Source organism: Streptomyces sp. NPDC024017 (genome assembly GCF_040638895.1).
Lineage (GTDB): Bacteria > Actinomycetota > Actinomycetes > Streptomycetales > Streptomycetaceae > Streptomyces.
Window position 1 is genome coordinate 1 of the sequence record NZ_JBEZYZ010000005.1, and the last position, 230686, is coordinate 230686.

General features: G+C 70.9%; 202 protein-coding genes and 4 pseudogenes (1 of these 206 cut by a window edge). 127 read left to right on the forward strand and 79 right to left on the reverse strand.

Annotated features, from left to right (window positions below):
- Positions 1–95: 95 nt before the first annotated feature.
- From AB0G20_RS14235 to AB0G20_RS14260, 6 genes are all read right to left on the reverse strand, one after another.
- Positions 96–881, reverse strand: coding sequence for an alpha/beta fold hydrolase (locus AB0G20_RS14235; RefSeq protein ID WP_361300988.1), 786 nt, complete (start codon positions 879–881; stop codon positions 96–98).
- A gap of 117 nt (positions 882–998) precedes the next feature.
- Positions 999–1835: an alpha/beta hydrolase gene (locus tag AB0G20_RS14240; RefSeq protein WP_361300991.1), complete on the reverse strand. Its 837-nt coding sequence runs from the start codon at positions 1833–1835 to the stop codon at positions 999–1001.
- A complete protein-coding gene (locus AB0G20_RS14245) occupies positions 1835–2425 on the reverse strand; it encodes a TetR/AcrR family transcriptional regulator (RefSeq protein ID WP_361300994.1) in 591 nt (196 codons plus the stop codon). Before AB0G20_RS14245 ends, AB0G20_RS14240 begins: the two co-directional genes overlap by 1 nt.
- A 181-nt stretch (positions 2426–2606) precedes the next feature.
- Complete coding sequence (locus AB0G20_RS14250) at positions 2607–4259, reverse strand: phospho-sugar mutase (RefSeq protein WP_361300997.1); 1653 nt, start codon at positions 4257–4259, stop codon at positions 2607–2609.
- A 322-nt stretch (positions 4260–4581) separates the two neighbouring features.
- The gene (locus tag AB0G20_RS14255) at positions 4582–5406 is read right to left on the reverse strand and encodes a purine-nucleoside phosphorylase (protein ID WP_104777701.1); all 825 of its coding nucleotides are present in this window, start codon (positions 5404–5406) and stop codon (positions 4582–4584) included.
- A gap of 107 nt (positions 5407–5513) precedes the next feature.
- Complete coding sequence (locus AB0G20_RS14260; RefSeq protein WP_361301001.1) at positions 5514–5951, reverse strand: gamma-glutamylcyclotransferase; 438 nt, start codon at positions 5949–5951, stop codon at positions 5514–5516.
- Positions 5952–6047: 96 nt separating this feature from the next.
- On the opposite strand from AB0G20_RS14260, the gene AB0G20_RS14265 reads away from it, so the two are divergent.
- Both AB0G20_RS14265 and AB0G20_RS14270 read left to right on the forward strand, forming a co-directional pair.
- Positions 6048–7496, forward strand: a complete 1449-nt coding sequence (locus AB0G20_RS14265) for an NAD(P)H-quinone dehydrogenase (protein ID WP_361301004.1) — start codon at positions 6048–6050, stop codon at positions 7494–7496.
- A 167-nt stretch (positions 7497–7663) separates the two neighbouring features.
- Entirely contained in the window at positions 7664–8644 is a 981-nt protein-coding gene (locus tag AB0G20_RS14270) for a DeoR/GlpR family DNA-binding transcription regulator (protein ID WP_361301007.1), read from the forward strand.
- A 150-nt stretch (positions 8645–8794) separates the two neighbouring features.
- Here AB0G20_RS14270 and AB0G20_RS14275 read toward each other — a convergent pair whose 3' ends face one another.
- Positions 8795–10567, reverse strand: a complete 1773-nt coding sequence (locus AB0G20_RS14275; protein ID WP_361301010.1) for a biotin carboxylase N-terminal domain-containing protein — start codon at positions 10565–10567, stop codon at positions 8795–8797.
- A 337-nt stretch (positions 10568–10904) separates the two neighbouring features.
- Here AB0G20_RS14275 and AB0G20_RS14280 point away from each other — a divergent pair, with 337 nt between their 5' ends.
- On the forward strand, positions 10905–11381 hold the full coding sequence (locus tag AB0G20_RS14280; protein WP_361301013.1) for a hypothetical protein: 477 nt from the start codon (positions 10905–10907) through the stop codon (positions 11379–11381).
- Here the strand turns inward: AB0G20_RS14280 and AB0G20_RS14285 are convergent.
- The 4 genes from AB0G20_RS14285 to AB0G20_RS14300 all read right to left on the reverse strand — a co-directional run bounded on the left by AB0G20_RS14285 (position 11350) and on the right by AB0G20_RS14300 (position 14048).
- Complete coding sequence (locus tag AB0G20_RS14285) at positions 11350–11970, reverse strand: nucleoside triphosphate pyrophosphatase (protein ID WP_361301016.1); 621 nt, start codon at positions 11968–11970, stop codon at positions 11350–11352. The two genes, AB0G20_RS14280 and AB0G20_RS14285, sit on opposite strands and share 32 nt — an antisense overlap.
- Positions 11971–12002: 32 nt before the next feature.
- On the reverse strand, positions 12003–12131 hold the full coding sequence (locus tag AB0G20_RS14290) for a hypothetical protein (protein ID WP_079160209.1): 129 nt from the start codon (positions 12129–12131) through the stop codon (positions 12003–12005).
- A 77-nt stretch (positions 12132–12208) separates the two neighbouring features.
- On the reverse strand, positions 12209–12418 hold the full coding sequence (locus tag AB0G20_RS14295; RefSeq protein WP_031109407.1) for an acyl-CoA carboxylase epsilon subunit: 210 nt from the start codon (positions 12416–12418) through the stop codon (positions 12209–12211).
- A gap of 25 nt (positions 12419–12443) precedes the next feature.
- A complete protein-coding gene (locus AB0G20_RS14300) occupies positions 12444–14048 on the reverse strand; it encodes an acyl-CoA carboxylase subunit beta (RefSeq protein WP_361301020.1) in 1605 nt (534 codons plus the stop codon).
- A 110-nt stretch (positions 14049–14158) separates the two neighbouring features.
- Between AB0G20_RS14300 and AB0G20_RS14305 the strand changes: the two genes are divergently transcribed.
- Positions 14159–15025, forward strand: coding sequence for a biotin--[acetyl-CoA-carboxylase] ligase (locus AB0G20_RS14305; RefSeq protein ID WP_361301023.1), 867 nt, complete (start codon positions 14159–14161; stop codon positions 15023–15025).
- 265 nt (positions 15026–15290) lie between these two features.
- A complete protein-coding gene (locus AB0G20_RS14310; protein WP_361301026.1) occupies positions 15291–16397 on the forward strand; it encodes an adenylate/guanylate cyclase domain-containing protein in 1107 nt (368 codons plus the stop codon).
- A 47-nt stretch (positions 16398–16444) separates the two neighbouring features.
- Here the strand turns inward: AB0G20_RS14310 and AB0G20_RS14315 are convergent, their stop codons facing one another.
- Positions 16445–17101 (reverse strand): hypothetical protein, encoded by a 657-nt coding sequence (locus AB0G20_RS14315; RefSeq protein WP_361301029.1) that lies wholly within the window; start codon positions 17099–17101, stop codon positions 16445–16447.
- 217 nt (positions 17102–17318) lie between these two features.
- Between AB0G20_RS14315 and AB0G20_RS14320 the strand changes: the two genes are divergently transcribed.
- The 3 genes from AB0G20_RS14320 to hutH all read left to right on the forward strand — a co-directional run bounded on the left by AB0G20_RS14320 (position 17319) and on the right by hutH (position 20990).
- A complete protein-coding gene (locus AB0G20_RS14320) occupies positions 17319–18119 on the forward strand; it encodes an enoyl-CoA hydratase-related protein (protein WP_361301032.1) in 801 nt (266 codons plus the stop codon).
- 88 nt (positions 18120–18207) lie between these two features.
- Positions 18208–19356, forward strand: a complete 1149-nt coding sequence (locus AB0G20_RS14325) for a GGDEF domain-containing protein (protein ID WP_361301035.1) — start codon at positions 18208–18210, stop codon at positions 19354–19356.
- A gap of 95 nt (positions 19357–19451) precedes the next feature.
- On the forward strand, positions 19452–20990 hold the full coding sequence (hutH, locus tag AB0G20_RS14330; protein WP_361302390.1) for a histidine ammonia-lyase: 1539 nt from the start codon (positions 19452–19454) through the stop codon (positions 20988–20990).
- Positions 20991–21057: 67 nt separating this feature from the next.
- On the opposite strand, the gene AB0G20_RS14335 is transcribed toward hutH, so the two are convergent.
- Complete coding sequence (locus AB0G20_RS14335; protein ID WP_361302393.1) at positions 21058–21351, reverse strand: hypothetical protein; 294 nt, start codon at positions 21349–21351, stop codon at positions 21058–21060.
- A gap of 130 nt (positions 21352–21481) precedes the next feature.
- Here AB0G20_RS14335 and AB0G20_RS14340 point away from each other — a divergent pair, with 130 nt between their 5' ends.
- The 6 genes and pseudogenes from AB0G20_RS14340 to AB0G20_RS14365 all read left to right on the forward strand — a co-directional run bounded on the left by AB0G20_RS14340 (position 21482) and on the right by AB0G20_RS14365 (position 27834).
- Positions 21482–21811, forward strand: coding sequence for a hypothetical protein (locus AB0G20_RS14340; protein WP_361301038.1), 330 nt, complete (start codon positions 21482–21484; stop codon positions 21809–21811).
- A 264-nt stretch (positions 21812–22075) separates the two neighbouring features.
- A complete protein-coding gene (locus tag AB0G20_RS14345) occupies positions 22076–23326 on the forward strand; it encodes an Ig-like domain-containing protein (RefSeq protein ID WP_361301041.1) in 1251 nt (416 codons plus the stop codon).
- Positions 23327–23462: 136 nt separating this feature from the next.
- Positions 23463–23639: pseudogene (locus tag AB0G20_RS14350) on the forward strand (ABC transporter permease); the annotation flags it as partial.
- A pseudogene (locus tag AB0G20_RS14355) lies at positions 23636–24082 on the forward strand (ATP-binding cassette domain-containing protein); the annotation flags it as partial. The pseudogenes AB0G20_RS14350 and AB0G20_RS14355, both read left to right, overlap by 4 nt.
- A gap of 207 nt (positions 24083–24289) precedes the next feature.
- Complete coding sequence (locus tag AB0G20_RS14360; protein ID WP_361302396.1) at positions 24290–27604, forward strand: S8 family serine peptidase; 3315 nt, start codon at positions 24290–24292, stop codon at positions 27602–27604.
- An 89-nt stretch (positions 27605–27693) separates the two neighbouring features.
- Entirely contained in the window at positions 27694–27834 is a 141-nt protein-coding gene (locus AB0G20_RS14365) for a hypothetical protein (protein ID WP_361301044.1), read from the forward strand.
- Positions 27835–27845: 11 nt separating this feature from the next.
- On the opposite strand, the gene AB0G20_RS14370 is transcribed toward AB0G20_RS14365, so the two are convergent.
- Positions 27846–28763: a helix-turn-helix transcriptional regulator gene (locus AB0G20_RS14370; protein WP_361301047.1), complete on the reverse strand. Its 918-nt coding sequence runs from the start codon at positions 28761–28763 to the stop codon at positions 27846–27848.
- A gap of 179 nt (positions 28764–28942) precedes the next feature.
- On the opposite strand from AB0G20_RS14370, the gene AB0G20_RS14375 reads away from it, so the two are divergent.
- The 3 genes from AB0G20_RS14375 (at position 28943) to AB0G20_RS14385 (ending at position 31361) form a co-directional block, all read left to right on the forward strand.
- Positions 28943–29983 (forward strand): NAD(P)-dependent alcohol dehydrogenase, encoded by a 1041-nt coding sequence (locus AB0G20_RS14375; protein ID WP_361301050.1) that lies wholly within the window; start codon positions 28943–28945, stop codon positions 29981–29983.
- 142 nt (positions 29984–30125) lie between these two features.
- A complete protein-coding gene (locus AB0G20_RS14380; protein WP_361301053.1) occupies positions 30126–30509 on the forward strand; it encodes a VOC family protein in 384 nt (127 codons plus the stop codon).
- A 90-nt stretch (positions 30510–30599) separates the two neighbouring features.
- Complete coding sequence (locus AB0G20_RS14385; RefSeq protein WP_361301056.1) at positions 30600–31361, forward strand: NAD(P)H-binding protein; 762 nt, start codon at positions 30600–30602, stop codon at positions 31359–31361.
- Here AB0G20_RS14385 and AB0G20_RS14390 read toward each other — a convergent pair.
- The 6 genes from AB0G20_RS14390 to AB0G20_RS14415 all read right to left on the reverse strand — a co-directional run bounded on the left by AB0G20_RS14390 (position 31358) and on the right by AB0G20_RS14415 (position 36638).
- The gene (locus tag AB0G20_RS14390) at positions 31358–32308 is read right to left on the reverse strand and encodes a DUF5829 family protein (protein WP_361302399.1); all 951 of its coding nucleotides are present in this window, start codon (positions 32306–32308) and stop codon (positions 31358–31360) included. The two genes, AB0G20_RS14385 and AB0G20_RS14390, sit on opposite strands and share 4 nt — an antisense overlap.
- Positions 32309–32390: 82 nt before the next feature.
- On the reverse strand, positions 32391–33086 hold the full coding sequence (locus AB0G20_RS14395) for a DUF4389 domain-containing protein (RefSeq protein ID WP_361301059.1): 696 nt from the start codon (positions 33084–33086) through the stop codon (positions 32391–32393).
- A 109-nt stretch (positions 33087–33195) separates the two neighbouring features.
- Positions 33196–34326, reverse strand: coding sequence for an AI-2E family transporter (locus tag AB0G20_RS14400; RefSeq protein ID WP_361301062.1), 1131 nt, complete (start codon positions 34324–34326; stop codon positions 33196–33198).
- A 78-nt stretch (positions 34327–34404) separates the two neighbouring features.
- The gene (locus AB0G20_RS14405; RefSeq protein WP_361301065.1) at positions 34405–34743 is read right to left on the reverse strand and encodes a hypothetical protein; all 339 of its coding nucleotides are present in this window, start codon (positions 34741–34743) and stop codon (positions 34405–34407) included.
- Positions 34736–35404 (reverse strand): peptide-methionine (S)-S-oxide reductase MsrA, encoded by a 669-nt coding sequence (gene msrA, locus AB0G20_RS14410; protein WP_361301068.1) that lies wholly within the window; start codon positions 35402–35404, stop codon positions 34736–34738. Before msrA ends, AB0G20_RS14405 begins: the two co-directional genes overlap by 8 nt.
- Positions 35405–35516: 112 nt before the next feature.
- Positions 35517–36638 carry a hypothetical protein gene (locus AB0G20_RS14415; RefSeq protein ID WP_361301071.1) on the reverse strand — a complete coding sequence of 374 codons (1122 nt, stop codon included), beginning with the start codon at positions 36636–36638 and terminating at the stop codon, positions 35517–35519.
- A gap of 118 nt (positions 36639–36756) precedes the next feature.
- Between AB0G20_RS14415 and AB0G20_RS14420 the strand changes: the two genes are divergently transcribed.
- Positions 36757–37911: a cystathionine gamma-synthase gene (locus AB0G20_RS14420; protein ID WP_361301074.1), complete on the forward strand. Its 1155-nt coding sequence runs from the start codon at positions 36757–36759 to the stop codon at positions 37909–37911.
- A 16-nt stretch (positions 37912–37927) separates the two neighbouring features.
- On the opposite strand, the gene AB0G20_RS14425 is transcribed toward AB0G20_RS14420, so the two are convergent.
- The 3 genes from AB0G20_RS14425 to AB0G20_RS14435 all read right to left on the reverse strand — a co-directional run bounded on the left by AB0G20_RS14425 (position 37928) and on the right by AB0G20_RS14435 (position 39395).
- A complete protein-coding gene (locus AB0G20_RS14425) occupies positions 37928–38176 on the reverse strand; it encodes a hypothetical protein (protein WP_361301077.1) in 249 nt (82 codons plus the stop codon).
- Positions 38173–38703 (reverse strand): sigma factor-like helix-turn-helix DNA-binding protein, encoded by a 531-nt coding sequence (locus AB0G20_RS14430; RefSeq protein ID WP_361301080.1) that lies wholly within the window; start codon positions 38701–38703, stop codon positions 38173–38175. Before AB0G20_RS14430 ends, AB0G20_RS14425 begins: the two co-directional genes overlap by 4 nt.
- Before the next feature lie 185 nt (positions 38704–38888).
- On the reverse strand, positions 38889–39395 hold the full coding sequence (locus AB0G20_RS14435; RefSeq protein WP_361302402.1) for a MarR family transcriptional regulator: 507 nt from the start codon (positions 39393–39395) through the stop codon (positions 38889–38891).
- A 163-nt stretch (positions 39396–39558) separates the two neighbouring features.
- Between AB0G20_RS14435 and ilvA the strand changes: the two genes are divergently transcribed.
- The 3 genes from ilvA to AB0G20_RS14450 all read left to right on the forward strand — a co-directional run bounded on the left by ilvA (position 39559) and on the right by AB0G20_RS14450 (position 42771).
- The gene (gene ilvA, locus AB0G20_RS14440) at positions 39559–40788 is read left to right on the forward strand and encodes a threonine ammonia-lyase (RefSeq protein ID WP_361301083.1); all 1230 of its coding nucleotides are present in this window, start codon (positions 39559–39561) and stop codon (positions 40786–40788) included.
- A gap of 151 nt (positions 40789–40939) precedes the next feature.
- The gene (locus AB0G20_RS14445) at positions 40940–41917 is read left to right on the forward strand and encodes an ATP-binding cassette domain-containing protein (RefSeq protein WP_361301086.1); all 978 of its coding nucleotides are present in this window, start codon (positions 40940–40942) and stop codon (positions 41915–41917) included.
- Positions 41914–42771: an ABC transporter permease gene (locus AB0G20_RS14450; protein ID WP_361301089.1), complete on the forward strand. Its 858-nt coding sequence runs from the start codon at positions 41914–41916 to the stop codon at positions 42769–42771. The genes AB0G20_RS14445 and AB0G20_RS14450 overlap by 4 nt, the downstream gene beginning before the upstream one ends.
- Before the next feature lie 55 nt (positions 42772–42826).
- Here AB0G20_RS14450 and greA read toward each other — a convergent pair whose 3' ends face one another.
- Positions 42827–43324 carry a transcription elongation factor GreA gene (gene greA, locus AB0G20_RS14455; RefSeq protein ID WP_248506029.1) on the reverse strand — a complete coding sequence of 166 codons (498 nt, stop codon included), beginning with the start codon at positions 43322–43324 and terminating at the stop codon, positions 42827–42829.
- A 178-nt stretch (positions 43325–43502) separates the two neighbouring features.
- Positions 43503–43901: a DUF4307 domain-containing protein gene (locus AB0G20_RS14460; RefSeq protein WP_361301093.1), complete on the reverse strand. Its 399-nt coding sequence runs from the start codon at positions 43899–43901 to the stop codon at positions 43503–43505.
- 147 nt (positions 43902–44048) lie between these two features.
- Between AB0G20_RS14460 and mca the strand changes: the two genes are divergently transcribed.
- Together mca and AB0G20_RS14470 are read left to right on the forward strand one after the other, a co-directional pair.
- Entirely contained in the window at positions 44049–44930 is an 882-nt protein-coding gene (mca, locus tag AB0G20_RS14465) for a mycothiol conjugate amidase Mca (RefSeq protein WP_033311300.1), read from the forward strand.
- Positions 44923–45216 (forward strand): hypothetical protein, encoded by a 294-nt coding sequence (locus tag AB0G20_RS14470; RefSeq protein ID WP_361301096.1) that lies wholly within the window; start codon positions 44923–44925, stop codon positions 45214–45216. The genes mca and AB0G20_RS14470 overlap by 8 nt, the downstream gene beginning before the upstream one ends.
- A 79-nt stretch (positions 45217–45295) precedes the next feature.
- Here the strand turns inward: AB0G20_RS14470 and AB0G20_RS14475 are convergent, their stop codons facing one another.
- Positions 45296–48493 (reverse strand): tetratricopeptide repeat protein, encoded by a 3198-nt coding sequence (locus tag AB0G20_RS14475; protein ID WP_361301099.1) that lies wholly within the window; start codon positions 48491–48493, stop codon positions 45296–45298.
- 237 nt (positions 48494–48730) lie between these two features.
- Between AB0G20_RS14475 and AB0G20_RS14480 the strand changes: the two genes are divergently transcribed.
- The 5 genes from AB0G20_RS14480 to AB0G20_RS14500 all read left to right on the forward strand — a co-directional run bounded on the left by AB0G20_RS14480 (position 48731) and on the right by AB0G20_RS14500 (position 57449).
- Positions 48731–50764 carry a thioredoxin domain-containing protein gene (locus AB0G20_RS14480; protein WP_361301102.1) on the forward strand — a complete coding sequence of 678 codons (2034 nt, stop codon included), beginning with the start codon at positions 48731–48733 and terminating at the stop codon, positions 50762–50764.
- Positions 50765–50910: 146 nt separating this feature from the next.
- Entirely contained in the window at positions 50911–52200 is a 1290-nt protein-coding gene (locus AB0G20_RS14485) for a glycosyltransferase (protein WP_361301105.1), read from the forward strand.
- Positions 52197–53849: a phospholipid carrier-dependent glycosyltransferase gene (locus AB0G20_RS14490; protein ID WP_361301108.1), complete on the forward strand. Its 1653-nt coding sequence runs from the start codon at positions 52197–52199 to the stop codon at positions 53847–53849. The genes AB0G20_RS14485 and AB0G20_RS14490 overlap by 4 nt, the downstream gene beginning before the upstream one ends.
- The gene (locus AB0G20_RS14495; RefSeq protein ID WP_361301111.1) at positions 53846–55054 is read left to right on the forward strand and encodes a glycosyltransferase family 2 protein; all 1209 of its coding nucleotides are present in this window, start codon (positions 53846–53848) and stop codon (positions 55052–55054) included. The genes AB0G20_RS14490 and AB0G20_RS14495 overlap by 4 nt, the downstream gene beginning before the upstream one ends.
- Entirely contained in the window at positions 55038–57449 is a 2412-nt protein-coding gene (locus tag AB0G20_RS14500; protein ID WP_361301114.1) for a galactose oxidase-like domain-containing protein, read from the forward strand. The genes AB0G20_RS14495 and AB0G20_RS14500 overlap by 17 nt, the downstream gene beginning before the upstream one ends.
- Here AB0G20_RS14500 and AB0G20_RS14505 read toward each other — a convergent pair.
- From AB0G20_RS14505 to AB0G20_RS14520, 4 genes are all read right to left on the reverse strand, one after another.
- Complete coding sequence (locus AB0G20_RS14505; protein ID WP_361301117.1) at positions 57440–58171, reverse strand: Mut7-C RNAse domain-containing protein; 732 nt, start codon at positions 58169–58171, stop codon at positions 57440–57442. The genes AB0G20_RS14500 and AB0G20_RS14505 overlap by 10 nt on opposite strands.
- Positions 58172–58204: 33 nt before the next feature.
- On the reverse strand, positions 58205–58831 hold the full coding sequence (locus tag AB0G20_RS14510) for a TetR family transcriptional regulator (protein ID WP_361301120.1): 627 nt from the start codon (positions 58829–58831) through the stop codon (positions 58205–58207).
- Positions 58832–58836: 5 nt separating this feature from the next.
- Positions 58837–60384, reverse strand: coding sequence for a DHA2 family efflux MFS transporter permease subunit (locus AB0G20_RS14515; protein WP_361301123.1), 1548 nt, complete (start codon positions 60382–60384; stop codon positions 58837–58839).
- A 108-nt stretch (positions 60385–60492) separates the two neighbouring features.
- On the reverse strand, positions 60493–61206 hold the full coding sequence (locus tag AB0G20_RS14520) for a hemolysin III family protein (RefSeq protein WP_361301126.1): 714 nt from the start codon (positions 61204–61206) through the stop codon (positions 60493–60495).
- Positions 61207–61534: 328 nt separating this feature from the next.
- Here AB0G20_RS14520 and AB0G20_RS14525 point away from each other — a divergent pair, with 328 nt between their 5' ends.
- Positions 61535–63364, forward strand: coding sequence for a phosphoenolpyruvate carboxykinase (GTP) (locus tag AB0G20_RS14525; protein ID WP_361301129.1), 1830 nt, complete (start codon positions 61535–61537; stop codon positions 63362–63364).
- A gap of 204 nt (positions 63365–63568) precedes the next feature.
- Here the strand turns inward: AB0G20_RS14525 and AB0G20_RS14530 are convergent, their stop codons facing one another.
- Positions 63569–64006: an ATP-binding protein gene (locus tag AB0G20_RS14530; RefSeq protein ID WP_361301132.1), complete on the reverse strand. Its 438-nt coding sequence runs from the start codon at positions 64004–64006 to the stop codon at positions 63569–63571.
- Between the two features lie 226 nt (positions 64007–64232).
- Here AB0G20_RS14530 and AB0G20_RS14535 point away from each other — a divergent pair, with 226 nt between their 5' ends.
- Both AB0G20_RS14535 and AB0G20_RS14540 read left to right on the forward strand, forming a co-directional pair.
- A complete protein-coding gene (locus AB0G20_RS14535) occupies positions 64233–65087 on the forward strand; it encodes a helix-turn-helix transcriptional regulator (protein ID WP_361301135.1) in 855 nt (284 codons plus the stop codon).
- A 1-nt stretch (position 65088) separates the two neighbouring features.
- Positions 65089–65280, forward strand: a complete 192-nt coding sequence (locus tag AB0G20_RS14540; protein WP_361301138.1) for a DUF397 domain-containing protein — start codon at positions 65089–65091, stop codon at positions 65278–65280.
- Positions 65281–66080: 800 nt separating this feature from the next.
- Here the strand turns inward: AB0G20_RS14540 and AB0G20_RS14545 are convergent.
- The 3 genes from AB0G20_RS14545 to AB0G20_RS14555 form a co-directional block, all read right to left on the reverse strand.
- Complete coding sequence (locus AB0G20_RS14545; RefSeq protein WP_361301141.1) at positions 66081–69452, reverse strand: RHS repeat-associated core domain-containing protein; 3372 nt, start codon at positions 69450–69452, stop codon at positions 66081–66083.
- Positions 69453–69864: 412 nt separating this feature from the next.
- Positions 69865–70284 (reverse strand): hypothetical protein, encoded by a 420-nt coding sequence (locus AB0G20_RS14550; RefSeq protein WP_361301144.1) that lies wholly within the window; start codon positions 70282–70284, stop codon positions 69865–69867.
- A gap of 131 nt (positions 70285–70415) precedes the next feature.
- Positions 70416–71627, reverse strand: coding sequence for a pyridoxal phosphate-dependent aminotransferase (locus tag AB0G20_RS14555; protein WP_361301147.1), 1212 nt, complete (start codon positions 71625–71627; stop codon positions 70416–70418).
- 126 nt (positions 71628–71753) lie between these two features.
- Here AB0G20_RS14555 and AB0G20_RS14560 point away from each other — a divergent pair, with 126 nt between their 5' ends.
- Positions 71754–72473, forward strand: a complete 720-nt coding sequence (locus AB0G20_RS14560) for a hypothetical protein (protein ID WP_361301150.1) — start codon at positions 71754–71756, stop codon at positions 72471–72473.
- Positions 72474–72635: 162 nt separating this feature from the next.
- Complete coding sequence (locus AB0G20_RS14565; RefSeq protein WP_031110034.1) at positions 72636–73562, forward strand: serine protease; 927 nt, start codon at positions 72636–72638, stop codon at positions 73560–73562.
- A gap of 21 nt (positions 73563–73583) precedes the next feature.
- On the opposite strand, the gene AB0G20_RS14570 is transcribed toward AB0G20_RS14565, so the two are convergent.
- Together AB0G20_RS14570 and AB0G20_RS14575 are read right to left on the reverse strand one after the other, a co-directional pair.
- Positions 73584–75197 carry a D-aminoacylase gene (locus tag AB0G20_RS14570; protein WP_361301155.1) on the reverse strand — a complete coding sequence of 538 codons (1614 nt, stop codon included), beginning with the start codon at positions 75195–75197 and terminating at the stop codon, positions 73584–73586.
- A 13-nt stretch (positions 75198–75210) separates the two neighbouring features.
- Complete coding sequence (locus AB0G20_RS14575) at positions 75211–76485, reverse strand: amino acid deaminase (protein WP_361301158.1); 1275 nt, start codon at positions 76483–76485, stop codon at positions 75211–75213.
- Between the two features lie 142 nt (positions 76486–76627).
- Between AB0G20_RS14575 and AB0G20_RS14580 the strand changes: the two genes are divergently transcribed.
- The 5 genes from AB0G20_RS14580 (at position 76628) to AB0G20_RS14600 (ending at position 80983) form a co-directional block, all read left to right on the forward strand.
- On the forward strand, positions 76628–77662 hold the full coding sequence (locus AB0G20_RS14580) for a sugar kinase (RefSeq protein WP_361301161.1): 1035 nt from the start codon (positions 76628–76630) through the stop codon (positions 77660–77662).
- Entirely contained in the window at positions 77659–78420 is a 762-nt protein-coding gene (locus tag AB0G20_RS14585; RefSeq protein ID WP_361301164.1) for an IclR family transcriptional regulator, read from the forward strand. Before AB0G20_RS14580 ends, AB0G20_RS14585 begins: the two co-directional genes overlap by 4 nt.
- The gene (locus tag AB0G20_RS14590; protein WP_361301167.1) at positions 78417–78827 is read left to right on the forward strand and encodes a RidA family protein; all 411 of its coding nucleotides are present in this window, start codon (positions 78417–78419) and stop codon (positions 78825–78827) included. The genes AB0G20_RS14585 and AB0G20_RS14590 overlap by 4 nt, the downstream gene beginning before the upstream one ends.
- Positions 78828–78929: 102 nt before the next feature.
- Positions 78930–80408, forward strand: coding sequence for a gluconate:H+ symporter (locus AB0G20_RS14595; protein WP_361301170.1), 1479 nt, complete (start codon positions 78930–78932; stop codon positions 80406–80408).
- A gap of 65 nt (positions 80409–80473) precedes the next feature.
- The gene (locus tag AB0G20_RS14600) at positions 80474–80983 is read left to right on the forward strand and encodes a hypothetical protein (protein WP_361301173.1); all 510 of its coding nucleotides are present in this window, start codon (positions 80474–80476) and stop codon (positions 80981–80983) included.
- A gap of 36 nt (positions 80984–81019) precedes the next feature.
- Here AB0G20_RS14600 and AB0G20_RS14605 read toward each other — a convergent pair whose 3' ends face one another.
- A complete protein-coding gene (locus AB0G20_RS14605; protein WP_361301176.1) occupies positions 81020–82372 on the reverse strand; it encodes a M14 family metallopeptidase in 1353 nt (450 codons plus the stop codon).
- Positions 82373–82646: 274 nt separating this feature from the next.
- On the opposite strand from AB0G20_RS14605, the gene AB0G20_RS14610 reads away from it, so the two are divergent.
- The 4 genes from AB0G20_RS14610 to AB0G20_RS14625 all read left to right on the forward strand — a co-directional run bounded on the left by AB0G20_RS14610 (position 82647) and on the right by AB0G20_RS14625 (position 88118).
- A complete protein-coding gene (locus tag AB0G20_RS14610; protein ID WP_361302405.1) occupies positions 82647–85139 on the forward strand; it encodes a LuxR C-terminal-related transcriptional regulator in 2493 nt (830 codons plus the stop codon).
- Between the two features lie 40 nt (positions 85140–85179).
- The gene (locus tag AB0G20_RS14615) at positions 85180–86082 is read left to right on the forward strand and encodes an MEDS domain-containing protein (RefSeq protein ID WP_361301179.1); all 903 of its coding nucleotides are present in this window, start codon (positions 85180–85182) and stop codon (positions 86080–86082) included.
- Between the two features lie 80 nt (positions 86083–86162).
- On the forward strand, positions 86163–86645 hold the full coding sequence (locus AB0G20_RS14620) for an ATP-binding protein (RefSeq protein ID WP_361301182.1): 483 nt from the start codon (positions 86163–86165) through the stop codon (positions 86643–86645).
- A 156-nt stretch (positions 86646–86801) separates the two neighbouring features.
- Positions 86802–88118, forward strand: coding sequence for an Nramp family divalent metal transporter (locus tag AB0G20_RS14625; protein WP_361301185.1), 1317 nt, complete (start codon positions 86802–86804; stop codon positions 88116–88118).
- A 93-nt stretch (positions 88119–88211) separates the two neighbouring features.
- Here the strand turns inward: AB0G20_RS14625 and AB0G20_RS14630 are convergent, their stop codons facing one another.
- Positions 88212–89900, reverse strand: coding sequence for a glycoside hydrolase family 18 protein (locus AB0G20_RS14630; RefSeq protein WP_361301188.1), 1689 nt, complete (start codon positions 89898–89900; stop codon positions 88212–88214).
- 439 nt (positions 89901–90339) lie between these two features.
- On the opposite strand from AB0G20_RS14630, the gene AB0G20_RS14635 reads away from it, so the two are divergent.
- The 21 genes from AB0G20_RS14635 to AB0G20_RS14735 all read left to right on the forward strand — a co-directional run bounded on the left by AB0G20_RS14635 (position 90340) and on the right by AB0G20_RS14735 (position 112263).
- Positions 90340–91173 (forward strand): hypothetical protein, encoded by an 834-nt coding sequence (locus tag AB0G20_RS14635; protein WP_361302408.1) that lies wholly within the window; start codon positions 90340–90342, stop codon positions 91171–91173.
- A gap of 70 nt (positions 91174–91243) precedes the next feature.
- Positions 91244–91951 carry a Flp pilus assembly protein CpaB gene (gene cpaB, locus AB0G20_RS14640; protein ID WP_361301191.1) on the forward strand — a complete coding sequence of 236 codons (708 nt, stop codon included), beginning with the start codon at positions 91244–91246 and terminating at the stop codon, positions 91949–91951.
- Between the two features lie 9 nt (positions 91952–91960).
- On the forward strand, positions 91961–93193 hold the full coding sequence (locus tag AB0G20_RS14645) for an AAA family ATPase (RefSeq protein ID WP_361301194.1): 1233 nt from the start codon (positions 91961–91963) through the stop codon (positions 93191–93193).
- Entirely contained in the window at positions 93190–93576 is a 387-nt protein-coding gene (locus AB0G20_RS14650; RefSeq protein WP_361301197.1) for a pilus assembly protein, read from the forward strand. Before AB0G20_RS14645 ends, AB0G20_RS14650 begins: the two co-directional genes overlap by 4 nt.
- 1 nt (position 93577) lies before the next feature.
- A complete protein-coding gene (locus tag AB0G20_RS14655) occupies positions 93578–93934 on the forward strand; it encodes a TadE/TadG family type IV pilus assembly protein (RefSeq protein ID WP_361301200.1) in 357 nt (118 codons plus the stop codon).
- 16 nt (positions 93935–93950) lie between these two features.
- Positions 93951–95288 carry a CpaF family protein gene (locus AB0G20_RS14660; protein ID WP_361301203.1) on the forward strand — a complete coding sequence of 446 codons (1338 nt, stop codon included), beginning with the start codon at positions 93951–93953 and terminating at the stop codon, positions 95286–95288.
- 9 nt (positions 95289–95297) lie between these two features.
- Complete coding sequence (locus tag AB0G20_RS14665; RefSeq protein ID WP_361301206.1) at positions 95298–96242, forward strand: type II secretion system F family protein; 945 nt, start codon at positions 95298–95300, stop codon at positions 96240–96242.
- A 16-nt stretch (positions 96243–96258) separates the two neighbouring features.
- On the forward strand, positions 96259–97146 hold the full coding sequence (locus AB0G20_RS14670) for a DUF5936 domain-containing protein (protein ID WP_361301209.1): 888 nt from the start codon (positions 96259–96261) through the stop codon (positions 97144–97146).
- 377 nt (positions 97147–97523) lie between these two features.
- Positions 97524–99005, forward strand: a complete 1482-nt coding sequence (locus AB0G20_RS14675) for a histidine kinase (RefSeq protein WP_361302411.1) — start codon at positions 97524–97526, stop codon at positions 99003–99005.
- A gap of 26 nt (positions 99006–99031) precedes the next feature.
- Positions 99032–100000 (forward strand): response regulator transcription factor, encoded by a 969-nt coding sequence (locus AB0G20_RS14680; RefSeq protein ID WP_361301212.1) that lies wholly within the window; start codon positions 99032–99034, stop codon positions 99998–100000.
- Positions 100001–100145: 145 nt separating this feature from the next.
- Entirely contained in the window at positions 100146–100379 is a 234-nt protein-coding gene (locus AB0G20_RS14685) for a hypothetical protein (RefSeq protein ID WP_361301215.1), read from the forward strand.
- Positions 100376–100996 carry a pilus assembly protein TadG-related protein gene (locus AB0G20_RS14690; protein WP_361301218.1) on the forward strand — a complete coding sequence of 207 codons (621 nt, stop codon included), beginning with the start codon at positions 100376–100378 and terminating at the stop codon, positions 100994–100996. Before AB0G20_RS14685 ends, AB0G20_RS14690 begins: the two co-directional genes overlap by 4 nt.
- A 16-nt stretch (positions 100997–101012) precedes the next feature.
- The gene (locus AB0G20_RS14695) at positions 101013–101594 is read left to right on the forward strand and encodes a hypothetical protein (protein ID WP_361301221.1); all 582 of its coding nucleotides are present in this window, start codon (positions 101013–101015) and stop codon (positions 101592–101594) included.
- An 8-nt stretch (positions 101595–101602) separates the two neighbouring features.
- Entirely contained in the window at positions 101603–102253 is a 651-nt protein-coding gene (locus AB0G20_RS14700; protein WP_361301224.1) for an OmpA family protein, read from the forward strand.
- Between the two features lie 156 nt (positions 102254–102409).
- Positions 102410–104647: a hypothetical protein gene (locus AB0G20_RS14705; RefSeq protein ID WP_361301227.1), complete on the forward strand. Its 2238-nt coding sequence runs from the start codon at positions 102410–102412 to the stop codon at positions 104645–104647.
- Positions 104644–105474 carry a hypothetical protein gene (locus AB0G20_RS14710; protein WP_361301230.1) on the forward strand — a complete coding sequence of 277 codons (831 nt, stop codon included), beginning with the start codon at positions 104644–104646 and terminating at the stop codon, positions 105472–105474. The genes AB0G20_RS14705 and AB0G20_RS14710 overlap by 4 nt, the downstream gene beginning before the upstream one ends.
- A gap of 124 nt (positions 105475–105598) precedes the next feature.
- Complete coding sequence (locus AB0G20_RS14715) at positions 105599–106213, forward strand: hypothetical protein (RefSeq protein ID WP_361301233.1); 615 nt, start codon at positions 105599–105601, stop codon at positions 106211–106213.
- A gap of 388 nt (positions 106214–106601) precedes the next feature.
- On the forward strand, positions 106602–107921 hold the full coding sequence (locus tag AB0G20_RS14720; protein WP_361301236.1) for a hypothetical protein: 1320 nt from the start codon (positions 106602–106604) through the stop codon (positions 107919–107921).
- A 438-nt stretch (positions 107922–108359) separates the two neighbouring features.
- The gene (locus AB0G20_RS14725; protein ID WP_361301239.1) at positions 108360–110933 is read left to right on the forward strand and encodes a Tox-REase-5 domain-containing protein; all 2574 of its coding nucleotides are present in this window, start codon (positions 108360–108362) and stop codon (positions 110931–110933) included.
- Between the two features lie 18 nt (positions 110934–110951).
- Positions 110952–111680: an Imm52 family immunity protein gene (locus AB0G20_RS14730; RefSeq protein ID WP_361301242.1), complete on the forward strand. Its 729-nt coding sequence runs from the start codon at positions 110952–110954 to the stop codon at positions 111678–111680.
- A 148-nt stretch (positions 111681–111828) separates the two neighbouring features.
- On the forward strand, positions 111829–112263 hold the full coding sequence (locus AB0G20_RS14735; RefSeq protein WP_361301245.1) for a hypothetical protein: 435 nt from the start codon (positions 111829–111831) through the stop codon (positions 112261–112263).
- Positions 112264–112351: 88 nt separating this feature from the next.
- On the opposite strand, the gene AB0G20_RS14740 is transcribed toward AB0G20_RS14735, so the two are convergent.
- The gene (locus AB0G20_RS14740) at positions 112352–112735 is read right to left on the reverse strand and encodes a DUF192 domain-containing protein (RefSeq protein WP_361301248.1); all 384 of its coding nucleotides are present in this window, start codon (positions 112733–112735) and stop codon (positions 112352–112354) included.
- A gap of 366 nt (positions 112736–113101) precedes the next feature.
- Here AB0G20_RS14740 and AB0G20_RS14745 point away from each other — a divergent pair, with 366 nt between their 5' ends.
- On the forward strand, positions 113102–113761 hold the full coding sequence (locus AB0G20_RS14745) for a hypothetical protein (protein WP_361301251.1): 660 nt from the start codon (positions 113102–113104) through the stop codon (positions 113759–113761).
- On the forward strand, positions 113749–114798 hold the full coding sequence (locus AB0G20_RS14750) for a hypothetical protein (RefSeq protein WP_361301254.1): 1050 nt from the start codon (positions 113749–113751) through the stop codon (positions 114796–114798). Before AB0G20_RS14745 ends, AB0G20_RS14750 begins: the two co-directional genes overlap by 13 nt.
- On the opposite strand, the gene AB0G20_RS14755 is transcribed toward AB0G20_RS14750, so the two are convergent.
- On the reverse strand, positions 114788–115180 hold the full coding sequence (locus AB0G20_RS14755) for a VOC family protein (RefSeq protein WP_361301257.1): 393 nt from the start codon (positions 115178–115180) through the stop codon (positions 114788–114790). The genes AB0G20_RS14750 and AB0G20_RS14755 overlap by 11 nt on opposite strands.
- Between AB0G20_RS14755 and AB0G20_RS14760 the strand changes: the two genes are divergently transcribed.
- The 3 genes from AB0G20_RS14760 to AB0G20_RS14770 all read left to right on the forward strand — a co-directional run bounded on the left by AB0G20_RS14760 (position 115179) and on the right by AB0G20_RS14770 (position 117553).
- Positions 115179–116057 carry an LLM class flavin-dependent oxidoreductase gene (locus AB0G20_RS14760; protein ID WP_361301260.1) on the forward strand — a complete coding sequence of 293 codons (879 nt, stop codon included), beginning with the start codon at positions 115179–115181 and terminating at the stop codon, positions 116055–116057. The genes AB0G20_RS14755 and AB0G20_RS14760 overlap by 2 nt on opposite strands.
- 36 nt (positions 116058–116093) lie before the next feature.
- The gene (locus AB0G20_RS14765) at positions 116094–116555 is read left to right on the forward strand and encodes a GNAT family N-acetyltransferase (RefSeq protein ID WP_361301263.1); all 462 of its coding nucleotides are present in this window, start codon (positions 116094–116096) and stop codon (positions 116553–116555) included.
- A gap of 128 nt (positions 116556–116683) precedes the next feature.
- Positions 116684–117553 carry a methyltransferase domain-containing protein gene (locus AB0G20_RS14770; protein ID WP_361301266.1) on the forward strand — a complete coding sequence of 290 codons (870 nt, stop codon included), beginning with the start codon at positions 116684–116686 and terminating at the stop codon, positions 117551–117553.
- An 18-nt stretch (positions 117554–117571) separates the two neighbouring features.
- On the opposite strand, the gene AB0G20_RS14775 is transcribed toward AB0G20_RS14770, so the two are convergent.
- Complete coding sequence (locus tag AB0G20_RS14775; RefSeq protein WP_361301269.1) at positions 117572–118732, reverse strand: winged helix DNA-binding domain-containing protein; 1161 nt, start codon at positions 118730–118732, stop codon at positions 117572–117574.
- Positions 118733–119546: 814 nt separating this feature from the next.
- On the opposite strand from AB0G20_RS14775, the gene AB0G20_RS14780 reads away from it, so the two are divergent.
- From AB0G20_RS14780 to AB0G20_RS14795, 4 genes are all read left to right on the forward strand, one after another.
- Positions 119547–120320 carry an isoprenyl transferase gene (locus AB0G20_RS14780; RefSeq protein ID WP_361301272.1) on the forward strand — a complete coding sequence of 258 codons (774 nt, stop codon included), beginning with the start codon at positions 119547–119549 and terminating at the stop codon, positions 120318–120320.
- Between the two features lie 356 nt (positions 120321–120676).
- Complete coding sequence (locus tag AB0G20_RS14785; RefSeq protein ID WP_361301275.1) at positions 120677–122002, forward strand: PhoH family protein; 1326 nt, start codon at positions 120677–120679, stop codon at positions 122000–122002.
- A 421-nt stretch (positions 122003–122423) separates the two neighbouring features.
- Positions 122424–123125 (forward strand): transglycosylase SLT domain-containing protein, encoded by a 702-nt coding sequence (locus AB0G20_RS14790; protein WP_361301278.1) that lies wholly within the window; start codon positions 122424–122426, stop codon positions 123123–123125.
- A 136-nt stretch (positions 123126–123261) separates the two neighbouring features.
- Positions 123262–124569, forward strand: a complete 1308-nt coding sequence (locus AB0G20_RS14795) for an AI-2E family transporter (RefSeq protein WP_361301280.1) — start codon at positions 123262–123264, stop codon at positions 124567–124569.
- A gap of 82 nt (positions 124570–124651) precedes the next feature.
- Here the strand turns inward: AB0G20_RS14795 and AB0G20_RS14800 are convergent, their stop codons facing one another.
- A complete protein-coding gene (locus AB0G20_RS14800) occupies positions 124652–125185 on the reverse strand; it encodes an alkyl hydroperoxide reductase (protein ID WP_361301283.1) in 534 nt (177 codons plus the stop codon).
- A 6-nt stretch (positions 125186–125191) separates the two neighbouring features.
- Positions 125192–125746: a peroxiredoxin gene (locus tag AB0G20_RS14805; RefSeq protein WP_031132607.1), complete on the reverse strand. Its 555-nt coding sequence runs from the start codon at positions 125744–125746 to the stop codon at positions 125192–125194.
- A gap of 133 nt (positions 125747–125879) precedes the next feature.
- Here AB0G20_RS14805 and AB0G20_RS14810 point away from each other — a divergent pair, with 133 nt between their 5' ends.
- Positions 125880–126830, forward strand: coding sequence for a LysR substrate-binding domain-containing protein (locus AB0G20_RS14810; protein WP_361301286.1), 951 nt, complete (start codon positions 125880–125882; stop codon positions 126828–126830).
- A 25-nt stretch (positions 126831–126855) separates the two neighbouring features.
- On the opposite strand, the gene AB0G20_RS14815 is transcribed toward AB0G20_RS14810, so the two are convergent.
- From AB0G20_RS14815 to AB0G20_RS14835, 5 genes are all read right to left on the reverse strand, one after another.
- On the reverse strand, positions 126856–129195 hold the full coding sequence (locus AB0G20_RS14815) for an FtsX-like permease family protein (RefSeq protein WP_361301289.1): 2340 nt from the start codon (positions 129193–129195) through the stop codon (positions 126856–126858).
- On the reverse strand, positions 129192–129881 hold the full coding sequence (locus AB0G20_RS14820) for an ABC transporter ATP-binding protein (protein ID WP_361301292.1): 690 nt from the start codon (positions 129879–129881) through the stop codon (positions 129192–129194). Before AB0G20_RS14820 ends, AB0G20_RS14815 begins: the two co-directional genes overlap by 4 nt.
- Entirely contained in the window at positions 129878–130402 is a 525-nt protein-coding gene (locus AB0G20_RS14825; protein WP_142160021.1) for a PadR family transcriptional regulator, read from the reverse strand. The genes AB0G20_RS14820 and AB0G20_RS14825 overlap by 4 nt, the downstream gene beginning before the upstream one ends.
- A 128-nt stretch (positions 130403–130530) precedes the next feature.
- A complete protein-coding gene (locus AB0G20_RS14830; protein WP_361301296.1) occupies positions 130531–130800 on the reverse strand; it encodes a hypothetical protein in 270 nt (89 codons plus the stop codon).
- Complete coding sequence (locus AB0G20_RS14835) at positions 130797–131732, reverse strand: SPFH domain-containing protein (RefSeq protein WP_361301299.1); 936 nt, start codon at positions 131730–131732, stop codon at positions 130797–130799. The genes AB0G20_RS14830 and AB0G20_RS14835 overlap by 4 nt, the downstream gene beginning before the upstream one ends.
- 261 nt (positions 131733–131993) lie before the next feature.
- Here AB0G20_RS14835 and AB0G20_RS14840 point away from each other — a divergent pair, with 261 nt between their 5' ends.
- Positions 131994–134285: a transglycosylase domain-containing protein gene (locus AB0G20_RS14840; protein WP_361301302.1), complete on the forward strand. Its 2292-nt coding sequence runs from the start codon at positions 131994–131996 to the stop codon at positions 134283–134285.
- Positions 134286–134343: 58 nt separating this feature from the next.
- Here AB0G20_RS14840 and AB0G20_RS14845 read toward each other — a convergent pair whose 3' ends face one another.
- From AB0G20_RS14845 to AB0G20_RS14860, 4 genes are all read right to left on the reverse strand, one after another.
- On the reverse strand, positions 134344–136488 hold the full coding sequence (locus AB0G20_RS14845; protein ID WP_361301305.1) for a SpoIIE family protein phosphatase: 2145 nt from the start codon (positions 136486–136488) through the stop codon (positions 134344–134346).
- A 286-nt stretch (positions 136489–136774) separates the two neighbouring features.
- Positions 136775–137467 carry a DUF402 domain-containing protein gene (locus AB0G20_RS14850; protein ID WP_361301308.1) on the reverse strand — a complete coding sequence of 231 codons (693 nt, stop codon included), beginning with the start codon at positions 137465–137467 and terminating at the stop codon, positions 136775–136777.
- A gap of 83 nt (positions 137468–137550) precedes the next feature.
- A complete protein-coding gene (locus AB0G20_RS14855) occupies positions 137551–138954 on the reverse strand; it encodes a class II fumarate hydratase (protein WP_361301311.1) in 1404 nt (467 codons plus the stop codon).
- 77 nt (positions 138955–139031) lie between these two features.
- Positions 139032–140708, reverse strand: a complete 1677-nt coding sequence (locus AB0G20_RS14860) for a fumarate hydratase (protein WP_361301314.1) — start codon at positions 140706–140708, stop codon at positions 139032–139034.
- A gap of 156 nt (positions 140709–140864) precedes the next feature.
- On the opposite strand from AB0G20_RS14860, the gene AB0G20_RS14865 reads away from it, so the two are divergent.
- A complete protein-coding gene (locus tag AB0G20_RS14865) occupies positions 140865–141551 on the forward strand; it encodes a DUF1707 domain-containing protein (protein WP_361301317.1) in 687 nt (228 codons plus the stop codon).
- Between the two features lie 114 nt (positions 141552–141665).
- Positions 141666–142043: a WhiB family transcriptional regulator gene (locus tag AB0G20_RS14870; protein WP_248504352.1), complete on the forward strand. Its 378-nt coding sequence runs from the start codon at positions 141666–141668 to the stop codon at positions 142041–142043.
- Between the two features lie 75 nt (positions 142044–142118).
- Here AB0G20_RS14870 and glpX read toward each other — a convergent pair whose 3' ends face one another.
- On the reverse strand, positions 142119–143153 hold the full coding sequence (glpX, locus tag AB0G20_RS14875) for a class II fructose-bisphosphatase (RefSeq protein WP_361301321.1): 1035 nt from the start codon (positions 143151–143153) through the stop codon (positions 142119–142121).
- A 127-nt stretch (positions 143154–143280) separates the two neighbouring features.
- Between glpX and AB0G20_RS14880 the strand changes: the two genes are divergently transcribed.
- Complete coding sequence (locus tag AB0G20_RS14880) at positions 143281–143805, forward strand: DUF4245 domain-containing protein (RefSeq protein ID WP_361301324.1); 525 nt, start codon at positions 143281–143283, stop codon at positions 143803–143805.
- 67 nt (positions 143806–143872) lie between these two features.
- Here the strand turns inward: AB0G20_RS14880 and AB0G20_RS14885 are convergent, their stop codons facing one another.
- The 3 genes from AB0G20_RS14885 to xseA all read right to left on the reverse strand — a co-directional run bounded on the left by AB0G20_RS14885 (position 143873) and on the right by xseA (position 146048).
- Positions 143873–144463: a malonic semialdehyde reductase gene (locus AB0G20_RS14885; protein ID WP_361301327.1), complete on the reverse strand. Its 591-nt coding sequence runs from the start codon at positions 144461–144463 to the stop codon at positions 143873–143875.
- Positions 144464–144587: 124 nt separating this feature from the next.
- On the reverse strand, positions 144588–144830 hold the full coding sequence (locus tag AB0G20_RS14890) for an exodeoxyribonuclease VII small subunit (protein ID WP_361301330.1): 243 nt from the start codon (positions 144828–144830) through the stop codon (positions 144588–144590).
- Positions 144831–144839: 9 nt separating this feature from the next.
- Positions 144840–146048 (reverse strand): exodeoxyribonuclease VII large subunit, encoded by a 1209-nt coding sequence (xseA, locus tag AB0G20_RS14895; RefSeq protein WP_361301333.1) that lies wholly within the window; start codon positions 146046–146048, stop codon positions 144840–144842.
- A gap of 360 nt (positions 146049–146408) precedes the next feature.
- On the opposite strand from xseA, the gene AB0G20_RS14900 reads away from it, so the two are divergent.
- Positions 146409–147434 (forward strand): 4-hydroxy-3-methylbut-2-enyl diphosphate reductase, encoded by a 1026-nt coding sequence (locus AB0G20_RS14900; RefSeq protein WP_361301336.1) that lies wholly within the window; start codon positions 146409–146411, stop codon positions 147432–147434.
- 68 nt (positions 147435–147502) lie between these two features.
- The gene (gene ppgK, locus AB0G20_RS14905; protein ID WP_361301345.1) at positions 147503–148249 is read left to right on the forward strand and encodes a polyphosphate--glucose phosphotransferase; all 747 of its coding nucleotides are present in this window, start codon (positions 147503–147505) and stop codon (positions 148247–148249) included.
- Positions 148250–148271: 22 nt separating this feature from the next.
- Here ppgK and AB0G20_RS14910 read toward each other — a convergent pair whose 3' ends face one another.
- Positions 148272–148865 carry a DUF6542 domain-containing protein gene (locus tag AB0G20_RS14910; RefSeq protein WP_361301348.1) on the reverse strand — a complete coding sequence of 198 codons (594 nt, stop codon included), beginning with the start codon at positions 148863–148865 and terminating at the stop codon, positions 148272–148274.
- Positions 148866–149033: 168 nt separating this feature from the next.
- Between AB0G20_RS14910 and ychF the strand changes: the two genes are divergently transcribed.
- The 12 genes from ychF (at position 149034) to AB0G20_RS14970 (ending at position 170009) form a co-directional block, all read left to right on the forward strand.
- Positions 149034–150122, forward strand: a complete 1089-nt coding sequence (gene ychF / locus AB0G20_RS14915; RefSeq protein WP_361301351.1) for a redox-regulated ATPase YchF — start codon at positions 149034–149036, stop codon at positions 150120–150122.
- A gap of 689 nt (positions 150123–150811) precedes the next feature.
- The gene (locus tag AB0G20_RS14920) at positions 150812–151636 is read left to right on the forward strand and encodes an IclR family transcriptional regulator C-terminal domain-containing protein (protein WP_361301354.1); all 825 of its coding nucleotides are present in this window, start codon (positions 150812–150814) and stop codon (positions 151634–151636) included.
- 522 nt (positions 151637–152158) lie between these two features.
- Positions 152159–152605: a helix-turn-helix transcriptional regulator gene (locus AB0G20_RS14925; protein ID WP_361301357.1), complete on the forward strand. Its 447-nt coding sequence runs from the start codon at positions 152159–152161 to the stop codon at positions 152603–152605.
- A 230-nt stretch (positions 152606–152835) separates the two neighbouring features.
- Positions 152836–154380, forward strand: coding sequence for an acyl-CoA carboxylase subunit beta (locus AB0G20_RS14930; RefSeq protein WP_361302413.1), 1545 nt, complete (start codon positions 152836–152838; stop codon positions 154378–154380).
- Complete coding sequence (locus AB0G20_RS14935) at positions 154377–154658, forward strand: acyl-CoA carboxylase subunit epsilon (RefSeq protein ID WP_361301360.1); 282 nt, start codon at positions 154377–154379, stop codon at positions 154656–154658. Before AB0G20_RS14930 ends, AB0G20_RS14935 begins: the two co-directional genes overlap by 4 nt.
- 134 nt (positions 154659–154792) lie before the next feature.
- A complete protein-coding gene (locus AB0G20_RS14940) occupies positions 154793–156082 on the forward strand; it encodes a wax ester/triacylglycerol synthase domain-containing protein (RefSeq protein WP_361301363.1) in 1290 nt (429 codons plus the stop codon).
- A 76-nt stretch (positions 156083–156158) separates the two neighbouring features.
- Positions 156159–157649, forward strand: coding sequence for an MFS transporter (locus tag AB0G20_RS14945; RefSeq protein WP_361301366.1), 1491 nt, complete (start codon positions 156159–156161; stop codon positions 157647–157649).
- Between the two features lie 90 nt (positions 157650–157739).
- On the forward strand, positions 157740–159089 hold the full coding sequence (locus tag AB0G20_RS14950) for an NAD(P)/FAD-dependent oxidoreductase (protein ID WP_361301369.1): 1350 nt from the start codon (positions 157740–157742) through the stop codon (positions 159087–159089).
- Between the two features lie 64 nt (positions 159090–159153).
- A complete protein-coding gene (locus tag AB0G20_RS14955) occupies positions 159154–160656 on the forward strand; it encodes an acyltransferase domain-containing protein (RefSeq protein ID WP_361301372.1) in 1503 nt (500 codons plus the stop codon).
- A 115-nt stretch (positions 160657–160771) separates the two neighbouring features.
- Positions 160772–167053 (forward strand): SDR family oxidoreductase, encoded by a 6282-nt coding sequence (locus AB0G20_RS14960; RefSeq protein ID WP_361301375.1) that lies wholly within the window; start codon positions 160772–160774, stop codon positions 167051–167053.
- Between the two features lie 22 nt (positions 167054–167075).
- Positions 167076–169532 carry a KR domain-containing protein gene (locus AB0G20_RS14965; protein WP_361301378.1) on the forward strand — a complete coding sequence of 819 codons (2457 nt, stop codon included), beginning with the start codon at positions 167076–167078 and terminating at the stop codon, positions 169530–169532.
- Positions 169533–169589: 57 nt separating this feature from the next.
- Positions 169590–170009: an ester cyclase gene (locus AB0G20_RS14970; RefSeq protein WP_361301381.1), complete on the forward strand. Its 420-nt coding sequence runs from the start codon at positions 169590–169592 to the stop codon at positions 170007–170009.
- Positions 170010–170086: 77 nt separating this feature from the next.
- Here the strand turns inward: AB0G20_RS14970 and AB0G20_RS14975 are convergent, their stop codons facing one another.
- Positions 170087–170569, reverse strand: coding sequence for a nuclear transport factor 2 family protein (locus AB0G20_RS14975; protein ID WP_361301384.1), 483 nt, complete (start codon positions 170567–170569; stop codon positions 170087–170089).
- A 135-nt stretch (positions 170570–170704) separates the two neighbouring features.
- On the opposite strand from AB0G20_RS14975, the gene AB0G20_RS14980 reads away from it, so the two are divergent.
- Positions 170705–171724, forward strand: a complete 1020-nt coding sequence (locus AB0G20_RS14980) for an SDR family NAD(P)-dependent oxidoreductase (protein WP_361301387.1) — start codon at positions 170705–170707, stop codon at positions 171722–171724.
- Positions 171721–173253: a cytochrome P450 gene (locus tag AB0G20_RS14985; RefSeq protein WP_361301390.1), complete on the forward strand. Its 1533-nt coding sequence runs from the start codon at positions 171721–171723 to the stop codon at positions 173251–173253. Before AB0G20_RS14980 ends, AB0G20_RS14985 begins: the two co-directional genes overlap by 4 nt.
- A gap of 281 nt (positions 173254–173534) precedes the next feature.
- Here the strand turns inward: AB0G20_RS14985 and AB0G20_RS14990 are convergent, their stop codons facing one another.
- From AB0G20_RS14990 to AB0G20_RS15010, 5 genes are all read right to left on the reverse strand, one after another.
- The gene (locus AB0G20_RS14990; protein ID WP_361301393.1) at positions 173535–173951 is read right to left on the reverse strand and encodes a contact-dependent growth inhibition system immunity protein; all 417 of its coding nucleotides are present in this window, start codon (positions 173949–173951) and stop codon (positions 173535–173537) included.
- 296 nt (positions 173952–174247) lie between these two features.
- Complete coding sequence (locus tag AB0G20_RS14995) at positions 174248–174535, reverse strand: hypothetical protein (protein ID WP_361301396.1); 288 nt, start codon at positions 174533–174535, stop codon at positions 174248–174250.
- A complete protein-coding gene (locus tag AB0G20_RS15000) occupies positions 174523–175134 on the reverse strand; it encodes a class F sortase (RefSeq protein WP_361301399.1) in 612 nt (203 codons plus the stop codon). The genes AB0G20_RS14995 and AB0G20_RS15000 overlap by 13 nt, the downstream gene beginning before the upstream one ends.
- 28 nt (positions 175135–175162) lie before the next feature.
- The gene (locus tag AB0G20_RS15005) at positions 175163–175990 is read right to left on the reverse strand and encodes a DUF4397 domain-containing protein (RefSeq protein ID WP_361301402.1); all 828 of its coding nucleotides are present in this window, start codon (positions 175988–175990) and stop codon (positions 175163–175165) included.
- Between the two features lie 96 nt (positions 175991–176086).
- Positions 176087–176692: a sigma-70 family RNA polymerase sigma factor gene (locus tag AB0G20_RS15010; protein WP_361301405.1), complete on the reverse strand. Its 606-nt coding sequence runs from the start codon at positions 176690–176692 to the stop codon at positions 176087–176089.
- A 163-nt stretch (positions 176693–176855) separates the two neighbouring features.
- Between AB0G20_RS15010 and AB0G20_RS15015 the strand changes: the two genes are divergently transcribed.
- The 4 genes from AB0G20_RS15015 to AB0G20_RS15030 all read left to right on the forward strand — a co-directional run bounded on the left by AB0G20_RS15015 (position 176856) and on the right by AB0G20_RS15030 (position 181576).
- Entirely contained in the window at positions 176856–177911 is a 1056-nt protein-coding gene (locus AB0G20_RS15015) for a MerR family transcriptional regulator (protein WP_361301408.1), read from the forward strand.
- A gap of 107 nt (positions 177912–178018) precedes the next feature.
- Complete coding sequence (locus AB0G20_RS15020; RefSeq protein ID WP_361301411.1) at positions 178019–179236, forward strand: lycopene cyclase family protein; 1218 nt, start codon at positions 178019–178021, stop codon at positions 179234–179236.
- A complete protein-coding gene (locus AB0G20_RS15025) occupies positions 179233–179964 on the forward strand; it encodes a class I SAM-dependent methyltransferase (RefSeq protein ID WP_361301414.1) in 732 nt (243 codons plus the stop codon). The genes AB0G20_RS15020 and AB0G20_RS15025 overlap by 4 nt, the downstream gene beginning before the upstream one ends.
- A gap of 49 nt (positions 179965–180013) precedes the next feature.
- A complete protein-coding gene (locus AB0G20_RS15030; protein ID WP_361301417.1) occupies positions 180014–181576 on the forward strand; it encodes an FAD-dependent oxidoreductase in 1563 nt (520 codons plus the stop codon).
- Positions 181577–181630: 54 nt separating this feature from the next.
- Here the strand turns inward: AB0G20_RS15030 and AB0G20_RS15035 are convergent, their stop codons facing one another.
- From AB0G20_RS15035 to AB0G20_RS15065, 7 genes and pseudogenes are all read right to left on the reverse strand, one after another.
- On the reverse strand, positions 181631–182644 hold the full coding sequence (locus tag AB0G20_RS15035) for a DUF5914 domain-containing protein (protein ID WP_361301420.1): 1014 nt from the start codon (positions 182642–182644) through the stop codon (positions 181631–181633).
- Positions 182637–183620, reverse strand: coding sequence for a phytoene/squalene synthase family protein (locus AB0G20_RS15040; RefSeq protein WP_361301423.1), 984 nt, complete (start codon positions 183618–183620; stop codon positions 182637–182639). Before AB0G20_RS15040 ends, AB0G20_RS15035 begins: the two co-directional genes overlap by 8 nt.
- Positions 183607–185169: a phytoene desaturase family protein gene (gene crtI, locus AB0G20_RS15045; RefSeq protein WP_361301426.1), complete on the reverse strand. Its 1563-nt coding sequence runs from the start codon at positions 185167–185169 to the stop codon at positions 183607–183609. Before crtI ends, AB0G20_RS15040 begins: the two co-directional genes overlap by 14 nt.
- Positions 185166–186308: a polyprenyl synthetase family protein gene (locus AB0G20_RS15050; protein ID WP_361301429.1), complete on the reverse strand. Its 1143-nt coding sequence runs from the start codon at positions 186306–186308 to the stop codon at positions 185166–185168. Before AB0G20_RS15050 ends, crtI begins: the two co-directional genes overlap by 4 nt.
- 84 nt (positions 186309–186392) lie before the next feature.
- On the reverse strand, positions 186393–187766 hold the full coding sequence (locus tag AB0G20_RS15055) for a deoxyribodipyrimidine photo-lyase (RefSeq protein WP_361301432.1): 1374 nt from the start codon (positions 187764–187766) through the stop codon (positions 186393–186395).
- 4 nt (positions 187767–187770) lie between these two features.
- Entirely contained in the window at positions 187771–189399 is a 1629-nt protein-coding gene (locus AB0G20_RS15060) for an SDR family oxidoreductase (protein ID WP_361301435.1), read from the reverse strand.
- Positions 189400–189516: 117 nt separating this feature from the next.
- Positions 189517–190692 (reverse strand): annotated as a pseudogene (locus tag AB0G20_RS15065) (MMPL family transporter); the annotation flags it as partial.
- Here AB0G20_RS15065 and AB0G20_RS15070 point away from each other — a divergent pair.
- The 6 genes from AB0G20_RS15070 to tgmB all read left to right on the forward strand — a co-directional run bounded on the left by AB0G20_RS15070 (position 190679) and on the right by tgmB (position 195346).
- Positions 190679–192685 carry a glycosyltransferase gene (locus AB0G20_RS15070; protein ID WP_361301438.1) on the forward strand — a complete coding sequence of 669 codons (2007 nt, stop codon included), beginning with the start codon at positions 190679–190681 and terminating at the stop codon, positions 192683–192685. The pseudogene AB0G20_RS15065 and the gene AB0G20_RS15070 sit on opposite strands and share 14 nt — an antisense overlap.
- The gene (locus AB0G20_RS15075; protein WP_361301441.1) at positions 192576–193340 is read left to right on the forward strand and encodes an RNA polymerase sigma factor; all 765 of its coding nucleotides are present in this window, start codon (positions 192576–192578) and stop codon (positions 193338–193340) included. Before AB0G20_RS15070 ends, AB0G20_RS15075 begins: the two co-directional genes overlap by 110 nt.
- On the forward strand, positions 193325–193597 hold the full coding sequence (locus AB0G20_RS15080) for a hypothetical protein (protein WP_361301444.1): 273 nt from the start codon (positions 193325–193327) through the stop codon (positions 193595–193597). Before AB0G20_RS15075 ends, AB0G20_RS15080 begins: the two co-directional genes overlap by 16 nt.
- A gap of 15 nt (positions 193598–193612) precedes the next feature.
- Positions 193613–194095: a hypothetical protein gene (locus AB0G20_RS15085; RefSeq protein WP_361301447.1), complete on the forward strand. Its 483-nt coding sequence runs from the start codon at positions 193613–193615 to the stop codon at positions 194093–194095.
- Between the two features lie 112 nt (positions 194096–194207).
- A complete protein-coding gene (gene tgmA / locus AB0G20_RS15090; RefSeq protein WP_361301450.1) occupies positions 194208–194399 on the forward strand; it encodes a putative ATP-grasp-modified RiPP in 192 nt (63 codons plus the stop codon).
- A gap of 14 nt (positions 194400–194413) precedes the next feature.
- On the forward strand, positions 194414–195346 hold the full coding sequence (gene tgmB, locus AB0G20_RS15095; RefSeq protein ID WP_361301453.1) for an ATP-grasp ribosomal peptide maturase: 933 nt from the start codon (positions 194414–194416) through the stop codon (positions 195344–195346).
- Positions 195347–195404: 58 nt separating this feature from the next.
- On the opposite strand, the gene AB0G20_RS15100 is transcribed toward tgmB, so the two are convergent.
- Positions 195405–196235, reverse strand: a complete 831-nt coding sequence (locus AB0G20_RS15100) for an oxidoreductase (RefSeq protein WP_361301456.1) — start codon at positions 196233–196235, stop codon at positions 195405–195407.
- Between the two features lie 89 nt (positions 196236–196324).
- On the opposite strand from AB0G20_RS15100, the gene AB0G20_RS15105 reads away from it, so the two are divergent.
- Positions 196325–197230, forward strand: a complete 906-nt coding sequence (locus AB0G20_RS15105) for a LysR family transcriptional regulator (protein ID WP_361301459.1) — start codon at positions 196325–196327, stop codon at positions 197228–197230.
- Between the two features lie 40 nt (positions 197231–197270).
- Here the strand turns inward: AB0G20_RS15105 and AB0G20_RS15110 are convergent, their stop codons facing one another.
- Positions 197271–197492 (reverse strand): DUF2283 domain-containing protein, encoded by a 222-nt coding sequence (locus AB0G20_RS15110; protein WP_361301462.1) that lies wholly within the window; start codon positions 197490–197492, stop codon positions 197271–197273.
- A gap of 120 nt (positions 197493–197612) precedes the next feature.
- Between AB0G20_RS15110 and AB0G20_RS15115 the strand changes: the two genes are divergently transcribed.
- The 9 genes from AB0G20_RS15115 to AB0G20_RS15155 all read left to right on the forward strand — a co-directional run bounded on the left by AB0G20_RS15115 (position 197613) and on the right by AB0G20_RS15155 (position 206584).
- A complete protein-coding gene (locus AB0G20_RS15115; protein ID WP_361301464.1) occupies positions 197613–198731 on the forward strand; it encodes a DUF4190 domain-containing protein in 1119 nt (372 codons plus the stop codon).
- A gap of 147 nt (positions 198732–198878) precedes the next feature.
- Positions 198879–199631: a GntR family transcriptional regulator gene (locus AB0G20_RS15120; protein ID WP_361301467.1), complete on the forward strand. Its 753-nt coding sequence runs from the start codon at positions 198879–198881 to the stop codon at positions 199629–199631.
- A 341-nt stretch (positions 199632–199972) separates the two neighbouring features.
- Entirely contained in the window at positions 199973–200167 is a 195-nt protein-coding gene (locus tag AB0G20_RS15125; RefSeq protein WP_033311135.1) for an SPOR domain-containing protein, read from the forward strand.
- Between the two features lie 61 nt (positions 200168–200228).
- Positions 200229–200684, forward strand: coding sequence for a (deoxy)nucleoside triphosphate pyrophosphohydrolase (locus AB0G20_RS15130; RefSeq protein WP_361301471.1), 456 nt, complete (start codon positions 200229–200231; stop codon positions 200682–200684).
- Between the two features lie 124 nt (positions 200685–200808).
- Positions 200809–201252, forward strand: coding sequence for an ATP-binding protein (locus tag AB0G20_RS15135; RefSeq protein WP_361301474.1), 444 nt, complete (start codon positions 200809–200811; stop codon positions 201250–201252).
- A 252-nt stretch (positions 201253–201504) separates the two neighbouring features.
- Positions 201505–204141 carry a SpoIIE family protein phosphatase gene (locus AB0G20_RS15140; protein ID WP_361301477.1) on the forward strand — a complete coding sequence of 879 codons (2637 nt, stop codon included), beginning with the start codon at positions 201505–201507 and terminating at the stop codon, positions 204139–204141.
- A 183-nt stretch (positions 204142–204324) separates the two neighbouring features.
- Positions 204325–204630: a GNAT family protein gene (locus AB0G20_RS15145; RefSeq protein WP_361301480.1), complete on the forward strand. Its 306-nt coding sequence runs from the start codon at positions 204325–204327 to the stop codon at positions 204628–204630.
- Between the two features lie 68 nt (positions 204631–204698).
- Complete coding sequence (locus tag AB0G20_RS15150) at positions 204699–205730, forward strand: glycosyl hydrolase family 18 protein (RefSeq protein WP_361301483.1); 1032 nt, start codon at positions 204699–204701, stop codon at positions 205728–205730.
- On the forward strand, positions 205727–206584 hold the full coding sequence (locus AB0G20_RS15155; protein ID WP_361301486.1) for a phosphotransferase: 858 nt from the start codon (positions 205727–205729) through the stop codon (positions 206582–206584). Before AB0G20_RS15150 ends, AB0G20_RS15155 begins: the two co-directional genes overlap by 4 nt.
- Here the strand turns inward: AB0G20_RS15155 and AB0G20_RS15160 are convergent.
- The 4 genes from AB0G20_RS15160 to AB0G20_RS15175 are packed head-to-tail and all read right to left on the reverse strand — an operon-like array spanning position 206559 to position 210475.
- Positions 206559–207335, reverse strand: a complete 777-nt coding sequence (locus tag AB0G20_RS15160) for a succinate dehydrogenase/fumarate reductase iron-sulfur subunit (RefSeq protein WP_361301489.1) — start codon at positions 207333–207335, stop codon at positions 206559–206561. The two genes, AB0G20_RS15155 and AB0G20_RS15160, sit on opposite strands and share 26 nt — an antisense overlap.
- Complete coding sequence (locus tag AB0G20_RS15165) at positions 207332–209272, reverse strand: fumarate reductase/succinate dehydrogenase flavoprotein subunit (RefSeq protein WP_361301492.1); 1941 nt, start codon at positions 209270–209272, stop codon at positions 207332–207334. Before AB0G20_RS15165 ends, AB0G20_RS15160 begins: the two co-directional genes overlap by 4 nt.
- Before the next feature lie 18 nt (positions 209273–209290).
- Positions 209291–210127: a hypothetical protein gene (locus AB0G20_RS15170; RefSeq protein WP_361301495.1), complete on the reverse strand. Its 837-nt coding sequence runs from the start codon at positions 210125–210127 to the stop codon at positions 209291–209293.
- Positions 210128–210184: 57 nt separating this feature from the next.
- On the reverse strand, positions 210185–210475 hold the full coding sequence (locus AB0G20_RS15175) for a hypothetical protein (protein ID WP_031103292.1): 291 nt from the start codon (positions 210473–210475) through the stop codon (positions 210185–210187).
- A 288-nt stretch (positions 210476–210763) separates the two neighbouring features.
- On the opposite strand from AB0G20_RS15175, the gene AB0G20_RS15180 reads away from it, so the two are divergent.
- From AB0G20_RS15180 to AB0G20_RS15220, 9 genes are all read left to right on the forward strand, one after another.
- Positions 210764–212956: an ABC transporter family substrate-binding protein gene (locus AB0G20_RS15180; RefSeq protein WP_361301498.1), complete on the forward strand. Its 2193-nt coding sequence runs from the start codon at positions 210764–210766 to the stop codon at positions 212954–212956.
- 114 nt (positions 212957–213070) lie between these two features.
- Positions 213071–213721, forward strand: a complete 651-nt coding sequence (locus AB0G20_RS15185; RefSeq protein ID WP_361301501.1) for a hypothetical protein — start codon at positions 213071–213073, stop codon at positions 213719–213721.
- Positions 213722–213888: 167 nt separating this feature from the next.
- A complete protein-coding gene (typA, locus tag AB0G20_RS15190; RefSeq protein WP_361301504.1) occupies positions 213889–215796 on the forward strand; it encodes a translational GTPase TypA in 1908 nt (635 codons plus the stop codon).
- Positions 215797–216406: 610 nt separating this feature from the next.
- Complete coding sequence (locus AB0G20_RS15195; protein WP_361301507.1) at positions 216407–218020, forward strand: ABC transporter substrate-binding protein; 1614 nt, start codon at positions 216407–216409, stop codon at positions 218018–218020.
- 132 nt (positions 218021–218152) lie between these two features.
- The gene (locus tag AB0G20_RS15200) at positions 218153–219082 is read left to right on the forward strand and encodes an ABC transporter permease (protein WP_248504485.1); all 930 of its coding nucleotides are present in this window, start codon (positions 218153–218155) and stop codon (positions 219080–219082) included.
- A complete protein-coding gene (locus AB0G20_RS15205; RefSeq protein WP_361301511.1) occupies positions 219075–220034 on the forward strand; it encodes an ABC transporter permease in 960 nt (319 codons plus the stop codon). Before AB0G20_RS15200 ends, AB0G20_RS15205 begins: the two co-directional genes overlap by 8 nt.
- 17 nt (positions 220035–220051) lie before the next feature.
- Positions 220052–221104 carry an ABC transporter ATP-binding protein gene (locus AB0G20_RS15210; protein ID WP_361302416.1) on the forward strand — a complete coding sequence of 351 codons (1053 nt, stop codon included), beginning with the start codon at positions 220052–220054 and terminating at the stop codon, positions 221102–221104.
- Entirely contained in the window at positions 221097–222245 is a 1149-nt protein-coding gene (locus AB0G20_RS15215) for a dipeptide ABC transporter ATP-binding protein (RefSeq protein WP_361301514.1), read from the forward strand. Before AB0G20_RS15210 ends, AB0G20_RS15215 begins: the two co-directional genes overlap by 8 nt.
- A gap of 75 nt (positions 222246–222320) precedes the next feature.
- The gene (locus tag AB0G20_RS15220) at positions 222321–222737 is read left to right on the forward strand and encodes a VOC family protein (RefSeq protein WP_361301517.1); all 417 of its coding nucleotides are present in this window, start codon (positions 222321–222323) and stop codon (positions 222735–222737) included.
- A gap of 116 nt (positions 222738–222853) precedes the next feature.
- Here AB0G20_RS15220 and AB0G20_RS15225 read toward each other — a convergent pair whose 3' ends face one another.
- Entirely contained in the window at positions 222854–224980 is a 2127-nt protein-coding gene (locus tag AB0G20_RS15225) for a prolyl oligopeptidase family serine peptidase (protein ID WP_361301520.1), read from the reverse strand.
- A gap of 179 nt (positions 224981–225159) precedes the next feature.
- On the opposite strand from AB0G20_RS15225, the gene AB0G20_RS15230 reads away from it, so the two are divergent.
- The 5 genes and pseudogenes from AB0G20_RS15230 to AB0G20_RS15250 form a co-directional block, all read left to right on the forward strand.
- Positions 225160–225354, forward strand: a complete 195-nt coding sequence (locus tag AB0G20_RS15230) for a hypothetical protein (protein ID WP_030842840.1) — start codon at positions 225160–225162, stop codon at positions 225352–225354.
- Positions 225355–225382: 28 nt separating this feature from the next.
- Positions 225383–226243: an N-acetyl-1-D-myo-inositol-2-amino-2-deoxy-alpha-D-glucopyranoside deacetylase gene (mshB, locus tag AB0G20_RS15235; protein ID WP_361301525.1), complete on the forward strand. Its 861-nt coding sequence runs from the start codon at positions 225383–225385 to the stop codon at positions 226241–226243.
- Positions 226240–226650, forward strand: coding sequence for a DUF6113 family protein (locus AB0G20_RS15240; protein WP_361301528.1), 411 nt, complete (start codon positions 226240–226242; stop codon positions 226648–226650). Before mshB ends, AB0G20_RS15240 begins: the two co-directional genes overlap by 4 nt.
- Positions 226651–226806: 156 nt before the next feature.
- On the forward strand, positions 226807–229449 hold the full coding sequence (locus AB0G20_RS15245) for a hypothetical protein (RefSeq protein ID WP_361301531.1): 2643 nt from the start codon (positions 226807–226809) through the stop codon (positions 229447–229449).
- A gap of 142 nt (positions 229450–229591) precedes the next feature.
- Positions 229592–229699: pseudogene (locus AB0G20_RS15250) on the forward strand (ABC transporter ATP-binding protein); the annotation flags it as partial.
- Between the two features lie 40 nt (positions 229700–229739).
- Here AB0G20_RS15250 and AB0G20_RS15255 read toward each other — a convergent pair.
- Together AB0G20_RS15255 and AB0G20_RS15260 are read right to left on the reverse strand one after the other, a co-directional pair.
- Complete coding sequence (locus AB0G20_RS15255; protein WP_361301534.1) at positions 229740–230591, reverse strand: transglutaminase-like domain-containing protein; 852 nt, start codon at positions 230589–230591, stop codon at positions 229740–229742.
- 17 nt (positions 230592–230608) lie between these two features.
- Positions 230609–230686 carry the 3' portion of a GNAT family N-acetyltransferase gene (locus AB0G20_RS15260; RefSeq protein ID WP_361301537.1) on the reverse strand. It continues 954 nt past the right edge of the window, so 78 of the gene's 1032 nt are visible here — the last part of the coding sequence; its start codon lies off the right edge, out of view; it ends in the stop codon at positions 230609–230611.

The following is a 230686-nucleotide window of genomic DNA, read 5'->3' on the forward strand; positions in this document are numbered from 1 at the left end:
TACGGACGACGAGCACTCACGCCTCTTCCAACGACGGCCAACAGCACCAGTCACAAAACCATCCCAGAACACCAACTACCTAGATCAGATGCCCTTTAAGAGGCGAGGAACGGACCCAGTACTGCGCTGAGTTCGGCGGGCGCGTCCATTGCGATGAGGTGGCCGGCGGTGGCGAACTCGCTCAAGGTGGCGTCGGGGATCTCGGCGGCGTAGCGGCGCGCGATGTCCTGGAAGTCGGTGACGTCGAGCTTGCCGACGCCCACAAGCGTGGGGACGGATACGGCGGAGAGGTCTCCAGCCGCGGGACCCTGGGAGTGCTGCCCCACGAGGGTCTGGTTCACCAGCGATGTCCGCAAGGGGCCGCGGAGTCGGTCGGCCAGGCCGTCGGTCACGTCGTCCCAGCCGCGAGCAGGTCCACGCAGCCACATGTCCAAGTTGATACGTACGGCGGCGTCCAGATCGCCCGCTTCCAGGGCTGCCGTCTCGGCCTCGTCGTACGCGATCATGTCCGCGGACCAGTGGTATCGCGGCCAGGGCGCGGCGAGCATCGCCAGGGAGTGCACCCGGGAGAGGTGGGTGAGGGTGAAGTCCAGGGCCACGCGGCCACCCCAGGACGCGCCCACGATCCGGACACGCTCGTGGCCGAGGTGGTCCAGGAGACGGCGCAGGTCGTCGGTCTCGCGGAATGGGCCGGTCGGGGGTGCGGACTCGCCGAAGCCGCGCATGTCGTACCGGATGACGGTGTGCCGTTCTGCGAGGGCGGGCACGACCGCGTCCCACATCCGGTGATCAGCGACACCGGCGTGCACGAGTACGACGGGCGAGCCGTCACCCGCTATGTCGTAGGAAAGGTGGCCAAGGTCATCGCTGAGCATGAGCATGTGCGGATGATCGCAGGGCAGAGGCGTGCGGGCCAACGGACTGGGCGGAGGCCGTGGACCGTGCCGACGAGCGCGGTCGGCGCCGGGTGGTACGCGCGGCCGGGTCGGATTTCGGGTCTAGGCGCGGAAAGCCTTCCGGAGGAGTTCGCCGAACTCGGCGGGGTGTGTGGTCAGGCCGATGTGCCCGCCTGGAAAGTGCTGGAGTTCCGTGCCGAGACGCTCGGCCAGGAGAGCGGCCGGACGGTAGGGCAACTCGCCGCGTGAATCCTGGCCGCAGGCGAGTACGAGCCGGTCCGACAGCGCCTCCAGCTGGTGGATGTCCGGGGCGTAGGACATGAAGCTGGGCACAATGCGCCCGACGAAGTACGGCAGGTCGGCCATCGTCTGCTCGGCCCGCGCCGCTGCTTGCGGCGGAAGTTCGATCTCGGCCTTCGGCTCGGTGGTGTCGCCGTCCCCTTTCAGACCCGCGGCGAACACGGCCATCGCCGGCATCAGCCCCTGCGTGCGGAACGTTGCCTGCATGCGCGCGATGAGCGCGCGGTGTTCGGAGGCGTCCGGCAGGACCTCCACCACCGGCGGCTCGTGCGCCACGACGCGTTCGACGCGTTCGGGGTGGGCAGTGAGCAGGTGCAGGGCGGTGATCGCGCCCGAGCTGGAGCCGAACACCCGAGCGGGCTCGCCTGGCGACAGCAGTTCCAGTATCCGGAAGGCGTCGTCGGCGTGCTCGGCCACTTGCTGCTCGGCCTCGGGGTCCTCCAGCGTGCTTCGGGACATGCCGCGCGGGTCGTAGGTCGCGACCGTGTATGCGGCGGCCAGGTCGTCGGCGATGCCGTCGAAGGAGGCCGCGCCGCCCGTTCCTCCGGGGATCAGCAGCAGGAGCGGGCCGTGGCCGCGCACTTCGTAGTGCAGGGTCGCGCCGTTCACTTCCAGGCTGCCGATGGTCGGGTCGGTCATCAGGAGTCTCCTTCTCGGGACGCAGGCCAGTGCTCCAGGAGGGTGTGCAGAGCGTCGAGGGCGCGGACCCAGGACTGCTGCGGCGAGCGCTGGTGCGTGAACCCGCCCGCGGCCTCCAGGGCGACGAACCCGTGGAACGTGCTGCGCAGCAACCGGACGGCGTCGGTCAGGTCGGGCTCGGCCAGTCCGTAGCCGCGCAGCATGCCGTACGTCAGCTCGACCGCGCGTCGGGGTCCGGGCGCCTTTGCGGCCAGTTCGGGGTCGATCTGGATCGGGGTCTGCGTCGCCGTGTAGCGGCCCGGATGCCGGTGGGCGTACTCACGCCAGGCGTTGGCGAACGCGACCAGCGCGTCCTTGCCCGCCCGCCCGGTGGTCGCCTCCGCGATACGGATGGTCTTCTCGTCCGCCGCCAGCAGCGCGATCCGTCCGCGCAGGTCCTCCAGGCTGCGGACGTGCGTGTAGAGGCTCGCATCCTTCACGCCGAGCCGCCGCGCCAGCTGCGACATGGTCACCTGGTCGAGCCCGACCTCGTCCGCCAGCTCGGCGCCCGCGATCGTCAGCCGCTCCGCCGTCAGCCCGGCCCGCGCCATGCACCCTCCCCTGTCCTAGAGCTCCTAGGTTATGCCTAGGAGCTCTAGGAATGCCGAACCGGGGGTGCGCGTTCACGCAGGCACCGCTGTTACGGAGGACGGCAATCAGAACTCGGGACGCGGATCCGCTGCACGAGCGCGATCGAGTCGTCGCGCCGGTGGGCGGGGCGCGCCGGTGTCGTCAGATACCCGCCGCCGCCGACAGGTCGCGCTTGATCGCCTCCAGCACGTCCGTCGCCTTCGCGCGGGCAGCGGGGAGGTCCTGGTGGGTCCCGACCGGGATCACGACCTCCAGGTAGCACTTCAGCTTCGGCTCCGTGCCGCTCGGGCGGACGATCACCCGGGCGCCGTCGAGCGTGTAGCGCAGACCGTCCGTGGGCGGGAGTTCGGCCGTGCCCTTGGTGAGGTCGTCCGTACGGGTGATCGGCAGGCCGGCCAGCTCCGTCGGGGGCTGCTCGCGCAGGCGGCGCATCGCGGCGGCGATGAGGGAGAGGTCCTCGACGCGGACCGAGAGCTGGTCCGTCGCGTGCAGGCCGTGCTCCACCGCCAGGTCGTCCAGCAGGTCGAGGAGCGTGCGGCCCTCCTCCTTGAGCTGCGAGGCCAGTTCCGTGATCAGCAGCGCGGCCGTGATGCCGTCCTTGTCGCGTACGCCGTCGGGGTCCACGCAGTAGCCGAGGGCCTCCTCGTAGCCGTAGCGCAGGCCCTCGGCGCGGGCGATCCACTTGAAGCCGGTGAGGGTCTCGACGTGGGGGAGGCCCGCCTTCTCGGCGATCCGGCCGAGGAGGGACGACGAGACGATCGACTCCGCGAAGGTGCCGGTCGCCCCGCGGCGGACCAGGTGGGCGGCGAGCAGAGCGCCGACCTCGTCACCGCGGAGCATGCGCCAGTCGGTGCCGTCGGTTCCGTCCTGTACGGCGACGGCGCAGCGGTCCGCGTCCGGGTCGTTGGCGATGATCAGGTCCGGGGCGGCTTCGCCGGAGAGCGCGCGTGCGGTCGCGAAGGCCAGGTCCATCGCGCCGGGTTCCTCCGGGTTGGGGAACGCGACGGTCGGGAACTCCGGGTCGGGATCGGCCTGCTCCGCGACGAGGACCGGTTCCGGGAAGCCGGCGCGGGCGAAGGCGGCCAGGAGCACGTCCTTGCCGACGCCGTGCATCGCCGTGTACACCGTGCGGGCCGTGCGGGGCGAGCCCTCGGACAGGACGGCGTCCGTGCGGGCGAGGTAGGCGTCGAGGACGCCGTCGTCGAGGGTGTCCCAGCCTTCGGTGGGGCGCCGGACGGTGGTGAGGGACGGGACGGCGGCGATCTCCGCCGCGATGTCGATGTCCGCCGGGGGGACGATCTGGGAGCCGTCGCCGAGGTAGACCTTGTAGCCGTTGTCGCGGGGCGGGTTGTGGCTGGCGGTGACCTCCACGCCCGCGACCGCGCCGAGGTGCCTTATCGCGAAGGCGAGCACGGGGGTCGGGAGGGGGCGGGGGAGGACGGCCGCGCGCAGGCCGGCGCCGGTCATGACGGCTGCGGTGTCCTGGGCGAAGTCGTGGCTCTTGTGGCGGGCGTCGTAGCCGATGACGACCAGGCCGTCGTCGTGGCCCTGCTTCTTGAGGTACGCGGCGAGGCCCGCGGCGGCGCGGATGACGACCGAGCGGTTCATGCGCATGGGGCCGGCGCCGAGTTCGCCGCGGAGGCCGGCGGTGCCGAACTGGAGGGTGCCGCCGAAGCGCGCGGCGAGTTCCGTGTGGTCCCCGGCGTCGATGAGGCGGGCGAGCTCGGTGCGGGTCTCCGGGTCGGGGTCCTCGGTGAGCCACGCCTGGGCCTGTGCGATGAGTTCGTCGTGCACGGTCGGTGTCAGCCTCTCGCTTGTCGATCGGGTGCGGGTGCCTCCGGCGGTGGGTGCGGGCCTGCGCCTCTTCGCCGGGTGTGGGTCGGGGCCGCGCCGGGGGGTGTCCGTCCTCGGAACGGCGCGATGGGGTCGGATACCGACTGACTGTTCGTTGACGCGCCAACCGCTGCGGGCGGACACCCCCCGACACGGCCCCTTCTCGCCGTACGCGGGTGCGGGCGCGTCTCCGCTCAGCTGCCGGCGGTCGTGGCTGGGCGCAGCGGCACCTCGTCGCGCCGAGTTGCGCAGCGCCCCGGCCACGGCTCCGAAGCCGGGTCGCTTACAGGCGGCCCAGGACCTGCGTCAGCAGGGAACCCATGCGCGTCGCGGAGTCGCGGCCCGCCTGGAGTACCTCTTCGTGGTTCAGGGGCTCGCCCGTCATGCCCGCGGCGAGGTTGGTGACGAGGGAGATGCCCAGGACCTCGGCGCCCGCCTCGCGCGCGGCGATCGCCTCGAGGACCGTCGACATGCCCACCAGGTCCGCACCGATGACCCGGGCCATACGGATCTCGGCCGGAGTCTCGTAGTGCGGGCCGGGGAACTGGGCGTAGACGCCCTCCTCCAGCGTGGCGTCGACCTCCTTGCACAGGGCCCGCAGCCGCGGGGAGTACAGGTCGGTGAGGTCGACGAAGTTCGCGCCGATGATGGGGGAGGTGGCGGTGAGGTTGATGTGGTCGCTGATGAGGACCGGCTGGCCGGGGCGCATGCCCTCGCGCAGGCCGCCGCAGCCGTTGGTGAGGACGACCGTCTTGCAGCCGGCCGAGACCGCGGTGCGGACACCGTGGGCGACCGCCGCCACCCCGCGGCCCTCGTAGTAGTGCGTACGGCCCAGGAAGACCAGGGCGCGCTTGTTGCCGATCCGGTACGAGCGGATCTTGCCTCCGTGGCCCTCCACCGCCGGCGGGGGGAAACCGGGGAGCTCGGTGACCTGGAACTCGGCCTCGGGGGCGCCCAGGGCATCCACGGCCGGTGCCCAGCCGGAGCCCATCACGAGGGCGACGTCGTGGGTCTCGGCGCCCGTCAGTTCGCGCAGGCGGGCCGCGGCGGCGTCGGCGGCCGCGTGGGGGTCGCCCTGGATGTCGTCCGGAAGAAGAGATGCGTTCACGCCGACGAGGGTAGCCGGTGAATGCCTACGCGCGTAGATGGCGGAGCTCACGGGGTGGCGATCGTTGTCTTGTCGTTTCCGACGAAGGGGCTCGCCCGGCGCGCCGGTCAGCAGGGGCGCTTGCGGAGCTCCATCACGTAGTCGTGGGGAGCGCCGGCCGACTCGGCCGCGTCGGCGATCTCGCCCAGGTAGCGGGCGGAGGGCATGCCGCCCTCGTACGCGTTCAGCGCGAAGGCCCAGGCGGAGTCCTCGCCCTCCAGGGTGTGGACCCGTACGCGGGTACGACGGTAGATGTCGAGGCCCACGCCCTCCCACCGGTCGAGCGACTCCTCGTCCATCGGGGCGATGTCGTACAGGGAGACGAAGACCTGGGAGAGCGGGTCCTCCACGATCGTCGGCAGCGCGCCCTCCCAGCCCATGTGCTCGCCCCCGAAGGTCAGTCGCCATCCGTTCAGCCAGCCGGTGGCGCGCAGCGGCGAGTGCGGGGCGCGGCGGGACATCAGCCGCGCGTCGAGGTTGCCGGCGTACGCGGCGTAGAGCGACATGGGGGAAGGGTACGGCAGGCGGCCCCGGCGTCACTGTCGTAACGGAGCCGCATCGGCGGGGCCCCGGGGCGGTGGCCCGGGGGCGGGTGCGGGACAATGGGGTACGTGACTCGGATCGTGATCATCGGTGGCGGACCCGGCGGATACGAAGCGGCGCTGGTGGCCGCTCAACTCGGCGCGGAGGTGACCGTCGTCGACTGCGACGGTCTGGGCGGGGCGTCGGTGCTCACCGACTGCGTGCCGTCGAAGACCCTGATCGCCACGGCCGAGGTGATGACCACCTTCGACTCCTCGTACGAGGAGCTGGGGATCATCGTCGCCGACGACACCCCGCACATCGAGCAGGCCGCCCGGGTGGTGGGTGTCGACCTGGGCAAGGTCAACCGGCGTGTGAAGCGGCTCGCGCTCGCCCAGTCGCACGACATCACCGCCTCCGTGACGCGTGCCGGGGCGCGTGTCATGCGCGGGCGCGGGCGGCTGGAGGGCATGCAGGCGCTCGACGGGTCGCGCAAGGTCGTGGTGCGCACCGCCGACGGGAGTGAGGAGACGCTGACGGCTGACGCCGTGCTCATCGCGACCGGCGGGCACCCCCGTGAGCTGCCCGACGCCCAGCCGGACGGTGAGCGGATCCTGAACTGGACCCAGGTGTACGACCTCGACGAGCTCCCCGAGGAGCTCATCGTGGTCGGGTCGGGTGTCACCGGTGCCGAGTTCGCCGGCGCCTACCAGGCACTGGGGTCGAGGGTGACGCTCGTGTCGTCGCGGGACCGCGTGCTGCCCGGCGAGGACCCGGACGCGGCCGTCGTGCTGGAGGACGTCTTCCGGCGGCGCGGAATGAACGTCATGGGGCGTTCCCGGGCGCAGTCCGCCAAACGGGTCGGGGACCGGGTCGAGGTGACCCTCTCCGACGGGCGCGTCATCACCGGATCGCACTGTCTGATGGCCGTCGGTGCCGTGCCCAACAGCGCGGGCATGGGACTGGAGGACGCCGGGGTCAAGCTGCGCGAGTCCGGCCACATCTGGACCGACAAGGTGTCGCGCACGACCGCCCCGGGCGTGTACGCGGCCGGTGACGTGACCGGCGTGTTCGCCCTCGCGTCCGTGGCCGCCATGCAGGGCCGCATCGCCATGTATCACTTCCTGGGTGACGCGGTGGCCCCGTTGAACCTGAAGACCGTCTCGTCGAACGTCTTCACCGACCCGGAGATCGCCACCGTCGGCTACACCCAGGCCGACGTCGACGGCGGGAAGATCGACGCCCGGGTCGTGAAGCTGCCGCTGCTGCGCAACCCGCGGGCCAAGATGCAGGGCATCCGTGACGGCTTCGTCAAGATCTTCTGCCGGCCGGGCACGGGCATCGTGGTGGGCGGTGTGGTCGTGGCGCCGCGCGCCTCGGAACTGATCCACCCGATCTCGATCGCGGTCGACAACAATCTGACCGTCGAGCAGATCGCGAACGCCTTCACCGTCTACCCGTCGCTGTCGGGCTCGATCGCCGAGGTGGCACGGCAGTTGCACACCCGCAAGGAGAACGGCGAGGGCTGAGCGGCCGAATCCGACTCCTCCCTGGTCACGGGGAGTGCTCGACCATTCGTACGGCATAGGCGGCAGGACTAGGCCTTATACCACTTCCCGCTGCTCGGTGCGAACATCTTCTGCTATTCAGCGCAAACTGCTGAAAGCAGACGGTCGCTGGCGTTACTGTCAGTTTCGTGTTCGCTGCAGAACGTCGCCAATTGATCCTCGAAATGGTGCGAGCGAACGGGGCCGTGTCGCTCCGTGAGCTCGCCCGCGTCGTCCAGACCTCCGAAGTGACCGTACGGCGGGACGTGCGCGCGCTGGAGGCAGAAGGACTCCTCGACCGCCGGCACGGCGGTGCGGTACTGCCGGGCGGTTTCACGCGGGAGTCCGGCTTTCCGCAGAAGTCTCATCTCGCGACCGCCGAGAAGACCGCCATCGCCGACCTCGCCGCGAACCTCGTGGAAGAGGGAGAGGCGATCGTGGTCGGGGCGGGTACGACGACCCAGGAGCTGGCGCGTCGGCTCGCCCGGGTGCCCGGACTGACCGTCGTCACCAACTCCCTCCTCGTAGCCCAGGCGCTGGCCCATGCCAACCGGGTCGAGGTGGTGATGACCGGCGGTACGCTCCGCGGTTCGAACTACGCCCTGGTCGGCAGTGGTGCGGAGCAGTCCCTGCACGGGCTGCGGGTGTCTCGGGCGTTCCTGTCCGGGAGCGGGTTGACCGCCGAGCGCGGGCTGTCCACGTCCAACATGCTGTCGGCGTCCGTCGACCGGGCGCTGGTGCAGGCCGCGGCGGAGGTGGTCGTGCTCGCCGACCACACGAAGCTCGGCACCGACACCATGTTCCAGACCGTGCCCACGGATCTCATCACCCGACTCGTCACGGACGAGCCGCCCGCCCACGACGACCGTGCGGCCACGGAACTCCAGGCGCTTGCCGACCAGGGCGTGCAGATCGCCGTGGCCGGGGGACAAGGGGCTTCGGCGGGGCCGGGTGCGGGAGGCCCCGGGGGTGATTCCGTCCCGGGGCGTCAGCAGCGCCGGGACGTGCCGTTGCCCGGGCCTCGGCGCCAGGTGCCGGGGGCTGGGGGGCAGTTGCGGTCCGCCTCGATGCTGGGCGAGCAGAGCCCCGCGGCGGAGCGGGCGCGAGTGGCGGATCTGCGGCGGCGTTGATGCCGGTGGTGCCACCGACTGCGGGGTTCGGCGCTGCTGACTGTCAGGTACCCGGCGCTGTCGCCGGAGCCGGGCGGGTCCGCAGCAGCGGCTGAGCCTCCGGTGCGACCCCGACTCGGGGCCGCACCGGAGGCGTTCGTCCGTCGGACCTCAGTCCTTGATCTCGCAGATCGCCGCACCCGACGTCACCGACGCGCCGATCTCCGCGCTCAGGCCCTTGATCGTGCCCGACCGGTGCGCGTTCAGGGGCTGTTCCATCTTCATGGCCTCCAGGACGACGATCAGGTCGCCCTCCTTGACCTCCTGGCCCTCCTCGACGGCGACCTTGACGATGGTGCCCTGCATCGGGGAGGCGAGGGTGTCGCCGGAGGCCGCGGGGCCCGACTTCTTCGCGGCGCGGCGCTTCGGCTTGGCACCCGCCGCGAGACCCGTACGGGCCAGGGACATGCCCAGCGACGACGGCAGGGAGACCTCGAGGCGCTTGCCGCCGACCTCGACGACGACCGTCTCGCGGCCCGGCTCCTCGTCCGCATCCGCATCGGCCGGCGCGGCGAACGGCTTGATCTCGTTGACGAACTCCGTCTCGATCCAGCGCGTGTGCACCGTGAACGGGTCGGACGAGTCCGTCAGCTCGGGCGCGAACGCCGGGTCCTTCACCACCGCGCGGTGGAACGGGATCGCCGTCGCCATGCCCTCGACCTGGAACTCCTCCAGCGCCCGGGCGGCCCGCTGGAGGGCCTCCTTACGGGTGCGGCCGGTGACGATCAGCTTGGCCAGCAGGGAGTCCCACGCCGGGCCGATGACGGAGCCGGACTCCACGCCCGCGTCCAGGCGGACACCCGGGCCGGACGGCGGGGCGAACGTCGTGACCGTGCCGGGAGCCGGGAGGAAGTTGCGGCCCGGGTCCTCGCCGTTGATGCGGAACTCGAAGGAGTGGCCGCGCAGCTCCGGGTCGCCGTAGCCGAGCTCCTCGCCGTCGGCGATACGGAACATCTCGCGCACGAGGTCGATACCGGCGACCTCCTCGGTGACCGGGTGCTCCACCTGCAGACGGGTGTTGACCTCCAGGAAGGAGATCGTGCCGTCGAGGCCGACGAGGAACTCGACCGTGCCGGCGCCGACGTAGCCGGCCTCCTTCAGGATCGCCTTCGAGGCGGAGTACAGCTCCTCCACCTGCGCGTCGGACAGGAAGGGGGCCGGGGCCTCCTCCACCAGCTTCTGGTGGCGGCGCTGCAGCGAGCAGTCACGAGTGGAGACGACGACCACGTTGCCGTGCTGGTCGGCGAGGCACTGGGTCTCCACGTGCCGCGGCTTGTCCAGGTACCGCTCGACGAAGCACTCGCCCCGGCCGAAGGCGGCGACGGCCTCACGGACCGCCGAGTCGTACAGCTCCGGCACCTCTTCGAGGGTGCGGGCGACCTTCAGACCACGACCGCCGCCACCGAAGGCGGCCTTGATCGCGATCGGCAGGCCGTGTTCCTCGGCGAACGCGACGACCTCGTCCGCACCGGACACCGGGTCGGGCGTACCGGCCACCAGCGGGGCACCCGCGCGCTGCGCGATGTGCCGGGCGGCGACCTTGTCACCCAGGTCGCGGATCGCCTGCGGCGGCGGGCCGATCCAGATAAGGCCCGCGTCCAGGACCGCCTGAGCGAACTCGGCGTTCTCGGAGAGGAAGCCGTAGCCGGGGTGGATCGCGTCCGCGCCGGACTCGCGGGCGGCGTTGAGCACCTTCTCGATGTCGAGGTAGCTGGTGCCCGGCGTGTCACCGCCCAGGGCGAACGCCTCATCCGCGGCGCGGACATGCAGAGCGTCCCGGTCCGGGTCGGCGTAGACGGCCACGCTCGCGATACCGGCATCCCGGCAGGCCCGGGCCACGCGGACAGCGATTTCGCCACGGTTGGCGATGAGCACCTTGCGCACGATTGAGGCTCCCTCCTTGAAACAAGCCGAGTTTAGGGACTGCCGACACGACACTTCGACCCGTCCCCAGTGGTGAGCTTGCCCACACGGAGCGTGATGCGAGGCTCGCTCGACCCGCGAAATCCCTTGTCGCACCGCGGTACGCAGTACTCCTCCGGGAAACCCTAGCCCTCTCCTGTGGCCAAGGTCTCTGTCATCACGTGCTGCGGGCCACTCTGTTTCTTTGTCGAGTCCCTACGAATGGCCCAATGATTCTTTGCCCGCTGCCGGACCCTTGTCCCCCGGTTTACCCGTTAGTAGCGTTCGCGGTGTCTTCAGAGGGAAGAGGGTGGGCCCGGTGATACGCAGGCCGGTGGCGTGGGTCGTGGCGGTGGTGCTGTTCGCAGAGGCGTTCGGCGTCGCGGTGCTCAACTGGTTCCTGGGGGTCGTCGTCGACCGGCAGGACATGTCGCTGGCCGGGCTGGACCCGCACATGATGTCGGTGTCGTCGAAGATCGGCGGGATCGCCTTCGGCCTCTACTTCGCGCTGTGCGGCCTGGTCGCCCTGCTCGTGGCGCTGCGGGACCGGCCCCCGGCGGGCTTCGGACGCGTGCTGCTGATCAGCGCGGCGGTCGTGCACGCCCTGCTGGGCGCGTTCACCTGGGGCCTCGTCGGCTGGACCGCGTTCCTGTTCATGGTGCTGGTGCTCGCCCTGATCGTGCTGCTGCTGATGACGTACGACCGCCCGGCGGAGCCCGCCGACGCCGCGCCCGAGGGCGGGAAGGGCGGCGACGGGTCCCCGGTCACTTCTCCGCCGGCGCCCACAACTCCGTGATACCCACGCCCAGTTCGGCCAGCAGCCGCCGGAGCAGGGGCAGGCTGATGCCGATGACGTTGCCGTGGTCGCCGTCGATGCCGTCGATGAACGGGGCCGAGCGGCCGTCCAGGGTGAACGCCCCGGCGACGTAGAGGGGTTCACCCGAGGCGACGTAGGCGGCGATCTCCTCGTCGGTGGGCTCGCCGAAGTGGACGACCGTGGACGCGGTCGCGGAGACATAGCGGCCGGTGACCGTGTCGTAGACGCAGTGGCCGGTCTGGAGGGTGCCGGCCCGGCCGCGCATCGACTTCCAGCGGGCGGTGGCCTCTTCGGCGTCCGCGGGCTTGCCGAGGGCCCGGCCGTCCAGGTCGAGCACCGAGTCGCAGCCGATCACGAGCGCGCCCTTGGCCTCCGGGCGGGCCGCCACGACGGAGGCCTTCGCCTCGGCCAGGGCCAGGGCCAGGTCGGCGGGTGTGGGGGCGGTGACGGCGTCCTCGTCGACGCCGCTCACGATCACCTCGGGGGCGAGGCCGGCCTGGCGGAGAAGGCCGAGCCGGGCGGGGGACTGGGAGGCGAGGACGAGTCGCCTGCGGCGCTGAGCGGTCATGCCGTCAGGTTAGTCACCCGAGCGGGGCCGACTCACCTCACGCCGATCACGATCATCGCGAGCACCATGGCCAGGGCCAGGAGAACGCTCAGCCGCCGCAGCATGTCCTGCATGTCGCGCAGTTCCTTCGGCGGTTCGTTCTCGGGGTCCGACCAGAGCATGCCTTCCATGGTCGGACGGGGGTGGGGGCGGCGCCTGAGTACGAGTACTCAACTTGCCCGGTCCCCACCCCTACGGATCAGCCCGGCCAGTACGTACGGCCCCACGCCGCCGGCCCCGGCTGGGGCAGGCGGTGGGCCGCGATGCGGGACGGGTCGGACCAGGAATCGCGGGACGTCGGCGCGCCGGGCGGGGCGGCTGCCGCCGCCGCGGCGCGCGCCCTGACCACCGCCAGGGCGGCGGCCAGCTCCTCCGGGGTCGGGTTGCCCCGTACGACCTTGATCGTCATGTGGGCCTCCTGGGCTCGCTGCGGGCTAGAGGGGGATGTTGCCGTGCTTCTTCGGAGGCAGGGATTCCCGCTTCGTACGCAGTTGACGCAGGCCGCGTACGACGTGCCGGCGGGTCTCGGACGGCAGGATCACGGCGTCGATGTAGCCGCGCTCGGCCGCGACGTAGGGGTTGAGGAGGGCGTCCTCGTACTCCTGGATGAGCCGCGCCCGGACCGCTTCCAGGTCCTCCCCGGCCGCCTCGGCCTCGGCGATGGTGCGGCGGTGCAGGATGTTGACCGCGCCCTGGGCGCCCATGACGGCGATCTGGGCGGTCGGCCAGGCGAGGTTGAGGTCGGCGCCCAGGTGCTTGGAGCCCATGACGTCGTAGGCGCCGCCGAAGGCCTTGCGGGTGATGATCGTGATGAGCGGGACGGTCGCCTCGGCGTAGGCGTAGATCAGCTTGGCGCCGCGGCGGATGATGCCGTCGTGCTCCTGGCCGACGCCGGGCAGGAAGCCGGGGACGTCGACGAACGTGATGACCGGGACGTTGAAGGCGTCGCAGGTCCGCACGAAGCGGGCGGCCTTCTCGCTGGCCTTGATGTCCAGGCACCCGGCGAGCTGCGTCGGCTGGTTGGCGATGATGCCGACCGGGTGGCCCTCGACCCGGCCGAAGCCGGTGACGATGTTCGGCGCGTACAGCGACTGCGTCTCGAAGAACTCGGCGTCGTCCAGGACGTGCTCGATCACCGCGTGCATGTCGTACGGCTGGTTCGCGCTGTCCGGGACGATCACGTCCAGCTCGCGGTCCTCGTCGTTGACCTCGAGGTCGGCCTCCTCGGGGAAGACCGGGGCCTCGGAGAGGTTGTTGGACGGCAGGTACGACAGCAGCTGCTTGATGTACTCGATGGCGTCCTTCTCGTCGCCCGCCATGTGGTGGGCGACTCCGGAGGTCGCGTTGTGGGTCCTGGCGCCGCCCAGCTCCTCGAAGCCGACGTCCTCGCCGGTGACGGTCTTGATGACGTCGGGGCCGGTGATGAACATGTGCGACGTCTGGTCGACCATGACCGTGAAGTCGGTGATGGCCGGGGAGTAGACCGCGCCACCCGCGCACGGCCCGACGACCAGGCTGATCTGCGGGATCACACCGGAGGCGTGGGTGTTGCGGCGGAAGATCTCGCCGTACGCGCCCAGCGAGGCCACACCCTCCTGGATGCGGGCGCCACCGGAGTCGTTGATCCCGATGACCGGGCAGCCGGTCTTCAGGGCGAAGTCCATGACCTTGACGATCTTCTGGCCGTAGACCTCGCCGAGGGCACCACCGAAGACGGTGAAGTCCTGCGAGAACACGGCGACCGGGCGGCCGTCGACGGTGCCGTACCCGGTGACGACCCCGTCGCCGTACGGGCGGTTCTTGTCGAGGCCGAAGTTGGTGGAGCGGTGCCGGGCGAACTCGTCGAGTTCGACGAAGGAGCCCTCGTCGAGCAGGAGCTCGATCCGCTCACGGGCCGTCAGCTTGCCCTTGGCGTGCTGCTTCTCGACGGCACGTGCGGAGCCGGCGTGTGTCGCTTCCTCGATGCGTCGCTTCAGATCCGCGAGCTTGCCCGCGGTCGTGTGAATGTCGGGCTGCTGCTGCTCTTCCGGCTCGGACATCGGGATGCGGCTCCCTGCCTGCTCAAAAGGGGGGACGGTTACTCATCCGTAGAGTAGTGGGGTGCCTCCGCATCGGCAGTGCGGCGTTTACCACACCTAGGGTGGCTTGCATGACGCCGCGAGATGCATCAGAGCCGAACGGAAGCCGGTGGTCGGACCTGGACCGTCCGCCCCTCAACATCACCGCCCTGCGCAAGGGTCTGGTGCGGCAGGGAGGGCTGTGGTCGGAGGTGGACGTGGTGCAGCGCACCGGCTCCACCAACTCCGACCTCGTGGCCCGGGCTGCGAAGGGCGAGGCGGCCGAGGGCGCGGTGCTGGTCGCCGAGGAGCAGACGGCGGGCCGTGGCCGCCTCGACCGCCAGTGGACGGCGCCGCCCCGCTCCGGCCTCTTCTTCTCCGTACTGCTCACGCCGAGCGAGGTGCCGGTGGCGCGCTGGGGGTGGCTGCCGCTGCTCACGGGGGTCGCGGTGGCGACGGGACTGTCCCGGGCGGCGGGCGTCGACACGGCCCTGAAGTGGCCGAACGACGTACTGGTCACGGTGGGGGGAGCGGAACGCAAGGCCGGCGGGATCCTGGCCGAGCGGGCCGGCGACGACGGGATCGTCATCGGGGTCGGCATCAACGTCTCGCTGAAGGACGACGAGCTGCCCGTGCCCACGGCGGGGTCGCTGGCGCTGGCCGGGGCGGTGAGCACGGACCGGGACCCCCTGCTGCGCGGGATGCTGCGCTCCTTGGAGGAGTGGTACGGGAAGTGGCGCGCCGCCGAGGGCGACGCGGGCGTCTGCGGATTGCACGAGGCATATGCGGCGGGCTGCGCGACGCTCGGCCGGGTGGTCCGGGCGGAGCTGCCGGGGGATCGCTCGGTCGTGGGGGAAGCGGTGGCCGTGGACGGAGACGGGCGGCTGGTACTGGCGACGGAGGAGGGGATGCAGGAGCCGGTCGGGGCCGGGGACATCGTGCACCTGAGGCCGGCGTGATCGCAGGCCGGGTCGTTCTGCGACCTGGCCCTGGGTGCGGGTCAGGTGCTTCCGGCCCGTCCGGCGATTGAGGACGAGGCCGTTCAGGCCGATCGGGGGTCCAGGGGGCGGAGCCCGCTGGGGGCAGCGGCAGAGACGCCGAGTTCCTGTACGACGCCGGGCACCTCATCCGTCGGCCGAACCAAACGGAGTGAGCTGGCGCACACCTGCCGTAGAGTTGAGGCCGGTCGATACATGACCGTGACAGATCGGAAGGGCAACACGCGTGACCGTCGACGACTCGGGTTCCGGCGAGGACGCGCAGGGCGCCGACTCCGGCGAGGATCCGCTCGCCCTGCGCCTCGAAGGGCTCATCCTCGGCGCCGAGCGCCGCTACACCCCGTTTCAGGCGGCCCGCAGCGCCGGTGTCTCCATGGAACTGGCCTCCCGCTTCTGGCGGGCCATGGGCTTCGCCGACATCGGGCAGGCCAAGGCCCTCACGGAGGCCGACGTCCTCGCCCTGCGGCGCCTCGCCGGTCTCGTCGAGGCGGGCCTGCTGAGCGAGGCGATGGCCGTACAGGTGGCCCGGTCCACGGGGCAGACCACCGCGCGGCTCGCCGAGTGGCAGATCGACTCCTTCCTGGAAGGGCTGACCGAGCCGCCCGAGCCGGGCATGACGCGCACCGAGGTGACGTACCCGATCGTCGAGCTGCTCCTGCCCGAGCTGGAGGAGTTCCTGGTCTACGTCTGGCGCCGGCAGCTCGCCGCCTCGGCCGGACGGGTCGTGCAGGCGGCCGACGACGACGAGATGGTGGACCGGCGGCTGGCCGTCGGCTTCGCCGACCTGGTCGGGTTCACACGGCTGACCCGCCGCATGGAGGAGGAGGAGCTCGGCGAGCTGGTCGAGGCCTTCGAGACCACGGCCGCCGACCTGGTGGCCGCGAACGGCGGGCGGCTGATCAAGACCCTCGGCGACGAGGTGCTCTACGCCGCAGACGACGCGGGCACGGCCGCCGAGATCGCCCTGCGCCTGATCGAGACCATGGCGCACGACGAGACGATGCCCGAGCTGCGCGTCGGCATGGCGTTCGGCACCGTGACCACCCGAATGGGTGATGTGTTCGGTACGACCGTGAACCTGGCCTCCCGGCTCACCTCGATAGCTCCGAAGGACGCCGTCCTCGTCGACACCGCCTTCGCAGAGGAGCTGATCCGCACGCAGGACGCCCCGAGCTCGGAGGCGGAGGCGGCCGAGGAGGCCGCGGCGGCGGAGAAGGAGGGCGAGGAGCCCCCGGTGTACCGGTTCGGGCTCCAGCCGATGTGGCAGCGGCCGGTGCGTGGCCTGGGCGTCGTGGAGCCGTGGCTGCTCACGCGGCGGGACGCGGCGCCGTAGCGGGCCGTCTGCGGGGCGCCGTGGCCTAGCCGGGCGCGGGTGGGTGTTCAGTGGCGGCCCGTCGGCGAGTCCACGCACAGGCCGATGACCGGCACGCACAGGCCCGGGTTGTGCGGCTTCCTCGGCTCCTCGGGCTCGGATGCCGGGGCCGGTGCGGTCCGGCTCGGTGGTGCGGGCGAGGCCGGGGCCGGGCGCGGGGCGTCGCCGCCCGAGGCCGTCGGCGCCGGGGCCGCGGCGGGCGTGTTCGGCGTGTCGGGGATGGTCGTGGGCGCGGGATCGGCGGCCGTGGAGGTGACCGTGGTGCCGGTCGTGGTGGACGGGGACGGCCGCGCGCCCTTGGTGACCGGCGACGGGGGCAGACCGCCCAGAACCATGGGCGACGAGGGGCTCACGTCGGGGGCCGCCGGGAAGACCGCGGCGGTGTCGGTGGCGTCGTCCGTGGCGGTGGCGGCCGGGTCCGGGCGGGGCTCGGCCTCGACGGTGCCCGCGTGGGTGCCCGGGCCGGAGGTCAGGCGCAGGAGGCTCAGGGCGCCCGCGGCGAGGGCGAGGCCGCCGGCGGCGAGCAGGACCTTGCGGGGGCGGGGCTTGCGGTGACGGCCCCGGACGCGGGGGGCGAAGGGGCCGGTTTCGGCCGGGGCCGGCTCGTGGGGCGCCGTGGCGGTCCCGGCGTCCCGTTGCGGTCTCGTCGTCGTGCTCGTCGTCATCCCGGTCCCTCCCCGATGCACCTGCGCCCCCTGTGCGCCGTGGGGGACGCACGCTATGCGCTCCCATGGGCGGTTGGGTCGGAGTTGGGGTGATGTCACTCGAACGGGTGGGCGGGGGCGGTGGGGGGAACCGGACGCGTCCGCCCTTTCGCGGGTGGGGTGCGGCTGCGATGATCTGAGCGTCGACCTTGTTAACCCGCGTTAACCGGAGGGTGTCATGAGTGAGGAACGGTTCGGGGAGTTCGTGCTGGTGCGGCGGCATGAGCAGGGGCATGTCGCGGAGCTCGTCCTCGACCGGCCCAAGGCCATGAACGCGGTGTCGACCGAGATGGCGCGGTCCATCGCCGGGGCGTGCACGGCACTGGGGGAGGACCGGGACGTACGGGCGGTCGTGCTGACCTCGACGCATGAGCGGGCGTTCTGTGTCGGGGCGGATCTGAAGGAGCGGAACTCGTTCAGCGACGCGGATCTGCTGCGGCAGCGGCCGGTGACGCGGGGGGCGTACACCGGGGTGCTGGAGCTGCCGGTGCCGACGGTGGCCGCGGTGCACGGGTTCGCCCTCGGGGGCGGGTTCGAGCTGGCGCTGGCGTGTGACGTGATCGTGGCGGACAGCACGGCGGTGGTCGGGCTGCCGGAGGTGTCGGTCGGGGTGATCCCCGGGGGCGGGGGCACGCAGTTGCTGCCGCGGCGGGTCGGGGCGGCCCGGGCGGCCGAGCTGATCTTCTCCGCGCGGCGGGTGGAGGCCGCGGAGGCGGGCGAGTTGGGGCTGGTCGATCAGCTGGTGGAGGAGGGACGGGACCGGGAGGCGGCGCTGGCGCTGGCGGGGCGGATCGCCGGGAACTCGCCCGTGGGGCTGCGGGCGGCGAAGCGGGCGCTGCGGCTCGGGCAGGGGCTGGATCTGCGGGCCGGGCTGGAGGTCGAGGACGCGGCGTGGCGGGCCACGGCGTTCTCGGGGGACCGGGCGGAGGGTGTCGCGGCCTTCAACGAGCGGCGCAAGCCGGAGTGGCCGGGGGAGTAAGGGGCCGGGGCGCCGCCGGGTGATATCGGTCGTCCCCGTTCGCGTCGTAAACAGGTCAGTCTGGCTGGAAACTCCCTAGCCTGGAGTGATGGGTGAGGACAGACGGCTGGCGGCCGTCGTCGCGTTGGCTCAGGGGATGGCGGCCGCGCACGGGTCGCGTGAGGCGTGGCGTGCCGCGGCCACCGGGGCGTGCCGGGCGCTGGGCGGGAGCTTTGCCGCGCTGTCGGTGTGGGAGCGGGAGCTCGGGCGGCTGAGGGTCCTGGTGAACGTCGGCGAGCTGGCCGAGGGGGAGGAGGAGTTCCCGGAGGACGAGGCCTACCCGGTGCACCAGTTCGCGGAGATCACCGAGTTCCTGCACGAGCAGTGGGCCGGAGGCGGGGAGCCCGACGCCTGGGTGGAGACCGCCGAGGGGCCCGCCGCCGGGCAGCCCGGGTACTGCCACCAGCGGGTCGCCGCCCTGCGGCGCCGGGGCCGCGGCTGCTGCGTGGTCGCGCCCATCGTGCTGCACGGGCGGGCCTGGGGCGAGCTGTATGTCGCCCGCCCGGCCGGTGAGGCCGTCTTCGGGCGGGGCGACGCCGACTTCGCCACGGTCCTGGCCTCCGTCGTGGCCGCCGGCATCGCCCAGACCGAGCGGCTGGAGGAGGCCCGACGGCTCGCCTTCACCGACTCCCTCACCGGACTGGCCAACCGCCGTGCCGTGGACGTACGCCTGGAGCGGGCGATCGAGCGGCACCGCCGGGACGGCGCCGTGGTCAGTCTCGTCGTCTGCGATCTGAACGGGCTGAAGCGGGTCAACGACACCCATGGGCACGCCGCCGGTGACCGGCTCCTGGAGCGGTTCGGATCCGTGCTGTCGCTGTGCGGGGCCATGCTGCCGGGGGCGCTGGCCGCGCGGCTCGGCGGGGACGAGTTCTGTCTGCTCGCGGTCGGGCCGCCCGCGGACCAGGTCGTGAAGGCGGCCAATGAACTGTGCCGCAGGGCTGCCGAGTTGGAGCTCGGGGACGGGGTGGCCTGCGGGGTCGCGTCCACCGAGGACCCGATCGGGCCCGTGCGCTCGGCCCGGCGCCTGTTCCGGCTCGCCGACGCCGCCCAGTACCGGGCCAAGGCCGAGCGGGCGAGCAAGCCGGTCGTGGCCGGGCGGGCCGGGCCCGACGACCCCGTCGTGCGGCTCGCGGACGAGCCGTCCCAGGAGGCCGGTGGTGAGCGCCGGCGGTTCCGGGGCCGGCACGCGCCCTGACCCGGGCCCGGCGGTGTGACGCATTCGGTAAGGGGTGAACGGCGCCCCCAGTGGTGACATCATCGAATTCACTGCGTACGCTCCTGAATATGGATATGCACACTGTGGTGGTGGGGACGTCCGGGGTGACCGCGTCCGACGTGCTCGCCGTGGCGCGCGGCGGCGCCCGCGTCGAGCTCTCCGAGGAGGCCGTGGCCGCCCTCGCCGCGGCCCGCGAGATCGTGGACGCGCTGGCGGCCAAGCCGGACCCCGTGTACGGCGTGAGCACCGGCTTCGGCGCCCTGGCGACCCGGCACATCAGCCCGGAGCTGCGCGCACAGCTCCAGCGCAACATCGTCCGCTCGCACGCCGCCGGGATGGGTCCGGCCGTCGAGCGGGAAGTCGTCCGCGCCCTGATGTTCCTGCGCCTGAAGACCGTCTGCTCCGGGCACACCGGCGTACGGCCCGAGGTCGCGCAGACCATGGCCGACCTCCTCAACGCCGGGATCACCCCGGTCGTGCACGAGTACGGCTCCCTCGGCTGCTCCGGCGACCTCGCGCCGCTGTCCCACTGCGCCCTCGCGCTCATGGGGGAGGGCGACGCCGAAGGCCCCGACGGTGTCGTGCGCCCGGCCGCCGAACTCCTCGCCGCGCACGGCATCCAGCCGGTCGAACTGCGCGAGAAGGAGGGCCTCGCCCTCCTCAACGGCACCGACGGCATGCTCGGCATGCTGGTGATGGCCCTGGCCGACCTGGAGACGCTCTACCGGTCCGCCGACGTCACCGCCGCGCTGTCCCTGGAGGCCCTGCTCGGCACCGACAAGGTCCTCGCCCCCGAACTGCACGCCATCCGGCCGCATCCGGGGCAGGCCGCCAGCGCCGCCAACATGCTGGCCGTGCTGAAGGGGTCCGGGCTGACCGGGCACCACCAGGACGACGCCCCGCGCGTCCAGGACGCTTACTCGGTGCGCTGCGCCCCGCAGGTCGCCGGTGCCGGGCGGGACACCATGACCCACGCCCGGCTGGTCGCCGACCGCGAGCTGGCCTCGGCCGTGGACAACCCGGTCGTGCTGCCCGACGGGCGTGTGGAGTCCAACGGCAACTTCCACGGCGCGCCCGTCGCCTACGTCCTGGACTTCCTCGCCATCGCCGCCGCCGACCTCGGCTCCATCGCCGAGCGGCGCACCGACCGGCTGCTCGACAAGAACCGCAGCCACGGCCTGCCGCCCTTCCTCGCCGACGACGCCGGTGTGGACTCGGGCCTGATGATCGCTCAGTACACGCAGGCCGCGCTGGTGAGCGAGCTGAAGCGGCTCGCCGTACCGGCGTCGGCCGACTCGATCCCGTCCTCCGCGATGCAGGAGGACCACGTCTCGATGGGCTGGTCGGCGGCGCGCAAGCTGCGCACGGCCGTCGACAACCTCACCCGCGTGATCGCCATCGAGCTCTATGCCGCCACGCGCGCCGTCGAGTTGCGCGAAGGGCTGACCCCGGCGCCCGCGTCGCAGGCGGTCATCGACGCCGTACGGGAGTCGGGAGTCCAGGGGCCCGGGCCGGACCGGTTCCTCGCGCCCGATCTCGCCGCGGCGGACGCGTTCGTGCGCGACGGGCGGCTGCTGGCCGCGGTGGAGAAGGTGACCGGGCCGCTCCGGTAGGGCGGCCGGACGCACGGGAGGGGTTCCGCCGCAGGGCGGGACCCCTCCCGTCCTGCGTCAAGTGCGGTCAGAAACCGAGCCGTTCCCGGCGCACGGAATAGACGACGAACCCGGCGCCCAGCGTGAGGAAGAAGGTCCCGCCGATCACGTAGGGCGTGCTGTCGAAGCTGCCGGTGTCGGCGAGCCGGGTGCCGGTGACGGAGGTTTCCGCGGTCGTGGCCGCGATCCGCGCCTGCTCTGTGACCTGCGGCGACGGACTCACCGAGACCGCGTGTCTCATCGGGCTGTCCGACGTCGCGTTGGCGGACGGGACGAACCACAGGGCGCCCAGCAGGGAGGCCGCGGCGGTGGCGGTCAGCAACGGACGGCGAGCGGATGACACGGAATATCGATCCCCTTGTGACGTCGGCGAATTGGCCGTGTGGGGCGATGTTAGTGAAAGTCGCGGGTCACGGGAAAGTCACGGGAGGACCTGGACGTACGCTCCCGCCATGAGCACTCCAGAGACATCACGTTTTGTACGGCTTCGGGTGGAAGTCGTTCTCGAGGTCGACGACGCGGACGCGGTCACCAAGTCCGCATTGGGCCGGATCGCCGGCGAGGCAGAGATGCCGGCGGCGGAACGGGCCCACGCCGAGGGCGCTGTGACGGAAGACACCGCGGAGGCCCTCGCCTACCTCATTGATCCATTCGACCTGGTCAGCCAGGTCCCGGGGGTGGAACTCCAGCAGGCGTCCTGGAGCAGCGAACGGATCGACTACGACCCCGATTCGCCGGACTGGGACCTCGACGAGGATGATGGCGACGACAGCGACGGCTGAGCTGTTCGGGAATGCGTGACCCCGGGCGGCAACCGCCGCCCGGGGTCTTCGCGTCTCACGAGGCGCACCGACCGCACCCGTATCGACCGGCACCGTCCGTCACGGACGTGGTGATCCCCACACCTGCGCGACCTGGGGAACCGGGCGAACCGGCCGTAGCGTTGAAAGTTGGGGACGAGGACTTACGGGTCCCGACGGGGGCACTCAGCTTTGACGGGGACACTCGGGGTTTTGGGGAAATCGGCAACGATGGAGAAGCGTGTGATGACGGTCAGTAAGCGGCGCAAGGGCCTGACGGTCGCGTCCGCACTGCTCGGCGGAGTGCTGATGCTCTCGGCGTGTTCCGGAGGCGACGACAACGCCTCCGGGAGCGACGGAGGCGACAGCTCCCAGTCGAAGGTCGACGAGGCCGCAGCCAAGAAGACCTCCGAGGCCCAGATCAAGATCACGCCCAAGGATGGCTCGGACAACGCCTCGATCAACAATTCCGCAGCCGTCACCGTGAGCAAGGGCACCCTCACGGACGTGAAGATGACGACGGCCGACGGCAACGAGGTCAGCGGCCAGATATCCGCCGACAAGACCAGCTGGAAGCCCAGCACGCAGCTGGAGCGGTCCACCACCTACAAGCTGGCGGCCGAGGCGAAGGACTCCGACGGTCGCGTCGCCCACGAGAACGCCTCGTTCACCACGGTCTCCCCGGACAACAGCTTCATCGGCAACTTCACGCCGGACGACGGCACCACCGTGGGCGTCGGCATGCCGGTCTCGATCAACTTCGACAAGGCGATCACCAACAAGGCCGCCGTCCAGAAGGGCATCAAGGTCAGCACGACCGGCGGCCAGGAGGTCGCCTGTCACTGGTTCAACGCCAACCGCATGGACTGCCGGCCCGAGGACTACTGGAAGGAAGGCTCCACCGTCACGCTGAAGCTCGCGCTCGACGGTGTCGAGGGAGCCGAGGGCGTCTTCGGCGTCCAGCAGAAGACGGTCACCTTCAAGATCGGCCGCAACCAGGTCTCGTACGTCGACGCGAAGACCAAGAAGATGAAGATCACGCAGGACGGCAAGGTCGTCCGCACGATCCCGATCTCCGCCGGCTCGCCCGAGAACAAGACCTACGAGGGCATCATGGTGATGTCCGAGAAGTTCAAGGAGACGCGCATGAACGGCGCGACCGTGGGCTTCACGGACGACGACGGCAAGGGCGAGTACGACATCAAGGACGTGCCGCACGCCATCCGCCTCTCCAGCTCCGGCACGTTCATCCACGGCAACTACTGGGGCGCGAAGTCCATCTTCGGCAGCGTGAACACCAGCCACGGCTGCGTCGGCCTGCAGGACGCCAAGGGCGCCAACGACCCGAACACCCCGGGCGCGTGGTTCTTCAAGAACTCGATGCTCGGTGACGTGGTGGTCGTCGAGAACACCGGCGACAAGACGGTCGCGCCGGACAACGGCCTCAACGGCTGGAACATGAGCTGGGCCGACTGGAAGGCCGGCTCGGAGCTCTGACGGTTCGCCGACTGCACTGACGCGAAAGGCCGCCGCCCACCCCGGACAAGGGGTGGGCGGCGGCCTTTCGTCTCTTCTCATCCAGCTCTTATACGCGGCTCAAGTCCTCATCACAGACCGTCCCTAGCTTGCGGCCATGTTCTTCACCTACCTGAGGCGCGAGTTGCGCCGCCGCAGAAGGGCGGCCCTCGTCGTCGCCTCCGGACTCGCGCTGGGTATCGCGCTGGTCATCGTCGTCACGTCCGTGTCCGCCGGCATGGGCAGGGCGCAGGACAAGGTCCTCCAGTCGCTGTACGGACTGGGCACGGACATGAACTAAGAGCTGTCACCAAGAACTACGCCCGCGCCAAAGACACCGTCCAGGCCCTCGACGGCATCGACCTCACCATCCCCGACGGCGACCTCGGCGTGAAGCCGAAACAGCGCCGCGAACAGGCCGCCGAAGCCCTGAAGTCGGTCGGCCTCGGCGAGCGACTCGCGCATCTTCCGAGCGAGATGTCGGGCGGTCAGCAGCAACGCGTGGCCATCGCCCGGGCCCTGGTGAAACAGCCGAAGGTGCTCCTCGCGGACGAACCCACCGGAAATCTGGACGAATCGATGCGCGACGAGATCATGGACGTTCTCGAACGCATGGGGGAGGAACTCGGCCTCACCTTCGTGATGGTCACCCACGACTCGGCGATAGCGAAGAAGGCTCCGCGTGTGGCGACGATCCGCAAGGGCCGGATCTCTGTCAAGGAGAACGCGCGTGCGTAACCACGCCGCCCTGTAACGGAGTTCCGACGGCTGTGTAACAGTCGGCCGACGGAATTCATACCGCCCTCTCATCTATTGAGCACCTGATCACCCCTCGGCATACTGCGTATTCCGGGGGGTGTACGGCCATGCGTACGAGACCACCCCCGGCCGGGTGAACGGGGAATTCGCCCGGTTCTTCTGCAAGGGGGAAACTTGCGCAGACAAGTGAAAAGGGCGTACGCGGCCACAGTCGCCACAGCGGCGGCCGTGGCCCTGGCGGCGGGTATGACCAGCCCGGCGTCGGCCAACGGCGAGCAGGCGGCAGCGTCCGCCAAGCCGGCGTCCCTTACCGCCAAGCACCGCGTCACACTCATCACCGGCGACCGCGTCGTCCTGGACGCCAAGGGCCGTGTCATCGGCCTGGAGCACGCCAAGGGCCGCGAGAACGTACCCGTCCAGATCCGCAAGGTCGACGGCCACACCCTCGTCATCCCGGCCGACGCGGCCCGCCTGGTCGCCACCGGCAAGCTCGACCAGCGGCTCTTCGACGTCACCGAGCTCAACAAGTCGACGACCCGCAAGGCCCAGAAGAAGGGCCTGAAGGTCATCGTCGGCTACCAGGGCAGCGCCGCGGCCACCAAGGCCGACGTCCGCGACGCCGGTACCCTGCGCCACACGCTGAAGTCCGTGAACGCGGACGCGGTGCAGACGCCGCAGCAGGACACGCCCGAGCTCTGGGACGCGGTCACCAACGGCGAGAAGACCGCCTCCGGTATCGCGCACGTCTGGCTCGACGGCGTCCGCAAGGCCAGCCTCGACAAGTCCGTCCCGCAGATCGGCACGCCCAAGGCGTGGGCCGCCGGTTACGACGGCAAGGGCACCAAGATCGCCGTCCTGGACACCGGTGTCGACGCCACCCACGACGACCTCAAGGGTCAGGTGATCGGCGCCAAGAACTTCACCACCTCGCCGGACGCCGGCGACAAGGTCGGCCACGGTACGCACGTCGCCTCCATCGCGGCCGGCACCGGCAAGAAGTCCGGCGGCAAGTACAAGGGCGTCGCGCCCGGCGCGAAGATCCTCAACGGCAAGGTCCTCGACGACGGCGGCTTCGGCAGCGACTCCGAGATCCTCGCCGGCATGGAGTGGGCGGCCGCCGAGGGCGCCGACGTCATCAACATGAGCCTGGGCGGCGGCGACACGCCCGCGATCGACCCGCTGGAAGCGGCGGTGAACAAGCTGTCCGACGAGAAGGGCGTCCTGTTCGCCATCGCGGCCGGCAACGAGGGCGACTTCGGCGAGCAGACCATCGGCTCCCCGGGCAGCGCCGCCGCGGCGCTGACCGTCGGCGCGGTCGACGACAAGGACAAGCTCGCCGACTTCTCCAGCCGCGGCCCCGGCATGGACGGCGCCCTCAAGCCCGACGTGACCGCGCCCGGCGTGGACATCACCGCGGCCTCCGCCCCGGGCAACCAGATAGCCCAGGAGGTCGGCGAGAAGCCGGCCGGCTACATGTCGATCTCCGGTACGTCGATGGCGACCCCGCACGTGGCGGGCGCGGCGGCGATCCTCAAGCAGCAGCACCCGGAGTGGAAGTACGCCGAGCTCAAGGGCGCCCTCACCGGCTCCACCAAGGGTGGCAAGTACACCCCGTTCCAGCAGGGTTCGGGCCGGATCCAGGTCGACCAGGCCATCAAGCAGTCCGTGATCGCCGAGCCGGTCTCGGTGAGCTTCGGGGTGCAGCAGTGGCCGCACACCGACGACAAGCCGGTCACCAAGGAGCTGACGTACCGCAACCTCGGTACGAAGGACGTCACGCTGAAGCTGGCGTCGACGGCCACCAACCCGAAGGGCCAGGCCGCTCCGGCCGGCTTCTTCAAGCTCGGCGCCACCTCGGTGACGGTCCCGGCCGGCGGCAAGGCCTCCGTGCCGTTCACCGTCAACACCAAGCTGGGCGGCACGGTCGACGGCGCGTACTCGGCGTACGTGACGGCGACGGGCGGCGGCCAGACCGTCCGCACGGCGGCGGCGGTGCAGCGTGAGGTCGAGTCGTACGACGTCACCCTGAAGTTCCTGGACCGCGACGGCAAGGCGGCGAAGAACTACAGCGCCGACCTGACCGGGATCGCGGGCCTGGGCAAGGGCAAGGGGGCCATGCCGTACGACGAGGACGGCACCGTCACCGCCCGTGTCCCCAAGGGCACCTACATCCTCAACACGAGCATCTACGCGGGCGACGACCCGGAGAAGTTCGAGGGCGCCGACTGGCTCGCGCAGCCCAAGCTGAACGTCGGCAAGAACACGACGATCACGCTGGACGCCCGCAAGGCCAAGCCGGTGGACATCACCGTTCCGGCCACGGGCGTCAAGTCGGAGTTCGCCTCGGCCGACTTCACGGTGGAAACCGGTGACAGCAGCTACGGGTACGGCTGGTGGCTGGACTCGTACGACAACTTCCGCACCGCCCACGTCGGCCCGCAGATCACCGACGGTTCGGTGACCCAGCAGTGGGACGGCCACTGGTCCAAGGGCGACAAGGAGGAGTACAACGTCATCGCCGGCGGCCAGGTCAAGCAGCTCGCCACCGGGTTCACCAAGCACTACAAGGCGAGCGAGCTCGCCACGGTGAAGGCCGGCCTCGGTGCCGCGGCCGGCAGCAAGAAGGGCGCGATCAACGCCGTGGGCTGGATGCCGTGGAGCTCCAGCGCCTCCTCGATCGGCATCACGCAGGGCCTGCCCAGCACGCGGACGCTGCACCTGTCCGCCCAGGGCGGCGTGCAGTGGCAGCTCGAGTTCGCCCAGTACGGCGGTGTGGACGCGGACGGCTTCCCGGTCGACGAGGCCGCCTACTCGATGGGCACGCAGAAGTACGCGGCCGGCAAGAGCTACTCCAAGACCGTCAACACGGCCGTCTTCGGACCGCGCCTGACCAGCGACTTCGGCGTCTTCCGCGAGGGCGACCAGATCTACGGCTCGCTGCCGCTGTTCGCCGACGGCAAGGGCAACGTGGGCTACTCGAAGTTCTCCGCGGTCAACACGACGCTCTACCGCAACGGCACCAAGGTCGGCAGCAACGACGACCCGCTGTTCGGCGACAAGCAGTTCAAGGTCCCGGCCGGTGACGCCGAGTACAAGCTGACGACGTCGGTCAAGCGCAGCGTCAAGGTCGCTGCGGCCTCCACCCGCATCGACGCGAGCTGGACGTTCCGCTCGAAGAAGACCAGCGACATCACGAAGCTGCCCGTCTCCACGGCCCGCTTCCAGGCGGCCACGGGTCTGGACAGCAAGGTCCCGGCCGACAAGACCGTCAAGATCCCGGTCACCGTCGAGGGCGCGGCCAAGGGCAGCAACCTGAAGTCGCTGTCGGTGTACGCGTCGTACGACTACGGCAAGACCTGGAAGAAGCTCACCGTCAAGGACGGCAAGGTGAGCGTCAAGAACCCGGCGAAGGGGAAGGCCATCTCCTTCCACGCCAAGATCGCCGACAAGAAGGGCAACAAGTCGACGATCTCGATCTACAACGCGTACTACGGCAAGTAAGCGGTAGAGAAAGCGCGTTGACGACCCGCCGGGAGCTCTGCTCCCGGCGGGTCTGCCGTATGGTCCTCGCATGACCGCCGCACACGGCGATGAACAGGGCCTCACGCCAGTTCCACTCGCTCCTGAAGGACGCCCTGCACCGCCTTCGCGACGGGGTCTACGGTGATGCCGAGCCGCGGCTGTCCGCGATGCGCAGGCTGATGCGGGAGGACCTCGGCGTCGTCGACTGAGGCGCGGCCTCTCACTCCGACGGTGCCGACGAAGCCCTGGATCCGGAGCGGATCGCGTCCGCCCCCCAGCTCGCCAGCAGGCGCAGGGCCTCCGCCGACGGGGTGCCCGGTTCCGCGTGGAAGGTGATCAGGGACTGATCACCGTCGTCGATCATGCGGAACGTCTCGAAGGACAGGGTCAGGTCGCCGACCAGGGGGTGGCGCAGGCGTTTGACGCCGTAGCTCTTCTCCTTGACGTCGTGGGCGGCCCAGAGGCGGCGGAACTCCTCGCTCTTCACCGAGAGTTCGCCCACCAGGGCCGACAGCCTCGGGTCGTCCGGGTGGCAGCCCGCGTCCATGCGCAGATAGCCGACGATGTCGGACGCCTTCTGCTCCCACTCCACGAACAGCTCTCGGTACTCGGGCCTGAGGAACACCATCCGCGCCCAGTTCCGCTCCTGGGCCGGCACCTCGGCCCAGTCGCCGAAGAGAGCCGAGGCCATGCGGTTCCAGGCCAGGACGTCGGAGCGGCGCCCGACGATGTACGCGGGGACACCCTCGATCGAGTCCAGCAGATGCCGCAGCGCCGGCCGCACCTGCTGGCTGCGCGCCACCGGCTTCTTCTTGTGCTGCTTCGGCTTCGCCAGATGCATCAGGTGCGCGTGCTCGGCGTCGCTCAGCCGCAGGGCGCGCGCGATCGCGTCCAGCACCTCCGCCGAGACGTTGCGGCCGTTGCCCTGCTCCAGCCGCGTGTAGTACGCCACGGACACCCCGGCCAGCTGCGCCAGCTCCTCGCGGCGCAACCCGGGCACCCGCCGCCGCCCGAAGTCGGGCAGCCCCACGTCCTCGGGCTTCAGCCGGGCCCGCCGGGTGCGCAGGAACTCACTGAGCTCGGCACGCCGGTCCAGGCCGCCACCGGCCGTCTGTGCGGGTTCGGGCTGTTCGTCCATGCGGTCCAGTATTCACGGTCGTACGCACGCGAGCCTGACCCCGCCAGTGGTACGCACCGTGTGCGTACGCAAAACCGTGGTCTGGGTGAGCCCTCGCGGATCGGGCACGCTGGTGATCGTGCCCGGTCAGAAGATCCAGAAGGCAGCCGGGCACAGAACACGCTAGGAGAACCCCCGGCATGACCACTGTTGCTGCGTACGCCGCTCCCGCTCCCAAGGCTCCGCTGGAGCGCACCACCATCGAGCGCCGCGAGGTCGGCGAGTTCGACGTCCTGATCGACATCAAGTTCGCCGGCATCTGTCACTCGGACATCCACCAGGTCCAGGAGGGCTGGGGCGAGGCGATCTTCCCGATGGTCCCCGGTCACGAGATAGCCGGTGTCGTCTCCGCGGTCGGCTCGGGCGTCACGAAGTTCGCCGTCGGGGACCGCGTGGGCGTCGGATGCATGGTCGACTCCTGCCGCGAGTGCGAGAACTGCAAGGCCGGCCGGGAGCAGTACTGCGTCCAGGGCAACGTCCAGACCTACAACGGCATCGGCAAGGACGGCGAGCCCACCTACGGTGGCTACGCGCAGACCGTCGTCGTCGACGAGAACTTCGTCGTCCGCATCCCCGACGGCCTGTCGCTCGACGTCGCCGCGCCGCTGCTGTGCGCCGGCATCACCCTCTACTCCCCGCTGCGGCGCTTCGGCGCCGGCCCCGGCAAGAAGGTCGCGATCGTCGGCCTGGGCGGCCTCGGCCACATGGGCGTCAAGATCGCCAGCGCACTCGGTGCCGAGGTGACCGTGCTGTCGCAGTCCCTGCGCAAGCAGGAGGACGGCCTGCGGCTGGGCGCGGCCCACTACTACGCCACCAGCGACCCGAAGACCTTCGAGGAGCTGGCCGGCACGTTCGACCTGATCGTGTCCACGGTCTCCGCCCCGCTGGACTTCAACGCCTACCTGTCGCTGCTGAGGACCGAGGGCACGCTGGCCAACGTCGGCGCCCCCGAGGAGCCCGTCTCCCTCAACCTCTTCTCGGTGATCGGCGGCGGCAAGACCCTCGCCGGTTCCATGATCGGCGGCATCGCGGAGACCCAGGAGATGCTGGACTTCTGCGCCGAGCACGGCCTCGGCGCCGAGATCGAGCTGATCCGCGGTGACCAGATCAACGAGGCGTACGAGCGGGTCCAGGCCAGCGACGTGCGCTACCGGTTCGTGATCGACACGGCGACGATCTGACATCCGGCCTCCGTGCAGCAGCCCTGGGGCCCGGCCGTGCGCTGGGGCCCAGGGCATTTTCGTGATGCACGCCCGGGTGCACGCGGGGTACACGAGGGAGTGCAGCAGGGGGGTTCGCCAGGTACGCCAGGGGAGGCCCACCATGACCGTGCAGCTCAACCACACCATCGTCGTCGCCCATGACAAGCGCGCCTCGGCCCGGTTCCTCGCCGACCTCCTGGGGCTCGACGTGAGTCCGCCCTACGGCCCGTTCCTGCCGGTCGAGATCCCCAACGGCGTGACCCTCGACTTCATGGACATCCCCGGTGCCATCACGCCGCAGCACTACGCCTTCCTCGTCTCGGAGGACGAGTTCGACGAGATCTTCGGCCGCATCCAGGAGGCCGGCCTCACGTACTGGGCGGACCCGTTCCACAGCCGCCCCGGCGAGATCAACCACAACGACGGCGGCCGTGGAGCCTACTTCGACGACCCCGACGGCCACCGTCTGGAGATCATCACGAGGCCCTACGGCAGCGGCGGCTGAGCCGACCGCACCCTGCTCGTCACATCGTCGTGCCGCCGCCCGTCATACCGGCGAAGGCGACATCACACGACGAAGAACTGGGGAGCAGCCATGGCATCACCGATCCTGGTCACCGGCGGCACGGGCACCCTCGGCGCCCACGTGGTCCCGCTGCTGCGCGCCTCCGGCCACGACGTGCGGATCCTCACCCGGCGAGCCCGCCCCGCCGCGAACGGTATCGAGTACGTCACCGGCGACCTGCTCAAGGGCGAGGGTGTCGAGGCCGCCGTCGACGGCGCGCAGACCGTGCTGCACCTGGCGGGCGGCCCCAAGGGCGACGACGAGGCGACCCGGGCCCTGGTGCGCGCCGCGTCCCGGGCCGGCGTACGGCACCTGGTCCACATCTCGGTGATCGGAGCGGACCGGGTGCCACTGGCCTGGATGCGGACGAAACTCGAAGCGGAGCGGGCCGTCGCCGACTCGGGCATCCCGTGGACGACCCTGCGCGCGGCCCAGTTCCACGACCTCGCGCTGACCATGGTCGAGAAGATGGCGAAGCTGCCGGTCTTCCCGGTCCCGGGCGGCATGCGGCTCCAGCCGGTGGACTCGCGCGAGGTCGCCGCCCGCCTCGCGGAACTGACCCTCGGCGCCCCCTCCGGCCTGGTCCCGGACCTGGCGGGGCCGCACCTCTACGACCTCGCCGCCCTGGCCCGCCCCTACCTCCGCCTGCGCGGCAGGCGGCGGCCCATGCTGCCGGTGCGCATCCCCGGGAAGGCGGGGCGGGCGTACCGGGCGGGGGCGAACCTGGCGCTGGACGGGGCGGAGACGGGCAAGCGGACCTGGGAGGAGTTCCTGGGGGAGAGGCTGGGCTAGGAACCCTGCCCCGACGCACTCGGCGCGCTCGGCCGGTCCTGCTCCTCGAAGGTCCACACCGCGCGGGACCCCGGGCCGACCACGAGGGCCGAGTGGCCGATCCGCTCCACGTGCCGGTACGACACCGGCTGGTTCAGCGACATCTCGACCTGCTGGAGGCCCACCTGGTCCAGGGGCACGGCGTCGAACCGGATCGTGGTGCCGCCGCCCTCCGCGACGGCGCCCCCGCCCGGCAGGGACCGGACCGCGAAACCGCCGGCCTTCAGCAACGGCACCGTGCCGGCGAGGTCCCGTGCGGTCACCGCGAGCCGGATGCCGGTCACGTTCCGCATCAGATGGTCGCGGTAGGCGTCGGGCAGGTAGCGCTCCCGGCCCACGTCACCGGGGTGGGAGGCGGGCTCGATGTTGCCGCGCGGGTCGGCGAAGTACTCCGGCCGGTACTCCATGCCCCAGGCGCCGAAGAGGTCGTACTGGTCGGTGGTGAAGACGGCGTCGAACCAGGGCACGGGGACGCCGTCACCGAAGTCGCGCGTCTGCCGGAACTCGACCGGGTCGCTGATCCCGGCCTTCCGCAGCCGCTCGATCACCGTGGGGAGGTCACCGGCACGCTCGGTGGACACGCCCATGCCGGCGGAGCCGAGGGTGCCGTCCTTGCCGGGCACATCGCCCACCCCGAACAGCTCCAGGTAGGTCTCGCGGCCCATCAGATAGCGGCCGGTCCAGGTCTGCCCGCCGGAGCCGGTCGTGGTGCGGACCTGGAAGTCGGCGAAGTCCCGCAGATAGGAGGAGTGCTCGATGGCGTCGGCGGTCGCCCGGTCGAGCACGCCGTAAGCGTGGTTGTAGAACAGCAGTTGCCGCCCGGCCGATGTCCCGTTCTCCGCCGCCCGTGCCGTGCTCACTCCGCCCTGGACCGCCCCCGCGAGAGCCAGAGCGATGACCATGATCAGCTGTAACGTCCGTCTGAGAACCATGCGTGGGAGCGTAGGGCGGGAGGAAACGCTTCCGCTGCGGAATGCGCCCTTTGCGGGATCAGGTCTTGGTCAGCGGGGAGACCGGCGGCGATGCCGGCGGTGACGCCGGTGGGGGCTCCTGCCCGCCCATGTCGAGCCGGAACGGCGGGTACTGGTCCGTCAGCAGCGCGGCGTAGGCCGTCACCCGGGCCGTCCAGCGGGCGAGGCCGATCAGGAAGTCGAAGAGGTGGCGCGGGTAGCGGGCGGTGAAGAGCAGGATGACGACGGCGACGAAGGAGAGAAACGGCATCAGCCCGCCGCCGCGCCAGTCGCCCTCGTCGTCCCAGCCGCCCCCGGTGAAGATCGCGACGACGATGTACTGCGGGATCGCCAGCAGCCACCACTTCACCAGGACCAGTCCGCGGGACAGCCGCTCGGGGTAGACGACGTCGAAGTGCGCCGGGTAGTCGGGCACGTCGGCGAGGGTGAACGGCGGGTACCGGTCGGTGCCGAGCGCGGTGTGCGCGTAGTAGCTGACCCGCCAGTTCCAGCGCAGCACGCCGACGCTGAAGTCGAAGAGGGGGCGCGGGTAGCGGGTGGTGAACAGGATGGCGAAGAAGGCGATCACGGTCACGACGACGAACGCGATCCACAGGAACACCAGCACGATGTAGTGCGGGATGGCGAGCAGCCACTTCACCAGCCACATCCACCGGGACAGGCGGGAATCGACAGACGCCTCGAGACGCACGGGTGACGCGGCGACAGGAATCATGTGGCGGCTCTCCTTTCGCCTGCAGACTCGCAAGCGAGGACCGGCCCCGCGACCTGAGCGGGGCCGTTCGCGCGTCGGGTGCCGCTACGCAGCCGCCACGGCGACGCCGCTAAGACGTCACGGCGGCTTCAGGGTCCGGCCCGCCGGTCCCCGGTTCGTCGGCCCCTGGTTCGCCCGGCGGATCGACGAGCTGCTCACGTACGTAGTTCCAGACCACCGCGATCAGCGCGGCGAGGGGCACGGCGAGCAGACTGCCCACGATGCCGGCCAGGCTGCCGCCCAGCGTCACCGCCAGCAGCACCACGGCCGCGTGCAGGCCGAGCCCGCGGCTCTGGATCATGGGCTGGAAGACGTTGCCCTCCAGCTGCTGCACCACGACGATGATGGCCAGCACGATCAGCGCGTCCGTCAGGCCGTTGTAGACCAGGGCGATGAGGACCGCGACGAAACCGGCGAACAGGGCGCCGACGATCGGCACGAACGCCGAGACGAAGGTCAGCACCGCCAGCGGGAGCACCAGCGGTACGCCCAGGATCCACAGGCCCAGGCCGATCAGAACGGCGTCGAGCAGGCCGACGGCCGCCTGGGACCGCACGAAGGAGCCCAGGGTGGCCCAGCCCCGCGTGAACACGACCGGGACGTCGGTGGCGAGTCGGCCGGGCAGCTGACGGGACATCCACGGCAGGAACCGCGGGCCGTCCTTGAGGAAGAAGAACATCAGGAAGAGCGCGAGGACGGCGGTGACGACGCCGTTCACCACGGTGCTCACACCCGTGACGACAGCGCCCACCATGCTGCCGACGCCCTCCTGGGCGCGGGAGACCGCACTGTCGAAGGCCTTGTTGATCTGCGCGTCCCCGATGTTCAACGGCGGCCCGGCGGCCCACTCGCGCAGCCGCTGGATCCCCTCCACGACACCGTCGGTCAGCTCCCCGGACTGGGACGCCACCGGCACGGCGATCAGCGCGACCACCCCCGCGGCGACCACCAGGAACGACACAGTCACGACCGACGCGGCCAGCGCGGGCGGCCACCCGCGCCGGCGCAGGAACCGGGCGGCGGGCCAGGTCAGCGTGGTCAGCAGCAGCCCGACCACGAGCGGCCACACCACCGACCACATCCGGCCCAGCAACCACAACGCCACGGCCGACATGGCGAACACCAGCAGCAACTCGGCGGAAACCCGTGCGGATATCCGCAACGCGGCACGGGATCTCTCGGAATTCAGGGGCGCAGTCACGCAGGCACCCTATTGGCTGAGAGCGCACCGGCAGCAGCCCCGCCCCCTCAGAACCCGGCCGTCACCCCGGCTGCCGGGTCAGCGGACCCTGTACAGGGAGAAGATGTGCAGCGCCGCTTCGATCTGCGCCCGTGTGCGGTCATCGGGTTCCCCCGTGAGCCGCACGAAGACGACGGACGAGCCGGGGTCGTCCGCGACCAGCAGGGTCAGCGGTGTCCGGCCCGACAGCGGGTAGTCGTACCAGCCACCGGGCTTCTCCACGTCCGTGCCGACAAGGGCGTTCTTGATGGCCTGCCAGTCCGAGTCGTCGAAGCCGTAGCCCGAGAACTCCGCGACCGACTCGCAGAACGGCCGCAGATTCTCCTCGAACATCCAGCCCCCGCCGAAGGACGCGGCAGAGCCCGAAGGATCACCCACCGGCCCGGGCCACCCCGATCGGGCAGGACACTCCCGTGCCGCCGATGCCGCAGTAGCCCGCGGGGTTCTTGTCCAGGTACTGCTGGTGGTAGCCCTCCGCCGGGTAGAAGGGGCGGCCCTCCGCCGGGACGATCTCCGTGGTGATGTCGCCGTAGCCGGAGGACGTGAGGACCTTCTGGTACGACGCGCGGGAGGACTTGGCGGTGGCCTCCTGCTCGGGAGTGTGGGTGTAGATCGCCGAGCGGTACTGCGTGCCCACGTCGTTGCCCTGGCGGAAGCCCTGCGTGGGGTCGTGGGACTCCCAGAAGGTCTTCAGGAGGCGCTCGTACGAGATCTGCTCCGGGTCGAAGACCACGCGCACGACCTCGGTGTGGCCGGTCAGGCCCGAGCAGACCTCCTCGTACATGGGGTTCTCGGTGTGCCCGCCCTGGTAGCCGACGAGGGTGGTCCAGACACCGGCCGGGAGCTGCCAGAACGTGCGCTCGGCGCCCCAGAAGCAGCCCAGCCCGAAGTCGGCGGTCTCCAGACCCTCGGGGTAGGGGCCGAGGAGGGGGTTGCCGAGGACGGTGTGGCGGTCGGGGACCGTGAACGCCGGCTCCGGGCGGCCGGACAGCGCCTGCTCGGGGGTGGGCAGCTGGGGCCTGCGGCTGTGCAGGAACATGCGGTCTCCAATCGGGGCGGGCGACTCGCGGCGGGCGACTCAGGCGGGCGACGCCCTCCTCAACGTGCCGGGACGTCCCGGAATTCCAGTGGCCCCCGGACCCGGGCGGGGCTCAGTGCGGCAGGCTCGCCGGGCTGCCGCCGTTCGCCTCGTAGCCCGCCACGGCCAGCGCCCGGTACACCGCGAACTCCGCCGCCGGGTCGGCGGACAGGGTCCAGGGCAGGGCGCCCACGTGGCCGTCGATGTGTATCAGCTGGTTCATGGCCTCCGACCAGCGCTCGCCGCGGACCAGGAAGAACACCAGCATGTGCCGCACATGCGCCAGCATCGGGTCGTCGGGGCGGGCCGAGTGCACCGCGTGCAGCGCGCCGTGGACCGCCTTCGTGACGACCTCGCTCTGCCAGAAGTTCGCGACGAGGGTCACCTCGGGGAGGTGCTCGAACACCGCGAAGAGGGGCATCGCCGAGAGGAGGGAGCCTCGGGGCGCCCGGGCCGCCGCGGCCTCGGCGAACGCGTACGCCTCCGCACGCGAGCCGTGCCACTTCTCGCACCAATAGTGCAGCGCGGCCAGGTGCGCCCCCATGTGGGCCGGGGCGCGGTCCAGGATCTTCAGCCAGATCTGCTCGAAGTCCTTCTGGGAGTAGCCGAGACCGCGGGCCACCGACAGCTCGACGATGTACGGGACCGGGTCACCGGGGGCGAGCAGCGCCGCCTCGCCGCACGCCGTCCTCGCCTCCTCCATGATGATCCGGAACTCGTCCGTCCCGGGTGTCGCCGTCCGCCAGGCCTGCTGCACCAGGAACTCGGCGTGCACGGCCGCGCCGCCCGCGTCCTTGGGCGCCTCGGCCCGCCACACGCGCAGCCACTGCCCGCCCGGCGCCTCGCCCACCCCTCCGGGCCGCCGCGAGAGCTCCAGGGAGGCCGCGCCCGCGAAGGCCTGCACGCGCTGCCAGCGCCGCTCGCCCTCCGTCTCGGTGCCCGCGAGGAGCTGCTGCGCGGCGCGGTAGTCCTGCGTGCGCTGCACCACGTCCAGGACGTCCAGCAGGTCCTGGTCGGGGCCGGGCATGCGGATGTCGAGCTCCTCCTCGAGGACGAAGCCGTAGTTCGCCGGGTCCGCCGCGTCCGGGTGGTCGGGCGAGACCAGCCCTATCGCACCACCGCGCCTGCGCCGCAGGAAGGGAAGCAGCACGAAGCCCAGCATGACCAGCGCGATCAGGACCCAGAGAATCTCCATGGAACAAGCGAACCAGACCGCGCCGACAATTGGCCAACCTGCTCCCGGAACCTGTGGAAAACCCCGCGTTGCCCCGTCCCCCGGCACTCTTCGCGTCGGCGCACTACCCTCGGTGCCCATGAGCGACAGGCACATCAGTCAGCACTTCGAGACGCTCGCGATTCACGCGGGCAACACCGCCGACCCCTTGACGGGCGCGGTCGTCCCGCCGATCTACCAGGTCTCGACCTACAAGCAGGACGGCGTCGGCGGGCTGCGCGGCGGCTACGAGTACAGCCGCAGCGCCAATCCCACCAGGACCGCGCTGGAGGAGAACCTCGCCGCCCTGGAGGGCGGCCGCCGCGGTCTCGCGTTCGCGTCCGGGCTGGCGGCCGAGGACTGCCTGCTGCGCACGCTGCTCAGCCCCGGCGACCACGTGGTCATCCCGAACGACGCGTACGGCGGCACGTTCCGCCTGTTCGCCAAGGTCGTCGCACGCTGGGGCGTGGAGTGGTCGGTCGCCGACACGAGCGATCCAGCCGCCGTGCGGGCCGCCCTCACCCCGAAGACCAAGGTCGTCTGGGTGGAGACCCCCTCCAACCCGCTCCTCGGCATCACCGACATCGCCGCCGTCGCCCAGGTCGCCCGGGACGCGGGCGCCCGCCTCGTCGTCGACAACACCTTCGCCACGCCCTACCTCCAGCAGCCGCTGGCGCTGGGCGCGGACATCGTCGTGCACTCGCTGACCAAGTACATGGGCGGCCACTCCGACGTCGTCGGCGGCGCCCTGATCACCGGCGACGCAGACCTGGGCGAGGAGCTGGCCTTCCACCAGAACGCGATGGGCGCCGTCGCCGGGCCCTTCGACTCCTGGCTGGTGCTGCGCGGCACCAAGACCCTCTCCGTGCGCATGGACCGGCACAGCGAGAACGCCGTCAAGGTCGCCGACATGCTCACCCGGCACGCGCGCGTGACGAGCGTGCTGTACCCGGGCCTGCCCGAGCACCCCGGTCACGAGGTCGCCGCCAAGCAGATGAAGTCGTTCGGCGGCATGGTGTCCTTCCGCGTCGAGGGCGGCGAGGAGGCGGCCGTCGAGGTCTGCAACCGCGCCAGGATCTTCACGCTGGGCGAGTCCCTGGGCGGCGTCGAGTCGCTGATCGAGCACCCCGGCCGCATGACGCACGCCTCCGTGGCCGGCTCGGCCCTCGAGGTCCCCGCCGACCTGGTGCGGCTGTCGGTGGGCATCGAGAACGCCGACGACCTGCTGGAGGACCTCCAGCAGGCGCTCGGCTAGCAGCACCTGCGCGGGGTCACCAGCCGGTGAGGGGTGGAGTCGTGTCGGACGGCGGCTCCACCCACGGGCGGGCGGTCAGCGCCCACACCGTGAACGCCACGGCCGCCGCGAACAGCAGCAGCCACATCGCGCGGCGGGCGAGCGTCCTGCGCCGCAGCATGCGCCCGCCGCGGCGCACCGCCTCCGTGTGGATCTCGGGCGGCAGGGGGCGCGGCGCCTGCTCCAGGAGTCGCCGTACGGCCGCGTCGCGGTCGTTCCCGCTCATGTCGCCCTCCGGTCGCCGGCCGGGCTCATGACGGCACCGCCTTCGCGGCCGTCACCGAGGGCCGGGCCCGGCGGCCGGTGCAACAGGGCCGACGTCGCCCGGTGGCAGATCGCCCGCACACGTTCCGGGGACAGGCCGAGCAGGGCCGCCGTCTGCTCCTCGGCGACGCCCTCGTAGAGCCTGAGCACCAGGATCAGCCGTTCCTGCGGGGTCAACGGGGCCATGGGGCTCGCGGGGTGGGGCCGGGAGCGGCCGAGTGCGCCGTGGTGGTGCCAGGCGCCGCGCGCGAAGCGGGTGGCCAGGTACGAGCGGGTGCGGTCGTAGGGGTCCTCGGTATGCAGCCGGTCCCAGCTCGCGTACGTGTGCGCCAGGGACAGCGTCAGCAGGCGCCGCGCGCGGGGGTTGTCGTCGGGGGCCTCCGCGGTGAGCAGCGTGGCGGCATGCAGCAGCCGCCCGGCCGCGCCCGCGACGAACGCCTCGAACTCCCGGGCGCGACGGGTTGCCCGGGACGCATGCCGCTCCAGCACCGCGCCTCCCGCCTGCCGGCGACCCTGAGGATGCGGGCCCCGGCCGCGCGCGACGGGGGCCCGGTCTCATATCAGGCCCGCAACGGCCCCGAGGTCAAGAGCCGCGCACGGCTCGGGCGGCGCCACGCACGCGTGGGACCGCGGTCGTCGTGCCGTACGGCGGCGGGAGCCCGGCCGCCGGGCGTTCAGGACGCCGTCTGTGCCTCCGGCCCCGGCACCCCCTGCGCCGCCATCCGGGAGGACAGCGCGGTGTTGAAGCGCGTGAGGAGGTCGCAGAACGCCTCGCGCTCCTCGGGCTCCCAGTCGTGGGTCAGCTCGGCCATCAACTGGCGCCGGGAGGATCGCACTTCCTCCAGGCGGGCCTGCCCGCGCGGGGACAGCTGCAGCACCACCGCGCGCCCGTCCTCGGGGTGCGAGGTGCGCTTGACCAGGCCGGTGTCGACGAGCGGAGCCACCTGCCGGGTGACCGTCGACGAGTCGATCCCCATGCTCGCGGCGAGCGCCTTGACGCCCATCGGGCCCTCCTTGTCGAGGCGGTTGAGCAGCAGGTACGCGGCGCGGTCCATGGAGTTGCGCACCTGCCCGACTCCGCCGAGCCGGGTCTGTTCGGCACGGCGGGCGAACAGCGCCACCTCGTGCTGCAGCGTGTCGAGAAGACCGGTGTCACCGACGGTCGTCATGTCCATCGACATTTCAGGTGTTGTGGGCATCGCCGGGGGCTCACTTCGTGGAGGGCTGGCAGATTGGGGGACAGGGTACGCGGCCGGAAGGCAGGCCGTACCGGCGCTGTGCAAAGCGGGTCTCGGAGGTTGGTCACAACGGTCGTTCCCGCCTGTGAACTGCGATGCTGGAGTCATGAGCTACAGCACGGCTGACTCCTTTCGGCCCGTCACCCTCGACGACGTGCGCGGAGCGCAGAAGATGCTCGCGGGTGTGGCGCGGGTGACCGCGATGGAGGGCAGCAGGCACCTGTCCCAGATGGTCGGTGCGCCGGTGCATCTCAAGTGCGAGAACCTCCAGCGGACGGGCTCGTTCAAGCTGCGCGGCGCCTACGTCCGGATCGCGGGTCTGCTGCCGGAGGAGCGCGCCGCCGGTGTCGTCGCCGCGAGCGCCGGCAACCACGCGCAGGGCGTCGCCCTCGCGTCCTCCCTGCTCGGCGTGCGCTCCACGGTGTTCATGCCGAAGGGCGCCCCGCTGCCCAAGGTCAGCGCCACCCGGGACTACGGGGCCGAGGTGCGGCTGCACGGCCAGGTGGTCGACGAGACGCTGGCCGCCGCGCAGGAGTACGCGGCCGAGACGGGCGCGGTGTTCATCCACCCCTTCGACCACCCCGACATCATCGCGGGCCAGGGCACGGTGGGCCTGGAGATCCTGGAGCAGTGCCCCGAGGCGCGCACGATCCTCGTCGGCATCGGCGGGGGCGGGCTGGCCGCCGGGATCGCGGTGGCGGTGAAGTCCCTGCGGCCGGACGTGAGGGTCGTGGGCGTGCAGGCGGCGGGCGCGGCGGCCTACCCGCCCTCGCTGGCGGCGGGCCGGCCGGTGTCGGTCGAGAACCCGGCGACGATGGCCGACGGCATCAAGGTCGGGCGGCCGGGGGATGTGCCGTTCGGCATCATCGGCGAGCTGGTCGACGAGGTGCGCACGGTCAGCGAGGACGAGCTGTCCGCCGCGCTGCTGCTGTGCCTGGAGCGGGCCAAGCTGGTCGTGGAACCGGCCGGGGCGAGCCCGGTCGCGGCGCTGCTGAGCGAGCCCGGCGCCTTCGAGGGCCCGGTCGTCGCGGTGCTGTCCGGCGGCAACGTCGACCCGGTGCTGATGGAGCGGGTGCTGCGGCACGGCATGGCCGCGCAGGGCCGCTACCTGGCGGTCCGGCTGCGGCTGACGGACCGGCCCGGTGCTCTTGCCACTCTTCTGGGCGCGTTGTCAGTGGTCGACGCTAACGTCCTCGATGTGAGCCATGTACGGACCGACCCTCGGCTCGGGCTCACGGAGGCGGAGGTCGAGCTGCACCTGGAGACGAAGGGCCCGGCGCACTGCGCCGAGGTGGGGCAGGCGCTGCGCGAGGCGGGCTACACGGTCATCGGCTGACCTGGCTCCCACGCCGTTCGAAGATCCTTTCGTCTCACGGAGCGCTACGCGGAAAAACTCATTGTGAGACGCGATACATCGCGTTATGGTGTGTCGGTGAGAAGCCTCACCGGACGTCTGTCCGGTCATCCCCGAAGACGTGGAGACTCATATGCCAGGCGCCATCTACGCCGAAGGTCTGGTCAAGACCTTCGGTGACGTAAAGGCCTTGGACGGCGTCGACCTCGACGTGCCCGAGGGCACGGTCCTCGGCCTGCTCGGGCCGAACGGCGCGGGCAAGACCACCACCGTCCGCTGCCTGACGACCCTGCTGCGGCCCGACAGTGGCCGGGCGGTCGTCGCGGGAATCGACGTGCTCAAACAACCCGACGCCGTCCGCCGCTCCATCGGCCTGTCCGGCCAGTTCGCGGCGGTCGACGAATACCTGACCGGCCGGGAGAACCTCCAGATGGTCGGCCAGCTCTACCAGATGCGGGCGAAGGCGGCGAAGGAACGCGCGGCCGAGCTGCTGGAGCAGTTCCACCTCGCGGACGCCGCCGACCGCCCCACCAAGACCTACTCGGGCGGCATGCGCCGCCGCCTCGACCTCGCGGCGGCCCTGGTCGTCTCGCCGCCCGTGATGTTCATGGACGAGCCGACGACCGGCCTCGACCCCCGCAACCGCCAGCAGCTGTGGGAGGTCATCAAGCAACTGGTCTCCGGCGGCACGACGCTGCTGCTCACCACGCAGTACCTGGAGGAGGCCGACCACCTGGCCCACGACATCGCGGTGGTCGACCACGGCAAGGTCATCGCCCAGGGCACCTCCGACCAGCTCAAGGCCCGCACCGGCGGCGAGCGCGTCGAGGTCGTGGTGCACGAACGCGAGCACATCCAGGCCGCCACCGAGGTCCTCGCCGGCTTCGGCAAGGGCGAGACCACGGTCGAGGAGCACATGCGCAAGCTCACCGCCCCCGTGACCGGCGGCGCCAAGCTCCTCGCCGAGGTCATCCGCGAACTGGACACCCGGGGCATCGAGATCGACGACATCGGCCTGCGCCGGCCGACCCTCGACGACGTCTTCCTGTCGCTCACGGGACACGTGGCCGAGGCCAAAAACGTGGAGAACGACAAGGAGGCCGCCCAGTGAGCGCCGTCACCGACACCGTGCGGGTCGCACCCGCCGCGAACCCGGTCAGCCAGTCGATCCGCGACTCGATGGTCGTCGCCAAGCGGAACCTGATCCGCATGTCCCGGATCCCCGAGATGATCATCTACGGGCTGATCCAGCCGATCATGTTCGTGGTGCTGTTCACCTACGTCTTCGGCGGCTCCATGCAGATCGGCAACAGCACCAGCGCCGCCGACTACAAGAACTTCCTGATGGCGGGCATCTTCGCGCAGACCGTCACGTTCGCCACCGCCAGCTCCGGCGCCGGCATCGCCGACGACATGCACAAGGGCCTCATCGACCGCTTCCGCTCCCTGCCCATGGCACGCGGCGCGGTGCTCACCGGGCGCACCCTCGCCGACTCCGTGCAGACGGCCCTGACCTTGGTGGTCCTCGCCGTGGTCGCCCTCCTGGTCGGCTGGCGCGTCGGGTCGGACGGCAGCACCAACGCCGCCAAGGTCCTCGCGGCCTTCGGCCTGCTGCTCCTGCTCGGCTACGCGTTCACCTGGATCGGCGCCCTGATCGGCATGTCCGTCCGGACCCCGGAGGCGGCCACCTCCAGCGGCCTGATCTGGCTCTTCCCGGTCACGTTCATCTCGAACGCGTTCGTGGACACCAGCCACATGACCCCCTGGCTGCGCCACATCGCCGAATGGAACCCCTTCAGCGCCACGGTCCAGGCCTGCCGGGTGCTGTTCGCCAACCCGGGCCAGTCCCAGTCGGACGCCTGGCCCATGCAGCACCCCGTGTGGGCCTCGCTGATCTACTCGATCCTGATCCTGGTGGTCTTCCGGACGCTGGCGGTGCGCAAGTACCGCTCGGCGACGGCATGACAATGCCCCCGGTGCCGAAGCGGCGCCGGGGGCACGTCCGGGCTCGGGTGGCCGGTCAGCCCTCGTACGGCTCGGCCTTGAGGATCTTCACCGCGGCCTTCTTGCCGTTCGGCAGTTCGTACTCGGCGTCCTCGCCGACCTTGTGGCCCATCACGCCGGTGCCCAGCGGGGACTGTGGCGAGTACGTCTCGATGTCGGAGCTCGCGTACTCGCGGGAGGCGAGCAGGAACGTCAGCGTGTCGTCCTCGTCGCCGTCGAACGCGATCGTGACGACCATGCCGGGCGCCACCGCACCGTCCGCCGCGGGCGCCTCACCGACCTTGGCGCTTTCGAGGAGCTGGGTGAGCTGGCGCACACGGAGCTCCTGCTTGCCCTGCTCCTCCTTGGCCGCGTGGTACCCGCCGTTCTCACGCAGGTCGCCCTCCTCGCGCGCCGCGGCGATCTTCGCGGAGATCTCCGCACGCGCGGGACCAGTAAGGTACTCAAGCTCAGCCTTGAGCTTGTTGTACGCCTCCTGGGTCAGCCAGGTGACGTTCTCGCTGGTCTGGGTCACAGGTGCTCCTCGTAGGTACTGGGAATACAAAGCATCGCCCTACCCAGAAGAATGTTCCTTCACGGATGGGCGAAACCACGAGCCTAACAATTCAGGGGCCCAAGGGGGAGGACATAAGCCACCAGAATCACGTCAATGCAGGTCAGGCGCTACGTATTCCAGGTGACGCCAGTTGTGGTCAGCCGGCGTGGCAGCCCAGCAGCTCGGCCGTCGTCCCCGGGGAGGTCGTACGGAGCGTGACGACCTTGTCGATGCGGGTCCCGTCACCGTCGAAGCGGAAGTCGGCCCGGCCCACCTCGGCCCCGTTCTCGGCCTGCGAGCGCACGGTGCAGTAGCCGGCGGTGCCGGCGTCCTTGCGGACCTCCAGATGCACCTGCACGGACTCCTTGCCCGGCTCGAAGCTGATCACCTCTGCGCTGATCTCGTTCTGGGCGACGTAGTGGTAGCCGAACCAGCCGACGAGCCCCAGCAGCGCCACCGCCAGGACGGCACCCACGACCTTGAGCGTCCGGTCGGCGCGCGCGTCCGAGGAACGGCCGTAACGGCCCTCGGGCAGTCGCGTGCTCGCCGTACTCATGATCGTCCTCCTGGCAGGGCCGGGACGAAGGTCCCGGAAGGGGCTCCAGGACCGGGCCCCGGAATTATTCGCCCCCCGGTTCGGTCACTATAGAAGCCGCTGATTGCGCCGACGCACACAGGGCGCCGACTTACTGAGGATTGAGTCTTGACTGACCAGTTGCGACTGATGGCCGTTCACGCCCACCCCGACGACGAGTCGAGCAAGGGCGCTGCGACCATGGCGAAGTACGTGTCCGAGGGGGTGGACGTGCTGGTCGTGACCTGCACGGGCGGGGAACGCGGCTCCATCCTCAACCCCAAGCTCCAGGGCGACGCGTACATCGAGGAGCACATCCACGAGGTACGCAAGAAGGAGATGGACGAGGCCCGGGAGATCCTGGGCGTCAAGCAGGAGTGGCTCGGCTTCGTCGACTCCGGCCTGCCCGAGGGCGACCCGCTGCCGCCGCTGCCGGAGGGCTGCTTCGCCCTGGAGGACGTCGACCACGCGGCCGGTGAGCTGGTGCGCAAGATCCGCGCCTTCCGCCCGCAGGTGATCACCACCTACGACGAGAACGGCGGCTACCCGCACCCCGACCACATCATGACCCACAAGATCTCCATGGTGGCGTTCGAGTCGGCCGCGGACACCGAGAAGTACCCGGAGGCGGAGTACGGCCCCGCCTACCAGCCGCAGAAGCTCTACTACAACCAGGGCTTCAACCGCCCGCGCACCGAGGCCCTGCACCAGGCGATGCTCGACCGCGGCCTGGAGTCCCCCTACGGGGACTGGCTCAAGCGCTGGGAGGAGTTCGGCATGAAGCAGCGCACGCTCACCACGCACATCCCCTGCGCCGAGTTCTACGAGATCCGCGACAAGGCCCTGATCGCCCACGCCACGCAGATCGACCCGGACGGTGGCTGGTTCAAGGTGCCCATGGAGATCCAGAAGGAGGTCTGGCCGACGGAGGAGTACGAGCTGGCGAAGGCCCTCGTCGATACCTCCCTCCCCGAGGACGACCTCTTTGCGGGCATCCGCGACAATGCCTGACATGAGCGCAAGCGCAAGCCTGGCAATGACGCACCTCGTCTCCTTCGCCAAGGAGGTCGACGAGGACAAGGTCACCCCCGGCGTCCTCGGCTTCATCGTCTTCGCGGCGATGGCCCTGGCGGTGTGGGCCCTGATGAAGTCCATGAGCCGGCACATGAACCGGGTCGACTTCACCCAGGTCCCGGACCCGGAGGCCGAGCAGCCGGAGCAGTCCGCGGCGGAACCGTCCCGCACGGAATCCGCGGAAGCGGAGCCCTCCGGCCAGGCCGGCAAGAAGCAAGGCTGACGCCCCCGCCGAAGGGGACGCCACCCGTCGGTGGCCGGCGACAAGCGCCGCCGACGGGTGCCTCGCGCACCCCCGAGGCCTACGCCTTCGACTCCACGGCCACGCCCATCACCTCGCGCGCATGCCGGTTCGGCACCATCCCCAGCCGCCAGGCCTGCCAGCCCGCCTCCAGGGTCACGCCCCGCTCCAGCAGCAGCTGGTACGCGTCGAGGTAGTCGTCCAGCTTCCGGTCGCGCAGCCCATGGCTCGCTCGGGACAACTGCGCCAGCTCCTCCTGCGCCACCGCCGCACCCACCTCCATGCCGCCCGGGGCCGCATAGGGCAGGAGCGTGCAGCGCAGGAAGCGGGCCCAGTCCTCGCCCCGGCGGTCGCCGTAGGAGGCGAAGAGCTCCACCGCCTCGTCGCACAGGGCCATCGCCTGCTGGGTGCGGGCATTGCCCGCGTCCACGACCGCCAGTTCCAGGCACGTCCAGGCCTCGCCGTGGGCGACGCCGATGCGCTGGAAGTCGGCCCGGGCATCGACCAGCAATTGCCGCGCGAAGCCCGAGTTCCGCAAGGAACCCGTCTGGGCCGCCCGCAGGTCGCGGGTGACGCGGGCCGAGTGGTGGCGGGCGCAGGCCAGACCGTAGACGTCCCGCATGCGGGAGAACATCGTGCGGGCGCGTTCCAGCTCGCGCACCGCCTGGTCGAGGTTGCCCGTCTCCTCCAGGGCCTGGCCCAGGTAGTACAGGGTCCAGGCCTCGCCGCGCGCGTCCTCGTTGTCGCGGTGCCGCGCGGCCGCCCCGCGCAGCTCCTCCACGGCCGGCGACGCGTCGCCCGCCACCAGCAGGGCCCGGGCCAGCTGCGTCAGAGCCCAGGCCTCACCACGGGCGTCACGGGTCCGCCTGTACAGCTCCAGGGCCGCCCGCAGCTCGCCCTCGGCCCGCGGGACGTCGCCCATGCGCAGCCCCAGCTGACCGAGCTGGAAGTGCGCCCACGCCTGACCGTGCACGGACTCGCCCTGACGGTGCAGGACCAGCGACTCGGTCAGCAGATCCAGCGCCTCCGCCACCCGGGCCCGGTCCCGCTCCACCGCCGCAAGGGCGTGCATCGTCCACGCCCGGTCCGTCGCCAGCTCGGGGGAGGACTGCAGGGCCAGGGCCTCGCGGAGCTTCGCCGACGCCTCCGTCAGATTGCCCTGGTGGTGCAGGGTGATGCCGAGGGAGCACAGGGCGCGGGCCGCACCCGCGTCATGATGGGCCTCCCGGTAGAGGTCCACCACCGACGCGAGGGTCGTACGGGCCTTGTCCAGCTCTCCCAGCTGCCGTGCCGCGATACCCGTGCGCCACTGCACCGAGCGGACCAGCAGGCCCTCGTCCACCGCCTGCGCCAGCTCGCTGATCTCGCCCAGGCGGTACAGGTCACCCCGCAGCAGGCAGTAGTCGCACAAGGCACCCAGCAGGTTCAGCACCGCCGCCCGGTCCACGCCCTCGGCATGCCGCAGCGCCGCCGTGATGAAGCTCGACTCGTCGTCCAGCCAGCGCAGCGCCTCGTCGAGGGAGGGGAAGCCGTACGGGCTGAAGCGGTTGGTGCGGGTCGACATGTTGCCGTCGACCATCCGCAGCACCGAGTCGGCCAGCTCGGCGTAGTTCACGATCAGCCGCTCCTGCGCCGCCGTGCGCTCGGCGGGCTCCTCCTCGTCGAGAAGGCGGGCCTGGGCGAAAGAACGGACCAGGTCGTGCAGCCGGTAGCGGTCGCCCCGGACGTGGTCGATCAGGCCCGCGCGGGTCAGGACCTGCAGATGCCGCTTCGCCTCCGCCTCGTCCGTGGCCAGCAGCGCGGCGGCCGCGGCGGCACCCAGCGAGGCCCGGCCGGCCAGGGCCAGCCGGCGCAGCAACCGCCGTACGGTTTCCGGCTGGTCGGTGTAGCGCAGCCACAGGGCGCGTTCGACCGGCTCGACCGGGCCGTACGCGGCCAGGTCCGTGGCCAGCGCACGCGGGGAGCGCGGGCCGAGGCACGAGCCCGCGATGCGCAGCGCCAGCGGCAGCCCGCCGCACAGCTCCCGGACCAGGTCCGCGGACTCCGCGTCGTACGGCCCGGAACGGTCCTGCGCCGCCGCCCCCAGCAACTCCTCCGCACCGGCCGCGTCCAGCGGCGCCACCGCCAGCTGGTGAACCCGCGCGGGCAGGCCCTCCAGCTCCAGCGGGCCCCGCGCCGTCACCAGCACCAGGCTGTCGGACCGCTCCGGGACCAGGGCGCGGATCTGCTCCGAGTCCGAGGCGTCGTCGAGGACGACCGTGACCGGCAGGCCCGTCAGATGCTGGTGATACAGCTCGCTCAGCCGCTTGACCTGCTGGTCGGGGGAGGAACGCTCACGGAACAGCAACTGCTCGCGGGGCGCGCCGAGCCGGTTCAGCAGATGCAGCAGGGCGTCACGCGTGGACAGAGGGGACTCGCCCGGCCCGTCCGCGCGCAGGTCGACGACACAGGCACCGCGGAAGTAGTCCTTCAGATCATGCGTGGCCTGCACCGCGAGCGTCGTACGGCCGCTGCCGGGCGCGCCGTGCAGGACGACCACGGTCGGCTGCGTCTCCGTGCTCGCCCGGGCCGACTGCACCCACTGCCGGATCTGCGCCAGCTCGTGCCGCCGCCCCGCGAACGGCTCCGCCGGTTCCGGCAGCTGCCCGAACGACTGCTCCAGCACGTTGCGCCCGCGGGCCGCCGCGCTCTTGTCCGCACCCCGCAGCCGCGGCCCCGACTTCTTCGGCCCGGTCGAGGCCGCGAGCACCCGCTGCTGGTCCAGGAACGGCCGGATGCCCCGCACCTCCAGCGCCGTCAGCCACTCCAGCCGCAACTGCTCCGGCCCGCCCGGCTGACTCACGGCACCGGCACGGCGGTGCGCGGCCGGCAGATGAGACCCGACCACCTTCACCACCGTCGCCGCGGCACCCACGACACCCACCGTCACACCCGCCCCGAGAGCGGTCCCGGTCCCCGTGCCGAGCGCCATGTCGGCGACGACGGCCGCGACCGCCGCGACCCCGGCCACCAGCAGCGGCGTCCCGGCGCCCTCCCGGGCGTAACGCTGCCCGAAGGTCAGCTGCCCGGCCGCCGCCTCGTCCAGGGCGCGCGTGTAGGCCTCGTACTCCTCGCCCGCGCTCTGCGCCATCGCGTCGAGCCCGCCGCGCGCCCGCGCGAGCAGCACCTTCCCGTCGCTGCGCCCGCCGGAGCGGCGCACCTCCTCCTCAACGGCCCGCGCCAACAGCCGCTCGGCCTCCGCCCGATGACTGTCCCGCATGTCATGTCCCCCTCCGGCGGCAACGGCGTTCTCTCAGTCGTTGCGGTCGTTCCCTCGGTCGTTTCCTTGGTCAAGTGTGCTGTGGACGGCGCATCGGGGCGAGGGGGCGTGCCCGGCCCGATTGTGTGAAGAGACCGGCTCGTTGGCGTGTGGCGCGCCCGGCGGGCGCGCGTCGGGCGCGGCGCCCGTGCGGCGCCTGACGCGTGCCGGGCGGGGTACTGCGGCAGGATGGACACCATGCCGAACCGACTGGCGCACGAGACGTCCCCTTACCTCCTTCAGCACGCCGACAACCCCGTCGACTGGTGGCCCTGGTCGGCGGAGGCCTTCGAGGAGGCCCGCAAGCGGAACGTGCCCGTGCTGCTCAGCGTCGGATACAGCAGCTGTCACTGGTGCCACGTCATGGCTCACGAGTCCTTCGAGGACCAGGAGACCGCCGAGTACCTCAACGCGCACTACGTGAGCGTGAAGGTCGACCGCGAAGAGCGCCCCGACGTCGACGCCGTCTACATGGAGGCCGTGCAGGCGGCGACCGGGCAGGGCGGCTGGCCCATGACCGTGTTTCTCACGCCGGACGCCGAGCCGTTCTACTTCGGGACGTACTTCCCGCCCGCTCCCCGCCAGGGCATGCCGTCGTTCCGGCAGGTGCTCCAGGGGGTGCACCAGGCGTGGGACGAGCGGCGGGACGAGGTGACCGAGGTCGCCGGGAAGATCGTCCGGGATCTGGCCGGGCGGGAGATCTCCTACGGCGACGCGCAGACCCCCGGCGAGGAGGAGCTCGCGCAGGCGCTGCTCGGGCTCACCCGGGAGTACGACCCGCAGCGCGGCGGATTCGGCGGGGCGCCGAAGTTCCCGCCGTCCATGGTGCTGGAGTTCCTGCTGAGGCACCATGCGCGGACCGGCGCCGAGGGCGCGCTCCAGATGGCGAGCGACACCTGCGAGCGCATGGCCCGGGGCGGGATCTACGACCAGCTCGGGGGCGGCTTCGCCCGCTACTCCGTCGACCGCGACTGGGTCGTGCCGCACTTCGAGAAGATGCTGTACGACAACGCGCTGCTGTGCCGGGTGTACGCCCATCTCTGGCGCGCCACCGGCTCGGAGCTCGCGCGCCGGGTCGCTCTGGAGACCGCCGACTTCATGGTGCGCGAACTGCGCACGAACGAGGGCGGGTTCGCCTCCGCGCTCGACGCCGACAGCGACGACGGCACCGGAAAGCACGTCGAGGGCGCGTATTACGTGTGGACGCCGGAGCAGTTGCGGGAGGTCCTCGGCGAGCAGGAAGCCGATCTCGCCGTGCGGCACTTCGGTGTGACCGAGGAGGGCACGTTCGAGGAGGGCGCGTCCGTCCTCCAACTTCCCGTGCGGGACGGTCTGTCCGACGCGGGGAAGATCGCCTCGATCCGGGAGCGGCTGCTGGCGGCGCGGTCGGAGCGGCCCGCGCCCGGCCGGGACGACAAGGTCGTCGCCGCCTGGAACGGCCTGGCGATCGCCGCGCTCGCCGAGACCGGTGCCTACTTCGACCGGCCCGACTTGGTCGAGGCCGCCGTCGCCGCCGCCGACCTGCTCGTCCGGCTGCACCTGGACGAGCAGGCCCGGCTCACCCGCACCAGCAAGGACGGCCACGCCGGTGCCAACGCGGGTGTGCTGGAGGACTACGCGGATGTGGCGGAGGGTTTCCTCGCGCTCGCGTCCGTCACCGGGGAGGGTGTCTGGCTGGAGTTCGCCGGGTTCCTCGTCGACCACGTCCTGGCCCGCTTCGCCGACCCGGAGTCGGGCTCGCTGTACGACACCGCGGCCGACGCCGAGCGGCTGATCCGCCGTCCGCAGGACCCGACCGACAACGCAGCCCCGTCCGGCTGGACCGCGGCCGCGAACGCCCTGCTGAGTTATGCCGCGCACACCGGGTCCGAGCCTCACCGCACCGCCGCCGAGAAGGCGCTCGGCGTCGTCAAGGCGCTCGGGCCGCGGGTGCCGCGCTTCATCGGCTGGGGGCTGGCCGCGGCGGAGGCCGTGCTGGACGGGCCGCGCGAGGTCGCGATCGTGGGTCCGGCCCTTGAGGACGAGGGCACGAGGGCCTTGCACCGCACGGCACTTCTGGGTACCGCGCCGGGTGCGGTGGTCGCCGTAGGCGCTTCGGGGAGCGATGAGTTCCCGCTGCTCAGCGACCGTCCGCTGGTCGGCGGTGAACCGGCGGCCTATGTCTGCCGTAACTTCACGTGTGACGCGCCGACAACGGAAGTTGAACGGTTGCGTGCGGTGCTGAGCGACTGAAGTCGGGAATCAACGGAAACACGCTCTTTATCTGAACAGCCCCCAGGCTTCACAGTTCCCCCCTAATCTCTGCACAGTGACGTGACGGGAGGGGCCGCACCGGCACACCGTCACGACCGGGGGCTCTGGGATCTGGGGGGATCTGTTTGCTGACGTCTGTCTTCATCGCTGCCGTTTCACTGGCCTTGTTCTGGATGGCGGCGTTCACTCTGTGGTGGCAGATGCACGCCTGGCGCACGCCGGAAGTGCTCGCCTCCACACGGTTCAGCAGTCCGGACGGGGACGAGCACGTCTCCTTCTCGCTGCTGCTGCCCGCGCGGCACGAACAGGCGGTGCTGGACCACACGATCCAGCGGCTGCTGGAGTCGAGCCACACCGACTTCGAGATCATCGTGATCGTCGGGCACGACGACCCGGAGACCACCGCGGTGGCCGAGACGGCCGCCGCGCGTGATCCACGGGTCCGGGTCGTCGTCGACACGCACGAGAAGAAGAACAAGCCGAAGGCCATGAACACGGCGCTGCCGCACTGCCGCGGTGACGTCGTCGGCGTGTTCGACGCGGAGGACCAGGTCCACCCCGAGCTCCTCGCGCACGTCGACCACGCCTTCCGCACCACCGGCGCGGACGTCGTCCAGGGCGGGGTGCAGCTGATCAACTTCCACTCCAGCTGGTACAGCCTGCGCAACTGCCTGGAGTACTTCTTCTGGTTCCGCTCGCGGCTCCACCTGCACGCGCAGAAAGGTTTCATTCCGCTCGGCGGCAACACGGTCTTCGTCCGCACGGGCGTCCTCAGGGAAGCCGGCGGCTGGGACCCGAACTGCCTCGCCGAGGACTGCGACCTGGGCGTCAGGCTCTCCAGCGTCGGCAAGAAGGTCGTCGTCGCCTACGACTCCGACATGGTGACCCGGGAGGAGACCCCGGGCTCGCTGATGTCCCTGCTGAAGCAGCGCACCCGCTGGAACCAGGGGTTCCTCCAGGTGTACCGGAAGAAGGACTGGAAGCAACTGCCCACCCTCGGGCAGCGCCTCCTCGCCCGCTACACCCTGATGACGCCGTTCATGCAGGCCTTCACCGGCCTGATCATCCCGCTGAACGTGGCGATCGCGCTGTTCCTGGACGTGCCCGTCGGCATCGCCTTCATCACCTTCCTGCCGGCCGTCACCGCGCTGGTCACCTTCGTCTTCGAGGTCGTCGGACTGCACGACTTCGGCAAGCAGTACGGGCTGCGCGTCCGCTTCGGGCACTACCTGAAGCTGATCCTCGGCGGCCCCTTCTACCAGGTCCTGCTCGCCGGTGCGGCCGTGCGGGCCGTGTGGCGTGAGCAGCGCGGACGCAACGACTGGGAGCTGACGTCCCACGTCGGCGCGCACCTCGACGAGACGGCAGTGAACCGCCGGGACGTTCCCGTGACCCGAGAGGACGTTCCCGCGTGACCTCCACCCTTCCCGCGGTGACCGCAGCGAAGGTCCCCGCGCAGCGCCGGCCTGCGGCGCCCCGCACCGGTGCGCACCGACGAGTCGAGCCGCCGCGCCGGCTGCGCTCCTCCAGGCCCGACCTGATCCTGTGCGGTGTCCTCCTCGTGGCGATCCTCGTCGTGCAGGGCTGGAACATCGCCGACTACCCGGCCCTCAGCGACGACGAGGGCACCTATCTCGCCCAGGCCTGGTCGGTCCAGCAGGGCAACGGCCTCGCCCACTACACCTACTGGTACGACCACCCACCGCTCGGCTGGATCCAGATCGCCGTGCTGACCTGGATCCCCGCGCTGATCAGCCCCGAGTCGATGACGGTGGGCACCATGCGCGCCGCGATGCTGGTGATCAGCGGCATCAGCGCGGTCCTGATCTTCGTGCTGGGCCGGCGCCTGGCGCTGCCCCGCTGGGCGGCCGCGCTCGGCATGGTGTTCTTCGGGCTCTCGCCGCTGTCGGTCGTGCTCCAGCGGGAGATCTTCCTCGACAACCTCGCGGTGATGTGGACGCTGCTGGCCTTCACGCTGGCCGCCTCCCCGAGCCGTCACCTCTGGCACCACTTCGGTGCGGGCATCGCGGCCGCCACGGCCGTGCTCACCAAGGAGACGATGCTCGTCGTCCTGCCCGCGCTGTTCCTCACCATGTGGCGCCACAGCCACCGGGACACCCGCAAGTTCGCCCTCACCGGAGCCGTCACGGCCTGTGCCCTGATCGGCTTCGCGTACCCCTTGTTCGCCCTGCTCAAGGGCGAGTTGATGCCGGGCGCCGGGCACGTGTCCCTCTGGGACGGCGTCAAGTACCAGATGACCAGACCCGGTTCGGGCTTCATCCTCGATCAGGGCTCCGGCTCCTGGGGCGTGCTCCAGTCGTGGCTGTACTACGACAGGATCCTGCCCCTCGGCGGCCTCGCGGGCGCGCTGCTCCTGCTGGTCACCTGGCGCTGGTCGGTCACCGCCCGCGCCCTGGCCGGTCCGGCCCTGGCCGTGGCGATCTTCGCCGCGCTGGCCCTGCGCCCCAACGGCTACCTGCCCGCGATGTACGTCATCCAGGCCCTGCCGTTCCTCGCGCTGGTCCTCGCCGGAGGTACCGCCTCCGTCGCCCACGCGGTGCTGAGCCGCTGGCGCTCCGAGGCGGAGAAACGGTACGTCAGTGCGGGCCGGTACGCGCTCGCCGCCGTCCTCGCCCTGGCCGCCGGCGCCTACGTCGTCCCGCACTGGTACGACGGGGCCCGCACGGCCGTCACCACCGACGCCAACGCCCCCTACAAGGCCGCGTCCAAGTGGCTGGCCACGGAGGTCGAGGACCCGGAGCGCACCCGGGTGCTGGTCGACGACGCGCTCTGGCTCGACCTCGTGCACCAGGGCTACCGGCCGGGCCTCGGCGTCATCTGGTTCTACAAGGCCGACCTCGACCCGGCGGTGACGAAGACGATGCCGCGCGGCTGGAAGGACCTCGACTACGTCGTCGCCTCGCCGACCGTGCGGCGGGACGCGGCCGATCTCCCCAACGTCAAGGCCGCCATGGAGCACTCGGACCCGGTCGCCACCTTCGGCACGGGCGAGGACCGCATCGAGATCCGCCAGATCCAGACGACCGCCGGAGGCGCGCGATGAGCCAGGAGTCCACCGTCCCCGCCGAGGTCGTCGAGACCGCCGAGATCCCCGAGCCGGGCGCGGTCACCATCGTCGTGCCGACGTTCAACGAGTCGGCGAACGTACGGCAGTTGCTGCACCAGATCACCGAGGCCGTCCCGGCGCGGCTGCCCTGCGAGGTCGTCTTCGTGGACGACTCCACCGACGACACGCCCGAGGTCATCGAGAAGGCGGCGCAGGACTGCCCGTTCCCGGTGACCGTGCTGCACCGCCAGGAGCCGGTGGGCGGGCTCGGCGGTGCGGTCGTCGAGGGGCTGAAGGCGGCCACGTCCGACTGGATCGTCGTCATGGACGGCGACTGCCAGCACCCGCCGTCCCTCGTGCCCGACCTGGTCGCCACCGGCGAGCGGGCGAACGCCGGGCTGGTCGTCGCCTCCCGGTACATCAAGGGCGGCAGCCGGGCGGGGCTCGCGGGCAGCTACCGCGTGTTCGTCTCGCGTGGGGCGACCTGGCTGACCAAGGCGCTGTTCCCGCGCCGGCTGCACGGCATCAGCGACCCGATGAGCGGGTTCTTCGCGATCCGCCGCAGCGCGGTCACCGCCGAGGTCCTCCAGCCGCTCGGCTACAAGATCCTGCTCGAACTCGCCGTCCGCAGCCGCCCGCGCAAGGTCACCGAGGTGCCGTTCGTCTTCCAGGACCGGTTCGCGGGGGAGTCCAAGTCGACCGCGCAGGAAGGCTTCCGCTTCCTGCGCCATCTGGCCGGGCTGCGCACCGCCTCCCCGGTCGCGCGCATGGTCGGGTTCGGTCTGATCGGGCTGACCGGCTTCCTGCCGAACCTGGTCGGCCTGTGGGGGCTGACCGCCGCCGGCATGCACTACGTACCGGCGGAGATCCTCGCCAACCAGCTCGGCGTCGCCTGGAACTTCGTGCTCATCGAGCACCTGCTGTTCCGCGAGCGGCGCCGGCACCGGCGCTGGTGGGACCGGGCCGGGCGGTTCGCGCTGCTCGCCAACGCCGATCTGGTGCTGCGCATCCCGCTGATCGCCCTGTTCGTGCACCGGCTCGACCTGGGCGTGCTGTCGGCCACCGCGCTCGCGCTGGTGACGACGTTCGTCCTGCGCTTCGCCGGGACCGAAGCGCTGGTCTACCTGCCGCGCCGGGGACGTGAGAAGCCCGGTCGCGGGAGCACCGCACAGCAAGGAGAGCCGAGTGAACAGACGTCGTAGACGTACCGCATTCCTGGCCGTGGCGGGCCTCACCGCCGGCCTGCTCCTGACCGCACCCCAGCCCGCCTCCGCCGCCAACCTCATCAAGAACCCCGGCTTCGAGACCGCCGGCGCCGGCGACATGCCGTACTGCTGGGAGAAGTCCGGCTGGGGCGACAACGACTTCACCTTCACCACCACGGCCGACGCGCACACCGGCTCCCGGGCCATGAAGGTCGAGCTGACCCGCCGCGTCGAGGGCGACCGCAAGGCGCTGATCACCGAGTCCGCCGAGTGCGCGCCGGTGGTGACGCCGGGCAAGCAGTACGACCTCGGCCTCTGGTACAAGACGACGACCCCGGACGCGGCGATCACCCTGTTCCGGCACGACACCACGGCCGGCTGGCAGTACTGGACCGACCTCAAGACGCTGGACATGGCCGGCGACTGGACCGAGGCCACGGTCCGCACGCCCGAGGTCCCGGCCGGCACCGACCGCATCTCCTGGGGCGTCTCCGTCTACGGCACGGGCTCCGCCACCACCGACGACTACACGATGGACCAGGTCCCCGACCCGGTCCTGCCGCCGGAGTGCACGGGCACCGCCCAGCAGTGCGCCGACGGCAAGTGGGACGTGCTGCCCACGCAGAACCCGGTGCGCTCCATGCACTCCGTCGTGCTCCACAACGGCAAGGTCCTGCTGATCGCGGGCTCCGGCAACGACGAGTCGATGTTCGAGGCCGGCACCTTCACGTCGGCGGTGTACGACCCGGCGGACGGCTCCTACAAGGTCGTCCCCACGCCGAAGGACATGTTCTGCGCGGGGCACGTGCAGCTCCAGGACGGGCGCGTGCTCGTCATGAGCGGCAACAAGGGTTACCCGACCGCGGACGGCCGCGTCGGCTACCAGGGCTACAAGGACTCGTACGTCTTCGACCCGGAGACCGAGACCTACTCCAAGACCAACGACATGAACGACGGCCACTGGTACCCGTCGGCGACGATCCTCGGCAACGGCGACGTCATCTCCTTCGGAGGCCTGAAGGAGGACTCCACCGGCTCGGTCACCGCCGAGCTGTTCTCCGAGGCCGAGCAGCAGTGGCAGCCGTTGTGGAAGGTCAACCAGACCTGGTCGTACTGGGGCCTGTACCCGTCGATGATCCTGATGCAGGACGGCCGCCTCTTCTACTCGGGCAGCCACGTCTTCGGCAACAACATCCCGGGCACCGGCTCGGCGATCTACGACTACGGCGCCAACACCACCACCCAGGTGCCGGGCCTGCGCAACAAGGACGAGCGCGACCAGTCGGCCAGCGTGCTGCTGCCCCCGGCGCAGGACCAGAAGGTCCTCACCCTCGGCGGCGGCAACATCGACTCCAACCCGGAGGCGAACCGCCTGACCGACATCATCGACCTCAAGCAGCCCAACCCGTCCTACGTGGCCGGACCGCCGATCCCGCAGGGCACGGTCGACCTCGGCAACGGGCCGGTCCCGCAGACCGGGGACCAGGGCAAGATGTACGTCTCCGCCGTGCTCCTGCCCGACGGCAAGGTGCTGGAGACGGGCGGGGCGCTGCACAACCGCGCCAACCCGGTCTACGAGACGTCGATCTTCGACCCGAAGTCGGAGAGCTTCGACCCGGTGGCCGTCGACCCCGAGGCGCGCGGCTACCACTCGTCGGCGTTCCTGCTCCCCGACGGCCGTGTGATGACGACCGGCGACAACCCGGGCAACGGCTCGTGGAACCACGACGTGTCGGTGTACAGCCCGCCCTACCTGTTCAAGGGCCCGCGGCCGGCGATCACCTCGGTGATCGACACCGAGTGGAACTACGGCGACACCCAGCGGATCACCGTCGACCGGCCCATCGCCAAGGCCGAGCTCATCCGTCCGGCCGCCGTCACGCACTCCTCCGACCCGAACCAGCGGTTCGTGGACCTGCCGCTGTCCGTCGACGGCGACAACGTCGACCTGAACGTGACGAGCAACCCCAACCTGGCCCCGCCCGGCTGGTACATGCTCTTCGCGGTCGACGCGAACGGAGTGCCGTCGGTGGCGAAGTGGGTGCACCTCCAGGGCCCGCAGGCGCTCAAGGCGACGGACGCCTCGGCCCATGTCCACGACTTCGCGGACGCCCCGAAGGGCAAGGTCACGGGGCCCGGCAAGAAGCGCACCTCGCAGAAGGTCAGCCCCACGGTCTCCGGCTGCGACCGCCACTACGGCTCGGTCAACGTCTGCGTGCCGACGGACTTCCCGGCGGAGGTGACGAACACGACGGCGGCACGCTGCGCGTGGCTGAAGGCGAACGACTACGGCCGCCTGAAGGTCAACGGCAAGGACGACCCACTGGGCCTGGACCGGAACCGGGACGGAACCGCCTGTGGGAAGGGTGATGTGAAGAAGGGTCAGCGCTGACCGCGTGACTCCGTCAGGGCGCGCTCCACGATGGCCTCCAGCTGCTCGTGGTGCGCGCCCTTCCAGTACGCCCGGCCGCACGCCGTGCACTGCGCGAACACGTCGTACGTGGCATGCGTGCCGTGCTTCAGCTGGTCCGCGACCTCGTCCTTGGTCGCCTTGCGCAGCAGTCCGTTGCAGGCCGTGCAGCGCGTCCAGGGGAGCAGCTCGGGCCGGAAGCGGTCCAGGACGTCACGCAGCTGCTCCTCGGGCCGGGTGCTGTAGACGAACGCGCCCGCCCACAACTCGCGCCTGCGCAGCAACCCCCGGTCGCGGCTCAGCATCACCCGCTGCTCGGCCGCCGAACGCGCCGCGAGGGCCGGGTCGCCGATGTCGGTCGACTCGTAGGCGGTGTCCACGCCGAGGAGGCGCAGCCGGCGGGCCAGCGTGCCGAGGTGCACGTCGAGGAGGAAGCGAAGGGGCGCGCCCGGGACCTGCTGGGGGCGCTTGACGGTCTGTACGGTCACCGACTCGCCGGCCGCCGGGACGTGCGCGAAGGGCACCTCGCGGCCGTCCACGAGCAGCACGCCGACCTCGGTCAGCGGCACCCCCAGCGACTCGATGACATGGCCGAGGCTGGAGACGCCGTCCGTGGCGGCCCGCACGGTGCCCGCCTGCCGGGCACGGGGCACGAACACCTGCAGCTCGGCGGCGAACTCGACCTGGATCTCGGGACCGTTCACCCGGTCAGGATGCCATGGTGAAGGGCGCAGGCCTCAGGGTTTTCCGGTCGGCAGGCCGTGCTCCAGGACGTCCAGGGCGCGGTCGACGAGATCCCGGATGTCGTCGCGGTGGCCGGTCTCGGCCCAGTAGTGGGAGACCTCCATCAGCCCGCCCATCACGGACATCGCGAAGACCCGCAGTTCCAGGCCGTCGGGATCGAGTCCGGAGCGCTCCGCGAGGGCGTCGCGGAGCAGCCGGCCGGTGGCCGCGGTGCTCTCCAGCATGCGGGCCCGCACCGCGGGCACCTCGACCCCGAGCCGCGTCCGCAGCCGGGTCACCTCGGGCTCCTCGGCGAGGCTCAGGTCGAGGGCCGTGCGCATCACGTGCCGCAGGGTGTCGGCCCACGACTCGTCCTGCGGCCGGGCCCGCAGCTCCGCCATCATCACCGGGTCCCACTCGTCGGTGATGACGATGTCCTCCTTGGTCGGGAAGTACCGGAAGACGGTCGACGGCGACACCTCGGCGCGGTCGGCGATCTGCTCGATCGTCGTGGCGTCGTAGCCCTGCTCCTCGATCAGCGCGTAGGTCGCGGTGCGGATCGCCTGGCGGGTCTTGATCTTCTTCCGCTCCCGGAGCCCCAGTGGGGGCCGGTCGGCGGGGGTGGTGCGTGGGGCCGTCATGAAGGTCATTGTCGGGCATCGGCCTCGGGCTCGGCCATGGCCGGGGTGCTGCTCCCGGGTCCGGCGGACCGGGCACCGGGCAGGAACGCCCCGGCGAGCAGCGCGGCGGCCAGGGCCGCGAAGCCGCACACCACCAGGACGACGCCCATGCCGTGCACGTACGCACGGTCCGCGGCGGCGGCCAGGCCCCCCGAGCCGGTCCGCTCGGCGATCAGGTGCGCGGCGACCACCGACTCCCCGGCGGTGTCGGCGGCCCCGGCGGGCAGCCCGGTGACGTCGAGCCGGTCCCGGTACACACCGGCCAGCAGGCTGCCGAGCAGGGCGATGCCGATCGCGCTGCCCACCTGGCGCAGCGTCATGAGGAGCCCGGAAGCGCTGCCTGCCCGGTCGGCGGGCAGTGCGGCCAGCGCCCCGTCCATCGCCGGGACCACCGCGAAGCCGAAGCCGATGCCGGTCACGGTCAGCCACAGCGCGGTGAAGCCGTAGCCCGAGCCGGCCTCCGTACGGCTGCCGAGGAACGCGGCGAACGCCAGGACGACCAGGCCGCAGCCGACCACCGACCGCGGGCCGAACCGGGCGACGACCGGCTGGGCCGCGCGGGCGGCGACCAGCAGCCCGGCCATCATCGGAAGCAGTCGCAGCCCGGTGCCGAGGGCGTCGTGGCCGAGGACGGCCTGGAGGTAGGGCGGCAGCAGGAACAGCAGGCCCGCCAGGACGAAGGTGACCAAGGTCGCCGTGAGCGCGTTGACGAGGAACCCGCGGTGGCCGAGCAGCTCCATGTCGAGCATGGGCCGCACCGCCCGGCGCTCCCGCAGCACCAGTCCGGCCAGCAGGACCGCGGCGCCGGCGAGGAACCCGGCCACCAGCGGGTCGGCCCAGCCGCGCGTGGGTGCCTCGATGATGGCGTAGACGAGGGCGCCGAGGCCGGCCGCGGTGAGCGCCGTGGAGACGGCGTCGACCTTGGGGGAGGCCGGGTCGCGGGTCTCGGGGAGCAGGAAGAGGCAGGCCGTGATGCCGATGCCGACCATCGGGACGTTGATCAGGAAGACCGAGCCCCACCAGTAGTGGTTGAGCAGCCAGCCGCCGAGGATCGGGCCGAGCGGCATGCCGAGCGCGGAGGCCGCCGACATGACGCCGACGGCCTTGGAGCGCTCGTCCGGCCCGAACAGCGACGGCAGCACCGACAGTGCGAGCGGCATGACCAGGGCGCCGCCGACCCCCATCACGGCCCGGGCGGCGACGACCCAGGCCACGTCCGGGGCCAGGGCGCCCACGACCGAGCCGGCGAGGAAGATCCCCAGCCCGGTGACCAGCATCAGCCGCCGGCCGAACCGGTCGCCGAGCAGCCCCGCCGGGAGCATCAGCGCCGCGAAGACGACGACGTAGGCGTCCGCCATCCACTGCTGCTCACCGGTGGTCGCGCCGAGGTCCTCGGCCAGGGTCGGCAGTGCGACGTTGAGGATCGTCATGTCGAAACCGAGCGTGAGCATGCTCGCGACCAGGGCCCCGAGGGCCCACCAGCGCCGGGGGTCGGGCGTGATGACAGCAACCATGAAATGAGAGTAACTATCAAAAGATAGATGCTGTCAATCGTTCCGCCTGTCCGGGCGCGCAAAAAGGCCACGGCGGGGGAGCCGTGGCCTGAAGGAGGTGCGAGGGGGTTATCCGTGCTGGTACGCCACCAGCGAGATCCCCACGTAGTGCGCGATGAAGGCCGCCAGGGTGAAGGAGTGGAACACCTCGTGGAAGCCGAACCAGCGCGGTGACGGGTTCGGCCGCTTGATTCCGTAGACCACGCCGCCCGCGCTGTAGAGCAGGCCGCCGACGACGACCAGGACGAGGACGGCGACACCGCCGGTCCGCATGAAGTCCGGCAGGTAGAAGACGGCCGCCCAGCCCATCGCGATGTAGCAGGGCGTGTAGAGCCAGCGCGGGGCGCCGACCCAGAAGACGCGGAAGAGGATGCCGGCCAGGGCCGCCGCCCAGATGCCCCACAGCAGCCACTGACCCTTGGCGTCGGGCAGCAGCAGCATGGTCAGCGGTGTGTAGGTGCCCGCGATGATCAGGAAGATGTTGGCGTGGTCCAGCCGGCGCAGAACGCCGTCCATGCGCGGGCTCCAGTTGCCCCGGTGGTACAGCGCGCTCACACCGAACAGCAGGCATGCCGTCAGGGCGAAGACGCCGCAGGCGATGCGTCCTCTGGAGGAGTCGGCGAGGGCGGTCAGCGCCAGGCCCGCGACCAGGACGGCCGGGAACATGCCGAGGTGCAGCCAGCCGCGCAGCTTCGGCTTCACCGGGTGAGGCAGGGAGAGCGCCTGTGGACCGTGGCCGTCGGCCGCCGAGTCCGTGGGCGCGTCGGGGACGAACGCAGTCATGGGCGAATGGTAGCTACGGAGCCGTAAGTCACGTATCAGTGCCGCGGATTGCCCGGCGAAGAGTGGCCATCCTCTCATCGTGATCCGGCGATGGTCACGCAAACGGACGGTCAGGTGAACGCAACGTGCACGCAAAGCGGGCGCGAGAAACCGTGGCGAGCCTCACGTTGCTCACCTGTGCGCTCCTCTGGACAGATGGGCGCGTACGTCGGATGATCAAATGAGTGCGGTCGGCACCGGATGAGCGCCAAGATCCACCCTGAAGCATCCGGGTCGCAGCCCCCACGGGGCCTCCACATCACAAAAAAACCCTCATTTAGGAGCAATCGTGGCGCGCGACATCGCGGCTCCCACCGTCCCCACCACCCATCAGGGACTGATCTCGTGGGTCAACGAGATCGCTGAACTGACGCAGCCGGACAACGTGGTCTGGTGTGACGGATCCGAGGCCGAGTACGAGCGACTGTGCGAGGAGCTCGTCGAGAAGGGCACCTTCCGCAAACTCGACCCGATCAAGCGCCCCCACTCCTACTACGCCGCCTCCGACCCCACCGACGTCGCCCGCGTCGAGGACCGGACGTTCATCTGCTCCGAGAAGGAGGCGGACGCGGGCCCGACCAACCACTGGAAGGCCCCCGCCGAGATGCGGGAGATCTTCCAGGGCTCCGGCGGCCAGGGCGGTCTGTTCCGCGGCTCGATGCGCGGCCGGACCATGTACGTCGTGCCCTTCTGCATGGGCCCGCTCGGCTCGCCGCTGTCCGCGCTCGGCGTGGAGATCACCGACTCGGCCTACGTCGCCGTCTCGATGCGCACGATGACGCGCATGGGCCAGGCCGTCCTGGACGAGCTCGGCTCCGACGGCTTCTTCGTCAAGGCCGTCCACACCCTGGGCGCCCCGCTGGAGCCCGGCCAGGCGGACGTTCCCTGGCCCTGCAACCAGACCAAGTACATCTCGCACTTCCCCGAGGACCGCGAGATCTGGTCCTACGGCTCGGGCTACGGCGGCAACGCCCTGCTCGGCAAGAAGTGCTACGCCCTGCGCATCGCCTCCGTCATGGCCCGTGACGAGGGCTGGCTCGCCGAGCACATGCTCGTCCTGAAGCTGACCCCGCCGCGCGGCGAGGCCAAGTACGTCGCCGCGGCCTTCCCGAGCGCCTGCGGCAAGACCAACCTCGCCATGCTGGAGCCGACCGTCCCCGGCTGGACGGTCGAGACCATCGGCGACGACATCGCCTGGATGCGCTTCGGCGAGGACGGCCGGCTGTACGCCATCAACCCCGAGGCCGGCTTCTTCGGTGTCGCGCCCGGCACCGGCGAGCACACCAACGCCAACGCGATGAAGACGCTCTGGGGCAACTCCGTCTTCACCAACGTCGCCCTCACCGACGACAACGACGTGTGGTGGGAGGGCATGACCGAGGAGTCCCCGGCCCACCTGACGGACTGGAAGGGCAACGACTGGACGCCCGAGTCCGGCGTCCCGGCCGCGCACCCCAACGCCCGCTTCACCGTCCCGGCCTCGCAGTGCCCGATCATCGCGCCCGAGTGGGAGGACCCCAAGGGCGTGCCGATCTCGGCGATCCTCTTCGGCGGCCGCCGCGCCACCGCCGTACCGCTGGTGACGGAGTCCTTCGACTGGAACCACGGCGTCTTCCTCGGCGCCAACGTGGCCTCCGAGAAGACCGCCGCCGCCGAGGGCAAGGTCGGCGAGCTGCGCCGCGACCCGTTCGCGATGCTGCCGTTCTGCGGCTACAACATGGGCGACTACATGGCCCACTGGGTCGACGTGGCCAAGGACAAGGACCAGTCCAAGCTGCCGAAGATCTACTACGTCAACTGGTTCCGCAAGGACGACCAGGGCAAGTTCGTCTGGCCCGGCTTCGGCGAGAACTCCCGGGTCCTGAAGTGGATCGTGGAGCGCCTGGAGGGCACGGGCGAGGGCGTCGAGACGCCGATCGGCATCCTGCCGACCAAGGACGCCCTCGACACCGACGGCCTGGAACTGGCCGACTCCGACCTGGAGTTCCTGCTCACGGTCGACAAGGAGGTCTGGCGCGAGGAGGCCGCCCTGGTCCCCGAGCACCTCAACACCTTCGGCGACCACACGCCCAAGGAGCTGTGGGACCAGTACCGCGCGCTGGTGGAGCGCCTGGGCTGAGCCCACCCCCTTTACTCCGCGGCCGGCTGGAACCGACAGTGCCCTGACCAGCAACATCGTCACGGCCGGCCGCGGAACCGACTGGCGGGGCCCGCACAACGGCGTGCGGGGTTCCGGGCCCGTCGCCGCCCTCCGTCCGCCCCGACGGAACCCTGCGGCGACAGGCCCACTCCCGCCCGCTTCGGCGCGGCCCGCCCCGCGGGCTCACGAACGTGCCGATGAATGACTGAGCGCTCCGGCCGACGGCCTACGTCGACCGGGGCGCTCGGGCGTTTCCGGAACACAGACGAACAGCTCGCACCACACCGTCTTGCGGCCGGCCTCCTGCTCCACACCCCACCGCACGGCCAGCGCGTCGAGCAGCGCCAGCCCTCGGCCGGATTCCGCCTCGGCCCCGGCCGCTGCGACCAGGACGGGCAGGGCCCGGGGGTCGGGATCGGTGACCCCCAGCCGGACCCGCCCGCCTTCCTCCGGCCACACCCGCACCGTGACGGGAACACCTTCCCCGACATGCCGGATCACGTTCGTCACGAGCTCGCTCGCGCAGAGCTGCACGTCGATCCCGTGCGCGCGCAGGGCCCGCCGCACGCCGGACACCTCGGCAGGGGTCGCAAGCAACTCCAGGGTCATCACCGGCCGCATCACACGGTCCCCTCGGGGAGGGCGGAGGTCAGGTCCTGCGCGGTGAGGCGAGGGCAGGGGCTGTGCATGGGGGTTCACACCTTCCAGTGCGCTGAGTGACGAACTCCTCACACTGTGACGCCGGCCGCCGTAGCGTGACAGTACTTCGGTCTCCCGCTCCTGAACTGCGGCTGCGCGGTGAAGGGGCTGGTAGCGCGCGGTAACGGCACACCAAGGACGGTGAACGATGGGTCAGCGCAAGGACATCGACGGTTCGACGGGCGTCCCGACCTTCTACGGCAGCGAGTTGCGCTGGAAGCGGGAGGAGGCGGGCCTGACCCTCCAGCAACTCGTCGAGGGCAGCTTCTACGGCCCGAGCCACCTCAGCGAGATCGAGCGGGGCACGCGCCGGATGCCGGCGGAACTCGCCGAGCACGTGGACAGGGTGCTGGGCACGGACGGCTTCTTCAGGCGGCGCTGCGAGGACGTGCGACGGGCGAAGCGGCGGGGGCACGCGAGCTACTTCGAGCGGGTGCTGGAGGCGGAGCAGCACGCGGAGACCATCGAGGAGTGGTGCCCGACGCTGGTGCCGGGGTTGTTGCAGACGGAGGCGTATGCGCGGGCGGTCACCCGCTCTGCCCACCCTCTGGCTCCGGACGAGGAAGTGGAGGAGAAGGTGACCGCGAGGCTGGCGCGGGCCCGGCTGTTCGAGGACGACCACAAGACCCCGGAGTACTGGGTGATCCTGCCCGAGTCGCTGCTGCGGCAGCCGATCCTGCCGCCGGATCAGAGCGCTGAACAGTGGGAGCGGATCGCGGAACTCGCGCGACACCGCCGGATCGTTCCCCAGATCCTTCCGTGGAACTGCGGGGCGTATCCGCTGATGCTGGGCTCGGCCTTGGTCATGACCTTCCCGGATGCCCCGCCCCTGGTTTACACGGAGGCGCAGTACAGCGGGGACACCATCGACGATCCGGCCCTCGTGAGGCAGTACCGCAAGGCATACGATCGGCTCAGGGCCGCCGCACTGCCCCCGGAGGCGTCCCTCGCCCTGATCGAGCAAGCGGCTGAGGATGACCGAAATGGCGAACAACGCACCTGACTTGAGCGCAGGGATCTGGCGCAAGAGCACCTACAGCAACGGCGACGGCGGCAACTGCGTCGAAGTGTGCGACGCCCACACCGCCGTCGTCCCCGTCCGTGACTCCAAGGTCCCCCAGGGCCCGGTCCTCGCCATCACGGCCACGGCCTGGACGTCCTTCGTCACGTCCCTCAAGTCGGCACCTGACGCATGACCCCTTGTGCTCCATCAAACCGGAGAGGACCGCAACAAGGGGGAGATTCACCAGCTCTAATGATTTCGACGGCTCATGACTAGTACGGTGATAACGCCGAGAACTCCTCCGATAATCAAAGCGTTGGCAAGGGTCGTACCCATTTCGTCTCCCGTCCCGTGCGCTCCTCCTGGCCATGAGGTAACTCCCTCCGGTGTAGTCGACGGCCCCTGTTGTCAATCCGCCGTAACCACCTATGGCTGCACCGGCGAGGCATCCGCGCCCAGCTCACGTTCGATGCGCAGTAACCTGCCGACACCTCCACCACATATGGAGGCCTTCGTCATGATCAAGACCATCCAGGGCCCCGACCGGGGTCCGGAAGGGCGATTTCTCACCTGCCGCGTCGCCTCTTCACGAAAATGTACAGCGCGATGACTATGACAGCGAAGCTTATGATGAATATCAGCGCATCCTGCCCGTTTTCGACAGGTGAGTATTTACCGCTGGCTGCCAAACCGGGTGAGTATGTCACTTCCGACTCCTTGCGATCGCCACAAGAAAACAAACGAAGGCGCCGCAAATAAATGTAGCGCTCAGCACTTTCCCCAGCGCGAATGAACTGTCAGCCAGACCCCAGGACGGGAAGGACAGAAAACCCAGAGAGATCCCGCAGATCAGCTCCAGTACGCTGATGCCGGCAAGAATCACTGCTGTCCTTCGGTTTTCTCTCTCATTTCTTGCGAGGTTCACTGTGGCTTCCTCCTGCTGGATTAGCGCTGCCCGGATACGGTGAGCGCCGTATCCGGGCAGTTGTCCCTCTAAGTCGTACTGTTCTGGTAATTCGCCGCGACGTAGGCTCCCGCAGCTGCTCCTATGGAGGCGCAATAGGGCACCGCTGCCCCTGCTCCGGCCGGTCCTCCGACAGCGGCCGCTCCCGCTTCGCAAAGACCCGTGATCCCGATGTCTGCGATGACACCAGCCGTTGCCGCTTCCGCCGCGTCAGGGCCGCCAGTGAGCCCTTCATACACGATGCCGGCGACAGAAAGCCCGCTGCCAATATTCCCCAGAGTGTCCAGTGAGAGCAGCCCAGCAGGATCACTGTTGTTGACAGGGTCGCCACCGGCGTACAGGTAGGGGTTCTTCTCCTGGCCGGAGGGGTCCGGCTGGGTGAAGCGGCCGAGGGACGGGTCGTAGTAGCGATGGCCCATCTTGTACAGGCCTGTCGGATCGAGGTAGGCGCCGGTGTAGCGGTGGGGCTGGGGGACTGCCTCGGTGGTGGTGCCGCGGGGGAGGCCGGTGGGGCCGTAGGCGTAGGTGTGCGTGCGCTTGCCCGCGTCGTCGACCAGGCCGAGGACGTTGCCGGTGGCGTCGGTGAGGTAGTAGTAGGACTTCCCCCCAGTCGTCATGGAGTTCAAGGTGCCCGCGGGTTCGCGGATGAATCCGGTGTCGACGCCGTTGGTGGTGGTGGAGGCCAGACCGAGCGCGGTGTGGTGGAACCAGGTCGAACCCAGCTTGGTGCGCTCGGAGTTGTCCGTGCCGGCGTGGACCAGGTCGTAGCTCTTGCCGCCGGCGGTGATGGCAGAGAGCTGGCTGTAGTCCGTCCAGGACTCACCCGTGCGGGCGGTGGTGCTCGCGCCGGCGGTTTCGTTGCCGAGCTTGTCGTAGGACCAGCCGGTGGTGGAGCCGTTCTTGCCGGTCAGCTCGCTCGCGTCGTCGTAGGTGTAGGTGGTGCCGCCGGGGCAGGCGTTCTTCGTGCCGTCCTGGGAGGTGAGGTTGCCGGCCTTGTCCCAGCAGTACAGCCACGATGCCTTGCGCGCGCCCGCGGAGTCGGCTTCCAGCGCGTAGCGCAGGCGGTCCTGTGAGTCGTAGTCGTAGGTGGTCTTGTACTTGGTGAGGTTGTCGGTGCGGGTGCGGATCTTGGTGGTGTCCTTGCCCGCGGTGTTCTTGTAGCTGTAGGTCAGGTCGATCAGTGTGGTCGTGCCCGAGGTGGTCTTGATGGCCTCGGGGCGGCCGTTGTCGTCGATCGTGACCGACTGCGTCGTGCCGCCGGGGTAGACGGTTTTGGTGCGCTTGTCGTTGTCGTCGTGGTCGAAGTCGGTCTTCTTGCCGTCCGGGGCGGTCAAGTAGTCCAGGCGGCCGGCCTTGTCCCAGGTGTAGTCGGTCTTGCCGGTCGGGTCGATGCAGTAGTCGACCTCGCCGCCCGGGGTGTAGGCCAGCGCCGTCTGGGCGCCGTTCTGCAGGGTACGGACGCTTTCGCGGTTCAGCTTGTCGTAGGTCCAGCCCGTAGTACCGGAGGCGTCCGTGCGGGACTTGACGTTGCCGTCGCCGTCGTAGGAGTAGGTGACCGTGGCGTTGGTGGAGGACACCTTCGTCACGCGGTCGCGGTTGTCGTAGACGTAGACCGTCTTGATGCCGCGTCCGTCGGTGACGGTCTCCACCCGGCCGAGTGCGTCGTAGGTGTAATCCGTCTTGCCCAGCGGCGCGGGCGGGGTGACGGTCTTGAGGTTGCCCTTGGTGTCGTACGCGAAGGAGGTGACCTTGCCGTTGCCGTCTTTGGCGGTGCAGCGCTGGCCCTCGAAGCCGCCGCACTTCGGGGTGGCCTCGTTGTAGGTGTACTCGCGGGTGCCGCCTGCGGTGCCGGAGGTGGTCACGGACATGGTGTTGCCGTTGGTGTCGTACTTGAACGTGTCCTTGCGGCCGTCCGCGCTGGTGAAGTCGTTCGGCAGGTCGGTTCCGGCGACCGTCTGGTACGCCGTCACAGAAGCCGTTGCTCCGAGCGGGAGCTTTTGGGAGATGGCGTTGTTGCGGCCGTCCCAGCCGTAGGTGGTGGTGTTGCCGCCGGTGCCGTCCGTGCCCGTGCCCATCGCGTCGACCGCGGTCTGCAGGAGGTGGGCGGTGTATTTCGCGTGGCGGGAGTGGCCCAGGGCGTCGGTGACCTTGGTGACCTCGCCGTCCGCGTTGTGCACGTACTGCGTTGCGTCGCCGTCAGGGTCGGTCACCGTCGTCGTGCCCGCGTCCGACGGGGTGTCGGCCGTGTAGTCGTAGCGCCAGGTCGGACCGATGTGGCCGCTGCCCGTCACCTCGGTGGCACGCTGCATGGACCTGACGCGGTTGTGGGCGTCGTAGGTGAACAGCGTGACGGTGCCCTCGGGCGTGGTCACCTTGGTCAGGCGGCGTGAAGAGTCGTACTCATAGGCGGTGGCCTTGCCGTCGGTATCGGTGACCTTCGCCAGATTGCCGGCCGGGTCCAGATCGAACACGGCCGTGCGGCCCGTGTGGTCCTTGGCCTGCCACTGGCTGGCGTTCGTCTTCACCAGGTCGATCCAGCGGCCCGAGCGGGTCTCGGTCAGCTTGAAGCCCTTGTGCCCGCCGCCCTCGTCGCGCTGGTCGACGGTGATCGTGCCGTCGTTCTTGTCCGTGACCTTCGTCAGGGTGCCGTGCTCGTCGTAGGTGTCCTTCGTGCCGGACTTGCGGTCGGTGAGGGTGTAGGTGCCGTCCGCGTTCTTCTTCAGGTCCTTGGAGTAGCCCGTCGGCGTGGTGTAGCCGCCGGTGGACGTCTCCTTGAACCGCAGGGCGGCGCCGGTGGCGTCGTAGACGACCACCTCACCGCCGCCGGTCTGGAGGTAACGCTCGTAGGCCTGCCACCAGCGCTGCGACACCTTCCCCCACGGCGCCTCAAGGGAGTTGTAGGTGCGGGCGAGCTGGAGCTTCTGACCGACACCGGCGATGTCGAAATCGGTGCCCGCCAGCATGAGATTGCCGTTGGAGACGTTCACCCGCGCCACCAGCGCATCGTTCAGGCGCGTGTCGATGATGCGGTGCCAGGGCACCTCGCCCTGCCCCTCGGGAACGAACGGCGTGGCCTCGGCAGCGGCCCCCGCACGCTGGGCGCCGGACTTGCCGCCCGTACGGGCCTCCTGCGCCGCCCGCCAGGCGGCGACCTCCGCCGGCGGCTTGGCCTCCGCTTGCGACTCCGGTGCCTTCACCGACCCGGCCGGCGTCGCGGGAGCCTCCACCTTGGTCGGTCTCGTCCAGGGGCTCTCCGGCTCCGGTAACTCCGGCTTCGGCGCCGCCGCCAGTCCCGGTGCCGCCGAGAGCACCACAGCGGCGGTCGTGATCGCGGACAGGAGAGCGGTTCTGTGTGTTCTTCGGGCACGCCAAAGTGACGTGCTTCCCGCACGTGAATGCATCAGCTTCCCCCACGGAAGTCAGGCAGAACGCGTGACCCATACGGTCACTTCGGCCACACAAGCTGTCACAAGAAGCGCACAAATCGACGCGGTGTGCCCTCGAACGCCCTTTGCATGCGGGCTGGAATCAGCCCCGCCGCTTCCCGGCGCCAAACCGGGGCGATACGGCCTCAACTGCCGCGTGGCATGGCGGAATGCGCGGTTCTATCCCGACTTGTGAGGGGTACGTTGACCGAAACCCACCGCAGGTGGCCGACAGCCGGGGCGCGACCGGGTGCTCACGGTGCGCAACAGGCGTGCGGGCCACGGACGCGGGTACCCGATGGCCCTCGCATAGGGGTTGATGGCGCCCGGTCCGCGCGTCGCTGCGGGTGCGCGCGGACCGGGGCCGTCTGAGGAGCCCGGTGGGGGCTCAGTGGGACGCGAGGGCGCGCGGCTCCAGGGCCGCCGTGTGCGCGTCCATCCGCTCGGCGGCCAGGATCGCGGCCGCCGTGTCGGCGCGGGAGGCGGCGACGACCAGCGCGCGGCCCGCCAGGGCGTGCGCCCGCCGGTGCAGGGCGGTGGCGCTCGGCTCGCGCCGGCCGCTCATCGGCGCGCGCACCGGGGTGCGTCCGCCGCGCAGCCTGCTCACCTGCTCCGCGAGCCGCTCCGCCGCCGTGTCCAGGTCGGCCGAGCCCTGCGTCGCACGCAGCTCGTCCGTGACGGCGAGCAGGGCGCCGAGATGGCCCGCGAGCTGGATGTCCAGCTCTTCCTCACGGGAACGGTGGGGGAAGTCGGGGTTGGGGCCGTCCACCGTGCTGTGGACCGACTTGGCGCGGATCGGTTCGTACATGGGAAGGCCTCCTGAATTCTTACAGGAAACCATCCTAGCTTAGATTTCGTCTAAAGTTGAGCTGCTCACAAAACAGGACTGCCCGCACACGAAGCGTGAGCGGGCAGTCCGGGCGAGGTCCGGCCTCGGGGTCAGGGCTGGCCGTAACCGTCCAGGAAGCGGCCGATCCGGCCCATCGCGTCCCGCAGGTCGGTGACCGAGGGCAGGGTCACCACCCGGAAGTGGTCCGGCTCCGGCCAGTTGAAGCCCGTGCCCTGGACGACCATGATCTTCTCGCGCCGAAGCAGGTCCAGGACCATGCGGCGGTCGTCCTTGATCTTGAAGACCTTGGGGTCGAGGCGCGGGAAGAGATACAGCGCGCCCTTGGGCTTCACGCAGGTCACACCGGGGATCTGGGTCAGCAGCTCGTACGCCGTGTCCCGCTGCTCACGCAGCCGTCCGCCCGGCAGCACCAGGTCGTTGATCGTCTGCCGCCCGCTGAGCGCCGCGACGACTCCGTGCTGCCCGGGCATGTTCGCGCACAGGCGCATGTTCGCCAGGATCGTCAGGCCCTCGATGTAGGAGTCGGCGTGGGCGCGCGGCCCGGAGATCGACATCCAGCCGACCCGGTAGCCGGCCACGCGGTAGGCCTTCGACATGCCGTTGAAGGTCAGGGTGAGCAGGTCCGGGGCGATGGCGGCGGTGGGGGTGTGGGTGGCGCCGTCGTAGAGGATCTTGTCGTAGATCTCGTCGGAGCAGACGAGCAGGTTGTGCCGGCGGGCGATGTCGGTCAGGCCCTTGATCATCGCCTCGTCGTAGACGGCCCCCGTCGGGTTGTTGGGGTTGATGATCACGAGCGCCTTGGTGCGGTCGGTGACCTTGCGCTCGATGTCGGCGAGGTCCGGCATCCAGTCGGCCTGCTCGTCGCAGCGGTAGTGCACGGCGGTGCCGCCGGACAGGGAGACGGCGGCGGTCCACAGCGGGTAGTCGGGCGCGGGCACGAGGACCTCGTCGCCGTCGTCCAGCAGGCCCTGCATCGCCATCACGATCAGCTCGGAGACGCCGTTGCCGATGAAGACGTGCTCGACGTCCGTCTCGATGCCGAGGGTCTGGTTGTGCATGACGACGGCCCGGCGTGCGGCCAGCAGGCCCTTGGCGTCGCCGTAGCCGTGCGCCGACGACACGTTCCGGAGGACGTCCTCCAGGATCTCCGGCGGGCACTCGAAGCCGAACGCGGCCGGGTTGCCGGTGTTCAGCTTGAGGATCCGATGGCCGGCGGCTTCCAGCCGCATCGCCTCCTCGAGCACCGGACCCCGGATCTCGTAACAGACGTTGGCGAGCTTGGTCGACTGGATCACCTGCATGTCTGGGAGCTTACGGCCCGGTAATGGCTCCCGGGCCGTGTTTTCCGCCACGTGAGACGCGGGGATTTGGGGCGATATCGCCGCGCGCTGTCCCACCAGCACCTTCAGTCCCTAGAATGCGCCGCCATGTCCAAGTCATTCGAGTACGCCGACGGAGTGACGGGCGGTGGGCCGCAGGAGCCGCCGAACGTGTACCTGCCGCAGGCCCCCGCGCCTCCGGCGTACGACGCGTACGCGGATCCGGCGGCGGCGCACGGATGGCAGGACGCGTACGACGCCGCGGATCCGGAGGCCGCCTGGGACGCCGCGTACGAAGGCGGCACGGACGACGTGGGCGCCACCCGTGAGCTGCCGGTGGTGCCGGCGCGGGGCCGGTCTGGAGCCGGCCACCGCGCCCGGCGTAAGCCGGCTCCCCGGCGCCGTCGCCGTGCGGCGGTCGCCGCCGGTGCCGTGGGCGCCGCGTCGGTGGTCGCGCTGATCGCCGGGTTCTCCCTCTCGGGCGGGCACTCCGCCGGGACGGGGGACGGCGAAGGCGGTCGCACGGGCCGGACGGCGGGAGAGTCGCCCACGGCGGAACCGGCGGGCACCGGTCCGGCCGCGACCCCCGGCGCTCCGCTCGCCGACCGGCCGGGAGAGTCCGACGGTCCGTCCGGCGCCGCGTCCGCGAGCCCGTCCGCCGCGCCCAGCCGGACCCCGTCCGGGTCCGCCACGGACAGCGCGCCGCCCCAGGTCGCCCCCACGACCAGTGCTCCGGCGGACTCCGGCACCACCGCCACGCCATCGGCGCCCGGCAGGTCCGACGAGAAGCCCGGACGTGGCCCGGGAGGCACCAAGGGACCCAAGTGACCGGCCCGGAAGGGCGGTTGAGTAGGGTCTGAAGGGACTTCAGGGTTCCGGTTGTGGAACAGGTTCTTGTGCCGCACGCCTTGCGACGATCACAATGCACATGACAACAGTGCAGGCGGCCGGAAGATTTCCGGCCGCCTCCGTCGCAAGAGGGGACCCCCCATGAGAAAACCTCTCGCCGCCGCGTTCTGCGCCCTGGCGATAGCCGGGGCCGGCGCGGCCCCCGCGACCGCTGCCGATGCCGCCCCCACGGGCGTCGGCAAGGCCGCGGACACGGGCGAGGTCACGTCCGCCGTCTCGGGTGTGGCCACGTCCGTGGAGCAGACGCTGTCCGGGCTTCGCGGCCGGCAGGCCAAGGCCGTGAACTTCGCCGGCACCGTCGCGCTCAGCAACTGCTCCGGCTCCGTCGTCCGCATGCCGGACTCCGAGGCCGACGACCCGGCGCTCGTGATGACCAACGGCCACTGCCTTGAGTCCGGGTTCCCCGGCCCCGGCGAGGTCCTCGTCGACAAGGCCTCCAGTCGGACCTTCACTCTGCTCAACGCTTCCGGCTCGCGCGTCGCCACCCTGCGCGCCGCCAAGCTCGCCTACGGCACGATGACCGACACGGACGTCGCGCTGTACCAGCTCACCACCACGTACGCGCAGATCAAGAGCTCGTACAACATCAACCCGCTGACGCTGAACGACAGCCACCCGGTCGCCGGCACCGCCATCAGCATCCCCTCCGGCTACTGGAAGCGGATCTACAGCTGCACCATCGACGGGTTCGTGCCCACCCTGAAGGAGGGCGACTGGACCTGGAAGGACTCGGTCCGCTACACCTCCGCCTGCAACACCATCGGCGGCACGTCCGGCTCGCCCGTCGTCGACCAGGCCACCAACAAGGTCGTCGCCATCAACAACACCGGCAACGAGGACGGTGAGCGCTGCACGGTGAACAACCCCTGCGAGGTCGACGCGAACGGCAACGTGACCGTCCGCAAGGGCATCAACTACGCCCAGGAGACCTACGGGATCCCGGCCTGCTTCGGGATCGACAACAAGCTCGACCTGAGCGCGAGCGGCTGCACCCTGCCCAAGCCGTAAGGCAGGGTGCAGGCCGGGCGGTCACGCGGGAGGAGTCCTGCGGACCGCCCGGCCCGCCAGCACGTCCGTGCGGCGGCCGTCCTCGATCACGAACCGGCCGTCGACCAGGACGTGGGGGATGCCCGTGGGGAGCGTGCGCGGTTCCGCGAAGGTGGAGCCCGCCGCCACCGTTGCCGGGTCGAAGAGCACCAGGTCGGCCACATAGCCCTCGCGGACCAGGCCCCGGTCCGGAAGCCTCAGGCGGGCCGCCGGGCGCGAGGTGAGGTGCGCGACGCACTCCTCCAGGGACAGCACCCCCAACTCCCGTACGTAGTGCCCGAGGTAGTGCGGGAAGGTGCCGTAGGCGCGCGGGTGCGGCTTCGCGCCCTGGAGGATGCCGTCCGAGCCGCCGGTGTGCACCCGGTGGCGCATGATCGCCCGGACGTTCTCCTCGTGCCCGACGTGCTGGAGGATCGTCGGGGCCAGCCGGTCGGCCAGCAGCAGCCCGCGCGCGGTCACCCAGGGCGTCTCGCCCCGCCGGTCCGCCGACTCCTGGATCGTCCGGCCGACGAAATCGGCCAGGGCCGGATCGTTCACACCCGAGATCTCGATCGTGTCCCATTCGACGGGTACGCCGTGGCAGCCGTCCGAGCCGGTGACCTCCAGGTGGTGGCGGATGCGTTCCGCCGTCTCCTCGTCCGCCAGCCGCCGGAGAGTCCGCTCGGGGCCGCCCTCGCCCGCCCAGCTCGGCAGCACGGCCGCCAGCGTCGTACAGCCCGGGGTGTACGGGTAGGTGTCGAGGCTGATGTCGGACCCGGCCGCGAGTGCCTCGTCCAGCAGGGTCAGCAGCTCCGGCGCCCGGCCCTTGTTCACACCGAAGTTCATGGTGGCGTGGGCGAGATGGAGGGAGCAGCCCGCCTCCCGGGTCAGCGCGACCATCTCCTCGTACGCCGCCAAGGCCCCGGCGCCGTAGGAGCGGTGGTGCGGGCAGTAGTAGCCGCCGTACGACGCCACCACCCGGCACAGCTCGGTCAGTTCGGCATCCTGCGCGTACATGCCGGGCGTGTACGTCAGCCCCGACGACATGCCGACGGCGCCCTGCTCCATGCCCTCGGCGACCAGCTGCCGCATCCGGTCCAGCTCCTGCGGGGTCGCCTCGCGGTCCTCCCAGCCGACGGCGAGCGCCCGGACCGTGCCCTGCGGGATCAGATAGGCCGCGTTCACGGCGATCCCGCCGTCCAGCCGGTCCAGGTACTCGCCGACCGACCGCCAGTCGAAGTCGATGTCGTCACCCGGGCCGTTCCACCCGGCGATCGCCCGGCGCACCTCGTCCAGCGTGCGGTCGTCGACCGGCGCGTACGACAGGCCGTCCTGGCCGATGACCTCCAGGGTGACGCCCTGCGCGGCCTTGGCGCTGTGGTCCGGGTCGCGCAGCAGCGCCAGGTCGCTGTGGGCGTGCATGTCGACGAAGCCGGGGGAGAGGACCAGGCCCTCGGCGTCCAGCTCCCGGCGCGCCTTCGGCCGCTGGCAGCCGGCCGCGGCGGCCTCCTTGACGATCGAGACGATCCGGCCGCCGTCGACCACGACATCGGCCCGGTACGCGTCCGAGCCGGAGCCGTCGACGACGTCGGCGTCCCGGATGACGAGCTCTTCCATCGCGCCCGGCCTCCTAGAAGAACGTGCGGACGTAGTCGACGACCGTGCCGTCCGCCTCCGCGACGGGGATCAGCTGCCACTTGTCGAACGAGGTGCACGGGTGGGACAGCCCGAGCCCGACCCAGTCGCCGACCTCCAGATCGGCCTCCGGCGTGGTGGCGAGCCAGGCGTGCTGGTCGGACAGCGCGGTCACGGAGACACCGGTGGCGGGGCGCTCGGCGCCGTCCCGGCGGATCACCTGGGCGAAGGGCAGGCCGAGGTCGTAGGCCGCGTCCCGCTTGCCCGCGTTGACGAAGGCCTGCTCGGCGGAGGGCCGCGACACGACCTGTGTCCACAGCCGGAACGCCGGCTCCAGGGCGCCCTCTTCGGGGACCCGGTTGAACGGGGTCAGCTTGCGGTAGTGACCGTCGTCGTGCGAGACGTACGCGCCCGAGCGCAGCAACTTCAGCACGGGACGGGACAGTTCGGGGATCTCCGCGAAGACCTCGGCGACCGCGTCGAACCAGGCGCTGCCGCCCGCGCTGACCACGATCTCGTCCAGGCCGGAGAACCGCCCGGCCTTGTCGAAGTCGGCGGCGAGCGCGACCAGCCGCCGCAGCCACGCCGTCACCCGCTCGCTGTCGGCCTTCGGCACCTCGCCCTCGTAGCCCGCGACACCGACGAGCCGCAGCGTCCGCGTGCCCGCCACCGCGTCCGCGACCGCCGCGCACTCCGCCTCCGTCCGGACACCGGTCCGGGCGCCCTCGCCGGCCGCGAACTCGACGACGACGTCCACGGGCCGGGTGGCGTCCCGCAGGGCGGCGTCCATCAGCTCGACGCCGCGCACGGAGTCGACGTAACAGACCAGTTCGAAGTCCGGGTCGGCATCCAGCTCGGCCGCGATCCAGCGCAGGGCCGCCGCGTCCACCAGCTCGTTCGCGAGGAACACGCGCCGGGTGCCGAAGGCGCGCGCCACCCGCACCTGGTGCGGCACGGCGAGCGTGATGCCCCACGCCCCGTGCTCGATCTGCCGCTGGAACAGCTGCGGGGCCATGGAGGTCTTGCCGTGCGGCGCGAAGGCCAGGCCGTGCCGGGCCGCGTACGTCTCCATCAGCTTCAGGTTGTGCTCCAGGCGCTCGGCGGACAGTGCGAGCACCGGCGTGGCGAAGCCCCCGGTGAAGAGGTTGCGGCGCTGGCCGGCCAGCTCGGCGACGGTCAGTCCGTCGGCGTCCGGCGGGAGGCCTTTGAAGCGGTGGTCGACGCGCTCGGCGGCGAGCCGGGCGAGGGACTGGGCGGTGTCAGCCGTCATGGAGCCTCCCTGATCAGCGGTGTTGCATTCTCTGCAACCTTCATTGCGTATGTCGCTGAACGCTGTCTAACATCTCGGCCACCCCCGGTCAATGAAACCGCCACCGGCCGCCCCGGCACCCCGACGAGGAGCTACGAGCATCGTGACCCCCACCGGACCCTGCAACGCCCCCGACGTCGTGGACGTCGTCGCGCTCGGCGAGTCCATGGTCACGTTCCTGCCCTCCCGGCCGGGACGCCTCGCCGACGTGCCGTCCTTCGCGCGGGGCATCGGCGGGGCGGAGTCGAACGTGGCGTGCGTGCTGGCCGCGGCCGGGCACTCCGCGCGGTGGATCAGCAGGGTGGGAGCCGACCCGTTCGGTGATCACCTGGTCGAGGCGATCGGCGCCTACGGGGTCGACGTGGCGCACGTCCGGCGCGACCCCGACCGCCCCACCGGCATCTACTTCCGCACCGCCGGGGACCGGGCCGGCGACGCCCACGAGGTCGCCTACTACCGGACCGGCTCCGCGGCGTCCGCGATGAGCGTCACGGACCCCGACCCGGCGGCGGTGCGCGCCGGGCGCGTGCTGCACCTGTCCGGGATCACCGCCGCACTGTCCGGGACCTGCCTGGACCTGATGCGCGAGCTGACCGCCCGCCGCCCCGGCCGCCCCCTGGTCTCCTTCGACGTCAACCACCGGCCCGGCCTGTGGCGCGACACCGACGCCCCGACAGTGCTGCGCGACCTCGCCCGGGGCGCGGACCTCGTGTTCGTCGGGCAGGACGAGGCCTGGGGGCTGCACAGCGCCGAAGCCGTCCGCGCCGCCCTCCCCGAACCCGAGGTCCTGGTCGTCAAGCAGGGCGCCGCCGGAGCCACCGTCTTCGAGCACCAGGACGTCACCTTCGTCCCCGCACCCCGGGTCGACGTCGTCGCCGCCGTCGGTGCCGGAGACGCCTTCGCCGCCGGGTTCCTCTCCGCCACCCTGCGCGCACTGCCCGTGCGGGACCGGCTGCGGCACGGGCATCTGATGGCCGCCGCCGCGCTCACCGTGCCCGGCGACCTCGCCACACCGCCCACCCGGGAGCACGCCGACCGGCTCGCCGCCCTGGACGACACGGCATGGGGGAGACTGCGACTCGGCCCGGGCTGGACCGAGCGGACACAGCGGGCCGACGAGGAGGTACGTACACCATGAGCCAGACCGTCGACCGCGCGCTGAGCATCCTGCCGCTGCTCGCCGAGGGCCCCGCCGACCTGGGACAGGTCGCCGACCGCCTCGGCGTCCACAAGTCCACGGCACTGCGCCTGCTGCGCACCCTGCACGAGCACGGGCTCGTCTACCGCCAGTCCGACCAGCGCTACCGCCTCGGCGCCCGGCTCTTCGCCCTCGCCCAGGAGGCGATGGAGAACCTCGACGTCCGCGAGATCGCCCACCCCCACCTGGTCCGCCTCAACGAGAACTGCGGACACACCGTGCACCTCGCCGTGTACGAGGAGAACGAGGTCCTCTACATCGACAAGGTCGAGAGCCGCTACCCCGTGCGGATGTACTCCCGCATCGGCAAGCCCGTGGCCATCACCGTCGCAGCGGTCGCGAAGCTGCTGCTCGCCGACCTCCCCGACCACGAGCGGCGGTCCATCGCCGAGAAGCTCGACTACCCCACGTACACGTCCCGTTCGACACCCAACGCCGGCGCGTTCCTGCGCGAGCTGGACAAGGTGCGCGAACAGGGCTGGGCCACCGATCTCGGCGGCCACGAGGAGTCCATCAACTGCGTCGCGGCGCCCATCCGCGGCGCCGACGGCCGGGTCGTCGCCGCGATGTCGGTCTCCGCGCCGAACGTCGTCGTCACCGCCGACGAACTCCTCACCCTCCTGCCGCTGGTGCGTCGTACGGCGGACGCCATCAGCGGCGAGTACTCCGGCAGGACACCAGTGAAGGGCACCGTATGACGGACAAGATCGCACTCACCCCGAAGACCCACACCACCCCGCCGGCGAAGTTCTCGCACGGTGTGAAGAAGGGCAACATCCTCCAGGTCGCCGGCCAGGTCGGCTTCCTGCCCGCCGAGGAGGGCAAGGCGCCCACGCCCGCCGGGCCGACCCTGCGCGAGCAGACCCTCCAGACCCTGGCCAACGTCAAGGCGATCCTTCAGGAGGGCGGCGCCTCCTGGGACGACGTGATGATGATCCGCGTCTACCTGACGGACGTCGACCACTTCGCCGAGATGAACGCGATCTACAACGCGTACTTCGAGGAGCAGGGCCTGACCCAGCCGCCCGCCGCGCGCACCACCGTCTACGTCGGACTGCCCGCGGGCCTCCTCGTCGAGATCGACGCCCTGGCCGTTCTCGGCTGACCCACCCCCACCCCGCCTTTTCGAGGCGCGGCGCCCACCGGTGCGCCGCGCCGCGCTCCCCCCTACCCAGAAGCTGCATGCATTTACGCAGAGGACCCCCAAATGTCCCATCCGCTCGCCGCGTCCGCCCCCGCCGAGACCCCACCCCACACCGGAGGCCTGCTCCTCCTCGTCGACGGCACGGCCGGACTCCTGCTCACCGCCGCGCTCGGCATCGTGCTGCTGCTGTTCCTCATCATCAAGACGAGACTCCAGCCGTTCGTCGCCCTGCTCGCGGTCTCCATAGCCGTCGGCCTCGCCGCCGGTCTTTCGGTCACCGAACTCTTCGGCACGGTCCAGAAGTCGGACGCCGTATCCACCATCGAGTCCGGCATGGGCGGCATCCTCGGCCATGTCGCGATCATCATCGGCCTGGGCACCATGCTCGGCGCGATCCTCGAAGTCAGCGGCGGCGCCGAGGTGCTGGCGAAGCGTCTGCTCGGCCTGTTCGGCGAGCAGCGCGCCCCGCTCGCCATGGGCCTCACCGGCCTGATCTTCGGCATCCCGGTCTTCTTCGACGTCGGCATCTTCGTCCTGGCCCCGATCGTCTACGCCGCCGCCAAGCGCTCCGGCAAATCGATCCTGCTCTACTGCCTTCCGCTGCTCGCGGGCCTGTCGGTCACCCACGCGTTCCTGCCACCGCACCCCGGCCCGGTCGCCGCGGCCGGTCTGCTGAACGTAGACCTCGGCTGGGTCATCCTGATGGGCATCGTCTGCGGCCTGCCGGCCGTGGTGGCCGCGTGGGGCTACTCGGCGTGGGTCGGCCGCCGCATCTTCGTCCCGGTGCCGCAGGACATGGTCGAGGCGGCCCAGGAGGCCAAGCAGGCCGTCGTCGACGAGCAGCGGGCCGCCGGGGTCGCGCCCAGCGAGCAGCCGGTCTCCCTCGGCACGGTCCTCGGCATCATCGGCACCCCGCTGGTCCTGATCCTCGCCGCGACCTTCTCCTCGATCGCCCTGGACCCCTCCACCCCGCGCTCGGTGATCGAGTTCTTCGGCAACCCGTTCGTGGCGCTCACGCTGGCCCTGTTCCTCGCGTACTACCTGCTCGGCATCCGCCGCGGCTGGTCCCGCAAGTCCCTGGAGACGGTGTCGACCGCGTCCCTCAAGCCGGTCGGCAACATCCTGCTGGTGGTCGGCGCGGGCGGCATCTTCGGCGCCGTCCTCAAGGCCAGCGGCGTCGCCCAGGCACTCTCGGACACGTTCAACGACGTGGGCCTGCCCGTGCTCGTCCTGTCCTACCTGATCTCCGTGGTGCTGCGCGTGGCCCAGGGCTCGGCGACGGTCGCCATCGTCACGACGGCCGGCATCGTCGCCCCCCTCCTGTCCGAGGGCGACCACTCCCAGGCCTTCGTCGCCCTGGTCATCATGGCCATCTCGGCCGGCTCCATCTTCGCCTCGCACGTCAACGACGGCGGCTTCTGGATGGTCGCCAAGTACTTCGGCATCAGCGAGCGGGACACCCTCAAGACCTGGACCGTGCTGGAGAGTGTGCTGTCGGTCGCGGGGTTCGCGGTGGCGGCGGTATTGAGCCTGTTCGTGTAGGCGTCTGATAACGAAGTCGGGGTCGACTGTGTGCCGCACAGGTTTGTCGACCATACTGCTCCGCTGTGGAGCAGCGCATAGGTTCGAGCAGCCAGCCCCTGGAAGGCGCCGGATTCGACCCGGCCTTCATCCCCGGGCTCACGCCACCCGCGTCCGGAGGGACGAAGGACGGCGAGCCGGAGAAGGAGTCCGAGGTCGCCGAGGCCGAGGAGGCCGATGAGGCCGCCCCCGAGTCGGCGGAGACGGCCGAGGCGTCGCCCTCCGAGCCGGAGGAGGACGCCGAGGTCGACGGCCCGGTCTTCGAGGCGTCCGACCGCCGTGCGCGGATGGTCGCCGACCACAGAGGCGTACGACTGTCCCTGGACGACCAGGAGTGCGAGTTCCGCTGGGACGAGATCGGCGCGGTCGAGACGGAGACGGCACGCTTCGGCAAGCGCTACACCGTCACCGTCCACACCCCTGACCGGCGCTGGTACCCGATCGAGATCGAGGCGCCGGCCAGGAGTCGGTTCGCCGAGTGGGACACCCAGTTGGACGCGGTACTGGACGCCTACTTCGAGGAAGACGCCGACTAGGGCCTGTCGTTCGGATCATGTCGGCGTCGCGGGGCCCTAGCGGCAGTACTGGCTCTCCTTGCCGATCGACCGGTACATGCAGTCCGCGTTCTCCAGCAGTTGCAGCACCGCATCGCGGTTACGGGAGGTCTCCCGCTCGATCACCTCGTCGGGCGGGTAGAACCCACCCCCACCGGAGCGGGGGTACATCTCGAAGGTGTAGCCGAAGATCTTGTGCGCACCCCAGAGGTAGTCGTCGATCGACCCGTCCGTGATGTACAGGTCGCTGGACTGCTCCGCCGTGTACCCGTTGCTCGCGGCCATCTTCTGGCCGACGGTCTTGAACGCCGCGTGGTCGTCCGCGGTCATCCCGGTCGTCGTGTCGGAGTACGTGTAGCCGAACGGCCACAGCACCAGCTCGCTGTACGTGTGGAAGTCGACACCCGCCTTGATCTGCTGCGTGCCGCCGACGACCCGGCTGCGCACGAAGTCGGCGACGACCTTCACCTCGGGCGCCGACTCCGCCGCCGTGCCCCGGTAGGTGTCGGAGGACGCCGAGCCGGAGGAGCCGCCGCAGCAGCCCCAGCGGTAGTTCCAGTTGCGGTTCAGGTCCGTGCCGACGTACGACGAACCGGAGTTGGGCTGGCGGTTCTTGCGCCAGGAGCGGTAGGAGCCGGTGGCGATGTCGTACTCGCCGCCGTCCGGGTTGATGTCCGGGACGATCCAGATCTCGCGGTTGTTCACCATGCTCGTGACGCGTGAGTCGGAACCGTAGTCGGAGGTCAGCTCGCGCAGCAGGTAGAGCGCCATCTCGACGGTCAGGTGCTCGCGGGCGTGCTGGTGGTGCGTGAACAGCACCTCCGGCTCGGACTCGTCGGCGCTCACGTTGTCGCTGATCTTGACGGCGACGATGTTCCGGCCCTGGTACGACTTGCCGATCACGCGCTGGCTCGCGATGGACGGGTTGGCCGAGACGATCGAGTTGATCTCGCTCGTCATCTCCGCGTAGTTGTGGTACTTCGAGTCGGCCGACGGGAAGTCGAGGAGCCGGACGTCGTCCTCGCCGGCGGAGCGGTCGGGAACCGCGCCGAGCGGGGTGACCTCGTAGCCCTGCGCGCGCAGCTTCCTGACCTGGTCCGCGCGGCCGGAGACCACGACACCGTGGCCGTGGACCTCGTCGACCGTCACGCCCGCGCGCTGAAGTGCCGTGCGGTCCTTGGCCGTCGAGTGCAGATGAACCTCGTACTGCCGGACGTCGTCGGCCGAGGCGGCCGCTTTGCGGGCGCTGTCGGCGGTGGCGTCGCTCGTCGTCGCGGACAGGGGCGCCGCGAGGGCGAGGGCGAGGAGGCCGGCGAGGGCGGCGGTGCGTCTGCCGGTGCGGGCACCGGAGCCTCGTATGCGAAGCCGCATGAAATCTCCTTGTGGGAGGTGGGGTTGTTCCGTGCGACGTACGTGGTGCGGGTGGCGCATATCGTTCTGCCAATGGCATGAGCAGGTCAAGACTGAAAGTGGCCGCGTAGTGTACGCGCGCGGCGTCACGGTCGAGGTGTCCCGTCGGAAGTACACCCACAGGTGTGGCCCCGGCGTGCATATATGTACGCAACGGGAGAGAGTGAGGGTCCGCGCACGGGGAGCCGGAGTGTCCGGATCCCCGGACCCCCACCCCTCAGAGGACTGGCTGATCATGGGCGGATCAGCGCCACGACGGGACCACCACCTGCCGGCCGAGACGACCAGCTTCGTCGACCGGCGTGGCGAACTGACCCAGGGCCGCGAACTGCTGGCCCGCGCACGGCTGGTGACGCTGACCGGACCGGGCGGCGTCGGCAAGACCCGGCTCGCCGCACGCATCGCGGCCCGGGTGCAGCGGGCCTTCCCGGACGGCGTGCGCTTCGTGCACCTGTCCGGACTGCACGACCCGGCACTCGTCCCGCTCGCCGCCGCCGACGCACTGGGCCTGCACGACCGCTCCGCCCAGCCGCCCCTGGACGCCCTCGTCGACCAGGTACGGGACCGGCGGCTGCTCCTCGTCGTCGACAACTGCGAGCATCTGGCGGGTGCGTGCGCCCGGCTCGCCGCGGCCCTGCTGCACGGCACCGAGGGCGTCCGGATCCTCGCCACCAGCCGGCACCGGCTCGGCCTCACCGAGGAGCACCTGCTGGAGGTACGGCCGCTGCCGGTGCCCGACCCGGACGGGGACCTGTCCGCCGCCGAGGGCTGTCCGGCCCTCACGCTCTTCGCCGACCGGGCCGCCGCCGTCGTCCCCGGCTTCCGCCTCACCCCCGCCAACCGCGCCTCCGTCGCCCGGCTGTGCCGCCGCCTGGACGGTCTGCCCCTCGCCATCGAACTCGCCGCCGTCCGTATGCGCGTCCTCGACGCCGACCAGCTCCTGGACCGCCTCGACGACCGCTACCGCTTCCTCACCACCGGCAGTCCCGCCGCCCAGCCCCGCCACCAGACCCTGCGGGCGGCGGTCGCCTGGAGCCACGACCTGTGCACCCTCCCCGAGCAGACGGTGTGGGCCCGGCTGTCGGTCCTGGCGGGCAGCTTCGACCTGGAGACGGCGGAGGCGGTGTGCGCGGACGGCACCCCGGAGGACGACGCCCGCCGGCCGGGAGGCGAACGGCAGCTCGTCGCACTCCCGCACGCCGCCCTGCCCGCCCTGCCCGCCCAGCCCACGGACCTCTCCGGCACCCGCGCCAGGCCCGGGGCAGCGCTCACCGGGACCATCACCCTGCTCCCGCCCCCGGGCCTGCGCACGGACGACGTCCTGGAGGCCGTCGCCGGGCTCGTGGACAAGTCCGTGCTCTGCCGGGAACCCGGGCCCGGCGGCGTGCGGTACCGGCTGCTCGACACCCTGCGGCAGTACGGACTGGAGCAGTTGCGGCGGGGCGCCGGGCAGGAGGAGGCCGCCCGGCGGCGGCAGCGCGACTGGATGGCGCAGCGGGCCGAGGAGTGGGAGCGCGGCTGGTTCGGGCCCGGGCAGCCGGAGACCGTCGCCCGGCTGCGCGCCGACCGGGACAACCTCCGCGCCGCCCTCGACTTCAGCCTCTCCGACCCCGGCGAGGCCCTCGCCGGACTGCGCCTCGCCGGCACGCTCTGGTTCCACTGGCACGCCTGCGGCGCCTCCCGAGAGGGCCTGTACTGGCTCGACCGGGCCCTGACCGCCGCCCCCGAACCCACCCGGGAACGGGCCCGCGGCCTGTGGGTCGCCGGGCTGCTGGCCGCCGCCACCCGGGACTTCCCCCGAGGCCGCCGCCACGCCACCGACGCCCTCGCCCTCGCCCGCGCCCTCGGCGACACCGCCGAGGCCGCGCACGCCGAGTACGTCCTCGGCGTCATCCGGCTGTTCGGCGACGACCTGCCCGGAGCGCTGCGGCACTTCGAGACCACCGTCGCCCGCGGCCCCGTGCCCGGCCAGCACCTCAGCCTCTTCGGCCTCGACCAGGTCGAACTCGCCTGCGCCCTGGGCTTCCTGGGCGAGGCCGAGCGGGCCGTCGAGGTCTGCGAGCGGGCCCTGCGGCTGTGCGAGCGGCACGGCGAGCAGTGGGTGCGGTCGTACGTGCTGCGCATCCTCGCCCTCGCGCACACCGTGCGCGGCGACTGGCCCCGGGCCGAACGGGACGCCCGCGAAGCCCTGCGGCTCAAACTCGCCGTCCACGACGTCATCGGCATCGCCCTCACCCTCGACCTGCTCGCGTCGATCGCGGCCGAACGCGGCGCCCACGAGCACGCCGCCGTGCTGCTGGGCGGCGCCGACCGCGTCTGGGCCGACATCGACACCGGCCGCTGGGGCTCCCACACCCTCAACTCCGTACGCCGGGACAGCGAGGAGCGTGCGGGCCGGGTCCTCGGACGCGACGCGTTCGAGCGGGCCCACCAGCGGGGCGGGGCGCTCTCGCTCGCGGAGCTGGTCGGCCACGCGCTCCAGCAGCCGGGCCGTCAGCACCCCGGAGAAGCCACCGCCGAGCCGTCGCACGACGACAGCACGGTCCGTCTGACCCGCCGCGAGACCGAGGTCGCCCAGCTCGTCGCCGAAGGGCTCGCCAACCAGCAGATCGCCGACCGCCTGGTGATCGCCCGCCGCACCGCCGAGGGCCATGTGGAACGCATCCTCAGCAAGCTCGGCTTCAGCAACCGCAGCCAGATCGCGGCCTGGATGACGGCACAGCGCTGACCCGCCGCACCACGACCACCCACCCACCCGAGGGGATCACGTGACCACCGCAGAACTCAGCCCGTTCGACCACCGCATGGCCGTCTTCGACTCCGACGACGGCTTCCTGGCCGCCGCCCTGCCCTTCCTCGGCGAGGGCCTCGGCACCTCCGGCGAACCGCCGCCGGTGGCCATCGCCGCCCCGCACAACCTGGACCTCCTGCGCGACGCCCTCGGCCCCGACGCGAAGGACGTCGCCTGCATCCCGCACACCGACTGGTACACCGGCTCCGCCGCCAACGCCATCGCCCAGGCCGCCGCGTACCTCACCGCGCACGCCGGCCCGGGCGGCCGGATCCACCTCGTCATGGAGCCCGTCTGGAGCGGCCGCGCCGGCCGCTCGGCCCGCGAGACCACCGAGTGGATCCGCTACGAGGCCCTCGCCAACCTCCTCTTCGCGCCCGTGTCCACGACCGCCCTGTGCGCGTACGACACCCGCACCGCCGGGCCCGCCGTCGTCGCCGCGGCCCGCCGCACCCACCCCGAGACGGAGGTGTACGAGGACCCGCTGCGGCTCGTGGCCGAACTCGACGCCGTACCGCTGCCGTTGCCCCCGGCCGGTGCGCTGCCCCTCGCGGAGCCGCACGCCGCGGCCGTGCAGAGCTGGGCGGTGGCGCGGGGACTGCCCGCCGCCGACGCCGAACTGTTCGCCGCTGCCGTGGCGGAGTCCGCAGCGGCCCTCGCGCCCCTGGGCGGTGCCGCCCTGCTGTGGGGCGAGGCGCCCGCCTGCGTCTGCGAACTGCGTTCGGTCCGCCGTCTCGACGACCCGCTCGCCGGTTACGTCCCACCGGCCTCCGCCGGCCCGGAACCGGGCCCGGGGCTGTGGTACGCGCGTCAGGTCTGTGCGTACGTGGACATCCGCGACGACGCCCGGGGAGCGACGGTCCGTCTCCAGTACGCATAGCGCCCTACCTGCACAAGCAGGTAGGGGATCGGGTAGTCCTCCCCCTGCGCCGGACCACCCCTGCGGATCACCCTGGACCCATGCTGCAACTCTCCGGGCGGCACCTCCCCGACCCCGACGCCCGCTACGGCCCGTTCCCGCAACCACCCCTGGGAGCAGGCCATCTGAGTGCCGAGTACGCACCCCGGCCCTCCGCCGTTCGCGAGGCACGCGCGGAGGTCCGCAGGCAGTTGGAGGGATGGGGGCTCGGCGAGCGCGGTGAGGTCGCGGACGTGGCCGAACTGCTCGTCGGCGAACTGGCCACCAACGCCCTGATGCACGCCGGGAGCCGCTTCCGGCTCACGCTCTTCGCCGCGCACGGCGTACTGCGCTGCGAGGTCGCCGACGGCGAACGCCGGGTGCCGCGGGTGCTGGACGCGGGCACCGGGGAGAACGGCCGTGGAATGTTCCTGGTGGACGCGCTCGCCCAGCGCTGGGGCTGCCACCGGGACGGGTCGGGCAAGACCGTGTGGTTCGAGCTCGGCACGTGCGGATCGGACGGCTGCGGTCGGCGACAGCCGTGACGCTCCGCCGGACGGGCCTCGGCGGTGTACCCTGCCGCCCTGGCCCGGCTCCGGCCTGCGGGTTCGTCGTGGCCGTTCGCGCAGTTCCCCGCGCCCCCGGAGTGATTCGCTCAGGCCCTCTTGTCGGCCGGGGCTCCTTGCGGTTTCTTGATCTGCATGGCGGACACCACGGGAAACACCACGGATCACGAGGCCACACATCCCCCACAGCCACGGAAGGCGAGTTGGAAGTACATCGGCCCGGGCATCGTCGTCGCGGCGACCGGTGTCGGCGCCGGTGACCTGGTCGCCACGCTGATCGCGGGCAGCAACTTCGGCTACACCCTCCTGTGGGCCGCGATCATCGGCTGCCTGGTCAAGATCTCCCTGGCCGAGGCGGCGGGCCGCTGGCACCTGTCCACGGGCCGCACCCTGTTCGACGGCTGGGCCAGCCTCGGCCGCTGGACCACGTGGTTCTTCGCGTTCTACGTCGTGGTCTGGGGCTTCGTCTACGGCGCGGCGGCGATGTCGTCGAGCGCGCTGCCGCTGCAGGCGCTGTTCCCGGACGTGATGGACCTCAAGTGGTGGGGCATCGCCTGCGGTCTGGTCGGTCTGGTCTTCGTCTGGTTCAACAAGTACGCGGTGTTCGAGAAGGTCATGACGGTCCTGGTGGGCGTCATGTTCGTGGTGACGGTGTACCTGGCGATCCGGGTCACGCCGAACATCCCCGACGCCATCGCCGGACTCCTGCCGGTGCTGCCGGACGAGAAGGACTCGATCCTCAACACCCTGGGCCTGATCGGCGGCGTCGGCGGCACCATCACGCTCGCCGCGTACGGCTACTGGGTCAACGCCAAGGGCTGGACCGACACCGGCTGGATGAAGGTCATGCGGCTGGACAACCGCGTCGCCTACGCCACCACCGGCATCTTCGTCATCGCCATGCTGTTCGTCGGCGCGGAGCTGCTGCACTCGGCGAACGTCGCGATCGCGAGCGGCGACAAGGGCCTCGTCCAGCTGGGCGACATCCTGGAGGACGAGTACGGCCCGGCGACGGCGAAGTTCTTCCTGATCGGCTTCTTCGCCACGTCCTTCACCTCGCTGATCGGCGTCTGGCACGGCGTGAGCCTGATGTTCGCCGACTTCGTGTCCCGGCTGTCGGGCACGGGCCGGGCCAAGGGCGAGGAGGTCGCCTCGGGGACCCGCGAGCGCTCCTGGCCCTTCCGCGCCTACCTGCTCTGGCTGACCTTCCCGCCGATGATCCTGCTCTTCGAGGGCCAGCCCTTCCGCCTGATCATCATCTACGGCGTCCTCGGCGCGGCCTTCCTGCCGTTCCTGGCCGGCACCCTGATCTGGCTCCTCAACTCCTCCCGCACGCCCCGCGAGTGGCGCAACGGCCCCCTCAGCAACGCGATGCTCGCCATCGCCGGTCTGCTGTTCCTGATCCTGTGCGTGAAGCAGATCTGGGACCAGCCGTGGGGGGAGTTCTTCTAGGAGGGGGGAAGCGCAGCACCGACGGCAATGCGCTTCCCGCAGCCGGCCTGGGTGCTTGGCCGTTACCGTCCGACGGGGTGAGTCCGGCCGCCCCTACGGCAGCCCGTGCACATGCGGCCCCACCGCGTCGGACCACGCGTTGCCCGCCGTCGCGTCCCAGTTGGTCGACCAGGTCATCGCACCGCGCAGGTCGGGGTACGTCCGGGGCGGCTTGAAGGTGCCGCAGCCGGTGGCCTTGGCGAGGCAGTCCAGGGCGTTGTTCACCACGGCCGGTGAGACGTAGCCGCTGCCCGCCCCGCGCGTCGAGGCCGGCAGGCCCAGGCCCACCTGGGACGGAGCGAGGCCGTTCTCCAGCTGGATGCAGGCCAGGGCCGTCAGGAAGTCGACCGAGCCCTGGCTGTAGACCTTGCCGTCGCAGCCGAGCATGGAACCGCTGTTGTAGTACTGCATGTTGACGACCGTGAGGATGTCCTTCACGTTCAGCGCGGTCCGGAAGTACCCGTTGGACGTGGACTGCATGTCGATCGTCTGCGGAGCCATCGTCAGGACGAGCGAGGGGCCCGCCTTCGCCGACAGGGCGCGCAGCGCCTGCGTCATGTACGTCGCGTTCAGACCGTTCTCCAGGTCGATGTCGACGCCGTCGAAGCCGTAGGTCCGCATCACGGAGTACACGCTGTTCGCGAAGTTCGTGGCCGATGCGGCGTCGTTGACCGACACCGTGCCGCGCTCGCCGCCGACCGAGATGATGACCTTCTTGCCCGCGGCCTGCTTCGCCCTCACGTCCGCCTTGAACTGGTCGACCGTGTAGCCGTTCAGACCGGCCGAGTCCAGCGTGAACGACACCGCCCCGGGCGTGCCCGTCGCGTCCGCGAAGGCCACCGCGATGATGTCGTACGCGGCGGGGACGTCCGCGATGCGCTGAACCGTCGCGCCGTTGTCGAAGTTCTGCCAGTAGCCGGTCACCGCGTGCTTGGGCAGCGCCGGGCCCGGCCCGCTCGGCTTGTTCGTGGTGCCCGTCACCGCCGCCGACTTCGGCGACTCACCGGCCCCGTTCGTCGCGGTGACCTGGAAGGAGTACGACGTCGAGGCCGCGAGCCCGGTCACCGTCGCCGAGGTGCCGGAGACCGCCGTCACCTTCGTGCCGTCGCGGTAGACGGTGTACCCCGTCGCTCCCGACACCGTGTTCCAGGCGAGGGAGACCGAGTCGGACGTCGTGCCGGAGACGTTCAGGCCGCTCGGCGCGGACGGGATCGTCGGGCCCGGGTCCGTGCCCCCGCCGCCGTCGGGGCCGAAGACCGACACGTCGTCCGCGTAGTACGCCGCCTGCCCGTACCAGCCGTGCGTGTACACCGTCACCGAGGTCGTCGAGGAGCCCGTCCTGAAGGTGGTCGACAGCTGCTTCCAGGACGAGGAGTCGGGCGTCCAGGTGGACACGTCCGTCGTGCCCGTGCCCGTCACGCCCAGGTAGGCGTACCCGCCCCGGACCCAGGCGCCCAGCGTGTACGTCGAGTCGGGCTTCACCCGTACCGTCTGGGCGCACCGGGCGTTGTCCTGTCCCGACGGGGTCGCCCGCAGCGCGGCCGTGCCGGTGCGCACCGGGGAGGAGACCGTCGTACCGCTGCCCGCCGAGCAGGTCCAGTCGCTCAGGCCCGACTCGAAGCCGGCGTTCCTGGCGTTGTTGACGTCGGCGGCGTTCGCCTGGCCGACGGTCGTGACAGTGAGGGCCAGGGCAGCCGTGACGGCACCCGACCACAGCCGCAGGGATCGTCTGTGTCTGGACATGACAAGAAAATGGTCCAGACCAACCATGCTGTCAAGAGGTCCAGACCAACCTGTCGAGCAGCAGTCCCGCCGCGCATCCCGCCAGCGGTACGCCCGTCGACATCCAGAAGGTGAGCACGAGCAGCACGATGCCGGAGCGCCGTGGACCAACTGCCCTGTCACCGCTGGGCCCGCTGGGCCCCTCGCCGGGACCGCCCGAACCCGCTGCGGTGACCGACAAGATGCTCAACCTGCCCCGTTTTGACGCAACTTGTGCAACGACAGTTGCTGCTCAGGTACACAAACGCTGTTCTCCGGTCACAGAGCCGTGGATACAGTGCTGAGGTAGTCACGCAGTGAAGTCGACACGGTGCGCCGGAGTGACATCCGGCGTTCCGACGGGCATGGGGAAAACGGGGAGCTGCGCGTGCCAACTGCCATTGCCGTGACCAGCGCCGACATGGCGCTGCCGCCACAGGACGAACGCACCCTGCCCGCCGTCGTGCTGCGGGACGTCGATCGACGCCCCCTGGAGCAGGCGCTGGCCGAGATGCAGGCCCTGGTCGAGCACCACGGCCATGTGATCGTGGTCTGCTCACAGGCCGCGCCCACCGCGGTGCAGCGACGGCTGCACACCCTGCGCTCCCTCATGGAGAGCGACCGGATCGCCCTGTTCCGGCCGGACCTCCCGCCCCTCGGACTGGCCGTCCTGACCCGCCAGTTACGGCAGCTCGCCTCCTGCGACATCAGCCCCGGCGTGCTCGCCTCGGCCGGCCGGCTGCTCGTCCACTACATCCACGCCGGCGCGCTGCTGGGCTCCGTCGCCCGCCTCGACCGCGTCCCCGTCGGCCTCAAGTCGCACGCCAAGTCCTGGATGCCCGGCAGCCAGTTCGGCGTCCTCGCCCATCCCGAGCCGCACCTGGTCCGGATCACCCCCGAGGCCCAGCTCCCCGGCCCCGAGTTCGGCACCTGGATGCTGGTCGCCAAGGGGCAGCTCCAGTCCGACTGGGTCACGGGCACCCTCGCCCCCTCCTGGAAGGTGCAGGGGCTGCGCGAGACCCCGCTCCCGGCCGAGTCGCCCGGCTGGTGGGGCACCGGCAGGCTCATCGAGTTCTGCAGCTACCTGCCCGACCTGTCCGTCCTCTACCAGCTGGTCACCTCCGTCCGGCGCAGCCAGTGCCACTGGTGCGGCATCGACGTCATCGGCGACCGCTGCGTGTTCTGTTCGGCCATGCCGCCGGTCCACGACAGCCCGCCCCGCAAGCAGCTCGAGAACCGAACGGCCGTCGGGTGAGGCCTGACACCGCTCGTCAGCACTGTTCCGATCCCGCTCGACCGATATCCCCAACGAGGTTGTACGGTTCATGAACTCCCGTCAGCGCCGCGGCGTGATTCTCCTGCTCCTGTCGGTCGTCTGCGCCCTCGGCGCCTTCGCCGGCGTGCTCTCCGTCATCAGCGACGTGAAGTCGAAGGTCGGCCCCGAGGTCACCGCCTACCGGCTGAAATCCGACGTGCCGCCCTACACCACCCTCAGTACGGGCCAGTTCGAGAAGATCAAGATGCCCGAACGGTGGCTGTCCGACAACGCGGTCACCGATCTGCGGGAGATCCAGGGCAAGATCGCCGTGACCACGCTGGAAGCGGGGTCCCTGCTCCAGACCGACATGATCGTCCGCCAGCCGGCCCTCCAGCCCGGCCAGCAGGAGGTCGCCATCATGATCGACGCGGCCACCGGCGTGGCCGGCAAGATCACGCCCGGCGCCTCGGTCAACGTCTACGCCACCTTCGAGGGCGCGCGCGAGGGCGACCCCGACCAGTCGAAGATCATCATCACCAACGCCAAGGTTCTCGACGTCGGCGAACTGACCGCGCTGAAGCCCGACGAGGGCAACCGCACCCAGCAGCCCACCGACGCCGTCCCCATCACGTTCGCGCTGTCCGCCCTCGACGCCCAGCGCATCACCTACGCCGAGTCGTTCGCCAAGCGGGTCCGGCTCGCCCTCGTCGCGCCCGGCAGCGACACCACCGTCCCCGAGCGGGAGCGGACGTACGAACTCGCGAAGGACAAGTGAGAGGCTGCCATGCCCACGAGGATCCTCCCGGCAGTCGGTGACGCGGACGCGGTCCGGTCCGTCACGACACTGCTCAGCCAGCTCCCGGACGCCGAGCCCGTCGCCCCCGTGGTCGACTCCACCCAGCTCATCGACACCCTGGCCCGGCTGGCCGCCGAGTCGGTCGACGAGTTGCCGGAGGTCGTGATCGTCCACGAGCGGATCGGCCCGGTCCCCGCGCTGGAACTGATCCGCGAAGTGGCCCTGCGCTTCCCGGCGGTCGGCGTCATCCTCGTCACCTCCGACGCGAGCCCCGGCCTCTTCCAGGCCGCCATGGACTACGGTGCCCGCGGCCTGGTCGCCCTGCCCCTCAGCTACGAGGAACTCGCCAGCCGCGTCCAGGCGGTCGCCCAGTGGTCCGTCGGCGTACGGCGGCACCTGGGCGCCGGCGGCGACGTCTTCACCGGCGTCGGCGGCACCGTCATCACGGTCAGCGGCGCGAAGGGCGGCGCCGGAGCCACCCTGACGGCGATCCAGCTGGCCCTGGCCGCCCAGGCCTCCGGCCGCAGCACCGCCCTGGTCGACATGGACCTCCAGACCGGCGACATCGCCTCCTACCTGGACGTCCAGTTCCGCCGCTCCGTCGTCGACCTGGCCGCCATCACGGACATCTCCCCGCGCGTCCTCGCCGACGCGGTCTTCCGGCACGACACCGGCCTCGCCCTGCTGCTCGCCCCCGCCGAAGGGGAACGCGGCGAGGACGTCACCGACCGCGCCGCCCGGCAGATCGTCAGCGCCCTGCGCTCCCGCTACGAGGTCGTCGTCATCGACTGCGGCGCCCAGCTCGGCGGCGCGGGGGCGGCGGCCGTGGAGATGGCCGACCGGGCCCTGCTGGTCACCACCCCCGACGTGGTCGCCGTACGGGGCGCCAAACGGGCCGTGCGGATGTGGGACCGGTTGCAGATCCGCAAGGCCGAAGAGACGACCGTCGTCGTCAACCGGCACAGCCGCGCCACGGAGATCCAGCCGCCCCTCATCCAGAAGATCACCGGCACGGCCGTCGCGGCCACCGTGGTTCCCGCCAACTTCAAGGAACTGCAGAGCGTCGTGGACGCGGGCCGCATCCACGAACTGGAGAACAAGAGCTCGGTGAAGCAGGCCCTGTGGGGCCTGGCGGGCGAACTGGGCCTGGTCAAGGCACCCGACGGTGCCCAGAAGGGGGGCCGGGGGTCGGTGAGCTTTCGGCGGCGGAGGGAGGGATGAACATGCCCTTGGGAGAGCGGGACCGGGGCCAGGTCACCATCGAGTTCCTCGGCATGACACCGACCATCATCGTGACGCTGATCGCGCTGTGGCAGGTCGTCCTCGTCGGCTACACCTTCACGCTCGCGGGCAACGCCGCGGACGAGGCGGTACGGCAGGCGACGGCGGCGGAGCCGGGGGCGCGGCAGGCCGCGTGCGAGGCGGCCGGGCTCAAGCACCTGTCGGACGCGTGGCGCTCCGGCGCCAGTGTGACCTGCGGCGGCTCGGGCTCCGGCTACATCACGGCCGACGTGCGCATGGAGGTCCCGATCCTCTTCCCGGGCACGTTGTCCGTCCCGTTCCCGGTCCGGGGACATGCCGGCGCGGTCGAGGAGGCGGACTGAGATGCCCCGTATCCGCAAGGGCCGTGACCGTGGCCAGGTCGCCATCGAGTACATCGGCTTCCTGCCGATCCTGCTGATCGTCGCCCTGGGGGCCGTGCAGCTCGGCCTGATCGCCTACACGGCCCAGCAGGCCGGCACGGCGGCCAGGGCCGGGGCGCGCAGTGCGTCGCTGGAGGGGCCGCACGAGGCGGACTGCCGGGCAGCGGTGAGCAGTTGGCTCGCTGACCAGACGAGCTGCCCGGCCTCCTTCGGCGCGGACGAGGTGACCGTGACGGCCACCGTGCAGATCCCGTCCCTCGTGCCGGGATGGACGTTCGACCCAGCGGTCAAGACCGCCACGATGCCGCGCGACCACTGAACGGAGCACCGCACTCATGAGCCTGCGAGCACGCATCAACACCCCCGAGGAGAACGGCAACCGGGGCGAGGACGGCCACATGGTCGCCTCCTACCGGGCCAAGCTCCTGGAGGAGATCGACCTCGCGGAGATGAGTTCGCTGGCCGCCGCCGAGCGCAGGGCCCGGCTGGAGCGGGTGCTCGGGCACATCATCAGCCGCGAGGGCCCGGTCCTGTCGACGGTGGAGCGCTCGCAGCTGATCCGCAGGGTGGTCGACGAGGCGCTGGGCCTGGGCATCCTGGAGCCGCTCCTGGAGGACGCGTCCATCACCGAGATCATGGTCAACGGCCCCGACGCGATCTTCGTGGAGCGCGGCGGCCGCGTCGAGCAACTGCCGTTGCGCTTCGCCTCCAACGACCAGCTGATGCAGACCATCGAGCGGATCGTCTCCACGGTCAACCGCCGCGTGGACGAGTCCAACCCGATGGTCGACGCCCGCCTCCCCTCCGGTGAGCGCGTCAACGTCATCATCCCGCCGCTGTCCCTGACGGGCGCCACCCTCACCATCCGCCGCTTCCCGCGCTCCTTCACGCTCCAGGAGCTGATCGGCCTCGGCTCGCTCGACGAGCACATGCTCTACCTGCTGGCGGGCCTGGTGCAGGCGAAGTTCAACATCATCGTCTCGGGTGCGACGGGCACCGGAAAGACGACCCTGCTGAACGCCCTGTCGGGACTCATCCCCGAGGGCGAACGCATCATCACCATCGAGGACTCCGCCGAACTCCAGCTCCAGCAGCCGCACGTGATCCGCCTGGAGTCACGCCCGCCGAACGTCGAGGGCAAGGGCCAGGTGACCATCCGCGACCTCGTGCGCAACTCCCTGCGCATGCGCCCCGACCGGATCGTCGTCGGTGAGGTCCGCGGCGGCGAGTCCCTCGACATGCTCCAGGCGATGTCCACGGGCCACGACGGCTCACTGGCCACAGTCCACGCCAACAGCGCCGAGGACGCGCTGATGCGGCTGCAGACCCTGGCGTCCATGTCGGACGTGGAGATCCCCTTCGTGGCGCTGCACGACCAGATCAACAGCGCGGTCGACGTCATCGTGCAGCTGACCCGGTTCGCGGACGGCGCCCGCCGCATCACCGAGGTCGCGCTGATGGACAGCCACGGCAGCGACCCGTACCGGCTCGTCACCGTCGCCCGCTTCAACGCGCAGCCCATGACCTCCGACGGCCGTATCCACGGCGCCTTCGAGTACTTCCCGCTACCGCGCCGCACCGCCGACCGCCTCTACATGGCGAGCCAGCCCCTCCCGCAGGCGTTCGGCATCGCCCGGTCCGCGGACCAGCTAGCCACCCGAGAAGCCAGGTAGGACCGACCGATGGAACTGCAATCGCTCATCACGCTCACCACCGGCATCACTCTGCTGACCTGCGTCCTCGTGGTCGTCGGCCTGCACTCCTACGCCATGGGCAAGGCGCAGCGCCAGGCCCTGGTCGACCGCCTGTCCGCCACCGGCCAGATCCCGGTCGGCGGCCGGCGCCGCAACTTCCGGGGCATCGACCGCCGTCTGCGGCGCACCAGGCTCGGCAAGAAGCTGGAACTGCGTCTGGCGGCGACCGGCCTGGACATCACCCCGGGTGAGTTCTTCGTCTACATGCTCGCCACGGTCGCGGGCCTGTGGCTGATCGGCCAGGCGGCCCTGGCCCCGTTCTTCGGCCCGCTGGCGGGCCTGCTCGGCATCGGGGTGGCGGTCCAGTTCCTCAACTGGCAGCGCCAGAAACGCATCGAGAAGTTCATCAACCAGCTCCCCGAGATGGCCCGGATCCTCGCCAACGCCACCCAGGCCGGCCTCGCGCTGCGCACGGCGATCGGCATGGCGGCGGAGGAGATGGAGGCCCCGGCGGGTGAGGAACTGGGCAAGGTCTCCAACCAGTTGGCGGTCGGCGCCTCGATGGACGACGCGCTGGGCGAACTGGCGGACCGCCTCCCCTCCCGCGAACTGGTCGTCCTCGTCACCACGCTGGTCCTGTCGAACCGGGCCGGCGGCCAGGTGGTGAGCGCCCTGCGCAACCTGACGGAGACGCTGGAGGAACGCAAGGAGACCCGGCGCGAGGTCCGCACCCAGCTCTCCCAGGTCAACATGACGTCGTACGCGGTCCCGGTCCTCGGCGTGGGTTCGCTCTTCCTCATGAACGGGGTGAAGGACGGCGCCCTGGACCGCATGACCGGCTCCTCCTTCGGCCAGGCGGCGGTCATCATCGCGTTCTCGCTCTACGCCGTCGGCTTCGTCCTCATCCGCCGCCTGTCCCGCATCGACGTCTGAGAGCCCGGAGGCAACCATGGGACTGCTTCTCGCCCTGCTGATGGGCCTCAGCGTCTGGGGCGTCTTCGCCGGCATCCGCATGTACCGCGCGGAGGCCAAACTGCCCGGCGACCTCGCCCTGGCCCTGGAGGTCGGCTCCACCCGCACCGGCGCGGTCGACTCGCTGATCGACCGCATGGGCATGCGCTACGCGCCCGCCGTCCTGCGCCTGATGGGCCCCAAGCAGGTGGCGAAGTACCGCCGCAAGATCGACCTCGCGGGCAACCCCGGCGGTCTGACGATCGACAGGTACGCGGCACGGCGGGCGGTCTACGGCTTCCTGGGGGCCGTGGGCTTCCTGGTCTTCCTCATGCGGGGCCAACTGCTGGTCGCCCTGATCCTGCTGGCCTTCGGCGCGTTCTGGACGGAGGTCGGCATCTGGTCGGCGATCCGCATCCGCAAGGACGTCATCGAACGGACCCTGCCGGACTTCCTGGACGTCCTCGCGGTCGTGGTGAGCGCGGGCCTCGGCTTCCGCCAGGCGCTGGACCGGGTCGCGTCCCGCTACGAGGGCCCCTGGGCCGACGAACTGCGCATCACTCTGCGCCAGATGGACCTCGGCATGAGCCGCCGCCAGGCCTTCGCGGAACTACGCCGCCGCAACGACTCCGAGCAGGTGGCGATGTTCGTGACGGCGTTGCAGCAGGGCGAGGAACTGGGCGCGCCGATCGTCGACACGCTGGTGTCCCTCGCCAAGGACATGCGCCGTACGGACGCGCAGAACGCCCGCCGCAAGGCCGCCCGGGCCGTCCCCAAGGCCACGATGATGATCACGACCTTCATGGTCCCGGCCACGATGCTCCTGCTCGGCGCGGGCCTGATCCTCGGCTCGGGCACGGACTTCGGCTCGGTGACGGGGAAGTAGGGGAGGGGCGACGCATGTCGATGACAGGGGAGCGGACGGGGCTGCTGGGGCGTCGCCGCCGCCGGGCCGAACGGACGCCGGAGATCACGACGCCCCCGGCGGGGACGGTCCTGCCGGCGCATGTCCGCACGGGCGCGCCGGACGTACCGGTGACGTCGGTGACGCCTGCCTTGCCGCCGGGGTGGGAAGCGGCCGGGGGACGTGTCGGCGGGGAGCCGACCCTGCGGGTCAAGGGGGCTGGGCGCCGGGAGGCGGGGGCGCCCCTGGGGGCTGCGGCGGATGCCCTGGGACGGGGGCCGCTGCCGACGGCACGTGGTGGTCCGGAGGGGCCGGCGAACGGCCGGACCGCCGCCGACGGGGCTGCGCCCGAACAGGGGATGCCGGTGGGGGCGCCTGAACAGGGGAGACCCGTGGGGGCGCCCGGACAAGGGATGCCCGTGGGGGCGCCCGGACAAGGGAAGCCCGTGGGGGTGCCCGAACAGGGGAAGCCCGTAGGAGCTTCCGCACCAGGGTTGCCCGTAGGAGCTCCCGCACCGGGGCTGCCCGCACCCGACGACGACGGCCGTACGAGCGGCGCGAGCGGGAGCCCCGTCCCGGCCGAAGGCCGGGCGAACGGCACGCCCTCCAGCCCCGCGATCGACATCCAGGTCAACGCCCTGCAGGCCATGTGCCGCCAGGTCTTCGGATTCCGGCTGGCCATGATCGCCCTGGCCACGCCCACCGCCCTCGTCAACGCGAACGACGGCCTCCCCACCCGCCTCGTCGGCGCGGCCGTGGTCGTCACGTTCATGACCTCCTACGTCCTCTTCAGGGACTGGGAACGCTTCGGCCCCCTCCTCCTCCGCCACCCCACCCTCCTCGCCGCGGACACCGTCTTCGGAGCCCTGCTCCTCATCGCCGCCGGCCCCGACAGCACCCTCGCCTACGTCAGCGTCTGCACCCCCCTCCTGGCAGGCCTGGTCTACGGCTGGCGCGGCGCGGCGGTCTTCGCCTCCCTCCAGGCCCTCCTCCTGCTCCTCATCCACGCGGCGCAGGAGAACCCGGCCCCCGGCATCACCGAGTCCGCCCTGCTGCCCGGCCTCTGCGTCATCGCCGGAGCCGTGGGCTCCAGCCTGCGCAACCTCATGCTCCGCTTCGGCGCGGCCACCCAGGCCCTCACGACCGTCCAGGCCCGTCTCGCCGTGACGGAGGCGGTCAGTGCCGAACGTGCCCGCCTGGCACGCGAGATGCACGACTCCGTCGCCAAGACCCTGCACGGCGTGGCCCTGGCGGCCGACGGCCTGACCGGCTCGGCCGGCGCCGAGCGGATGGATCCGGCCCTGGTGAGACAGCAGGCCGCACTGGTCGCCCGTTCGGCCCGCCGGGCCGCCGCCGAGTCCCGCGAACTCCTGGCCGACCTGCGCCGCGAATCGGACCCCGACCAGGCCACGGACGTCCTTGTCGAACTGGCGGCCCGCACGCGCGACTTCAGCACCCGCACCGGCCTCCCGGCGGTCTACCGCCCCACCGGCGCCCACGCGGTCCCGCCCGTCCCACCGGCGGTCGCCCGCCAGCTCCTCACCATCGCCTCGGAAGCCATGGAGAACGCCCACCGCCACGCCCGTCCCACCCGCGTCGACGTCAGCGCCGGCGTCCACGGCGACCTGCTCCGCATCAGCGTCTACGACGACGGACGTGGCCTCCCACCCGGTACCAACCTCGAACAACTGCGCCGCGCGGGCCACTTCGGCCTGGTAGGCATGGTCGAACGCGCCGCCTCGGTCGGCGCCCGCATCCGCATAGGCCGCGGCGGCCACCCCCAGGGCACGGAGGTCCGCCTGGAACTCCCCCTGGCCGCCCTGACCACCCCCACCGCATGACCCCACGACCCGAGAGGAGGCCCCTGATGCCGGACCAGACACCCCACTCCACCGGCGCTCCGCAGCCGCCACCGCACCACCCGTTCGCCGACCTTCCGCTGCCGACGCCGGCACAACCGGCCCGTCGTCTGCGGGTCGTCGTGGCGGACGACAACCCCGTGGTCCGCGCCGGCCTCACCGCCCTGCTCTCCGGCCGCGCGGACATCGAGGTCGTGGCGGAGGCCGCCGGCGGCCGCCAGGCCTACGAGGCCGCCCACCAGCACCGCCCGGACGTGGTCCTCCTCGACGTCCGCATGCCCGGCGTGGACGGCATCTCGGCTCTCCCGTACCTGGTGCAGATCGCCCCGGTGGTGATGCTGACCTACAGCAGGGAGTCGGAGATCGTCCAGGAGGCCCTGCGCCGGGGAGCGGGCGGCTACCTGGTCCACGGCGAGTTCACGGCCGACCAGCTGGTCGATGCCGTACGCGACATCAGGCAGGGCCGGGCCCACTTCACCCCCACAGCGGCGGGTGCGCTGCTGGCCCAACTCCGCGAGGGCGGGGCCTCGGCGCCACCCCTGCCGGAGGGGCTGGGCCAGTCATCGAGTGCGACTGCATACGGAATTTCCGCCTCCGCACAGTCGCATACGCAGACTCAACAACCTTATTCACCAGGCCATTTCAACCCGCCGCCTGCCTCACCCCCACCTACTTCTCCAGAAAAGCTTTCGCAAGTGCAACCACATGTGGGACAGTCTTCGTCTGGGTGGACGAGTGGCCGGCCGGCCACTCCCGACAGGTCGCGGTTCCAACTGAGCACGAGGGAGGCGGAGATCATGGACCTCATCGCGTCCGGCATGAACAACCAGCAGATCGCCGCCACGTGCTTCATCAGCGAGAAGACCGTCAAGAACCACATCAACCGCATCTTCGCCAAGCTCCACAGCACCAGCCGCTCCGAGGCCGCCGCGAAGTGGATCGGCACGGCGCCGGACGCACACCGGGGACTGGGGTGATCTCTGGTGACACCATGGGGGAACAACCGGTTGGGTCCGAGCGATTGGGCCCGGAATTGGGCCCAGGGGCCCTCTGACGGACAGGTCGTCTCGCCGTACGTTCCTCGTGTCGAAAGCGACACAGCCGAACCCGGAGGGGAACACCATGAGCGACCTGATGCTGAAGACCGCCGTCGCGACCAAGGTCCGCGTGAACGGCTGGAAGAACACGACGGTCGAGGCGATGCAGCGCCGCGCCGGCGACAAGGGGCAGACGGCGGTCGAGTACCTGGGCATCATCGCGGTGGTGGTGGCGATCGTGCTGGCGATCACGGGTACGAACATCGGGCAGACGATTCTTGGAAAGATTCAGGCGCAGATCGCCAAGGTCGCTCCTTGACGCGACCTCGCCGGTACGGCGACGCAGGGCAGGCTTTCCCCATCTACATCACGGTGGTGGGGGGCCTGCTCTTTCTCGCGTTCGCGTACTTCGCGGTCGGCCAGGCCGCGGCGAACAGGAACGGCGCCCAGACAGCCGCCGACGCGGCGGCTCTCGCGGCAGCGCAGGACAGGCGCGACCAACTCGCCGACGCGTGGGTGAAGGACGTACTGGACCCGAACAAGTGGCGCGCGATCTTCGAGGGCACCGCCGAAGGCCTCAGCCCGTCGTGCTGGCGCGCGAATCAGCTCGCCGAGCAGAACGACGCCCGAGTGAACCATTGCGGTCCCGAGGGTCTATTGGGTTTCACGGTCGAGGTCGAGACCAACAAGTCCGTCGGTGAGTCCGTCGTTCCCGGAACGGCGGCCCGGAAGTCCGACGCGACCGCCACCGCCGTGATCGAGCCTCGTTGCGACTTCGACCCCCCTGCCGGGGACGCCGGTCCTGACGTCCTGCCGAAGCTCACATGCGAGGACGACGTGGTCTGGGAGCTGGACCCGGACGATCTCGATGTTCTGCCGGAACCCGAGGACCTCTTCGACGTTCACCTGGCCGACCCACTAGCGAACGACGAGTGATGAAGGAAGCAGAGAGATGAGCATTCGGTTCACTGCGAACGCCCGCAGGGGAATGGTCGCGCTGACCGTTGCGGCCGGACTGGCCCTCGGCGCGGCCGGCTGCGGCGGCGGTGGTGACAACGATGACAAGTCGACCCCGTCGGCGTCCGCCTCCAAGGACAGTGGATCCAAGCCGAGTGCTCAGGAGGGGCAGTCGGAGACACCGCTGGCGGAACTGAAGGGGACCGACGGGCTGCTCCTGCAGATCACATCCGCCGCGAGGGACTCGGGCGGCTTCCTCACCGTGAACGGCATCGTCAAGAACGACGGGGACAAGTCCGTGGTGGTTCCCCCCCAGACGAGCGGTGACGAGACGGAAGTCATCAAGCATGGTCCTTCACTGGGCGGTGCCACGATCGTGGATGCCAAGGGGAAGAAGCGCTACTACACGCTGCGCGACACGGAAGGACGGCCACTGACGACCACCGGGCTCGGGAACCTCGAGGCGGGGCAGACCCTGCCGGTCTTCATGCAGTTCCCCGCACCGCCGGCGAGCACGACCGAGGTCGATGTGCAGGTCCCGACCTTCTCCAGCGGCACCATCAAGATCTCCGGGTGAGGCCGGCCATGAAGACCCGCACGCGCACCCGAACGGCGACTCCACGCCTCGCCCTGGTCCTGACCGCCGCCGGCCTCATGGTCGCCACGAACATCTACGGCGCCGTCTCGGCCCACGCCGACGAAACCCCCGGCGTCCCCCCTGGCACCGAGGCCTCCGCCTCCGCCCCCGTCGAGGTCGACCCCGCCGACCCCGACCTCAAGCTCCCCGAAGGCGCCACCCTCGCCGAACCCAAGGTCCTCGACATCAAGCAGGTCGTCGAAGACCAAAGCGGCGACGAACGCCGCGAAGACACCAACGCCGACGTCAAGTTCGCCCTCCAGGCCGAAGTCCTCTTCGGCAAGGACAGCGCGAAACTCAGCGGCGAGGCGAAGGCCCGGATCTCCGCGATCGCCGAGGAGATCAAGACGCAGAACGCGACGAAGATCCGCGTCTTCGGCTTCACGGACAACCTCGGCTCCTCCGCCCACGGCGACGTCCTGTCCAGGAAGCGAGCCGACGCCGTACAGAACGTCCTCGACCAGGAACTGACCGACTCCAACGTCACCTACGAGGTCCGCGGCTACGGCGAGCAGTACCCCATCGCCGACAACTCCACGGAAACCGGCCGCAAGAAGAACCGCCGGGTCGAGGTCTCCTTCCCTCGCTCGGAGAGTTGAGCCACCGAAAGTGGGCCCAGCGTTGGGGCCACGGGCCCATGTGTGAGTGATCGACGTTCCTTAGCCTCGGCTCGATGTCCGTGTTGAACGGCCGTTGATCGAGCTGAGCTGAGGTCGCGCATGTCCCCTGCCGGTGACCCGATACCCCCGAGCGGGATGTGGGGTGCACAGAACAGCCCGTCCTGGAACCGGCATTCGCCGCTGCCGAGGGAGCTGGGCTGGGCGCAGGTACTGCTGTGGGTGCAGTTCGCGCTGACGGTGCTGTACCTGGTCACCGTGCTGTCGGTGGTGACGTACTACTCCGGGGAGATCTTCGGGATCCTGGTGTACGACTCGCTGCCCAGCGTGGCCGGGGTCTACCTGGCCCGGCGCCTGTGGCGGGGCGGGGTGTGGACGAGCCGCGCACTGATCGCCGTACAGGCGTGGATCGTGTGGCTGTCGCTCGGCACGCTGTTGCACGGTGATCTGCGGGGCTTCACGCAGGCGGCGATGCCGGTTGCGGTCATCGTGCTGTTGCGCCGGGCCCGGTCGCGAGAGTGGTTCGAGATCCCTCCCCAGGACAGGGAGGAGCGCCGGGCATTCAGCCTGGCCAGGATGATCCGCTGGCGGCAGGACGAGGGCCAGACCGCGGTGGAGTACGCGGGGCTCATCGCGGTGGTCGCGGCGATCATCGTCGCGCTGTCGGTGGGCGGCCTCGGCGGGCGTATAGCCGACGGCATCCAGTCGGCGGTCTGCTCGGTGACGGGCGCGGCCTGCCCCGCTCCGCAGGGCGATGGCACGGAGACGGGTGCGGCCGGGGACGACAACGACGGTGCGCAGCAAGACGGTTCGGACACAGGCGCCGGCACCGACGGCGGCAACGGCGCGGCCCCGGACGGCGGCCAGAAAGCGGACGGCGGCGCGGGGGCGGATGGCGCTGGGGGCGCGAACGGCGAGACAGGCGCGGAAGGCGACTCGGGCACCCAGGCCGGTTCCGGTGGCCAGGAAGGCACGACCGCCGACGGTGCTACGGGCGGCAACAACAGCGACGGTGGCCCGGCGTGGTCGACCCGGATCATCACCTATGAGGGCGCGGGGACGAACGACACAGTCCCACTCGCTCCGGGCCCGTTCGACGAGAGGTCGCTCTGGGACGACGTACATGACCAGGAACGCCACGACAGGACGTTCATGGACCATGTCCGGGGCTTCTTCGTGGCCCCGACCAAGAGCTTCCTGGCCAGCACCATGGACGTCGTCAGCGACCCCGTCGGCTCGATCAAGGACAGCTGGAACGGCCTGAAGGGCTACACCACGAACTGGTGGGGCGACAAGGCCGACGAGCTGGGCGAGGAGTGGGACAAGGGGAACTACGTCTCCTCCGTATGGGGCTGGGTCAACTCCCCCGAGGACTTCGTGTCCGACCTTGCGACCGACACGTTCGTCGACAAGGAGAACTGGGAGAAGGGCAACTACGGCGCCTCCATCGGCAACACCGTTGTCGGCGTCATCGGCATCTTCAGCCCGAAGACCATCACGAAGTTCACCAAGTTCGAGAAGCTGGCCGAGGTCGGTGAATCCCTCGACAAGGCGGCGGACGCGGCGGAGAAGGCCCGCAAGGCTGCCAAGGCGGGCGATGCCGAGGGCGCTCGGAAGGCGGCGAAGGACGCCGACGAGGCGGCGGACGCGGCCGAGAAGAAGGCCCGTGAGTCGGGCTGCACCATCGCGGCGCCAACCCGTCGGAACCCGTACGGCGGCAACCCACCCGGGACCACCCCTGGCCTCCTCACCGGCTCCTCCGGCACGGGCACCACGGTCATCGCCGCCGGTCCGCCCGACTCCTCGTACGTCATCCTCGCCGAGGGCGGCTGCGACGAGGAGGCCAAGGAACAGGCGAAGGAGGCCCGCGAGCAAGCGGACGAGGCGGACAAGGCCGCTGACGAGGCGGAGAACAAGGCCAGCAAAAAGCCGACCACCGAGTGGCAGGCCACAGACGATGTTCCCGGTCCGGCGGCTGGGAAGAAGCTGAGGTTCCCCAACAAGCGGCACACCGTGGGAGGAGCGGGCAGCGGTCAGGTCAAGGAACGCAACACGGTCATCCTCCGAGGTAACGAGGATCTGGTCCGCGCGGACATCGAGGCAATAGCGAAGGGGCGTGCCAAGCTGCTGCCGGACAAGAACACGTACGAGATCAACGGACGGGCGTATCGAGTCGAGGACACCGGGACCGTCTTTCCGGTCTCTGGCCCTGGCTTGGTCGACATGGACCGCATTGAATACGCTGCTCTGAAGGAGATCGTGCGGAATAAGGGTGATCTCAGTAAGTCGCAGCAACTGCAGCGTGATCCGAAGTTCGTCAACAATCCGGACAAGGTCGCGAAGGCCAAGCAGGTATATGACGGGACGTACAAGTGATCGCGAATCTTTTCACCGTCGCGGAGACAGAGCCGTCGCGGCTCCGCGGGGCGCTGGCTCAGTTGCTGGCCGTGACGCGCGAAGCGGTCGACGTCGCCGACACGGACGGGGACCAGGAAGCGCGTCGCTGGGACTCACCTGTTCTGTGCACGTACCGCGTGCTGCCGCCCGGTGACCTGGCGCTGGAGCTCGACATCTACGTCGAGGACGAGACGGCCGGAGCTCTCAGTGAGGCGGACTTGGCGCAAGGGCTCGCGGTCCGTACGACGACCTCGGTCCTCTACCCCTCGATGGACATCGACCTGGACTCCGCATACTGGGTCGCGGTGCCGGATGGACGCGTCGTGAGATGCCGGCTGGAGGCGATCGACTCCGATGAGGACACGAGTTACCGGGTCGACGCGGTGGAGGAGAAGGTGGCCGATCTCCCTCGCGCGAAGGTGGAGTGGCTCCCCGAAGCTCTCGAATACGAGCCCATCGGGACGCCTCTCTCCGATGCCTTCCTGGCCACGTATCCGACGGACACGACGGCGAGCGTCGAAGGGCGCGTCCACTACAGCCTGCGCGTGTGGGAAAGGCTGGTGCGCCGGTTGGAGTCCGACTGGAGCCCTTCTGGCCGGTACCGGGAAGACCTCTTCCGGCGTGATCTGGAGGCCCGGGACACTTTGGCGCGTCTCGTGCGCGAGGTCGACGACGTATACGCCGGCGGCCTGAGATCCTCTGTGACGCGATTGGACGGCATCTTCCGTGCATGCACCGAGCCCGGGAACGACGAGAAGGCCGAGCGCTGGTGGTGGTGTAGGCGTCCAAGGCATGTTCCATGGTGAGCTCGCGAGGACGAGAAGGAGCGCGGCACGCCCTTGGAGCGGAACTGCTCACTGTCCCCTCCCGACGGTTATGAACTGGTGACGCTCACACCTGCGCACCTGTACTGGCCTTAGCATCAACTCAGTGGGCGCAGACATAGATGGTGTGATCGAGACTCGCTCGGCCGACGGACACTGGGAGATGGCGGTCGACCTTCTGGACCTGCAACTGGGGCGGCGCCACGAGGCGTGGGGGTGTCTCTTCAACTTCGGCGGGACGGAGAGATTGGATCGTTCGCTCTTTGCCGACCGCGGGCTTCCGAGCGACCCCTCGGATCCGGTACGGGATACCGGAGGCGAGGACTATCAGCACAGCCACACGTATGCCACCTGGGCCGAAATCGCCGTGGTCGACTGGGACGCCCCGCTCGCCGACGAGCCTGCTTATTACTGGGCGGGCCTGTGGCGGCCTGGTGACGACGGCGAGCTCGTCCAACACGACATCGTGTGGGCCTCAGCCACGCCCGGCCTGGATGAGGCCGCGGCCGATGCTTTCGGCGAGGATGTGTACAGCCCATCGGAATGGCCGCAGGGCGGCGAGGTCCACCTGGACGGCGCCGTGTACCGCCCCGTGATTCTCACAGCGCGGATGCTCGCTCCTCCGGACCAGGCACCCTGGTCCCGAGTCTGGAATGCGATGCGGGACCTCGCCGACAAGCACGGGGACGACAACGTACGTCTGGTCGTCTGGCTCGGTTGACAACGGCTCCGGCGTGCCCCAGGGCCTGTGTGGTGTCGTGATCAATCGGCTGCTTCCAGGAGATCTCCGAGCCAGATCATCGAGGCGCGGAGTTCGAGGCCGGCGAGGTAGCTCTCGGGCGTCTTGTCGAAGCGTGTGGCGATGCCGCGCCAGTCCTTCAGCCGGTTGATCAGTCGCTCGCCGAGTTCGCGGCAACTGAGCCCGGCCGGGTGCGGGGCCGGCCCGACCGGCAGACGGACGGATGGATATCCGCGCCGCCGGAGCGGAACAGGTGAGCGTCAGGACGGGCCGGGCCCTCGACACCTGGCTGACGGGCCTGGGACGCTCCTACAGCTGACCCGCCCCCTTGGGCCCGGGAAGCCGGCGGGGCACGGACGGAGAGCGACTGGTGGACACCTACCTGCTGCCCGCTGCCATGCGCAAGCTGCCACAGCCTTGGCACGATCTGACATACCGCAGGTCTCAGGCTCTGGAGGCACTTGCCCCCACGGAGGAGAGACGTGAGCAGGCTCGGCACGTGCTGCGCGCGTGTCTGCCAGACCGACGGCAGAGTGTGCACGACTGGGACGAGGAACTACGGGACTTCTACGACGACCGCGATGATCACACCTTGGACGAGGCGGACGCCTGGTTGACCCGGACCATGCCGACCACTTCCCAGGTCACTCGGGAGCGGGTGGTGCAGGTGGTCGGAGCCTGGGCTGACATGGGGATCCCCACGGTGCCTGAGCCACCGACTGAACAGTGGGTCGACAGGGTGGCGGCGGAGTGGGCCGCCTCGGTGCGGCAGGCGCTGGCGTACGACGCCTTCGCTTTCATCGAGCGTGCAACCACCGCCGGATTGCTGAACGATGGAGAGACTGAAGACGCCGCGCTGCTAGCAGCCGCGTTCGTGCGGGTCGGCGTGGCGGTTGAGGCGGCGGTGCGCGTGCTTGTCTCGCTCGGTCGTCCGCGCGGCGAACAGGCCCTGATGGAGCTCGTACGCGACGATGAAGTCCGGGACTTCCGCCCGTATGTGCGTTCCCGGCTTCTAGGACTGGGCCGCTCGGTGTACGAGGTTCGTGCCCGGGAAGCCACCCGCGACGAGGAGCCGCTGCTGCCCGAAGGGCTGCAGGGCCTTCCGCATTCCTGGCAGAACGACTTCGGCTGGGGCGCGACCGCGCCGGACTCACACAGCCTCGCCCAGGCGCGTTCAGCACTGGAGGCATGTCTGACTGTCGAGCGGGTGCCGGATGACGCGGAGATGTGCAGTGACGCTCCGGCGGATCGAAGTGCCATCGCTGAGGTGGTGCGCGCCCTGATGCCGTACCCACGGCTGGTCACCCGCGAGCGGATGAACGACGCGTGGCGTGAGTGCCAGTCGTTGGGGTTCGAATTTCGAGGCATCGACGCCGGGGGCTTCGCCAAGGTCTGGTGCAAAAGGATCGCTGACCGGGTCACCGCAGCCGTCTTCCGCTGGCTCGCTGACCTCCCGCAAGGCGGAGGAGCGGCAGGCGACAAGGAACCGGCTGTGCTGTCGGCGACGGCCCTCTGGGCTGCGGATCTCGCCGAGCGGTCCGTCCGGTGCGGCAGCGCGGTACAGGAAGCCATCTGGTTCCTCCATCGCACGGATGACGTACCGGTCAGCCGGGAAGCCCTGGCGCGACTGGCCCTCGATCCGAGCCTGCCGATTACGACGAGGAACGCCGCGCAGGAGTGGTCGCCATGACGCCCGTTGCTTCAGAACGACCGAGTTGAGAGAGGGCAAGCAGGCGCGGCGGCACGTCGCTGCCGGGTCTTGAATCGTGGTGCCTGTCCCGCCGCAACGGGCCCGTGCCCCGCAGGAATTGGGCCTGGGGTTGGGTCCGTGGGCCCAGGTGGCCTGACATGACCCGACGTTACGCTCTGGGCCTGGATTGACGAGGGGGATCGAGGTCATCCGCAACAGCTGGACGCGGCAGCGGTTCCGCGTTCACGGGCCCACGGAACCGTGAAGCCGAGGCTGTATGACGTGCGCGTGCGGGCTCCAGGGCGGACACCGCCACGACTCGACAAACAAGCAGCCGTAGTTGTAGCCGTAGCCGCCTCCGCATCATGTCCTGGGGGCTCATTCCTACGGCCCTCCTTCCCTTGACTCATCCTCCTGCTCGGCGAGTTGAGGAGTGGCATGTCTGCGTTCGGGGGCGTTCCGGTGTCGGGGGACGGTGAATGGCCGTCGACGGGGAATGGACGGCGCCGGGAGCTGCCCGGGCCGCTGTCGGTCGCGTTGGTGCTCGTCCACACGCTGTTTGCGTTCTCGGTGCTGGGCGGGATCGGTCTGTTGTCGACGGCGGCGTCGCTGGACGCCGTGGACGGTCGGCTGCTGGGGCAGGTGGCGTTCGCGGCGGCGCCGGGCACGATCGGGTGGGTGCTCGCGCGCAGGTCGTGGTCAGGCGGCGTGTGGGTGTGGCGGGGCCTTCTCGCCCTGCAGGCATGGCTGATCGTCGCCGCTCTCGGCAACGTGGGAGATGGCTCGGGGCGGGGCTTCACGCAACTCTTCTTGCCCATCCTGATCGTCGTGTTCCTGACCCGTCGGGAGAGCCGGGAGTGGTTCCAACTGCCGGATCCGGAGCGAGCGGATCGTCGCCCGTTCTCGGTGGCGCGGATGATCCGCTGGCGCCGGGACGAGGGACAGACGGCGGTGGAGTACGCGGGGCTGGTGGCCGTGGTCGCGGCGATCATTGCCGCGCTGGTGGTCGGCGGGCTCGGGACGCAGATCTTCACCGGCATTCAGTCGGCGGTGTGCAAGGTCACCGGTACGGCGTGCCCGGCGGCGACGGGAAACGGCGGCGAGGAGGTTCAGGCCGGGGACGGCGCGGACGGGACCGACGGTCAGGGGCCCGACGGTTCCGGAGCAGCCGGACAGGACCAGGGGGGCCAGGACCAGGGGGGCCAAGGCCAGGAGGACCAGGGTCAGGGTGATCAGGGCGACCGTGATCAGGACCAGGGTGATCAGGACGACGGCGGTCAGGGCAACGGCGGTCAGGCCGACGGCGGTCAAGGCAACGGCGGTCAGGACGACGGCGGTCAAGGCAACGGCGGCCAGGGCGACGAGGACGGCGGATCCGGTGACGGCGGTACCGGGAGCGGTGGCGCAGGCAACGGCGGCACCGGAGGAACCGGGCCCGGCGGAGCCGACTCCGGAGGTCAGGGCAACGGCGGATCCGGCTCGGGTGGCCAGACCGGCGGGAACAGCGGAGGGAACGGCTCCGCCTCGCAGGGCGGCGACGGCGGATCCGGCGGCGATACCGGCGGCGATACCGGCGGCGTTTCCGGCGAGGACACCGGCGCTTCGTACACCGAGGAGACCGACGAAGAGAAGAACGACGCGGCAGAGGGCGAGCCGGGATGGGAGGAGGACGAGCAGGCCGCCGAGGACAGCGCCGACGAAGGCGGCGACGAGGGCTGCACCTCCGGCGTCGGGGCCTTCTTCAGCTGTGTGGGGGACCCGTTCAAGCAGGTGGGGCAGGGCCTCTTCGTCGACGGCATCTGGGGCGACGTCACAGGCATCTGGGACACGGTCACCAACCCGGGCGAGGCGTGGGAGGGCCTGAAGGACTACGGCAGCTCGCTGGGCGATCAGTGGTCCGATGACGCCAAGGACGCGGGCGAGAAGTGGGGGAACGGCGACTACTTCGACGCGCTCACCGACTGGGGCGGCGCGTCGTGGAACACGGGCGTCACGGTCCTGGACGACATGTTCGTGGGCGACGAGGTCCGCGACCAGTGGAACAACGGCCAGAAGACCCGTGCGGTCACCAACGTCGTCTGGAACGTCGGCTCGCTCTTCATCCCCGGCTACGGCGAAGCCAAGATCGTTCAGAAGCTCGGCAAGCTGGGCAAGCTCGGCAAGCTCACCGAGAACGCCGCGAAGGCGGCGGAGGACGCCAGGAAGGCGGCCAAGGCCGGTGACGTCGACGCCGCCGCGAAGGCGGCGAAGGAGGCCGACGAGGCGGCGGACGCGGCCGAGGAGAGGGCGAGGAAGTCCGGCTGCACCATCGCCTCCGCTCCCGGCCGCCGCACCCCGTACGGCGACACGCCGGGCTTGACCGGGTCGGCCGGCAGCGGCACCACGGTCCTCGCCGCCGGCGGGTCCCGCTCCCCGTACGTCGTGCTGGCCGAGGCCGGCTGCGACGAAGAGGCGAAGAAGCAGGCCGAGGAAGCCCGCAAGCAGGCGGAGGAGGCCGAGAAGGCCGAGAAGGAAGCGAAGAAGGAGGAAAGCCGCAAGCAGGTCGCCAAGTGGAAGAAGCCGTCCTGGTACAACGACCTGAGGAACCCGCGGAAGGGCTCCAAGGATGGCGGCGACGGTCACTGGAAGGCCAAGAAGGCGGTGGCGTACTGGCCGAAGTCAGAGGTGTGGATGCGCTACCAGGAGCAGGTCTCCAAGGTGAAGCGCGGCAAGGAATACGCTGTCAAGGACCCGAAGACCGGCAGGGCCGTCGACTTCGACGGTTGGGACTCGTCACGGCAGACTTACGTCGAGGCGAAGTTCGGCTACGGCAACAAGGTGCGGGCGGACGGCACGCTCGAACCCGCTCAAGCGACCAAGTTCGTCGAGCAGGCGCGGCGGCAGCTGAGCGCAGCGAACGGGAAGCCGGTCGAGTGGAACTTCTCCAACAAAGCGGTGGCCGAGGCGGCAGAGGAAGCTTTCGACGAAGCCGGTGTCGGGGTGGTCGTCAAGTACACGCCGTGGGAGAAGTGAAAGACGGGAGTGCGGATCATGAGTGCGGTGACGGTGGCTGTGCACTGGTGGGCCAGATCTGAGACGCCGCAGGAGCAGGCGGAACGCTGGTTGGTTCTCCTCGCCCGGCTGACGGCGCTGTCCGACGGCGAGCTGACGGAGTGGCGCTGGGACGTGGACGATGACGGCCCCGGCCCACTGGTGCCCCGGAGCGCGGGTGAGTTCGCGACAGCGCTCCAGGCAGCGAACACTCATGATGACGTCGACATCATCGGCTGGACAGCCCACGTGGTCGGTCGCCGGCAGGACGGTGGCTACGTCCAGGTGTGGATCTCGGCGGGCGGCACGGACGAGCACAGCCCGTTCTTCGTGATCGTGAAGCTCTTCCCCGGCCCCGGGGCGTCGGCCTCTCCGCTCGCGGACCGTCTAACCGAGACCCTCGCCGCGCTGGCGGAGGCCTGGGACCCGGACACCGGTCTTGCCTACGATCGAGCGCTGTTCAAGACCGTCAAGGCGACCTACGGTCTGCCGGCTCCCGCTCCCCGCTGCGGCTGGTCGGTCTACCTCTCCGAGAACCGCGCCACGCGCGTCCCCGACGACTTCACGGCCCGGCGGCTGCCCACCGGGCACGGCGGCCTCGTCCTGGACCTCGCGGCGAACTCTGGCGAGACCCCGGCCACCGAAACGGTCCTCGCCGCCCACAAGGCCCTCGCCGAGAGCGGCGCCCTGGAACCCATGCCCGTACCCGCGACGGGTGCGAAGCTGTGACGATGAGGGCCGGCGAGCGGTTCGAGACCCCGGACCGTGTGCGGCGACGAGGCGCCGCTGACGCCGCCGGCTGTCGGCCCGGACAGTGGCTGCCCCCTCGCCGAGCTGGAGAGCCGGCGGTGAACGACGAAGCAGTGAGGCCCCCTCGGTGATCGTGCAGCAGTACCTCGCCCAGATCGACGACCTCCTCGCGCGCGCCCTGACCGGGAGCGACGCCTACCACCTCGTGACCCTGCGCGAGAGCCGTGACTTCGCTCCGCCGAACGACGACTGGGACGAGCTCATGCGGACCAGTGAGGAGTTCGAGGAGGAGCTGAAGCACCTGGCAGCCGCGTTGGACGCCCGATGGGGTCCGCACGCCACCATGTCCATGGAGGGGTACGCCTACGCCTTCATGGATCCGGACGGCGACGACCTCCCGCCCTTCATCCGGGACCTGTGCGAGAGCGGATACTTCGGCGACCTCGTGTACTGGCGGGTCGGCGACCGTCTGCTCGCCGTGAGCGTCGGTCATGAGGACAAGGAGGAGCCGGTCGTGCTGTTCGCGGGAGTGACCGGTTTCGGGGAGGGGCTCCCCACGTAGGAGCGAGAGGCCCCTACTGCGCGCGGCGGCCGGCCACCGATCAGCCGACCGTCACCAAGGTCATGTGCGGGGACAACTGGCGCCGGCGTCATGCGCCTGACCGCGCCACGACAACTTCCACCCGAGCTCCTTTCCGCAGCCCCCATTCACCCATCACCCCGGCCTCCGCCTCCACCACATGCCGGGCACGCAGCCGAGGCATCCCCAGCCGCCCCGGCCGCATGGTGCACACGTCGATGACGCGCAGGTGGCGATCGAGATAGGCGACATCGATCGGCATGCGCATACGGAAGGTGTGCACGCTGCTCGCGGGGGAGAGGAGGATCGCTCCGCAGACGAAGTCCCGCCCCAACAGCCCCTTGGTGCGCGCCCGATAGGAAGTGGCGATCTCCAACGGGACCCGCACAGAAGACCCGTCACCACTCCCCACGACGACCAGTTCCCCACGCCCGTCCCGCCAGCGCCGCCCCATCCGGGCCCACCTCCGACCGTGTCACTGCCAACGGCTCTCCGAACCCGAACGTATCCGCAGCGGAGTAGGCCCCACATGGGTCCACGGGCCCATGTCACGACTACTGCGGACCCCGTAGCTTCCCCGAATGCGTGAACGCCTCCCCGGAACCCTTTGCTGGTTCCTGACTGAAACGCCCTGTGTGGCATCGCAGTTGACGGACAGATTGGCGCGTTATGCAACCGTTACGGCTCGAACGGGTCGACGAATCGCCGATTCCTCCCCATACACCCCGCCGGTCCACAACCTTCACCCTGGTGCGGCTCTACCCCACTGGATAGCTTTGGTTCGCTCAAGAGAAGCCTCGCCTCTGACCGGGAGCCGACCGTGAACCGCCGCCCCACCCTCCTCGCAGCGCTCACGCTGACCGCCGCTGCGGCCCTGACGCTGTCCGCGTGCGGGAGCGATGACAGCTCCAAGGGCAAGGACAACGACAAGATCGCGGGAGCGGACACGGGGGACAAGGCGTCCGCCTCCCCCTCGCCGAGCGCTGCGGACTCGGCTGCCCGGCCGAAGATCGAGCTGCCCTCAGACCTCTCCTACACCTTCGACTGGCCCGAGACCGGGGACAAGGAGAAGGACGCGATCCTGGCCGACGGCGAGCAGTCCATCAAGGCCGTCGACCTGGCGATCGTCAACCAGAACGCGCTCGACAAGGCGTACCTCTACTACTACGAGGGCGAGGCCGCCGCAGGGACGCAGACGTTCATCCAGGCGTATGTCAAGGCCAAAGCGCGTGTCACGGGCGTATACCGCTTCTACGACCCTGTCGTCAACGTCCGGGGTAAGGGCAGCGGGTCGCTCGTGTACTGCGAAGACCAGAGCAAGGCCTACGACATGTACCTGAAAAACAAGAAGATCAACAAAACCCCGGTATCCAAGAACAGCTACGTGCTCTACAACACCCTGCTGCAGAAGAACGACAAGGGTGTGTGGGTCATTGAGAAGATTCTTTCCCAGAGGGGGAGCGACAGGTGCCAGCCTTGAGTTCTGCTTCCCGGGCTCTGATCGTGCCTGTCGCGATCGGTTCGATGTTGCTGTGTGGGGCCCCCGCACAGGCGGACAACGTCATTGGCGGTGGATCCCAGATGCCTCCTCCAAGCAAGGACGTCCATGGTGACTCAGACGGTGACGGCACTCTGTCGTCCACCGCAGGAGTCGTCGTCTTCGATCGTTCCAACAACGGCTCAGGCCAGTCGGCAGGCCCGGTGACGTCTTCGACGACCTGGACCCCGCCAGCTTGTTACTACGCTCCGAAGTACACGCCCGAGCAGTTGCAGAAGTACCTGGAGCCCACCTGGGAAGCCGGCTCGACAGGCTACGAGTGGGATGCCAAGCAACGCGACCGCTATGTCAACGGTCACCCCTACAAGGACTTCAACAAGGACAAGGCTGACGAGGGCTACTGGTGGGACTTCTACGTCACACCCGGCCGGGAAGGAGACCCGGGGGCGCTCGACTGCGACGAGCCCATCTTCTGGGTGGACGAGAACGACGCCCCGCCGGCCGACATCCCGCAGGCAATCACCGCCGAGGTCCTCGCACAGCTCGCGTACGCCGAAGTGCGCGTCCCCTCCACGAAGCTGGATCTCGCCCCGCAGGCGAACACAAAGGTGAATCTGCCTACTTGGGCGTGGCTGGATGCGGCTGAGTTCAAGCCTGTGTCCGTGACGGCCTCCGTTCCACTCCTGGGTATCCAGGCGACCACAACGGCTGAACCGGTATCGCTGAGGATCGAGCCGGGCACTGCAGAAGCCGAGACCTACCCGGCCTCAGGTGTGTGCGAGATCCAGAACGGCCGAATTGGTGAGCCGTACACCAAGGGCAAGGCCAACGAGGCCCCGTCCTGTGGTGTGAAGTACCTACGGTCGTCGGGCGATGGTTCGTACCAGCTCAAGGCGACAGTCACCTGGAAGATCCACTGGACCGGTACAGGCGTGGCCGGCGAACAGCCTCTGCCGGACGGCTCGTTCGGCGGGGAGCAGAACGTCGTCGTACAGGAGATCCAGGCCGTCAACCGCTGACGCCAGCCGCGCCTTGACTACCCCGGCGGCCACTCACACGAGTGGCCGCCAGTGTGACGGGAACATGATGGGAGTCGTCGCCGCAGGCGCTTTGCTGCCCACCCCAGTGGCGTGACGAGGCAGAAGGGGAGCCGACGGGGTCGGCGCACACCCGGTATCCGACTGGCTTGTCTGGCCCGTCGAGCAAGGTTGCGCCCACTGCGAGGACTTGCGGCTCGGCCACGTCGAGACCCGCGACCATCACGTCGAGGTGCATCTGCTGAGGATGGTCAGGGCAGGACCAAGTGACAGCGTTTCCCGCAGAACTCGGCGAGCTCGGATGGATGGGGGCAGTCGAGAATGGAGTTGTGAAGCCGACCTGCGCTGGATAGGAAGACCCCATGACCCCACTAGGCGCAGTCTTCCGTCCCCAACTGGCCCCCGAGCGACTCCGGTCGGTCTGTGAAGTCGCGGAGGAGGCCGGACTCGAAGAGCTCTGGCTCTGGGAGGACTGTTTCAGAGAGGGCGGTATCTCCACCGCCGCCGCAGCCCTCGCGTGGACCGAGCGTGTGCGGGTCGGCGTCGGGCTGTTGCCCGTGCCCTTGCGGAACGTTGCCATCACCGCCATGGAGGCCGCCTCGCTGCACCGGATGTTCCCCGGGCGGGCGATCCTCGGCGTGGGGCACGGCGTGCAGGACTGGATGGGGCAGGTCGGCGCCCGGGTCGAGTCGCCCGTCACCCTGTTGCGGGAGCATCTCGTCGCGCTGCGGGCCCTGTTGGGCGGCGAGCGGGTCACGGTCGACGGGCGGTACGTCAAGCTCGACGACGTCGCTCTCGACTGGCCGCCGGACGGCTCGCAGAGCGGGGTGCTGGCCGGGGCCACCGGACCGCGGTCGCTGCGGCTCAGCGGGGAGGCCGCCGACGGCACCATTGTCACGGCCGCCACCAACGCCGAGGGCGTGCGCAAGGCGCGGCAGCTCGTGGAGGAGGGACGCGCGGCGGCCGGCCGAGCGGCCGGGCCCCACCCCCTGGTCGTCTATCTGCTCACCGCCACCGGGCACGACGCCGCCGCCCGGCTGCGCGCGGAGCTCGCGGCCGAGGGGCTCGAAGCCGTTCCGGACCTCGGGGTCGCCGGAGACGCCGGGGCCGTCGCCAAGGCCGTCGAGCGGCTGGTCGAGGCGGGGGCCGACAGCGTCGTACTGCAGCCGACCGCGGACGAGCCCGACCCGGAGGGGTTCGTGCGGTTCGCGGCGGAGGAAGTGCGCCCCCTGGTCCCCTGAGGGCCCGTTGTCGGTGCCGGCTGCCACACTCCGGGCATGAGCGAGGACGACGTGGACGTACGTCTGCGAGACGTGGTGGAAGCCGACCTGGAGTTCCTGCTGGCGTACGAGCGTGATCCGGAAGCCGTGCGGCGGTCGAGGTTCACGCCTCGGCCGCGCGACGCGTTCCTGCGGCACTGGAAGACCAAGGTCCTCGGGGACGACACCGTCTTCGTGCAGGCCGTGACCGTCGACGGGGAGGTCGCCGGCAGCGTCGTCGCCTGGTGGGACGGGGATCGCCGCTTCCTCGGGTACTGGCTCGGACGCCCGTACTGGGGCCGCGGCATCGGCACGCGGGCCCTGGCCCTCTTCCTGGAGCGGGAGCAGAACCGGCCCCTGTACGCCGACCCCGCCGGCGGGAACACCGGTTCCGTACGTCTCCTCGAGAAGCACGGCTTCCACCGGACCGGCACCGTACGGCACGGCGAGAACGAGCACGTCGTGTTCGTCCTCCCCTGAGGAGCACCCCGTGACGGCCCCGCCCGGGCAGCTGCCGGAACCGCCATCGCGCACGCCGGAGTCGACGCCCTCGCCCTGACACACAAATTACCGAGCGCCTCCGCCCACCCCCCTGCCACCATCCCTCCATGGCAGAGCATCAGGAACCGCACCCCCCACGCCCCACCACCTTCGAAGACCTCCTCGCCGAGGGCGCCTCCGTCCCCACGGAAGGCTGGGACTTCTCCTGGTTCGAGGGGCGGGCGACGGAAGCACGCCCCTCCTGGGGATACGCCGTGTCGATGGCCGAGCGACTGGGCCGGGCGAGTGCCGCGCTCGACGTGCAGACCGGGGGAGGAGAAGTGCTGGACTTCGCCCTCTCGAGGGCCGCGGCCACGACCCCGGCCGGCGCCCCGGCCAGGGCCACGGGCCAGCCCACCGCCGAGACCTCCGCACCCCACCCACCTCTCCTCACCATCGCCACCGAAGGCTGGCCGCCCAACGTCGCCAAGGCGACCGCCCTGCTCCGTCCGCGCGGCGTCGCGGTCGTCGCCGCTGCCGAGGACGACCCGCTGCCCTTCGCCGACGGTGCCTTCGACCTGGCCGTCAGCCGCCATCCCGTCCGCCCGCACTGGGACGAGATCGCCCGCGTCCTCCAGCCCGGCGGGACGTACTTCGCCCAGCACGTCGGCCCGGGCAGCGTCTTCGAACTCGTCGAGTACTTCCTCGGGCCCCAGCCGGACGACGTACGCGGCGCACGCCATCCCGACCGTGAGCGTGCCGACGCCGAGGCCGCCGGGCTCGACGTCGTCGACCTGCGGGCGGAGCGGCTGCGCATGGAGTTCCACGACATCGGCGCGGTCGTGCACTTCCTGCGCAAGGTGGTCTGGATGGTCCCCGGCTTCACCGTCAAGGCGTACGAGCCGCGGCTCCGGGAGCTGCACGAGCGCATCCGGGCCGAGGGCCCCTTCGTCGCCCACAGCACCCGTCACCTCGTCGACGCACGCAAGCCGGGCTGACGCACACCCGGCGCGTGATCACGCGTGCGGCCCCACCGTCACCTCTCCCACGACCAGTTCCGGCGTCGCCTCCAGCACCTCGCCCACCCGCTCCACCTGCTCGTCCAGCTCCCGTCGCTGCCGTGCCGTCAGCCGGGCGAGCGGCTCGACCGTGACGGTAGTGCGGCGGCCCCGGCGCCGCTGGTGCCACACCCCCGCCACCACACCGTCGACGAGCAGCACCGGGTAGTTGCCCGCCTGGCCGCCCCCGAGGGCGCGCTGGTACGCCTTCCCGGGGAACAGCCGCTCGCGGGGCTGCCCGGCGACGACGTACGCGTCGAAGTAGGGGAGCAGGCGCACACCCCGCGCCGGGCCGTCCGGGAAGCCGGTGTCCCCCGCCGCCACCCACGCCGGTGTCCCCTCGAAGCTGACCTCCTCGATGCGGCCCGCCGCGGCCAGTTCACCGAACAGGGCCGTGGCCCAGCCGGGCGGCGCCGCCAGCCAGCGCGCGAAGTGCTGCGGCGTCGCCGGGCCGTACGCGTGCAGATACCGGTCGACGAACGCGGACAGGGCGTCCCCCGCATCCGCCCCGCGCTCCCCCCGGGGCGGGCGCGTGTACGTCGCCTTGCGGCCGCGGTTCGGGCCGAAACACAGCGTGCCCGCCCAGCCGGCCCGGTGCATCACCTGGCGCCAGCGCGGCCACAGGTCCTGGAACGCCGGCATCACGCGATCACCGGCCCAGGGGCCCGTACGGGCGACGACCTCCTCGGACAGCTCGTCGACGGTCAGGTACCTGCCGTCGAGCGCGTCGCCGATCGCCGTCACGACCTGTCCGGTCTGCTCCTCGGTGAGCCGTGCGCCGGGCGGGAACGGGCTCGGCCCGGTCGGCACCGCGGTCAACGCCGCCGAGAAGAGAGGGAGTTCCCGGGCCGGGAGAAGATGGACCGTGCCGCGTGGGCCGTATGTCTTGATCAGGGACCGGTCGTCCCAGAGCGCGGCCCGTACGTCCGCCCGTGTCACCCCGTCCGCCCGCATCCCGACCGACAGCTCCGCCGCGGAGAGCACCTGCGCGTGGGCGCCCAGCATCGCGCCGACCACCTCGGCGACGGGCGTGCCGGTCCCGGCCGGCCCGGCCAGGAACTGCCGCTCCGCCCGGCGTGCGCTCGCCGCGTCCCACGTGATCTTCACGGTTGTCGTCATGGTGCGACGCTAGACGGGAAAGAGGACAGATCCCGGCCTAAATGTCGGGGCCGATCCGCGCCGGGCCGTGGGTCACTCCTTTCGCTCACTGCACTTGCGCATCTTCCGACGAGAGTTTTCACATCGTTATCGCCTGCGGCTCGCCTCCACGTCGCCGCTCACGTAAATTCGGATGAGGCAATTCGCGTGAGCAAAGCTGCGCGGGCGGTACCGCGCAGTGGAGGGGGCTGCGCGGTGCCAGGGCCTCCCCGTCGAGCCGGCGCAGCGGCGATGTCGAGTCGGCAAAGCGGTGAATCGCAGACGGCCCGGGAGGTGGCTCCGGGTCAAGCGGATGGGCGCGGCCGGGTCACCCGTCGGGGGGATGCCGGGGCAAGTCACCCGAGTGGGCCCCAAGGTGAGGCAAATCCTCCGGATCCTGCCCCCGGGACGCCCGATTCCCCAGCGTATGGGCCTTGTTTCGGCCAGAATCGCGCCCTGAGCGAGGGCTTCCGCGGGCATCGCCGCGTCGCCGGGCGGCTCCGGAGAGTAGTTGTGGCACGCCGATGCACGCAGCATCACTTACGAAGGGTTATGGTGGAAACCCCCCCTCGGGCCGGTCCGTCTCCCCCCCACGGACCGGCCCGTTTTTCTTGGTCCGCCGGGCGGCTCGAACCACCGGCCGGAACCGTTCGTTCCGCCCCTGTTGGCGGCCCACGGCCGCAGCGGGGGTAGGCTTCGCCTCCGGGGACTGCCATACGGGCAGGGACCGCCCGCGGCCACGACCGGGCCGCACGCCGCGGCCTGTCCGATCCGTACCGGAGGGGCTGACAATCACGTGAACCTGCGCGACAAGCTGCGTGGCCTGCTGGTCAGGCTGTACGCACGCCGGGTGGAAGGTCACCTGGACCACGCTCAGGTGCCCAAGCACATCGGCGTCATCATGGACGGCAACCGGCGCTGGGCGAAGGCCGCCGGTTCCAGCACCGTCGACGGCCACCGGGCCGGTGCCGGAAAGATCGAGGAGTTCCTCGGCTGGTGCTCCGAGACCGATGTCGAGGTCGTCACCCTCTGGCTGCTGTCCACGGACAACTTCGACCGGCCGCAGGAGGAACTCGTCCCCCTGCTCGGCATCATCGAGGACGTCGTCCGGACCCTGGCCGCCGACGGCCGCTGGCGCGTGCACCACGTCGGCACGCCGGACCTGCTGCCCTCCGGGATGCAGACGGTCCTCAAGGAGGCCGAGGAGACCACCGCCCACGTCGACGGGATAGTGGTCAACGTCGCCATCGGCTACGGCGGCCGACAGGAGATCGCCGACGCCGTGCGGTCGATGCTGCTCGACGCCCAGGAGAAGGGCACCTCGATGGAGGCGCTCGCCGAGGCCGTCGACACCGACATGATCGGGCGTCACCTCTACACGAGCGACCAGCCCGACCCCGACCTGGTGATCCGCACCAGCGGCGAGCAGCGGCTGTCCGGATTCATGCTCTGGCAGACCGCGCACTCCGAGTACTACTTCTGTGACGTGTTCTGGCCGGCGTTCCGCAAGGTCGACTTCCTGCGCGCGATGCGCGACTACGCGGCCCGCCACCGGCGCTTCGGCGGCTGAAACACCCTGTTGACGGACACCGCGGACGCACGACGTCCCACGTCGCAACACCTCCCGGTACCCCATTGAAGACGGGCGTAACACGGAGTTCACCGGCTCGCCGTCATATGCCGTGGCATGGCGACGCTCGTTCGAGGGCATAACCCAGTCAGGTCGACGCCCGAACCACGGGTGTCGGATCTCAGCGGACGGCACGGGGCCGTCCGCCCGGGAGGCCCTTTGCACCAGCCCGATCGTGCGGTCACAGCACGGACGAAGAGGCGGAGGGCCGGTTCTCGGCCCGCGCAGGGCGGCCGACGACCGGTCCAGCTCCACTCCGTCGCTCCCCGACCTCATCCGAGGGGGTACGTCCTTCCGTGGTGACCAGCACAAAGCGCCACAAGCCCGACCGGCGCACCTATGTTCTCGACACCAGCGTCCTGCTGGCCGACCCGAACGCCCTGAACCGCTTCGACGAGCACGAGGTCGTGCTCCCCATCGTCGTGGTGACGGAACTGGAGGCCAAGCGGCACCATCCCGAACTCGGCTACTTCGCCCGGCAGGCCCTGCGCCTGCTCGACGAGTTCCGGGTCCGGCACGGTCGCCTCGATGCCCCCATCCCGATCGGGGACCTCGGCGGGACCGTCCGTGTCGAGCTCAACCACTCGGACCCCAGCGTGCTGCCCAGCGGCTACCGCCTGGGGGACAACGACTCCCGCATCCTCGCGGTCGCCCGCAATCTGCAGGCCGAGGGGTTCGACGTCACCGTCGTGTCGAAGGACCTCCCGCTCAGGATCAAGGCGTCCTCCGTCGGACTCCTCGCCGAGGAGTACCGCGCGGAGCTCGCCATCACGGACTCCTCCGGCTGGACCGGAATGTCCGAACTGACCCTGCCCGGCGAGCAGGTGGACATCCTCTTCGAGGAGGGACACGTCTACGTCCCCGAAGTCGCCGACCTGCCGGTGCACACGGGCCTGATGATCCAGTCGGAGCGCGGCAAGGCGCTCGGGCGGGTCACGCCCGAGGGCAACATCCGTGTCGTACGCGGGGATCGTGAGGCGTTCGGCATCAAGGGCCGCAGTGCCGAGCAGCGGATCGCGCTCGACCTGCTGCTGGACCCGGACGTCGGGATCGTGTCGATGGGCGGCCGGGCCGGCACCGGCAAGTCGGCGCTGGCGCTGTGCGCGGGCCTGGAGGCGGTGCTGGAGCGCCGTCAGCACCAGAAGGTGATGGTCTTCCGTCCGCTGTACGCGGTGGGCGGGCAGGAACTCGGCTATCTGCCGGGTTCCGAGGCCGAGAAGATGAGCCCCTGGGCGCAGGCGGTCTTCGACACCCTCTCCGCGGTCACGTCCCGTGAGGTCATCGAGGAGGTCACCGCGCGCGGGATGCTGGAGGTCCTGCCGCTCACCCACATCCGCGGACGCTCGCTGCACGACGCGTTCGTGATCGTGGACGAGGCCCAGTCACTGGAAAGGAACGTACTTCTTACCGTTCTGTCCCGGATCGGGGCCAATTCGCGGGTGATTCTCACCCATGACGTGGCCCAGCGGGACAACCTCAGGGTCGGCCGGTACGACGGTGTCGTCGCCGTCGTCGAGAAGCTGAAGGGGCATCCGCTCTTCGCGCACGTGACCCTGACGCGGTCCGAGAGGTCCCAGATCGCCGCCCTTGTGACCGAAATGCTCGAAGACGGGCAGGTCTGACCGTCCTGTAGCAAGTAGTGGCGGTTATGCGATAGTTGGCGCCGTCCGGAAAAGGCCAAGAGCCTAGCCGGGCGGCGCCTTCGCGTGTGGCCGTTCCGTGGAATTTCCTGCGTCAAACGGGATGTGAGCTTTCACACGCAACTCGGAATTGCCTTGCCCCGTCGTGGTACGGCAGAGTCTCACTCCTGTCAGGCCCCGCATACGACACACCTGTACCCCCAGCGGTACGGCACCACAAAAGCAACAGCATCAACTGCATAGCGATGTCGTATGCCGCCCGCGCAACACGCGGCGCTCCCCTCGGGGGAGTTGCCCACCGGGCCCGCGCCTCCCGTGACCCCGCAGTTGGGGAGGCCAGTGCCAGGGGCACGATTGCGTCCGCGAGGGTCACCGAAGCGGGCGATGCTGGAAGGAAAACCGTGTGAGCCGGATCTCGGTCCGGGGATTCGCAGTGGCTTCGGCCACGGCGGTCACCGCTGTCGGAAGCGTCGTCGGCGTTGCCTCGGGCAGCACCGCGCAGAACAACGACGCCGAAGCGACGGCTAGCGGCGCGACTCTGCTCGCGGACATCCCCGCGGGCCAGCAGGCCCAGGTGCAGACCGCGTCCCTGACGCAGCAGGCCGACGCGCAGGCCATCCAGGCCGACGTGAGCGCGAAGAAGGACGCCGAGGAGGCCGCCCGCAAGGCCGCCGCCGAGACGGCCATCGCGAAGAAGGAAGCCGCCGAGAAGGCGGCTGCCAAGGCGGCCGCGGAAGCCAAGGAGCGCTCGGAGGCCAAGGCAGCGGCCAGCCGTTCCAAGGACATCTCCGACTTCCCCGTCGCCAGCTCGTACAGCATCGCCCAGCTCCAGGCCATGGCACGGCAGATGGTGCCGTCGGGTCAGTTCCAGTGCTTCAGCAACATCGTGGACCACGAGTCCGACTGGAACTACAAGGCGGTCAACCCCTCCTCCGGGGCCTACGGCATGTTCCAGGCGCTGCCCGGTTCCAAGATGTCGTCCGCCGGCGCCGACTGGCAGACCAACCCGGCCACCCAGATCAAGTGGGGCCTGAACTACATGAACGACCGCTACGGCAGCCCCTGTGAGGCCTGGTCGTTCTGGCAGGCCAACAACTGGTACTGAGCCGACCGGCCCACGGCCGACCCCGTCGTATCCGCGAGCCCCGCACCGTCGTCCGGTGCGGGGCTCGCGCCATGTACGGTCGGACGGACGGCTCCCCGGGGGAGTGGTGCGCCAAGACGGGGGAAAAGGACGGATCATGTCGCGAGTGCCAGGGTGGCTCGGCCGGCTCGGAGCCGGCCTGACCGAGATGAGCGAGCGGTACAACGAGCGCCGCGCCGAGGCCGAACGGGAGCGGGACGACCCCGAGTCCCGGACGCTCGCCGACGAACACGTGCCGCCGCCCCCGGACTACGCGCCCGACATCGCCGCCCGCCCCGATCCCGCGCTGGCCGTGCCGTGGGGGGTACGGGTCGCCGCCGAGGCCGGCTGGCGGCTCCTCGTCCTCGCGGGCACCCTGTGGGTGCTGATGCGGGTCATCAGCGCCGTCCAGCTCGTGGTGCTCTCGTTCGTCATCGCGCTGCTCATCACGGCGATTCTGCAGCCGACGGTGGCGCGGCTGCGGCGCCACGGTGTGCCGCGCGGGCCGGCGACCGCGCTGACGGCCGTCCTCGGCTTCGTCGTCATCGGCCTCATCGGCTGGTTCGTGACCTGGCAGGTCATGGAGAACATCGACGACCTCTCGGGCCAGATCCAGGACGGCATCGACGAGTTGCGGAACTGGCTGCTGAACAGCCCCTTCCACGTCACGGACAAGCAGATCAACGAGATCGCCAAGAGCCTGCGTGAGGCGGTCGGCGCGAACACCGACCAGATCACCTCGGCGGGTCTGGAGGGCGTGACGGTCGTCGTCGAGGCGCTCACCGGGATCCTGCTGGCGGTCTTCTCGACGCTGTTCCTGCTCTACGACGGCAAGCGGATCTGGGAGTGGACGCTGAAGCTGGTGCCGGCGGCGGCGCGGCCGGGAGTGGCCGGAGCCGGTCCGGCGGCGTGGCGGACGCTGACGGCGTACGTGCGGGGCACGGTGATCGTCGCGCTGATCGACGCGATCTTCATCGGGCTGGGGATCTACTTCCTCGATGTGCCGATGGCCGTGCCGCTGGCGGTGTTCATCTTCCTGTTCGCGTTCATCCCGCTCGTGGGCGCGGTGGTGTCCGGGGCGCTGGCGGTGGTCGTCGCGCTGGTCACCCAGGGGGTGTTCACGGCCGTCATGACACTGGCGGTGGTGCTCGCGGTGCAGCAGATCGAGGGGCACATCCTGCAGCCGTTCATCCTGGGGCGGGCCGTGCGGGTGCATCCGCTGGCGGTGGTGCTGGCGGTGGCCTGCGGGGGAATGGTGGCCGGGATCGGCGGTGCGGTGGTCGCCGTGCCGCTGGTGGCGGTGACGAACACGGTCGCCGGGTATCTGCGGGCGTACTCGCAGAAGACCGCGCTACGGCATGCGGTGCCGCCGCGCGGGGCCACGGCGGTGAGTGCGGAGCCGACCCCGCAGACGCCCTCGGAGTAGTCGGGGAGCTCGTAACGCCAGCAGGGCCCCGTCCACCATGTCGGTGGACGGGGCCCTGCCGTGCGAGGCGTGCGGCCGGGGGTTACTCGGCCAGGACCGCCTCGGCGTCCAGCGTGACGCCGACCGCCTGGATCACGGAGGCGATCTTGAACGCCTCCTGGATGACCTCGCGGTCGAGGCCGGCCTTGCGGAGGACCTGCTCGTGGGAGTCGAGGCACATGCCGCAGCCGTTGATGGCGGAGACCGCGAAGGACCACAGCTCGAAGTCGACCTTGTCGACGCCCGGGTTGCCGATGACGTTCATCCGCAGGCCCGCGCGCAGGGTGCCGTACTCGTGGTCCGACAGCAGGTGACGGGTGCGGTAGAAGACGTTGTTCATCGCCATCACCGCGGCGGCGGCCTTGGCGGCCGTGTACGCCTCCGGCGACAGGTTCGCCTTCGCCTCCGGCTCCAGCTCGCGCAGCACGATCGGGGAGCGCGAGGCGATGGCCGTCGACAGCACCGTGCCCCACAGCTGCTGGGCCGGCAGGTCGGAGTTGCCGATGACCGAGCCCAGGTTGAGCTTCAGGTCCTTGGCGTAGTCCGGTATGGCGGACTTCAGGGCATCCAGCGACATGTCAGATCACTCTCCGGAGAGCAGCGCGACGGGGTCGAGGGTCTCGTCGCCCTTGGACCAGTTGCAGGGGCACAGCTCGTCCGTCTGGAGCGCGTCCAGGACCCGGAGGACCTCCTTCGGGTTACGGCCGACCGAGCCCGCGGTCACCATCGAGAACTGGATCTCGTTGTTCTGGTCCACGATGAACACCGCGCGCTTGGCGAAGCCGTCCTCGCCCTCGATGCCGAGGTCGCGCATCAGCTCGTGCTTGGAGTCGGCCATCATCGGGAACGGCAGGTCGCGCAGGTCGTCGTGGTCCTTGCGCCAGGCGTGGTGGACGAACTCGGAGTCACCGGAGAAGCCGAGGACCTGCGCGTCGCGGTCCGCGAACTCCTCGTTCAGCTTGCCGAAGGCGGCGATCTCGGTCGGGCACACGAAGGTGAAGTCCTTGGGCCACGCGAAGATGACCTTCCACTGACCCTCGTAGGTCTTGTGGTTGATCTGCTGGAACTCCTTGCCCTTCTCCAGCGAGACGCAGGCGGTCAGGTCGAACTCGGGGAACTTGTCACCGACGGTGAGCACACACACTCCTTGCAGCGAAGAAACACCCGGATCGCGGGGGTTTCCCATGGGTTGGACTGTGTTGATGTTGGCACAGGCTCGATTGATTACGGAAATAGCTACACTCGGTCGAGTTGATCGGAGGTAGTTATTAGTGACTGTCGGTAATAAGCGCAGGCAGCCCAGCCTCGCCCAGCTCCGGGCCTTCGCGGCGGTGGCCGAGCACCTTCATTTCCGGGACGCGGCCGCGGCGATCGGCATGAGCCAGCCCGCCCTTTCGGGTGCCGTGTCGGCCCTGGAGGAGACACTCGGAGTGACGCTCCTCGAGCGTACGACGCGCAAAGTGCTGCTCTCACCCGAGGGTGAGCGGATCGCCGTACGGGCCAAGGCGGTTCTGGGGGAGGTGGGCGCGCTCATGGAGGAGGCCGACGCGGCCCGGGCGCCCTTCACCGGCGTGCTGCGGCTCGGGGTGATCCCGACGGTCGCGCCCTATCTGCTCCCGACGGTCCTGCGGCTCGTCCACGAGCGGTATCCGCACCTCGACCTCCAGGTGCACGAGGAGCAGACCGCCAGCCTGCTCGACGGCCTCACCAGCGGCCGGCTCGACCTCCTGCTGCTCGCCGTGCCCCTGGGTGTACCGGGCGTCGCCGAACTGCCGCTCTTCGACGAGGACTTCGTGCTCGTCACCCCCCTCGACCACTGGCTCGGCGGGCGGGAGGGCATTGCGCGCGAGGCGCTTCGCGAGCTGAATCTGCTGCTGCTGGACGAGGGGCACTGTCTGCGCGACCAGGCCCTCGACATCTGCCGGGAGGCCGGCCGCGACGACGTGCCCGTCACCACGACCGCCGCGGGGCTGTCCACGCTGGTGCAGCTCGTCGCGGGCGGGCTCGGCGTCACACTGCTGCCGCGCACCGCCCTCAAGGTCGAGACCTCCCGCAGCAACCAGCTCCTCACCGGGTACTTCGCCGACCCGGCCCCCACCCGCCGGGTCGCGCTGGCGATGCGGGCGGGGGCCGCGCGCGGCGCGGAGTACGAGCAACTGGCGGCCGCCCTGCGGCAGGCGCTGCGGCCGCTGCCCGTACGGGTGCTGGAGCAGGACGCCTGACGACCCGTACGGGCTGTGCCCGCCGTTACTCGGTGCGCAGCCCGTCGGGCCGCATCAGCCTCAGCAGCGGAGGCAGGCTCAGCAGCGTCACCACGAGGACGACACCGGCGCCGATGCCGGTCATCGACAGCACGCTCGGCCAGTCCACCCGGACCGACGTGTTGGTCATCCGCAGCAGGACCGCGCCCAGGGCGATGCCCACCGTCGCGGCGAGCAGCAGGCCGAGACCGATGGGGATCGCCGTCTGCCACAGCACCGACAGGCTGAGGGTGCGACGCCTGGTGCCGAAGGCGACCAGGGACGACAGCAGCTTGCGGCGTTCGCGCAGCTGCTCCAGCTGTGAGACGAGCAGGCTCGCCCCGATCAGCGCCAGCACGCAGGCGGAGCCGACGGACAGGCCCGTGCGGATGGTGGCGTAGCGGTCGTTGCTCTCGATGCTCTGCCAGGTCATCGGCTGGACCGCCGGGTCGAGCCGCGCGGCCGTGTTGCGCACGTGGTCGTACGCGTCCGGTATCGAGCTGTCCAGGCTCAGGAAGAGCTGCCGGGAGGTGAACGACGCGAGCTTCTCGGGCAGCGCGCCGGGAGTGACCAGGAGGCCGCCGCGCTGGTACCCGGTGGGGTCCTCCCGGGACTGGGCCTGCCGGAGTTTCCGCGGCACGGTGAAGGAGGCCGGGCGGTCGCCGGAACGGCCGGAGTCCTCCGAGTCGGCCCACAGGGTCGTGCCGGGCTTGGCCAGGTGGGCGCCCTCGCTGTCGTCCTCCGAGCCCTGGACGGCGAAGACCTCGCCGTCGCGACAGGAGGGGAGTGTGGCCACCTCGCGCAGCGACGCGCAGTCGGCCACGGTGATCTGGATGTAGGAGTCCGCCTCGCCGGGCCGGTCGCCGAGATAGGCGTCGGACAGCGCGGTGACCTTGCGCACGCCCTCGGTGTCGCGGTACTTCCCGATGATGGCCGAGGCGTCGGAGCCGTCCGGCACGTTCACGCTCATCTGGGCCCGGCTGACGTCGTACTGCGAGGCCCTGGTGTAGTTGCCCTCCACCCCGGCGAACAGCATCTGCAGTGCGATCGCCCCGGCCACCGCCACCGCGATGCCGTTGACCATCCGGGCCGCCGCACCACTGCTCAACTGGAGCCTGCGTACGGCAAGTTGCCAGGCGATCCCGCCCGAGCCGAGCCGGGCCACGACCGTCTCCACCACCCAGGGGAGCAGTGCCGTGACACCGACCAGCAGGAGTATCACACCGCCGACGACGAGGTACTGGTTGAAGTTCCCGCCGTCGTCGCCCTGCCCGATCATCGGGTAGAGCAGCGCGATCCCGCCCAGCGGCAGCAGCAGCCGCCACCACAGCCGGCGCCGTGAGGGCTTGGCCGTGCGCACCACCCCGAGGGGCTCGATGACCACCCCGCGCAGGGCGAGGATCGTCACCAGGACCGCGGCCGCCGGCACCGCCAGCGCGACCAGGACGGCCAGCACGGGAGAGGGGTTCAGATAGCTCGGGAACACGCTGACGTGGAACACCTCGGCGGAGGCCGCCAGTTCGCGTCCGAGCAGGAAGAAGCCGGTGCCGAGGACGAGCCCCAGCACCGAACCGGCGAGTGCCTCGCCGGCGGCGATCCGCCGGGTCATCCGGCCGTCCGAGCCGACCAGTCGCAGCGCCGCCAGCCTGCGGTCACGCCGCTCGCCGCCGAACCGCACGGCCGCGGCGATGAACACGGCGACCGGCATCAGCAGCACCACGAAGACGACCAGGACCAGCAGGAGCAGTACCGGGTCCCAGGGGTCGGGCGACCCCAGATCGTCGTTGCCGAAGCTGTCGATCCGGGCGCCGCTCGCGAGGCCCTCCAACTGCTTCGCCAGCCCCTTGCCGCCCGCGAAGTAGGCGAGTTCCTGCGAGCCGACGAGCCCCTGCTCGCCGATGGTGCCGACGATGCGGTGGTCCAGCCGCTCCCGCAGCAGCTTGCCGTCGTCGGAGGCGAGCAGCTCCTTCAGTGCGGGGGAGACGACCATCTCGCCCGCCGCCGGGAACTCGACGACCCCAGGGGGCAGCGGAGCCCGCGGGCCCTCCGCCTCCAGCAGCCTGCCGCGCACGTCCGAGTCCCGGAACGTGGTGTCCGCGTCCAGGATGATCAGCGTGTTGTCGGCCTTCGGTATCTTCTGCTGGCTGAACGTGTGGTCGCTGCGCGCCTCCTCGCGCCGGTCCCGTTCCGCCAGCGCGTTCGGGATGGCGGTGGTGAGCAGCAGCAGCGCCACTCCGAGCCCGACACCGACGGCCGTCAGCACGGCCCGGATCCACCCCTCGCGCCCGCCGGCGAAGGCGAACCGGGTGCCCATCGCCAGGTCCCGGCTCCACTGCCTGACGCTCATACGACGCGCTCCATGTCACGGGACTTGCCGTCCCGTACGACGATCTCGCGGTCGGAGTACGCGGCCACCCGCGCCTCGTGCGTCACGAGCACCACGGCCGCGTTGGCGGACCGGGCGGCGTCCGTGAGCAGCTCCATCACGCGCTCGCCGTTGAACGAGTCGAGCGCGCCGGTCGGTTCGTCGGCGAAGACCACCCGGGGGTTCGTCACCAGCGAGCGGGCGACGGCGACGCGCTGCCCCTGGCCGCCGGAGACCTCGCCGGGCCGCTTCTTGCGGAGGTCGTCGACCTCCAGCCGCTCCATCCACGCCAGCGCGGTCTTCTCGGCCGCCTTGCGGGACGACCCGTTCAGCCGCAGCGGCAGCGCGACGTTCTCCACGCAGGTGAGTTCCGGCACGAGCTGCCCGAACTGGAACACGAACCCGAACTCCGAGCGCCGCAGCGCACTGCGCTCGGCGTCGCTCATCGCGGTCACCTCGCGCCCGTTGTACGTGATCGAGCCCGAGTCGGGCATGACGATCCCGGCGAGACAGTGCAGCAGCGTCGACTTGCCCGACCCGGACGGGCCCATCACGGCGACGACCTCGCCCGGGTGGATGGAGAACTCGGCGCCGTCGAGCGCGGTCGTCGGCCCGTACGCCTTGCGCAGGTCCTGGGCGGTGAGGAGCGAACCAGCGGGAATCGTCACCGGGTCACCGCCTCACGGAGCTTGTCCAGGCGGGCCGCGGTCAGCTCCAGCCAGCGCAGGTCCGCCTCCAGGTGGAACAGCGCGTGGTCGCAGATGAGCTGGTCGGCCAGATCGCCCTTGCGCTTGCGGTCGGTGAGGATCCGCATGCTGCGCAGGTGCTCCGAGCGCTGGGTGTCGAGGATGTCACCGGCGTCGCGGTGGGTGAGCAGTGCCAGGACGACCTTGGTGTAGAGGGTCGACTGGAGGTACGGCTCCGGCTTCTCGGGCGTGGCGAGCCAGCGCGCGACGTCGGTGATGCCGGCCTCGGTGATCGCGTACCGCTTGCGTTCGGGACCGCCGCCCGCCTCGATGCCGTCGACCTCGACGAGCCCGTTCTTCAGCAGACGGGACATCGTCGAGTAGACCTGGCCGTAGTGGAGCGGCCGGTCGTGACCGAACTTCTCGTCGAAGGCCCGCTTCAGGTCGTAACCGTGGCGCGGGCCGGACTCCAGGAGTCCCAGGAGTGTGTGACCGATGGACATGGTCAGGACTGTACACGGGGTGTATACGCGGCATGTATACGCCGGGTGTGTAGATCGTGGCGGGCGGTACGGCCGTGCAGGTCGGGACGCGTTGTCACGGTTCCGCAACAGCCGTGAAGCCCGTTCGTTCAGGCGGGCGGCGGTCCAGGGGTGGAACCCCCGGAAGGCCCCGGTGGGCGCCCCCGCCGGGGCAGCGGCCCGGCCTCCCGCGGCAGCCGCCCCGCCTCCGCCAGCGCCTTGCGCAACAGGAACTCGATCTGCGCGTTGGCCGACCGCAGCTCGTCCCCGGCCCACCGCGCGAGCGCCTCGTACACCGCCGGGTCCAGCCGCAGCAGCACCTGCTTACGCTGCTGCTGCGGCCGGCGCTGCGGGCCCGGACCTTCGTCAGGGACCGTCACTGGTAGAGGGACCCGGTGTTGAGGACCGGCTGCGCGGCCCGGTCACCGCACAGCACCACCATCAGGTTGGAGACCATCGCCGCCTTCCGCTCGGAGTCCAGCTCCACGATGTCCCGCTCGGTGATGCGGGCGATCGCGGCCTCCACCATGCCCACCGCGCCGTCCACGATCTGGCGCCGCGCCGCGACCACCGCGCCGGCCTGCTGCCGCTGGAGCATCGCCGAGGCGATCTCGGGGGCGTACGCGAGGTGCGTGAAGCGGGACTCGATGATCTGCACGCCGGCCGCCTCCACGCGCGCGTGCAGTTCGACGGCGAGCTTCTCGGTGATCTCCTCGGCGTTGCCGCGCAGCGAGAGGCCGTCCTCCTCGTGGGCGTCATAGGGGTACTCGATGGCGATGTGCCGCACGGCCGCCTCGGTCTGGGTGGAGACGAACTCGATGTAGTCGTCGACCTCGAAGGTGGCCTGGGCGGTGTCCTCCACGCGCCACACCACGACCGCAGCGAGCTCGATCGGGTTGCCGTAGGCGTCGTTGACCTTCAGGACGGCGGTCTCGTGGTTGCGGACACGCGTCGAGATCTTCGTGCGCGAGGTGAAGGGGTTCACCCAGCGCAGGCCGTCCTGTCGGATCGTGCCGCGGTACCGGCCGAAGAGCTGGACGACCCGGGCCTCGCCCGGCGCCACCATGTTCAGCCCGCACATGGCGAGGAACGCCGCGAGCGCGACCAGGATGCCGCCGATGATCAGCCCGGCCTTCGCGCCGCCGCCGTCCACCGAGGTGGCGAGCGCGATCAGCCCCGCGCCGGCCAGCAGCCCGAGCAGGCCGAGCAGCAGGGCCAGCCCGCCGCCGATGCTGTGCGCCGTGAACTCCCGCACGCGTGGCGCCGGCATCTCGGGCACGTCGGCGATGACCTGCGTGTCGTGTGTGGACATGGGTGGTCCCCCGTTCCTCTTTCGAAGCCACTCCTGCATAGCTTCTGTCTAGCTAAGTGATATCACTTTATCGCGTCCTGGCAACCCTTCGCGTGTCTCGTACGTCGGTTCCGTTGGGATGGGTGCTGATTGTCACGTCCGCAAAGGGCCGGATCGGCAGCCCTATCTCTTATCTCCCGGTGTTAGCTTTCTGAGCTGACCTGAGCGGCGAACCTGTGTGACGCGTGAGCACACATGAACGAAGCGGAGCGGATCGGACCCATGGGACGAGCGGAAGAGAGACGCGCCAGACAGCGCGGTGGGCGCCGGGCGGCACCCAAGAGCCGCCGTTCGTCGGCCACGGCGGGGAAGAGCGGCATACGCAGGCTCTTCACCTGGAAGAAGATCCTCGGAACCTTCCTCGGCCTGTGCCTGCTGGGCATGGGCGCCTTCATCGTGCTGTACATGGTGATCGACATTCCCAAGGGGAACGCCGACGCCAAGCGGCAGAGCAACATCTACAAGTACAGCAACGGCGCGATCATGGCCCGCGACGGCAAGGTCAACCGTGAGGTCGTCGACCTGTCCCGGGTCCCCAAGGGCGTGCGGCTCACCTTCGTCGCCGCCGAGAACAAGACCTTCTACAAGGACGCCGGCGTCGACCTCAAGGGCACCGCCCGAGGACTGGTCAACACGCTGTCCGGCCGAGGCGCGCAGGGCGGTTCGACGATCACCCAGCAGTACGTCAAGAACTACTACCTGACGCAGGAACAGACCGTCTCGCGCAAGCTGAAGGAACTGGTCATCTCGCTGAAGCTGGACCGGGAGAAGTCCAAGGACTACATCCTCGCCGGCTACATCAACACCAGCTACTACGGCCGCAACGCCTACGGCATCCAGGCCGCCGCCCAGGCCTACTACCGCACCGACGCCGAGAAGCTCACCGTCGCGCAGGGCGCCTACCTCGCCGCGCTGCTCCAGGCCCCCAGCCAGTACGACTGGGCCGTCGCCTCCGAGGGCGGCAAGAAGCTGGTCAAGGCGCGCTGGAACTACGTCCTGGACAACATGGTCGACGAGGGCTGGCTGAGCCAGTCGGAGCGATCGGGCATGACGTTCCCGGTGCCGAAGGAGCCCAAGCCCGCCCCCGGCATGGAGGGCCAGAAGGGCTACCTGGTCAACGCGGCCAACGCGGCACTGGAGAAGCAGCTCGTCGCCGAGGGCACCGCCGACAGCGCCAAGGAAGCCGAGGCGATGGTCAACGCCGGCGGCTGGACCCTCACGCTCAACATCGACAAGAAGAAGCAGGCGGCGCTGGAGAAGTCCGTCCAGCAGCAGCTCAACAGCAAGCTCGACCCCGACAAGCGCAAGGTCGACGGAGACGTCCAGGCCGGTGCCGCGTCCGTGAACCCGAAGACCGGCGCGGTGGTCGCGATGTACGGCGGCGAGGACTACTTCAAGCACTACACGAACAACGCCACCCGCTCCGACTACCAGCCGGCCTCCACCTTCAAGCCGGTCATCCTGGCCGCGGCCCTGGAGGAGCAGGCGAAGACGCAGAGCGGCAAGCCGATCACCGCGAGCACGGTCTACGACGGCACGAGCAAGCGCCCGGTCGTGGAGAACGGCACCAAGGTCGGCTTCGCCCCCGAGAACGAGGACGACAAGAACTACGGCCCGATCTCCGTCCAGACGGCGATGAACAGGTCCGTCAACTCCGTCTTCGCGCAGATGGGCGTCGACGTCGGCATGTCCGAGGTGGTGAAGGTCGCCGGCAAGCTCGGCATGGACACCGAGAACATGGAGGCCGTGCCCGCGCAGACCCTGGGCAGCATGGGCGCGAGCCCTCTGCAGATGGCCGGTGTCTACGCGACCCTCGACAACCACGGCAAGAAGGTCACCCCGGCCCTCGTGAAGTCGGCGGAGCACCTGAACCAGACGGTCACCATGCCCGATCCGGTCGGCGACCAGGTCATCAGCCGGGAGGCCGCCGACTCGGTCACCTCGGTGCTGACCGGCGTGGTCGACGACGGCACCGCCCAGGAGTCCGTGCGCAACAACCCCCGGCGCGACGGCCAGCAGGTCGCGGGCAAGACGGGTACGTCCGACAACAACAAGTCGGCCTGGTTCACCGGCTACACGCCCGAACTGGTCACCTCGGTGGGCCTGTTCGGCGAGGACGCCAAGACCCACGCCCAGGTGCCGATGTACAAGGCGGCCGGCGAGCCCCGGGTCAACGGCGGCGGGTTCCCGGCGCAGATCTGGGCGGCGTACACCTTCGGTGTGATGGGTGACGTCAGCAAGTTCGACCTGGACACCCAGCAGGGCGCGGCCGTCCAGCCGACCTGGACGCCGACGCCCACGCAGACGCCGACCAAGGAGCCGACGCAGGAGCCGACGACCGAGGAGCCGTCGTCGTCCCCGCCGCCGACCACGGAGAAGCCGTCGTCCTCCCCGCCGCCGTCCCCGTCGACGACACCCCCCACCTTCACCCCGCCCACGGCTCCGGAGACGACACCGCCGGACGACGGCGGCGGTGACCCGTTCGACCCGGTCAAGCCGGGGGACGACCAGTAGGAGACGCCGAAGGGCGCCCGGTGAACACCGGGCGCCCTTCGCTTGTCCCCTCCGGGCCTCAGCCGCGGTTCAGCTCGAACCAGACCACCTTGCCCGTGCTGAGCCGGGTCGCGCCCCAGCGCCGGGCCAGCCGGTTCACCAGATACAGCCCGCGTCCGCCCTCGTCGGTGGCGCGTGCCTGGCGCAGCCGCGGCAGTTGCGGCACGTCGTCGCCGACCTCGCAGCGCAGCACGTCCGTGCGCAGCAGGCGCAGCGTCACCGGCCGCGAGGCGTACCGCACGGCGTTGGTGACCACCTCGCTGACCAGCAGCTCCACCGAGTCGCTGAGCTCCTCCAGGCCCCAGCGCTGCAGCGCGCGGCGGGCCAGGCGGCGGGCCCGGCCGGGGGCCGCGTCCTCCGGCTCCAGGAACCAGTACGCCACGTCGCTGGGCGCGATCCCGTCGAAGCGGGCGGCGAGCAGCGCGATGTCGTCGTCCCGGTCGCCCGGGCCGAGCATGTCGAGCACCTCGTCGCACAGCGCTTCCAGGGGCGGCGGATGGTCCGGCCCGGTGAGCTGCGCGACCGCGGCGAGCTTCTCCCGCAACTGCTCGATGCCGGTCCACACATCGCGCAGGCGCGACTCGACCAGGCCGTCGGTGTAGAGCAGCAGGGTCGCACCGGCGGGCGCGTCCAGCTCCACGGCCTCGAAGTCCACGCCGCCGACGCCGATCGGGGCGCCGGCCGGCACGCGCAGCACCTCGGCGCGGCCGCCCAGGTGGAGCAGCACGGGCGGCGGATGGCCGGCGTTGGCGATGGTGATGCGGTGCGATACCGGGTCGTACACGGCGTAGAGGCAGGTCGCCATGCGGTCCACGCCGAGGCGCTGGGCCTGTTCGTCGAGGTGGTGCAGGACCTCCTGCGGCGGCAGGTCGAGGCCGGCCAGGGTCTGGGCCGTGGTGCGCAGCTGCCCCATGATGGCGGCCGAGGTCATGGAGTGGCCCATGACGTCACCGACGACCAGGGCGACCCGGCTGCCGGGCAGCGGGATCGCGTCGTACCAGTCGCCGCCGACCCGGGCCGTCTCCGCGGCCGGCAGGTAACGGGAGGCCAGCCGCACACCCGTGGGGCGGGGCAGCGTCTCGGGCAGCATGGTGCGCTGCAGATCGTCCGCGATGTAGGCCTCACGGCCGTACAACACGGCCTTGTCGATGCCGAGGGCGCTGTGCGTGGCGAGCTGGGCGGCCACCAGGAGGTCGTCCGGCTCGAACGCGATGCGCTCGGGGCGGCGCAGGAACAGGGCGGCACCGATGACCCGGCGCCGGCCGCGCAGCGGGGCGAGGATCGCGCGCTGCCCGTCCGGCACGGCGAACTCGCCGCCGTCACCCAGCAGTTCCGGCAGTGCGGCGCGGGCCGCGGGTGCGTCGGTGAACACCGGGCGCACGCCCCGCAGGACCTCGGCGAGCGCGCTGCCGGGCCGTACCTCGCACAGCTCGGCGCCGACCGTGTCCAGCTCGTTCGGCTCGGGCTGCGCGGCCGGCAGGAAGCCGTTCTCGGTGTCGCGCTCCGCCGGTATCCGGTCGGTGCGGCGCAGCCGCAGCACCAGCGGGCCGGTGGGCCGCTCGTCGCCGACGGGCAGCGGGTCGCGCAGATAGACCAGGATCGCGTCGGAGAAGGTGGGCACGGTGGCCCGGCACAGCCCCATCACGATCTCGTCGAGATCGATGCCCCGGGCGATCCGCCGGGTGGCGGCCCCCACGAACCTGAGCCGGTCGCCGTCCCGCCGCATGGGCGTGGGGCGGCCGGGCGGCAGGCTCTGGCCGCTGCGGCGCTCCTGCCCGTCGGTGGTCACCGGCGGCCGGCCCTGTTCGTCGGCCGGCTGGACCGGAATGCCCTCGGGGGCGGGGCGCGGCCGAGGGGTCTCGCGCTCGGCGGTCTGCTCGGCACCCGGCTGGGAGTGCTCGAAGGCGGGGTCGCTCACGGTGTCCTTGCCCTTGCCGAACGGCGTGGAGGTGTCCGGCTCCGACGTGCCCGGCGTGCTGTGTGCCGTCGTGACCGGAACGGTGATGTCGCCGCCGGGGCGGCCCTGTACCGGTAAGGCGCCCGCGCCGGGCGCACGCGCCGGTGTCGGGGTATGCACGAACGCCCCGCGGGGATCCACGGGGTCGACGCCCGCCTGGGGGCGTTCGAACGAGGTCGGCTGCTCCGTCACGCGTGTCGAATCCATCCGTCCGGGGCTGCGCGCCGCGCGCGCAGTTGGTCCCGCCGAAACTCCGATACCCGGAATACGTGCCCCAGGAACGGAATTCCCGCGTGGTCAGAGGTTGTTCCTGTGCCACCGGCGGACCCTCTGCGGGCGCAGGCCCTGCCGGTGTTGCCCTCGTACCCCTCGCTCACGTCCTGCCGCCCCTCGGTGACGATCGGTCAAGTCCAGCGCGTGCTCCGGTAGTTGCCGCCGCGCGCCCTTGCGGAGGACGATCCTACGTTTCTTGCCCGGGGGCGCATCAAGGGTCTCATGAGGACACATGCGCGGGCGTACGATCCCAGTCCTCCGGCAGTGACGGTACCGCCCAGGACGGATCCGGGCGCCAGTGCTGCCAGCCTTCCGAGAACGGCGGCCCCCAGGCGCGGATCACCTCCACCGCGTTCTGCCCCGCCGCCCGTACCTTTTCCGCCTGTTGGTCGTCCATCAGCCCGTCCCGACGGGCCTGGGCGAACTCGTCCTCGTCCCGCCAGTGCCAACTGCGGTCGGGATGGACGGAAATGTCCAGGAAGTGGTCGACGGAGTCCACGCCGCCCGCCCAACGGGTCAGCGGCTCCTCCAGGTTCACGTACCAGTTCTTGAACTGCCAGCCCGGATCCCAGAACAGCCACACCGACCAGGGCTCGCCGGGCCGGGCCAGCTTCAGCACACCCGTGCCGAACCACCGGTCGCGCTGCACGGTCCGGGGCTTGGTGTAGCGCGACTCCAGAGGCTCCAGGTGCACGGGCGTGCCGTCGGCGAGCACGGGCTTCACGCACTCGGTGCCGGGCGCCAGCCACACGGCGAGCAGGTCCGCGTCGTCCCGGACGACGGTGACGGGACGCGCGATGTGCACATGCGTGCCGCCGTTCTCCCGGTACCGCCACAGGATCCGGCTCCCGGGCGCCCAGAAGCCTGCCGCACCACCCGTTTCCACGTGTCTCATCGCTCCACCGTCTGCCATGAACAGATATTAGGTGCCGTAGGCATACGACGCTGCGGCGCGTGTCACGGTTCACGCGCCGGGCACACGAACGCGTTCCCCCGTCACGGGTGAGTCATCCGCAGGACATCGAGTGCCTCGTCGAGCTGCTCCGCGGTCAGATCGCCGCGCTCCACGTACCCGCCGTCCAGCACGACCTGACGGATCGTCCTGCGTTCGGCCAGCGCCTTCTTGGCGACCTTGGCGGCCTCCTCGTAGCCGATGTACTTGTTGAGCGGTGTGACGACCGAGGGGGAGGACTCGGCGTACTCCCGCGCGCGCTCGCGGTCGGCGGTGATGCCGTCGACGGTCCGGTCGGCGAGCAGCCGCGTCGCGTTGGCGAGCAGCCGGATCGACTCCAGCACGTTCTTCGCGATGACGGGCAGCATCACGTTGAGCTCGAAGTTCCCGGCGGCGCCGGCGGTGGCGACGGTGGCGTCGTTGCCCACGACCTGCGCGGCGACCATCAGCACGGCCTCGGGAATGACCGGATTCACCTTGCCCGGCATGATCGAGGAGCCGGGCTGGAGGTCGGGCAGGGCGATCTCGGCGAGGCCGGTGCGCGGCCCGGAGGACATCCAGCGCAGATCGTTGGCGATCTTCGTCAGCCCGACCGCGATGGTCCGCAGCTGTCCGCTGGTCTCGACGATGCCGTCCCGGGCGCCCTGCGCCTCGAAGTGGTTCCGGGCCTCGGTCAGGGGCAGCCCGGTGGTGCGGGCGACCTCCTCGATGACGGCGGCGGAGAAGCCGGGCGGGGTGTTGATGCCGGTGCCCACGGCCGTACCGCCGAGGGGCAGTTCGGCGAGGCGGGGGAGGGAGGCCTGAAGCCGCTCGACGCCGTATCGGACCTGGGCCGCGTACCCGCCGAACTCCTGGCCCAGCGTCACGGGCGTGGCGTCCATGAGGTGCGTCCGCCCGGACTTCACGACGTCGGCGAACTCCTCCGCCTTGCGCTCCAGGGAGGCGGCGAGGTGCTCCAGGGCCGGGACGAGGTCGCGCGTCACGGCGGCGGTGGCGGCGATGTGGATCGAGGAGGGGAAGACGTCGTTGGACGACTGGGAGGCGTTCACATGGTCGTTGGGGTGCACGGCGCTGCCCAGCCGCTCGCTCGCGAGGGTGGCGATGACCTCGTTGGTGTTCATGTTGGACGAGGTCCCGGACCCCGTCTGGAACACGTCGACCGGGAAGTGCTCGTCCCACGTCCCCTCGGCGACCTCCGCGGCCGCCTCCTGGATCGCCCCGGCGATGTCCTTGTCCAGGACACCCAGCTCGGCGTTGACCTTGGCCGCCGCCCCCTTGATCCGGGCCAGCGCCTCGATGTGCGCGCGCTCGATGCGCTGCCCGGAGACCGGGAAGTTCTCCACGGCCCGCTGGGTCTGCGCCCGCCACTTGGCGTGGGCGGGCACCCGCACCTCGCCCATGGAGTCGTGCTCGGTGCGGTACTCGGTCCTGTCCTGCTCGTCGGTCATCGACGATCACCTCCACGTGTCACAGCGTCAGCGCCGCGACCACTGTTCCCCGTGGAGGCGAATCGTCACCGCCGTTGTCAGGCGAGTCCGGGACCGCGTACCGGAATGGAGGTGAAGGTCGGCGCCGGCGCCGGGTCCTGGAAGAAGTCGTTGCCCTTGTCGTCGACCACGATGAACGCCGGGAAGTCCTCCACCTCGATCTTCCAGACGGCCTCCATGCCGAGCTCCTCGTACTCGACGACCTCGACCTTCTTGATGCAGTCCTGGGCGAGACGCGCGGCCGGGCCGCCGATGGAGCCGAGGTAGAAGCCGCCGTGGGCGTCGCAGGCGGCCGTGACCTGCTTGCTGCGGTTGCCCTTGGCCAGCATCACCTTGGAGCCGCCCGCCGCCTGGAACTGCTCCACGTAGGAGTCCATCCGGCCGGCCGTGGTCGGGCCGAAGGAGCCCGACGCGTAGCCCTCGGGCGTCTTGGCCGGACCGGCGTAGTACACCGGGTGGTCCTTCAGGTACTGCGGCATCTCCTCGCCCGCGTCCAGCCGCTCCTTGATCTTGGCGTGCGCGATGTCGCGGGCCACGACCAGCGGGCCGGTCAGGGACAGACGGGTCTTCACCGGGTACTTGGTGAGCTCCGCGAGAATCGTCTCCATCGGCTGGTTCAGGTCGATCTTGACGACGTCGCCCTCTTCGAGGTGCTCGTCCGTCGTCTCCGGCAGGAACCGCGCCGGGTCCGTCTCCAGCTGTTCCAGGAAGACGCCCTCGGCGGTGATCTTCGCGACGGCCTGGCGGTCGGCGGAGCAGGACACGGCGATGGCGACCGGGCAGGACGCGCCGTGCCGCGGCAGGCGCACCACGCGCACGTCGTGGCAGAAGTACTTGCCGCCGAACTGCGCACCGATGCCGATCTTCTGCGTCAGCTCGAAGACCTTCTGCTCCAGCTCCTTGTCCCGGAAGCCGTGCCCGAGCTCGGAGCCCTCCGCCGGGATCTCGTCCAGGTAGTGCGCGGAGGCGTACTTCGCCGTCTTCAGCGCGTACTCGGCGGACGTACCGCCGACCACGATCGCCAGGTGGTAGGGCGGGCAGGCCGCCGTACCGAGCGAACGGATCTTCTCCTCCAGGAACTTCATCATGGAGGACTCGTTCAGGACGGCCTTCGTCTCCTGGTACAGGAACGACTTGTTGGCCGAGCCGCCGCCCTTCGCCATGAAGAGGAACTTGTAGGCGCCGCCGTCGGCCGCGTACAGCTCGATCTGCGCGGGGAGGTTGGAGCCGGTGTTCTTCTCCTCCCACATGGTGAGCGGAGCCATCTGCGAGTAGCGCAGGTTCAGGTTCTTGTACGCGTCGTAGATGCCGCGGCTGAGGGCCTCCTCGTCGCGGCCCCGGGTCAGCACGTTCTGCCCGCGCTTGCCCATCACGATCGCCGTGCCCGTGTCCTGGCACATCGGCAGCACACCGGCCGCCGCGATGTTCGCGTTCTTCAGGAGGTCCAGCGCCACGAACTTGTCGTTGCTCGACGCCTCGGGGTCGTCGATGATGCGGCGCAGCTGCGCGAGGTGGGCCGGGCGCAGGTAGTGCTGGATGTCGTGGATGGCCTCCTCGGCGAGCTTGCGCAGCGCCTCCGGCTCCACCTGGAGGAAGGTCCGCCCGTCCGGCCCCTCGACCGTGGAGACACCCTCGGAGGTCACCAGGCGGTACGGGGTGGTGTCCTCGCCCTGGGGGAGCAGATCGGTGTACGCGAACTCAGGCATCTCGCCCATTCCTCACTCGACAGACGCGGCCCGCCTCCTTTGGCGGGCGCCAACCAGCGTAGAACCTGCCGCTGACAGCGAGCTTGTGAGGTAAGGCTCAGTTCGTCACAGTCGAAGGTGACGCGGGGGGTGTCGCGATCTATCGTGAGTGGGTACGCTGCTGCCGTGGACCTTCAGAAGCAGACCGCGCCGGCCGTCTCCGAGCTCCGCGCCTCCGACGCCGAGCGCGACCGCATCGCCGACATCCTGCACGACGCCCTGGCCGAGGGCCGCCTTACCGCGGACGAGCACGCCGAGCGCGTCGAGGGGGTGCTGCGCGCCAAGACCGTCGGCGAACTGGAGGTCTTCGTACGTGACCTGCCCGCGGCCCACCGCCCGGGCCCCGGCCCTGCTCATGCCCCGGCCCCCCGGCGGCCCACGGCCGGCGCCATCCCGATCGACCCGGACGACAACGTGGTCGCGGTCTTCAGCAGCGCCGTCCGCAAGGGCCGCTGGCGCGCGGGCCGCCGTATCCACGCGTACGCGATCTTCGGCAGTGTCGAGATAGACCTCAGCGAGGCCCTCTTCGACCACCAGCAGGTCGTCGTCAAGTCGTTCGCGATCTTCGGCAGCGTCGAGATCCGGGTCCCGGAGAACGTGTCGCTGCGCGGCATGGGCGGCGGCGTCCTCGGCAGCTTCGAGGTGGCCACACTCGACTCGGGCGAACCGGAGGCCCCCATCGTCTACGTCGACGGCTGGGCCGTCCTGGGCAGCGTCGAGGCGCGGCCGAGGCGCGGCAAGGTCGTGGCGGACATCCTGGACCGGGTGCAGCGCAAGGTCGACAGGAGTTTGCGCAAACACCTGGGGCATTGACAGTCGCGAATCCCCCGAATCCGGCGGTTCGGAACTCAGTGCATAGGCGCGCGTACAGCGGGTAGGCCTTGCTGCATCGTCTCTCGCTCGCGAAGCCGTCGTCAGGAGTAGACCGTGCTGCAACCGCCGCATTCGTCCCTGCAGGTAGCTGCCGTTCCGGCCCCGCGGGTGCCAGCGCGAGACAGGGACCAAGACGCCCCGTGGCACACCGAGGCGGTGTGCCGGCGTGACGAGGCCGGCCTGTTCTTCGCCCCCTCCAAGGAACCGACCGCCGCGAGGCTGTCCCGGGAGGAAGCGGCGAAACGGGTCTGTGCCCGCTGCCCCGTGATGGTCGAGTGCCGCGAACACGCCCTGCTCCAGCCCGAGCCCTACGGCGTCTGGGGCGGCCTCACCGCCGCGGAACGCCGTGTGGTCCTGGCCCGGCGCCGCCGCCGCGACATGGAGCTGAAGAAGACGGCCCGCCCGGCGGACCAGATAGCGGCGGCGGGCTGACGGCCGAGCAGCACGACAAGGGCGTCCCCACCGCACCGGGGACGCCCTTTCGTTGTGCCGGCCTTCTTCTCGGGGCTACTTCCCCTTGTCGAAGTCGATCGCGCTGTAGGCGCGCAGCTTGCTCAGCCGGTGCTCGGAGTCGATCCGGCGCACCGTGCCCGACCGCGACCGCATCACGATCGAGTCGGTCGTCGCGGTCTCCGCCCGGTAGCGAACCCCCCGCAGCAGCTCCCCGTCGGTGATCCCGGTGGCCACGAAGAACACGTTCTCCCCGGTGACGAGGTCCTCGGTCGTCAGCACCCGGTCGAGATCGTGCCCCGCGTCGATCGCCCGCTGCCGCTCCTCGTCGTCCTTGGGCCACAGCTTGCCCTGGATCGTGCCGCCCAGGCACTTCACCGCGCAGGCCGAGATGATCCCCTCCGGCGTACCGCCGACGCCGAGCAGCAGGTCGACGCCCGTGCCCTCGCGCAGCGCCAGGATCGAGCCGGCCACATCGCCGTCGGAGATCAGCCTGATGCGCGCCCCGGTGTCCCGGATCTCCTTGATGATGCCCTCGTGGCGCGGCCGGTCCAGGATCACCACCGTCACGTCCTCCGGCGCGGACCGCTTCGCCTTGGCGACCCGGCGGATGTTCACCGACACCGGGGCGTTGATGTCGACGAAGTCCGCCGCCTCCGGACCGGTGACGAGCTTGTCCATGTAGAAGACGGCGGACGGGTCGAACATGGACCCGCGCTCGGCGGCGGCCAGCACGGCGATCGCGTTCGTCATGCCCTTCGCGGTCAGCGTGGTGCCGTCGATCGGGTCGACGGCGATGTCGCACTCGGGCCCGGTCCCGTCGCCCACGCGCTCCCCGTTGAACAGCATCGGGGCTTCGTCCTTCTCGCCCTCGCCGATGACGACGACGCCGTTCATCGAGACGGTGGAGACGAGGGTGCGCATGGCGCGCACCGCGGCACCGTCGGCGCCGTTCTTGTCACCCCGCCCGACCCAACGGCCCGCGGCCATCGCCGCGGCCTCGGTGACCCGGACGAGTTCCAGGGCGAGGTTGCGGTCGGGGGCCTCGGAGGGCACATCGAGTTCGGACGGCAAGTGATGATGCTCGGTCATCGGAGCGCACCTTTCTGTACGACGACGGCCGGATGAGGGTGTTGTCGCCTGACTCTATCCCCGAGCCGCCAAAATGAGCAGGGGCCCCCACGGATGAGCGCAGCAGGGACCTGCGACGATAGGGGGCGTGGCAGGCACGAACGGCAAGCAGAAGACCGCGCGGGACATGATCCTCTCCATGGGAATCATCATCCTCGTGGCGGGCTTCGTGTACCTCTTCATCCCGCACGACGACTCCCCGCCCGACGTCAAGGCCGTCGACTACCGGGTCGAGCTGCTCACGGCACGCCGCGCCGCCTCCTACCCCGTGGCCGCGCCGCAGGGTCTGCCCGACGCATGGAAGGCCACCTCCGTCCGCTTCCGGGGCGACCAGTTCGACGCCTGGCACCTCGGCTTCCACGACCCCGAGGGGGAGTACGTGGCGGTAGAGCAGTCCACTCAGCGGCGCCCCGTCTTCCTCGACGAGGCGACTCAGGGCGCGCGGGAGACCGGGAAGACCGAGAAGATCGGCGGCGAGACCTGGACCCGTTACGAGGGCGGCCGGTACGACGCGCTGGTCCTCGAGGGCACCAAGGGCTCGACGACGGTCGTGACGGGCACCGCGTCGTTCGCACAGCTGACGAAGATGGCCGAGGCGCTGCGGACGAAGTGAACGCGCACGAGGAAGGCCCCCGGCGTCGTGGCCGGGGGCCTTCCTCGTGTACGTCCGCGGGGACGGTTCAGACGGTCGTGACGACCTGGTCGAACTCCAGGCGCGGGGAGCGCGGGTACCAGGCGTCCGGGCCGGGGCGGCCGATGTTGACGACCATCAGCGGGGTGTGGTCGTCGTCCAGGAACTCCTTGCGGACACCCTCGAAGTCGAAACCGGTCATCGGGCCGGCGGCGAGACCGGCGGCGCGGACACCGACGATGAAGTACGCGGCCTGGAGGGCGGCGTTCAGCGCGGCGGCGTTCTCGCGGGCCGGGCGCTCGGCGAAGAAGATGTCCTTGATCTGCGGGGCGGCCGGGAACAGGTGCGGCAGCTCCTCGTGGAACTCGTTGTCCGCGGAGAGGATCGCCACCAGCGGGGCGCTCGCCGTCTTGGGCCGGTTGCCCTCGGCCATGTGTGCCACCAGGCGCTCGCGGGCCTCGGGGGAGCGGACCAGGGTGATGCGCAGCGGCGTCTGGTTGAAGGCGGTCGGACCGTACTTGACCAGGTCGTAGATCGCCTGCACCTGCTCGTCGGTCACCGGCTCGTCGGTGAAGGTGTTGGCGGATCGGGCCTCACGGAACAGCAGGTCCTGGGCGGCGGGGTCAAGAACGAGGGACATGAAGGCACTTTCTCTCGACGGTCGGTCCGGAAGACCGGCTGACGTCTTCGACCGTACGCGAATGAAGTTCAACGTTCAACTAACGTGAGGGTGTCGTGTGTCACCCCGAACCGAACGGTCCCGGTTACTCCGCGTCGTCCTCCGAGGCCTCCTCCGCCAGGGCCGCGTCCAGCCGCGCCCGGGCCCCGTCCAGCCAGCGCCGGCACACCTTGGCCAGCTCCTCGCCCCGCTCCCAGAGCGCGAGGGACTCCTCCAGCGTCGTACCGCCCGCCTCCAGGCGCCGGACGACCTCGATCAGCTCGTCCCGCGCCTGCTCGTACCCGAGCGCCTCGCTGGTGCCCGGTGTCTCATCAACCTCGCTGGTCATCCACCCACCCTATGTGTCGACTCGTACGGAGAACTCGCCCTCGGAGACCCGGGCGCGCAGGGCCTCGCCGGCCGTCACCTCGCCGGGGTCGCGGACGGCGTGCCCGTCCGTCTTCTGCAGCACGGCGTACCCGCGCTTCAGCGTCGCGGCGGGGGAGAGGGCCACCACGCGCGCGTGGGTGTGCGTCAGCTCCGAGTCGGCGCGGTCGAGCTGGTGCCGCAGGCAGCGCCGGCCCCGGTCGAGCAGGTCCGCCACCTGGTCGGCGCGCGCGTCGATCATCCGGTGCGGATCCTCTATCGACGGCCGCGCGAGGGCGTGCGCCAGCCCGCGCTCCTCCCGCTCCACGAGCGCCGCCACACACCGCCGCGCCCGGTCCCGCAGCAGCCGCACCCGCTCGTACTCCTCGCCGACGTCCGGCACGACCTTCTTGGCCGCGTCGGTCGGGGTGGAGGCGCGCAGGTCGGCGACGTGGTCCAGCAGGGGGTTGTCCGGTTCGTGCCCGATGGCGGACACCACGGGCGTGCGGCACTGCGCGACCGTGCGGATCAGCTGCTCGTCGGAGAACGGCAGCAGGTCCTCCACGCTGCCGCCGCCGCGGGCCACGATGATCACGTCCACGTCGTCGATCGCGTCGAGCTCCTTCACCGCCTGCACGACCTGCGGCACGGCGTGCACGCCCTGCACGGCGACGTTGCGCACCTCGAAGCGGACGGCGGGCCAGCGGTGCCGGGCGTTCTCCAGGACGTCCCGCTCGGCGGCCGAGGCCCGTCCGCAGACCAGCCCGACCAGCTGCGGCAGGAAGGGCAGCGGCTTCTTGCGCTCCGGCGCGAACAGCCCCTCCCGCGCGAGGGCCTTCTTCAGCTGCTCCAGGCGCGCGAGCAGCTCACCGACCCCCACGGGCCGTATCTCGGCGGCCCGCAGCGACAGCTGCCCCCGCGGGGCGTACCACTCGGGCTTCGCGAGGACGACGACCCGGGCGCCCTCGCTCACCACGTCCGCGACGTCGTCGAACACCTGCCGGTAGCAGGTGACGCTGACGGAGATGTCGTACGACGGGTCCCGCAGCGTCAGGAACACCACCCCCGCGCCCGGCCGCCGCGACAACTGCGTGATCTGCCCCTCGACCCACACCGCCCCGAGCCGGTCGATCCAGCCCCCGATGAGCCGCGACACCTCACCGACGGGCAGCGGGGCTTCCGGACTCGTGTTCACAGCCATGCCCGCGAGAGTAGTGGGAACCGCTGACAAGACCACTCACCCGCAAGCCGTCCGACCCGCCACGACCCGCCCCGTTCCCGAGCCCCACGCGCGCAGGCGAACACCGAGCGTGCCCGGGGGGCCACCCGCACCATCCGGGCGCAGCCGAACGCGGTGAACGCCCTCGCGATCGTGCCGACGGCGCAGACCGGCGCGACCGCCGCCGTGCGCCTTGGCGTCCAGCGTGCCAGGGGCCGCCGTTCCGGTCCCGGACATCGTGCCCCGGATCGCTCCCCCTGTACGTCACTCGCGTCGCGAATGTCAGTCTTCCCGGGGACTCCGCGCGGACGCGATCTTTGACCCGCCGAACGCGGCCTTACGATGGGACGCATGTCTGCTTCGCCTGGCCGCCGTGTCCTGCTCGCCGCCCCCCGTGGCTACTGCGCGGGTGTGGACCGCGCCGTGATCGCCGTCGAGAAAGCCCTGGAGCAGTACGGCGCTCCGGTGTACGTCCGGCACGAGATCGTCCACAACAAGTACGTCGTGCAGACCCTGGAGAAGAAGGGCGCGATCTTCGTCGAGAGGACGGAGGAGGTCCCCCCGGGCAACATCGTGATGTTCTCGGCACACGGGGTCGCCCCCGTCGTCCACGAGGAGGCCGAGCGCGGCCGTCTCGCCACCATCGACGCCACCTGCCCCCTCGTCACCAAGGTCCACAAGGAAGCCGTCCGTTTCGCGAGCGAGGACTACGACATCCTCCTGATCGGCCACGAGGGCCACGAGGAGGTCATCGGGACGTCCGGCGAGGCCCCCGACCACATCCAGCTCGTCGACGGACCGGGCGATGTGGCGAAGGTCGAGGTCCGCGACCCGTCCAAGGTCGTCTGGCTCTCCCAGACCACGCTGTCCGTCGACGAGACCATGGAGACCGTCGACGCCCTGAAGGACAAGTTCCCGCAGCTCATCTCCCCGCCCAGCGACGACATCTGCTACGCCACGCAGAACCGCCAGCTGGCCGTGAAGCAGATGGGCGCCGAGTCGGAGCTGGTCATCGTCGTCGGCTCGCGCAACTCCTCCAACTCCAAGCGGCTCGTCGAGGTCGCCAAGATCGCCGGTGCCCGCGAGGCCTACCTCGTGGACTTCGCCGACGAGATCGACGAGGCCTGGCTGGAGGGCGTGACCACGGTCGGCGTCACCTCGGGCGCCTCCGTCCCGGAGGTCCTGGTCGAGCAGGTTCTGGAGTGGCTGTCCACGCGCGGCTTCGAGGACGTCGAGATCGTCAAGGCGGCCGAGGAGTCCATCACCTTCTCCCTGCCCAAGGAACTGCGCCGCGACCTGCGCGAGGAGGCCGCGGCCCTGACCGCCGAGCGGGGCGGCGCCGGGACCGGTGAAAATTCCGCGGAGTGATCGGGCACAGGCCGGGCAGCACCGCTGTCCGGCCTGTGACGGTCAGTCGTTCGTCGTAACGTAAGGCCATGCAGATCTTCGGAGTGGACATCGGCGGATCGGGGATCAAGGGTGCCCCGGTGGACCTGGACAAGGGCGACCTGGCGCAGGAGCGCCACAAGGTCCTCACCCCGCACCCGGCCACGCCCGACGGGGTGGCCGACGGCGTCAAGCAGGTCGTCGACCACTTCGGCTGGACGGGTCCGGTCGGTGTCACGTTCCCCGGCGTGGTCACCGACGGAGCCACGATCCGCACGGCGGCGAACGTCGACGACAGCTGGATCGACACCGACGCCCGCGCGCTGCTCGGCGAGCGGCTGGGCGGACTGCCGGTGACGGTGGTCAACGACGCGGACGCGGCGGGCGTCGCCGAGATGAACTTCGGTGCGGGCCGTGGCCGCCGGGGCCCGGTGATCCTGCTGACCTTCGGTACCGGCATCGGCAGCGCCGTCTTCGTCGACGGCGTCCTCGTCCCCAACACCGAGCTGGGCCACCTGGAGCTCGACGGGCACGACGCGGAGAAGCGGGCCTCCAGCAAGGCCCGCGAGGACCACGACATGACGTGGGAGCACTGGGCGGTGCACCGCGTGCGCAAGTACCTCGCCCACGTCGAGATGCTGTTCTCGCCGGAGCTGTTCATCATCGGCGGCGGCGTCAGCCGCAAGTCCCACAAGTTCCTGCCCTACATCGAGGGCATCAAGGCGGAGATCGTCCCGGCGCAGTTGCAGAACAACGCGGGGATCGTGGGAGCGGCGATGCGGGCGGCCGAGCGGTAGGGCCTCTTCGGACGAAGAGGTGTCACACCGGCGGCCGGGCTCCGGCCGTCCGCCGCCGGTGCACCAGCCGGATCCGCCGGACGATCACGATCAGCCCGGCGATCAACGTCCCTCCGTACAGCCAGCCGGCCTGCGTGGCGAGCGCGGTGACCAGGCCCATCAGCCTGCCGCCGGTCCCTCCCTCGCCCTCGGCCAACGGCAGCAGCCCCACGGCGAACGCGATCGGTACGACGACGGGCGCGGTCATCAGGTCCCCCCGGCGCACCCACAGGGCGGTCAGCGCGCACACCGGCAGGAACAGCACGCCGTACGCCGTCGAGGACGCCCCGAACAGCGCCCCGCAGAGCGCGCCGAGCAGGAACATCACCACCGCGCAGAACAGCCCGCTGCCCAGGCCGGTCAGCCGGGGGTTCGGCAGTCCTCCCTTGGCGGGCGTCGACGCGGGCGCGGGCCGTCGTACCGGCACCGGGCGGCGCCGCGGCCCGGGCGGCCGGGCCGCGCGCACCGGCTCGCCCCCCGCTCCCCGTCCCGCCTGGGACGGCACGGGTTGCCGGGGCGGCCTGGGCCGGTCCCGTCGCGGTCCGTACTGGGGAGATCGCGTCCTGTATTGCTCCACCGCACCAACTTAGGTCGTTCTATATGCCGAATAGCCCTTCTGACACGCCGTGGAGCACGGCTTGGCCAAGCGTTCGATACGTCGCCGGGACGGTTCCGGACACGCCGTAGACTGGTGGATCGGCCGGTCCCCTGGCCCCCTGGCCCTCCACTCACGGGAAGTCGCAACGTGTCGCTCACGATCGGAATCGTCGGTCTGCCGAATGTCGGCAAGTCGACCCTGTTCAACGCCCTGACCAAGAACGACGTGCTGGCGGCCAACTACCCGTTCGCCACCATCGAGCCGAACGTCGGCGTGGTCGGCGTCCCCGACCCGCGCCTCACCAAACTGGCCGAGATCTTCTCCTCGCAGCGGGTGCTCCCCGCCACGGTCGACTTCGTCGACATCGCCGGCATCGTGCGCGGCGCCTCCGAGGGTGAGGGCCTGGGCAACAAGTTCCTCGCGAACATCCGCGAGTCCGACGCGATCTGCCAGGTCATCCGCGCCTTCAAGGACGAGAACGTCGTCCACGTGGACGGCAAGGTCTCGCCCAAGGACGACATCGAGACGATCAACACCGAGCTGATCCTCGCCGACCTGCAGACCATCGAGAAGGTCCTGCCGCGCCTCCAGAAGGAGTCGCGCATCAAGAAGGACATCGCGCCGAAGGTCAAGGCCGTCGAGGAGGCCAAGGAGATCCTGGAGAAGGGCGACACGCTCTTCGCGCACGGCCTCGTCCAGGGCAGCGAGCGCGCGGAGCTCCTGCACGACCTGCACCTGCTCACCACCAAGCCGTTCCTCTACGTCTTCAACGTCGACGAGGACGAGCTGACCGACGAGGACTTCAAGAACGAGCAGCGGGCTCTGGTCGCCCCGGCCGAGGCGATCTTCCTCAACGCCAAGCTGGAGGCGGACCTCGCCGAGCTCGACGAGGACGAGGCGCTGGAACTCCTCCAGTCCGTCGGCCAGGAGGAGCCGGGCCTGGCGACCCTGGCACACGTCGGCTTCCGCACCCTGGGGCTGCAGACGTACCTGACCGCCGGCCCCAAGGAATCCCGCGCCTGGACCATCAAGAAGAACGCCACCGCCCCCGAGGCCGCCGGCGTCATCCACACGGACTTCCAGAAGGGCTTCATCAAGGCGGAGGTCATCTCCTTCGACGACCTGGTGGAGACGGGGTCGGTGGCGGAGGCCCGCGCGAAGGGGAAGGCCCGCATGGAGGGCAAGGACTACGTCATGCAGGACGGGGACGTGGTGGAGTTCCGCTTCAATGTCTAGCGGGTGACTTAGCACCACATTGCCCATCCCGCAAACTTGCAGGTCAGAAGGGGTCTGACTCTCCAGGGTCAGACCCCTGGATTTTTACCGTGCTGGATTCGTGCTGGGCATCGATGTCAATCTCCTCGAACCGTGGAGACGATCCATGCGGACAGTCCCTCGGCGAGGATGGCTCGGTCGCGCGTTCGTAGTCGATCGGGCTCTTGCAGCCGCACATCGTTCGTAGTTGCCTGTGTTGTCGAAGTCGGTGACCCAGGTGGCGATCTTGATGCGGGCGCCGCTTGTGGGAAAGTCGGGGCACAGGCGGGTGGCGGCCCGGGCCGCGGTTTCAGACGCCGGCGCCGCCATCGACCGGCATCATCGCGCCGGTCACGTACCAGGGGCGGTCGCTGAGCAGTCAGGCGGCGGCCTCGGTGATCTGCCTGACCTCGGCCATCTGGCCGAGCGGGACCGTCGTGGTCATCCGCTCGACGATGCCGGGAGTAGCCACTTCCCACATACCGATGATCGATATCGCCGGAATCCCATCCGGTGTCGCCGCGGTACACGCTCCCACACCCGGGTCTTCCCCAGGGCCACCAGCGAGTTTTTGAGGGAATAGTAGGGTCGCGGAGGTCGCTGGTGCCGTGGTCGGGCATGGGTTCTGATGCCAGGAAGGGCACCCAACAGGGGACGGGGAACGGGGAAACATGGTCAAGAGCGGTAATCAAGGGGGAAGCGAACACGCCGTGCGGGTCTTCCGGGTCCAACGAGCTTTCACCGAGCTCGAAGGACAGATGCACGGTCCAGGTGAGCTGGCCGAGGTGACCGGACTGGACGACTCGACGGTTCACCGGATTCTGCAGTCCGGTATTCACGACGGCATATTCGTACGCGAGGGGCGTGGCCTCTACCGGCTCGGCTCCGGCGCCGCGCGTCTCGGCCTGAAGGCCCTCGCGCACGCGCCCAACACCGCTGAGGCGCATGGGGTGTTAGAGGAGATACGCAGGGCCACCGACGGAGGGCTCGTGTTCCTCTTCGGGCTGGCCCCCTTCGGCGGCGCCAAGAAGCAGTGCCTGGACATGGCTGTCGGCGACTCCGACCTGTCGGAGCTCGGTGTCAGCCAGCGTGCCCTCCTGACGGTCTTTCAGTCGTTGCGTACGGGTGCCTGCGGGCGGGCGATCCTCGCCCACCTGCCGGAGGTCATCCAGGAAGGCGTGCTGGCCGAGCCGACTCCCGTGGGCGCAGGCCCGGGGGCGTTCCGGGACAAAGGCACCCTGCTGGCCTCCCTCACGGCCGTGCGCGAACAAGGGGTGGCCATCGACTCGGAGGAGTGCGCCACCGGCTGGAACGGCCTTGCTGTGCCGGTCCGTTGGGATGGGCTGATCATGGGTTCCGTGGCGGTGCTCAAGCCCAAGGAGGCCATGCCTGAGTGGCCCGCCGGCATTCTGAGGGCGATGAAGGGGGCCGCCGCGGTGTTCACCGAGGCAGGCGGCCGCGGAGCCTGGTCGTCGGAGACCGCCAGCTCGTTCTGATCCCGGGGGTCGAGACCACTCGTCCTGGTCCCGGGGGCCCACAGGGCCCGACCGCGGAGCCGCAAGTGGTGAGCGCGGCTCCGCGGTACGGGTGCGCGGTACGGCTCCACGCGCGGGTACGCCCGGTTGGTCTCGCGCCCCGGGCGTACCCGGGGCCATGGCCCCGTGGAGGGCGTGCGCGCGGCCCGACCGACCCCGGAGGCGAGAGGTCCCTGGAGATCCCGTGAGGCCCCGCGTACGCGGGGCCTCCAGCGGAATCATCGCCGCAATCGCGAGGTGATCCTGCTGTCACAAAACTTCCTGTCGGGGCATCCTGTGTGTGACCGGCGTTCACGAAGCATTCGCTTCGCCGTACATGAGAATCCGGTGTCGTTTCTCGTGTGCCGGGAATGGTGCGGCGCCCATTCTCACCGTGCGGGAGAGGATTTGCGTTTCTTGACAGACCTCGATGCCGGTGCCTAATACTTGAACGGTGATGAGCCGGAGTTCCGGCGATCCGGATTCGCCGTCAGGGGAGCTGTCTTGGTCTACGCTGTCGATACCCGTTCGCACGCACCGCCGGAAGAGCGGCCGGACGAGGGGAAGAAATCGGTTTACTGCGCGGCGGCCAGTGCCGCTGCAAGTGGCACCTTAGGGCCTGCCGCAGTTTGTGTCGCAGGTCACGCCGCAGGTCACAGTACAGGCTCCGCCGGTGAAGGAGATGACGAACTACTCTCCTGGAAGCAGGAGTTGGAACGGGTTCCGCTGCTCTCCGCGCGCGAGGCGGAAGTGTTCGGTCTCCTCGGCGAGGGATATTCCAACCGCAGTATCGCGCGCGAACTGGATATCACCGAACGAACAGCCAAGTTCCATGTGGCACGAGTGCTGAGCAAATTGCGTGTTGAATCCAGGTTGCAAGCAGGCCTTGTCGCCCATTCTTTTCGCCGCCTGTACCAAGGTGCAGTTCCGCGCAGAGTGGATACAAGATAGTTTATGCCTGGGAGGAAGGACCGAGGTCACGGGCCCGGTTTTTCTCCGGAGCTTTTCCCGAGACACACCCTGCGAAGGCCCCGACAGGCCCGACTTCGTGGAATCTCGCTGCTCTCGCTCTTCCTCGGTGACGGAGAAAGGACACGCCCATGCCGGCCCAGCCCGCCGCTCTCGCCGAGAGCCCCGCGCAGACCCGTACGGCGCATGCCCCCGAGCCCGCCCCGCCCGGCATGCGGGACAGCGTCGACGCCCTGCACGCCACCCGCCTGGCCGCCGAGCAGGGGCCCGGCGCGCGCGCCACCGAGCAGCAGCATGCCCGGGGCAAGCTGACCGCCCGCGAACGCCTGGACCTCCTCTTCGACGAGGGTTCGTTCACCGAGGTCGAGCAGTTGCGCAGGCACCGCGCCACCGGCTTCGGCCTGGAGAATCGCAGGCCGCACACCGACGGCGTCGTCACCGGCTGGGGCACGGTCCACGGCCGCACCGTCTTCGCGTACGCCCACGACTTCCGCATCTTCGGCGGCTCGCTCGGTGAGGCCCACTCCACGAAGATCCACAAGATCATGGACATGGCCGTCAAGGCGGGCGCCCCGCTGGTGTCGCTCAACGACGGTGCGGGGGCCCGTATCCAGGAGGGTGTCTCCGCACTGGCCGGGTACGGCGGGATCTTCCAGCGCAACACCAGGGCTTCGGGTGTGATCCCGCAGATCTCGGTGATGCTCGGTCCGTGCGCGGGCGGTGCCGCCTACTCGCCTGCCCTGACGGACTTCGTCTTCATGGTCCGTGAGACCTCGCAGATGTTCATCACCGGACCTGACGTGGTCCAGGCGGTGACAGGTGAGGAGATCACACAGAACGGGCTCGGCGGCGCCGACGTCCACGGCACGGTCTCCGGCGTCGCCGGGTTCGTCCACGACGACGAGGCCGAATGCCTCGAGGAAGTGCGCTACCTGCTGTCGCTCCTGCCGTCCAACAACCGGGAACTGTCGCCGGCCCTCGAATCCGACGACCCGGCGGGCCGCCGGACCGACGCGCTCGCCGACTTGGTCCCCGCCGAGGGAAACCGGCCCTACGACATGCGCGCGGTGATCCAGGAGATCGTCGACGACGGCGAGCTGATGGAGACGCACGCGGGCTGGGCGGGCAACATCATCTGTGCGCTGGCCCGGCTGGACGGGCGGACCGTCGGCGTGGTCGCCAACCAGCCGGCCCACCTGGCCGGAGCACTGGACATCCACGCCTCGGAGAAGGCCGCCCGGTTCATCTCCACCTGCGACGCCTTCAACATCCCCCTGGTCACCCTCGTCGACGTACCGGGTTTCCTGCCCGGCGTGGACCAGGAGCACAACGGCATCATCCGGCACGGCGCGAAGCTGCTGTACGCGTACTGCAACGCCACCGTGCCGCGTATCTCCCTCGTGCTGCGCAAGGCCTACGGCGGGGCGTACATCGTCATGGACTCCCAGTCCGTCGGCGCCGACCTGACGTATGCCTGGCCGACGAACGAGATCGCGGTGATGGGCGCCGAGGGCGCGGCGAACGTCGTCTTCCGCCGGGAGATCGCCGCCTCGGACGCTCCGGAGGTGACCCGGGCCCAGCTGGTCAAGGAGTACAGGCAAGAGCTGATGCACCCTTACTACGCCGCTGAACGCGGCCTCGTCGACGATGTCATAGATCCCGCGCACACCCGCTCGGTGCTCATCGAGGCGCTGCGTGTCCTGCGTAGCAAGGACGTCGACCTGCCGTCGCGCAAGCACGGCAACCCGCCGGCATGACGGGCGCCGCGGACACCACGGACAGCACGGGTACGGCGACCACGGACACCGTGCTCACGGTGGTGCGGGGGCGTCCCGACGATCTCGAACTGGCCGCGGTCACCGCCGTCCTGGGGGCCATGGCGCGGCAGGCGGACACCACCGCGCCGTGGACGCCGCCGGGCCCGGTGGGCGTGCGATGGGGCAGCGACGGCCGTACCCGCCCGGCCGGCTCCTGGCGCCGCGACGCGGGCAGACACCGGCCGGGCCCCGCGGGCCCCGCCCGGGGCATGTCATGAGCCGCCCCCGCGAAAGCAGCCGGAGGCCGCGGCCCGCCCGTCCTGGGCCGACAGGGGCTGGGGCCGCGCCCCGGACCGTACCCGTGTGCCGTACCGACGCCGGTTTCCCCGACTCAATCGACTGGGAGCCGATAGTGAAACATCCACTCAACCCGATCGACGAGGTCTTCCTCGGCATGGACCGCGAACTCAGCCTGACCCAAGGGCAGTTCCTACGGTTCCGTGGAGAGGCGCCCTCGCTGGACGAGGTCCATGACCACCTGGCGGAGCGACTGCCCGGCCTGCCGCGGCTGACCCACCGGGCGGTGACCGGCAGGCGCGGCGCGTTCCGTGCCCCCAGTGCCGGCTTCGACCTGCACGACCACGTACAGGAGATGAAGCTCCCTGCCGGTACCCCGCTGGACGAGGTGCTGACCGCCCTGGTGCGCCTGCCGCTGAGCGAGAGCGGCCCCCTGTGGTCGATCCACCTCGTCCACGGATACGCGGACGGTGAGTACGCCGTCTGTTACCGGGTCCACCACGGCCTGGAGGACGGGATGGGCGCGGCCCACGTCGCCGCCGTCCTGTTCGGCGGCACTCCGCACTCGGGGCCGACACCCCGGGACGGGCAGCGGGACGGGCTGCGCGCGGGACCGCTGTGCACCGCCGGGCCGTTGGAGCTGCTGCACGGCACACTCAGCGTGGGCGCCGGCATGGTGCGGGGGCTGGCGCCCGGTCGGCTCTGGCCCAGGACGTATCCCGGCCCGGAGAACCTGGCCATGTGCAGTACGAGTGCGACCCGGCGCGAACTGAGCGAACTGGGAAGGGAGTTCGGCGGCACCGTCAACGACGCCTTCCTCATGGCACTGTGGGGCGCGCTGTCCGCCTGGAGCACGACGGGCGACGGTCGCCGCGACGCGCGCTCGGTGTTCCGCGCGTCGCCCGTACCGGTGCGGATGCCGCTGAGTACCCGGCAGAACGGTGAGGAGGACGCCGTCGGCAACCATCTCACGACGGCATTCGTCACACTGCCCAGCCAGGAACTGCCGCCCGCCGAGGCGTTCGCGCAGCTCGTCGGCAGCACTCAGCGGATGCGTTCCAACGGTCTGCGGCCGGCCAGCAGGGCGCTGATCGCTCTGCTGCCGGCAGCCCTGATCCGCTGGACGGTGAGGCGACTGCTCAGCCCCCGCTCGTCCCCGCTGTACGCCTCCAACTACCTTCTGCCCGCCTCTCTTTCCTTCCGCGGCGACCAGGTCGTGGATGCCATACCGCTCGGTGTGCTGCTGCCGGGCAACGCCCTGTCGGTGACGCTGCTGTCCTGCGGCTCGCGGGTGCAGGTGAGTTTCCTGTACGACAGCAGGCTGCCGGACGCCCAGCGGCTGGCCGTCCTGTGGCGTGAGGCCCTCGACGAGCTCGACGCGATGAACGTGCTGCACCCGGCGTAGCCGTCCGTACCGCGTGCACCCTGTCCCGCATCCCCACGTCCCGTCCCCCCACCACCCATTCTTCGGAGGGCTTTCCATGTCGAGTCGGTCCAGTTCTCGCGGTCATTCCGTATGGACCCTGATCGTGACCGGACTCGCGGTCTTCATGGCGGCGTTGGACAACCTCGTCGTCATCACCGCTCTGCCCGCCATCCAGAAGTCGCTCGACACGAGCCTGCAGGACCTGGAATGGACGGTGAACGCCTACACCCTGTCCTTCGCCGTCTTCCTGATGGCCGGTGCGGCGGCCGGTGACCGCTTCGGCCGCCGCAAGATGTTCGTGGCGGGACTTGTCGTCTTCACCGTGGCGTCGGCGGCGTGCGCCCTCGCGGACACCGCCCAGCAGCTGATCATCGCCCGTGCCGTGCAGGGCTTCGGCGCCGCCATCGTCATGCCACTCACGCTGACCCTGCTGACCGTCGCGGTGCCGCCCCGCCGGCGTGCCCTCGCGCTGGGCATCTGGGGTGCGCTGAGCGGATTGGCTGTAGCGCTCGGGCCGCTGATCGGCGGCGCCGTCGTCGAGAAGATCTCCTGGGAGTGGATCTTCTGGGTCAATGTGCCGATCGGTGTGGTGGTGCTGGCACTCAGCCTGTGGAAGCTCGCTGAGAGCAAGCACCCGGAGAGCACGCTCGACAAGACGGGCACCATCCTGTTGAGCCTCGGCATGTTCGGAGTGGTGTACGCCCTCGTGCGGACCACCGAGCACGGCTGGGCCAGCAGCGAGGTGCTGACCTACCTGATCGCCGGAGTGGCACTCATCGCGGCCTTCGTCCTCTGGGAGCTGCGCACCCCCCACCCGATGCTGCCGATGCGGCTGTTCCGCAGCCGTTCGTTCAGCGCTGTCAACTCGGCCAGCCTCCTGATGTTCGCCGCCATGTTCGGGCTGGTGTTCCTGCTGACCCAGTTCATGCAGAACATTCAGGGCTTCTCGCCGCTCGAAGCGGGGGTGCGGATGCTGCCGTGGACCGCGATGCCGGTCCTGGTCGCCCCGTTCACCGCCCTGCTCACCGGGCGGCTGGGCAACCGGCTGGTGGTCGCCACGGGCCTGTTGTTCGAGGCGGTCGGCCTCGGCTGGCTCGCCCTGGTGACCGAGGCGAACACCGACTACGCCGACCAGGTTCCAGGGCTGGTGCTCGGCGGCATCGGACTCGGGTTGTTCTTCGCCCCCGTCGCCGAGATGGCCATGAACATCGTCGCCCCCCGTGACCAGGGCATCGCCTCCGGAGCCAACAACACCTTCAGGGAGCTCGGCGGTGTGCTCGGCGTGGCCGTGCTGACGTCGGTGTTCACCGCCCAGGGCGGCTACGACTCGCCGCAGGCCTTCGTGGACGGCCTCGTCCCGGCCACCTGGGTCGGCGCCGCGATCGCCGCCCTCGGCTGCCTCGCCATCCTGGCCGCACCGCGCCGGTCCAGGGAGCAGAACGACGCGTGGCAGGAAGAAGAGGACGAGGAGCGCCCGGACACCGGGAAGACGAACCCGGCCGGCCCGTCGGACCCGACTGACGTGCTGGAACCCTCGCAGCGCTGACAGCCGCCCGGAGCCCTGGGCCGCTCTGGGCAAGGGCCCGGACCGTACGCATTCGCCCGACAGTCGACCAGCCAGTGGCAGGGAGTCGAGATGTACGACGCAATAGTTGTCGGCGCACGGATCAGCGGCGCCGCCACGGCCATGCTGCTGTCTCGGGCAGGCCACAAGGTGCTGTTGCTCGACCGGGCCGTGTTCCCGGGCGGCAAGGCGGCGGCGACCAACCTGGTCCACCCGCCGGGCATACTCCGGCTCCAACGCTGGGGTCTGCTCGACGAGCTGACGGCCACCGGCTGCCCGCCCATCATCGAGTACGGCCTGCGCAGCGGCCCGGTGGAGCTGATGGCCCGGCTACCCGCCCTGGACGGGGTGGGCGAGGCGTACTCCCCGGAGCGCGCCAGGCTCGACCAGATCCTGCTGGACGCCGCGGTCAGGGCCGGGGCGGAACTGCGTACCGGCGTCTCGGTCCGGCAGCTGATCACCGACGAGGCGGGCACGGTCACCGGTGTGCGGGGGGAGACGGCGAACCGCACCCCCGTCGTCGAACACGCCCCGGTCGTGGTGGGGGCCGACGGCTCCAACTCGACCCTGGCCCGGCTGGTGGACGCGCCGAAGTACGACGCGCACCCCGTCCTCAACAAGAGCCACTGGTCGTACTGGGAGGGACTACCGCACGACGGGCGGGTCCGCACCTACCGTCAGGCCGGCAAGCACGCGTTCACCTGGCCGACCCACGACGGGCTGACCATCGTGGGAGTGGCTCTGCCGGTGGCCGACTTCAAGGCGACGAGCGACGAGGACCGCGACCGTACGGTCATCTCCGCGTTCGACGAAGTGGATCCCGAGCGGGCCGATCTGCTGCGCACGACCAAGCGCGTCGACCGCTGGATGACCGGGGCCGTACCCAACTTCCTGCGCCGCTCGCACGGCCCCGGCTGGGCGTTGGTCGGGGACGCGGGCTACACCCGGGACCCGATCACCGCCGCCGGGATCACCGACGGACTGCGCGGCGCCGAACTCCTCGCCACCGCCATCGGGTCGGGCCTCTCCGGCAGCGAACCGCTGCCGGCCGCGCTCGCCCGCTACGCCCGCGACCGCGACGACCTGGTCACCGGCCACTACCGCTACACCCGGGACCATGCGACGATCGCGGACCACTCGCGCGAGGAACTGGCGTTCATCCGGGCCATGAACCGCAGCCCCACACACGGCCGCGCGATGGTCGGCATGTTCGCCACGATGATCCACCCGGCGGAGTTCTACTCGCCGGCCAGCGTCCACGCCCTGCTCGACTATCTGGAGCCGGGCAACGGGCCGGGCTGGAAACTGCGAATGGTGCGCTGGCTGGCCCGCGGCGCGCCCCGGCACATCCCCGGGGCGACCCGCACCGCCGACCGGCTGGTGGCCAAGAACCTCGGCCCCATGGGCCAGTACCTGGCCTGAACCTCGCCCTCCCCCCTCGTTCTCGTCCTCATCCGATCCGCACCACCAGCTTGGAGGCACCACCATGACCGTCCACACGTCGACGGACCTGCGCACCACCTTCCTCTTCCCCGGCCAGGGCGGATTCGACAGTGCAGCCCTGCGCCTGGCCGAGGAGAAGTACCCGCAGGTCCGGCGGGTCTTCGAGCGTATCGACGCGGAGACCATGAGCCTGTTCTCGCGCCGAATATCCGACGTGGTCCTCGGGGCGCACCCCACGGACCTGCGCGAACTCCTCGACGACGAAGCCTGGGTCTCCCAGGTGGCCATCTACGCCGCCGGCCTGGCCGCGTACGAGGTCCTGGACGCCCAGGGGGTGCGTCCGGACGTCCTCGTCGGCCACAGCCTCGGCGAGATCACCGCACTGGTCGCCGCCGGGGCGTTCTCCGTCGAGGACGGGGTGCGAATCGTCGCCCAGCGCGTGGCGGTCATCCAGCGGCAGAACGCCGTCGAGGGCCGCATGGTGGCGCTGTCCGCCGGCGCCGAGCGGTCTCGCCGCCTGCTGGAACTGCTGGACGACCCGATGCTGGCCGTCGCCACCGAGAACCACGACGAGCAGACCGTGGTGAGCGGCCCGGGCGAGATTCTCGACCGGGTGATCGCGATCGCCGGGCAACTGGGCATCGGCGCCATCGAGATCGACGCCCCCTTCCCCTTCCACACCCCGGCTCTCGCCCCCGCCGTACCCGAATTCGCCGCCTACGTCGGCAAGCTGGACCAGCACCCGCTGCAGCGCCTGGTGTACTCGCCGATCCTCCAGCGGTACTACGAGCCCGACGACGCGTTGGCCGACCGTCTCGCCGAGCACTTCGTCTCCCCGGTACGGTTCGCCGCCGCCGTGCGCCACCTGCAGACCGCCGGTGTCAACACGTTCGTGGAAGCGGGCGGGCGGGCCGCGCTGTCCAAGCTCGTCGTCCGGCTGACCAAGGGCTCGGACGTACGCGCCCTGCCGTCACTCGCGGTCGACGGCGACGGCGGCCTCGCGCTGGACGCCACCCTGCGGGTCCTGCGGGACGCCGGTCTGGCCGATGCGACCAGGGCGGCCCCGGGCCTCGCCGAACTGCTGGCCCCCACAGTGCCTGCCGGCGTGTTCGAGGCGTACTGGGCCCAGCACGGCGACGAGGTGCTCCGGCGCATCGCCGACGACCTGGGCGACTTCACCCCGGAGCCGGCGGCGCAGACACCCTCGCCCGGCACCGGAGCGACCACCCCTGCCGCACCGGCTCCTACCTCGCCGGCGCCGTCCGCCGAGGCACCGGACCGTGCGGAGATCCACGCCGAACTGCGGACCCTGTACGCCGAGGCGCTGGAGTACCCGGAGGAGGTCTTCGAGGACGGCGTGCAACTGGAGGCCGAACTGGGGGTCGACTCGGTCAAGCAGGTCGAGCTGCTCTCCCGCGCCTCCAAGCGATACGGCCTGCCCACACGGGAGGCCGGCTTCCGCCTGGAGAACTACAACACCATAGACAAGATCGTCGACTTCGTGCTCACGGAGCTGTCCGGCCGGGAGGCCGTCGCCACCGGCTGACGGCGCGCAGCGGGCTGCTGTCGTCTTCCCGTTCCGCCGACATTCCGTTCCGCCGACTTCCCCCTACTTCCTCCCGGCTTTCCCTCGCTCTCGGCTCCAGAAGGGCACGTGTTCCATGAAAGACCTCGCAGGCAAGGTGGCCCTGGTCACCGGCGGATCGAAAGGGATAGGCAAGGCCATCGCGCGTGAACTCGCCTCGCGCGGCGCCTCGATCGTCCTCAACTACTTCCACTCGCACGACCAGGCCAAGGAAACCCGCGACGAGCTGACCGCCGAGGGCCACCGGGTCGACCTGGTCCGTGGATCAGTGGCCAGGCAGGAACAGGTCGACCGGATATTCGCCGAGACGGACCGACTGCACGGCCGGCTCGACATCCTCGTCAACAGCGCCGCCGACGGCGCGCTGCTGCCGCTGGACGAGATCACCGACGAGCACCTCGACAGGGCCATCGAGGTCAACTACAAGGGCGGGCTGCGCTGCGCACGCGCTGCCGCGCCGCTGATGGCCAGGAGCGGTGGCGGTTCGATCGTCACCGTCTCCGCCCTCGGCGGCTCCCAGATGGTGATGGCCAACTACCTGGCGTGCGCCCCGGCGAAGGCCGCGGCCGAGGCCGCGGCCCGGTACCTGGCCGTGGAGCTGGCACCGCTCGGCATCCGGGTCAACACGGCGTCCGCCGCCATGCTGAGCAGCGAGGTGGCGGACAAGTTCCCCCAAGCGGCCCAGATGCAGGACGTCATCGCGCGGGCCACCCCCTGGGGGCGGCTCGGCACACCGGAGGAGTTCGCCACGGTGGTGGCCTTCCTCGCCTCCGACGACGCCCGCTGGATCACCGGCCAGGTCATCCTCGCCGACGGCGGCCTCACGCTGGGCGCCGCCCTGCTCTCGCCTCCCGCCCCGCCGGAGGAGCAGGGCCGGCCTGCTCTGGATCCCGCCGCGCTGTCCCCGGCCCAGCCGACCGCCGTGCCGGAACCGGCCTCGGTGCGGCGCGTCGAAGCCGTGGCCGAGACGCCCATGGAGCCCGTGGAGCCCGTGGCGGCGGCCGAAGTGCCGTCCGCTGAGGCGGAGTTCGGGGACGACTCGATCGCCGTCGTCGGCATGGGCCTCGCTGTCGCCGGGGCGAACAGCCCTGAGGAATTCTGGAAGCTCCGTATGACGGGGGACGAACTGTTCGTCGAGGTCCCCGAGGACCGCTGGCAGCACCAGAGCTTCCACTCGGCGGACACGGCAGCCGAGGACAAGGCGTACGCCGACCACTGTGTGTTCATCACCGGCTTCCAGCCCGCCGACGGCGCCTTGGACGGCATGGAAGGGGGCCCTGACGACCAGGAGTTCACCACCCAGTGGCTCCGCCACAGCATGGTCCAGGCGCTCGACGGGGTCCGCCGCAGCGACACCGACCGCTGCTCCTTCGTGGTCGGTTACACCCCGGACGGCAGCCAGCACCTGGAGGAGGCCGGGGTCCTGGCCGGCGTGACCAGGATGACGCACGAGATCGTCGACGACCTGGCGATGTCCGACGACGAACGTGCCGCGCTGCGCGGGGGCATCGACGATTCGCTGACCCGCCGCTACCGGCGCGGCGGCAGCAACCCGTCCCGGTTCCTGCCGCACCGAGTCGGCGAACTGGCCATGCGGGGCATCCTGCCGGCCTCCACCGAGCTCCACATGGTCGACACCGCGTGCTCCTCCTCGCTCTACGCCATCGACATCGCGGCCAAGGGTCTGCTGATGGGCAAGCAGGACATCGCGGTGTGCGGCGGGGCCTTCGCCCTGGCGCCGCGCGGCACGGTGCTCTTCTCCAAGCTTCAGGGACTGTCCACGAGCGGCAAAGTGCACGCCCTGGACGAGGCGGCCGACGGTGTGATCTTCGCCGACGGCGCCGCCCTGGTCGTACTCAAGCGGCTGAGCAAGGCCCAGGAGGACGGCGACCAGGTCCTCGGCGTGCTGCGGGCGTTCGGTTCCTCCTCGGACGGCAAGGGCAAGGCGATCTACGCGCCGAACTCGGCCGGCCAGAGCCTCGCCGTGCGGCGCGCGCTGGAGAACGGCGACGTGAACGGCGACGACGTGGACTGGATCAACGCGCACGCGACCGGCACCCCCGCCGGTGACCTCGCGGAGTTCTCCACCCTGCGGGAGCACTTCGGCACGGCCCGGCCGACCGCGGTCACCTCCAACAAGTCCCTGATCGGGCACACCGGCTGGGCGGCCGGAGTCGTCTCGCTCATCGAGAACCTGAAGGGCCTCGAAAAGCGGACCATTCCGGGCCAGTACCGCTTCACCAACCCCCGCGAGGACTTCCGCCTCGCCGACACCCGGCTGGACATTCCGTGCGAGGCGGCGCAGTGGTCCGGGCGCGGTGACCGGCCCCGTCTCGCCGCCGTCTCCGGGTTCGGCTTCGGCGGGACCAACGCGCACCTGATCGTCGCCGAGAACCAGCCACGCGTGGCGGCGCCCGCCGCGGGCCCGTCGGCGGCGACCTCGTCGGAGGCCGTCCCCGCCGTCGCGGCTCCGTCAGCGGCAGCAGGGGTCGACGTGGCCGAGGCCGTCCCGGCCGACGCGGTTCCGGCAGGGGCAGCCCTGACCGAGGTGGCCCACACCAGGGCGACGGTGGCCCCCGCCGGAACGATCCCGGCCACCAAGAAGCCGGACCCCGACAGCCGGGTGGCCATCGTCGGGTGGTCGTCGCACCTGCCCGGCCTGGCGGACCACAAGGAGGTGTCGTCCTGGCTGGCCGGCGGGAAGCCGCCGCTGGACACCTTCGGCACCGCGTACCCGTCGCCGCCGTTCAACGAGGTCCGGCTGCCTCCCAAGACCATCAGGGCCCTGGACCGGTGCCAGCTGATGATCCTGCAGTGCGCCCACCGGCTCCGCGACCAGATGCCCGAGTTCTGGGGCAAGCAGGCCGCCAAGACCGGTGTCTTCGTCGGGCACATGGGCCCGACCCGGGCCGCCATGCTGTACGCGAACCGCTGCTACCTCGACGACATCGGGCAGGCCCTCGCCGACTCACCGCTGGCCGGGTCCCCGGCCGCCGCCCAGGTGCTGGAGCAACTGCGCGAGCAGGTCCGGGCGTTGATACCGGAGTCCAACGAGGACGCTTTCCCCGGCCAGATGCCCAACATCATCTCCGCCCGGGTGTCGAACTACTTCGACCTGCACGGCCCGAACATGACGATGGACGCCGGTTTCGCCTCCGCCCTGTCGTCGATCACCTCGGCCGGCCGCTATCTGCGCACCGGCGAGCTGGACTTCGCGCTGGCCGGCGGTATCAACGGCAACAGCCTGCCGGAGTACCGCGCCCTCATCGGCGACCTGCTCCCGGAGCGGGAGCAGCAACTCGCTGAGGGTGCCTTCCTGTTCGCCCTCGCCACCGAGGAGCGGGCGAAGCGCGAGGGCCTGCCGATCCTGGCGTACGTCGACGAGCCGCTGGGCAGCGCCGCAGCACAGGCCGGCGCCGTATCCGTGCGGGACTCCGTGCGGTGCACAGAGCCCGAGCACGCCCGTTATCTGGGCGCCGCCGGGGGACTTGCCGTACTGAAGGCCCTGCACGGGCCTGCCGGCACGGTGGAGGTCTCCTGCGACCAGACCGGCGGCGCACCGGGCGCCCGGCTCCGGCTGACCTTGCCCGGCCGCGCCGCCCCCGCCGGGCCCGCCCCGGAGCAGGGCCGGTCACACGGCGCGGCCGTCACCGGCACCCTGCCGGAGCGCTTCGTGTCGGCCACGCACACCGGGGAGGGCGTTTCGCTGCGGGTGCGCCGCCAGATCCCGGTGCTTGAGGCGACCCCGCCCCGGCGGGTGCGCGAGCCGATTCCGTTTCTGCCGGACGGTGCCCTCGTCGTCACCGACACCCCCGGCCCGCTGGCCGAGGCGGCAGGCCCCGACGCTGCCCTGACCGTGCTGTCCACCACCCCGCTGACGGCGCCCCGCCCTGGCTGGCACCACCTGCCCGAGGTCACCCCCGGCGCCGTCCGCGAGGCCCTGGCGGGCGCCGGGCGACCGGTCACGCACCTGCGCGTGCTGGCCGCCCTGGGGCGCTCGGCACCCGCCGGGCAGTCGCTCATCAAGGGTTCCTCGGCTCTTCTCGCCCTGCACGACGCGGCGTACCTCGCTGTCCAGCACGCGTACGACGGGCTGTCCACCGCCGAGTCCACCCTCGTCATGCTGTTCCTCGACGCGGTGCCCGGCGGCACCCCGCACCCCTTCTCCGGGCTGTTCACCGGTCTGCTCAAGAGCGCCGGCCGGGAACTCGCCGACAGCACCAGTTTCGCGCTGCTCACCTCGGCCACCGAAGTGGGTGACGCGGTGAGGCTGGTGGAGCGGGAAAGCCGGGCGTACCGGGACTTCCCCGTAGTCGTCGACACCGACGGGGTGCGCCGCACCCACCGGCTGAACGACGAGCCGATCGCCCTGGACGCCTCCGCCCCGGCGGCCTTGGACCGGGACTCCGTGGTCGTCGTCGCCGGCGGCGCCCGAGGCATCACCGCCGAGGTGCTCAAGGCGGTCGCCGCTGAATTCGGCCCCCGCATCCATGTGTTCGGCAGCAACGACCTGGACAGCTACCCGCCGTCGGTCTTCGCCGGCAGCGACCAGGAGTTCGCGGCGGGCCGGGCGGCTTACATCTCCGCCGAACTCGCCAAGGCCAAGAACGAGGCCAGGAACAACGGCAAGGCGAAAGGCGAGGGCACGGGCAAGCGTCCTTCCGTGGCGGACCTCAACAAGTCCTTCGACCGGATGCTCAACGCCCGCGACGCCCGGCGCAACCTCGACGTGATGACGGAGCACAGCGGCGCGGGCCGGGTCACCTACGTGCAGTGCGACATGCGCGACGACGCCCAGGTGGAGAAGGCCATCGGTGAGGTGCTCCAGGAACACGGGCGGATCGACCTGCTGGTCAACGCCGCCGGGCTGCAGCGCTCGGCGCTCATCAAGGACAAGGACTTCGCGGAGTTCACCTCCATCCGTGACCTGAAGGTCGAGTCGTACCTCAACCTCAAGTACGCGCTGCGCGACGCCCCGCCCCGCATGTGGTGCAACTTCGGTTCGCTGCTCGGGTACTTCGGGCAGCTCGGCGAGTCCGACTACGCCTCGGCCAACGACTTCCTGGGCAGCGCGGCCACCTATGCGGCGGCCACCTCGGAACTCCACGAGTTCACCATCGGGTGGACACTGTGGGCCGGTGTCGGCATGGGCGCCGACGAGCTGACGAAGGCGTACTACGAGCGGGCCGGCTCCTACAGCAGCATGGCCGTCCCCGAAGGCGTGCACCACTTCGTACAGGAACTGCACGCACCCGTCCGGCGGCCTTCCCTCGTGCACCTGGGGGACGCCGAACGCGTCACCGTCGAGGAGTTCTACCCCGGCTACCTCACGGGCGGTACGACCGCAGGTACGGCCACCGGTGCGGATGCGGTCGCGTCGGCCGCCGGTACGGATGCTGTCGCGCCGCGGCCACAGCCGCCGGAACCCGGCTTCTTCCTGCGCCGAGTCGTCGAGTCGACGGCGACGTCCGCCGTGTTCGAGTGCCGCTTCGACCTGGAAACCGACGGCTACCTGGAACACCACACCGTGCGCGGCGAGCCGACCCTGCCGGGAACGTTCGTCACCGAAATGGCCGCGGAGGCCGCCCGGTACCTGGCGCCCGACCAGCACGTCGTCGCTTTCGAGGACCTGCGGTTCGAGCACTTCCTGCGCGTCTACCGCGACCTGCCGACCGCCCCGAAGCGGCTGCACGCGCGGATCGCCGCGTCCTCGGGCGACACGACCGCCGTCGAGGTGCGGATCACCGAGGACGTGGTGTCACCGGCCGGCGTCGTACTCGTCAAGGACCGGGTGCACTTCACGGTCCGGGTCCTGCTCGCCGGGACCTTCCCCGCCGCTCCGCTGTGGGAGGCGTGGGACACCGCCGACGACACCCCGGTGCCCGACCCGTACCACCGGTCCGGCTCACCGGTGCGGCTGACCGGGCCGTTCGTGTCCACAACCGACACCCGTATCCACCCCAACGGCAAGCGGGGCCGCTACGCCCTGTCGCTCCCCGCCGACGACCCGACGTGGCAGCGGTTCACCGTTCCGAGCATCCTGCTGGACGGCCTGGCCAGGGTCGGCGTACTGGACCTCGTCGACGGTCACCTGATCCCCGTCGCCGCGCCGTTGTCGATCCGCCGCATCGACCTTTACGAGGAGACGAACGACCTGACCCTGTCCGGGGCCGGAGAGGACATCGACCTGTACGCCACCCCGCCCGGCTTCGACCTGGCCGCCGACCTGGTCGACAACCGGTTTATCGCCACCCGGCCCGACGGCCGGATGCTCCTGCAGATGAAGGACATGCGGGCGACGCTGATCGGCCATGTCGACGCCCGGACCGGCGAAGCCGTCGCGGCCACCCGTGACTGACAGGGAAGGAATCGCGGCCGCCGTGACTGACGAGGAAGGAAAGCGCAGCATGACGCCCGTACGCGAAAGGCCGCCGGAGCTGGTGTCCACAGGCGCAGGCGGCAACGCCCCGGTGCAGGCGGTGAGCCGGATGGAATGGCAGCTCACCGCCCTGCCGGCGACCCCCGCCGACCCCGCGCGCCTCGTGGGCATGCGGGTCCTCCTCCTCGGCGGCGACCAGGAGACCGCCGCGGCCGTGGCACGTGAACTGACCGGGCACGGAGCCCTGGTACGCCGCCACCCGGCGGTCCCCGGGCCCGGGGACGACGGCGCCGTCGACGCGATCGTCGACCTCACCGTGGGCGGCCCGGCCCCCGGCGCCGCCGGGTCCGGCACCCGTGACCCGGGCGAGGTCTGGCGCGAGCCGCTGCTGGAGACGGTCGCCGTGCTGCGCGAGCACTACGCCGACTGGGCCGCCGAGACGTCGGCGCGGCGCCTGTACTACCTGGCCGTGACCTATCTCGGCGGCGGCATGGGGCACCACCCGCAGGACGACCTGGCGCAGCCGCTCGGCGGCATCTGGGCAGGGCTGGCGAAGACGCTGCACCGCGAGCTGCCGAACTGCAACGCACGCGTCGTCGACACGAGCCTGACCGCCGCCGGCGACCTGCCGGGCATCGTCGCCGCCGAACTGGGCCGGCCCGGCGAGCTGGAGGTCGGTCACCGCGACGGGCAGCGGCTGACGCTCACCCCGGTCGCCCGGCCCGCCGGGGATCCGGCCGTCCCGCTCGGCCCCGACGACTCCGTGCTGATCTCGGGCGGTGGTCGGGGCATCGGCTGGGAGCTGGCCCGCTCCCTCGCCGCCACCTACGGCCTGCGGGTCGTGGTGACGGGCCGGGAGGACTTCCCCACCGGCGACGAACCGTGGTTCGGCGTCGGGAAGAGCGAACTCAAGGCGTACGAGCAGCGGTTGTGGTCCCGGCTGCGGCAGGGGACGCCGTTGGCCGAGATCCGGCAGGAGATCGCCCGTGTCCGCAGCCGGTGGGAACTCGCCGCCAACATCTCCGAGGCCAGGTCTCGCGGGCTGCGCGTCGACTACGCCCGGTGCGACTTCACCGACCTGGAGCAGGTGCGCTCCATGCTGGCGCGTGAGGGCGCCGCACTGACCGGGGTCGTGCACAACGCGGGGGTGGACACCGCGGCGAGGCTGCCCAAGAAGACCGACGAGGAGATCCTGCGTACCGTCCGTACGAAGATCGGGGGCTTCCTCAACCTCTTCGGCGAACTGCGGGAGCACCGGCTCAAGTTCTTCTGCAGCGTCGGCTCCCTCACCGGCCGGCTCGGCGGGATGGTGGGCCAGCTCGAATACGCCGCGGCCAACGAGGGACTGGCCCGGCTCGGCCGGTGGGCCGGCCGCCGTGCGGACTTCCCCGTGATGACGCTGGCCTGGCCGACCTGGGACCGTATCGGCCTCATCTCCAACTTCTCGGCGACGCTGCGCTACATGGCGGCCATCGACGTCACCGACGGCCTCGCCAAGTGGCAGGCCGAGCTGCGCGCCGGCTCCGAGGGGGAGATCACCTTCGTGGGGCCGCTGGGCAGGGCGATGAGCCCCGGCCAGGCGACCGACTACCCCGTCGTGCCCGACCTGCCGGGGTTCACCGGCACCTACCCGCGGATCTTCCACCTCGGGGAGGTGACCACGTACCAGCCGCACGTCCGCATGGTGTCGCGGGTGACGTTCGACCGTGACCGGGCACCGGTCCTGGGCGACTTCCTGCTGGACGGCGCCGCGGCCGTTCCCGTGAGCGTCCTGCTGGAGAGCGCGGTACGCGGCGCGGAGTGGATCGTGCCCGAGGACTTCCCCGCGCTGCGGGCCGGCTCTCTGGAGGAGGTGGTCGTACCGCTGGACCTGCTGCGGCTCGACGCCGGCCCGACCGTGTGGGAGCGAGAGGCGCGCGGTGCCCGCGAGGGGGACACATGGGTGGTCGAGGTGCGGTTCCGGCGGGTGTCGGACGGCGGGGACGGACCGGAGGCCCGCCTGCGTGTCGTCCACGAGCCGGGCGACGCTCGCTCCCCCGCCCCGCCCCGGCCCGATGTGAAGCGGACGACCACCTGGCGATCCGGCCGGCCGCTGCTGAGCTGGCGCTCGTCGGTGGTGCCCGCCGCCGCTTGGTCCGAGGGCCCGGACAGCCGCCGCTCGGCCGTGGTGCGGCCGTGCGTCCCCAACGACCTGTGGGCGACGCTCCGCGCACCGCGCACCGCGCTTTCCGTCTCCGCGCTGGAGAACGTGATCCGGGCGGGCACCAGGCAGAGCGAAGGAATTTCGGTCGCTGAGGACCCACTGGTCCTCGGTCGTATCGCACTCCATTCCGAGGAGCGTGGAGATTCCCTCATCGAGGTGGATCCGACCCTCGGGGTGTGGAAAGTGAAGAACGCGGAAACGGGGGCTCCCGTCATGACCGTCACGGGCTTCCGTGGGCCGATCGGAAACGGTTGACCGCTGCCTTTTCCAATTACCTCTGTTGAGAAGAAAAAGAAACCAGGGAAGGTAAGGATGTCGAAGTTGCTGGAGAACAAGGCCGTACTGGAGCGCTACTACGAGGAGTGCCTCAACAAGGGCAACCTCGATGTGATCTACGAGGGCGCCGACGACGGCCACATCAGCCATGGAACGGCCCCGAACGGCCAGGAGGGCGTCGAGCACCTCAAGGAGTGGGTGCGGCTCCAGCGCGCGTCCTTCCCCGACCTCCACGTGACCGTCGATGACTGGATCCTGGAGGACGACAAGGTCGTCAGTCGGTTCACCGCACGAGGCACCCACACCGGGGAGCCCTACGAGGGTGTGCCGGCCATCGGCCGGGAGTTCGCCGTCAGCGGCATCGTGATCGACGCGTTCGACGACGGGAAGATCGTGGAGAGCTGGTTCTCGCTGGACGGGCTCGAACTCGCCAAGCAGCTGGGCGCCCTGGGATGACGGCGTCGGCCCCGGCACCTGGCGGTGCCGGGGCCGACCGCGTTCCCCGGGCTCCTCGGCCCGGGGTCCGGTGCTCTTCAGTCCAGCCGGCCGGAACGTGCGGCGTACGCGTCGGTGATGGGCTCGGCGTGTGCCTCCGCGTTGCCGGAGGCGGCGATGGAGTCCAGTGCCCGCTGGAGGACGACGGTGTCCTCCAGGGTGTGGATCTCGGTGATCCTGCCCCACTTCAGATACATGAACTGGGTCATGATGTTGTCGTAGCGCGTGCCGTCGGGCAGCGGCCCTCCGATGCGTACGCGGGTCGCCACCTTGGTCAGCCAGGGGCCGCCGGAAATGACGATCTCCAGCGGCTCGAAACCGGCGTCGGGAATCAGCCTGAACACCCGCTGCCACCACAGGCTCATCGCTTCGACCGTATGCCGCTCGCCCGAAAGAGCGTGCTCACCGTAGAACACGTAGGTGAAATCGGGTGCCAGCGTGTCCACCATGGACTGCCAGTTTCCGGCATTGATGTCGGCAAAAGCTTTACGGAGCTTGGCGGCAACGATTCGATGGTACATAAACTACCTTTCCCGAGCGTATGAGCGGCTTTTTGCTGCAGCCCCCTGAATGGTTTCCTGCCAAACGTCTCAAGTAATACCACGGTACCCCACGAAGAAATACCCCGAGATCGGGCCAGAGAATAGGAGAGTGGGATGACGACGCCCCTGCCCGTGCTCATCACCGGCTGTTCCTCCGGGATCGGCCGCGCCTGCGCACTGCGGATGCACCGGGCCGGTCTGACCGTGTACGCCACAGCACGCAGGCCGGAGACCCTGACCGGCCTGGCGGCCGAAGGAATCCGGACGCTGCGCCTGGACGTCACCGACGAAGCGAGCATGCGCGCGGTCGTCGACCTCGTCGAGGCCGAGCACGGCTCGGTCGGCGCCCTGGTCAACAGCGCCGGATACGCCATGTCGGGTGTCGTGGAAGAGGCCGAACCGGACGACATGCGGCGGCAGTTCGAAACGAATGTGTTCGGGCTGGCCCGGCTCAGCCAGCTGGTGCTGCCGGCCATGCGGGCCGCGCGCCACGGAACCATCGTCAACATCTCGTCGATCTTCGGCCGTTACGCGGTTCCCGGCGGGGGTTTCTACCAGGCGTCCAAGCACGCGGTCGAGGCACTGAGCGACGCCCTGCGCCTGGAGGTGGCCGATTTCGGCGTCCGGGTCGTCCTCATCGAGCCAGGGCCGGTGCGCACGACCGACTTCGGAGCTACCTATGTGGCGAACCTCAAGCCCGTGAGCAAGGACTACGACGACTTCCGCCGGCGTACGGCCGAATACTTCGACGCCATCTACACGGGCAGCCGCCGCACCCTGGCCGGCACGTTCGCCATCCAGTCCGACGACGTGGCTCGGGTGGTGGAGCGGGCGGTCCGCAGTGCCCGCCCGAGCGCCCGCTACCCCGTCGGGTTCCTCGCCCGCAGCACCCTCGCCCTGCGCCGGCTGGCCCCCGACGTCGTCTTCGACAACCTCTTCGTGCGGCGCGCGTTCCCGGTGCCCCGCAACGAGGCCCGCAGGCAGGCCCCGGCCGCCGGAGTCCGCCCGGCCGCCGAATCCGGCCCGGTCACCGAATCCGGCCCGGCCGCCGGCACCCGCGGGGTCACGCCGATCGACGCCCACCGGGCAAAGCCGCTGCACTCGCAGCCCCGCCGCGAAGGAGACCGCCGATGAACGCCACCACAGCCCCCGCGACCACCCCTCGCCGCGCCGCCCGGGCCCCCGGCCCCACGGGAGTCCCGCTGCTGGGTAGCCTCGGCCCCTGGCGCCGCAACACCGCCGAGTTCCTGCTGGGTCTGCAGCGAGACCACGGAGAGACCGTACGCATGCGGCTCGGACCGATGACGGTCCACCAGATCACCGGCCCCGAAGCGGTGCAGCAGGTTCTGGTGAAGAACCACGGCAACTACGTGCGCGGCCCGCTGTACGAGCAGTTCAGCGTCGTCATGGGCAAGGGGCTGCTCACCTCGGACGGCGATTTCTGGCGGGGGCACCGCCGGGCGGTCCAGCCCGCGTTCCAGAAGAACGCCATCCGCGACATCGTCCCCAACATCGTCACCGCCACGAACGAGATGCTCGACGCGTGGGAGGCCAAGGCCGCGCGCGACGAGCCCGTGGACCTGATGACCGAAATGCTCAGGCTCACCCTGATCACCCTCAGCCGCTCGCTGTTCGCCTACGACATCGAGCCCTCGTCGCGGGTGCTCAAGCACATCGTCGACGACGTGGTCGAGGTGATGTTCCGGCGCGGTACGCCGTCCGAGATGCTGCCGTCCTGGCTGCCGACCGACCGCAAGCACAAGATCTCCAGGATCCACCGGGTCTTCGACAAGATCGTCGCCGACGTCCGGCAGAACTACGCGCGCACCGGCGAGGGTTCGCTGATATCGCTGATGGAGCAGGCCGAGGACCCCGTCACCGGTGAGCCCTGGACCGATCAGGAACTGCGCGACGAACTCCTGACCATCTACCTGGCGGGACACGAGACGACCGCGGTGTCGCTGTGCTGGACCCTGCTGTCGATCGCCAACCATCCGCCGGTGCAGGAGGAGTTGGACGCGGAGATAGCCCAGGTCCTGGGCGGCGACCTGCCGGACAAGCAGAACACCGACGCGCTGACGTACACCCGCATGGTGGTGGACGAGAGCCTGCGGATGCACCCGCCCATCTGGATCTTCCCGCGCGCCGCCGTCGGCCCGGACAGCCTGGGCGGTTACGACATCGAAGCCGGATCGTCGATCCTGCTGTCGCCGCTCGTGTCCCACCACAACCCGCGCCACTGGGACAACCCGCTGGCCTTCGACCCGTACCGCTTCACTGCGAAGGCCGTGAAGGAGCGCCCGCGCATGGCCTACTTCCCGTTCGGTGCGGGACCGCGGCAGTGCATCGGCAACACCATGGCACTGCTCGAACTGCGGACCATCGTGACGATGATCAACCAGCGGTTCAGGCTGAGCATGATCCCGGGCCATGCACTGCAGTACGGCTCGCCGGTGATCTCGCTGCGCCCCCTGCGGGACGTCATGGTGCGCCTGACGGCACGCGACCGCACGGTGACCGGGAGCCGCCCCGCAACCCCGCTCACACCCGCCACCGACACCACCGCCGAAGGCGATGCCCACACCTACGCCGCCAAGGACGCGGCTTCAGCCGGTACAGAAGGATGCCCTGCTCACCGTAGCCCGGGCTCTGAAACACGGTGACGCCACCGATACGTAGACAGTCGGTCAGGTAGGTCGGATCAGATCAGATAAGTCAGATCGCGCAGGAGGGCAACAGGAGGGCAAAACGGAGCCGCTTGGATTCCGGGTCACGGCGATGGGCATGGTTTCCAACGTCTTCGCAGGTGGGAGCTCTGCATGAAACGTTCCGCTTCAACGTGTAGCGGGCGCTACGTCACCACGTTGCTGATCTGGGGAACATGCACTCCAGAAGGGGGCCCGACCTTTCGGGTCGGACCCCCTAGGGCTACGGACAGCGGCCGTCAGCATCCCTCAGGCAGCGTGGAGAGGAAGGCTTCCACCTCGTCCCGTACATAGCGTGAGAGGTCCGTCAGCGTCTCGACGGCCGTCCTCAGCTCGTGGGCCAGGTCGGGGAACTGTTCCCACACCTGCGGCCTCCGGGTCACGACGGCGTACAGCAGGTCGTCGTCGTACCACCCGCCCGCGGCCTGCGCGGGCGCGGTGTCCCGCAGGATTTGTACCGCGAGCGGGAGCAGCCAGGGCAGCCCGACGTCCTGGGTGATCAGCCGGGCCAGCTCGTCGGGCCGGAGGTCACCGACCGGACGACGGCGCAGCTCGTGGACCGCCTTGACCAAGGAGGTCGTGTCCTGCGGAGGGTCGGGCCAGCGCTGTCCCTCGAGCTGTTCCAGTGACTGGGTGGGGTCGACGGGCTGGGGCACCGACGGAGTCCTTTCGTGGTTAGCCGACTGGTCGATGATTCCTTGCGGCTGCACGGTTCGGCGGCGACACCTCGACTGACCAGCGTCGAAAGCGACTTGCGTGCAGGCACCCCCCCGGCCTTCATCGATGGGACTGGCTCGCTGTGCCGAGTAGCAAGGCGGAACAGTGCTGATCTGGCAAATATGCAGTGTCCTGGGCTCGATGCCGCCTACGGCCCCGGCGATCTGCTGACGGCATGGCCGCTGTGAGCGGCGAATACCCAGCGTGTACCCGGAGACCCCCGAGTGTCCGGCTCTCAGGACCCGGGCCCCGACTCCCGCCACGGGTAGTCCGGTGGTGGGGGTGTGCCCGTCTCGCGGGAGACCTCTCGGGTGATGCGGCGCCAGACGTGCTCCGGGGGCGGGGTCGGCAGGTCCACCGCCGCCGCGGTGCGCGCGGCGGTCACCAGGCGGGTCAGCATGCCCAGTTCGTCGCGGCAGCGGTCGCACCGCTCGACGTGACGCAGTGCCTCGGCGTCGTCGTCGCCCGGCGCGGCGTTGCCCAGGGCCAGTTCCACCAGGTGCGCGGACTCTACGTGTGCCACTGCGCCCTCCCGGACTCCACGGGCTCCGCCGTGACGACGAGGTTGGACACGTAGCCTCCTCGCTCGGGGGCGTACGGAGGCGCACAGGTGATGAGGGTGAGGACGGGGGCGCCGGTCCGGCGGAACGCCGAGGGCGGCAGGTCGTCCTTCGGCACCGTGATCCGCGAGACGACGCGGTAGTTCACCGGCTCGTCCCCCGCCCGGTGGACCTCCACGCGGTCTCCGCGCCGCACGTCGTACAGCGCCAGGAACTCACCGAGGTCACCGGTGTCGTCGTCGACGTGCCCGACGAGGACGGCCGAACCCCGGGCACTGCCCGGCGCGGGGCCGTAGCGGTACCAGCCGGCCGTGGCAGGGTCGTCGGGGACGGCCATGTCCCCCTGATCCGTCACGCCCACCGGGCTGACCCGGGCGTCGAGGCCGGTGCGGGGTACGAGCACGCGCCGGGGCGGTGGATCCTGCGCCGCGTCGGGCGCCGCCTGCCGGATCGCCGCGTCCCTGCGTTCCGACGGCGCTGCCGCGAAGTCGCGCGCAGGCGCGGACCGGTCCGACGGCGTGGCAGGAAAACCGAGGACGGCTGCCAGAACGGCAGCCGCCACAATCGGTCCCGTCAGCCGTCGTGTGCCGTCAGCCACGCCGGCGGGCGACCCGGCGGGCCATCAGCACGCCGGCCACCGCGACCGCTCCGGCCCCGGCGGCCCAGGCGGGCCCCAGGTCGGAGGAGTTCGGCGTGACGGCGGCACCGCTGCCGCCCGCGGGGACGCCACGGGGCGACGACGCCATGCCGCTGAACGCCTGGGTCGCCAGGGCCAGGTTCTTGTCCTCGGCGCTGCCCCAGGCGTAGACGACATTGCTGGTGCCTTCGCCGAGCTTCAGGTCCGCCGGGCCGATGGCCACGGTGTCCGTGCCGGCGAGCACCACATCGGCGTTGATCGTGCCCGCGTCGACCTCGGCGGTGTCCTCCTTCGGGTTGGTCAGGTCGCTGAAGACCGGCTGTCCGCCGGCCCGGACGTCGACGGCGGGCGCGGCCGCGACATGGCGGACCGTCAGACGGGACTTTCCGGCGTCGACCTGGGAGACGTCGTTGGTGAAGGCCGTCAACTCGGGCTTGCCGTCGGCGGAGAGGTGGGCGGCGACCGTGGCGTTCGCGCCCTCGGGCACCTCGATCTTCTTCTCCAGGGCCGGAGTCCCGTCGGGGCCCTTGCCCGCTTCGAAGATCTTGATGTCGTAGGTCCCGGCGTCGAGGGACTGGGAGTCCGTCACCGTGCCGGGCTTGAAGTCGCCGATCAGTTCGTCGCCGTTGGCGTACACGTCCACGGTCATGCCGGGGATGCCGTGGAAGACGGACACCATGGCCTTGTCCTGCTGGCCGGCCAGAGCGGGCGCGGAAACGCCGAGGGCCAGGGCGCAGGCACCGGCTGAGGCGGCGATGGCGAGGCGGGTGTGAGAGGTCATGGGAATCATCCCTTCGAACGGAGTCTCCGTACGATGCGGAGCCTCGGTCCTGTTTCAGGTGTGGGGGCCGCCGTGGATGCGCGTACGGCGGCACCGCTACAGGTCCGTGTCGTGGACCGGGGGCTGCTCGATCACCAGACGCAGCCGGTGCAGGCCGCGGCGGGCGTGACTCTTGACGGTCCCCAGGGGCATGCCGGTGCGCTCCGCGATCTGCGCCTGGGTCAGGTCCTCGTAGAACGCCATGCACAGCACCTCCCGCTGATGGCGCGGCAGCCGTGCCAGGGCGTCGACCAGCAGCACCCGGTCCAGGACGCGGTCCGGTGCCGCCTCGTCGGGCCCGGTGGTGTCCGCGTCGCGGCCGGCCGAGTCGATGAGCGTCAGACGCCTCGTCCGGGCCGCCAGCGCGTCGACGATCTTGCGGCGCGTGATGCCGACCAGCCAGGCGCCGAGCGGGCCCCGTTCGGGGCGGAAACCGGCCCGGCCGTGCCAGGCGCCGAGGAAGACCTGCTGGGTCACGTCCTCCGCCTCGTAGGTGTCACCGAGCAGTCGGGTGGCCATGGTGTGGACGAGTGAGCCCCAGCGCCGGTAGATCGCGGCGAACGCCTCCTCGTCGGCGGCGACGAGGCCACGGGCCAGCTCCTCCTCGTACCGCGTTTCCTCCGAGGGCGCGGTGGGGGTGGTGAGTCGTGTGTTCGTGATCATGGCCTGGTTCCTCCTGCAGTGCGTCGTGCGGGGACGGAAAGCCGTCCTGCCGAACCGCACCGGCCGCGCCGTGCCGAGCCGCGACCATGCGCTCGAAGCCAGTGTTCGGCGCACAAACGACGCATATCAACGTGCGTCGTTTGTGCGTCGTACAGTCGGAGGTATGGGTGCACACGAACGGGACAGCGAGGGCGGACGCGAGGGCGCGCCGCCCGGCGGCGGGCTGACCACCGGCGAGGTGGCCCGGCGGCTGGGGGTCGCGCCCACCACGGTCCGCACCTGGGACCGGCGCTACGGCCTCGGCCCCGCCGCGCACACGGGCGGCCGGCACCGGCGGTGGACCCCCACGGACGTGGCGCGGCTGGAGCGGATGTGCGCCCTGACGGCGACCGGGATACCGCCCGCCGAGGCGGCCCGCACGGTCCTCGGCGAAGCGACACCGCGGGCGGCCCCGGCCGGGCGGGCAGCCCAAGCACCCCCGGAGGCGACCCCGGGCCGGCGGACCACTGACGCGTCACGGCCACCGTCACAACCACCGCCCGCCCGCGCCCGCAGCCGGGCGGGCAGCGGGCTGCGCCTCGGTGACGTGCGTCAGGAATGCAAGGGCATCGCCCGTGCCGCGCTGCGCCTCGACGCCGCCGCGCTGGACGAGCTGCTCGAGGCCGCGATCGTCGAGCACGGGCTGGTCGCCGCCTGGACCGAGGTGATCATGCCGACCCTCCAGGCGGTCGGCCGCAAGTGGGAGAGCTCGGGGGAGAAGTACGTCGAGGTCGAGCACTTCCTGTCCTGGCACGTCTCCGGTGCGCTGCGGCGGGGCGCCCCGCCCGCGGCCTCCGACGGCCCCGGCGCGACCACCGTGCTGGCCTGCGTGCCGGGGGAGAACCACACGCTGCCCCTGGAGGTGCTGGCCGCCGCGCTGGCCGAACGCGGCCTGCCGGTGCGCATGTTCGGCGCCGCGCTGCCCGTGGAGTCGCTCGTCACGGCCGTACGCAGAACCGGGCCGGCGGCCGTGGGGCTGTGGGCGCAGTCCCGGACGACCGCCAGCCGGCCGCTGGCCCAGCACGTGGCCGCGATGGAGTGGGGCGTGCGGGGCGCCCGCCGCAAGCCGGTCGTCCTGACGATAGGGCCCGGCTGGACCGGCCGGACCGTCGCCGGCCTGCCGCGGCCGACGGGGCTGGCCGAGGCCCTCGCCCTTCTGGAGTCGGTCGTGTCGAGGTAGCTCCGGCCGGCTGCATCCGAACACGGCCGTCGGCCCGAAGCGGTGCGGGAACACAACACCGGCGGCCGGGAGCGGGGTGCGGAGATGAGCGGCACGTGGTGGGCCCGGTGAGCCAGGGGCCCGCCGGTACGCCGGACGTGCTGGTCCTCGGGGGCGGCGCCGCCGGCCTCAGTCTCGCGTACCGGCTGGTCGAGACCGGCGTCGCGACCGTCACCGTGGTGGAGCCGCCGGACGGTCCGGCGCGTCCGCCGGAGCGGACCTGGTGCTTCTGGGACCAGGGCGACGGCGACTTCGACGAAGCGGTCACCGCCACCTGGCCCCTGCTGCGGGTGCACGGCCCCGACGGCAGCCCGCTCACCGTCGATCCGGCACCCTCCCGCTACCGCATGGTGCGGTCCACGGCGTTCGAACGGCTGGTGCACGCGCGACTGGCCCGGTCGCCCGGCGGACGGCTGCTGCGCGCGACGGCGGACACCGTGCGCGACGTACCCGGAGGCGCGGAGGTCCGCTGCACGGCGCCCGGCGGCCGGACACTGACGCTGCGCTCCCGGTACGTGTTCGACTCACGGCCCCTGAGCGCCCTGCCACCGGCCCGGACGCAGTTGCTCCAGCACTTCCGCGGCTGGTTCGTGCGCACCCGCGCCGACCGGTTCGACCCGGCGGTCGCCGACCTCATGGACTTCCGGGTGCCCCAGCCACGGCACGGGCTCGCCTTCGGCTACGTCCTTCCGCTGGCCCCGGACCGTGCGCTCGTCGAGTACACCGAGTTCTCCCGGACCCCGCTGACCACCACGGCGTACGAGGCGGCGCTCGGTCACTACGCCCGCGAGGTGCTGCGCCTGGGGGAGTACACCGTGGAGACGGCCGAGCAGGGCGTCATCCCCATGACCGACGCCCGCTTCCCCCGACGGGCCGGGGCGGCCGTCTTCCGCATCGGGACGGCGGGCGGTGCGACCCGCCCCGCCACCGGCTACACCTTCGCGGCCGTACAGCGGCAGAGCCGGGCGATCGCCGCCGCCCTGCGGGACGGCCACGGCACCGTGTTGCCCGCACCGCACGGGCGGCGGGCGCTCGCCATGGACGCGGTGCTGCTGCGGGCCCTGGACACCGGGCGGATCGACGGCCCAGCGTTCTTCACCGGACTGTTCCGCCGCACGCCCACGCAGCGCCTGCTGCGCTTCCTCGACGGCGCCACCTCGGTCCGGGAGGAGTGGGGCATCGGACTGCGCACCCCGGTGGGCCCGATGCTGCGCACCGCGCTCGAAGTCCCCTTCCTGCCCCGCCGCCCCCACCCCGCCCCAGGAACCGGAGAGAGCCCCCCATGACCCTGCTGCGCGACCGCGACCTGGCACACGCCTTCGACCACGCGTCCCGCACCTACGACCGCCTCACCGGCCTCAGCCCCGGCTACCGGACCGACCTGCTGCGCTCCGCCCGCCGGCTCCGGCTCCCCGGGGACGGGGCCGGTCTGCACCTGCTCGATCTCGGCTGCGGCACCGGCGCTTCCACCCGGGCCCTGCTGCGGGCCGCACCCCGGGCACGGATCACCGCGGTGGACGCCTCCGCGGGCATGCTGCGGCAGGCGCTCGCCAAGCCGTGGCCCGACGGCGTGCGCTTCCTCCACCTGAGCGCCGAGGAACTGCCGACGACCGGCGAGGGCCCGTTCGACGCGGTCTTCGCCGCCTACCTGTTCCGCAACGTCTCCGACCCGGACGGTGTCCTCGGCACGGTGCGGACCCTGCTGCGGCCGGGCGGGCGGCTCGCCGTCCACGAGTACAGCCTCGGCGGCTCGACGGGACACCGGGCGCTGTGGACGGCCGTCTGCCAGGGAGTGATCATCCCGGCTGGCACGCTCACCGGTGACCGGGCCCTGTACCAGCACCTGTGGCACAGCGTCCTCGACTTCGACACCGCCTCGGACTTCACCGGGCGGCTGACCCGAGCCGGCTTCACGGGTGCGCGCGCTCTACCCCTCGCCGGATGGCAGACCGGCATCACGCACACGTTCGTCGCCCGCAACGGCTCCGCCGCGACGGGGGAGGCCACCCGATGAGCCGCCGCGCCGCCGCGCCGCCGCCCACCGGGCCACGGAGGGGCGCCCGATGAGCCCCCGTCCGGCCGCCCGCCGCGGACGGGACCGCAAGGCCGAGGTCCTGACGCCCGTTCCCGGCCGGGACCGGTTCGCTCCCGGGGACGCGCCGTCCGTCGCCGTGGTGGGCGGTGGGATCGCCGGTCTCGCCGCGGCCACCGGGCTGGCCGAACGCGGCGCCCGCGTGACCCTCTACGAACGGGAGGAGTCCCTGGGCGGCCGCCTCGCCGGGCACCGCACCCGGCTGGCCGACGGCTCCGAGGTCACCATGAGCCGCGGCTTCCACGCCTTCTTCCGGCAGTACTACAACCTGCGCGGCCTGCTGCGGCGCACCGACCCCGCCCTCGCCCGCCTCACGCCGCTGCCCGACTACCCCCTGCGGCACAGCGGCGGACTGACCGACAGCTTCGCCCGCGTCCCGCGCACCCCGCCCCTCAGCGCCCTCGGCTTCGCCGCCCTCAGCCCCACCTTCGGCTGGCGCGACCTGACCGCCCTGGACGCCCGGGCGGCGCTGCCGCTCCTGGACGTGCGCGTGCCCGACGTGTACACCCGCTTCGACCGGATCGGCGCGACCGACTTCCTGGAACGCGTCCGCTTCCCCGAGGCCGCGCACCACCTGGCCTTCGAGGTGTTCTCGCGCAGCTTCTTCGCCGACCCGCGCGAACTCTCCGCCGCCGAGCTGATGCTGATGTTCCACATCTACTTCCTCGGCTCCTCGGAGGGGCTGCTCTTCGACGTGCCCGACGAGCCCTTCCCGCAGGCCCTGTGGGAGCCGCTCGGCGACTACCTCCAGCGCCTCGGCGCGACCGTCCGCACCGGCACCCCCGTCCACGGCGTGGAGCCCGCCGGCACCGGGGGAGCCGAGGTGCGCACCGGCACCGGCACCGACCGGCACGACGCGGTGGTGCTCGCCCTCGACACCGGCGGACTGCGCCGGGTCGTCGCCGCCTCGCCCGGCCTGGGCACCGGCCCCTGGCGCGACGGCATCGCCGCCCTGCGCACCGCCCCGCCGTTCCTCGTCTCGCGGCTCTGGCTCGACCGGCCGGTCCGCGCCGACCGCCCCGGCTTCCTCGGCACCAGCGGCTACGACGGCCTCGACAACATCAGCGTCCTGGAACGCTACGAGGGCGAGGCCGCCCGCTGGGCCGCGAAGCACACGGGTTCCGTGGTGGAACTGCACGCCTACGCCGTCGCCCCCGGCGCCGGCCGGGAGACCGTGCAGGACGCGCTGCTCGGGCAGTTGCGGCGGGTGTACCCGGAGACCCGTCAGGCGCGCGTCGTCGACGCCCGGCACGAGTGGCGCTCGGACTGCCCGCTCTTCCCGGTCGGCACCCACCACCGGCGCCCCACCGTGACGACCCCGCACCCGTGGCTGACGCTGGCCGGCGACGGGCTCCGCTGCGACCTGCCCGTGGCCCTGATGGAACGCGCCGCCACCACCGGCTTCCTGGCGGCCAACGCCCTGCTCGCCGGGTGGGGCGTGAGCGGCCAGGTGCTGTGGACCGTCCCACGGGCGGGCCGCAACCCGGTGCTGCGGGCGCTCGGCGCGCTCGCGGAACGTCCGGCGCGCCGGTGACGCCCGGCCGCCGGAGGGGCGGGGACGCCAGCGGGCCCCTCCGGCGGGCTCACCTCACCCGGGGAACCGTCCGGTGCTGCGCAGTGCCCAGCGCCGCTCCGCGTAGGCCAGGTCGTCGCGCCACAGACGCCCGGCCGTGTGCCGCATCAAGGGGCGCAGCACGGGGGCGGCGGCCCGGGCCAGGGCGAAACCGCGCCGCTCCGAAGCGGCGACGACCGCCTCGATCACGGCCGTCCGCGGCCGGTCCGCGTCCGCGGCGGTCAGCGGCGTGGCATGGGTCTCCACCACGGACGTGGCGCCCTCGCCGTCGGTGATGCGCATGACGACGGTGCGCGGCTCCGGCGCGGTGAACTCGGCCCGTACGGGCACCACCAGACGGCCCGCCACCCGGAAGGACACATCGACGACGAAGGCGTCGCTCTGGTCGCCCTCGTCGCCCCGCGGTTCCCGGGCGACCGTCAGATCGACGAACGAGTACGGGTGGAACCAGGAGCCGTGCCACGGGTCGAGCCGGTTGGCCACCACGTCCTGCGGTTCGCACCGCCCGACCGCCGTGAACACGGCGTCCACCCCGGTGCCCGGTGCGGGCCGCGCCGGGACCACGGGCCGCTCCGACGGCTCCTCACCGCCGACCGCGTCCAGCCGCACCCACACCAGCACCCCGTCGTCGTGGGCGGGGTACGGCTGCCAGCCGGCGAACGCGGAGCCGTCCAGGGCCAGTCCGTGCCAGTGGCACATCAGCGTGCCGCACACCACCCGGCTGTCCCGCAGCGGTGCTCCGAGGTGCGGGCAGGCGCCGGGACCCGCCCGGAGGTCACCCGCCCGCGAACGCCACAGCACCACCTCGACGCCGGCGACGGTCCTGCCGTAGGGGCTGCCGGGGCGCACGTCCCGGGAGGCACCGACCACGAACCAGTTGCCGGAGGGGCGGGCGGACGCCCGTTTCAGCGTGTCGGCGATCAGCGTCGGCCGGGCCGCGCGCCAGGTCGGTGTCTGCTCCGCCCAGCGGGGGCCGCGGCGCCGCCGCAGCGGCGAGGTCCAGCGTGCCTTGTCCGCCCGGTCACCCATGACCCGGTCCCTTCCGTTCCAGTGCGGCGTGACCCGCCGCGGGCGCCGCGCGCCACCGCGCGCCGGCCACCTTCAGGACACCGGCCGCGGCGGTGGCCGCCCGCCGGCGCCGGGGTACCACAGCACGGTGGTGCAGCACGGTGTAGTCGTGCCGCGCGATCGCGTCGAGGATGCCGCCGTAGAGCGTGAACGCGGTCCTGATGCAGGGGCGCACCCGTGGGTCGAGCATCGCGATGCCCGGTTCCGCCGCCCGGTACACGTCCCTGGTCAGGGCCTCGGCCGCGACGAGGGCCGCCCGGATGCGCGGGTCGCGGCGGCCGGTCCGCCGGCTCCACTCCAGGAGCGGCCGGTCCACGCCGTGGGCGGCGAGCAGGTCCGCGGGCAGGTAGACGCGACCGCGGTCCAGGTCCTCGCCCACGTCCCGCAGGAAGTTGGTCAGCTGGAACGCCACCCCGAGGGCCGCCGCGTGCGGTCCCGCCGCCTCGCGCGGGACGACCGTGCCGAGCACGGGCAGCATCTGCAGCCCGATCACCGCCGCCGAGCCGTGCATGTAGGCCCGCAGGTCGGCGTAGGTCGGGTAGTCGGTGACGGTCAGGTCGGCGCGCATCGAGGCGAGGAAGTCGGCGAACAGGGTCACCTCGATGCCGTAGCGGTCGGCGGTGTCGGCCACGGCCCGGACCACCGGTTCGGCCCCGCCACCGCTGCGCAGCGCATGGGCGAGATCGCCTTCCAGCCGCTTCAGCAGCAGGTCCCGCTCGTCGGGTGTCAGGCGCCGGTCCAGGTCGTCGACGATGTCGTCGGCCCAGCGGGCGAAGCCGTACAGGGCGTGCACGGCCGAGCGGCGTTCCAGCGGCAGCAGGCGCGTGGCCAGGAAGTAGGTCCGGCCGTGGCGGGCGTTGAGCCGGCGGCACCGGCTGTAGGCGGTGCGCAGGCCGGGGTCGGTGATCCCGGCGGCGTCCAGTTCACGACGGGTCATGGGCACCTGCTCCGGTCGGGGCGGCCGGGAGTCGGCCCGCGGACCGGCCCGCCCGGGTCGCCCGGGTGCGGCCCCCGGTGACGCGGGCGGCGGCGAGTTTCCCGCTGATGAGCACGGTCGGTACGCCGACGCCGGGGGTGGTCCCGCAGCCGGCGAGCACCACGTTGTCCAGCCCGCGCACGAGGTTGCGCGGCCGGAAGGGCCCGGTCTGGGCGAAGGTGTGGGAGACGGAGAAGGGACTGCCCGCCGCGTGGCCCTGGGCCGTCCAGTCGAGCGGGGTCACCAGCAGCTCCTCGTCGACGCTGTCCGCGAACCCGTCGAGCCCCCGGCGCTCCAGCTCGGCGACCAGGCTGTCGCGGTAGCGCGGGCCCAGGTCCCGCCAGGCGGCGGCGGAGGGGCCGACGGCGGTGTTGGGGCAGGGCGCCAGGACGTAGTGGAGGTGACGGCCCGGCGGTGCCAGCGAGGCGTCGTGCGTGGTCGGACGGGTGATCAGCAGGGACGGGTCGCTCATCAGCGCTCCCGAGCGGGTCAGTTCGTCGAAGGTGCGCTCCCACGCGGCACCGAAGGACAGCGTGTGGTGGGCGAGGTGGGGCCAGGTGCGGTCGGTCCCGGCGTGCAGGACCACGGCGGACGGCGAGTGCCGCAGCGGTACCGGGCGCCGGGGAGCCCGGCCCAGGAGCCGGTGCGCGGCGGGCAGTTCGCAGGTCAGCACCACCGCGTCGCACGGGATGCGCTCACCCGAGCCGAGCCGGACGGCCCGCGCCCGGCCCGCCGAGCGTTCCAGCGCGCTCACCTCGGCCGACCACCGCAGATCGGCACCGGCACCGGCCGCCGCGTCCGCCATCGCCCGGGGCAGGGCGTGCATGCCGCCCTTGGGGAACCAGACGCCCGCCACGGTGTCCATGTAGGCGATCACCGCGTAGGCCGCGAGCGCCCGGGCCGGTGCCACCCCGGCGTACAGGGCCTGGAAGGAGAAGACGCGGCGCAGGCGGGCGTCGGAGAGGAAGCGGCCGATCCGGCCGTCGAGACGCCCGAAGCCGCCGAGCGCCGCCAGCCGGGCCAGATCGGGGTGCGCGAGCTGGAACGGCGAGTCGAAGTTGGTGTCGATGAAGCGCCGCATCTGCGCCCGGTACAGCCGCTCCAGCCACTCCCGCAGCCTGCGGTAGCCCGCCGCCTCCGCAGGTCCGGCGAAGCGCCGCACCTCCGCCTCCATGGCGTCGCCGTCGGTGTGCACGTCGAGCGAGGTCCCGTCCGCGAAGCCCGCCCGGTAGGCGGGGTGCAGGGCCACCAGCTCGACGTGCCGTCCGAGGCTCTCGCCGACGGCCGCGAACGCCTCGTCGGCCAGATGCGGCATCGTCAGCACGGTGGGCCCGGTGTCCACCAGGTAGTCGCCGAGCCGTACCCGCCCGGCCCTCCCGCCCGGGCCAGTGTCCCGTTCGACGAGCGTGACCCGGCGGCCGGCGCCCAGCAGATGCAGGGCGCACGCCAGCCCGGACAGGCCGGCGCCCACCACCACGACATGGTCCGTGGGTCCCGTCACCGTCCTCATACGAGCTCCTCCGCGTGGTGCGGGGCGATGCCCGAGGCCCGCTCGACCAGGGCGGCGAACTCCCGCCGTACGCCGGGTGCGGCGCCGGTCGCCCCGAAATGCCGCAGACCGGCGGCCGCCAGGTCCGCGATCCTCGCCTCCACCTCGGCCCGGGCGCCCGTCCGCTCCAGCGCCGCCCGCATCCGCTCGACGGTGTGCCCCGGCCGGGCGTCCGCGTCCGGGGCGAGCACGGCGGCGGCGTCCTGGTCGCCGGTCGCCTCCGCGAGCCGTACGGCGATGGCGAGGAGCGGGGTGAGCTTGCGGGAGCGCAGATCCTCGTCGGCCGGCTTGCCGGTCAGCGCCGGGTCGCCGAAGGCGCCGAGGAGGTCGTCGCGCAGCTGGAAGGCCAGCCCCGCGCACCGGCCCGCGGCCCGCAGCGCGCCCAGGGTGCGGGCGTCCGCGCCGGCCAGCGACGCGCCCAGCGCCAGGGGCCGCGCGACCGTGTACCGGGCGCTCTTCAGCACGGCGATGGTCAGGGCCTCGTCGGCGCCGGACGAGCCGTTCGCCTGCGCGCGCAGGTCGCGGTACTGCCCGGCGACCATCTCGGTGCGCATGGCCCGCCACTCGTCGTGCAGCCGCGAGCCGTGCGGCGAGGCGAGTGCCGTCTCCGTCAGCAGGTCGTCCGCCCACGCCAGCGCCAGATCGCCCGCGAGCACGGCCGCCGACGTCCCGAACGACTCGGCGGACCCGCCCGTCCGGCCGCTTCGGTGTTCCTGTGCGAAGTCCACGTGCATCGCGGGCCCACCCCGCCGCAGCGGTGATCCGTCCATCACGTCGTCGTGGATGAGGGCGCAGGCCTGGAGCAGTTCGAGGGCGGCGCCCGTGCGCAGGACCGGGCCGGCGTCGCCCGAGCCGCCCGCGGCCCGCCACCCGCACCACACGAACGCCGTACGCAGCCGCTTGCCGCCCCGCCGGACGAACGCGGCGACGCGCTCGGCCATGTCGTGGGCGAACACCCCGTCGGTGTCGCGGGCTTGCCGCAGCCGCGCCTCGAGCACCCGCTCGAGGACCGCCTCCATGGCGCGCGTGGCACCGGGAGCGGTGAGCGGGGCGTGGTTCGTCTCCGCCGGTCCGGCCACCGTCGGCCGCGGTCCAAGCATGCACAACCCCTTTTCGCTCCCGGTCGTCCGCACATCAGTGCTTCCGCGGGGAGCTGTGTTTCGGATGCGTCGGGTGCCGGGCTCTCAGTCGCGGCCCCGGGCCTGCCGGAAGCGGGCCAGGCCCTCACCGAGGTCGAGGAGCGGCGCCGGATAGCGGAGCCGGGCCCGCTCGTCCTCCGGCAGCCGCCAGGGCTCGTGCACCGCGGCGCCGCCGACGCCCGCCAGTTCGGGCACCCAACGGCGTACGTAGGTGCCGTCCGGGTCGTAGCGCTTGCCCTGGAGCACGGGGTTGAGGACGCGGTGGGGACGGGTGTCGGTGCCGGTGCCGGCGACCCACTGCCAGTTCAGCTGGTTGTTGACGAGGTCGCCGTCCACCAGGAACCGCAGGAAGTGCCGGGCGCCGATCCGCCAGTCCACGTACAGCGTCTTGGTCAGGAAGCTCGCCACCAGCAGCCGGGCCCGGTTGTGCATCCAGCCCTCGTGGCGCAACTGGCGCATGCCCGCGTCGACCACCGGGTAGCCGGTGCGGCCCTCCCGCCACGCGGCGATGTCCTCGGCCGCCTCCTCCTCGCCGCGCCACCGGTCGTCCCGGTCGCGGTAGTCCCGGACGGACGCCTCGGGCCGGGCCGCGAGGACCTGGTAGTGGAAGTCGCGCCAGCACAGCTGGCGGACGAACGCCTCCGCCCCGGCACCGCCCTGCGCACGGGCTCGCCGGACCACCTCCACCGGCGAGAGCGCCCCGAAGTGGAGGTACGGCGACAGGCGCGAGGTCGCGTCACCGGCCAGGTCGTCGTGCCGTTCCTCGTACCGGGACAGGCCGGCGTCCGCCCAGCGCGCGAACCGGTCGCGCCCCGCCGACTCCCCACCGGCCGGGAGGTCCGGTGACAGATCCGCCACCCCCGGGCGGGACGGCAGCTCCTCGCCGCGCACCGCGTCGGGGACCCGCACCGCGCGCGGCGCGGGCAGGGGGTCGCGCAGCGGCTCCTCGGACCAGCGGCGCATGTACGGGGTGAACACGGCGAAGTGGTCCGAGCCGACCGGTGTGACGGCCCCCGGCGCGAGTGCGGTGACCACGCTGTCGTGCACCCGCAGCGCGACGCCGTCGCCGTCGAGCTCCTTGCGCAGCCGCTCCTCACGGCGGTGGGCGTAGCCGGTGACCCCCGCGGCCAGGTGCACCTCCGTGGCACCGCACGCGGCGGCGACCGCGCGGACCTCCCGGGCGACCGGCCCGGTCCGCACGACCAGCCGCCCGCCGCGCCGGCGCAGCGAGGAGTCGAGGTCGGCCAGGCAGTCGGCGAGGAACGCGGCGCGGTTGGGCACGTCGAAACCGGCGGCGTGGACGGCGGGGTCGCGGACGAACAGGGGCACCACCTCGTCCGCCGCGTTCAGCGCGGCGTGCAGCGGCGGATGGTCGTGCAGACGCAGGTCCGAGGTGAACAGGACGACCGCGACGGTCATGGTGTCACTCCTGGTGCGGTGGTGCGGATTCTGCTGCTACTCCGTCTGTTGCTCCCGGACGGTTCGCCTGCTGTTCCGTCTGTTGCTCCCGGACACTTCGCCGCTCGCGGGCCCGTCGGATGCGCGAGGCGCTCCGGCGTCCGCTCGTGCCCTCGGAGGCGGCCCGCGCGATGTTGCGCGCCATGCCGCCGAACACGACGGAGTGGAACGGGGCGACGCTCCACCAGTAGGCGTGGCCCAGCAGGCCGCGCGGATGGAACAGGGCGCGCTGCCGGTAGCGGGTGCGGCCCTCGTCGTCGGTCTCGGTGTACATCTCGAGCCAGGCGAGGCCCGGCAGCCGCATCTCGGCGCGCAGCCGCAGCAGATGACCGGGTTCGATCTCCTCGACCCGCCAGAAGTCCAGCGAGTCGCCGACCCTCAGCCGCTCGGTGTCGCGCCGTCCGCGGCGCAGCCCGACCCCGCCCGCGAACCGGTCCAGCCAGCCCCGGACCGCCCAGGCCAGGGGGGAGGAGTACCAGCCGTTGTCGCCGCCGATGCCCTCGACGACCCTCCACAGCGCCTCCCGGGGCGCGTCGACCGGCCGGTGCCGTTCGTCCTCGTAGAGGCTGCCGCCCGCCCAGTCCGGGTCGGTGGGCAGCGGGTCGCTGGGCGCTCCGGGCACCGACGCCGAGGACCAGCGCGTGGAGACCTGCGCCTCCCGCACCCTGCGCAGCGCCAGGGCCAGCGCCTCGTCGAACGGCAGCGGCCGGCCCGGGGCGTCGGGCACGTACCGGGCGATGTCGTGCTCGTGGCAGACGACCTCGTGCCGCAGCGACTCGGTCAGCGGCCGGGCCAGGGAGGCGGGCACCGGGGTGACCAGGCCGACCCAGTGGCTGGACAGCCGTGGGGTGAGGACCGGGACCGGCACGATGAACCGCCGCCGCAGTCCGGCGACGGCGGCGTAGCGCCGCATCATGTCCCGGTAGGTGAGGACGTCCGGCCCGCCGATGTCGAAGGCCCGGTCGACGTCGTCCGGCATGGTGGCCGACCCGACGAGGTAGCGCAGCACGTCCCGTACCCCGATGGGCTGGGTGCGGGTGTGCACCCAGCTGGGGGTGACCATGACGGGCAGGCGTTCGGTGAGGTAGCGCAGCATCTCGAACGACGCCGATCCCGAGCCGATGACGACGGCGGCCCGCAGCACCGTCGCGGGCACGGGCGAGTCGAGGAAGATCCGCCCCACCTCGGCCCGGGACCGCAGATGCGGGGAGAGCGACTCCTCGGGGACGCCGCGTGGTGTGAGCCCGCCGAGGTAGACGATCCGCCGTACGCCGGCGGCCCGGGCCTGCTCGGCGAAGATCCGGGCGGCGGCGCGGTCGGTGTCCTCGAACCGGGAGCCCGAGCCGAGGGCGTGCACCAGGTAGTAGGCGACGTCGACACCGCGCATCGCGGAGGCGAGCGACTCCGGGTCGGTGACGTCCCCCTGGACGGTCTCGGCGTGCGCCGCCCAGGGGTGGTCGCGGAGTTTGCCGGGGGAGCGGGCGAGACACCGGACGCGATGGCCCTCCTGCAGCAGTTCCGGCACCAGCCGCCCGCCGATGTAACCGGACGCCCCGGTGACCAGGCAGTGCAGCCGCTGCCCCTCGGTCGTCATGGTCGTGCCTCCGTCCGCCGACGCCGTCGCCGTGCTGTCGGTTCACGGCCGGCCCTGACGCGAACACTTCCCGATCGGCGCCCGCGGCGGATGCACGACACAAGCGCCTCCGGCGGTTCAGCCGGAGGGCGTACCGCCGTCCGGCCCCCGTGGGGCCGTTCGGGCCAGCGCGCTCGGCCACCACGCCCGCGGCCCGATGTCGATCATCAGCGCGGGCACCAGCAGCGAGCGCACCACGAGCGTGTCGAGCAGCACCCCGAAGGCGACGATGAACGCGATCTGCACCAGGAACGCCAGGGGGATCACCATCAGCGCCGCGAACGTCGCGGCGAGCACCACACCCGCCGAGGTGATCACCCCGCCGGTGGTGGTCAGCCCGCGCAGCACCCCCTGCCGGTTGCCGTGCACGAGCGCCTCCTCCCGGACCCGGGACATGAGGAAGATGTTGTAGTCGACGCCGAGCGCCACCAGGAACACGAAGCCGTACAGCGGCACCGAGGCGTCCGTGCCGCTGAACCCGAGAAGGTGCTGGAAGACCAGCGCCGACACCCCCAGTGTGGCCAGGAAGTTGAGGCCCACGGTCGCGACCAGCAGCACCGGCACGAGCAGGGAACGCAGCAGCAGCATCAGGATCAGCAGGATGACGGCGAGCACGATCGGCACGATGACCGTCCGATCCCGGGCGGCGGTCTGCTGGGTGTCGTACTGCTGCGCCGTGTACCCGCCGACCAGCGCGTCGGCCCCGGGGATCGCGTGCACCGTCGCGCGCAGCCGCTCGACCGTCTCCTTGGCCGCGTCGCTGTCCGCGGCCGCCTTCAGGGTGGCGTCGATGCGCACGCGCCCGTCGACGACGAGCGGCTTTCCCGCCCCGGGCCGTCCGGAGGCGGCTACGGCACCGGCGGAGGCCACGCCCTCGGTGCTCCGCGCTGCCGCCGTCACCTCGGCGGTCCGGCCGGCGTCGGCGATGATCACGGCCGGATTGCCGGACCCGCCGGGAAAGTGCGCGCCGAGCGTCGCCTGCGCGGCCACCGAGGGCGCGTCGTTCACGAAGATCTCGTCGAGCGGCACGCCCTTGGAGGACAAGGAGGGCGAGAAGGCCGCGCAGGCGGCCAGGACGAGGGCGGTCACCGCCCACGTCCGCCGCGGCCGGCCGCTCACCACCCCGGCGACCCGGCGCCACACGCCGCTGCCCTGCGCCGACTCCTCCGGCGGCTTGGGCCGGGACGGCCAGTAGGCGATGCGGCCCAGCAGGGCCAGTGCGGCCGGAAGGAAGGTGAGCGTGACGAGCACGGCGCTGCGCGGCATCGCCGGGGACAAGGTGCGGTCCGCCGCGGCGCCCGCGCGCACCGTCGCCCTCACCTACGACGGCGGCCCCGACCCCGAGTGGACCCCCCGTCTGCTGGATCTGCTGCGGGAACACCACGCGCACGCCACCTTCTTCGTCTTCGGCGCCCAGGCGGCACGCCACCCGGACCTGGTCCGGCGCATCCTCGACGAGGGCCACGAGATCGGCTCGAACACCTACACGGGAGCCGACCTCGGTTCCTCGTCACGACTCCGCTTCGGCATGGAACTGGGCCTCACCCAGCAGACCCTCGCGGGTACGGCGGGCATCCGCACCCACCTGCTGCGGATGCCGATGACCACCGAGGTGGACACGCTGTGCGGCGCCGAGTGGCAGGCAGCCCGGAAGGCCGCCGCGGACGGCTATGTGCTGGTCGCCGCCGACCGCCCCGGCCGAGATCCGGCGCACGGCCTGATCCGGCAGTTCAGCGAGACGGAACTCGCGTACGACGAGACGAAGCAGCTCCTCGACGACCCGCACGCCGACCGGTTCACCACCGTGACGGACGCGGTCGGCATGCCGCCCGCCGACACCCGGGTGTCCCCCGCCGGGCGCTGGCAGAGCAAGGCCCTGAACTGGACCGTGGCGGCCGGGAACACCTTCACGCACATCATGACCTGGGTGCTGGTCGTGGCCGGAGCGCTGGGCCTGCTGCGGCTGCTGTCGCTGACCTTCTTCGCCCGCGCCCACGTCCGGCGCCTCACCCGCCCACGCCCCGGCGCGCCCTGGCTGCGGGAGGTCGACGCGCCCGTGACGGTGCTCGTGCCCGCCTACAACGAGGAGGCCGGCATCGAGTCCACGGTCCGTTCACTGCTCGCCGCCACGCATCCGCACCTGGAGGTCATCGTGATCGACGACGGCTCGACGGACCGGACGGCGGACCTCGCCACCTGGATCGACGACCCCCGGGTACGGGTGATCCGGCAGCCCAACTCGGGCAAGGCGGCGGCGCTCAACACCGGTCTGGCCAACGCGTCCCACGACATCGTGGTCATGGTCGACGCCGACACCGTCTTCGAGCCGGACGCCCTGTACCGGCTCATCCAGCCGCTCGCGCATCCGGCGGTCGGCGCCGTCAGCGGCAACACCAAGGTCGGCAACCGCCGCGGGCTGCTCGGCAGATGGCAGCACCTGGAGTACGTCTTCGGCTTCAACCTCGACCGGCGCATGTTCGAGGTGCTGGAGTGCATGCCGACGTTCCCGGCGCCATCACCAGCGCAAGTTCCTCTCCGCCCTTGCCCGCAAGGCCGCCGCCCCGGGCGTCGCGCTCGACCCGTTCCGTACGTATCCCGCCCTGAGCGCGGGACTGGACACCCTCGTCGTGGACAAGGACATGGAACTGCCGTCTCTGCTGTCGCTGTTCCGGGCGATGAAGAGCGTCTCGGGAGGGGGCGGCAGGCAGTTGAACGTCCCCGTGGCCGGGCGCGGGTTCCGCACCGCCGACGGGAGTGCCCCGAAGTGGGACGAGGCGAAGGCGGGAGAACTCTTCGCCGAACTGCGCGACGACCGGCCGGTGACCGTCGAGGGGCAGGGCTGACCGGCCGGACGGGAGTCCGGCCAGGAAAGGCGTGTGAGGCGGCCGGGCCCCGTGCAGTGGACGGAGCCCGGCCGCCCTTTCCCTCTCCGCCCCACTCCCGGGGGGAGGCAGGAGCGGCACGGAGAGAGGCGGGGCACGCGGCACTTCACCCAGCGCACGGCACGCGCCGGACGTCACCGGGCACGGTGGGACGTGAGGGACCTCTGGTGGGTTGTGACACTTCTGTGAGAACGCGCGCTGGTTCCCATGAGGGTGTCGCAGCGAACGGGGCGCGTCGGTCGGCACGGAACCGCAATGAACCCGGTGCGAACGAGGACGGTCTTGGGTCAGGAACGGCAATCGCGCTATACACAGGCCCACGACGGGGAACTGGGTGCGGCCGTCGCGCGGGCCCAGCAGGGTGACGAGGCGGCCTTCGCGGTCGCCTACCGGCTCGTGCAGCCAGGACTGCTCGGCTATCTGCGGGGACTCGTCGGCGAAGACGCGGAAGACGTGGCGTCCGACGCCTGGCTGCAGATCGCCCGTGATCTCGGAAGGTTCAAGGGAGACGGGGACGGCTTCCGGGGCTGGACGGCCACCATCGCCCGGCACCGCGCACTGGACCATGTGCGACGCCAGCGCGTGCGCCCCCGGCCGGGAGTGATCGAACAGGACGTACTGGACCTGCCCGGCCCGCACAGCACCCACGAACAGGCCCTGGAGGCCGTCTCCACCGAACGCGCCCTGGAGCTGGTCTGCGGGCTGCCGCGGGACCAGGCCGAGGCCGTGCTCCTGCGCGTCATCGTCGGCCTGGACGGCCCCGCCGCCGCGCGCGTCCTCGGCAAGCGCCCCGGCGCGGTGCGCACCGCCACGTACCGGGGGCTGAAACGCCTCGCCCGCCAGTTGGGCCTCGGAGCGGAGGCCGCCGAGAGTGTGACGGATGAGGCTTCCGGGACGCTGGGGAGTCGACATCAGTCACGACGACGTCAGGGGTCGGACGGACCGGCATCACGGACCGGCATGCCGGACCTATCGAACAGCTCAGGCAGGAACGGACAACGGGCATGGGTGATCGGCTGAGCCGTGACGGAGTCACCGGCCGTCGACAGGTGCGCCCCCGCGACGCCGTGCCCGGCCGGTGGGACCCGCAGGACGACAGCGCGCTGCACATGGTTCTGGCCGCGGCCCTGCGCGCAGGCGATACCGGGCCCGAAGCCGAGCGCCGGGCCGTGGCCGCCTTCCGGGCCGCCCGCGACGCGGGAGAACACCGAGCGCATACCCGGCCCGGGGACGACTGGCGGCTGCCCGCGGCGCCGCGCACCGGCCGCCCGGTGTAGACGGCGTTCGCCGCCGTGTTCACGAGCGTCGCCCTGGGCGGCGTCGCGGTCGCGGCCATCGGTTCGGCCGGTCCGTCCGTGAACGGCACCGAGGGCAGAGCCACGCGCCCCTCGGTCCTCGCCCCGGCCCGGCCGGACGGTGAGACCCCGCCCGCCTCCTCGGGCCGCCCGGGGCAGGCCGCCGACTCGTCGTCCGCCCAGGACATCGACGCTCGCTGCCGCGCCTACGAACGAGTCGAGGACCGGGGGAAGGCGCTCGACGCGACGGCCTGGCGGCGGCTCGTCGCGGCGGCGGGCGGCGAGGACAAGGTCGACGCGTACTGCGCCGAGCGGCTGGCGCGGCCCACCGCCGAGCCGGACCGGTCCGGGGGCCCGGGCGGAGCGGGCGGAGCCGGCGAAGGCGCAGCGGACCCAGGCACCGGCACGGCCGGCAACACCGGAGCCGCGGGCAAGGGGAACCCCGGCAACGGCCGGCCGGACGGCGGCAAGGGCGAGTGACCCCCGCCCCATGCCCACGGCAACGGCCCGGCCGTGGCCGTGGGCATGCCCCTGTGACGATTCCAGCGCCTCTTTCGGTGAGTAAGTAGTGAAGAGAACCTGGAGGTTCCGAGTGCGACCGTTCACCCTCAACTACGCCTTCCCCAGGGCACTTCCCGCCGAGGCGACGCCTTACCGCTTCGACGAGTCGCTCCAGCTGAACGTGCTTCCCGACGGTCGCCCGGCCGTCAGTGACCCGGACCTCCTGCTGGCGGTCGGTACCACGGCGTCCACCGCCGGTTCCAAGACCCACTTCGACGACTGACGCTCCGTGATCGCATGACCGTACTGATTCTCACGTCCAAGGACGACGTCACCGCCGACATGGTGGTGACCAGGCTGCACGAGGCGGCGGTGCCCGTCATGCGGCTGGACCCCGCCGACCTGCCGGTCAACACCGTGCTGTCCGCGCACTACACCCATGGCGACTTCGAGGGCCTCCTGTCGGCGAACGGGCACGTGGTCAGCATGCAGGGCCTGCGATCCGTATGGGTGCGCAGGCCCGGCGAGCCGGCCGCGCACGCCGCCGAGCCGTCGGCATGGCTGACCGCCGAGACCCGCCAGGCGCTCTTCGGGATGCTCTACTCGGCCTCCGCGCGATGGATGAACCACCCGCGTGACGCCGACCGGGCCCGCCTGAAACCGTGGCAGTTGAGGGCCGCTCACCTCAGCGGCTTCGCCGTACCGCCGACTGTCATCACCACCTTCCCGCGCCTGGCACGGCAGTTCGCCGAGGAATACGGGGAGGTGGTGGTGAAGTCCGCCTCGGGGCCGCCGCCCGGTGAACCCCCGCTGGCCCTGCCCACCACCCTGATCGGACCCGACTCGGACTTCTCGGGCGTCGCGGCCGGCCCCGCCCTGCTGCAGCGGTACATACCCAAGTGTGCCGACATTCGTCTGACCTGCGTCAGCAGTCGGCTGTTCGCCGCGCGGAAGACGGCCGAGCCGCACCAGGTCGACGGACGCTACGGCGACACCGAGCACACCTGGGAGCCGGTGGCGGTGCCCGACCGCATCCGCAAGTCGGTGCACGACTACGTCGAGATGGCGGGACTGGCGTACGCCGCCTTCGACTTCGCCGAGGACGAGGACGGCTTCTGGTGGTTCCTCGAGTGCAATCAGAGCGGCCAGTTCGGCTTCGTGGAACTGGAGACCGGGCAGCCGATCTCGGAGGCGGTCGCCCTGTGGCTGTCCCAGCCGGGCCGACGCTGAGCCCGGCGGACGCGGCCTTCGGCCCGGCTCCGGCCGCCGGTCGTCGCCCGCCGGCCCGTCAGCCGACGAACCCCGTGTCCCGGCTGCGCTTCTCCCACGCCAGGACCTCGTCCCGCACCTGGTCGAGGTGGCCGAGAACCGCGCTGACGCCGTCGTCGCCGAGGGGCAGGCGCAGGGGCGTGTGCTCGGCGTCCAGGGCGGCCAGGATGAGGGCGGCGGCCTTGGCCGGGTCGCCGGGCTGGGTGCCGTCGCCGCCGGCGACGAGGCCGCGGGTCTCGCTCACCTTGCCGTACACCCCGCTGTCCGCACTCGTCCCGGCCCGCCCCGTCTCGAACAGGCCGGTGCGGAAGGCGCCCGGCTCGACGACCAGCACCTTGACGCCGAACTCCGCGACCTCGTCCGCGAGTCCCTCGGACATGCCCTCCAGGGCGAACTTCGTCGCGCTGTACGCCGAGAAGCCCGCGAAGGACAACTGCCCGCCCATGCTGCTCATCTGCACGATCGCGCCCGAGCGCCGCTCGCGCATGTGCGGCAGCACGGCCCGGGTGAGGGCGGCCGGGCCGAAGACGTGCACGTCGAACAGCGCCCGCAGATCCTCCTCGGTGGTCTCCTCGAACGCCCCGACGTGGGTCCGGCCCGCGTTGTTGACCAGGACGTCGATCCGCCCGTGCCGCGCCACGACGTCCCCGACGGCGGCCTCGGCGGCGCCGGTGTCGGCGACGTCCAGACGCAGCGCCTCCACCCGGTCGGGGTGGGCGGCGACCAGATCGTCCAACGCCTCGGGGCGCCGGGCCGCGCCCACCACCACGTCGCCCGCCGCGAGGGCGGCCTCCGCGATCGCCCGCCCGAACCCGCTGCTCGCGCCCGTGATCAGCCACACCTTGTTCATGACAGCTCCCCGTCTCGTGTCGTTGACACCAACCACCCTTGTCCCCGGTGCTGTTGTGCGTCCAAGACATGTGGTGATAGCCGATGGTCATGACCATGGACGTTCATCTGCGGGACCTGCGCTACTTCGTCGCGGTGGCCGAGGAACTGCACTTCACGCGCGCTGCCGAGCGCCTCTACGTGTCCCAGCCCGCGCTGAGCAAGCAGATCCGCGCGCTGGAGCGGCAGTTGGGCGTCGAGTTGTTCCGGCGCGACCGGCACGGCGTGGCCCTCACCGACGCCGGTACGGCACTGCTGCCGCACGCGCGCGGGGTGCTGGACGCGTGGGCGGAGGGCGCGGCCGCGGTCGACACCGTCACGTCGGCGCAGCGCAGCACGCTGGTCGTCGGCATGAGCACCAGCCCGGTCCGCGGCGGCCTTCTGCCCGCGATCCGCTCCCGCTTCACGGCGGAACACCCGGAGGCGGTCCTTCGGCTGCGGCAGGTGAACTGGGAGGACCCCACGGCGGGCCTCGCCGACGGCGTCGCGGACCTCGCCTTCGTCTGGCTGCCACTGCCCGGCCAGGAACGCTACGACTGGACGGTCGTGGCCGAGGAGCCGCTCATGGTCGCCCTCCCGGAGACGCACCCCCTCGCCGACCGCGCCGGGATCGACTTCGCCGACCTGCTCGACGAGCCGTTCCTCGCGCTGCCCGAGAGCACGGGTCCGCTGCGGGACTACTGGCTCGCCCTCGACGCACGCGGCGGCCGTCCGCCCCGCGTCGGCGCCGAGATCGCGAGCACGGAGGAGACGTACGAGGCCCTGGCCGCCGGCCTCGGCGTCTGCCTCGTGGCCGCGGGCAACGTCCCCCTGCTCACCCTGGGCGGCGTGACGGCCCGCCCGGTACACGGCGTCACCCCCAGCCGCTACGTCCTGGCCTGGCGGCGGGAGGACGGCCGGCGGCCCCTGGTACGGGCGTATGCGGAGGCCTGCCGGCGGGTGGCGGAGGGGGCATGACACCGGCTTGCCCGCCACCCGCGAACTTCCTCAGGGCCGGTCAGCCCGCGGAGGGCTGCTCCAGCACTTCGGCCGGCAGCGCACCGCCGGCGCCGATCACCTCGATGCCGAGCAGCCGCCCCGACGCGTCCACGTCGAGGAACACCCCGGCGTCCGCCCCGACCCCGTCGACGGGGATCTGCCGGACGGCGGCGCCGTCCGCGATGTGCGCGACGAGAGAGACATACGCGGTGTCGTTCTCGCGGTCGTACTCGATGTGCATGCTTCGCCTCTCGGGAACGGACGACTTTGCCGGCCTTGTCGATCGGCCCAGGGAGCACGTCAAAATGGGCCCAGCCGTACGACGGACCCGCCCGCCGCCTCAGCCAGGAGCACCGTAGCCGTGTCGATACCCCCGCCCCCTGGGAGCCAGCCCCCTCAGGGCCCGTACGGCCCGCCCCCGGCCGACTGGCCGCAGGCGTACCGCCCTTACGGCACCCCGGTCTCCGTCAACGCGCTCGCCGTGGCCGCGCTGGTTCTCGGCGTGCTCTGCTTCCTGCCCGCCGCGGGGCTCGTGCTGGGGCTGATCGCGCTGCGGCAGATCCGGCGGTCCGGGCAGAGCGGGCGGGACATGGCCGTCGCGGGATCCGTGCTGTCGTCCGTCGGGATCGTGCTGTGGGCGGTGGTGCTGTCCACGGGGGCCGCGTCCGAGGTCTGGGAGGGGTTCAAGGACGGCGCGCAGGGCAACGAGAGTCTCTCGCTGGAGAAGGGCGACTGCTTCGACGCGCCCGGCGGGCTGGAGGGCGACACCTACGACGTCGACCGGGTGCCGTGCGGGGGAGGGCACGACGGCGAGGTGTTCGCGGTCGTCACGCTGCCCGGCGGCACCTTCCCGGGCGACGCCAGGATCACCGACGTCGCCGACGAGAAGTGCTACGCCCTCCAGGACCAGTACGCGATGGACACCTGGGCGATGCCGGCCGACGTCGACGTGTACTACCTGATGCCGTCCCGGGAGAGCTGGCGCTACGGCGACCGCGCGATCACCTGCATCTTCGGCAACACCCACGCGAAGACCAAGCTGACCGGCTCCCTGCGCGGCGATCCCACCACGCTCGGCACCGACCAGGTCGTCTTCCTGTCGACGGCCAACGCCCTCGACGCGGCGCTCTACGAGGAGCCCGAGAAGACCCCCGAGGACGACCTCGCCGCCCACCGGGCCTGGGCCACCCAGGTCCACGACGTGCTGGGCGAGCAGATCGAAGCCCTGCGCGGGCACCCCTGGCCGGCCGATGCCCGCAAGCCCGTCGCCGCTCTGGTCGAGGACATGGAGGACGCCCGGGAGGAGTGGAAGAGGGCGAGCACCGCCGGCGACGTGGACGGCTACTACGCGCACTACGACAAGGCGTACGCGTCCGTGGACGGGCCGGCGACCGTCACGGCGCGCAAGGCCCTCGGGCTGGCGGCCACCCCGCCCGCCTCCGGGGAGGACGAGAGAGGGGACTCCGAAGCGCAGGTGTGACGGCGGCCATAGCGGGGAGAAAGTGCCTGCGTAAAGCCCTCAGGGCCCCCATGTCATCACATCGAGTGATTCTCTGGCCTTTGCTTGCACCGCACAACCTACGGTTGCCACGCTGTTGCTGTCTGTACAACCTGATGGGAGCGGCCAGTGACATTCGGTGAGCAGCCGGCGTACCTGCGCGTCGCGGGTGATCTCCGCAAGAAGATCGTCGACGGTCAGCTGCCACCCCACACCCGCCTCCCCTCCCAGGCCAGAATCCGCCAGGAGTACGGGGTCTCGGACACCGTCGCGCTGGAGGCCCGCAAGGTGCTCATGGCGGAAGGCCTGGTCGAGGGCCGCTCCGGCTCGGGGACGTATGTGCGCGCGCGGCCCGTGCCCCGGCGTATCTCCCGCTCCGGATACCGCCCGACGGGCGGGGCCACCCCGTTCCGCCAGGAGCAGGCCGACGGCGAGGCCCGCGGCACCTGGGAGTCCAGCAGCGAGCAGTCCGAGGCGAGTGTCGCGGTCGCCGAGCGGCTGGGCATCGAGCCGGGCGAACGGGTCATGTGCACGCGGTACCTCTACCGCGAGGGCGGCGAGGCGATGATGCTCTCCACGTCCTGGGAGCCCCTCGCCGTCACGGGGCGCACGCCCGTGATGCTTCCGGAGGAGGGGCCGGTCGGCGGCATGGGTGTCGTCGAGCGCATGCGCGCCATCGACGTGATCGTGGACAACGTCACCGAGGAGGTCGGTGCCCGGCCCGGCCTCGCCGAGGAACTGCTCGTCCTGGGCGGCGTCCCGGGGCATGTGGTCCTGGTCGTCCAGCGCACGTTCTACGCCTCCGGCCGCCCGGTGGAGACGGCCGACGTGGTCATCCCGGCCGATCGGTACCGGGTCGCCTACCACCTTCCGGTCAAGTAGCGAACGCTCACATCCGCCCCGCGGCGCGCTCCCCGCGCGCCCCGCTCACACGATGGCCGTGCGGGCCGTCGTGGGCCGGGGTGATGCATGCCCTGTGGCCGGTCGTCGTTCGCGCAGGTCGACGGTCATGTATGCGGTATGCCTTCGGCTGGTTGCGCCGAGGTACACGGACGGCGCGTTCGTCGGCGTGCGCCCCCTGTGTTCTGGCTGGTTGCGTACCTCTTTGTGAAAAGCCGTATTCGCTCCGTGAAGGTTAGGCGTAGGCTCGGGCATATGCGCATTGCGGTTTCCTTAGCGGGTGGGGCACGGCACAGGCCGCGGGCGGGAAGTGGAGGGGCGCGATGAACGACAGCACGGTCACTCTCCCCTGGCTCGTGATTCGAGAGGACGACAACGGCAACCGCTACCGCGTGGGCCGGTACGCGACCCGGGCCGAGGCCCAGAAGATCGCGGACAGCCTCGACGGTCGCGGCCACAAACAGCTGTACTGGGTCGAGCGGCTCGGTCAGAACGGCCCGGCCGTGGCCCACGACTGACCGCCGCGGGGCACCGCGGACAGGCCCCCGGGGAACAGCGGGGCTCCCGTAGGCTCCCCGCATGAGTGAGCGGATCGTCGTAGGGGCCGCGCTGGTCGAGGACGGGCGGCTGCTGGCCGCCCGGCGCAGCGCGCCCGTCGAGCTGGCCGGGCGCTGGGAGCTGCCCGGCGGCAAGGTCGAGCCCGGGGAGACGGCCGACGCGGCGCTCGCGCGGGAGCTGCGCGAGGAACTCGGCGTCGACGCCGAGGTGAGCGGGCGCGTCCCGGGGGAGTGGCCCCTCAGGGCGCCGTACGTCCTGCAGGTGTGGACCGCCCGGCTGCGCCCCGGCTCCGCCGCCCCCGAGCCCTTGCAGGACCACGACGAACTGAGCTGGCTCGGCCCCGACGAGATCTGGGACGTGCCCTGGCTCGACCAGGACGTCCCGGCCGTACGGCAGGCCCTCGCGCACCTCGGAGCCGTAGAGGGCCTCACCCCTCGCGGTCCCGGCTCCGGCATGGCGGAAGAGCCCGGCGCCTGAGGCCGGACGGGGGCGTGCGGCCTCATCGCAGTGCCGGAGGAGCGCCCCCTACGCCTTTCGTGCCACAGTGCGCCGCCCCGTGCGGTACTCCGCCCCGGATATCGGGTATGTGCCCATTAACCCCATGAAACCGGACATGGGCGGGGCTCCTGCCTGGGAAGTGATCGGCGTGATCGACACCGAAGGTGACTGCGCCGGGTGGACCTTCCCCGCCGAACCGGGAGCCGTGCGCACCGCCCGCCAGGCCGTGCGCGGCCAACTCCGTGACTGGGACCTCGACGGCCTCGCGGACCTCGCGGCACTGCTGGTCAGCGAATTGGTCACGAACGCCCTGCGGCACGCCACGGGCCCCATCGGTGTCCGCCTGGTACGCCCCTCGGGCCCGGGCGGCGTCCTCCTGGTCGAGGTCTCCGACCCGCTGCCCGACCCGCCCCGCGAGCGCGCCGCCCGCCTCGAGGACGAGGGCGGCCGCGGACTGCACCTGGTGGCCTCCTCCTCCCGCCGCTGGGGCACCCGGCCCGGCGCCACGGGCAAGACGGTGTGGTTCGAACTGGCGGTACCGAAGTGAAAATCCGGTGTACGTACGTCTTACCGCTGTAGAGCGATTGGTTCAGGCCAGTGGCGGTTGCCGGCGGACGGGATTCGACGACGTGTCCCCTGGTTAGAAGACTGGAAGTGTTGTCACGGTCCGGACCGAAAATCATCGGGACCGTGCTGTGATCGTGAACACCGTGTTGTGCGGCTCCGTAGTGCTGGATACTGCGGGCAGCCGCCCCTGGTGACAGGTGCCGGACGCGGTGAGCTGGAGGGGACGGTTCGCGTGAGCGAGATACCAGCGAAGGCCACGGAGTCCGAGGACCCGTCGGAGGGCGCGAGGGCGAGGGCTGCCGACGGCCTGGCCTCCGCGGTGGGAGGTGCGCTCGCCGCCGACGGAGTGCGGTCCGGGGACGCCATCTGGCAGAGCAGTCCCCCCGGATCCATCTACGACTACATCAAGGTCGCGTCCTTCTCCATCGGCCCCGACGGGCTGGTCGACCAGTGGAGCCTGCGCGCCGAGCACCTCTTCGGCATACCCGCAGGCCGCGCCGTCGGCATGGACCCCATCGAGGCGTTCATCGACCCGCGCCACCGCGAGCGCGGCATGCGCAAGATGGCCGAGATCCTCGACGGCCGCGAGTGGACCGGCGTGGTGCCCTTCCGGATGCCGAAGGGCGTCGAGGGGGAGTGCGGCCACGAGGGGCTCGCCGAGGTGTACGTCATGCCGACACGCACCGAGGAAGGCGAGAAAGCCGCCGTCTGCATCGTCGTCGACGTGCGCACCCTGCGCAGCATCGAGACCGACCTTGCCGCCTCGCAGGCCATTTTCAGTCAATCCCCGTTCGGTTTCCTGCTGATCGACCCCGACCTGCGGGTCCGCCGCGCCAACCAGCGCTTCGCGTCCATCTTCGGCGGCACGCCCGACGACCACCGCGGCAAGGGCGTCCACGACTACCTCCAGCGCGGCGAGGCCGAGCGGGTCGCCGCCACGCTGCGCCGCGTGCTGGAGACCGGCAACTCCATCACCGACATGCACGTCACGGGCTTCGTGCCGGGCTCCGACGAGCGCCGCCACTGGTCCGTCAACCTCTACCGCGTGCACAGCGGTTCGGGCCGCCCCATCGGCGTCGCCTGGCTCGGCACCGACATCACCGCCCGTCGCGCCGCCGCCCGCGAAGCCGCCGCCGCCCGCCGCAACCTCGCCCTCCTGAACGAGGCCGGCGCCCGCATCGGCAACTCCCTCGACCTGGAGACCACGGCCCGGCAACTCCTCGACGTCGTCGTCCCCGGCTTCTGCGACCTGGCCACGGTCGACCTCTACCAGGGCCTGCTGGCCGGCGACGAGACCCCGCCCGGGCTCGCCGACGGCAGCGGGGAGTTGCGCCGGGTGGCCTTCGCCAGTGCCGTCTCCGACGCGCCCTTCGCCGGCACCGGCGTACCCGTCGCGGTCGGTGCCGTCCACCACTACCCGTTCAACTCGCCCTGCGCGGACGCCCTGCGCACGGCCCGTCCCCAGACCGTCCCGGGCGAGGACGGCGGGCTCGTGCAGTCCACGCTCGCCGTGCCGATGGTCGCCCACGACACCGTCGTCGGACTCGTGCAGTTCGCCCGCACCAAGGGCAGCGAGCCGTTCGGCGACCGGGACCGGGAGCTGGCCGTCGAACTCGCCGCCCGCGCCGCGGTCTGCATCGACAACGCCCGCCTCTACCGCCGCGAGCACGAGCGCGCGTTGATACTGCAGCGGTCCCTGCTCCCGCCCGGCGACCCGGAGGCCTCCGGCCTCGACATCGCCTGCCGCTACCTGCCCGGCAACGTCAACACCGGCCGGCCCAGCGAGGTCGGCGGCGACTGGTTCGACGTCATCGAACTGCCCGGGCACCGCACCGCGCTGGTCGTCGGCGACGTCATGGGACGCGGCCTGCGCGCCGCCGTCGCCATGGGCGAACTCCGCACGGCGGTGCGCACTCTGGCCCAGCTCGACCTGGAACCGGCCGAGGTGCTCTCCCAGTTGGACGAGATCGCCCGCGGCCTCGGCGCCCCCGGCGGGGTGCAGCAGGCGACCCGGGCGGCCCGCCGCCCCCGCGAGGCGGACCTCTCGGAGGTGTACCTCGCCACCTGCGTCTACGCCGTCTACGACTCCGTCACCCGGCGCTGCACGTTCGCCAACGCGGGCCATCTGCCGCCCGTGCTGGTCGAGCCGGGCGAGCAGGCACTGATGCTCGACGTGCCGCCGGGCATGCCGCTCGGCGTCGGCGGGGAGCCCTTCGAGGAGGTCGAGGTCGAACTGCCCGAAGGCGCCCTGCTCGCGCTCTACACGGACGGCCTGGTCGAAAGCCGCGACCACCCCCTGGACGAGGGCCTGCAGGCCTTCGTCAGCGCGCTCTCCGACCCCACCCAGCCACTGGAGGACGTCTGCGACCACGTCCTCAACACCCTCGACACCCATCACGGCGAGGACGACATCGCGCTGCTGATGGCGCGTGTACAGGGGCTGCCCACGGAATCCGTCGGCGACTGGACCCTGCCGCGCGAGCCGCGCAGCGTGGGCCGGGCCCGTGAGTACGCACGTGCCCAGCTGCTCGCCTGGGACATGGAACCCCTGGTCGACACCACGGAGCTCCTGGTCAGTGAACTGGTCACCAACGCCCTGCGCTACGGCGAGGGCGAGATCCGCCTCCGCCTGCTGCTCGACCGCACCCTGGTCTGCGAGGTCTGGGACTCCGGACTGGTCCAGCCCCGCCGCCGCCGCGCCCGCGACACCGACGAGGGCGGCCGCGGCCTCCAGCTCGTCGGCCTCCTCAGCGCCGCGTGGGGCTCCCGCCGCACACCCCGGGGCAAGACGGTGTGGTTCGAACTGCCCCTGCCCGGAGGCGACACGAGCCTGACGGATCCGGCGGAGGCCCTGCTGAGCCTGTTCTGAGAGCGGCCGGCGGCCACCGTACGATCGCCCCGTGCCCGACCCCGCGACCCGGCTCCTGGCAGACGGGACCCCGACCGCCCCGGCCCTGGTCCTGCGCCCCTGGAACCCCGCGGACGCGGCCGGGCCGGCCGCGCTGAACAGGGACGAGGCCCTGCGCCGCCAGGCGGGCCGCCGGCCGGCCATGTGGTCCTCAAGGACGTCGTCCCCGGCGCCGCGTCCGCCGAGGTCGGCTACCGGACGGTGGCGCGCGCACGCGGCCGGGGACTCGCGCCGCGCGCCCGGCGCGCACTGTCCGACTGGGCCTTCACGACCTTCGCCCGGGACGGCCTGACCCGCCTCGTCCTGCGCCACCAGGCCGACAACACGGCCTCCTGCCGCGTGGCGGAGAAGAGCCGTTACGCACTCACCGCCGACCTGCCGGCGAAGCCGCCCGCCCACCCCCGGGACGGCCATCTGCACGTACGGCACCTGTCGGAACGCCCCGGCTGATCGCAACCGAACGCCCGTGCTGCTCGTCATCCCCGGCAACACCGACCGCACCACCGGGGGGAGACGGCATGGGCCGCGACAGCGGAGGAAACACGAGGCGTCGGCGCTGGGTCAGACGCACGGCCATCGCCCTCCCCCTGCTCCTCCTGCTCCCCCTCCTGTCCGTTCTGACAGCCCTGCGCATCAACTACACGGGCGACCCGGCCGACGGCACCCACACCCGCAACCGCGACGCCCTGTGGCTCGGCCACGCCCGGGTCGACGGGCGCAAGAAGGACGCCGACGTCACCGCCCTGGCACGCCGCCTGCGAGGCACCGGCATCCGCGACCTGTACGTCCACTCGGGCCCGCTGGAGCACGACGGGACGCTCCCCGAGTCGGTGTATCCAAGGGCCCGCTGGTTCATCGACGCCGTCCACGAGAAACTCCCCGGCGTTCGTGTCCAGGCCTTCCTGGGCGACGTCCTGGCCGACGAGGACTCCGACGGCATGCGCCTGGCGGACCCCGACACCCGCTCTGCCGTCGTCCGCTCCGCCCGCCAGATCCTGGACACCGGCTACGAGGGCGTCCACCTCGACCTGGAGCCCATGCCGTCCGGCGACCGCGACTACCTCACCCTCCTCGACGCCCTGCGCCGCGAGACCCGCTCCCGGGACGCCCGACTCTCCGTCGCCGCCCACCAGATCGACCCGCTCCCGGCCCTCCACACCGTGTTCGGCCTCTTCACCGAGCACCCCAAGTGGTGGTCGCAGGAGTTCTTCGGCCAGGTCGCCCGCCGCGTCGACCAGATCGCCGTGATGTCGTACGACACCGCACAGCCGCTGGAGGGCACCTACGGCGGCTACGTCGCCCAGCAGACCTCCCTCGCCCTGGAGGTCACCCCGCCCTCCACCGACCTGCTGATGGGCCTGCCCTTCTACTACGAGAGCAACTTCGACCACTGGGGCCACGCCGAGACCGTCCCCGCGGCGGTCCGGGGCGTCCGCCTGGGCCTGTCCCGCACGGACGCGGACCGGGCCAACTTCGGTGTCGCGCTGTACATCGATTTCGCCGCGACCGAGGCGGACTGGCGTTCCTACAAGGAAGACTGGGTGCGGTGACCACAGCCCGGAGGACCCTCACCCGCGCCGACCTCGCCCCCCTGACCCGAGCCGCCCTCGGCCCGAGCCGCACCCTCACCGGCGTGGAACGCCTGCGCGGCGGCACCAAGAAGGGCGTCTACCGGCTGACCCTCGACGACGACTCCACCGCCATCGCCTACGTCTGGTCGGCCGACGAGGACTACTGGGACCAGCCGGACCCCGACCCCCGGGACGTCTTCTCCCACGGCACGGGCCTCGGCCTGTTCACGGCGGCCCACGACCGCCTGGTCGCCGCCGGCGTCCGCACCCCCCGACTCCTTCACGCCGACTCCACGCACACGCACCTGCCCGCGGACGCGGCCGTCGTCGAGGACATGACCGGCGGCAGCCTGGAGGAGGCCCTGGCCCGCGACCCCGAGGGGGCTCCGGAGGCCATGGAGCGGATGGCGGAGCTGCTCGCCACCCTGCACAGCCGTACCGGGCCCCGCTTCGGGAAGGTCGCCGTCGTCGACCAGGGCGGCTCCTCGCACGGCGTTTCCTGCGAGCAGCGCATCACCGAGGGTGCCCTGCGCTGCATCGCCGAAGCCGCCGCACGCGACCCCCGGGCCGCCGCCGCACGCCGGGAGCTGGAGGAGGAAATCCACACCCTGGCCGCCGAGGTCCGGCTCCGCTTCGGCCCCCACTACGACGCCCTGCGCGCCCCCGGCCTGGACGAGGCCCGCCTGCGCCTGTACCGCCTGTCGATGCACATCGGCCTGGTCTCGGGCCCGCTGACCCTCATCGAGGGCGACTTCCCGCACCCGGGCCGGATGCGGGACAGCGCGGAACACAACCTCCACCAGGCGCTCAGCCTGCTGAAGAGCGCCTCCTGATCTTCGAGCCCAGCCACACCAGCGGGTCGTACTTGCGGTCCACCGCCCGCTCCTTCAGCGGGATCAGCGCGTTGTCCGTGATCTTGATGCCCTCCGGGCAGACCTCCGTACAGCACTTGGTGATGTTGCAGTAGCCCAGGCCGTGCTCGTCCTGGGCGGTGGTCTTGCGGTCAAGGCCCGACTCCGACGCCGCGTCCAGCGGGTGCATGTCCAGCTCCGCCACCCGCATCAGGAAACGGGGCCCGGCGAACGCCTGCTTGTTCTCCTCGTGGTCACGGACCACATGGCAGGTGTCCTGGCACAGGAAGCACTCGATGCACTTGCGGAACTCCTGCGAGCGGTCCACGTCCTCCTGCATCATCCGGTACTCGCCGGGACCGACCCCGGCCGGCGGCACGAAGGCCGGGACCTCCCTGGCCTTCGTGTAGTTGAAGCCGACGTCGGTGACCAGGTCGCGGACGACCGGGAACGCCCGCAGCGGCGTCACCGTGATCGTCTCCTCCCGGTCGAACACCGACATGCGGGTCATGCACAGCAGCCGCGGCCTGCCGTTGATCTCCGCCGAGCAGGAACCGCACTTGCCCGCCTTGCAGTTCCAGCGCACGGCGAGATCGGGGGCCTGCGTGGCCTGGAGGCGGTGGATGATGTCGAGCACGACCTCGCCGTCGTTCACCTCGACCTTGAAGTCCTCCAGGCCACCGCCCTGCACATCGCCCCGCCACACCTTGAAGCGGGCCTCGTAGCTGCTCACTCGTACAGCTCCTCTTCGGCGAGGTACTTGACCAGCTCCTCCTTGTCGAACAAGGCGAGCAGGTCGGCACGGACGGGTTCGGTGGTCTCGCGGGTGAGGGCGATCTGGCCGCGGACCGGGTCCGTCGCCGCCAGCGTGCCCGTCGGGTCGGTGAGCGCGCACAGGAGGTTGATCCGGCGCCACTTGCGGTCCATCCCCGGATGGTCCTCACGGGTGTGCCCGCCGCGCGACTCGGTGCGCTCCAGCGCGGCCCGCGCCACGCACTCGCTGACCAGCAGCATGTTCCTGAGGTCCAGGGCGAGGTGCCAGCCCGGGTTGAACTGCCGGTGCCCCTCGACCCCGGCCCGCCGCGCCCGGACCCGCAGCTCGGCCAGCTTCTCCAGGGCCTGCTTCATCTCCGGCTCGCGGCGGATGATGCCGACCAGGTCGTTCATCGTCTGCTGGAGTTCCTGGTGCAGGGTGTACGGGTTCTCCGGCGGACCGCCCGCCGGCTCCTCGATCTCCGCCTCGGCCGAGAAGGGCCGCAGAGCCTCCGCCGCCGCCGAGTCGATCTGGACGTCGTCCACGACGGGCCGCGCCCCCGCCAGCCCCGACGCGTACTCGGCCGCGTGCAGGCCCGCCCTGCGGCCGAACACCAGCAGGTCGGACAGGGAGTTGCCGCCGAGCCGGTTGGAGCCGTGCATGCCGCCGGCCACCTCACCGGCCGCGTACAGCCCGGGCACCCCGCGCGCCGCCGCCGTGTCGGACTCGACCGCGACCCCGCCCATCACGTAGTGGCAGGTGGGCCCGACCTCCATCGCCTCCGCCGTGATGTCGACGTCGGCCAGCTCCTTGAACTGGTGGTACATCGACGGCAGCCGGCGCTTGATGACCTCGGCGGGCATCCGGGTCGACACGTCGAGGAACACGCCCCCGTGCGGCGAGCCCCGCCCCTCCTTCACCTCGGCGTTGATCGCCCGCGCGACCTCGTCACGGGGGAGCAGCTCGGGCGGGCGCCGGTTGTGGTCCGGGTCGTCGTACCAGCGGTCGCCCTCCTCCTCCGTCTCGGCGTACTTGTCCTTGAAGACGTCGGGGATGTAGTCGAACATGAACCGCTTGCCGTCGGAGTTGCGCAGCACACCGCCGTCGCCGCGCACCGACTCGGTGACGAGGATGCCCTTCACCGACGGCGGCCAGACCATGCCGGTCGGGTGGAACTGCACGAACTCCATGTTCAGCAGGGGAGCGCCGGCGAGGAGGGCCAGCGCGTGGCCGTCGCCGGTGTACTCCCACGAGTTCGACGTCACCTTGAAGGACTTGCCGATGCCGCCGGTGGCGATCACCACGGCCGGTGCCTCCAGCACGAAGAAACGGCCCGACTCGCGCTCGTAGGCGAAGACGCCGGAGACCCGGCCGTCCTCTTTCAGCACGCGCGTGACCGTGCACTCCTGGAAGACCTTCAGCCGGGACTCGTAGTCGCCGGTCTCCTTGAAGTCCTCCTGCTGGAGCGCGACGATCTTCTGCTGGAGGGTGCGGATCAGCTCCAGGCCCGTGCGGTCGCCGACGTGCGCGAGGCGCGGGTACTCGTGGCCGCCGAAGTTGCGCTGGGAGATCCGGCCGTCCTTGGTGCGGTCGAACAGCGCCCCCCAGGTCTCCAGCTCCCAGACCCGCTGCGGCGCCTCCTGGGCGTGCAGTTCGGCCATCCGCCACTGGTTGAGGAACTTGCCGCCGCGCATGGTGTCGCGGAAGTGCACCTGCCAGTTGTCGTTCTCGTTGGCGTTGGCCATCGCCGCCGCGATGCCGCCCTCGGCCATCACCGTGTGCGCCTTGCCGAACAGCGACTTGCAGATCACGGCCGTACGGGCGCCCCGCTCGCGGGCCTCGATGGCGGCGCGCAGCCCGGCACCGCCCGCGCCCACCACGACGACGTCCCACTCCTGCCGGTCAACCACGGACATCGATAAGGCCCCATCCCTCTAGAAGAAGCGCGGATCGTCGAAGGCGCCGGACGCGACCAGGTAGACGTAGAAGTCGGCGAGCGCCACGCTCACCAGCGACGCCCAGGCGAGCTGCATGTGCCGGGCGTTGAGCTTCCCCGCCCACTGCCACATCCGGTAGCGCACGGGGTGTTTGGAGAAGTGCTTGAGCTTGCCGCCGACGATGTGCCGGCAGGAGTGGCAGGAGATCGTGTACGCCCAGATCAGCACGATGTTGACCAGGAACACGAGGGTGCCGAGGCCCATGTGGCCCCACGCGTAGTTCTCGTCGCGGAAGGCGAGCACGGTGTCGTAGGTCAGGATCCCGGCGACCACGATCGCGGCGTAGAAGAAGTACCGGTGGATGTTCTGCAGGATCAGCGGGAAGCGGGTCTCACCGGTGTACTTCTTGTGCGGCTCGGCCACCGCGCAGGCCGGCGGGGACGCCCAGAAGCCCCGGTAGTAGGCCTTGCGGTAGTAGTAGCAGGTCAGGCGGAAGCCGAGCGGGAAGATCAGGATGATGATCGCGGGCGAGATGCCCCACCAGCTCCCGAAGATCTCCCAGTTCGGGCCGGATCTCATCGGCTCGCACCGCTCCGCCAGGCAGGGGGAGTAGAAGGGCGAGACGTACGGCGCCGCGTAGTAGTCGGCGTCCGCGAAGGCCCTCCAGGTCGAGTAGACGATGAAGGCCAGCAGGCCCGCGGCCGTGCCGGCCGGGGCCAGCCACCAGCGGTCGGTGCGCAGGTGCGGGGCGGAGATCGCGGCCCGCGCAGCGCCCCGCACACCGCCGCTCTCAGGTCTGGGTTCGGTGGCAGGGGGTTCCGTACCAGTGGCCACGTGACGACTCCGGTCGGGTTCGGGGGAGGTGCCGGTCGCGCTCGACTCCTCCCCGGGTCAGGGAGCGCGCCGGTCCCGGGCGCCGAGCCCCTCGTCGTCCGAGTCGCTCCACAGGGCGGAGTCGTACGGCGTGTCCGAGATGGTGACCAGCTCGGGGCGCTTCGGTGCGGCCGGTGACGCGGCGGCGTCGCGCAGCAGGGCGACGCTCTCGCGCAGGTGGTTGGCGTCGGCACGGACGCGGCGCATCTCCAGGCCGCCGGTGCCGAGCTGCTTCTCCAGGCGTCCCAGCGATCGGAACACTTCGTCGAGACTGCGCTGGACTGACGTCAGTTCGTCGTGAACGGACATGACTTGCCCTCACTTCCGCGGGTCCTTCGTGGCCCAAGGCGGCAACGTTCATGCGCCTGCGAGTGTTGCGCGTCACACCTCGTGCTGTGAAGGGATGTGCATCGATTGGCCGAGGCGTACGGGTGCACCCTGTCGCGCATTGCGCCGCATGGGTGACTTCCCGTCCGTGACCGTCGTGTCGCCCTGTGTTGCCGAACCCTTTCCTCTTCAGTGGCCGCATACATCAGATGAAATCCAAATACCGCCAAAAGTGATCATAACGCCCGCGGCTTCCCGGAGGTAGCACAGATGTCCCAGCACGGCGTCGGCCCGCGCGCGGTCACGCGCTCGGTCGCCTTCCTCACCGCGGGAGTGCTCGCGGTGCCCGCGCTCGCCGGATGCGGCTCCGAGGACCCGTCCGGCAAGCCGCTCGCCGGGCAGGACATCCAGCCCGCGCCCCGCGACCGGATCACCGACGGAGGCACCCTGCGCTGGGCCGTCGACTCCGTGCCCGACACGCTGAACACGTTCCAGTCGGACGCCGACGCCACCACCACCCGCGTCGCCCAGGCCGTCCTGCCGTCGATGTTCCGCATGGACGCCTCCGGCCGCCCGGAGCGCAACCCCGACTACCTGGAGTCCGCCAAGGTCGTCGACACCGAGCCCAAGCAGGTCGTCCTGTACAAGCTCAACCAGCAGGCCGTCTGGAGCGACGGCCGGGAGATCGGCGCCGCCGACTTCGCCGCCCAGTGGCGCGCCCTGTCCGGCAAGGACACCGCCTACTGGACCGCCCGCAACGCCGGCTACGACCGCATCCAGAAGATCGAGCGCGGCGACAACGCCCTGGAGGTCCGGGTCACCTTCAGCCGCCCCTACGCGGACTGGCGCTCGCTGTTCTCGCCGCTGTACCCGAAGGACGTCATGGGCACCCCGGACTCCTTCAACGACGGGGCCCGCAAGAAGCTCAAGGTCACCGCCGGTCCCTTCACGGTGAAGAAGGCCGACCGCGAGGAGGGGAAGATCACACTCACCCGCAACGCGCGCTGGTGGGGCGAGCCGGCCAAGCTCTCCGAGATCGTGCTGCGGACCGTCCCGCGCGACAAGCGGGCCGCGGAGCTGGCCGCCGGCACCCTGGACCTGGCCGAGATCGACCCCTCCGCGGCCCGCCGCATCACCGTCGCCGCGCGCCCCCACAGCTCCGGCAGCCCGCTGATGGGCCCGGGCGCCGACCGGTCCGCCGCGGACTCACTGGAGTCCTGGGCCGTCGCCAACGGCTCCGACGAGGACGCCGCCGACGAGGAGACCGTCGCCCGCAAGAAGCTGCGCAGGGCCACTGCCGCGTACGCCCGGCAGCAGCAGGCCCTCAGCGGCTTCGAGGTCCGCAAGTCCCTGGAGCCGGCCTACACCCAGCTCGCCCTGAACGGCGCCGAGGGCCCGCTCACCGACGAGCGCGTGCGCAGGGCCGTGGCCCGCGCCCTGGACCGCAAGGAACTGGCCCAGGCCGTCCTGGGGCCCCTCGGCCTGCCCGCCGTCCCGGTCGGCAGCCACCTCGCCCTGTCCGGCCAGGCCCACTACGCCGACAACAGCGGCGCCCTCGGCGACCAGGACACCAAGGAGGCCCAGGCGCTGCTCGCGGACGCCGGGTGGGTGCGCGGCGGCCCGGTCAAGGAGCAGAAGAAGAAGGAGAAGGAGAAGGCGGCCGGCCCTCAGGGCGGCAAGGCCGACGACTCGGGTGACTCCGGTGACTCCGGGGACTCCGGTGACTCCGGCGACTCCGGCGAGGACAACAAGGCGCACCACGGACCCGACCCGGCCGGTCACCTCGCCCAGGACGGCAGGCAGTACAAGCCCCAGGGCGGCGCCCCCGGCGCGTACGCCCCCAAGGGCACCGCCGCCCCGGCGAACCAGGAGGGCGCCCCGCTCGCCAAGAACGGCAAGCCCCTCACGCTCCGCTTCGTGCTCCCCTCCGGGCCCGGCTCCCAGACGCTGCGCACGGTCGCGGACCGCATCTCCCGCATGCTGGAGCGCGTCGGCATCGGCACGGAGATCTCCAAGGTCTCCGACGAGTCCTACTTCAAGGACCACATCGCCTCCGGCCAGTACGACCTCGCCCTGTACTCCTGGCCCGCCACGGCGTACCCCGCCACCGACGCCCGCCCGGTCTACGCCAAGCCCGTCCCGGCCGCCGACGGCTCGCTGAACGTCGAGCAGAACTACACCCGCGTCGGCACCGACCAGGTCGACCAGCTCTTCGACGAGGCCGTGGCCACCCTCGACGAGGGCGAGTCCCGCTCCCTGATCCGCAAGGCCGACTCCCGGATCTGGGCAGCGGCCGGCTCGATCCCCCTCTTCCAGCGCCCCCAGCTCCTGGCGGCCCGCAAGAACCTGGTCAACACCGGCGCCTTCGGCTTCGGCACGCCGGTCTACGAGGACATGGGCTTCCTGAAGAAGGGCGCGAAGCCGGCGTCGGGCCCCTCGGCGAAGGGCTCGGCCGCCCCGTAGCTCTGGGAATGCTCAAACGCCTTGCCGTCCCCCGCCCGGCGTCCGCACCATGAGGCCAGCAGCGATCATGGTTCGGACGCCGGGCGTCCGTACACGGGGGACGGGGGCCGGCGGATGCGCGACATGGTGAGGCGGGCCTGCACGGCCGGGCTGGTCATCGGGGTGCTGGTGACGGGGCTGACGGCCTGTACAGGGGACGCGGGCGGCGACGGCAAGGCCGACAAGGGCCGCAAGAGCGGCAAGGCCGTGGCGAAGACCTGCGCCGACGGCACGTTCACCTGGTCCCCGGTCACGAAGCGGGACCGGCTGACCGGCGTCTCCGACCCCGAGCAGCTTGGCGAGGGCGGCGGCAGCCTGCAGAACCGGATGCGGCGGGTGTACACGCCCCGCCCCTCGGTACACGCCGACGGACCTGCACCCTCCCCGGCGGAGATCCTCTTCTCGTTCGGCAAGAAGACCGGCGAGATCGAGTCCGACGCGCGCACCCTGGCCGAGGCGGGCGGCGACACCTGGTCGTTCACCGACGTCCGGCTCCCGGCCCCCGACCTCGACGACGACCGTGTCACGCCCCACGCGGCCGGAGAGTTCGTCCAGTACGCCGGTGTGCGGGAAGTGTCGGCGGACTTCCGCTACACCTGCCCGGACGGCAGGACGGTCTCGGGCCACGCCCGGAACTGGACGGTCGACATCTCCGGCCTCACCGACTGCGACGAGCGCCCCGACTCGGCCCTCGCCCGGGAGGTCTCCCGGCGCTCCTGCGCCTGAGCAGCTCCCTGAAACAGGGCCTGACCTGCGCCGACATAGCCCGGCTCACCCCACCGTCCGGGGCCCCGTACCATGGGGTGAGGCCGTGGCATGTTGAGCCCGGCAGGGCCCGCGCACCACCGACGTACGCGCAGGGCATTCCTCACCACTCCGGGAGTACGCCTTTTATGGCCACGCGCCACGACATCCGCAACGTCGCCATCGTCGCCCACGTCGACCACGGCAAGACCACCATCGTCGACGGCATGCTGAAGCAGGCCGGCGCCTTCGCCGCCCACCAGCTCGAAGGCGTCGACGACCGCATGATGGACTCGAACGACCTGGAGCGTGAGAAGGGCATCACGATCCTGGCCAAGAACACGGCGGTGAAGTACCACCCGAAGGACGGGGGGGATGTCATCACCATCAACATCATCGACACCCCCGGCCACGCCGACTTCGGCGGCGAGGTCGAGCGAGGTCTGTCGATGGTCGACGGTGTCGTGCTGCTCGTGGACGCCTCCGAGGGCCCGCTCCCGCAGACCCGCTTCGTGCTGCGCAAGGCGCTCCAGCAGCGGCTGCCCGTCATCCTCTGCATCAACAAGACGGACCGCCCGGACTCCCGGATCGACGAGGTCGTCAACGAGACCTACGACCTGTTCCTCGACCTGGACGCCGACGAGGAGCAGATCGAGTTCCCGATCGTCTACGCCTGCGGCCGCGACGGCATCGCCTCGCTGACCAAGCCGGAGAACGGCACGGTCCCCGCCGACTCCACCAGCCTGGAGCCGTTCTTCTCCACGATCCTGGAGCACATCCCGGCCCCGACCTACGACGAGGCCGCTCCGCTCCAGGCCCACGTCACCAACCTGGACGCCGACAACTTCCTCGGCCGTATCGCGCTGCTCCGCGTCGAGCAGGGTGAGCTGCGCAAGGGCCAGACGGTCGCGTGGATGAAGCGCGACGGGTCCGTCAGCAACGTCCGCATCACCGAGCTGATGATGACCGAGGCGCTCACCCGCAAGCCGGCCGAGATGGCCGGCCCCGGTGACATCTGCGCGGTCGCCGGTATCCCGGACATCATGATCGGGGAGACCCTGGCCGACCCGGAGAACCCGGTCGCGCTGCCGCTGATCACGGTCGACCAGCCCGCGATCTCCATGGTCATCGGCACCAACACCTCCCCGCTGGTCGGCCGTGGTGCCACCGGCAAGGGCGCCGACAACAAGGCGGCCGTCAAGGACCGCAAGGTCACCGCCCGCCAGGTGAAGGACCGCCTCGACCGCGAGCTGATCGGTAACGTCAGCCTCCGTGTGCTGGACACCGAGCGGCCGGACGCCTGGGAGGTCCAGGGCCGTGGTGAGCTCGCGCTCGCCATCCTGGTCGAGACGATGCGCCGGGAAGGCTTCGAGCTGACCATCGGCAAGCCGCAGGTCGTCACCAAGGAGGTCGACGGCAAGACGTACGAGCCCGTCGAGCGCATGACGATCGACGTGCCCGAGGAGCACATGGGCGCGGTCACGCAGCTCATGGGCGTCCGCAAGGGCCGCATGGACAACATGTCCAACCACGGCTCCGGCTGGGTCCGCATGGAGTTCGTCGTGCCCTCGCGCGGCCTCATCGGCTTCCGCACCGAGTTCCTGACCCAGACCCGCGGCACGGGCATCGGCCACTCCATCCACGAGGGCTTCGAGCCCTGGTTCGGCACGCTCCAGACCCGTAACAACGGCTCCCTGGTCGCCGACCGCTCCGGTGCGGTCACCGCGTTCGCGATGACCAACCTCCAGGAGCGCGGCGTGCTGTTCGTGGAGCCGGGCACCGAGGTGTACGAGGGCATGATCGTCGGCGAGAACTCCCGCGCCGACGACATGGACGTCAACATCACCAAGGAGAAGAAGCTCACCAACATGCGGTCCTCCTCGGCCGACTCGTTCGAGGCGATCGTCCCGCCGCGCAAGCTGTCGCTGGAGCAGTCCCTGGAGTTCTGCCGCGACGACGAGTGCGTCGAGGTCACCCCGGAGGCCGTGCGCATCCGCAAGGTGAACCTGGACGCCCGCGAGCGCGCCCGCGCCGCGAGCCGCGCCAAGCACGGCTGACGCCTGCCGCAGTACGACAGCACCGGGCACTCCGCGTGAGCGGGGTGCCCGGTGCCGTTGTCTGAAGGGGAGGTAACGCGAGGGCAAGGGGTAGGGAAAACCCTCGACTTGCCGGTGACGGCCGTCAGGGGCGGGTTTCTCCCACTACCCTGCTGCGGAAGTGCCCTGCTTCCCCGGCCTCGGGGAACGCACAACGGCCTTGCCGCACAAGCCTCTTGAGCGCGCGACAGACTCCGGTGGCACCCTGCACGGGACCCACGGTACGTCGCAAGCGGTTTTTCCCACTCTCGCGTCCGGTATGCGGACAGTCTTTACCGATAGATGTGTAACAAGTCCGTTTCGCAGGGATCTCTCACCAAACCCTTTGTCCGGATTTTGGAAGATGTATACGCGAGCTGTGATCGAACCGAGACCTCGAGAGTGTGGTTCGGTCTTGGTGTTTGGCAGATAGTTAGGCGCGTAGAGCTCGGATGTACGGGTCAGTAGCCGACAGCGGCGCGACTCACGAGCGCGGGGGCACTCGACGAATTCCGGCACCGGCGACGGGCGGGGGCCGTGATGTGTCGTGTGCTCCCTTCGCGGTGAACCAATGACTTCATAGGAGGAACCCATGCGCGGTGCCAAGAGCGCCAAGTGGGTCGCGGGGGCGATAGTCGTCGCCCTGGCCGCCACCGCCTGCGGCGGCAACGGTGATGGTGAGGGTAAGAGCAAGGGTTCCGGGCCTGCCGGCTACGTCTCGATCGACGTCGGCGAGCCCCAGAAGCCGCTGATCCCGGCTGACACCAACGAGTCCAACGGCTCGTACGTCATCCAGTCCATCTTCACCCAGCTGCTGGACTTCGACTCCAAGGGCAACGTCGTCTACACGAACGCGGAGTCGGTCACCACCGACGACTCCAAGACGTGGACGGTCAAGCTCAAGAAGGGCTGGAAGTTCCACAACGGCGAAGAAGTCACCTCCAAGTCGTACATCGACGCTTGGAACTGGTACGCCAACATCAAGAACAACCAGCAGAACTCCTTCTGGTTCCAGGACATCAAGGGCTACGACGATGTCCACCCGGAGAAGGGTGACCCGAAGGCCGAGACCATGTCCGGTCTGAAGGCCGTGGACGACCACACCTTCACCATCGAGCTGAAGTACACGATGCCGTACTTCAACTACAAGCTCGGCTACACCACGTGGGCCCCGCTGCCCAAGGTCTTCTACGACGACCCGAAGGCCTTCGGCCAGAAGCCGGTCGGCAACGGTCCCTACAAGTTCGAGAAGTGGGACCACAAGAAGCTCATCCAGGTCAAGGCCTGGGACGACTACCAGGGCCCGAACAAGGCGAAGAACAAGGGCGTCCAGTTCAAGGCCTACACGACGCTCGAAGCCGCCTACAAGGACGTCGTCTCCGGCAACCTGGACATGATCCGCCAGGTCGGCCCGACGGACCTGCCGAAGTACAAGCAGGACCTGGGCGACGGCGCCATCGAGCAGCCGTACGCGGCCCTCCAGTCGCTGACCCCGGCGTTCTACTCCAAGACCTTCAAGGACATCGACCCGAAGGTCCTGCAGGGTCTGTCGATGGCGATCGACCGTGACACGATCACCAAGACGGTTCTGAACAACACCCGCACGCCGGCGAAGTCCTTCACGCCGCCCGGTGTCAAGGGCAACCAGAACCTGAACACCGACGTGTTCACGTACAACCCGGCGAAGGCCAAGAAGCTCATCCAGGAGGGTGGCGGCGTCCCGGGCAACAAGTTCACCATCCAGTACAACACCGACGGTGGGCACAAGGAGTGGGTGACCGCGGTCTGCGAGTCCATCCGCAAGGCCACCGGTGTCGACTGCGCCGGCGACCCCAAGCCGGACTTCGCCACGGACCTCGAGGCCCGTGACAACGACCAGGTGAAGGGCATGTACCGCGGTGGCTGGGTCGCCGACTACCCGGTCAACGCCAACTTCATGAAGGAGCTGTACCACACCACCGCCGAGGCCAACAACGGCAAGTTCTCCAACAAGGAGATCGACGGGCTGATGAACAAGGCCGACAAGGCCAAGTCCCTCGACGAGTCGGTGAAGGCCTTCCAGGAGGTCGAGAAGAAGCTGGTCGACTTCATGCCGGCCATCCCGCTCTGGTACTACCGCATCAACGGCGGCCACGGTAAGAACGTCGACAACGTCAACGTCGACTTCCACGGTGACCTCGAAGTGTGGGCCGTCACCACCAAGTAAGAGGAGCCCTCGGGCTTTTCCCACTCGGCCGTAAGCCCACCGCCGATTCAGGCGGCGGTGGGAGGTGCGTGGGGTCGTCTCGTCACGAGGAGACGGCCCCCGCACCTGCGTTAACCCCTCACGGAGGCACCTATGGGGCGCTATGTCGCACGACGACTGCTCCAGATGATCCCGGTGTTCATCGGGTCAACCCTGCTCATCTTCTGCATGATGTACGCCCTGCCCGGCGACCCCGTCCGGGCGATGATGGGGGATCAGGCGTACGACCCGACGGTGGTCGCGAGCATCAAGAAGGATCTCGGCCTCGACCAGCCGCTCCTTCAGCAGTATGCGAACTACATGGCCGGGCTGTTCCAGGGCGACTTCGGTACTCAGATCGCCAGTCAACGGCCCATCGCGGACGTCATCGCCGACGCGTTCCCGGTGACGATCAGACTGACGCTCTTCGCCTTCACCTTCGTCACGCTCGTGGGCATCGGCCTCGGTGTCGTCGCCGGTCTGCGCCCCGACACGCTGCAGGACCGCGGACTGCTGACGCTGACGCTGTTCCTCGTCTCGATGCCGTCCTTCGTGCTGGGTTTCCTGCTGCAGTACCAGTTCGCGTTCAAGTGGCAGCTCACCACGCCCACCGTGACCGACTCCACAGACTTCTCTCAACTCGTGCTCCCCGCCGTAGTGCTGGCGTCGCTCTCACTCGCCTACGTCGCCCGGTTGACCCGCACGTCGATCGCGGAGAACCTGCGTTCCGACTACATGCGCACCGCCATCGCCAAGGGGCTGCCGCGCCGCCGTGTCATCGGTGTCCACCTGATGCGCAACTCGCTGATTCCCGTGGTCACCTTCCTCGGCATCGAGATCGGCAGCCTGATGACCGGTGCCATCGTGACCGAGGGCATCTTCAACGTGCGGGGTATCGGCCTCGAGATCTACGACGCGCTCACCCGGCGTGAGGGTGCCACGGTCGTGGGGATCGCCTCGCTGATGGTGCTCATCTACCTCGCCGCCAGCCTGATCGTCGACCTGCTTTACGCGGTCCTGGACCCGAGGATCCGGTATGCCTGACAAGACCGTCGAGAAGGTCGAAGCCCTTCCCGGGGACACCGTGAGCACCGCTGGCGTCGTCGTGACGGACGCCGGCCCGGCTCCCGACAAGGCGCGCAGCCTGTGGTCCGACGCCTGGCACGACCTGCGGCGCAACCCGCTGTTCCTGGTATCGGCCGTGCTGATCGTGTTCCTGCTGGTGATGTCGGTCTGGCCAGGCCTGTTCACCAGCGCCTCGCCGCGCGACGCCGACCTGGCCAAGCACTACCTGGGGAAGCCGAACTGGGGCCACTTCTTCGCCCCGGACTGGCTCGGCTACGACGTCCAGGGCCGATCGATCTACGCCCGTGTCGTCTACGGTGCCCGCGCCTCGATCACCGTCGGTGTGGGTGTCACCGTCGCCGTCACCGTGCTCGGCACGGTCATCGGCATGATCGCCGGCTACTTCGGCGGCTGGACCGACACCCTGCTCTCGCGGATGACCGACATCTTCCTCGGCATCCCCTTCCTGCTCGGCGCCCTGGTGGTGCTCAACTCCTTCGACGAGCGCACCGTCTGGGTCGTCATCATGGCCCTCGCCTTCCTCGGCTGGACCCAGATCGCCCGTGTCGCCCGCGGTGCCGTGATCACCATCAAGCAGGCGGACTACGTGGTGGCCGCCAAGGCACTCGGCGCCTCGACGTCCCGGATCCTGTTCCGGCACATCCTGCCCAACGCGCTCGCGCCCATCATCGTCGTGGCGACCATCGCGCTGGGCGGCTACATCGCGGCCGAAGCCACCCTGTCTTTCCTGGGCGTGGGTCTCGGTGACTCGGCGGTATCCTGGGGCGGCGACGTGGCGCGAGGACGCGAGCAGCTCCGGATCGCCCCGCACACCCTGATCATCCCGTCGGTGATGGTCTCGATCACGGTGCTCTCGTTCCTGATGTTCGGCGATGCGGTACGCAACGCCCTCGACCCCAAGCTGCGCTGAGGGAGGCGTACGTGACCATCATCGATGAAGTGGCGGGAAGTCCCGCACCGGACGGTTCGGCGGACACGAGCCGCCCGCTGCTCGAAGTCCGCGACCTGCACGTGGAGTTCCGCACCCGCGACGGCGTCGCCAAGGCCGTCAACGGCGTCAACTACTCCGTCGCCGCGGGCGAGACGCTCGCCGTCCTCGGCGAGTCCGGCTCCGGAAAGTCCGTCACCGCCCAGGCCATCATGGGCATCCTCGACATGCCGCCCGGCCGCATCCCCCGGGGAGAGATCCTCTTCCGCGGCCAGGACATGCTGAAGATGTCCGGCGAAGAGCGCCGGAAGATCCGCGGCAACAAGATCGCGATGATCTTCCAGGACGCGCTCTCCTCGCTGAACCCGGTGCTCTCGGTCGGCTACCAGCTCGGCGAGATGTTCCGCGTGCACCAGGGCATGTCCAAGAAGGACGCCAAGGCCAAGTCGATCGAGCTGATGGACCGGGTGAAGATCCCGGCCGCCGCGGCCCGGGTGAACGACTACCCGCACCAGTTCTCGGGCGGTATGCGCCAGCGCATCATGATCGCGATGGCGCTCGCCCTGGAGCCGGACCTGATCATCGCCGACGAGCCCACCACGGCCCTCGACGTGACCGTCCAGGCCCAGGTCATGGACCTGCTGGCGGACTTGCAGCGCGAGTACAACATGGGTCTCATCCTGATCACTCACGACCTCGGTGTGGTCGCCGACGTCGCGGACAAGATCGCCGTGATGTACGCGGGGCGCATCGTCGAGCGCGCCCCGGTCCACGAGTTGTACAAGCGCCCCGCGCATCCGTACACCAAGGGTCTGCTGCACTCGATACCGCGCCTGGACCAGAAGGGCCGGGAGCTGTACGCGATCAAGGGCCTGCCGCCCAACCTGACACGCATTCCGTCCGGCTGTGCCTTCAACCCGCGGTGCCCGCAGGCGCAGGACATCTGCCGTACGGACATCCCGCCGCTGCACCCCGTCACGGAGCGGGACGGCGGCGAGCTGGCCGGCCGCGGCAGCGCGTGCCACTTCTGGAAGGAGACGATCCATGGCTGAGCTCAGCAAGACCGACGAGCCGCAGGATGCCACGCCGAACGTCTCCGAGGTCGAGGTCGTCGACGCCCACTCCGAGTCGGAGGCGGTCGCCGCGATCGAGGCGCCGGTCGAGCGGGGTGAGCCGATCCTGCAGGTGCGCAACCTGGTGAAGCACTTCCCGCTCACCCAGGGCATCCTCTTCAAGAAGAAGATCGGGGCCGTCAAAGCGGTCGACGGTATCTCCTTCGACCTCTACCAGGGCGAGACGCTCGGCATCGTGGGCGAGTCCGGCTGTGGCAAGTCCACGGTCGCCAAGCTGCTGATGATGCTGGAGAAGGCGACCGCGGGCGAGATCTTCTACAAGGGCCAGGACATCACCAAGCTGTCCGGGCGTGCGCTGAAGGCGGTCCGCCGGAACATCCAGATGGTGTTCCAGGACCCGTACACCTCGCTCAACCCCCGTATGACGGTGGGCGACATCATCGGGGAGACCTTCGAGATCCACCCCGAGGTGGCGCCGAAGGGCGACCGCCGGCGCAAGGTCCAGGACCTGCTGGACGTCGTCGGCCTCAACCCGGAGTACATCAACCGCTACCCGCACCAGTTCTCGGGCGGCCAGCGCCAGCGCATCGGCATCGCCCGCGGCCTCGCGCTCAACCCCGAGATCATCATCTGCGACGAGCCGGTCTCCGCGCTGGACGTGTCCGTCCAGGCGCAGGTCATCAACCTGATGGAGAAGCTGCAGGACGAGTTCAACCTGTCCTACCTCTTCATCGCGCACGACCTGTCGATCGTCCGGCACATCTCGGACCGGGTGGGCGTGATGTACCTCGGCAAGATGGCCGAGATCGGCACGGACACGGAGATCTACGACCACCCGACGCACCCCTACACCCAGGCGCTGCTGTCGGCCGTCCCGGTCCCCGACCCGGAGTCCCGCGAGGGGCGCGAGCGGATCATCCTCACCGGCGACGTCCCGTCCCCGGCCAACCCGCCCTCGGGATGCCGCTTCCGCACCCGCTGCTGGAAGGCCGAGGACAAGTGCGCCCAGGAGACCCCCCTCCTGGCGATCCCCGAGCGCTTCAAGGGCGAGGACACCCCGGCGGCCCACGAGTCCGCCTGCCACTTCGCGGAGGAAAAGGACGTGGTCCACGCGGCCTGACCCGCTCTTGTGACGTCCGTTCCGGTTCCCGGCATCTCGCGGAGGTGCCGGGAACCGGTGTCGGAGAATCCCGGGATGCTGCATCACATCGAACTGTGGGTTCCCGACCTGCCGCGGGCGGTCCGCGAATGGGGCTGGCTCCTCGGCCGCCTCGGCCATGACGCGTACCAGGAGTGGGAACACGGCCGCAGCTGGCGGTTCGGCCCTACGTACCTCGTCGTCGAGCAGTCGCCGGCGATGAGCGCGGCGGAGCACGACCGCATGCGGCCGGGGCTCAACCACCTCGCGTTCCACGCGGGACCACCCGCACGGGTCGACGCACTGGCCGCCGCGGCCCCGGCCCACGGCTGGAGGCCGCTGTTCGCCGACCGCTACCCGCACGCCGGCGGCCCCGAGCAGTACGCGGCCTATCTCTCGAACACCGACGGCTTCGAGGTGGAGCTCGTGGCGTCCGAGGCGTACAACCCCACAAAGCCCCGCCAACTGCGTTAACACGCAGGCAACTTCGCTGACCCGGTTCCGATATACGGACGCGGCAGGCTGGTCAGCGTACGGCCGTGCGGGTGCCGTAGACGGGCCGGGGCGCTTTGCGTCCCGGCCCGTTGTCGTCAGACCGCCTTGATGCCCAGGGAGCGCTTCAGGAAGTCGACCTGGAGGAGGAGCAGGTTCTCGGCGACCTGTTCCTGGGGGGTGATGTGGGTGACGCCGGACAGCGGCAGCACCTCGTGGGGGCGGCCGGCGGCCAGCAGGGCCGAGGACAGGCGCAGGGCGTGGGCGACCACGACGTTGTCGTCGGCGAGGCCGTGCACGATCATCAGCGGGCGGTGCGGCTCGGCAGGGGAGGACAGACCCTCGGCGGTGACCAGGGAGCTCTTCGCGTACGACTCCGGGTGCTCCGCCGGCGTGCCCAGGTAGCGCTCCGTGTAGTGGGTGTCGTACAGGCTCCAGTCGGTCACCGGCGCGCCCGCGATGCCCGCGTGGAAGACGTCCGGGCGGCGCAGCACCGCCAGGCCCGCCAGCCAGCCGCCGTAGGACCAGCCGCGGATCGCCACCCGGGACAGGTCCAGGGGATAGCGCTTCGCCAGGTCCTCCAGCGCCTCCACCTGGTCGTCCAGCGACAGCGTGAAGTCGTGGTGGATCGCCTTCTCCCAGGCGGGGGAGCGGCCCGGGGTACCGCGTCCGTCCGCGACCACGACCGCGAAGCCCTGGTCCGCGAACCACTGCGAGGTGAGGTGCGCGTTGTGGGCCGCGACCACCCGCTGGCCGTGCGGGCCGCCGTACGGATCCATGAGGACCGGCAGGGGGGTGTCACCGTCGTAGTCCCGAGGCATAAGCACGGCGCACGGGACAGAGCGTGCGCCCCCCTCGGTGAGCGTCACGCGGGGGGACATACCAGGATCTTCGGCGTACGAGGGGACAGTCCTGGTCGGTTTTCCGTCGCGCAGGACCCGCACCAGAGAACCTGGCCGGTTCAGCGTCGCCGAGACCAGTACCGTCACCTCCCCGGCCCGCACCGCCGCGTGCACGCCCGGCTCCTGCGACACCCGCTCCACGCCCAGCTCGTTCACCCGGTACACGTGCACCTGGCCCGTCTCCGTCTCGCCGACGGCCTCAGCGCCCGCCGACGCCGAGATCAGCACGTCGTGCTCGGAGACGTCCAGCACGGCCCGGACGTGCAACTGCGCTCCCGTGAGCGGCCGTTCCCCGACCGCCAGCACCCGCGCACCCCCCTCGTCCGCGATCCGCACCAGCTGACCGGACGGGCTCCAGCACGGCACCCCGGGGAAAAGATCAAGCCATGTTCGATCTTCGTCGGCGTGCACCATGCGCGTCGCGCCCGAGTCCGGATCCACGGCCAGGATCAGCTGACTGCGCTGGTCGCGCGCCTGTACGAGCAGCAGCGGCGCGCCCGCCGCTGACCAGTGGACATGCGCCAGATACGGGTACCGCGCCCGGTCCCAGGCGACCTCCGTACGCAGCCCGTCCAGGTCGATCACGAACAGCCGCACCTCCGCGTTGCCCGTGCCGGCCGCCGGGTACGGCACCCGCTGCGGCTCCCGTTCCGGATGCGCGGGGTCGGCGATCCACCACCGCCGCACCGGCGTGTCGTCCACACGCGCCATGAGCAGCCGGTCCGACTCCGGGGCCCACCAGAAGCCCCGCGAGCGCCCCATCTCCTCGGCCGCGATGAACTCGGCCAGTCCGTATGAGACATTCTCCGACTCCGGCTCGGCGAGTGCCCGGTCGCCCTCCCCCTCGGCGCCCACGACCCGCAGGGCGCCCTGCGCGACGTACGCGACGTGCCGCCCGTCGGGCGACGGACGCGGGTCGATCACCGGCCCCGGCGCGGGCAGTTCACGCGCCGTCCCGGCCCGCAGCTCGGCTGCGAAAAGTCGCCCTGACAAGGCGAAAGATGCCAGCTCGACGGCCGTGTCGGTGGCGTACCCGACGATGCCGGCCCCGCCCTCGCGGCTGCGTTCGCGCCGGGCCCGTTCCTCGGGCGAGAGGTCCTCCGAGGCGCCGCCCAGCAGGGCGCGCGGGTCGGCGGCGACGCGCTCCCCGCCCTCCTCCGTGTCGAGGACCCAGAGCGAATTCGCCCGGTCCGTACCGGAACCTGAGCGCAGGAACACGACACGCGAACCGTCGGGCGCCACGGTGAACGAACGCGGCGCGCCGAGCGTGAAGCGCTGGGTACGGGCGTGCCGTCGGGGGAAGGAGTGAGGCTCGGTCGTCATGCCCTGACCATATTGGCCATGCGCCCCCTTGTGCGGCCGTGCGCCGATCGATGCGCGCAGAGGGATAGTTATGATCAATGTCGCATAGTGGGTATGAACCTGCTGGCTGCTGTACGGATTTGATGCCCCCATAGTCCGACCCCCCCCGCGCCCTCGTGGATCTTTGGAGGTGAACCGCCGTGGCACTCTCGATTTCGGCGGTGGTGCTGCTGGCGATCATCGTCTTCCTGCTCATCAAGAAGTCAGGACTGAAGGCGGGGCACGCGATCGTCTGCATGCTGCTCGGCTTCTACCTCGCCTCCTCGACCGTCGCTCCCACGATCAACGAGCTGACGACGAACATCGCGGGCATGATCGGCAGCATCAAGTTCTGACCGTCGTGGGACCTCGTAGGGTGGTCCCATGACGGATCTGCCCGACCGGCGTCTGCTGCTGGTGCACGCGCACCCGGACGACGAGTCGATCAACAACGGCGCGACCATGGCCAGGTACGCGGCCGAGGGTGCCCACGTCACCCTGGTCACCTGCACCCTCGGCGAACGCGGCGAGGTCATCCCGCCCGAGCTCGCGCACCTGACGGGCGCCGCCCTGGGCCAGCACCGCCGCCGCGAGCTCACCGCCGCCATGGCCGAGCTCGGCGTCCGGGACTTCCGCCTGCTCGGCGGCGCCGGGCGCTACAGCGACTCCGGCATGATGGGCCTGCCCGACAACGACGACCCCGGCTGCTTCTGGCAGGCCGACGTCGACGAGGCCGCCGCGCACCTCGTCGAGGTGATCCGCGAGGTACGCCCCCAGGTCCTCGTCACCTACGACGACAACGGCGGCTACGGGCACCCCGACCACATCCAGGCCCACCGCGTCGCCATGCGCGCCGCCGAATTGTCCGCCGACGCCGGCCTGCCGATCCCCAAGGTCTACTGGAACCGGGTCCCCCGACCCGTTGTGGAGGAGTCCTTCGCGCGGCTCCGGGAGGACCTGCCCGGCACACCCTTCACCAAGGCGGCCGACGTCGACGACGTCCCGGGTGTGGTGGCCGAGGAGCGGATCAGCACCGTGGTCGACGGCACCGCCCACGCCGCCGCCAAGGCCGCCGCGATGCGCGCCCACGCCACCCAGATCACCGTGGCCGAGCCGTACTTCGTGCTGTCCAACGAACTCGCCCAGCCGATCCTCACGACGGAGTACTACGAGCTGGTGCGCGGCGAGCGGGGCCCCGGAGACCGGGAGACGGACCTGTTCGCCGGTGTCGAGGAGGCCTCATGAGCGACCGTACGCCGATGCTCGCCCAGCCGATGCGCCCGCCCACCGCGGGACGCGTCGGCGCCTGCCTCGGGTTCTTCGTGCTCGGCGCCGTGGTCGGTGTGGCCGGGGCCCTGGTGCAGCCCGGGTGGTTCCCGGGCGGGCTGCTGCTCGCCCTGGCCGGTGAGGCCGGAGCCGTCCTGGGGGCCACACGCGTCCTGCGCGGCCGGGCCGGGGGCGTCGCGGCCGCCGCCGGCTGGATGCTCGCCGTCGTCCTGCTCACCGCCAGCCGCCCCGAGGGCGACTTCCTCTTCGCCGCGGGGAGCGGCTCCTATCTTTTCCTGCTCGGGGGCATCGCCGTGGCTGTGATCTGCGCCACCTTCGCCCAGGGGCGGCAACCTGACGGCGGTTCCGTCCGACTTGCCAAGTGACGTACCACTTCGCCAGGACGCGCCCGTGGGGGTCCGGTGTGAGTTTCCCCAGCGGTCCTGGGATACGGGTGAGAAGTGGCCAGTATGGTGGTGCGCGCCGCCGAGCTGCCCGCGTGAGGTTGTGTCGGGCGGCGGAGCCAACCGGGAGAACCTGCCTTGAGTCGTGAAACTGACACTCCGTCCTCCGGGCCCAACGGGCGCGGCGGAGCCGCCTACCCGTCGGGTACGCCGCCGTACGGGACCCCGACGGTCTCCGACGCCGGTACGGACGCGGGCCGTTCCGCCACGCGGCCGGAGGAACGCAAGACCGAGACCACGCTGACGACCCGGATCCGGATCAACATCCCCGGGTCGCGGCCCATTCCGCCCGTGGTGGTGCGCAAGCCCGTCGCGGAGGCGGAGAGCTCGGCCGACACCGACACGCACGGTGAGGCGTCGACGGCGCCGGGTACCGCCCCGTCCACGGGCGCGGGCACGGTCGAGCCTTCCGCCGAGCCCGCACAGCCGGGCGACGACAAGCCGGCCAGCGACTGGTTCGCGCCCCGCAAGTCCGGCGGCGGCAAGGGCGGTCCGGGCAGCGGCTCCACCAACGGGGCCGGGTTGCCGGGCGGTTCGCAGCAGACAGCGGGCGGTCCTGGCGCAGGGGCGCCGGGTTCCGGTGCCGGTGCGTCCGGTGGGGCGCGGCCGGGTGCCGGGCGGCCCGGAGGCGTGGTCGGCTCCATGGGCGCGCCGGGCGGCTCCCGGTCCGGCGGCACGAACGGCGCCGGGCTCCCCGGCGGTGCGACCGGCGGCCCCGTCGCGCCCGGGCACGGCGGCGGCACCGGTTCCTTCGACGTCACCGAGGCCCTGGCGGCGGGCCCGCTGGGCAACGGCTCGCGTCCCGCCCCGGGCGGCGGCGAGCCGCGCCGCGACGACCTGCCGTACTTCTCCGAGAACGGCCGCGACGGCCAGAACGGGCAGGGCGGCTACGGCGGCCCCTCCGGCGGCCCGGACACTGCCGACGGCTTCGGCGCGCCCGGCACCCCCGGATCCCAGGGCCCGGCCGGCCCGACGGGCGGACCGGTCACCGGTGACGGCCCGATGGTGCCGCCGGCCGGCGGACCGGGCGGCTTCAACGAGCAGGGCGGGCCCGGCGGTCCCGGGCGGCAGGATGCCCTCGACGCGCCCGGAGGCCCGGGCGGACCCGGGGCTTTCAACGCACCCGGCGGCCCTGGCGGACCCGGTAACCCGGGTGGACCTGGTGCCTTCAATACTCCCGGCGCTCCCGGTGGCTTCGGCGACCCGGGCAGGCCCGGCGCCCCCGGCACCCCGGGCGGTCCTGGCACCCCTGGCGGCTTCGGCGACCCGGGCAGGCCCGGTGGCCCCGAGGCCTTCAACGAGCCCGGCCGTCCCGGCACCCCCGGCGGCCCTGGAGCCCCCGGCGCCTTCAACGACCCCGGCCGACGGGGAGGCCCCGGCGCGCCCGCCGGCCCCGGAGCCATAGGCGGCGCCCCCGGCGGTCCCGCCGGCTCGGGCGTCCCCGGAGCTCCTGGCGGCCCCGCGGGCCCGGGCGCCCGGGGCGGCACCACCGCTCCCGGCGCCGCAGGCCCCGGCCCCGGCGGCGGCATGAGCGACGACACCGCCATCCTCACCCCGCAGAAGCCGGCCCCCGAACCGCCGGACGGCCAGGGCTACGGCCCCCGCCACGACAACGTCTCCGGGCACACGGTCACCAGCGGCATCCCGGTCGTACCGCCCGGCGCGGCCTCCCCGTTCGGCCCGGGCGCGCCCGGTGACGGCCCGGTGCCCCACACGGCCCCGAAGCTGCCCGAGCCGGTCTCCCCGCCTCCGGCGAGCTCCGCGAAGGCGCCGAAGAAGAAGGGGCGCAACAAGCTGGTGCTGGTCGCCGTCGGCGTGGTCGTCCTCGCCGGTGGCGTCTACGGCGCCGGTCTGCTGATGAACCGCACCGACGTGCCCAAGGGCACCAGCGTGCTCGGCGTCGACATCGGCGGCACCACCCGCGACGGCGCGGTCAAGAAGCTCGACGAGGCCTTCGACGACCGCGTCGGCAAGGAGCTGAAGCTGTCGGTGGGCGGCAGGACCGTCTCCCTCGACCCGGACAAGGCGGGCCTGCAGTTCGACATGGACGCCACGGCCGACGCGGCGGCGAAGAGCGACTACAACCCGGTCTCCGTGATCGGCTCGCTCTTCGGCAACCACCGTGTCGTCACGCCGGTCATGCCCGTCGACGAGGAGAAGCTGCACGCCTCCCTGGAGGACGCCGCGGGCGGCTCCGGCGCGTCGACCGACGGCACGATCGAGTTCAAGGGCGGCAAGGCCGTCCCGGTGTACGGCAAGACCGGCAAGGGCATCGACCTCGCCAAGTCGACGACGGTGGTGGAGGAGGCGTACCGCACCCAGGTGGAGACCGGCACGCCCGGCACGGTGAACCTCCCGACCACCACCCGGCAGCCGACCGTCTCGAACGCCGAGGTCGACCGGGTCCTGAAGGACTTCGCGCAGCCCGCGATGTCGGCCAAGGCCTTCGTGCAGACCGACCCGGCGCACAGCATCCCGTTCGGTTCGTTGTCGCTGCCGAAGATCCTGAGCTTCAAGGCCGTCGACGGCAAGCTGGTGGACACGTACAACCTCAAGGCGCTCCAGGAGGCGTACGGCACGACCTTCGACGGCGTGCAGATCGAGGGCGCGAGCGGCAAGCGCGACGTCACGCCGCAGGACGTCGTCACGGCCCTGCGCAAGGCCCTGCGCGGCAAGACGCCCGCGGAGCGCGTCGGAGTCATCGACACCAAGCCGAACTGACCTCCCGCCACCCGCCGTACGAGAGCCGCTGCCCGGTGAGGGCGGGGGCTCTCGTCGTCCCCCCGCAGGCATGACACCTGTCATGCCGCACTCCGGACGCCCGGCACTGCCCCCGCCCCACCCCCGAAGCCACGATGTCCGCATGACAACGACAGCCTCGGTGGTCGCGTTCGACCAGGTGAGCAAGGCGTACGACACCGTCCGGGCCGTGGACGGACCGACCCTCGACCTCAGACCGGGCCAGACCGTGGAGGGCTGGCTGTGAGAACCGGGCCTTCTGCGAGAAGAGCTCAGTTCAGCATCGCCCGGGCCGCGAAGGCCTCCCCCCGCACCCGCTCCGCGGCGCCCTCGTCCACCGCCCCCACGACCTCCGCATAGGCCTCCAACTCCAAGGCCCCGCCCAGGAACTCCCCGCGCTGAACGAGCAACTGGGCCCGCTCGTAGCGCAACCGAGCCGGATGCGACGGCAGCAGCAACGACAACTCGACCGCCCACAACGCCACATCCGACCGCTCGGGACGTGCCGCGGCCCACGCCCGCACGTTGTTCAGGATCCGCAGCACCACATCCAGGGGATCCGCCGGGCGGAGCATCGCCGCATCCAGCCGCGCCCCCGTCGCCCCGGCCACCAGCACCTCCGCGTCGGCCCCGCTCAGCACCCGTCCCCCGTCGAACGGGTCCGCGAGCACCTGGCCCTGGTCGGGCCCGAACCCGACCACGAAATGCCCCGGAAGGGCGACCCCGTACACCGGCGCCCCCGCCCGCCTGGCCACCTCCAGCCACACCACGGACAGCAGGATCGGCAACCCCCTGCGCCGCTCCAGCACCTCATGCAGCAGCGAGGACTCCAGGCGCTGATAGTCGCCGGGGGTGCCGTGGAACCCCATCCGCTCACCGAGCAGCTCCCGCAGGGCGACCGCCCAGGCCCGCGGTCCGCCGGGCCGGTACGGCAGCAGCCCGGCCAGCCGGTCCAGCTCGGCCTGCGCGGCGTCCAGACCCGCCTCGTCCAGCTCCCCGTCGGCCTCCGCGCCCACCAGCAGGCACAGCGCCGACAGATCGGGCCGCTCGGACCGGGCCTCTTCGGCGAACCGCCGCCGCAGCTCGGCGGAACGCTCGGGGGACGGGGGATACGGGGGACGCATAACTGGCTCGTGCCCTCTCACGACGATCGGTTACCGGCCGATGTGCCGCCGGCGTCCGGCGCCCGGTAGTGGTGGTAGGCGTGGTGCGCGGCGAA

Coding starts and splice junctions, on each gene's coding strand:
- AB0G20_RS14890 (WP_361301330.1), bottom strand. CDS start 144,830: ATGACCAGCGAGGTTGATGAGACACCGGGCACCAGCGAGGCGCTCGGG.
- AB0G20_RS14930 (WP_361302413.1), top strand. CDS start 152,836: ATGCGGGACAGCGTCGACGCCCTGCACGCCACCCGCCTGGCCGCCGAG.
- AB0G20_RS15130 (WP_361301471.1), top strand. CDS start 200,229: ATGAGTGAGCGGATCGTCGTAGGGGCCGCGCTGGTCGAGGACGGGCGG.
- AB0G20_RS14680 (WP_361301212.1), top strand. CDS start 99,032: ATGCCGGACCAGACACCCCACTCCACCGGCGCTCCGCAGCCGCCACCG.
- AB0G20_RS14900 (WP_361301336.1), top strand. CDS start 146,409: ATGGGACGCATGTCTGCTTCGCCTGGCCGCCGTGTCCTGCTCGCCGCC.
- AB0G20_RS14385 (WP_361301056.1), top strand. CDS start 30,600: ATGGCATCACCGATCCTGGTCACCGGCGGCACGGGCACCCTCGGCGCC.
- AB0G20_RS14610 (WP_361302405.1), top strand. CDS start 82,647: ATGGGCGGATCAGCGCCACGACGGGACCACCACCTGCCGGCCGAGACG.
- AB0G20_RS15100 (WP_361301456.1), bottom strand. CDS start 196,235: ATGAACAAGGTGTGGCTGATCACGGGCGCGAGCAGCGGGTTCGGGCGG.
- AB0G20_RS14705 (WP_361301227.1), top strand. CDS start 102,410: ATGTGGGGTGCACAGAACAGCCCGTCCTGGAACCGGCATTCGCCGCTG.
- AB0G20_RS15060 (WP_361301435.1), bottom strand. CDS start 189,399: ATGACGACCGAGGGGCAGCGGCTGCACTGCCTGGTCACCGGGGCGTCC.
- AB0G20_RS15050 (WP_361301429.1), bottom strand. CDS start 186,308: ATGCTTGGACCGCGGCCGACGGTGGCCGGACCGGCGGAGACGAACCAC.
- AB0G20_RS14840 (WP_361301302.1), top strand. CDS start 131,994: ATGGGACGAGCGGAAGAGAGACGCGCCAGACAGCGCGGTGGGCGCCGG.
- AB0G20_RS15220 (WP_361301517.1), top strand. CDS start 222,321: ATGCTGCATCACATCGAACTGTGGGTTCCCGACCTGCCGCGGGCGGTC.
- AB0G20_RS14445 (WP_361301086.1), top strand. CDS start 40,940: ATGCCAGGCGCCATCTACGCCGAAGGTCTGGTCAAGACCTTCGGTGAC.
- AB0G20_RS15180 (WP_361301498.1), top strand. CDS start 210,764: ATGTCCCAGCACGGCGTCGGCCCGCGCGCGGTCACGCGCTCGGTCGCC.
- AB0G20_RS14550 (WP_361301144.1), bottom strand. CDS start 70,284: ATGTACGAACCGATCCGCGCCAAGTCGGTCCACAGCACGGTGGACGGC.
- AB0G20_RS14240 (WP_361300991.1), bottom strand. CDS start 1,835: ATGACCGACCCGACCATCGGCAGCCTGGAAGTGAACGGCGCGACCCTG.
- AB0G20_RS14835 (WP_361301299.1), bottom strand. CDS start 131,732: ATGTCCACACACGACACGCAGGTCATCGCCGACGTGCCCGAGATGCCG.
- AB0G20_RS14725 (WP_361301239.1), top strand. CDS start 108,360: ATGTCTGCGTTCGGGGGCGTTCCGGTGTCGGGGGACGGTGAATGGCCG.
- typA (WP_361301504.1), top strand. CDS start 213,889: ATGGCCACGCGCCACGACATCCGCAACGTCGCCATCGTCGCCCACGTC.
- AB0G20_RS14635 (WP_361302408.1), top strand. CDS start 90,340: ATGGCGCTGCCGCCACAGGACGAACGCACCCTGCCCGCCGTCGTGCTG.
- AB0G20_RS14935 (WP_361301360.1), top strand. CDS start 154,377: ATGACGGGCGCCGCGGACACCACGGACAGCACGGGTACGGCGACCACG.
- AB0G20_RS14860 (WP_361301314.1), bottom strand. CDS start 140,708: ATGGGCGAGATGCCTGAGTTCGCGTACACCGATCTGCTCCCCCAGGGC.
- AB0G20_RS14815 (WP_361301289.1), bottom strand. CDS start 129,195: ATGAGCGTCAGGCAGTGGAGCCGGGACCTGGCGATGGGCACCCGGTTC.
- AB0G20_RS15075 (WP_361301441.1), top strand. CDS start 192,576: ATGAACCCGGTGCGAACGAGGACGGTCTTGGGTCAGGAACGGCAATCG.
- AB0G20_RS14510 (WP_361301120.1), bottom strand. CDS start 58,831: ATGACGGCCCCACGCACCACCCCCGCCGACCGGCCCCCACTGGGGCTC.
- AB0G20_RS14845 (WP_361301305.1), bottom strand. CDS start 136,488: ATGGATTCGACACGCGTGACGGAGCAGCCGACCTCGTTCGAACGCCCC.
- AB0G20_RS14945 (WP_361301366.1), top strand. CDS start 156,159: ATGTCGAGTCGGTCCAGTTCTCGCGGTCATTCCGTATGGACCCTGATC.
- AB0G20_RS14300 (WP_361301020.1), bottom strand. CDS start 14,048: ATGTCCGAGCCGGAAGAGCAGCAGCAGCCCGACATTCACACGACCGCG.
- crtI (WP_361301426.1), bottom strand. CDS start 185,169: ATGAGGACGGTGACGGGACCCACGGACCATGTCGTGGTGGTGGGCGCC.
- AB0G20_RS15135 (WP_361301474.1), top strand. CDS start 200,809: ATGAAACCGGACATGGGCGGGGCTCCTGCCTGGGAAGTGATCGGCGTG.
- AB0G20_RS14245 (WP_361300994.1), bottom strand. CDS start 2,425: ATGGCGCGGGCCGGGCTGACGGCGGAGCGGCTGACGATCGCGGGCGCC.
- cpaB (WP_361301191.1), top strand. CDS start 91,244: ATGAACTCCCGTCAGCGCCGCGGCGTGATTCTCCTGCTCCTGTCGGTC.
- AB0G20_RS14370 (WP_361301047.1), bottom strand. CDS start 28,763: ATGGACGAACAGCCCGAACCCGCACAGACGGCCGGTGGCGGCCTGGAC.
- AB0G20_RS14970 (WP_361301381.1), top strand. CDS start 169,590: ATGTCGAAGTTGCTGGAGAACAAGGCCGTACTGGAGCGCTACTACGAG.
- AB0G20_RS14460 (WP_361301093.1), bottom strand. CDS start 43,901: ATGAGTACGGCGAGCACGCGACTGCCCGAGGGCCGTTACGGCCGTTCC.
- AB0G20_RS14675 (WP_361302411.1), top strand. CDS start 97,524: ATGCCGGTGGGGGCGCCTGAACAGGGGAGACCCGTGGGGGCGCCCGGA.
- AB0G20_RS14960 (WP_361301375.1), top strand. CDS start 160,772: ATGAAAGACCTCGCAGGCAAGGTGGCCCTGGTCACCGGCGGATCGAAA.
- AB0G20_RS14530 (WP_361301132.1), bottom strand. CDS start 64,006: ATGCGGCCGGTGATGACCCTGGAGTTGCTTGCGACCCCTGCCGAGGTG.
- AB0G20_RS14620 (WP_361301182.1), top strand. CDS start 86,163: ATGCTGCAACTCTCCGGGCGGCACCTCCCCGACCCCGACGCCCGCTAC.
- AB0G20_RS14630 (WP_361301188.1), bottom strand. CDS start 89,900: ATGTCCAGACACAGACGATCCCTGCGGCTGTGGTCGGGTGCCGTCACG.
- AB0G20_RS14585 (WP_361301164.1), top strand. CDS start 77,659: ATGAGCCAGACCGTCGACCGCGCGCTGAGCATCCTGCCGCTGCTCGCC.
- AB0G20_RS14665 (WP_361301206.1), top strand. CDS start 95,298: ATGGAACTGCAATCGCTCATCACGCTCACCACCGGCATCACTCTGCTG.
- AB0G20_RS14495 (WP_361301111.1), top strand. CDS start 53,846: ATGAGCCAGGAGTCCACCGTCCCCGCCGAGGTCGTCGAGACCGCCGAG.
- AB0G20_RS14470 (WP_361301096.1), top strand. CDS start 44,923: ATGCCTGACATGAGCGCAAGCGCAAGCCTGGCAATGACGCACCTCGTC.
- ilvA (WP_361301083.1), top strand. CDS start 39,559: ATGAGCTACAGCACGGCTGACTCCTTTCGGCCCGTCACCCTCGACGAC.
- AB0G20_RS14795 (WP_361301280.1), top strand. CDS start 123,262: ATGTCGCGAGTGCCAGGGTGGCTCGGCCGGCTCGGAGCCGGCCTGACC.
- AB0G20_RS14770 (WP_361301266.1), top strand. CDS start 116,684: ATGGCAGAGCATCAGGAACCGCACCCCCCACGCCCCACCACCTTCGAA.
- AB0G20_RS14755 (WP_361301257.1), bottom strand. CDS start 115,180: ATGGGGTCTTCCTATCCAGCGCAGGTCGGCTTCACAACTCCATTCTCG.
- AB0G20_RS15195 (WP_361301507.1), top strand. CDS start 216,407: ATGCGCGGTGCCAAGAGCGCCAAGTGGGTCGCGGGGGCGATAGTCGTC.
- AB0G20_RS14305 (WP_361301023.1), top strand. CDS start 14,159: ATGACGCCGCGAGATGCATCAGAGCCGAACGGAAGCCGGTGGTCGGAC.
- AB0G20_RS15205 (WP_361301511.1), top strand. CDS start 219,075: ATGCCTGACAAGACCGTCGAGAAGGTCGAAGCCCTTCCCGGGGACACC.
- AB0G20_RS14290 (WP_079160209.1), bottom strand. CDS start 12,131: ATGCTCTGGTCGGACCCCGAGAACGAACCGCCGAAGGAACTGCGCGAC.
- AB0G20_RS14325 (WP_361301035.1), top strand. CDS start 18,208: ATGGGTGAGGACAGACGGCTGGCGGCCGTCGTCGCGTTGGCTCAGGGG.
- AB0G20_RS14590 (WP_361301167.1), top strand. CDS start 78,417: ATGACGGACAAGATCGCACTCACCCCGAAGACCCACACCACCCCGCCG.
- AB0G20_RS14365 (WP_361301044.1), top strand. CDS start 27,694: ATGAACAGGGCCTCACGCCAGTTCCACTCGCTCCTGAAGGACGCCCTG.
- AB0G20_RS14800 (WP_361301283.1), bottom strand. CDS start 125,185: ATGTCGCTGGATGCCCTGAAGTCCGCCATACCGGACTACGCCAAGGAC.
- ppgK (WP_361301345.1), top strand. CDS start 147,503: ATGCAGATCTTCGGAGTGGACATCGGCGGATCGGGGATCAAGGGTGCC.
- AB0G20_RS14420 (WP_361301074.1), top strand. CDS start 36,757: ATGAGCGACAGGCACATCAGTCAGCACTTCGAGACGCTCGCGATTCAC.
- AB0G20_RS14295 (WP_031109407.1), bottom strand. CDS start 12,418: ATGACGATCAAGGTCGTACGGGGCAACCCGACCCCGGAGGAGCTGGCC.
- AB0G20_RS14560 (WP_361301150.1), top strand. CDS start 71,754: ATGTCCAAGTCATTCGAGTACGCCGACGGAGTGACGGGCGGTGGGCCG.
- AB0G20_RS14555 (WP_361301147.1), bottom strand. CDS start 71,627: ATGCAGGTGATCCAGTCGACCAAGCTCGCCAACGTCTGTTACGAGATC.
- AB0G20_RS14570 (WP_361301155.1), bottom strand. CDS start 75,197: ATGGAAGAGCTCGTCATCCGGGACGCCGACGTCGTCGACGGCTCCGGC.
- AB0G20_RS14315 (WP_361301029.1), bottom strand. CDS start 17,101: ATGACGACGAGCACGACGACGAGACCGCAACGGGACGCCGGGACCGCC.
- AB0G20_RS15215 (WP_361301514.1), top strand. CDS start 221,097: ATGGCTGAGCTCAGCAAGACCGACGAGCCGCAGGATGCCACGCCGAAC.
- AB0G20_RS15165 (WP_361301492.1), bottom strand. CDS start 209,272: ATGTCCGTGGTTGACCGGCAGGAGTGGGACGTCGTCGTGGTGGGCGCG.
- AB0G20_RS14730 (WP_361301242.1), top strand. CDS start 110,952: ATGAGTGCGGTGACGGTGGCTGTGCACTGGTGGGCCAGATCTGAGACG.
- tgmB (WP_361301453.1), top strand. CDS start 194,414: ATGACCGTACTGATTCTCACGTCCAAGGACGACGTCACCGCCGACATG.
- AB0G20_RS15035 (WP_361301420.1), bottom strand. CDS start 182,644: ATGGGTGACCGGGCGGACAAGGCACGCTGGACCTCGCCGCTGCGGCGG.
- AB0G20_RS14775 (WP_361301269.1), bottom strand. CDS start 118,732: ATGACGACAACCGTGAAGATCACGTGGGACGCGGCGAGCGCACGCCGG.
- xseA (WP_361301333.1), bottom strand. CDS start 146,048: ATGGCTGTGAACACGAGTCCGGAAGCCCCGCTGCCCGTCGGTGAGGTG.
- AB0G20_RS15015 (WP_361301408.1), top strand. CDS start 176,856: ATGGGTGCACACGAACGGGACAGCGAGGGCGGACGCGAGGGCGCGCCG.
- AB0G20_RS15005 (WP_361301402.1), bottom strand. CDS start 175,990: ATGACCTCTCACACCCGCCTCGCCATCGCCGCCTCAGCCGGTGCCTGC.
- AB0G20_RS14345 (WP_361301041.1), top strand. CDS start 22,076: ATGACGGTCAGTAAGCGGCGCAAGGGCCTGACGGTCGCGTCCGCACTG.
- AB0G20_RS15055 (WP_361301432.1), bottom strand. CDS start 187,766: ATGACCGTCGCGGTCGTCCTGTTCACCTCGGACCTGCGTCTGCACGAC.
- AB0G20_RS14695 (WP_361301221.1), top strand. CDS start 101,013: ATGAGCATTCGGTTCACTGCGAACGCCCGCAGGGGAATGGTCGCGCTG.
- AB0G20_RS14340 (WP_361301038.1), top strand. CDS start 21,482: ATGAGCACTCCAGAGACATCACGTTTTGTACGGCTTCGGGTGGAAGTC.
- AB0G20_RS14415 (WP_361301071.1), bottom strand. CDS start 36,638: ATGGAGATTCTCTGGGTCCTGATCGCGCTGGTCATGCTGGGCTTCGTG.
- AB0G20_RS14975 (WP_361301384.1), bottom strand. CDS start 170,569: ATGTACCATCGAATCGTTGCCGCCAAGCTCCGTAAAGCTTTTGCCGAC.
- AB0G20_RS14825 (WP_142160021.1), bottom strand. CDS start 130,402: ATGTCCATCGGTCACACACTCCTGGGACTCCTGGAGTCCGGCCCGCGC.
- AB0G20_RS14700 (WP_361301224.1), top strand. CDS start 101,603: ATGAAGACCCGCACGCGCACCCGAACGGCGACTCCACGCCTCGCCCTG.
- AB0G20_RS14320 (WP_361301032.1), top strand. CDS start 17,319: ATGAGTGAGGAACGGTTCGGGGAGTTCGTGCTGGTGCGGCGGCATGAG.
- AB0G20_RS14395 (WP_361301059.1), bottom strand. CDS start 33,086: ATGATTCCTGTCGCCGCGTCACCCGTGCGTCTCGAGGCGTCTGTCGAT.
- AB0G20_RS15225 (WP_361301520.1), bottom strand. CDS start 224,980: ATGACGACCGAGCCTCACTCCTTCCCCCGACGGCACGCCCGTACCCAG.
- AB0G20_RS15025 (WP_361301414.1), top strand. CDS start 179,233: ATGACCCTGCTGCGCGACCGCGACCTGGCACACGCCTTCGACCACGCG.
- AB0G20_RS14235 (WP_361300988.1), bottom strand. CDS start 881: ATGCTCATGCTCAGCGATGACCTTGGCCACCTTTCCTACGACATAGCG.
- AB0G20_RS15200 (WP_248504485.1), top strand. CDS start 218,153: ATGGGGCGCTATGTCGCACGACGACTGCTCCAGATGATCCCGGTGTTC.
- AB0G20_RS14435 (WP_361302402.1), bottom strand. CDS start 39,395: ATGTCGATGGACATGACGACCGTCGGTGACACCGGTCTTCTCGACACG.
- AB0G20_RS14650 (WP_361301197.1), top strand. CDS start 93,190: ATGAACATGCCCTTGGGAGAGCGGGACCGGGGCCAGGTCACCATCGAG.
- AB0G20_RS14375 (WP_361301050.1), top strand. CDS start 28,943: ATGACCACTGTTGCTGCGTACGCCGCTCCCGCTCCCAAGGCTCCGCTG.
- AB0G20_RS14285 (WP_361301016.1), bottom strand. CDS start 11,970: ATGACCGCTCAGCGCCGCAGGCGACTCGTCCTCGCCTCCCAGTCCCCC.
- AB0G20_RS14565 (WP_031110034.1), top strand. CDS start 72,636: ATGAGAAAACCTCTCGCCGCCGCGTTCTGCGCCCTGGCGATAGCCGGG.
- AB0G20_RS14955 (WP_361301372.1), top strand. CDS start 159,154: ATGACCGTCCACACGTCGACGGACCTGCGCACCACCTTCCTCTTCCCC.
- AB0G20_RS15255 (WP_361301534.1), bottom strand. CDS start 230,591: ATGCGTCCCCCGTATCCCCCGTCCCCCGAGCGTTCCGCCGAGCTGCGG.
- AB0G20_RS15150 (WP_361301483.1), top strand. CDS start 204,699: ATGGGCCGCGACAGCGGAGGAAACACGAGGCGTCGGCGCTGGGTCAGA.
- AB0G20_RS14760 (WP_361301260.1), top strand. CDS start 115,179: ATGACCCCACTAGGCGCAGTCTTCCGTCCCCAACTGGCCCCCGAGCGA.
- AB0G20_RS14885 (WP_361301327.1), bottom strand. CDS start 144,463: ATGTCCCTCGTTCTTGACCCCGCCGCCCAGGACCTGCTGTTCCGTGAG.
- AB0G20_RS14645 (WP_361301194.1), top strand. CDS start 91,961: ATGCCCACGAGGATCCTCCCGGCAGTCGGTGACGCGGACGCGGTCCGG.
- AB0G20_RS15030 (WP_361301417.1), top strand. CDS start 180,014: ATGAGCCCCCGTCCGGCCGCCCGCCGCGGACGGGACCGCAAGGCCGAG.
- AB0G20_RS14920 (WP_361301354.1), top strand. CDS start 150,812: ATGGTCAAGAGCGGTAATCAAGGGGGAAGCGAACACGCCGTGCGGGTC.
- msrA (WP_361301068.1), bottom strand. CDS start 35,404: ATGTTCCTGCACAGCCGCAGGCCCCAGCTGCCCACCCCCGAGCAGGCG.
- AB0G20_RS14950 (WP_361301369.1), top strand. CDS start 157,740: ATGTACGACGCAATAGTTGTCGGCGCACGGATCAGCGGCGCCGCCACG.
- AB0G20_RS14545 (WP_361301141.1), bottom strand. CDS start 69,452: ATGCATTCACGTGCGGGAAGCACGTCACTTTGGCGTGCCCGAAGAACA.
- AB0G20_RS14265 (WP_361301004.1), top strand. CDS start 6,048: ATGGGGTACGTGACTCGGATCGTGATCATCGGTGGCGGACCCGGCGGA.
- AB0G20_RS14625 (WP_361301185.1), top strand. CDS start 86,802: ATGGCGGACACCACGGGAAACACCACGGATCACGAGGCCACACATCCC.
- AB0G20_RS14535 (WP_361301135.1), top strand. CDS start 64,233: ATGGGTCAGCGCAAGGACATCGACGGTTCGACGGGCGTCCCGACCTTC.
- AB0G20_RS14520 (WP_361301126.1), bottom strand. CDS start 61,206: ATGACTGCGTTCGTCCCCGACGCGCCCACGGACTCGGCGGCCGACGGC.
- AB0G20_RS14685 (WP_361301215.1), top strand. CDS start 100,146: ATGAGCGACCTGATGCTGAAGACCGCCGTCGCGACCAAGGTCCGCGTG.
- AB0G20_RS15185 (WP_361301501.1), top strand. CDS start 213,071: ATGCGCGACATGGTGAGGCGGGCCTGCACGGCCGGGCTGGTCATCGGG.
- AB0G20_RS15125 (WP_033311135.1), top strand. CDS start 199,973: ATGAACGACAGCACGGTCACTCTCCCCTGGCTCGTGATTCGAGAGGAC.
- AB0G20_RS14605 (WP_361301176.1), bottom strand. CDS start 82,372: ATGCGGCTTCGCATACGAGGCTCCGGTGCCCGCACCGGCAGACGCACC.
- AB0G20_RS15010 (WP_361301405.1), bottom strand. CDS start 176,692: ATGATCACGAACACACGACTCACCACCCCCACCGCGCCCTCGGAGGAA.
- AB0G20_RS14740 (WP_361301248.1), bottom strand. CDS start 112,735: ATGGGGCGGCGCTGGCGGGACGGGCGTGGGGAACTGGTCGTCGTGGGG.
- AB0G20_RS14475 (WP_361301099.1), bottom strand. CDS start 48,493: ATGCGGGACAGTCATCGGGCGGAGGCCGAGCGGCTGTTGGCGCGGGCC.
- AB0G20_RS14670 (WP_361301209.1), top strand. CDS start 96,259: ATGGGACTGCTTCTCGCCCTGCTGATGGGCCTCAGCGTCTGGGGCGTC.
- mshB (WP_361301525.1), top strand. CDS start 225,383: ATGACGGATCTGCCCGACCGGCGTCTGCTGCTGGTGCACGCGCACCCG.
- AB0G20_RS15110 (WP_361301462.1), bottom strand. CDS start 197,492: ATGCACATCGAGTACGACCGCGAGAACGACACCGCGTATGTCTCTCTC.
- AB0G20_RS14850 (WP_361301308.1), bottom strand. CDS start 137,467: ATGGCAGACGGTGGAGCGATGAGACACGTGGAAACGGGTGGTGCGGCA.
- AB0G20_RS14765 (WP_361301263.1), top strand. CDS start 116,094: ATGAGCGAGGACGACGTGGACGTACGTCTGCGAGACGTGGTGGAAGCC.
- AB0G20_RS15105 (WP_361301459.1), top strand. CDS start 196,325: ATGACCATGGACGTTCATCTGCGGGACCTGCGCTACTTCGTCGCGGTG.
- AB0G20_RS14425 (WP_361301077.1), bottom strand. CDS start 38,176: ATGAGCGGGAACGACCGCGACGCGGCCGTACGGCGACTCCTGGAGCAG.
- AB0G20_RS15175 (WP_031103292.1), bottom strand. CDS start 210,475: ATGTCCGTTCACGACGAACTGACGTCAGTCCAGCGCAGTCTCGACGAA.
- AB0G20_RS14515 (WP_361301123.1), bottom strand. CDS start 60,384: ATGGTTGCTGTCATCACGCCCGACCCCCGGCGCTGGTGGGCCCTCGGG.
- AB0G20_RS15080 (WP_361301444.1), top strand. CDS start 193,325: ATGGGTGATCGGCTGAGCCGTGACGGAGTCACCGGCCGTCGACAGGTG.
- AB0G20_RS14980 (WP_361301387.1), top strand. CDS start 170,705: ATGACGACGCCCCTGCCCGTGCTCATCACCGGCTGTTCCTCCGGGATC.
- glpX (WP_361301321.1), bottom strand. CDS start 143,153: ATGACCGAGCATCATCACTTGCCGTCCGAACTCGATGTGCCCTCCGAG.
- hutH (WP_361302390.1), top strand. CDS start 19,452: ATGCACACTGTGGTGGTGGGGACGTCCGGGGTGACCGCGTCCGACGTG.
- AB0G20_RS14575 (WP_361301158.1), bottom strand. CDS start 76,485: ATGACGGCTGACACCGCCCAGTCCCTCGCCCGGCTCGCCGCCGAGCGC.
- AB0G20_RS15040 (WP_361301423.1), bottom strand. CDS start 183,620: ATGACCCGTCGTGAACTGGACGCCGCCGGGATCACCGACCCCGGCCTG.
- AB0G20_RS14260 (WP_361301001.1), bottom strand. CDS start 5,951: ATGTCGCTCTACGCCGCGTACGCCGGCAACCTCGACGCGCGGCTGATG.
- AB0G20_RS14655 (WP_361301200.1), top strand. CDS start 93,578: ATGCCCCGTATCCGCAAGGGCCGTGACCGTGGCCAGGTCGCCATCGAG.
- AB0G20_RS14855 (WP_361301311.1), bottom strand. CDS start 138,954: ATGACCGACGAGCAGGACAGGACCGAGTACCGCACCGAGCACGACTCC.
- AB0G20_RS14380 (WP_361301053.1), top strand. CDS start 30,126: ATGACCGTGCAGCTCAACCACACCATCGTCGTCGCCCATGACAAGCGC.
- AB0G20_RS14660 (WP_361301203.1), top strand. CDS start 93,951: ATGAGCCTGCGAGCACGCATCAACACCCCCGAGGAGAACGGCAACCGG.
- AB0G20_RS15240 (WP_361301528.1), top strand. CDS start 226,240: ATGAGCGACCGTACGCCGATGCTCGCCCAGCCGATGCGCCCGCCCACC.
- AB0G20_RS14595 (WP_361301170.1), top strand. CDS start 78,930: ATGTCCCATCCGCTCGCCGCGTCCGCCCCCGCCGAGACCCCACCCCAC.
- AB0G20_RS14985 (WP_361301390.1), top strand. CDS start 171,721: ATGAACGCCACCACAGCCCCCGCGACCACCCCTCGCCGCGCCGCCCGG.
- AB0G20_RS14480 (WP_361301102.1), top strand. CDS start 48,731: ATGCCGAACCGACTGGCGCACGAGACGTCCCCTTACCTCCTTCAGCAC.